At 70.8% G+C, this 228,181-nt stretch carries 214 protein-coding genes and 2 pseudogenes (1 of these 216 running past the window's edge); 129 read left to right on the forward strand and 87 right to left on the reverse strand.

Features of this window, described 5'->3' with window-relative positions; all coding sequences use genetic code 11:
* Positions 1–5 precede the first annotated feature (5 nt).
* The 4 genes from H4F70_RS01630 to H4F70_RS01645 form a co-directional block, all read right to left on the reverse strand.
* A complete protein-coding gene (locus H4F70_RS01630) occupies positions 6–557 on the reverse strand; it encodes a hypothetical protein (protein ID WP_235681278.1) in 552 nt (183 codons plus the stop codon).
* A 67-nt stretch (positions 558–624) separates the two neighbouring features.
* The gene (locus H4F70_RS01635) at positions 625–1,701 is read right to left on the reverse strand and encodes a baeRF2 domain-containing protein (protein WP_182358778.1); all 1,077 of its coding nucleotides are present in this window, start codon (positions 1,699–1,701) and stop codon (positions 625–627) included.
* Positions 1,702–1,818: 117 nt separating this feature from the next.
* Positions 1,819–2,709 (reverse strand): 4-hydroxy-tetrahydrodipicolinate synthase, encoded by an 891-nt coding sequence (dapA, locus tag H4F70_RS01640; protein ID WP_182358779.1) that lies wholly within the window; start codon positions 2,707–2,709, stop codon positions 1,819–1,821.
* Between the two features lie 10 nt (positions 2,710–2,719).
* Positions 2,720–3,586, reverse strand: a complete 867-nt coding sequence (locus H4F70_RS01645; RefSeq protein ID WP_182358780.1) for an alpha/beta fold hydrolase — start codon at positions 3,584–3,586, stop codon at positions 2,720–2,722.
* 114 nt (positions 3,587–3,700) lie between these two features.
* On the opposite strand from H4F70_RS01645, the gene H4F70_RS01650 reads away from it, so the two are divergent.
* The 3 genes from H4F70_RS01650 to H4F70_RS20775 all read left to right on the forward strand — a co-directional run bounded on the left by H4F70_RS01650 (position 3,701) and on the right by H4F70_RS20775 (position 5,091).
* The gene (locus H4F70_RS01650; protein WP_182358781.1) at positions 3,701–4,441 is read left to right on the forward strand and encodes a hypothetical protein; all 741 of its coding nucleotides are present in this window, start codon (positions 3,701–3,703) and stop codon (positions 4,439–4,441) included.
* 250 nt (positions 4,442–4,691) lie between these two features.
* Positions 4,692–4,829, forward strand: a complete 138-nt coding sequence (locus H4F70_RS01655) for a hypothetical protein (protein ID WP_182358782.1) — start codon at positions 4,692–4,694, stop codon at positions 4,827–4,829.
* Positions 4,830–4,968: 139 nt separating this feature from the next.
* Positions 4,969–5,091, forward strand: a complete 123-nt coding sequence (locus H4F70_RS20775; RefSeq protein WP_268968350.1) for a hypothetical protein — start codon at positions 4,969–4,971, stop codon at positions 5,089–5,091.
* A 57-nt stretch (positions 5,092–5,148) separates the two neighbouring features.
* Here the strand turns inward: H4F70_RS20775 and H4F70_RS01660 are convergent, their stop codons facing one another.
* The 7 genes from H4F70_RS01660 to H4F70_RS01690 form a co-directional block, all read right to left on the reverse strand.
* The gene (locus H4F70_RS01660; protein ID WP_182358783.1) at positions 5,149–5,916 is read right to left on the reverse strand and encodes a cyclase family protein; all 768 of its coding nucleotides are present in this window, start codon (positions 5,914–5,916) and stop codon (positions 5,149–5,151) included.
* 59 nt (positions 5,917–5,975) lie between these two features.
* Positions 5,976–7,619: a thiamine pyrophosphate-binding protein gene (locus H4F70_RS01665; protein WP_182358784.1), complete on the reverse strand. Its 1,644-nt coding sequence runs from the start codon at positions 7,617–7,619 to the stop codon at positions 5,976–5,978.
* A gap of 113 nt (positions 7,620–7,732) precedes the next feature.
* Entirely contained in the window at positions 7,733–9,376 is a 1,644-nt protein-coding gene (locus tag H4F70_RS01670; RefSeq protein WP_235681279.1) for a phytoene desaturase family protein, read from the reverse strand.
* The gene (locus H4F70_RS01675; protein ID WP_182358786.1) at positions 9,373–10,857 is read right to left on the reverse strand and encodes a flavin-containing monooxygenase; all 1,485 of its coding nucleotides are present in this window, start codon (positions 10,855–10,857) and stop codon (positions 9,373–9,375) included. The genes H4F70_RS01670 and H4F70_RS01675 overlap by 4 nt, the downstream gene beginning before the upstream one ends.
* 16 nt (positions 10,858–10,873) lie before the next feature.
* Positions 10,874–11,662 (reverse strand): SDR family oxidoreductase, encoded by a 789-nt coding sequence (locus H4F70_RS01680; protein WP_182358787.1) that lies wholly within the window; start codon positions 11,660–11,662, stop codon positions 10,874–10,876.
* A 120-nt stretch (positions 11,663–11,782) separates the two neighbouring features.
* A complete protein-coding gene (locus H4F70_RS01685) occupies positions 11,783–12,745 on the reverse strand; it encodes an AraC family transcriptional regulator (protein ID WP_220471753.1) in 963 nt (320 codons plus the stop codon).
* A 134-nt stretch (positions 12,746–12,879) separates the two neighbouring features.
* Positions 12,880–15,252, reverse strand: coding sequence for a bifunctional salicylyl-CoA 5-hydroxylase/oxidoreductase (locus tag H4F70_RS01690; protein WP_182358788.1), 2,373 nt, complete (start codon positions 15,250–15,252; stop codon positions 12,880–12,882).
* A 232-nt stretch (positions 15,253–15,484) separates the two neighbouring features.
* Here H4F70_RS01690 and H4F70_RS01695 point away from each other — a divergent pair, with 232 nt between their 5' ends.
* The 4 genes from H4F70_RS01695 to H4F70_RS01710 are packed head-to-tail and all read left to right on the forward strand — an operon-like array spanning position 15,485 to position 18,685.
* The gene (locus H4F70_RS01695; protein ID WP_182358789.1) at positions 15,485–16,630 is read left to right on the forward strand and encodes an acyl-CoA dehydrogenase family protein; all 1,146 of its coding nucleotides are present in this window, start codon (positions 15,485–15,487) and stop codon (positions 16,628–16,630) included.
* Between the two features lie 59 nt (positions 16,631–16,689).
* The gene (locus H4F70_RS01700) at positions 16,690–17,526 is read left to right on the forward strand and encodes an enoyl-CoA hydratase family protein (RefSeq protein ID WP_182358790.1); all 837 of its coding nucleotides are present in this window, start codon (positions 16,690–16,692) and stop codon (positions 17,524–17,526) included.
* On the forward strand, positions 17,523–18,293 hold the full coding sequence (locus tag H4F70_RS01705; RefSeq protein WP_182358791.1) for an SDR family NAD(P)-dependent oxidoreductase: 771 nt from the start codon (positions 17,523–17,525) through the stop codon (positions 18,291–18,293). The genes H4F70_RS01700 and H4F70_RS01705 overlap by 4 nt, the downstream gene beginning before the upstream one ends.
* Complete coding sequence (locus H4F70_RS01710; protein WP_182358792.1) at positions 18,290–18,685, forward strand: RidA family protein; 396 nt, start codon at positions 18,290–18,292, stop codon at positions 18,683–18,685. The genes H4F70_RS01705 and H4F70_RS01710 overlap by 4 nt, the downstream gene beginning before the upstream one ends.
* Positions 18,686–18,703: 18 nt before the next feature.
* Here the strand turns inward: H4F70_RS01710 and H4F70_RS01715 are convergent, their stop codons facing one another.
* Positions 18,704–19,579, reverse strand: a complete 876-nt coding sequence (locus H4F70_RS01715) for a PaaX family transcriptional regulator (RefSeq protein WP_235681280.1) — start codon at positions 19,577–19,579, stop codon at positions 18,704–18,706.
* A 147-nt stretch (positions 19,580–19,726) separates the two neighbouring features.
* On the opposite strand from H4F70_RS01715, the gene H4F70_RS01720 reads away from it, so the two are divergent.
* Together H4F70_RS01720 and H4F70_RS01725 are read left to right on the forward strand one after the other, a co-directional pair.
* Entirely contained in the window at positions 19,727–21,361 is a 1,635-nt protein-coding gene (locus tag H4F70_RS01720) for an AMP-binding protein (RefSeq protein WP_182358794.1), read from the forward strand.
* Positions 21,361–21,777: an acyl-CoA thioesterase gene (locus tag H4F70_RS01725; protein ID WP_182358795.1), complete on the forward strand. Its 417-nt coding sequence runs from the start codon at positions 21,361–21,363 to the stop codon at positions 21,775–21,777. Before H4F70_RS01720 ends, H4F70_RS01725 begins: the two co-directional genes overlap by 1 nt.
* 33 nt (positions 21,778–21,810) lie before the next feature.
* On the opposite strand, the gene H4F70_RS01730 is transcribed toward H4F70_RS01725, so the two are convergent.
* The gene (locus H4F70_RS01730; RefSeq protein WP_182358796.1) at positions 21,811–22,926 is read right to left on the reverse strand and encodes a CaiB/BaiF CoA transferase family protein; all 1,116 of its coding nucleotides are present in this window, start codon (positions 22,924–22,926) and stop codon (positions 21,811–21,813) included.
* Complete coding sequence (locus H4F70_RS01735; protein ID WP_182358797.1) at positions 22,923–24,122, reverse strand: acyl-CoA dehydrogenase family protein; 1,200 nt, start codon at positions 24,120–24,122, stop codon at positions 22,923–22,925. Before H4F70_RS01735 ends, H4F70_RS01730 begins: the two co-directional genes overlap by 4 nt.
* Positions 24,123–24,313: 191 nt before the next feature.
* Here H4F70_RS01735 and H4F70_RS01740 point away from each other — a divergent pair, with 191 nt between their 5' ends.
* Positions 24,314–25,405, forward strand: a complete 1,092-nt coding sequence (locus H4F70_RS01740; RefSeq protein ID WP_182358798.1) for a LacI family DNA-binding transcriptional regulator — start codon at positions 24,314–24,316, stop codon at positions 25,403–25,405.
* Positions 25,402–26,544, forward strand: a complete 1,143-nt coding sequence (locus tag H4F70_RS01745) for a YbfB/YjiJ family MFS transporter (protein ID WP_235681281.1) — start codon at positions 25,402–25,404, stop codon at positions 26,542–26,544. The genes H4F70_RS01740 and H4F70_RS01745 overlap by 4 nt, the downstream gene beginning before the upstream one ends.
* Before the next feature lie 51 nt (positions 26,545–26,595).
* Here the strand turns inward: H4F70_RS01745 and H4F70_RS01750 are convergent, their stop codons facing one another.
* On the reverse strand, positions 26,596–26,856 hold the full coding sequence (locus tag H4F70_RS01750; protein WP_182358799.1) for a metal-sensitive transcriptional regulator: 261 nt from the start codon (positions 26,854–26,856) through the stop codon (positions 26,596–26,598).
* A 1-nt stretch (position 26,857) separates the two neighbouring features.
* A complete protein-coding gene (locus H4F70_RS01755) occupies positions 26,858–27,256 on the reverse strand; it encodes a DUF302 domain-containing protein (RefSeq protein ID WP_182358800.1) in 399 nt (132 codons plus the stop codon).
* Between the two features lie 305 nt (positions 27,257–27,561).
* Between H4F70_RS01755 and H4F70_RS01760 the strand changes: the two genes are divergently transcribed.
* On the forward strand, positions 27,562–28,434 hold the full coding sequence (locus H4F70_RS01760) for an endonuclease domain-containing protein (protein ID WP_182358801.1): 873 nt from the start codon (positions 27,562–27,564) through the stop codon (positions 28,432–28,434).
* Between the two features lie 103 nt (positions 28,435–28,537).
* Here H4F70_RS01760 and H4F70_RS01765 read toward each other — a convergent pair whose 3' ends face one another.
* Both H4F70_RS01765 and H4F70_RS01770 read right to left on the reverse strand, forming a co-directional pair.
* Positions 28,538–30,811: a heavy metal translocating P-type ATPase gene (locus H4F70_RS01765; protein WP_182358802.1), complete on the reverse strand. Its 2,274-nt coding sequence runs from the start codon at positions 30,809–30,811 to the stop codon at positions 28,538–28,540.
* A gap of 44 nt (positions 30,812–30,855) precedes the next feature.
* Positions 30,856–31,065: a heavy-metal-associated domain-containing protein gene (locus tag H4F70_RS01770; RefSeq protein WP_182358803.1), complete on the reverse strand. Its 210-nt coding sequence runs from the start codon at positions 31,063–31,065 to the stop codon at positions 30,856–30,858.
* A gap of 241 nt (positions 31,066–31,306) precedes the next feature.
* Between H4F70_RS01770 and H4F70_RS01775 the strand changes: the two genes are divergently transcribed.
* From H4F70_RS01775 to H4F70_RS01785, 3 genes are all read left to right on the forward strand, one after another.
* Positions 31,307–32,107, forward strand: a complete 801-nt coding sequence (locus H4F70_RS01775; RefSeq protein WP_182358804.1) for a polyphosphate polymerase domain-containing protein — start codon at positions 31,307–31,309, stop codon at positions 32,105–32,107.
* Positions 32,108–32,173: 66 nt separating this feature from the next.
* Positions 32,174–32,851, forward strand: coding sequence for a DUF4956 domain-containing protein (locus H4F70_RS01780; RefSeq protein ID WP_182347094.1), 678 nt, complete (start codon positions 32,174–32,176; stop codon positions 32,849–32,851).
* Positions 32,851–33,183, forward strand: a complete 333-nt coding sequence (locus tag H4F70_RS01785; RefSeq protein ID WP_182358805.1) for a hypothetical protein — start codon at positions 32,851–32,853, stop codon at positions 33,181–33,183. Before H4F70_RS01780 ends, H4F70_RS01785 begins: the two co-directional genes overlap by 1 nt.
* Before the next feature lie 60 nt (positions 33,184–33,243).
* Here the strand turns inward: H4F70_RS01785 and H4F70_RS01790 are convergent, their stop codons facing one another.
* Positions 33,244–34,503 carry an integrase catalytic domain-containing protein gene (locus H4F70_RS01790; RefSeq protein ID WP_182360070.1) on the reverse strand — a complete coding sequence of 420 codons (1,260 nt, stop codon included), beginning with the start codon at positions 34,501–34,503 and terminating at the stop codon, positions 33,244–33,246.
* Between the two features lie 139 nt (positions 34,504–34,642).
* Here H4F70_RS01790 and H4F70_RS01795 point away from each other — a divergent pair, with 139 nt between their 5' ends.
* The 7 genes from H4F70_RS01795 to H4F70_RS01825 all read left to right on the forward strand — a co-directional run bounded on the left by H4F70_RS01795 (position 34,643) and on the right by H4F70_RS01825 (position 45,767).
* A complete protein-coding gene (locus H4F70_RS01795) occupies positions 34,643–35,872 on the forward strand; it encodes a CotH kinase family protein (protein WP_308316935.1) in 1,230 nt (409 codons plus the stop codon).
* Between the two features lie 30 nt (positions 35,873–35,902).
* Positions 35,903–36,625, forward strand: coding sequence for a response regulator transcription factor (locus H4F70_RS01800; RefSeq protein WP_182358807.1), 723 nt, complete (start codon positions 35,903–35,905; stop codon positions 36,623–36,625).
* A gap of 40 nt (positions 36,626–36,665) precedes the next feature.
* Positions 36,666–38,075, forward strand: coding sequence for a sensor histidine kinase (locus tag H4F70_RS01805; protein ID WP_235681282.1), 1,410 nt, complete (start codon positions 36,666–36,668; stop codon positions 38,073–38,075).
* A gap of 69 nt (positions 38,076–38,144) precedes the next feature.
* On the forward strand, positions 38,145–38,852 hold the full coding sequence (locus H4F70_RS01810; protein WP_182358809.1) for a PaaI family thioesterase: 708 nt from the start codon (positions 38,145–38,147) through the stop codon (positions 38,850–38,852).
* 58 nt (positions 38,853–38,910) lie between these two features.
* Positions 38,911–40,353: a DHA2 family efflux MFS transporter permease subunit gene (locus H4F70_RS01815; protein WP_220471754.1), complete on the forward strand. Its 1,443-nt coding sequence runs from the start codon at positions 38,911–38,913 to the stop codon at positions 40,351–40,353.
* 646 nt (positions 40,354–40,999) lie between these two features.
* Positions 41,000–44,557, forward strand: a complete 3,558-nt coding sequence (locus tag H4F70_RS01820; protein ID WP_182358810.1) for an indolepyruvate ferredoxin oxidoreductase family protein — start codon at positions 41,000–41,002, stop codon at positions 44,555–44,557.
* A gap of 100 nt (positions 44,558–44,657) precedes the next feature.
* Entirely contained in the window at positions 44,658–45,767 is a 1,110-nt protein-coding gene (locus H4F70_RS01825; protein ID WP_235681283.1) for a Glu/Leu/Phe/Val dehydrogenase dimerization domain-containing protein, read from the forward strand.
* Between the two features lie 20 nt (positions 45,768–45,787).
* Here H4F70_RS01825 and H4F70_RS01830 read toward each other — a convergent pair whose 3' ends face one another.
* A complete protein-coding gene (locus tag H4F70_RS01830) occupies positions 45,788–46,291 on the reverse strand; it encodes an Lrp/AsnC family transcriptional regulator (protein WP_182358811.1) in 504 nt (167 codons plus the stop codon).
* 43 nt (positions 46,292–46,334) lie between these two features.
* On the opposite strand from H4F70_RS01830, the gene H4F70_RS01835 reads away from it, so the two are divergent.
* Together H4F70_RS01835 and H4F70_RS01840 are read left to right on the forward strand one after the other, a co-directional pair.
* A complete protein-coding gene (locus tag H4F70_RS01835; protein ID WP_182358812.1) occupies positions 46,335–47,906 on the forward strand; it encodes an amino acid permease in 1,572 nt (523 codons plus the stop codon).
* Between the two features lie 92 nt (positions 47,907–47,998).
* Entirely contained in the window at positions 47,999–48,676 is a 678-nt protein-coding gene (locus H4F70_RS01840) for a hypothetical protein (protein WP_182358813.1), read from the forward strand.
* On the opposite strand, the gene H4F70_RS01845 is transcribed toward H4F70_RS01840, so the two are convergent.
* The 3 genes from H4F70_RS01845 to H4F70_RS01855 form a co-directional block, all read right to left on the reverse strand.
* Positions 48,639–49,094 (reverse strand): hypothetical protein, encoded by a 456-nt coding sequence (locus tag H4F70_RS01845; RefSeq protein ID WP_182358814.1) that lies wholly within the window; start codon positions 49,092–49,094, stop codon positions 48,639–48,641. The genes H4F70_RS01840 and H4F70_RS01845 overlap by 38 nt on opposite strands.
* Positions 49,095–49,123: 29 nt before the next feature.
* Positions 49,124–50,650, reverse strand: coding sequence for a phytoene desaturase family protein (locus H4F70_RS01850; protein ID WP_182358815.1), 1,527 nt, complete (start codon positions 50,648–50,650; stop codon positions 49,124–49,126).
* Positions 50,651–50,920: 270 nt separating this feature from the next.
* Positions 50,921–51,070 (reverse strand): hypothetical protein, encoded by a 150-nt coding sequence (locus H4F70_RS01855; RefSeq protein WP_182358816.1) that lies wholly within the window; start codon positions 51,068–51,070, stop codon positions 50,921–50,923.
* 719 nt (positions 51,071–51,789) lie between these two features.
* Between H4F70_RS01855 and H4F70_RS01860 the strand changes: the two genes are divergently transcribed.
* The gene (locus H4F70_RS01860) at positions 51,790–54,354 is read left to right on the forward strand and encodes a helix-turn-helix transcriptional regulator (RefSeq protein ID WP_182358817.1); all 2,565 of its coding nucleotides are present in this window, start codon (positions 51,790–51,792) and stop codon (positions 54,352–54,354) included.
* Positions 54,355–54,378: 24 nt separating this feature from the next.
* Here the strand turns inward: H4F70_RS01860 and H4F70_RS01865 are convergent, their stop codons facing one another.
* The 3 genes from H4F70_RS01865 to H4F70_RS01875 all read right to left on the reverse strand — a co-directional run bounded on the left by H4F70_RS01865 (position 54,379) and on the right by H4F70_RS01875 (position 57,528).
* Positions 54,379–55,125, reverse strand: coding sequence for an amino acid ABC transporter ATP-binding protein (locus H4F70_RS01865; RefSeq protein ID WP_182358818.1), 747 nt, complete (start codon positions 55,123–55,125; stop codon positions 54,379–54,381).
* A 1-nt stretch (position 55,126) separates the two neighbouring features.
* On the reverse strand, positions 55,127–56,950 hold the full coding sequence (locus H4F70_RS01870; RefSeq protein WP_182358819.1) for an ABC transporter substrate-binding protein/permease: 1,824 nt from the start codon (positions 56,948–56,950) through the stop codon (positions 55,127–55,129).
* A gap of 98 nt (positions 56,951–57,048) precedes the next feature.
* Complete coding sequence (locus H4F70_RS01875; protein ID WP_182358820.1) at positions 57,049–57,528, reverse strand: limonene-1,2-epoxide hydrolase family protein; 480 nt, start codon at positions 57,526–57,528, stop codon at positions 57,049–57,051.
* 186 nt (positions 57,529–57,714) lie between these two features.
* Between H4F70_RS01875 and H4F70_RS01880 the strand changes: the two genes are divergently transcribed.
* The 3 genes from H4F70_RS01880 to phnE are packed head-to-tail and all read left to right on the forward strand — an operon-like array spanning position 57,715 to position 61,255.
* Positions 57,715–58,647 (forward strand): phosphate/phosphite/phosphonate ABC transporter substrate-binding protein, encoded by a 933-nt coding sequence (locus H4F70_RS01880; RefSeq protein ID WP_182358821.1) that lies wholly within the window; start codon positions 57,715–57,717, stop codon positions 58,645–58,647.
* Entirely contained in the window at positions 58,638–59,501 is an 864-nt protein-coding gene (phnC, locus tag H4F70_RS01885) for a phosphonate ABC transporter ATP-binding protein (RefSeq protein WP_182358822.1), read from the forward strand. The genes H4F70_RS01880 and phnC overlap by 10 nt, the downstream gene beginning before the upstream one ends.
* Before the next feature lie 11 nt (positions 59,502–59,512).
* A complete protein-coding gene (phnE, locus tag H4F70_RS01890; RefSeq protein ID WP_338064883.1) occupies positions 59,513–61,255 on the forward strand; it encodes a phosphonate ABC transporter, permease protein PhnE in 1,743 nt (580 codons plus the stop codon).
* A gap of 74 nt (positions 61,256–61,329) precedes the next feature.
* Here the strand turns inward: phnE and H4F70_RS01895 are convergent, their stop codons facing one another.
* Complete coding sequence (locus tag H4F70_RS01895; RefSeq protein WP_235681284.1) at positions 61,330–62,472, reverse strand: TIGR03364 family FAD-dependent oxidoreductase; 1,143 nt, start codon at positions 62,470–62,472, stop codon at positions 61,330–61,332.
* Positions 62,473–62,634: 162 nt separating this feature from the next.
* Between H4F70_RS01895 and H4F70_RS01900 the strand changes: the two genes are divergently transcribed.
* The 3 genes from H4F70_RS01900 to H4F70_RS01910 are packed head-to-tail and all read left to right on the forward strand — an operon-like array spanning position 62,635 to position 65,221.
* On the forward strand, positions 62,635–63,339 hold the full coding sequence (locus H4F70_RS01900; RefSeq protein WP_182358824.1) for a phosphonatase-like hydrolase: 705 nt from the start codon (positions 62,635–62,637) through the stop codon (positions 63,337–63,339).
* Complete coding sequence (locus H4F70_RS01905; protein ID WP_182358825.1) at positions 63,339–64,466, forward strand: alcohol dehydrogenase catalytic domain-containing protein; 1,128 nt, start codon at positions 63,339–63,341, stop codon at positions 64,464–64,466. Before H4F70_RS01900 ends, H4F70_RS01905 begins: the two co-directional genes overlap by 1 nt.
* A gap of 38 nt (positions 64,467–64,504) precedes the next feature.
* Positions 64,505–65,221 (forward strand): GntR family transcriptional regulator, encoded by a 717-nt coding sequence (locus H4F70_RS01910; RefSeq protein ID WP_182358826.1) that lies wholly within the window; start codon positions 64,505–64,507, stop codon positions 65,219–65,221.
* Between the two features lie 314 nt (positions 65,222–65,535).
* On the opposite strand, the gene H4F70_RS01915 is transcribed toward H4F70_RS01910, so the two are convergent.
* On the reverse strand, positions 65,536–66,198 hold the full coding sequence (locus H4F70_RS01915) for an MSMEG_1061 family FMN-dependent PPOX-type flavoprotein (RefSeq protein ID WP_182358827.1): 663 nt from the start codon (positions 66,196–66,198) through the stop codon (positions 65,536–65,538).
* A gap of 234 nt (positions 66,199–66,432) precedes the next feature.
* Between H4F70_RS01915 and H4F70_RS01920 the strand changes: the two genes are divergently transcribed.
* Together H4F70_RS01920 and bphC are read left to right on the forward strand one after the other, a co-directional pair.
* Complete coding sequence (locus tag H4F70_RS01920; RefSeq protein WP_182358828.1) at positions 66,433–67,617, forward strand: acyl-CoA dehydrogenase family protein; 1,185 nt, start codon at positions 66,433–66,435, stop codon at positions 67,615–67,617.
* A gap of 83 nt (positions 67,618–67,700) precedes the next feature.
* The gene (gene bphC / locus H4F70_RS01925) at positions 67,701–68,624 is read left to right on the forward strand and encodes a biphenyl-2,3-diol 1,2-dioxygenase (RefSeq protein ID WP_182358829.1); all 924 of its coding nucleotides are present in this window, start codon (positions 67,701–67,703) and stop codon (positions 68,622–68,624) included.
* A 75-nt stretch (positions 68,625–68,699) separates the two neighbouring features.
* On the opposite strand, the gene H4F70_RS01930 is transcribed toward bphC, so the two are convergent.
* A complete protein-coding gene (locus H4F70_RS01930) occupies positions 68,700–69,491 on the reverse strand; it encodes an IclR family transcriptional regulator (protein ID WP_182358830.1) in 792 nt (263 codons plus the stop codon).
* A 183-nt stretch (positions 69,492–69,674) separates the two neighbouring features.
* Here H4F70_RS01930 and H4F70_RS01935 point away from each other — a divergent pair, with 183 nt between their 5' ends.
* The 5 genes from H4F70_RS01935 to H4F70_RS01955 all read left to right on the forward strand — a co-directional run bounded on the left by H4F70_RS01935 (position 69,675) and on the right by H4F70_RS01955 (position 74,437).
* On the forward strand, positions 69,675–70,877 hold the full coding sequence (locus tag H4F70_RS01935; protein WP_182358831.1) for a 3-ketosteroid-9-alpha-monooxygenase, oxygenase component: 1,203 nt from the start codon (positions 69,675–69,677) through the stop codon (positions 70,875–70,877).
* A gap of 9 nt (positions 70,878–70,886) precedes the next feature.
* Positions 70,887–71,153 (forward strand): hypothetical protein, encoded by a 267-nt coding sequence (locus H4F70_RS01940; RefSeq protein ID WP_182358832.1) that lies wholly within the window; start codon positions 70,887–70,889, stop codon positions 71,151–71,153.
* Positions 71,150–71,686, forward strand: a complete 537-nt coding sequence (locus tag H4F70_RS01945) for a flavin reductase family protein (RefSeq protein WP_182358833.1) — start codon at positions 71,150–71,152, stop codon at positions 71,684–71,686. Before H4F70_RS01940 ends, H4F70_RS01945 begins: the two co-directional genes overlap by 4 nt.
* Positions 71,683–72,630: an alpha/beta hydrolase gene (locus H4F70_RS01950; RefSeq protein WP_182358834.1), complete on the forward strand. Its 948-nt coding sequence runs from the start codon at positions 71,683–71,685 to the stop codon at positions 72,628–72,630. Before H4F70_RS01945 ends, H4F70_RS01950 begins: the two co-directional genes overlap by 4 nt.
* Before the next feature lie 241 nt (positions 72,631–72,871).
* On the forward strand, positions 72,872–74,437 hold the full coding sequence (locus H4F70_RS01955; protein WP_182358835.1) for an ABC transporter substrate-binding protein: 1,566 nt from the start codon (positions 72,872–72,874) through the stop codon (positions 74,435–74,437).
* A 45-nt stretch (positions 74,438–74,482) separates the two neighbouring features.
* Here the strand turns inward: H4F70_RS01955 and H4F70_RS01960 are convergent, their stop codons facing one another.
* From H4F70_RS01960 to H4F70_RS01975, 4 genes and pseudogenes are all read right to left on the reverse strand, one after another.
* The gene (locus tag H4F70_RS01960) at positions 74,483–75,217 is read right to left on the reverse strand and encodes an HIRAN domain-containing protein (RefSeq protein ID WP_182358836.1); all 735 of its coding nucleotides are present in this window, start codon (positions 75,215–75,217) and stop codon (positions 74,483–74,485) included.
* On the reverse strand, positions 75,207–75,791 hold the full coding sequence (locus H4F70_RS01965; protein WP_182358837.1) for a hypothetical protein: 585 nt from the start codon (positions 75,789–75,791) through the stop codon (positions 75,207–75,209). The genes H4F70_RS01960 and H4F70_RS01965 overlap by 11 nt, the downstream gene beginning before the upstream one ends.
* A 103-nt stretch (positions 75,792–75,894) precedes the next feature.
* Positions 75,895–77,496 carry an AMP-binding protein gene (locus H4F70_RS01970; protein WP_182358838.1) on the reverse strand — a complete coding sequence of 534 codons (1,602 nt, stop codon included), beginning with the start codon at positions 77,494–77,496 and terminating at the stop codon, positions 75,895–75,897.
* Positions 77,497–77,620: 124 nt separating this feature from the next.
* Positions 77,621–77,983, reverse strand: a pseudogene (locus tag H4F70_RS01975) (dioxygenase family protein); the annotation flags it as partial.
* A 7-nt stretch (positions 77,984–77,990) separates the two neighbouring features.
* Between H4F70_RS01975 and H4F70_RS20315 the strand changes: the two are divergent.
* From H4F70_RS20315 to H4F70_RS02075, 20 genes and pseudogenes are all read left to right on the forward strand, one after another.
* Positions 77,991–78,535, forward strand: a pseudogene (locus H4F70_RS20315) (M20/M25/M40 family metallo-hydrolase); the annotation flags it as partial.
* 58 nt (positions 78,536–78,593) lie between these two features.
* Positions 78,594–78,830: a hypothetical protein gene (locus tag H4F70_RS01985; RefSeq protein WP_182360573.1), complete on the forward strand. Its 237-nt coding sequence runs from the start codon at positions 78,594–78,596 to the stop codon at positions 78,828–78,830.
* Positions 78,830–79,144: a ribbon-helix-helix domain-containing protein gene (locus H4F70_RS01990; protein ID WP_182358839.1), complete on the forward strand. Its 315-nt coding sequence runs from the start codon at positions 78,830–78,832 to the stop codon at positions 79,142–79,144. Before H4F70_RS01985 ends, H4F70_RS01990 begins: the two co-directional genes overlap by 1 nt.
* A gap of 811 nt (positions 79,145–79,955) precedes the next feature.
* Complete coding sequence (locus tag H4F70_RS01995) at positions 79,956–80,822, forward strand: CoA transferase subunit A (protein ID WP_182358840.1); 867 nt, start codon at positions 79,956–79,958, stop codon at positions 80,820–80,822.
* A complete protein-coding gene (locus H4F70_RS02000) occupies positions 80,819–81,619 on the forward strand; it encodes a CoA-transferase subunit beta (RefSeq protein WP_182358841.1) in 801 nt (266 codons plus the stop codon). Before H4F70_RS01995 ends, H4F70_RS02000 begins: the two co-directional genes overlap by 4 nt.
* Complete coding sequence (locus tag H4F70_RS02005; protein ID WP_182358842.1) at positions 81,616–82,686, forward strand: NAD(P)H-dependent flavin oxidoreductase; 1,071 nt, start codon at positions 81,616–81,618, stop codon at positions 82,684–82,686. Before H4F70_RS02000 ends, H4F70_RS02005 begins: the two co-directional genes overlap by 4 nt.
* Before the next feature lie 34 nt (positions 82,687–82,720).
* The gene (locus H4F70_RS02010) at positions 82,721–83,632 is read left to right on the forward strand and encodes an SDR family NAD(P)-dependent oxidoreductase (protein ID WP_182358843.1); all 912 of its coding nucleotides are present in this window, start codon (positions 82,721–82,723) and stop codon (positions 83,630–83,632) included.
* Entirely contained in the window at positions 83,625–84,080 is a 456-nt protein-coding gene (locus H4F70_RS02015) for an FAS1-like dehydratase domain-containing protein (protein ID WP_182358844.1), read from the forward strand. Before H4F70_RS02010 ends, H4F70_RS02015 begins: the two co-directional genes overlap by 8 nt.
* Positions 84,077–84,520 carry a MaoC/PaaZ C-terminal domain-containing protein gene (locus H4F70_RS02020; protein ID WP_182358845.1) on the forward strand — a complete coding sequence of 148 codons (444 nt, stop codon included), beginning with the start codon at positions 84,077–84,079 and terminating at the stop codon, positions 84,518–84,520. The genes H4F70_RS02015 and H4F70_RS02020 overlap by 4 nt, the downstream gene beginning before the upstream one ends.
* Complete coding sequence (locus tag H4F70_RS02025; RefSeq protein WP_182358846.1) at positions 84,517–85,488, forward strand: NADPH:quinone oxidoreductase family protein; 972 nt, start codon at positions 84,517–84,519, stop codon at positions 85,486–85,488. Before H4F70_RS02020 ends, H4F70_RS02025 begins: the two co-directional genes overlap by 4 nt.
* Before the next feature lie 44 nt (positions 85,489–85,532).
* On the forward strand, positions 85,533–86,732 hold the full coding sequence (locus H4F70_RS02030; RefSeq protein WP_182358847.1) for an acyl-CoA dehydrogenase family protein: 1,200 nt from the start codon (positions 85,533–85,535) through the stop codon (positions 86,730–86,732).
* 15 nt (positions 86,733–86,747) lie between these two features.
* On the forward strand, positions 86,748–87,965 hold the full coding sequence (locus H4F70_RS02035; protein ID WP_182358848.1) for an NADH:flavin oxidoreductase: 1,218 nt from the start codon (positions 86,748–86,750) through the stop codon (positions 87,963–87,965).
* 110 nt (positions 87,966–88,075) lie between these two features.
* A complete protein-coding gene (locus tag H4F70_RS02040; RefSeq protein WP_220471755.1) occupies positions 88,076–88,975 on the forward strand; it encodes a transketolase in 900 nt (299 codons plus the stop codon).
* Positions 88,972–90,009, forward strand: a complete 1,038-nt coding sequence (locus H4F70_RS02045; RefSeq protein ID WP_182358849.1) for a transketolase family protein — start codon at positions 88,972–88,974, stop codon at positions 90,007–90,009. Before H4F70_RS02040 ends, H4F70_RS02045 begins: the two co-directional genes overlap by 4 nt.
* Positions 90,006–91,679, forward strand: coding sequence for a thiamine pyrophosphate-requiring protein (locus H4F70_RS02050; protein ID WP_182358850.1), 1,674 nt, complete (start codon positions 90,006–90,008; stop codon positions 91,677–91,679). The genes H4F70_RS02045 and H4F70_RS02050 overlap by 4 nt, the downstream gene beginning before the upstream one ends.
* Positions 91,676–93,286 (forward strand): class I adenylate-forming enzyme family protein, encoded by a 1,611-nt coding sequence (locus tag H4F70_RS02055; protein WP_182358851.1) that lies wholly within the window; start codon positions 91,676–91,678, stop codon positions 93,284–93,286. Before H4F70_RS02050 ends, H4F70_RS02055 begins: the two co-directional genes overlap by 4 nt.
* Positions 93,287–93,381: 95 nt before the next feature.
* The gene (locus tag H4F70_RS02060; RefSeq protein ID WP_182358852.1) at positions 93,382–94,428 is read left to right on the forward strand and encodes a phosphotransferase family protein; all 1,047 of its coding nucleotides are present in this window, start codon (positions 93,382–93,384) and stop codon (positions 94,426–94,428) included.
* Positions 94,429–94,470: 42 nt separating this feature from the next.
* Positions 94,471–95,271 (forward strand): SDR family NAD(P)-dependent oxidoreductase, encoded by an 801-nt coding sequence (locus tag H4F70_RS02065; protein WP_182358853.1) that lies wholly within the window; start codon positions 94,471–94,473, stop codon positions 95,269–95,271.
* Positions 95,272–95,314: 43 nt separating this feature from the next.
* Positions 95,315–96,118, forward strand: a complete 804-nt coding sequence (locus tag H4F70_RS02070) for an IclR family transcriptional regulator (RefSeq protein WP_182358854.1) — start codon at positions 95,315–95,317, stop codon at positions 96,116–96,118.
* 71 nt (positions 96,119–96,189) lie between these two features.
* Complete coding sequence (locus tag H4F70_RS02075) at positions 96,190–96,777, forward strand: TetR/AcrR family transcriptional regulator (RefSeq protein ID WP_182358855.1); 588 nt, start codon at positions 96,190–96,192, stop codon at positions 96,775–96,777.
* A 7-nt stretch (positions 96,778–96,784) separates the two neighbouring features.
* Here the strand turns inward: H4F70_RS02075 and H4F70_RS02080 are convergent, their stop codons facing one another.
* The 5 genes from H4F70_RS02080 to H4F70_RS02100 form a co-directional block, all read right to left on the reverse strand.
* A complete protein-coding gene (locus H4F70_RS02080; protein ID WP_235681285.1) occupies positions 96,785–97,990 on the reverse strand; it encodes an alpha-hydroxy acid oxidase in 1,206 nt (401 codons plus the stop codon).
* A gap of 26 nt (positions 97,991–98,016) precedes the next feature.
* Entirely contained in the window at positions 98,017–99,642 is a 1,626-nt protein-coding gene (locus tag H4F70_RS02085) for an ABC transporter substrate-binding protein (RefSeq protein WP_182358856.1), read from the reverse strand.
* Positions 99,643–99,781: 139 nt separating this feature from the next.
* A complete protein-coding gene (locus H4F70_RS02090; RefSeq protein WP_182358857.1) occupies positions 99,782–100,156 on the reverse strand; it encodes a RidA family protein in 375 nt (124 codons plus the stop codon).
* Between the two features lie 62 nt (positions 100,157–100,218).
* Positions 100,219–101,154 (reverse strand): aldo/keto reductase, encoded by a 936-nt coding sequence (locus H4F70_RS02095; RefSeq protein WP_182358858.1) that lies wholly within the window; start codon positions 101,152–101,154, stop codon positions 100,219–100,221.
* Positions 101,155–101,203: 49 nt separating this feature from the next.
* Entirely contained in the window at positions 101,204–102,025 is an 822-nt protein-coding gene (locus H4F70_RS02100; RefSeq protein WP_182358859.1) for an SDR family NAD(P)-dependent oxidoreductase, read from the reverse strand.
* Between the two features lie 206 nt (positions 102,026–102,231).
* On the opposite strand from H4F70_RS02100, the gene H4F70_RS02105 reads away from it, so the two are divergent.
* The 9 genes from H4F70_RS02105 (at position 102,232) to H4F70_RS02145 (ending at position 111,574) form a co-directional block, all read left to right on the forward strand.
* Positions 102,232–103,047 (forward strand): mycofactocin-coupled SDR family oxidoreductase, encoded by an 816-nt coding sequence (locus tag H4F70_RS02105; protein ID WP_182360101.1) that lies wholly within the window; start codon positions 102,232–102,234, stop codon positions 103,045–103,047.
* Positions 103,047–103,892 carry a mycofactocin-coupled SDR family oxidoreductase gene (locus tag H4F70_RS02110; RefSeq protein WP_182358860.1) on the forward strand — a complete coding sequence of 282 codons (846 nt, stop codon included), beginning with the start codon at positions 103,047–103,049 and terminating at the stop codon, positions 103,890–103,892. Before H4F70_RS02105 ends, H4F70_RS02110 begins: the two co-directional genes overlap by 1 nt.
* A gap of 174 nt (positions 103,893–104,066) precedes the next feature.
* Entirely contained in the window at positions 104,067–105,287 is a 1,221-nt protein-coding gene (locus H4F70_RS02115; RefSeq protein ID WP_235681286.1) for an ABC transporter substrate-binding protein, read from the forward strand.
* 60 nt (positions 105,288–105,347) lie between these two features.
* On the forward strand, positions 105,348–106,205 hold the full coding sequence (locus tag H4F70_RS02120; RefSeq protein WP_182358862.1) for a branched-chain amino acid ABC transporter permease: 858 nt from the start codon (positions 105,348–105,350) through the stop codon (positions 106,203–106,205).
* Positions 106,205–108,052, forward strand: a complete 1,848-nt coding sequence (locus H4F70_RS02125) for a branched-chain amino acid ABC transporter ATP-binding protein/permease (protein ID WP_182358863.1) — start codon at positions 106,205–106,207, stop codon at positions 108,050–108,052. Before H4F70_RS02120 ends, H4F70_RS02125 begins: the two co-directional genes overlap by 1 nt.
* Positions 108,049–108,798, forward strand: coding sequence for an ABC transporter ATP-binding protein (locus H4F70_RS02130; RefSeq protein WP_182358864.1), 750 nt, complete (start codon positions 108,049–108,051; stop codon positions 108,796–108,798). The genes H4F70_RS02125 and H4F70_RS02130 overlap by 4 nt, the downstream gene beginning before the upstream one ends.
* Before the next feature lie 53 nt (positions 108,799–108,851).
* Positions 108,852–109,763, forward strand: a complete 912-nt coding sequence (locus H4F70_RS02135) for an NAD-dependent epimerase/dehydratase family protein (RefSeq protein ID WP_182358865.1) — start codon at positions 108,852–108,854, stop codon at positions 109,761–109,763.
* Positions 109,760–110,566 (forward strand): SDR family NAD(P)-dependent oxidoreductase, encoded by an 807-nt coding sequence (locus H4F70_RS02140; RefSeq protein ID WP_182358866.1) that lies wholly within the window; start codon positions 109,760–109,762, stop codon positions 110,564–110,566. The genes H4F70_RS02135 and H4F70_RS02140 overlap by 4 nt, the downstream gene beginning before the upstream one ends.
* A 147-nt stretch (positions 110,567–110,713) precedes the next feature.
* Positions 110,714–111,574: an alpha/beta fold hydrolase gene (locus H4F70_RS02145; RefSeq protein WP_182358867.1), complete on the forward strand. Its 861-nt coding sequence runs from the start codon at positions 110,714–110,716 to the stop codon at positions 111,572–111,574.
* Positions 111,575–111,750: 176 nt separating this feature from the next.
* Here the strand turns inward: H4F70_RS02145 and H4F70_RS02150 are convergent, their stop codons facing one another.
* Positions 111,751–112,248 (reverse strand): nuclear transport factor 2 family protein, encoded by a 498-nt coding sequence (locus tag H4F70_RS02150; protein WP_182358868.1) that lies wholly within the window; start codon positions 112,246–112,248, stop codon positions 111,751–111,753.
* A gap of 106 nt (positions 112,249–112,354) precedes the next feature.
* Here H4F70_RS02150 and H4F70_RS02155 point away from each other — a divergent pair, with 106 nt between their 5' ends.
* From H4F70_RS02155 to H4F70_RS20935, 3 genes are read left to right on the forward strand one after another with little or no spacing between them, the layout of a single operon-like run.
* A complete protein-coding gene (locus H4F70_RS02155) occupies positions 112,355–113,854 on the forward strand; it encodes an FAD-dependent oxidoreductase (RefSeq protein ID WP_182358869.1) in 1,500 nt (499 codons plus the stop codon).
* Positions 113,851–114,279, forward strand: a complete 429-nt coding sequence (locus tag H4F70_RS02160) for a nuclear transport factor 2 family protein (RefSeq protein WP_182358870.1) — start codon at positions 113,851–113,853, stop codon at positions 114,277–114,279. Before H4F70_RS02155 ends, H4F70_RS02160 begins: the two co-directional genes overlap by 4 nt.
* 58 nt (positions 114,280–114,337) lie before the next feature.
* The gene (locus H4F70_RS20935; protein WP_308316920.1) at positions 114,338–115,267 is read left to right on the forward strand and encodes a nuclear transport factor 2 family protein; all 930 of its coding nucleotides are present in this window, start codon (positions 114,338–114,340) and stop codon (positions 115,265–115,267) included.
* On the opposite strand, the gene H4F70_RS02170 is transcribed toward H4F70_RS20935, so the two are convergent.
* A complete protein-coding gene (locus H4F70_RS02170; RefSeq protein ID WP_235681287.1) occupies positions 115,243–115,902 on the reverse strand; it encodes a Dabb family protein in 660 nt (219 codons plus the stop codon). The genes H4F70_RS20935 and H4F70_RS02170 overlap by 25 nt on opposite strands.
* The gene (locus tag H4F70_RS02175; protein WP_182358871.1) at positions 115,899–116,243 is read right to left on the reverse strand and encodes a hypothetical protein; all 345 of its coding nucleotides are present in this window, start codon (positions 116,241–116,243) and stop codon (positions 115,899–115,901) included. The genes H4F70_RS02170 and H4F70_RS02175 overlap by 4 nt, the downstream gene beginning before the upstream one ends.
* Before the next feature lie 140 nt (positions 116,244–116,383).
* Here H4F70_RS02175 and H4F70_RS02180 point away from each other — a divergent pair, with 140 nt between their 5' ends.
* Positions 116,384–117,202 (forward strand): mycofactocin-coupled SDR family oxidoreductase, encoded by an 819-nt coding sequence (locus tag H4F70_RS02180; RefSeq protein ID WP_182358872.1) that lies wholly within the window; start codon positions 116,384–116,386, stop codon positions 117,200–117,202.
* Between the two features lie 58 nt (positions 117,203–117,260).
* Here the strand turns inward: H4F70_RS02180 and H4F70_RS02185 are convergent, their stop codons facing one another.
* Entirely contained in the window at positions 117,261–118,964 is a 1,704-nt protein-coding gene (locus H4F70_RS02185; protein WP_182358873.1) for a 3-ketosteroid-delta-1-dehydrogenase, read from the reverse strand.
* 169 nt (positions 118,965–119,133) lie between these two features.
* Between H4F70_RS02185 and H4F70_RS02190 the strand changes: the two genes are divergently transcribed.
* Complete coding sequence (locus tag H4F70_RS02190; RefSeq protein ID WP_235681288.1) at positions 119,134–119,802, forward strand: PadR family transcriptional regulator; 669 nt, start codon at positions 119,134–119,136, stop codon at positions 119,800–119,802.
* A gap of 137 nt (positions 119,803–119,939) precedes the next feature.
* Positions 119,940–120,737: an IclR family transcriptional regulator gene (locus H4F70_RS02195; protein ID WP_182358874.1), complete on the forward strand. Its 798-nt coding sequence runs from the start codon at positions 119,940–119,942 to the stop codon at positions 120,735–120,737.
* 24 nt (positions 120,738–120,761) lie between these two features.
* On the opposite strand, the gene H4F70_RS02200 is transcribed toward H4F70_RS02195, so the two are convergent.
* Together H4F70_RS02200 and H4F70_RS02205 are read right to left on the reverse strand one after the other, a co-directional pair.
* Positions 120,762–121,538: a histidine phosphatase family protein gene (locus tag H4F70_RS02200; protein WP_182358875.1), complete on the reverse strand. Its 777-nt coding sequence runs from the start codon at positions 121,536–121,538 to the stop codon at positions 120,762–120,764.
* Positions 121,539–121,651: 113 nt separating this feature from the next.
* A complete protein-coding gene (locus H4F70_RS02205) occupies positions 121,652–122,884 on the reverse strand; it encodes a metal-dependent hydrolase family protein (protein WP_276520951.1) in 1,233 nt (410 codons plus the stop codon).
* 350 nt (positions 122,885–123,234) lie between these two features.
* On the opposite strand from H4F70_RS02205, the gene H4F70_RS02210 reads away from it, so the two are divergent.
* The gene (locus tag H4F70_RS02210; protein ID WP_182358876.1) at positions 123,235–124,260 is read left to right on the forward strand and encodes a linear amide C-N hydrolase; all 1,026 of its coding nucleotides are present in this window, start codon (positions 123,235–123,237) and stop codon (positions 124,258–124,260) included.
* Here the strand turns inward: H4F70_RS02210 and H4F70_RS02215 are convergent.
* Complete coding sequence (locus H4F70_RS02215) at positions 124,253–125,899, reverse strand: flavin-containing monooxygenase (protein ID WP_182358877.1); 1,647 nt, start codon at positions 125,897–125,899, stop codon at positions 124,253–124,255. The genes H4F70_RS02210 and H4F70_RS02215 overlap by 8 nt on opposite strands.
* Before the next feature lie 133 nt (positions 125,900–126,032).
* On the opposite strand from H4F70_RS02215, the gene H4F70_RS02220 reads away from it, so the two are divergent.
* A complete protein-coding gene (locus H4F70_RS02220) occupies positions 126,033–126,551 on the forward strand; it encodes an LpqN/LpqT family lipoprotein (RefSeq protein WP_182347197.1) in 519 nt (172 codons plus the stop codon).
* 8 nt (positions 126,552–126,559) lie between these two features.
* On the opposite strand, the gene H4F70_RS02225 is transcribed toward H4F70_RS02220, so the two are convergent.
* On the reverse strand, positions 126,560–127,786 hold the full coding sequence (locus H4F70_RS02225; protein ID WP_182358878.1) for a multidrug effflux MFS transporter: 1,227 nt from the start codon (positions 127,784–127,786) through the stop codon (positions 126,560–126,562).
* A 106-nt stretch (positions 127,787–127,892) separates the two neighbouring features.
* On the opposite strand from H4F70_RS02225, the gene H4F70_RS02230 reads away from it, so the two are divergent.
* From H4F70_RS02230 to H4F70_RS02255, 7 genes are all read left to right on the forward strand, one after another.
* Positions 127,893–130,202, forward strand: coding sequence for a proline dehydrogenase family protein (locus H4F70_RS02230; protein WP_338064885.1), 2,310 nt, complete (start codon positions 127,893–127,895; stop codon positions 130,200–130,202).
* On the forward strand, positions 130,114–131,133 hold the full coding sequence (locus H4F70_RS20940; protein WP_338064886.1) for an aldehyde dehydrogenase family protein: 1,020 nt from the start codon (positions 130,114–130,116) through the stop codon (positions 131,131–131,133). Before H4F70_RS02230 ends, H4F70_RS20940 begins: the two co-directional genes overlap by 89 nt.
* Positions 131,130–131,834 carry a DsbA family oxidoreductase gene (locus H4F70_RS02235; RefSeq protein WP_235681289.1) on the forward strand — a complete coding sequence of 235 codons (705 nt, stop codon included), beginning with the start codon at positions 131,130–131,132 and terminating at the stop codon, positions 131,832–131,834. The genes H4F70_RS20940 and H4F70_RS02235 overlap by 4 nt, the downstream gene beginning before the upstream one ends.
* Positions 131,835–133,037, forward strand: coding sequence for a GNAT family N-acetyltransferase (locus H4F70_RS02240; protein ID WP_182358879.1), 1,203 nt, complete (start codon positions 131,835–131,837; stop codon positions 133,035–133,037).
* 167 nt (positions 133,038–133,204) lie between these two features.
* Positions 133,205–133,747 carry a dihydrofolate reductase family protein gene (locus H4F70_RS02245; protein WP_182358880.1) on the forward strand — a complete coding sequence of 181 codons (543 nt, stop codon included), beginning with the start codon at positions 133,205–133,207 and terminating at the stop codon, positions 133,745–133,747.
* Positions 133,748–133,887: 140 nt separating this feature from the next.
* Complete coding sequence (locus H4F70_RS02250) at positions 133,888–135,174, forward strand: HNH endonuclease signature motif containing protein (RefSeq protein ID WP_182358881.1); 1,287 nt, start codon at positions 133,888–133,890, stop codon at positions 135,172–135,174.
* Positions 135,175–135,183: 9 nt separating this feature from the next.
* A complete protein-coding gene (locus H4F70_RS02255) occupies positions 135,184–135,696 on the forward strand; it encodes a DnaB-like helicase N-terminal domain-containing protein (protein ID WP_182358882.1) in 513 nt (170 codons plus the stop codon).
* A 12-nt stretch (positions 135,697–135,708) separates the two neighbouring features.
* On the opposite strand, the gene H4F70_RS02260 is transcribed toward H4F70_RS02255, so the two are convergent.
* The 6 genes from H4F70_RS02260 to H4F70_RS02285 all read right to left on the reverse strand — a co-directional run bounded on the left by H4F70_RS02260 (position 135,709) and on the right by H4F70_RS02285 (position 141,866).
* Positions 135,709–136,605, reverse strand: coding sequence for an oxidoreductase (locus H4F70_RS02260; protein WP_182358883.1), 897 nt, complete (start codon positions 136,603–136,605; stop codon positions 135,709–135,711).
* A gap of 10 nt (positions 136,606–136,615) precedes the next feature.
* The gene (locus H4F70_RS02265; protein ID WP_182358884.1) at positions 136,616–138,055 is read right to left on the reverse strand and encodes an aldehyde dehydrogenase family protein; all 1,440 of its coding nucleotides are present in this window, start codon (positions 138,053–138,055) and stop codon (positions 136,616–136,618) included.
* Positions 138,056–138,088: 33 nt separating this feature from the next.
* Complete coding sequence (locus H4F70_RS02270; RefSeq protein ID WP_182358885.1) at positions 138,089–138,805, reverse strand: MgtC/SapB family protein; 717 nt, start codon at positions 138,803–138,805, stop codon at positions 138,089–138,091.
* A gap of 41 nt (positions 138,806–138,846) precedes the next feature.
* Positions 138,847–139,341 carry a hemerythrin domain-containing protein gene (locus H4F70_RS02275; protein WP_182358886.1) on the reverse strand — a complete coding sequence of 165 codons (495 nt, stop codon included), beginning with the start codon at positions 139,339–139,341 and terminating at the stop codon, positions 138,847–138,849.
* Between the two features lie 76 nt (positions 139,342–139,417).
* Positions 139,418–139,984, reverse strand: a complete 567-nt coding sequence (locus tag H4F70_RS02280; RefSeq protein WP_182358887.1) for a superoxide dismutase family protein — start codon at positions 139,982–139,984, stop codon at positions 139,418–139,420.
* 49 nt (positions 139,985–140,033) lie between these two features.
* On the reverse strand, positions 140,034–141,866 hold the full coding sequence (locus tag H4F70_RS02285; protein ID WP_182358888.1) for an alpha/beta fold hydrolase: 1,833 nt from the start codon (positions 141,864–141,866) through the stop codon (positions 140,034–140,036).
* A 140-nt stretch (positions 141,867–142,006) separates the two neighbouring features.
* Between H4F70_RS02285 and H4F70_RS02290 the strand changes: the two genes are divergently transcribed.
* Positions 142,007–142,558 carry a superoxide dismutase family protein gene (locus H4F70_RS02290; RefSeq protein WP_235681290.1) on the forward strand — a complete coding sequence of 184 codons (552 nt, stop codon included), beginning with the start codon at positions 142,007–142,009 and terminating at the stop codon, positions 142,556–142,558.
* 351 nt (positions 142,559–142,909) lie between these two features.
* Positions 142,910–143,074, forward strand: coding sequence for a hypothetical protein (locus H4F70_RS02295; protein ID WP_182358889.1), 165 nt, complete (start codon positions 142,910–142,912; stop codon positions 143,072–143,074).
* 25 nt (positions 143,075–143,099) lie between these two features.
* Here H4F70_RS02295 and H4F70_RS02300 read toward each other — a convergent pair whose 3' ends face one another.
* Positions 143,100–144,017: an NADP-dependent oxidoreductase gene (locus H4F70_RS02300; RefSeq protein WP_220471756.1), complete on the reverse strand. Its 918-nt coding sequence runs from the start codon at positions 144,015–144,017 to the stop codon at positions 143,100–143,102.
* A 121-nt stretch (positions 144,018–144,138) separates the two neighbouring features.
* Here H4F70_RS02300 and H4F70_RS02305 point away from each other — a divergent pair, with 121 nt between their 5' ends.
* Positions 144,139–145,212 carry a mechanosensitive ion channel family protein gene (locus H4F70_RS02305; protein WP_182358890.1) on the forward strand — a complete coding sequence of 358 codons (1,074 nt, stop codon included), beginning with the start codon at positions 144,139–144,141 and terminating at the stop codon, positions 145,210–145,212.
* Here H4F70_RS02305 and H4F70_RS02310 read toward each other — a convergent pair.
* Positions 145,181–145,756 (reverse strand): hypothetical protein, encoded by a 576-nt coding sequence (locus H4F70_RS02310; RefSeq protein WP_182358891.1) that lies wholly within the window; start codon positions 145,754–145,756, stop codon positions 145,181–145,183. The genes H4F70_RS02305 and H4F70_RS02310 overlap by 32 nt on opposite strands.
* Positions 145,757–146,021: 265 nt before the next feature.
* Here H4F70_RS02310 and H4F70_RS02315 point away from each other — a divergent pair, with 265 nt between their 5' ends.
* From H4F70_RS02315 to H4F70_RS02385, 15 genes are all read left to right on the forward strand, one after another.
* Positions 146,022–146,669 carry an HdeD family acid-resistance protein gene (locus tag H4F70_RS02315; RefSeq protein WP_235681291.1) on the forward strand — a complete coding sequence of 216 codons (648 nt, stop codon included), beginning with the start codon at positions 146,022–146,024 and terminating at the stop codon, positions 146,667–146,669.
* Between the two features lie 20 nt (positions 146,670–146,689).
* The gene (locus H4F70_RS02320; RefSeq protein ID WP_182358892.1) at positions 146,690–147,355 is read left to right on the forward strand and encodes a hypothetical protein; all 666 of its coding nucleotides are present in this window, start codon (positions 146,690–146,692) and stop codon (positions 147,353–147,355) included.
* Between the two features lie 496 nt (positions 147,356–147,851).
* Positions 147,852–150,425, forward strand: coding sequence for a YhgE/Pip domain-containing protein (locus H4F70_RS02325; protein WP_182358893.1), 2,574 nt, complete (start codon positions 147,852–147,854; stop codon positions 150,423–150,425).
* The gene (locus tag H4F70_RS02330; RefSeq protein WP_182358894.1) at positions 150,425–152,620 is read left to right on the forward strand and encodes a YhgE/Pip domain-containing protein; all 2,196 of its coding nucleotides are present in this window, start codon (positions 150,425–150,427) and stop codon (positions 152,618–152,620) included. Before H4F70_RS02325 ends, H4F70_RS02330 begins: the two co-directional genes overlap by 1 nt.
* Before the next feature lie 241 nt (positions 152,621–152,861).
* Positions 152,862–153,230 (forward strand): hypothetical protein, encoded by a 369-nt coding sequence (locus tag H4F70_RS02335; RefSeq protein WP_182358895.1) that lies wholly within the window; start codon positions 152,862–152,864, stop codon positions 153,228–153,230.
* A 71-nt stretch (positions 153,231–153,301) separates the two neighbouring features.
* Positions 153,302–154,693, forward strand: coding sequence for a glutamate decarboxylase (gad, locus tag H4F70_RS02340; RefSeq protein WP_182358896.1), 1,392 nt, complete (start codon positions 153,302–153,304; stop codon positions 154,691–154,693).
* A 36-nt stretch (positions 154,694–154,729) separates the two neighbouring features.
* Positions 154,730–156,103 (forward strand): threonine/serine exporter family protein, encoded by a 1,374-nt coding sequence (locus H4F70_RS02345; protein WP_182348911.1) that lies wholly within the window; start codon positions 154,730–154,732, stop codon positions 156,101–156,103.
* 39 nt (positions 156,104–156,142) lie between these two features.
* Complete coding sequence (locus H4F70_RS02350) at positions 156,143–156,820, forward strand: DUF6218 family protein (protein WP_182358897.1); 678 nt, start codon at positions 156,143–156,145, stop codon at positions 156,818–156,820.
* 56 nt (positions 156,821–156,876) lie between these two features.
* Positions 156,877–157,812: a cysteine synthase A gene (cysK, locus tag H4F70_RS02355; RefSeq protein WP_182358898.1), complete on the forward strand. Its 936-nt coding sequence runs from the start codon at positions 156,877–156,879 to the stop codon at positions 157,810–157,812.
* 5 nt (positions 157,813–157,817) lie between these two features.
* Positions 157,818–158,420, forward strand: a complete 603-nt coding sequence (gene epsC / locus H4F70_RS02360; RefSeq protein WP_235681292.1) for a serine O-acetyltransferase EpsC — start codon at positions 157,818–157,820, stop codon at positions 158,418–158,420.
* A gap of 38 nt (positions 158,421–158,458) precedes the next feature.
* Entirely contained in the window at positions 158,459–159,589 is a 1,131-nt protein-coding gene (locus H4F70_RS02365; RefSeq protein ID WP_182358899.1) for a flavin-containing monooxygenase, read from the forward strand.
* Positions 159,590–160,069: 480 nt separating this feature from the next.
* Positions 160,070–164,701: a glutamate synthase large subunit gene (gene gltB / locus H4F70_RS02370; RefSeq protein WP_182358900.1), complete on the forward strand. Its 4,632-nt coding sequence runs from the start codon at positions 160,070–160,072 to the stop codon at positions 164,699–164,701.
* The gene (locus tag H4F70_RS02375; RefSeq protein ID WP_182358901.1) at positions 164,694–166,196 is read left to right on the forward strand and encodes a glutamate synthase subunit beta; all 1,503 of its coding nucleotides are present in this window, start codon (positions 164,694–164,696) and stop codon (positions 166,194–166,196) included. Before gltB ends, H4F70_RS02375 begins: the two co-directional genes overlap by 8 nt.
* A gap of 265 nt (positions 166,197–166,461) precedes the next feature.
* Positions 166,462–167,319 carry a cutinase family protein gene (locus H4F70_RS02380; RefSeq protein WP_182358902.1) on the forward strand — a complete coding sequence of 286 codons (858 nt, stop codon included), beginning with the start codon at positions 166,462–166,464 and terminating at the stop codon, positions 167,317–167,319.
* A 27-nt stretch (positions 167,320–167,346) separates the two neighbouring features.
* Positions 167,347–167,592, forward strand: a complete 246-nt coding sequence (locus H4F70_RS02385) for an RNA-binding S4 domain-containing protein (RefSeq protein WP_182348868.1) — start codon at positions 167,347–167,349, stop codon at positions 167,590–167,592.
* Here H4F70_RS02385 and H4F70_RS02390 read toward each other — a convergent pair.
* From H4F70_RS02390 to H4F70_RS02420, 8 genes are all read right to left on the reverse strand, one after another.
* Entirely contained in the window at positions 167,529–168,194 is a 666-nt protein-coding gene (locus tag H4F70_RS02390) for a TetR/AcrR family transcriptional regulator (protein WP_182358903.1), read from the reverse strand. The genes H4F70_RS02385 and H4F70_RS02390 overlap by 64 nt on opposite strands.
* Positions 168,191–169,081, reverse strand: coding sequence for an SDR family oxidoreductase (locus tag H4F70_RS02395; RefSeq protein WP_235681293.1), 891 nt, complete (start codon positions 169,079–169,081; stop codon positions 168,191–168,193). Before H4F70_RS02395 ends, H4F70_RS02390 begins: the two co-directional genes overlap by 4 nt.
* Positions 169,078–170,268: an NADH:flavin oxidoreductase gene (locus H4F70_RS02400; RefSeq protein ID WP_235681294.1), complete on the reverse strand. Its 1,191-nt coding sequence runs from the start codon at positions 170,266–170,268 to the stop codon at positions 169,078–169,080. Before H4F70_RS02400 ends, H4F70_RS02395 begins: the two co-directional genes overlap by 4 nt.
* A gap of 92 nt (positions 170,269–170,360) precedes the next feature.
* Positions 170,361–170,825, reverse strand: a complete 465-nt coding sequence (locus tag H4F70_RS20325; RefSeq protein WP_235681295.1) for a hypothetical protein — start codon at positions 170,823–170,825, stop codon at positions 170,361–170,363.
* An 85-nt stretch (positions 170,826–170,910) separates the two neighbouring features.
* Positions 170,911–171,837 carry a sucrase ferredoxin gene (locus tag H4F70_RS02405; RefSeq protein ID WP_182358905.1) on the reverse strand — a complete coding sequence of 309 codons (927 nt, stop codon included), beginning with the start codon at positions 171,835–171,837 and terminating at the stop codon, positions 170,911–170,913.
* Positions 171,834–173,054 (reverse strand): alanine racemase, encoded by a 1,221-nt coding sequence (locus H4F70_RS02410; protein WP_182358906.1) that lies wholly within the window; start codon positions 173,052–173,054, stop codon positions 171,834–171,836. The genes H4F70_RS02405 and H4F70_RS02410 overlap by 4 nt, the downstream gene beginning before the upstream one ends.
* Positions 173,051–173,542: a ribonuclease E activity regulator RraA gene (gene rraA, locus H4F70_RS02415; protein WP_182348872.1), complete on the reverse strand. Its 492-nt coding sequence runs from the start codon at positions 173,540–173,542 to the stop codon at positions 173,051–173,053. The genes H4F70_RS02410 and rraA overlap by 4 nt, the downstream gene beginning before the upstream one ends.
* 115 nt (positions 173,543–173,657) lie before the next feature.
* On the reverse strand, positions 173,658–173,846 hold the full coding sequence (locus H4F70_RS02420; protein WP_182348873.1) for a hypothetical protein: 189 nt from the start codon (positions 173,844–173,846) through the stop codon (positions 173,658–173,660).
* 136 nt (positions 173,847–173,982) lie between these two features.
* Between H4F70_RS02420 and H4F70_RS02425 the strand changes: the two genes are divergently transcribed.
* Entirely contained in the window at positions 173,983–175,110 is a 1,128-nt protein-coding gene (locus H4F70_RS02425) for a hypothetical protein (RefSeq protein ID WP_220471757.1), read from the forward strand.
* A gap of 73 nt (positions 175,111–175,183) precedes the next feature.
* On the opposite strand, the gene H4F70_RS02430 is transcribed toward H4F70_RS02425, so the two are convergent.
* Positions 175,184–176,047: an alpha/beta fold hydrolase gene (locus H4F70_RS02430; protein ID WP_182358907.1), complete on the reverse strand. Its 864-nt coding sequence runs from the start codon at positions 176,045–176,047 to the stop codon at positions 175,184–175,186.
* Positions 176,048–176,251: 204 nt separating this feature from the next.
* Between H4F70_RS02430 and H4F70_RS02435 the strand changes: the two genes are divergently transcribed.
* On the forward strand, positions 176,252–176,650 hold the full coding sequence (locus H4F70_RS02435; RefSeq protein ID WP_182358908.1) for a DUF1330 domain-containing protein: 399 nt from the start codon (positions 176,252–176,254) through the stop codon (positions 176,648–176,650).
* Positions 176,651–176,702: 52 nt separating this feature from the next.
* Here H4F70_RS02435 and H4F70_RS02440 read toward each other — a convergent pair whose 3' ends face one another.
* Together H4F70_RS02440 and H4F70_RS02445 are read right to left on the reverse strand one after the other, a co-directional pair.
* Positions 176,703–177,095, reverse strand: a complete 393-nt coding sequence (locus tag H4F70_RS02440; protein ID WP_182348889.1) for a DUF5313 family protein — start codon at positions 177,093–177,095, stop codon at positions 176,703–176,705.
* A 177-nt stretch (positions 177,096–177,272) separates the two neighbouring features.
* A complete protein-coding gene (locus H4F70_RS02445; RefSeq protein WP_235681296.1) occupies positions 177,273–178,058 on the reverse strand; it encodes a MerR family transcriptional regulator in 786 nt (261 codons plus the stop codon).
* 177 nt (positions 178,059–178,235) lie between these two features.
* Between H4F70_RS02445 and H4F70_RS02450 the strand changes: the two genes are divergently transcribed.
* The gene (locus H4F70_RS02450) at positions 178,236–179,789 is read left to right on the forward strand and encodes a succinic semialdehyde dehydrogenase (protein ID WP_182358910.1); all 1,554 of its coding nucleotides are present in this window, start codon (positions 178,236–178,238) and stop codon (positions 179,787–179,789) included.
* Positions 179,790–179,853: 64 nt separating this feature from the next.
* On the opposite strand, the gene H4F70_RS02455 is transcribed toward H4F70_RS02450, so the two are convergent.
* Both H4F70_RS02455 and H4F70_RS02460 read right to left on the reverse strand, forming a co-directional pair.
* Positions 179,854–180,381: a hypothetical protein gene (locus tag H4F70_RS02455; protein ID WP_182358911.1), complete on the reverse strand. Its 528-nt coding sequence runs from the start codon at positions 180,379–180,381 to the stop codon at positions 179,854–179,856.
* Positions 180,382–180,409: 28 nt separating this feature from the next.
* Positions 180,410–180,670 carry a hypothetical protein gene (locus H4F70_RS02460; protein WP_182358912.1) on the reverse strand — a complete coding sequence of 87 codons (261 nt, stop codon included), beginning with the start codon at positions 180,668–180,670 and terminating at the stop codon, positions 180,410–180,412.
* Positions 180,671–181,018: 348 nt separating this feature from the next.
* On the opposite strand from H4F70_RS02460, the gene H4F70_RS02465 reads away from it, so the two are divergent.
* Positions 181,019–182,038 carry a beta-ketoacyl-ACP synthase III gene (locus tag H4F70_RS02465; protein ID WP_182358913.1) on the forward strand — a complete coding sequence of 340 codons (1,020 nt, stop codon included), beginning with the start codon at positions 181,019–181,021 and terminating at the stop codon, positions 182,036–182,038.
* A gap of 95 nt (positions 182,039–182,133) precedes the next feature.
* Here H4F70_RS02465 and H4F70_RS02470 read toward each other — a convergent pair whose 3' ends face one another.
* From H4F70_RS02470 to H4F70_RS02485, 4 genes are all read right to left on the reverse strand, one after another.
* The gene (locus tag H4F70_RS02470; RefSeq protein WP_182360112.1) at positions 182,134–182,643 is read right to left on the reverse strand and encodes a copper resistance CopC family protein; all 510 of its coding nucleotides are present in this window, start codon (positions 182,641–182,643) and stop codon (positions 182,134–182,136) included.
* Between the two features lie 56 nt (positions 182,644–182,699).
* On the reverse strand, positions 182,700–183,368 hold the full coding sequence (locus tag H4F70_RS02475) for a YcnI family copper-binding membrane protein (RefSeq protein ID WP_182358914.1): 669 nt from the start codon (positions 183,366–183,368) through the stop codon (positions 182,700–182,702).
* 142 nt (positions 183,369–183,510) lie between these two features.
* Entirely contained in the window at positions 183,511–184,215 is a 705-nt protein-coding gene (locus tag H4F70_RS02480; RefSeq protein ID WP_182358915.1) for a hypothetical protein, read from the reverse strand.
* Between the two features lie 55 nt (positions 184,216–184,270).
* A complete protein-coding gene (locus H4F70_RS02485) occupies positions 184,271–184,951 on the reverse strand; it encodes a DUF6474 family protein (protein WP_182348896.1) in 681 nt (226 codons plus the stop codon).
* 117 nt (positions 184,952–185,068) lie between these two features.
* Between H4F70_RS02485 and H4F70_RS02490 the strand changes: the two genes are divergently transcribed.
* Both H4F70_RS02490 and H4F70_RS02495 read left to right on the forward strand, forming a co-directional pair.
* On the forward strand, positions 185,069–186,760 hold the full coding sequence (locus H4F70_RS02490; protein ID WP_182358916.1) for a TM0106 family RecB-like putative nuclease: 1,692 nt from the start codon (positions 185,069–185,071) through the stop codon (positions 186,758–186,760).
* Positions 186,761–186,925: 165 nt separating this feature from the next.
* The gene (locus tag H4F70_RS02495; protein WP_182358917.1) at positions 186,926–187,393 is read left to right on the forward strand and encodes a hypothetical protein; all 468 of its coding nucleotides are present in this window, start codon (positions 186,926–186,928) and stop codon (positions 187,391–187,393) included.
* Positions 187,394–187,733: 340 nt separating this feature from the next.
* On the opposite strand, the gene H4F70_RS02500 is transcribed toward H4F70_RS02495, so the two are convergent.
* The 8 genes from H4F70_RS02500 to H4F70_RS02535 all read right to left on the reverse strand — a co-directional run bounded on the left by H4F70_RS02500 (position 187,734) and on the right by H4F70_RS02535 (position 194,421).
* Positions 187,734–188,285 carry a mycothiol transferase gene (locus H4F70_RS02500; RefSeq protein WP_182358918.1) on the reverse strand — a complete coding sequence of 184 codons (552 nt, stop codon included), beginning with the start codon at positions 188,283–188,285 and terminating at the stop codon, positions 187,734–187,736.
* Between the two features lie 76 nt (positions 188,286–188,361).
* On the reverse strand, positions 188,362–188,760 hold the full coding sequence (locus H4F70_RS02505) for an aminotransferase-like domain-containing protein (RefSeq protein ID WP_182358919.1): 399 nt from the start codon (positions 188,758–188,760) through the stop codon (positions 188,362–188,364).
* Positions 188,690–190,192 (reverse strand): flavin-containing monooxygenase, encoded by a 1,503-nt coding sequence (locus H4F70_RS02510; protein ID WP_182358920.1) that lies wholly within the window; start codon positions 190,190–190,192, stop codon positions 188,690–188,692. The genes H4F70_RS02505 and H4F70_RS02510 overlap by 71 nt, the downstream gene beginning before the upstream one ends.
* 92 nt (positions 190,193–190,284) lie before the next feature.
* Positions 190,285–191,544, reverse strand: coding sequence for a YncE family protein (locus tag H4F70_RS02515; protein ID WP_235681297.1), 1,260 nt, complete (start codon positions 191,542–191,544; stop codon positions 190,285–190,287).
* Positions 191,545–191,595: 51 nt separating this feature from the next.
* Entirely contained in the window at positions 191,596–192,414 is an 819-nt protein-coding gene (locus H4F70_RS02520; protein WP_220471758.1) for a polysaccharide deacetylase family protein, read from the reverse strand.
* Between the two features lie 143 nt (positions 192,415–192,557).
* Positions 192,558–193,325, reverse strand: a complete 768-nt coding sequence (locus tag H4F70_RS02525) for an SDR family NAD(P)-dependent oxidoreductase (RefSeq protein WP_182358921.1) — start codon at positions 193,323–193,325, stop codon at positions 192,558–192,560.
* Positions 193,326–193,478: 153 nt separating this feature from the next.
* The gene (locus tag H4F70_RS02530) at positions 193,479–193,619 is read right to left on the reverse strand and encodes a hypothetical protein (RefSeq protein ID WP_182348902.1); all 141 of its coding nucleotides are present in this window, start codon (positions 193,617–193,619) and stop codon (positions 193,479–193,481) included.
* 172 nt (positions 193,620–193,791) lie between these two features.
* Positions 193,792–194,421 carry a superoxide dismutase gene (locus H4F70_RS02535; protein WP_182348903.1) on the reverse strand — a complete coding sequence of 210 codons (630 nt, stop codon included), beginning with the start codon at positions 194,419–194,421 and terminating at the stop codon, positions 193,792–193,794.
* 173 nt (positions 194,422–194,594) lie between these two features.
* Here H4F70_RS02535 and msrA point away from each other — a divergent pair, with 173 nt between their 5' ends.
* From msrA to H4F70_RS02550, 3 genes are all read left to right on the forward strand, one after another.
* A complete protein-coding gene (gene msrA / locus H4F70_RS02540) occupies positions 194,595–195,266 on the forward strand; it encodes a peptide-methionine (S)-S-oxide reductase MsrA (protein ID WP_182358922.1) in 672 nt (223 codons plus the stop codon).
* 179 nt (positions 195,267–195,445) lie between these two features.
* Positions 195,446–195,907: an SRPBCC family protein gene (locus tag H4F70_RS02545; protein ID WP_235681298.1), complete on the forward strand. Its 462-nt coding sequence runs from the start codon at positions 195,446–195,448 to the stop codon at positions 195,905–195,907.
* Between the two features lie 45 nt (positions 195,908–195,952).
* Positions 195,953–197,104 (forward strand): glycoside hydrolase family 3 N-terminal domain-containing protein, encoded by a 1,152-nt coding sequence (locus H4F70_RS02550; RefSeq protein WP_182358924.1) that lies wholly within the window; start codon positions 195,953–195,955, stop codon positions 197,102–197,104.
* A 52-nt stretch (positions 197,105–197,156) separates the two neighbouring features.
* Here the strand turns inward: H4F70_RS02550 and H4F70_RS02555 are convergent, their stop codons facing one another.
* Positions 197,157–198,092, reverse strand: coding sequence for an LLM class F420-dependent oxidoreductase (locus tag H4F70_RS02555; protein ID WP_182358925.1), 936 nt, complete (start codon positions 198,090–198,092; stop codon positions 197,157–197,159).
* 494 nt (positions 198,093–198,586) lie between these two features.
* On the opposite strand from H4F70_RS02555, the gene H4F70_RS02560 reads away from it, so the two are divergent.
* The 5 genes from H4F70_RS02560 to H4F70_RS02580 are packed head-to-tail and all read left to right on the forward strand — an operon-like array spanning position 198,587 to position 202,366.
* On the forward strand, positions 198,587–198,916 hold the full coding sequence (locus H4F70_RS02560) for an antibiotic biosynthesis monooxygenase family protein (protein ID WP_182358926.1): 330 nt from the start codon (positions 198,587–198,589) through the stop codon (positions 198,914–198,916).
* Positions 198,917–198,929: 13 nt separating this feature from the next.
* Positions 198,930–199,271, forward strand: coding sequence for a rhodanese-like domain-containing protein (locus tag H4F70_RS02565; protein WP_235681299.1), 342 nt, complete (start codon positions 198,930–198,932; stop codon positions 199,269–199,271).
* Positions 199,272–199,273: 2 nt separating this feature from the next.
* The gene (locus H4F70_RS02570; protein WP_235681463.1) at positions 199,274–200,614 is read left to right on the forward strand and encodes a DUF4328 domain-containing protein; all 1,341 of its coding nucleotides are present in this window, start codon (positions 199,274–199,276) and stop codon (positions 200,612–200,614) included.
* Complete coding sequence (locus H4F70_RS02575; protein WP_182358928.1) at positions 200,611–201,369, forward strand: glycerophosphodiester phosphodiesterase; 759 nt, start codon at positions 200,611–200,613, stop codon at positions 201,367–201,369. The genes H4F70_RS02570 and H4F70_RS02575 overlap by 4 nt, the downstream gene beginning before the upstream one ends.
* Positions 201,370–201,421: 52 nt before the next feature.
* Positions 201,422–202,366, forward strand: coding sequence for a DUF5926 family protein (locus H4F70_RS02580; protein ID WP_182358929.1), 945 nt, complete (start codon positions 201,422–201,424; stop codon positions 202,364–202,366).
* Positions 202,367–202,436: 70 nt separating this feature from the next.
* Here the strand turns inward: H4F70_RS02580 and H4F70_RS02585 are convergent, their stop codons facing one another.
* From H4F70_RS02585 to H4F70_RS02600, 4 genes are all read right to left on the reverse strand, one after another.
* Complete coding sequence (locus H4F70_RS02585; protein ID WP_182358930.1) at positions 202,437–203,792, reverse strand: LCP family protein; 1,356 nt, start codon at positions 203,790–203,792, stop codon at positions 202,437–202,439.
* 164 nt (positions 203,793–203,956) lie between these two features.
* Entirely contained in the window at positions 203,957–204,487 is a 531-nt protein-coding gene (locus tag H4F70_RS02590) for a nitroreductase family protein (RefSeq protein ID WP_182358931.1), read from the reverse strand.
* Between the two features lie 31 nt (positions 204,488–204,518).
* Positions 204,519–205,322, reverse strand: a complete 804-nt coding sequence (locus H4F70_RS02595) for a CPBP family intramembrane glutamic endopeptidase (RefSeq protein ID WP_372497604.1) — start codon at positions 205,320–205,322, stop codon at positions 204,519–204,521.
* Between the two features lie 29 nt (positions 205,323–205,351).
* The gene (locus H4F70_RS02600; protein ID WP_182358932.1) at positions 205,352–206,134 is read right to left on the reverse strand and encodes a DUF2470 domain-containing protein; all 783 of its coding nucleotides are present in this window, start codon (positions 206,132–206,134) and stop codon (positions 205,352–205,354) included.
* A 106-nt stretch (positions 206,135–206,240) separates the two neighbouring features.
* Between H4F70_RS02600 and H4F70_RS02605 the strand changes: the two genes are divergently transcribed.
* A complete protein-coding gene (locus tag H4F70_RS02605) occupies positions 206,241–207,038 on the forward strand; it encodes a hypothetical protein (RefSeq protein WP_182358933.1) in 798 nt (265 codons plus the stop codon).
* Between the two features lie 22 nt (positions 207,039–207,060).
* Here H4F70_RS02605 and H4F70_RS02610 read toward each other — a convergent pair whose 3' ends face one another.
* Together H4F70_RS02610 and H4F70_RS02615 are read right to left on the reverse strand one after the other, a co-directional pair.
* Entirely contained in the window at positions 207,061–207,606 is a 546-nt protein-coding gene (locus H4F70_RS02610; RefSeq protein ID WP_182358934.1) for a nuclear transport factor 2 family protein, read from the reverse strand.
* A 132-nt stretch (positions 207,607–207,738) separates the two neighbouring features.
* The gene (locus tag H4F70_RS02615) at positions 207,739–208,704 is read right to left on the reverse strand and encodes an NADPH:quinone oxidoreductase family protein (RefSeq protein ID WP_182358935.1); all 966 of its coding nucleotides are present in this window, start codon (positions 208,702–208,704) and stop codon (positions 207,739–207,741) included.
* Positions 208,705–208,821: 117 nt separating this feature from the next.
* Here H4F70_RS02615 and pheA point away from each other — a divergent pair, with 117 nt between their 5' ends.
* Complete coding sequence (gene pheA, locus H4F70_RS02620) at positions 208,822–209,799, forward strand: prephenate dehydratase (protein WP_235681300.1); 978 nt, start codon at positions 208,822–208,824, stop codon at positions 209,797–209,799.
* Positions 209,796–210,473 (forward strand): histidine phosphatase family protein, encoded by a 678-nt coding sequence (locus tag H4F70_RS02625; protein WP_182358936.1) that lies wholly within the window; start codon positions 209,796–209,798, stop codon positions 210,471–210,473. The genes pheA and H4F70_RS02625 overlap by 4 nt, the downstream gene beginning before the upstream one ends.
* Positions 210,474–210,508: 35 nt before the next feature.
* Here the strand turns inward: H4F70_RS02625 and H4F70_RS02630 are convergent, their stop codons facing one another.
* Complete coding sequence (locus H4F70_RS02630; RefSeq protein ID WP_182358937.1) at positions 210,509–211,033, reverse strand: hypothetical protein; 525 nt, start codon at positions 211,031–211,033, stop codon at positions 210,509–210,511.
* A 167-nt stretch (positions 211,034–211,200) separates the two neighbouring features.
* On the opposite strand from H4F70_RS02630, the gene H4F70_RS02635 reads away from it, so the two are divergent.
* The 12 genes from H4F70_RS02635 to uidA all read left to right on the forward strand — a co-directional run.
* The gene (locus H4F70_RS02635) at positions 211,201–214,299 is read left to right on the forward strand and encodes a DEAD/DEAH box helicase (RefSeq protein WP_182358938.1); all 3,099 of its coding nucleotides are present in this window, start codon (positions 211,201–211,203) and stop codon (positions 214,297–214,299) included.
* A gap of 73 nt (positions 214,300–214,372) precedes the next feature.
* Positions 214,373–215,191, forward strand: a complete 819-nt coding sequence (locus H4F70_RS02640; RefSeq protein WP_182358939.1) for a DUF6551 family protein — start codon at positions 214,373–214,375, stop codon at positions 215,189–215,191.
* A gap of 187 nt (positions 215,192–215,378) precedes the next feature.
* Positions 215,379–215,726, forward strand: coding sequence for an ATP-binding protein (locus H4F70_RS02645; RefSeq protein WP_182358940.1), 348 nt, complete (start codon positions 215,379–215,381; stop codon positions 215,724–215,726).
* Between the two features lie 1,192 nt (positions 215,727–216,918).
* The gene (locus tag H4F70_RS02650) at positions 216,919–218,238 is read left to right on the forward strand and encodes an ABC transporter substrate-binding protein (RefSeq protein ID WP_182358941.1); all 1,320 of its coding nucleotides are present in this window, start codon (positions 216,919–216,921) and stop codon (positions 218,236–218,238) included.
* Positions 218,239–218,267: 29 nt separating this feature from the next.
* A complete protein-coding gene (locus tag H4F70_RS02655; RefSeq protein WP_182358942.1) occupies positions 218,268–219,209 on the forward strand; it encodes an ABC transporter permease in 942 nt (313 codons plus the stop codon).
* On the forward strand, positions 219,206–221,059 hold the full coding sequence (locus H4F70_RS02660; protein ID WP_220471759.1) for a dipeptide/oligopeptide/nickel ABC transporter permease/ATP-binding protein: 1,854 nt from the start codon (positions 219,206–219,208) through the stop codon (positions 221,057–221,059). The genes H4F70_RS02655 and H4F70_RS02660 overlap by 4 nt, the downstream gene beginning before the upstream one ends.
* Positions 221,053–221,937 (forward strand): ATP-binding cassette domain-containing protein, encoded by an 885-nt coding sequence (locus H4F70_RS02665; RefSeq protein WP_182358943.1) that lies wholly within the window; start codon positions 221,053–221,055, stop codon positions 221,935–221,937. Before H4F70_RS02660 ends, H4F70_RS02665 begins: the two co-directional genes overlap by 7 nt.
* A 107-nt stretch (positions 221,938–222,044) precedes the next feature.
* Entirely contained in the window at positions 222,045–223,571 is a 1,527-nt protein-coding gene (locus tag H4F70_RS02670) for a glycosyl hydrolase family 79 N-terminal domain-containing protein (RefSeq protein ID WP_182358944.1), read from the forward strand.
* Between the two features lie 64 nt (positions 223,572–223,635).
* On the forward strand, positions 223,636–224,709 hold the full coding sequence (locus H4F70_RS02675; protein WP_182358945.1) for a LacI family DNA-binding transcriptional regulator: 1,074 nt from the start codon (positions 223,636–223,638) through the stop codon (positions 224,707–224,709).
* A 70-nt stretch (positions 224,710–224,779) separates the two neighbouring features.
* Positions 224,780–226,213, forward strand: coding sequence for a glucuronate isomerase (gene uxaC, locus H4F70_RS02680; protein ID WP_182358946.1), 1,434 nt, complete (start codon positions 224,780–224,782; stop codon positions 226,211–226,213).
* The gene (locus H4F70_RS02685) at positions 226,210–227,622 is read left to right on the forward strand and encodes a mannitol dehydrogenase family protein (protein WP_235681301.1); all 1,413 of its coding nucleotides are present in this window, start codon (positions 226,210–226,212) and stop codon (positions 227,620–227,622) included. Before uxaC ends, H4F70_RS02685 begins: the two co-directional genes overlap by 4 nt.
* Before the next feature lie 13 nt (positions 227,623–227,635).
* Positions 227,636–228,181, forward strand: the beginning of a protein-coding gene (gene uidA / locus H4F70_RS02690; protein WP_182358947.1) for a beta-glucuronidase. 1,242 nt of this gene lie beyond the right edge of the window; only the first 546 of its 1,788 coding nucleotides appear in the window; it begins with the start codon at positions 227,636–227,638; its stop codon lies off the right edge, out of view.

Here is a 228,181-nt window from a genome sequence, read left to right on the forward strand (position 1 = left end):
TCCGGCTATCCGGTACTTGCGTCGATGGTGCCCTCGAACGGGAACGGCGTTCCCGCCGGTTCGCAGCCGTCGAACGCCCCAGTGGGCATCGGCAGCGAGACCCCGGCCATGTCGCCCTCGCCGTCCGTGCCCTGATGCACCGACACCTGCACGGCCAGTGCGCTGTCCAGCGAGCCCGGCAGCTGCGTGCCCATGATGCCGCTGATCGGGTAGATCAGCGATGCGTCGGCGCCGTCGACGGCGATGCACGTGACGGGGCCGGTCACCGTCAGCGGCGTGGAACTCGATCCCAGTTGGACCGTGGCCGTGTAGGTACCGGTGGTGGTCCCGTCCGTCGATCTCATGCCCTGGGCGTCGATCTTCAGCAGGTTCACGCCGGGCGCCAACTGCAGATTGCCGTCGATACTCAGGTGTGCGGGCGGCGGAGCGTCCGGTGGCGCCGCCGCGGCCGCCGATACGCCGCCCACAGTGAGCCCGGCCGCGAGCAGTCCGGCCGCGCCGCAGCGCAGCACCGTGCGTGCGGGGGCGTGCATCTGCAGCCCGTTGTTCGTCGTCATGAGGTGGGCCTCCTGGTCGGTCGAGCGCGTGGCACGGCCCCGGCGTCCGCTGAGGCCCGTCGCCGCGTCACGCGGTCGGTACCGCGAAACGCAGCACCGCTGCGATACCCCGCCGGCCGTCCGTGTAATCGTCCTCCGGAAGATCCACCAGCGTCACGTCCGCCCCGCACGCGGACGATGCCGCGAGCGCGTCTCCCGTAGGCCGGTCCGCGGCCTCGTGGCCCAGCACCACCGTGCTCACGGCGCCCTGCCGGGCGGCGTCGGCGACCGGCCCCGGCCCGCACACCGTCAAACCCTGGCTCCTGGCCAACTCGAATGCGTCGGTGTCCGCGGCCAGGCGGCGGCTGCGCAGCGTGTCGGCGATCTCGTCGATCTGCTCGGCGAGCGCGGCCTCCGCCGCGTCGTCCTGGACGCCGCCCCTGTCGGCGTCGACGCTGATCCGTGCCAGATGCTCTGGAAGTTCGCCGTGCACGGCGGTGCGTCCCTGCACTGTGCCCGCGAGGATCAACACGTCCGGCCGGAAGCGCTCGGCCGTCCGTACCAGGTGTGCCGCGATGTCCGCCGCGTTCTGATGCACCACCTCGTCGGCCCGACGCTGATTGTGCTTGTGCGACAGGTAGCCCCTGCGGGCCTTGTGCACGCGTGCACCGCCGGACCCCGCCACCGCGCTGTCCGCGGCGGAGAACTGTTGCTCCTCGGCCGGTTCGGATCCGTCGGGCCCCAGCTCGCCGAGCACTTCCTGGCGGATACGGGCGCCCTGCTGGTCGGCGACGGCCACGAGCAGGCGCACCGCGGTGAGCGCCTCGCGCAGGTAGCGGTCCAGTTGCGGGACGTCGGACCAGTACCCGGCGTCGCCGCTGCCGAGGGATGCGTCCCAGTGCTCGTCCAGCAGAACCCCGTCGTCGCATGCGACCAGTACCCGCCCGTCGGCCTGCACCTCGCCGACCGGATCCTGCTGCAACGCCGCGTCCAGTGCAGTGAGCGTCGCCCGGGTCGCCCCGTCGGCCTCGAGGCGTTCACGCACCGACTGCCACCGCAGCCGCGACTGGGTGCCGGCGTCCTCGCCGGGCGGGCGGTTCTCCAGGTACACCGTGGCCATCGGGCCCGGATGCTCGAGTACGGGGCGGAGGCGTGTGAGCTCCACTGGCGATCACCTCTTCCTGCCAGTGCGCCGCCGTCGGGGGCTGGTCCACATCGCCGGCGGCCCGGGTGCATTCCATCCGTATCTACGACCGTACGCGGTCTGTGCGGTGGTGCGGCGCTACAGCAGCCCCGCTGCGGTGAGCCCCGTGCGCAGTGTCTCCACGTCGGCGGCGGGTGCCGAGCGCAGCGGCATGCGCAGCGCGTCCGACTCGATGACGCCGAGCATCTTCATCGCCGCTTTCGCCTGGATGGCGCCCTGCGAGACGTGCATGATCGCGTCCACCGCGGGGATGAGCCGCCGGTGGATCTCCTGCGCACGCGGCAGGTCGCCGCTGTCGACCGCCGCGATCATCTCGGCGTACCGGTCCCCGGCGACGTGCCCGACCACGGAGACGATGCCGGTGGCGCCCTGGGCGAGGTGCGGGAGGTTGACGATGTCGTCGCCCGAGTACCAGAGCAGATCGGTCTCCGCCATCAGCCTGCTGGCCTCGAAGAAGTCGCCCTTCGCATCCTTGACGGCCCGGACGTGCTCGATCTGGGCGGCGCGCCGGACGGTGTCGGTGGTCAGCGCGGTGCCGGTGCGCCCGGGGATGTCGTACAGCATCACCGGCGTGCCGTCGCCGGCCTCGGCGACCAGCCGGAAGTGCTCGAGGATGCAGTCCTGCGGCGGCTTGTTGTAGTAGGGGGTCACCACCAGGAGCGCGTCGGCGCCGCGGGCGACCATCTCCCGTGCCGCGCGGGTGGAGTGCTCGGTGTCGTTGGTGCCGCAGCCGGCCATCACCGTGACCCGGTCGCCCACGGCCTCCACCACGGCCTGCACCGAGTCGTAGTCCTCGTCGTCGGTGGTGGTGGCGGACTCGCCCGTGGTGCCGTTGACCAGCAGGCCGTCGTGGCCGTGGTCCGCCAGGTGCACGGCCAGGCGTTGCAGCCCGTCGTAGTCGATCGAGCCGTCCGAGTGCATGGGGGTCACCATCGCCGTGATGACCCGCCCGAAGGGGGTGTCCACCATGGCCACGAGATTACCCCCGGGCCCGGGCGAGGATCTCCGCCGCCAGCCGCGCCGGCGCCTCCTCCGGAATCCAGTGGCCGATGCCCTCCAGCGGCACGAACAGGTAGTCGGCGGTCACGTGATCCCCGCAGGCCTCGGCGCCCGTCCGCCCCAGCGCCACGTCCTCGGTGCCCCAGACGTAGGTGGTGGGCACGTCGACCGGCGGCAGCTTCGACATCTCCGGGGTCATCGCCCGGTACCAGTTCAGCGCGGCGACGAGGCCCGCGCGCGTGCCGAGGCGGTCCAGGTGCGCGTCGATGAGATCGGCGGGCACCGCGCCGCCGAACATCTCCCGGAAGCGCCGCGCCCCGTCGGCCAGCAGCGCCTCCTCCGCCCGGCCCTCCTCGCGGAACACCTGCATGTACTGCGATTTGCGGCGCTGATCCGGGTCGTTCTTCAGCGCGCTGCGGAACGCCGCGAGGTGCGGAACCGAGACGGCCGTGAGCGTGGCGACCCGCTCGGGGCGCTGCGCGGCGAGGGTCCACGCCACCGAGGCGCCCCAATCGTGCCCGACGATGTGCGCACGGCCGGCCCCGAAGCGGTCGAGGATCCCGAGGACGTCGTCCACCAGGTTGTCGATCAGGTAGTCCTCCACCTCAGGCGGGCGCGCGCCGGGGGAGTACCCGCGCTGGTCCGGAGCGATCACCCGCAACCCCGCGGCGGTGAGAAGAGGCGCTATCGCCCGCCACTCGTCGTACGACTCCGGGAACCCGTGCAGCAGCAGCACCGGCTCGCCATCGTCGGGGCCGGCCACGGCGACGTCGAAGGTGTGCTCGCCGACTGGGATCCGGCGAATGTCGGTGAAGGGTGCGGGGGTGCCGTGGTGTGCGTCGCTCATGCCCGGGATTGTGCCCGCATCACGGCGTGTGCGCCCGGGATCCGGTGCGCTTTGGTAGTTTCCGGGACATCGATGGCGGTGGAGTCAAGTCGTGCGGGAGGACAGGTGCGAGCAATGCCGATTGTGGGCGGCCGCCGGTCACTGCCGGGCCGGGCGGTGGTCGGCTGCGCTTTGTCCGTGCTCCTCGCGGCATGCGGCAGCAGTACCACTGCGGACGGCGGCAGTGGCCCGTCGGCGGCGGCGGCGCCGGACATTTCGCAGAGCGGGCGTATGGACTACGCGTGCGCGCTGGTCCGTGACCTGCCTGCCGACGGAAGCGTCTTCGATCCGGAAGCCGGCAGCGCGGTCGGTGCAGGCTTCGCCGGTGCCGTGCGGCTCTTCGGTGCATTGACGGGATCGCACGTCCCCGGCTATGAATCGCTGTCCGCGCACGCCGTCGACGCGCTTGGCAGCACCACCACGCTCGATATTGACGGTGTCGACGCGAGCATCACCGCGATGGCCGATGACTGCGCTGCGCGGGGACTGCCGGAGGACACGCCGGACGTGTCGCGGAGTGGGCGGGTCGACTACGCGTGCGCCCTGATCGCGGATGCGCGCGCCGGCGACTATCCACTGGGCCGGTCGAACTTCGCCGTCCATGACGAGGCCGACCCGACCCTGACCGCCGTGGCGGCTGCGGCCGGGTTGATCGCAGGGCCCGGCCCCGTCGGCGGTGCAAGTCACCTGGACGGAACCATCGATGAGGGCCTGGACGCGTCCGCCGCCACGATCAACGAGGCCATCCCGGCCCTCGACTTCGAGCGGCTCAACAGCGGCATCGACGCGCTCGCCACCGGGTGCGCCCAGCGCTGAGGCCGCATCGGCGACGATCGTCCTGACGTTCCACTTGCAGTGCTCCGTCCCGTGTCGGGCCTCGGATCTCCTCGCAGGCTTATCGCAAAGTATCCACGATTATCGTGTCAAAGAGGATATTGGTCGATACATGTGGAGATTCGGCGATGGACCTTGATCTCAAGCCATTCAACCTCGGGGCTGGGTCCCAGCCGCTGACGCGCTCGCCGGGGCGATTCGCGCGTACGGCGGGGCGCTCACCGATGATGCCTTGAACATCGTCCTCGCCGCCGCGGACGGCTACCCATACTTGCTGCAGGAATTCGGCAAGGCACTGTGGGCCAACGCTGACCGTGCACCCTTCACCGCCGACGGAAAGCCGATCATCGACCGCGCCAGCGACAGCTGACGCGTATCGCGGACAGGAGATGCCGATGCCCCCCGAACACTGTTCGTCTTCCCCTCGCAGAGCCGAGTCATGGACTCGCACAGTCTGCTCGGCCCTGGTCGTTGTCACCGCCGGGCTGGTTGGCGCGACTGCGTTGAGTGTGGCGCTGTTCCACCGTGACGACCCGGCGTCGGGGACGGTCACGGTGCTCACCGGCTACCCGTTGTGGCTGGTGCTCGTCGCAGGTTGCGCCGGTCACATCATCCATCGGCGACGCCGTTGACCGTCGCACGCAGAGGGCCTCCGGATGCGGCGGCCGGCGTGGGCGCCCACGCCACCCTCACTCCTCGACCAGCGCGAACACCCGGGCCGGGCTGCCGGTGCCGCCGACGATCGGCAGGGGCGCCACCACGAGCACCGCGCCGGTGACGGGCAGCTGCGCGAGGTTCTGCAGCGAGGTGACCCCGTACTTGTCGTGCCCCAACAGGTGGTGGTGGGCGGGGAACGGCGGCTGGAACTCGGCCGCCTTCCCGGCGTCGATGCCCACCGTGTCCACGCCGATGCCGGAGATCGGCCGCTCGGTGGCCAGCCACTCGGCCGCCTCGGCGCTGAGTCCAGGTGTGTGCGAACCGTTCTCGTCGGCATTGAGGAACGCCTCCTGGTCGTCCGAGTACTTCTCCCACCCGGTGCGCAGCAGCAGCCAGCCGTTCTCCGGCAGCCGCCCGTGCTCGGCCTCCCAGGCTTCGATGCGCGGCACGTCGATGAGGAAATCCGGGTCGTCCTCCACCTCCGCGCGCACGTCGAGCACCACCGCCGGGCCGACGAGCCGGGGCAGCCCGATGCCGGCGACGTCCTTGCCCTCACGACCGCTGATCCAGTGCACGGGCGCGTCGATGTGCGTGCCGATGTGCTCGCCGGTGCGGATGTTGTGGTGCTTCCAGAACGGGCCGGGCTCGTTGTAGGCGCTGACCTCCTCGAGGCTGAAGTCGATGAGGTTGGAGAACGGCTCGGGCAGCCGCAGCGTGGGCGTGTCCGAGGAGAGCGTGTTGGTCAGGTCGATCATCCTGATCGCCCCGCGGTCGAGGGCGGAAAGCAGTTCGGTGAGCATGGTCTGTCCCTTCGTTGCGATGATGGTCCGTGCCGTCGGCGCCGCTTCCGGCGAACCCGCTACCCCTCGGCCTTGAACGCGTCGGCGAGCCACCACGACGGCTTCGAATCGGCCGTCTTGATGTCCACCATCAGCGGGGCGTCGCGCGGACCGGCCGCCCAGGCGGCCACGGCGTCCAGGTCGTCCTCCTCGCGCACGGTGACCCCGGTGAACCCGTAGCCGCGACCGACCGCCGCGAAGTCGACATCGGGGAAGGTGACGAAGCCGTCGTCGCCGTCGGAGCGGCCGAAGTGGTGCACCTCCGCGCCGTAGGCGGAGTCGTTGTAGACGAGCACCACCATCGGCAGGCCCAGGCGCACCACGGTCTCGAGCTCGGCGGCGCCCATCAGCAGGCCGCCGTCACCGCACGCGGCCACCGTGAGCCGGTCGGGGCGCGCGACGGCGTGCCCGATCGCGGAGGCCAGGCCCAGTCCGACGCACTGGAACGCCTGGCTGAAGCACAGCGACCGGGCGTCGGTGATGGTGAGGAACATGCTCGGGTAGCCGAGGAAGTTGCCGGAGTCGACGGCGACGTTCTTGTCGGCGCCGAGCATGCGGTCCAGCGCGATCGTGGCGGTGCGCGGGTCGATGCGCCCCGGATCGGCTGCCGGCCGGAACGAGATGTCCGGCCAGCGGGCGCCGCCTGCGATGCGCTTGCGGTTGGTGCCGGTGCGGCGTTTGCCGGAGAGCTCCTCCATCTCCGGGATGTGTGCGGCGATGGCGCGTGCGGTGGCGGCCGCGTCGCCGGCGATCTCCAGGTGCACGGCGCGCTGCAGGCCCAGGCGCGTGGGCGCGTCGTCCACCTGGATCAGCGTGGCCTTCTCCGGCAGCAGGTCGCCGTTGCTGGTGGTCCACCGGCCCAGCCCGCATCCGAAGGCGACGATCACGTCGGAATCGAGCACCAGCTCGGCGGTGAGCGGGGAGGCGAGGTCGCCCATCACGTCCAGGTTGTACGGGTCGCCGTGGAACAGCCCCCGGGCGACGGCGGATGTGGCCGTGAGCCCGCCGGAGAGCCGGGCCAGCTCGCGCAGCTCGTCGCGCGCGTGCCGCGCCCCGCGCCCGCCGATGATCAGCGGCGCCCGCGCGTCCAGCAGCAGCTGTGCGGCGGCCTCGACGTCGGACGGGTCCGGCAGCAGCGCGCGCGGGGGCTGCAGCGGCGGCACCGGGCCATCCTCGGGGGACTCCATCGTCTGCACGTCCACCGGGAAGTTGAGCACCACCGGGGTGCGCTCGGCCAGGGCGGTGCGCACCGCCATCCGGACGTCCGCGGTGGCGGTGTCACGCGCTACGCGCACCGAGGCGGCGCCGACGGCGCGGGCGAGACCGTCCTGGTCCACCCGGAAGTTCGACAGCCGGTCGCCCGTCGGCGCCTCCCCGGCCAGCACGATCATCGGCGAGCCGCTCTTGGCCGCCTCGGTCAGGCCGGTGATCACGTTGGTCAGCCCGCCGCCCTGGTGCACGGACACCACCGGCAGCGCGTCCGCCATGCGCGCGTATGCGTCGGCCATCGACACCGCGCCGCCCTCGTGGCGGGCGCCGATATACGCGGCGCCGCGGTCGATGAGCGCGCGTGTCACGTGGTAGTTGCCGCTGCCGGCGACGCCGAACACCTGTGTGGCCCCGAGCGCGTGGAGCGTCTCGGCGACCCGTTCGTATACCTTCATCACACGTACCCCATCCGCCTATCCCACAGTCTCTTCCTCGTCGATGCGCACACTTCGCGATTTCCGGTGGCGGACACTGGCGCCGCGTACCGGGTCACCCGCGCCGGCGCCTGTCACCCGCGCCGGCGCAGTGCCGCCGCCCTCTCCCGCCACCGTTCCGCCCGCGTGCCGCGCAGCAGGTGCTGCGCCACGATGTGCCCGGACCCGCCGCCGAGGCCTGGGCCGGGGTGGGTGAACGCGCCGATGTGGAACAGGCCGTCGACCCCCGTGCGGTGCCCTGTCCCGGACCCGGGCCGCCACACCAGGTTCTGGTCGAGCTCGACGGCGCCGCCGTACGGATCGCCGTCCACCGCGTTCGGGTTGGCGGCGGTGAGGTCCGGCGGCGAATACACCGCGGCCTTGAGCACCTTCGCGGCGATCCCGGGGGCGTGCTCGTCCAGCCGGCCGAGCACGCGGGCCACGTAGGCGTCGACGACCCGTGGGGTCCACCCGCCGCGCGTGTCGATGCGGCCGGCGGCGTCCCCGCGGGGCCGGAATGGCAACTCCTGCAACTGCAGCCAGAGCGTGGCGTGCCCCTGCGGCGCCCGTGCGGGGTCGAGCACGCACTGCTGGCCGACGACGACGGTCGGCACCGCGGGGAGAAGCCCGGCCTCGGCCTGCGCGCAGGCGATGCCTGTGGAGTCCGCCCCGTTGCCGACGTGCACCAGGGGCACGGCGTCCAGCCGGTGATCCGTCCACGCGGGCGGGGAGTCGAGGGCCACGTGGATCTGCATGGCGGCGCGCCCCGGCCGGGAGCGGGCCAGTGCCGCGGCGCCGGTGTCTCCGACCGCGGACGCGGGCAGCAGCTCCTGGTAGAGCGCGCGGGTCGACGTCGACGCGAGCACCGCCTGGCGGGCGCGGAGGGTGCGGCCGCCGACCACCACGCCGTCGGCACGCCCGCGGGCCACCGTGATCGCCTGCGCCCGCCGCCCCAGGATCAGATCGACGCCGCGTTCGGCCAGCAGCCGCTCGAAGGCCCGAACGAAGTGCGCGGCGCCGCCGGCGACGACGGGCAGCCCGAAGCCGTGCAGCGACGCCGCCATCACCGGCAGCATGATCCCGCCGGAAGCGTGGTCCGGGCCGAGTCCCGCGTGCAGCAGCCACGGCGTCCACAGTTGGTCGACCTCCCCGCCGGCGAAGTGCTCGCGCGTGAACGCCCGGCCGCTCTGCGCCCCGGCGCGCGCCAGCTCGCGCAGCCCGTCGCCGCGCAGCCGCCGCCAGGCCGCGCCCGCGAGGCCGGCGAGCTCCCGCATCCCGAGCTCCGTGCCGAGTGCGCCGAACACCGTCGGGCCCCACGCGTCCATCCGTGCGAGCATGGCCCGGTAGGCGTCGCGGTCCTCCGGCCGTTCGAGCGCGTCGGCGGTGGCGTCGGGGTCGCGCCAGGCGAGGACGGTGCCCCGCTCGGAGACCGCCGCGGTGACGGCGCCGTCGGTGTTGCGGTACTCGAGCCCGTGGCGATGGAGGTCCGCGCCCAGCTCCGCGTAGCCGCCGCCGCCGACGAACAGCGGGTGCCACGACGAGAACGCGTCGTGGGTGTACCCGGGCAGGGTCAGCTCCCCGGAGGCGATGAACCCGCCGATGTCGTCGTGCTCGTCGACCAGGGCGACGCGCCGGCCCGCGCCGGCCAGCTCGGCCGCCGCGACCATGCCGTTGATCCCCGCGCCGATCACCACCGCGTCGTACTCGGCGCGCCGGTCGCCGATCGCCGTGACGGTCACGCCGCCTCCTGGAGCGTCTTCGCGAGTCGGGGCGTGATGTGCCGGTAGTCCTGCGGATTGAACGGCAGCAGCCATTGCTTGATCTTGACGGCGCGGGAGACGTCCAGGCCCACGTCGGAGAGCACCTCGTCGATGTTGTGCACGGAGAACGGGATGAGGTTGGTCCCGTGCGCGTGCTTGCCGCGGGTGCGTTCGCGCATCCAGGCGAGGCGCTCGCGGGTCTCGTCGAGCATCTCCTCGCGCGACGGCGTCCGGTGGTTGCCGCCCAGCAGCGAGCCGATCCAGATCGCCGACACCTCCGCCGACAGGGGCGACAGGAACGACGAGTTGTACCCGGCGAACGAGAGGTCGTCGACGTGGATGGGGTGGATCTGCCGGTACAGCAGGAAGTCGCCGTTGTCGTCGACGAGCCGTTCCATGACCGACGGCGGCAGGAACGGGATCTCCTGGGTCCAGCCGGTGGCCGCGAGCACGAGGTCCGCGCGGAGCACGTCGCCGTTGGCGAGCTCGGCGTGCGGGGCGCCGTCCTTCTCGAGGAACCGGACGATGCGGGTGTCGCGCTGGACGGTGATCCGGCCCTCGGCGACCGCCTCGAAGAACCCTTCGGAGGCCAGGGAGACCGTGGACCGTGCGATGTCGGCGAACGTGCCCGGCGGCAGCAGCCCCAGCGGCTTGAGCCGCAACTGGCCGGTGGTGATCTTCTCCACGCCTCCGAGCATGCCATTGGCCACGGCGGATCCGCGCGCGTGCAGGAAGCGTTCGAAGCCCGTGAGCCGACGGTACGGGAAGAGGCTCTCGCCCAGCCGGGTGAGCAGCAGGTACTTGTAGTTGATGATCCCCTTGACGTGCCGGGGCATCTTCCACAGCAGATGGCGCGCGACGACCGTCGTCGAGCGGGCGACGGCGGCGGTCTCGACGGCGATGTCGCAGGCCGACTTGCCGTAGCCGACGATCACCGCGTGCTTGCCGCGCACCTGGTCGAGACTTTGCAGCTCGTTGGCCGGGATCACCCGGCCGCCGGCCCGCTCGAGGTCGTCGACGCCCTCGTAGTCGGGGATGAACGGCCGCGAGAAGATGCCGCTGGCCACGACGAGGTGGTCGAAATGGGTGGTGTTCTCACCGCCGTCGGCGGCGCGCGCGGTGACGTCCCATCCGCCGCCGACGGTCGGCACCGCGGCGGTGACCTCGGTGGACAGTCGCAGGCACCCGGGCAGGTCGAACTCCGCGGCGTAACCCTCGAGGTACTGCTGAACCTGTGCGCTCGTGGGCCACTGCGGGAAGCTGCGCGGCATGGCCATGTCCGACAGCGAGTAGCTGCCCTTGTTGTTCTGCGTGCGCAGGCCGGGATAGCGCCGGGTGGCGCTCCACACTCCGCCCACGTCGGGCTCCTTCTCGTACACGGTGACCTGGTGCCCCAGCGCACGGAGGACCCGCGCCGAGGCCAGGCCCGCGAAGCCTGCGCCGATGATGCCGATGTTCATGGTCGGTTCCTTCCGGTCATTCGGAAAGCTGCGGAATGGCGGGGACGGCCTGCTCCGGGCCCATCGCCGAGTAGCCGCCGTCGGCCGCCCAGTCGGCGCCGGTGACGACGGAGGCGGCATCGGAGGCGAGGAACGCGACGACGTCGCCGATCTCCCGCCCGTCGCCGACCCGGCCGGTGAGGTGGAACGGTGCGGCCACGCGGTCGGTCTTCGCCCGGTCGCCGCCGGAGAGGTCGGCCATGATCGTCGACCAGGTCCAGCCGGGGCTCACCGAGTTGACGCGGATGCCGTCCGCGGCGAAGTCCATCGCCATCGACCGCGTCAGCTGCACGATCGCGGCCTTGCTCGCCGGGTACAGCCAGCGCCCGGTCTGGGCGGCCTTGCTGGAGATGGACGAGAAGTTGACGACGGCGCCGCGGCCGCCGGCCTTGAGGTGCGGGTACGCGGCGCGGACGAGCTCGACCATGCTCACCACGTTCACATTCAGCGCGGCCAGCCAGTCGGCGCGCCGGCTGTCGAAACCCTCGTCGAGGTAGGTGGCTGCCAGGTTGACGACGATGTCGATGCCGCCGTGCCTGTCGACCGTCGCCGCGACCAGCCGGGCGAGGTCGGCGTCGTCGGTGATGTCGGTGCGCACGAAGTCGACGCGCGCGCCCAGCCGTGCGGCGGCGGCGCGGCCGCCGTCCTCGTCGATGTCGGCGATGACGACGTGCGCGCCGGCCTCCGCCAGCGCCTCCACGACCCCCTGCGCCAGCAGGGTGGCGCCGCCGGAGACGATGGCGGTGCGTCCGGTGAGATCCGGCATGTCCGCGTCCCTTCTCGAAAGGTCGGATGTTGCGTGCATCACAGAAGGTAAGCGCATGTGAGGGATGTCGCTATCCGCTTCACGTGCGGATGATCCGGATTGCGCGGGCGGGTGCCGCCGTCAGCCGGCGAGGGTCTGCGAGGGCAGCTCGCCGTAGGCGTCCCGGTAGTGCTGCGCGAATCGGCCCAGGTGGAACAGGCCCCACCGGGCCGCCGTGTCGGTGACGGACGTGGACGACGGTGTCCCGGCCAGCAGCTCGCGGCGCACGTTGTCCAGGCGGATGCGGCGCAGCTCCTGCATGGGAGGGGCCCCGAGCTCACGCTGGAACGCGTCCTGCAGAGCCCGCGGGGACACGCCCGCCTCGACGGCGAGTTCCTGCAGCCGCCACGGGCGGGCCGCGTCGGCGGTCATGAGCCCGAGGGCGGTGCGCACGGCCTTGCTTCCCGCCATCCGGACGCACGCGTCGGCGTCCTCGGGCGCGCTGCTCGCCTGCGCGTCGAGCAGTCCGGCGATGAGCGCCTGGGCGAAGTGCCCGGCGGTGTGCGGCGAGGCGAGGATGCTGCCGCCGGAATCGGCCTCGTCGACGGCCAGCCGGACCATCCGCAGCCAGGACCGGACCGCGGGCGACTGCAGGTAGAGCATGGGCTGGAACACCGGCTCCGCGCCGTCGGGGCTGAGCGCCGCCACCGCATCTCTGCGCATGTACACCAGCAGCTGCTCGCAGTCGGCGGACCAGACCATGTCCACCGGCTCGCTGGGCGAGCCCACCGACGCGTGGGCGGTGTCCGAGGCGACGACGTGGCCGCCCACCCGCACGCGCGCCCTGCCCGCGAGCGGCACCTGGACGAGGTAGAAGTCGTCGAAGGTGCCGGGGTTGATGCGCACTTCCGCGCCGTAGCGCAGGTAGTTCAGCTTGACGTCGCCGCCGCACTGCACGCTGTTGTAGAGCATGTCGAGCGCCGCGTCGCGCCGGGTGGGGGTGAGGACGTGCGGGCAGAACTCGCCGGCGACGCGTTCACGTGCTTCATCGACGTCCGTCGTCGCCAGGAGCCGGTGCCGATTGAGGATCGCCGATGCCATCATCCCGTGCCGAAGTCCGCCTGCCTGCGTCCTGCATCGCCCTGGACCCGGTCCTGTCGTCGGTCCGGATCAGGGCCGCAGATTGCCTCCGATGCTACCGCGTGCGCCCCCGGCAGCGCGGGCTTCACGCCGCCGGCTCACGGGCGCCACCGGCGGTGGCGGGTGCCGGCCTCGCCGTCGCGGATGAGCTCGAGGCGAGGACGGTCCCGGTCGGCGCGCCCGGCGGGGGGCTTGCGGCTGCCCGCCTTGAACGGATCAACCCACACGGCGCCCGGCCCTGCGTACTCCTGCTCGGCGGCCGCGTGCAGCGTCCAGTGCGGGTCGTACAGGTGGGGGCGGCCGATCGCGACGATGTCCGCGCGGCCGGCGAGCAACACGGAGTTGACGTCGTCCCACGAGCTGATCGCCCCGACGGCGACGATCGTCGTGCCGTGCTTGCGGCCGACGACGTTGCGGATGTGGTCGGCGAACGGGGTCTGGTAGCTGCGCCCGAAGGCGGGCTCCTCGGTGCTGACGACCTGCCCGGTGGAGACGTTGATCATCTCGACGCCGTATTGCGCGAGCGCCTCGGACACGGCCACCGCCTCGTCGACCCCGTTGCCGCCTTCGGCCCAGTCCGTGGCCGAGATGCGGGCGGACAACGGTTTGCCCGCCGGCCAGGCTGCGCGCACCGCGGCGACCACGCGCAGCGGGAAGCGCAGCCGGTTCTCCAGGGAACCGCCGTAGCCGTCGGTGCGCGCATTCGTCAGCGGCGACAGGAACGACGAGAGCAGATAGCCGTGGGCCAGGTGCAGTTCCAGCAGGTCGAACCCGGCGCGATCCGCCGCGCGGGCGGCATCGGCGAACTCGTCGACGATCCGCGCCATGTCGGCCTCGTCCATCTCCCGCGGGGTCTGGTTGACCGCAGAGTACGGCAGCGGCGACGGGGCGATGACCTCCCAGTTGCCCTCGGGCAGCGGCTGATCGATTCCCTCCCACATGAGCTTCGTCGAGCCCTTGCGTCCGGAATGGCCGATCTGCGCGCCGATCTTCGCGGCGGACTGCGCGTGCACCAGATCGACGATCCGTTTCCACTCGCGCTCCTGCTCCGCGGTGTAGAGGCCGGTACAGCCGGGGGTGATGCGCCCCTGCGCGGAGGTGCAGATCATCTCGGTCATCACGAGCCCAGGCCCACCCATGGCCTTGCTGCCCAGGTGGGCCAGGTGGAAGTCGTTGGGCACGCCGTCGTGGGCCTTGTACATGTCCATCGACGACACCGAGACCCGGTTGCACAGCTCCAGCCCGCCCAGCCGGTAGGGCTGGAACATCGGCGGCGCCTGCCGGGGCTCGTCGCAGTGGCCGGCGCCGTGCTGATCGGCGGCGTACCAGGCGTCGAGGTCCTCGACGAACTCGGCGTCGCGCAGGCGCAGGTTGTCGTGGGTGATCCGCCGGCTGCGGGTGAGGATGTTGAAGGCGAACTGCGTCGGCTCCTGCTGGGTGTAGTCGGCGATGTTCTCGAACCACTCCAGGCTGGCCTGCGCGGCGCGCTGCGTGGACTCGACCACGGGGCGGCGCTCCTCCTCGTAGAAGAGCAGGGCGTCGTCGAGGGAGTCGTGCTCGCTCAGGCACGCGGCCAGCGCCAGCGCGTCCTCCATCGCCAGCTTGGTCCCCGAGCCGATGGAGAAGTGCGCCGTGTGCGCGGCGTCGCCGAGCAGGACGATGTTCCGGTGCCGCCAGCGGCTGTTGCGCACGGTGGTGAAGGTGGTCCACCGGGAGTTGTTCGTCAGCACCTTGTGGCCCTCGAGTACGTCGCTGAACAGCTCCGCGACGTACTCGACGGAGGGCATGTCGCTCTCGCCGGGGCGCAGGCCGGTGGCGGCGATGTCCCCGAAGCCGGCGCGCCGCCATACCTCGTCGTGCATCTCGATGATGAAGGTGGAGCCGCCGGTGCCGTACGGGTAGCCGTGGATCTGCATGACGCCGTGCGGGGTCTCGCGGATGTAGAACTTGAACGCCTCGAAGACGCGGTCGGTGCCGAGCCACATGTACTTGCACCGGCGTGCGTCGAGCTCGGTGCCGAACTCGGCGGCGTACCTGCCGCGCACGGCGGAGTTGAGGCCGTCGGAGGCGATGACCAGGTCGTAGTCGGCGCTGAGCGCGTCGACGTCCGGGGCCTCGGTGCGGTAGCGCACGTCCACTCCCAGATCGGCGCAGCGCTGCTGGAGTATCCGGATGAGCTCCTTGCGGCTCATCGCCGCGAAGCCCTGCCCGCCCGAGGTGAAGGTGGTGTCGCGGAAGTGGATGTCGATGTCGTCCCACTGCGCGAACTGCTGCGACATCCGCCGGTAGATCTCCGGGTCCGCGTGCTCGATGCCGCCCAGCGTCTCGTCGCTGAACACCACGCCGAACCCGAAGGTGTCGTCCGGGGCGTTGCGCTCCCAGACGGTGATCTCGTGGTGCGGGTTCAACTGCCTGACCAGCGCTGCGAAGTACAGCCCGCCGGGGCCTCCGCCTGCGATCGCGATCCGCATGGGTGCGCCTCCCTCGTCTCGAATGACCATTATCATATGTCGTCTCTATTACGTACGTCAATGGAACGATGCATACCGATTGCGGGGAGGTGTAGCGGCGCTCCTTCCGGCGTGGGTATGCGTGGAGGCGGTGATATCGTCACGGTTGCCGTCGTAATATCCACGAACGTTGACGAACGACGCAGAAACGATATAGCGTGTGGGTCATCGTCGGCACGGGAAGGACCTCGTCATGAACCAGTTCGCCCTCACCGAGGAGCAGGGCGCCCTCGTCGCCCGCGTGCGGCGCATCGCGGAGGAGGAGCTCGGCGCGCTGTCGGAATCGGGCGCGCCCGGCCGGGTCAACCGCCCGCTCATCAAGGCGCTGGGCACCCGCGGCCTGCTGGAGACCCTGTTCGGCGGCGCGGACGCCGGCCGCAAGGCGGCCGCCATGGACCTGTGCCTGCTGCGCGAGACGCTGGCCGCGGTGAACACGGAGGCGGAGACGGCACTGGCCCTGCAGGGGCTCGGCAGCTACCCGTTCCTCCTGTTCGGCAGCGACGAGGTCGTCGCCCGCTGGCGGCCGCGGGTCGCGTCCGGCGACGCGGTCGCCGCCTTCGCGCTGTCCGAAGCCGGCGCCGGGTCCGACGCGGGCGCTCTGGAGCTGCGCGCCGAGCCGGACGGCGACGGCTGGACCCTGCACGGCGAGAAGTGCTGGATCTCGAACGGGCCGGAGGCGGACGTCTACTCGGTCTTCGCGCGCACCACGGAAGGCGCACGCGCACGGGGCATCACCGCCTTCGTGGTCCCTGGCGACAGCGCGGGGCTCAGCGGCGAGGCGCTCGACATGATCTCACCGCACCCGATCGGCCGCGTCGTCTTCGACGGCGTCCGCGTCGGGCCGGGGGACGTGCTGGGGGAGGTGGACCGCGGGTTCGGCGTCGCGATGCGCACCCTGGACCTGTTCCGCCCCAGCGTCGGCGCGTTCGCCCTCGGCATGGCGCAGGCCGCGCTGGACGAGGCCGTCGCCCACACCACCACCCGCACGGCGTTCGGCGGCGTGCTCGCCGACCAGCAGGCGGTGTCGCACACGCTGGCGGACATGGCGCTGCGACTGGAGGCGAGCCGGCTGCTCGTGTACTCGGCGGCCTCCGCCTACGACGCGGGGGCGGCCCCCGAGGAGATCACGCGGCGTTCGGCGATGGCCAAGCTCGACGCCACCGAGACCGCCCAGTTCGTCGTCGACGCCGCGGTGCAGCTGGTGGGGGCGCGGGCACTGCAGCGCGGGCACATTCTGGAGCACCTCTACCGCGATGTGCGCGCGCCCCGGATCTACGAGGGCGCCTCGGAGGTGCAGCGCACGATCATCGGCCGCTCGCTCACCCGCCCGGCCCGCTGACCGGACCCGCTGAACCACCCGGCGCCGAGCAGGACCCGCCACCACGACAGGAGCCCACCATGACCAGGACCAGCCCGTTCCGCGCCTCGGCGGCGATCACCGACGACTGGCGGCACTTCGACTTCCGGGTGGACGACGGCGTCGGCACCGTCACGTTCACCCGGCCGGAGAAGTACAACCCGCTCACCTTCGACAGCTACGCGGACCTGCGCGACCTGCTGCACGAGCTGCCCTACCGGGACGACGTCCGCGTGCTGGTGATCCGCGGCGAGGGCAAGGCGTTCTGCGCCGGCGGCGACGTCAACGAGATCATCGGCGAGCTGATCGAGATGGACGCCAAGGACCTCATGGCGTTCACCAAGATGACCGGGGACGTCATCCGGGCGATGCGCGAGTGCCCGATCCCCATCATCTCCGGCATCCAGGGGATCGCGGCCGGAGCCGGGTCGGTCATCGCGCTCGCCTCCGACTTCCGCGTGGTCGCGGAGTCCGGCAAGTTCGCGTTCCTGTTCAGCAAGGTGGGGCTGTCCGGCGGCGACATGGGGGCGGCCTACCTGCTGCCGCGGGTCGTCGGGGCGGGGCGCGCGACGGAGCTGCTCATGCTCGGCGACACCATCAACTCGACGACGGCGGACCGCTACGGGCTGGTGAGCAAACTGGTGCCCACCCCGGACCTCGACGCCGAGGTGGCGGCGCTGGCCCGCCGCCTGGCGGACGGCCCGACGCTCGCCTACCAGCAGACCAAGACGCTCATCACCCGCGAGCTGGACATGCCCATCGGCAGCGCCATGGAACTCGACGCCATGACCCAGGCGCTGCTCATGACCACGCACGACCACTCCGAGTTCCACGCGTCCTTCAACGCCAAGCGCCCGCCGCAGTGGACGGGCCGGTGACCGCCCCCCGCGTCTGCGTGGTCACCGGTGCCGGACGCGGAATCGGCAGGGCGACGGCACTGGCGCTACTGGCCGACGGGCATCGCGTGGTGGCCGTCGCACGAGGGGCCGAGTCGCTCGAGTCGCTGGCCGCCGACGCCGGGCCCGACGCCTCCGGAAGGGCCCTGGCGGTCCCGGCGGACGTCACTGTCGCCGACGACGTCGAGCGGATCTTCGCCGCCGCCGAGGAGCGATGGGGGCCGGCGGAGGTGCTCGTCGCGGCCGCCGGCACCGGCAGCGCGGCACGGCTGGACGAGACGTCCGACGCGCTGTGGGACGGCGCCATCGCGCTGAACCTCACCGCGCCGTTCCGGTGCATGCGGCGCGCGCTGCCGGGTATGCGGGCCGCCGGATGGGGCCGGATCGTGGTGGTCGGCTCGGTGGTGTCCAAGCGCGGCGAGCCGCTCGTCGCCGCCTACACCGCCAGCAAGCACGGGGTGCTGGGACTGGTGCGGTCGGCCGCGGCGGAGTTGGCGCGCACCGGGATCACCGTCAACGCGGTGTGCCCGGGTTACGTGGACACCCCCATGACCGCGCAGACGGTCGCCGACATCGGGGTGCGCAGCGGCCGCACTCCGGACGAGGCGCGGGCGGTGCTGGCCGGGCGCCAGCCTATCGGCCGGCTGATCGCCCCGGATGAGGTCGCCGACGCGGTGCGCTTCTGCATCGGCAATGCCGCCATGACCGGCCAGGGACTCAACATCGACGGAGGAGCAGTGCAATCATGACCGGAATCGAGTACGTCAACCCGCCCGAGCTCGGCCGCCCGTCCGGGTTCTCGCACGCGGTGCGCGCCGGCGACACCGTCTATCTGGCGGGGGAGACGGCGCTCGACGCGGAGGGCAGGATCGTCGGCGACACCCTCGTCGAACAGTTCGAGAAGGCACTGGACAACATGCTCACCGCGCTGCGCGCCGCCGGGGGCGGGCCGGAGAAGCTGGTGAGTCTGACGATCTACATCGTCGACCTGCAGGAGTACAAGGCGGCCATGCGGGACATCGGCCGGGTGTGGAAGAAGATGATCGGCGATCACTACCCGGCCACCGCGGGCATCGGCGTGGCGCGGCTGTGGGACATCGAGGCGCGTGTCGAGGTCCACGGGGTCGCCTACCTGGGGTGAGCGGGGACCCCGGGCGCGTCAGGGCGTGATGAGCGCCGTCGCGTGCTCGCGCGCGGGGCCGCTCAGCGTCGCGTTGAGCCCGTCGAACAGCGACGCCGCGGCGATGCCGTTCCAGCCCGGCGGCAGCAGCTCGTGCGGCAGGCCCGGGTCCAGGTACGGCAGCCGCCGCCACTCGGTGAGGGCGGCGACGTAGGCGCGGAATGCGTCCCCGGCGGTGAAGTCGTCGGAATCGGCCGCGCGCAGCACCGGCCGGTACCGGGACAGGAACTGCGCGTACAGCGCGGTGAGCTCGTCGAGGTCCCACCAGGCGCGGACTTTCGAGCGGAGGTCGCCGAACCCCAGGTGCTCGCCCCGGAACATGTCCACGTAATCGCTCAGACCCCGTCGACGGAGCATCTGCTCGGCCTCGCGGGCGATGTTGCCGGGCGCCACCCACACCCCCGCCGCGGCCGTCCCGAAACCGAGCCGGGTCAGCTGCGTGCGCAGCTCGTGGCGCTTGCCGCGCTCGGATTCGGGGATCGAGAACACCACCGTCAGCCAGCCGTCGTCGGGCGTGGCGCGTTTGCGCTCGAAGATGCGCACGTCGCCCTCGGCGAGCATCTCCAGGGTCTGCGGCGCCAGCGAGTATCCGGCGCTGCCGTCGTGCCGCGCGCCGGTGAGCATGCCCCGGCGCTTGAGGCGCGAGATCGACGACCGCACCGCCGGCGACGGCACGCCCAGCTCTTCCATCAGGCGGATCACGGCCGCGACCGCCAGCCAATTGTTCTGCGCCCGCGCGTAGAGCCCGAACAGCGTCACGATCAGGCGCCGCGGGGGGATGTCGGCGGCCAGGTGTGCGCCGCGGACCGCAGCGTCGGAAGTGCCGGGGGTCGAGGTCGGATCAGCCTGCGTCACGGATGAAGCATATCGGACGGGGAAGGGGGTGCGCTGTACCGGAGAATGCACCGATTTTGCTGTGCTAATTGATACCTGTCGGATCATTGACGAGCGTCATCAACGAAGTATAGTGTGACGTGAGCGACAATCTGGAGGCTTCGTACTATGCAAACGACCTCGGAGTCCGCCCGGCATTCGGCGCATGTCGACACGTTCTGCCGTGACAACCTGCCGCCCGCGGACCAGTGGCCCACCTTCGAATTCACCCTTCCGGAGCTGCAGTATCCCGATCGGATCAACTGCGCGACAGCCCTTCTCGACGACCCGATCGCCCTGTACGGCCCCGATCGCCCGTGCCTGTCCGGCGGCGGCGAGCGGTGGACCTACGGCGAGACGCGCGCGCATGCCAACCGGGTGGCGCACGTGCTCACGGAGGAACTGGGCCTCGTGCCGGGCGGGCGGGTGCTGCTGCGCGGCCTCAACAACCCGTGGACGGCGGCGTGCTGGCTGGGCGTGCTCAAGGCCGGCGGCGTCGTCGTCACCACGATGCCCCTGTTGCGCGGCAAGGAGATCCGCGGCCTCCTCGACCTGACGCACGCGGGGATCGCCCTGTGCGACCACCGGCTGGCGGACGAGATGGCGGCAGCCGCGGACGGCGTCACCGTCGCGTATTTCGGCGGCGACGGGCCGGACGACCTTCTCGTCCGCGCGGCCTCGAAGCCCGCGGAGTTCGACGACGTGCCCACCGCCGCCGACGACGTGGCGATGCTGGCACCGACCTCGGGCACCACGGGGATCCCGAAGGCGACCATGCAGTTCCACCGGGACGTCCTCGCGGTGTGCGACACGTTCTCGAAGCGCGTGCTACAGCCGACCGCGGACGACGTGTTCACGGGCACGCCGCCGCTGGGGTTCACCTTCGGGCTCGGCGGCGCGCTGCTGTTCCCGCTGCGCGCCGGGGCGTCGTCGATCCTGCTCGAGCGCCCCGATCACGACGCCATCGCCGACGCGATCGAGCAGGGCGGCGCGACGATCCTGTTCACCGCGCCCACCGCGTACCGGTCGATGCTGCGCTCCGGGCACGAGGACGTGCTGGGCAGACTCCGGCGCGGCGTGTCGGCGGGAGAGGCGCTTCCGGGCGCGGTGTGGCGGGAGGTCCACGACCGGACGGGGCTCGCCCTGATCGACGGGATCGGCGCCACCGAGATGATGCACGTGTTCATCTCCGCGGCCGACGACGACATCCGCCCCGGGTCCACCGGCCGCGTGGTGCCGGGCTACCGCGCGGAGGTGCTCGACGGGGAGGGGCGCCCCGCCCCGGACGGCGAGCCGGGCCGCCTGGCGGTCATCGGCCCCACCGGATGCCGGTACCTTGCGGACCAGCGGCAGGCCCAGTACGTCCAGGACGGGTGGAACATCACCGGCGACACCTACATCCGCGACGCGGACGGCTACTTCTGGTTCCAGGCGCGCAGCGACGACATGATCGTCTCCTCCGGTTACAACATCGCCGGCCCCGCCGTCGAGCAGGCGCTGGGGCAGCACCCGGACGTCGTGGAATGCGCCGTCATCGGCATCCCCGACGAGGCACGCGGCGCCATCGTGCACGCGGCGGTGGTGCTGCGCGACGGGGTCGCCGGCGATGACGCGAAACGCCGTGAACTGCAGAGGTTCGTCAAGGAGACCATCGCCCCGTACAAGTACCCGCGGAGCCTGGAGTTCCGTGACTCGCTGCCCAAGACGCCCACCGGCAAGCTTCAGCGCTACCGGCTGCGCGAGCAGATCGCGGAGGAGCGGTGATGACGGCCTCAGGGGCCGCGCCCGCGGTGACGATCCGCCGGCGCCTCGAGTGGCCGGACACGGATGCGGCCGGCCACCAGCACCACTCCGTGGTGATGCGGTGGGCGGAGGAGGCGGAGGCGGAGCTGCTCGAATCGCTCGGTCACGCGACGCTGTTCGGCCGGATCCCGCGCGTGGCGTTTTACGCGCACTATCTGCAGCGCCTGTGGCTGCGCGACCCCGTCGAGATCCGGCTCGCGATCGGCGCGGTGGGCCGCACGTCGCTGACCTACACGTTCGAGGTGGAGGGCCCGCAGGGCACCGCCGCGACGGGCCGGATGGTCGTCGTGCACACCGACGGCAACGCGGGCGGCGCCGTGCCCTGGCCGGACGCGCTGCGCCCGCTGCTCACCGGGGAGGCCGGGCCGCCGCGGTGAGCAACGGCCCCCGGATAGGGGTCGACCGCCCGCTCACGGCACCGGCTCGCCGAGCTCCGGCGGCGCGCACCGGTACTGCGGCGGGGTGGCGGAGAGCCGGATCGGGTTGGCCACCTGGCGCACCGGGCCGTCGCGGCGCGGGTCGTCCACCTCCACCACCGGAACCAGGCCCAGCCGCTCCGCCAGCGCGAACGCGTCGGCCAGGTCGTTCAGCGGCCCACACGGCACGCCCGCCGCGGTGAGGCGGGTGAACCAGCCGTCGGCGGTGTCAGCGGACAGCAGCCGGGTGAGCGTGTTCGTGAGCTCCTCGCGGTGCGCCACTCTGTCGGTGTTGCGGGCGAACCGCGGGTCGTCTGCCAGGTCCGGCGCACCGAGTTCCTTCGCCAGCACGGAGAACTGCCGGTCGTTGCCGACGGCCAGGACCAGCGCTCGGTCCGCGGTGTCGAACAGTTCGTACGGCGTGATGCTGGGGTGCCGGTTGCCCATCGCCTGCGGCACCACTCCGGCACCGACGTATCCCGACGCCTGGTTCGACAGCGCCGAAAGCAGCGATGACAGCAGGTTCACCTCGACGCGCTGGCCGTCGCCGGTGCGGTCCCGGTGCCGCAGGGCCGCCAGGACGCCCACCGCCGCATGCAGACCCGTGATGACGTCGACCAGAGCGACGCCCACCTTGGTCGGCTGCCCGGGGTCCGGGCCGGTGATGCTCATCAGCCCGCCCACGGCCTGCACCAGCAGGTCGTAGCCCGGCAGGTCGTTGTGCCCGCCGAAGCCGGTGATCGAGCAGTACACCACCGCCGGGTTGGCGGCGGACACAACGTCATAGCCCAGGCCCAGGCGGTCCATCGTGCCGGGAAGGAAGTTCTCGACCACCACGTCGGCGCGCTTGGTCAGGTCGCGCGCCTCGGCGAGGTCGCCGGGATCGCGCAGGTCGAGCGCCCGGGACTCCTTGTTGCGGTTGACAGACTGGAAGTACGTGGCCTGCCCGCCCGCGAACGGCGGCCCCCACGAGCGGGTGTCGTCGCCGCTGCCCGGGCGCTCGATCTTCACCACCTGCGCGCCCAGGTCGGCGAGCAGCATCGTCGCGTACGGCCCGGCGAGCACCCGGCCGAAATCCGCGATGACGAGCCCGTCGAGAGCCCCGCTCATCGGAACGCGGCCTCGCCGGTGAGCGCGCGGCCGATCGTCAGCTGGTGCACCTCGGACGTGCCCTCGTAGGTGAGGACCGATTCGAGGTTGTTGGCGTGCCGGATCACCGGGTACTCCAGCGTGATCCCGTTGGCGGCCAGGATGGTCCGGCACTCGCGCGCCACGGCGATGGCCTCGCGGCAGTTGTTCAACTTGCCCAGGCTCACCTGCGCCGGCTCTACGGTGCCCGCGTCCTTGAGCCGGCCCAGGTGGTAGGCCAGCAGGTGCCCCTTGCCCACCTCGAGGGCGATGTCGGCGATCTTGGCCTGGGTGAGCTGGTAGGCGGCCAGCGGCTTGTCGAACACCATGCGGGTGGAGGCGTAGTCCACCGCCGTCTCCAGGCAGTCGCGCGCGGCACCGATCGCGCCGAAGATGATGCCGAAGCGCGCCTCGTTGAGGCAGCTCAGCGGGCCGCGCAGCCCGCGCGCCTCCGGCAGCATCGCCGACGCGGGCAGGCGCACGTCCTGCAGCACCAGCTCGGAGGTCACCGACGCGCGCAGCGACATCTTGGCCTTGATCTCCGGCGCGGAGAAGCCGGGGGTGTCGGTGGGCACCACGAAGCCGCGGATGCCCTTCGCGCCGTCTTCGAGCTCGGTGTTGGCCCAGACCACGGCCACGTCGGCCACCGAGCCGTTGGTGATCCACATCTTGGCGCCGTTGAGCACCCAGTCCGCGTCGTCCCCCGAGCCGTCGCGCTTGGCATGGGTGCGCATGCCGCCCGGGTCGGAGCCGAAGTCCGGCTCGGTCAGCCCGAAGCAGCCGAGCGCCTCGCCGGCGGCCATCCGCGGCAGCCACTCATTCTTGTGCTCCTCGCTGCCCCAGTGGTGGATGGCGAACATGGCGAGCGAGCCCTGTACGGAGACCAGCGACCGGATGCCGGAGTCGATGGCCTCGAGCTCCAGGCACGCCAGGCCGTAGGACACCGCGCTCATGCCGGCGCAGCCGTAGCCGTCCAGGTGCATGCCCAGAACCCCGACGCCGCCGAGTTCCTTGGCCAGCTCGCGCGCCGGGATGCGCGCGTCCTCGAACCATTCCGCGATGTGCGGCCGGATGCGCTTGTCGCCGAAGGCCCGGACGGTGTCGCGGATCTCGATCTCATCGGCGGACAGCAGCGAATCGAGCGCGAACAGTTCGGTGAGAGTGCGGGTGTCGGCCATGGCGGCCTCCTGTCGGTGTCGCGGGTGACGGTACGACGCCGAGAGCTGCATGCAAACCATTGCGCAATCGATTGCGTCGTGATGGGATGTGACTGTAATCAACCGCCGTGACGGAGTCAACACCCGGCCCGTGCGCGATACTCGGCGCGGCGCACCACCGCGCACGGGCGAGAAGAGGGAAAGGCGAGGCGATGACGGAGGCCGACGGGCGCGCATCCCCGGGCGGCGCGCACGCGCGCGGCGGGCGGCCGCCGACGATGCGCGAGATCGCCGAACGCGCCGGGGTCCACATCTCCACCGTCTCCCGCGTGCTGCGCCAGCGCGAGCCCGTCGACGGCTGGTCGCCGGCCGCGCAGCGTGTGCGCGAGATCGCGGACGAGCTGGGCTACCGCCCCAACCCGTGGGCCGCCAGCCTGCGCACCCGCCGCACCACCACGATCGGCGCCGTCATGCCGAGGCTTACGGACGGCGTCGTCGCCACGATCTACGGCGGCATCGAAGAGGCGGCACGCGCGGCCGGTTACTCCGTGCTGCTGTCCAGCCCGCCGGACGCCACCGCGGACCAGCGCGCCGCGATCGACCTGCTCATCGGAAGGCAGGTCGATGGCCTGCTGTTGAGCAGCCTGCACAGTCCCGCAGCGGATTTCGTGGCGGAGCTCGGCGCGTCGGTGCCGATCGTCGCCGTCAACCGGCATGCCGACGCGGGGCTGCCATCGGTGACCGGCGACGACCGGCACGGCGGCTACCTCGCCGGGCGGCACCTGATCGAGCGCGGGTACCGGCGGCCCGCGGTGATCGGCGGACCCGCACACGCCACGACGGGGCGCGACCGGGTCGACGGCTTCCTCGATGCGGTGGCCGAGGACGAGCTTGTGATCAGCCCGGACCGCATCCTGCACACGGGGTTCGACGTGCAGGGCGGCGTCGCCGCGGCGCACCGGCTGCTGGACGGGGAGGACCGGCCCGACGCGATCTTCGCCGCCAGCGACTCCATCGCGCTCGGCGTGCTCGGCGTCGCCCGCGACCTGGGTCTGCGCATCCCCGACGAGTTGGGCCTGGTCGGTTACAACGACATCCCTGTCGCCGCGCAGCTCCCGGTGCCGTTGACGACGGTCGCCACGCCGGCGCGGCGGATCGGGTCCGCCGCCGTGCGCATGCTGCTGGAGCTCATCGGCGGCGCGCCGTGGCCGGAGTCCGATGATGACGGCGCCGGCGCGCTACGGGAACTGCTGCCCGTCACGCTCGCCGAGCGCGGCACCACCCGTCCGGCGGTGCGCGCGTGAGGGCTGCGCCCGGTCTCGACCGCTCCGCGGTCCCCGCGCTGCAGGCGTGCGCGGGGCTGGCCGCGGCGATGGGGGTCGGCCGCTTCGTCTACACCCCGTTGCTGCCGCTGATGGAGGAGCAGGCGCACGTCTCGGCGTCGGCGACGGCCTTCGTCGCCACCGCCAACTATCTCGGCTACTTCCTCGGCGCAGCCGTGCTCATCGTCCGTCCGGGCTGGTCGCGGTCGCGCACGGCGTTCCGGGGGTCGCTGGCCGTGCTCGTGGCCAGCGAAGCGGTGATGATCGCGGCGGTGAGCGTGCCGTTGTGGTCGGCGGCGCGGCTGGTGGCGGGCATCGCGAGCGCGTTCGTGTTCGTGTACTCGGCGAATGCGCTGGCCTCCCGGCCGTTCCCGGGGCTCGGGTACGCGGGCGTGGGCGTGGGCATCGCCGTGTCCGGGCTGGCGGTGACCCTGCTGCAGAACGTCCTCGGATGGCAGTCGCTGTGGCTGGTGGCCGCGGCGATGGGGTCCGCGTTCGCCGTGGGCGCCTGGGGGCTGGCGCCGGGCGCCCCGCCCGGTTCCGCGGAACGGCCGGGCGACGGCGACGGGCCGGTGCGCATCGAGCGGCCTACGCCGTCGCCGCGCAACACCTGGCTGCTCGCGAGCGGCTACTTCCTCGAAGGACTCGGCTACATCATCCTGGGCACGTTCCTGGTGGCGGCCGTCTCCGCCGACGGCCCGGAGTGGACCGGACCCGCGTCGTGGGTGCTCGTGGGCGCGGCGGCGGCGCCGTCGACGGCGCTGTGGGCGTCGGCGCGTCGGCGCTTCCGCACCGAGACGCTCCTCGCCGCGGCGCTCGCGCTGCAGGTGGCGTCGGCGCTGTTGCCGGCGCTGGTCGGAGGCACCGCGGCGGCGGCTGTCGCGGCGGTGTTGTTCGGCGGCACGTTCATGGGGATCGCCATGCTCGCGATGACGGCGGGGGTGGAGATGGGCGTGCCGCGCGCCGCCGCCGTGCTCACGGCCGGTTACGCGGTGGGGCAGATCCTGGGGCCGCTCGTGGTCACGCCGCTGCTCGCGGGCGGGTACGACGCGGCCTTCGTCACGGCTGCGGGCGTGCTGGCGGTGGCGGCGCTGCTCGTCGCGGGCATCCGTCGACGCTGACCTTCGGGAGCCGGGCACCCGGAGTGGTGCGCAGATGCTCCGGGACCGGGTTCAGGCGAGGGCGAGAAAGAGCTTCTCGAGCTTCTCCTTGCCCTCCGCGGGCGGTACTCCGGTGGCCTGGCAATGTTCCAGGCCCGTCGCCACCAGGGCGTAACCGCCGCGGCTGATGGCCTTGTTGACCGCGGCGAGCTGGGTGAGCACGTCCTCGCAGTCGGCGCCCTGCTCCATCATCGCGATGACCTTGCCCAGGTGCCCCTGCGCCTTCTTGAGGCGTGTGATCACCGGCGTGATCTCGTCGTTGTCGAGCTGCATGTCAGCGCTCGGACACTGCGGTGAGCATGCGCGCGAGGAGTTCGCGGGCCTCGGTGGCGACATCCTTGAGCGCGTCCGTGCCGGTGAACTCGGGCATCACGTCGGGATCCATCGCCTCCACGAGCGTGGTTCCCCCGCCGGCATCGGAGACGACGACGTTGCAGGGCAGCAGCGCCGCCACGCGCGGATCGGCCTCGAGCGCCCGATGGGCCAGCGGCGGACGGCACGCGCCCAGGATGATCTTGGGGGCGATGTCGACGTCGAGCTTGGCCTTGAGCGTGGCGGCGAGGTCGATCTCGGTGAGCACGCCGAACCCGACGTTCGCGAGTTCCTCGCGCACTGCGGCGACGGTCTGCTCGTAGGGCGCGTCGACGGTGGTGGTCAGGGTGAAATCAGACATGGGGCGCTCCTTTCAGCGTGGCTATCCCGTGTAACCCCCCGGGGGGTTAGGGTATTCCCTCTGGCCGGTCTCCGTCTGCCGCTGTCGTCGAGTGGGGCTGTCCGGGGTGCGTATCCGCCGATCAGCACCCCGGACAGCCCCACTCGACGCGGGTGCGGGGGTCGGCCGCCCCAGTTGCATCGAGTCGGGTGCTGACGGGCGAACGTGCACTGGAATGCGTGCTGCTCGACGTGGCTGATGGTTGGTTGTCCACAGGGTGTGGATAGATGTGCCGCGGGCCGACCTTCTTCCGGAAGACTCGGGGCATGGGGGAGATGATTGGGCCGTTCCGGGCCTCGGAAGCGGTGAGCAAGGGGTGGGTCAGCGAGCACTACGTGCGCACGAAATGCATCCGGCTGATGCCCGACGTCCACCTGCCGAAGGGGATGAGGCTCACGCCGCGGCGTAAGGCGATGGCGGTGGCGACCTGGTCACGGAGACGGTTGACGCTGTGCGGGTTCTCTGCCGCGGCGATGTGGGGCACGAAGTGGATCGACGACTCCGAGCAGGCGGAGTGCGTCTCGGCCTGTCAGCTGCGCGCGCCGACGGGCGTCATCATCCGTCGCGACCGGCTCGGGCCAGGCGATGTCTGGCGAGAACGCGGCATACCCGTCACGTCGCCAGTGCGCACGGCGTTCGACCTGGGGCGGAGGTTGCCGATGTCCCGGGCCGTCGCGGTGGTCGACGCGCTGTACCAGACCCGATTGCTGAGCAAGGCCGAGCTCGCGGATTACGCCGATGCGCATCCGAACATGCGTGGGATCCGGCAGCTGCGCACTGTCATCGCGCTTTCGGACGAGGGTGCGCAGTCGCCGCAGGAGACGCGGACGCGGCTCGTGATCCTCGACGCCGGCCTGCCGCGACCGTCGACACAAGTCAGCATCTTCGACGCGGCGAACCGGTTCGTGGCGCAGGTCGACCTGTGCTGGCCGCAGTGGTGGGTGGTGGTCGAGTACGACGGCGACGACCATCTGAACCGCAGGCGCCAGGCCAAGGACATGACGCGAGTGAATGCGCTGGGGGATCTCGGGTGGAGAGTGATCAAGGTGAAGGCCGAGCTGCTGGCGGATCCGCGGAAGCGCGCGATCGTGATCGAGCAGATCCGCGGGGCCCTGCGGCAGGCGGGGGCACCGGTGTGAAATGGGGCCACCGACGCCGAGTGGGGCTGTTCCGGGTGCGAATCCGGTGATCGGCACCCCGGACGGCCCCACTCGGCGAGCTGGAGGGCGGTGAGCGCGCCCGCTACGCCCCGGCGAACCTCCGCAGCCGCAGCGAGTTGCCCACCACGAACACGCTGGAGAACGCCATGGCGGCGCCGGCGATCATCGGGTTGAGCAGCCCCAGCGCGGCCAGCGGGATCGCCGCCGTGTTGTACCCGAACGCCCAGAACAGGTTGCCCTTGATGGTGCTGAGCGTGCGCCGGGAGAGTCGGATGGCGTCGGCGGCGCTGCGCAGGTCGCCGCGCACCAGGGTGATGTCGGCGGCCTCGATGGCCACGTCGGTGCCGGTGCCCATCGCCAGTCCCAGGTCGGCCTGGGCGAGGGCGGCCGCGTCGTTGACCCCGTCGCCCACCATGGCCACGACCTTGCCCTCGGACTGCAGGCGTGCCACCACGTCCACCTTGTCGGCGGGCATGACCTCGGCGAACACCTGCTCGATGCCCACCTCGCGTGCTATCTGCTCGGCCACGGCCCGGTTGTCACCGGTGAGCAGCACGGGGGTGAGGCCCAGGCCGCGGAGCCGTGCGATGGCCTCGGCGCTGGTGGGCTTGACCTTGTCGGCCACGGACACCAGCCCCAGCACCCGCCCGTCGGCGGCGACGGCGACGACGCTGCGCCCCTGGCCTTCGAGCTCCCGCTTGCGGGCGGCGAGATCGTCGGGCAGGTGCTGCGACCAGTCGGCCAGCAGGGTGTCGCGCCCCACCACCACGGCGGATCCGTTGACGACGCCCTGCACGCCCTTGCCCTCGACGTTCGCGAACGACTCGACTCCCGGCAGCGGGCCCGCCTCGGCGGCCGCACCGTCGGCGATCGCCCGGGCGATGGGGTGCCCGGACGCGTTCTCCACGGCCCCGGCCAGGCGTAGCAGTTCGCCCCGGTCGACCCCGTCGGCCGGCACGACGTCGGCCAGGCTCATGGCCCCGGTCGTGACGGTGCCGGTCTTGTCCAGCACGATCGTGTCGACGCCCCGTGCGGATTCGAGGATCTCCGGCCCCTTGATGAGCACGCCCATCTGCGCGCCACGGCCGGTGCCCACCAGCAGTGCCGTGGGGGTCGCAAGGCCCAGCGCGCACGGGCACGCGATGATGAGCACTGCGACGGCGGCCGTGAATGCGGCCGTCGCTCCGCCGCCGGTCGCGAACCATACGATGAGCGTGACGACGGCGATCGCGATGACGATGGGCACGAAGATCGACGCGACTTTGTCGGCCAGGCGCTGCACCTCGGCCTTGCCTGACTGCGCATCTTCGACCAGCGTGGCCATCTGCGCCAGTTGGGTGTCGGAGCCGACGCGCGTGGCACGCACCCGCAGCAGACCGCCGGCGTTGACGGTGGCGCCGGTGACGGCGTCGCCCTCGCTCACTTCGACGGGCACGGACTCGCCGGTGAGCATCGACATGTCCACGGCCGAGCTGCCGGAGACGACGAGCCCGTCGGTGGCGATCTTCTCGCCAGGACGCACCAGGAACTCCTCGCCCACGGCCAGGGTCCCGACGGGGATCCGGGTCTCGACGCCGTCGCGGAGCACGCCGACGTCCTTGGCGCCCATGTCGAGCAGCGCCCGCAGCGCCCCGCCCGCACGGTGCTTGGCGCGCTTCTCGAAGTAGCGCCCGGCCAGCACGAACATCGTCACGCCGGCGGCCACCTCGAGATAGATGTTGCCGGCCCCGTCGCCGGCGCTCGCGGTGAAGGTGAAACCGTGCCGCATGCCGTTCATGCCGGCGGTGCCGAAGAACAGCGCGTACAGCGACCAGACGAATGCGGCGAGCGTGCCCACCGACACCAGCGTGTCCATGGTGGCGGCACCGTGCCGCAGGTTGGTCCACGCCGCCTTGTGGAACGGATACGCCGACCACACGATGACCGGCGCGGCGAGGGTGAGCGACAGCCACTGCCAGTTGTCGAACTGCAGCGGCGGGATCATCGCCAGCGCGATCACCGGCACCGACAGCACGACGGAGCCGATGAGCCGCTGGCGCAGCGTGATCAGTTCCCGGTCTTCGGGCTCCTCGGCCGGCCCATCGGAAGGGGCCTCCCGCTCCGGTTCGGCGGGCTTGGGGAGTTCCGCGGTGTAGCCGGTCTTTTCGACGACGCGGATGAGCTCCTGAGGGTCGAACCCCTCGGGCATGGTGACCTTGGCCTTCTCGGTGGCGTAGTTGACCGAGGCCTCGATGCCGTCGAGCCTGCCCAGCTTCTTTTCGATCCGCATCGCGCACGACGCGCAGGTCATGCCGCCGATGTCGAGGTCGATCCCGACGCGGGGCGCGTCGTCCTGCGTCGTTTCCGGCGCGGTCATGTCGTGCCTTTCGTCGCGGCGCGGCGCGGTGCCGCGCCCGGGGATTACTTGCGGCTGGCCTGGTAGCCGGCCTCGTCGACGGCCGCGATCACCGCGGCGTCGTCCACCGGCTGCTCGGACGAGACGACCAGCGTGCCGTCCTGCGCGCTGACGGCGACGACCTCGACGCCGGGGAGGGCCTCGACCTCTTCGCGTACGGCGCCCTCGCAGTGGCCGCAGGACATTCCGGTCACGGCGTATTCGGTGGTGCTCATTGCGCGTTCCTCTCGTCGTTCGTCGGGCGTTTCCCTGACTCCGTTCTACCCCTAGGGGGTATGTCGACAACATACCTACCGGGGGTATATGGGTCAAGCGTGACCACGCCGGGACGTCGCTCCCAGGGAATTGCCAGCTTCCGTCCAGCCCGGGTGGAGGTTCGTGCACTTCACTGGAGCACTGTCACCGCCCGGCGGGGCACAGCGCCCCGCGACGCGCACCGAACCGACGAGGAGGGTCATGTCCGGGTACCAGAGCCTGCGTGTGTTCAACCGGTACGAGATCAAGTACCTGGTGGACGAGAGCGACGTCCCCCGGCTGCGCGAGGAGCTCGATGTCCGGCTCGACGCGGATCCGTACTCCGGCCGCGGCGGATATCCCGTCGCCTCGCTCTATTACGACACGGCGGACCTGCGCTTCTACTGGGAGAAGATCGAGGGTCTGCGGTTCCGGCGCAAACTCCGGTTACGCCTGTACGGCAATCCCGACGAATGCGACGACGCGACGACGACGCACGTGGAGATCAAGCAGCGGGTCAACCGGGTGACGCAGAAGCGCAGGCTGCCGCTGCCGTACGCGGATGCGCTCGCGTGGTTGGACGGCGGCGTGCGCCCCGGGCACGACCCGGGCGACAGGGCGTTCGTCGACGAGGTGTCCACATTCGTCGGCAACCTCGACCTGCGACCCATCGCCACCACCTCCTACCTGCGCGAGGCCTACCTGGGGCGCGAGGCCGACGCGGGCCTGCGCGTGACCATCGACCACCGGGTGCGGGGGCGTGACCGGGACTTCCGGTTCGGCCCCGGCTACAGCGCGTCCGACGACCGGCGGACTGTCCCGCCGGGTGCCGCGGTGGTGGAGATCAAGGCCAACGAACGTATCCCGTACTGGATGGCGGATCTCTCGGCCCGCCTGGACATGTCGGTGGTCCGGATGTCCAAGTACTGCCGGACCATCGAGGCCTTCGAGCTTGCGCCGCGCTCCCGGATCGGCATGCCGGAGGCCGCGGTCCGCCGCGACACGGCCCCGAGCGCGACCTGATCCTGCGGGCGCCGACGGAACCCGGCGCCGCGCACCGCACACGACAACTACGACGACGGAAGACTTATGAATTTCGACATTCAGGACCTCAGCGGGACCTTCACCGTATGGGACATCGTGATGGCGCTCTCGCTGTCCTTCGTGCTCTCGGCGGTGGTCGCGTGGGTGTACCGCAAGACGCACAAGAACGTCTCCTACAGCCAGTCCTATGTGCAGACGCTGGTGCTGTGCGGCATGGTGATCGCGCTGATCATGCTGGTGGTGGGTTCCAACATCGCGCGGGCCTTCGCCCTGGTGGGCGCGCTGTCTGTGATCCGGTTCCGCAACGCCGTCAAGGAGACCCGCGACGTGGGGTTCATCTTCTTGGTGATGGCGATCGGCATGACCACGGGGACCCGCTTCTACCTCCTGGCGATCGCCGCGACGGCGGCCATCTGCCTGGTGCTGCTGTTGATGCACCGGTTCAGCTGGTTCTCCCTGGACGTGCAGCGCCAGGTGGTGAAGGTGCAGGTGCCGCCGGACGCCGAGTTCACCGCGCGCGTGGAGGACGTGCTGGTGCGCAACTGCTCCGAGTTCGAGCTGGTGTCCACGGAATCCGTGCGCTCGGGGGCGCTCACCGAACTGTATTACACGGCCCGGCTGAAGAAGGGACACGCTCCGGCAGACCTGATCGAGGAGCTGTCCCAGGTGAACACGGGTCAGCGGGTGACGGTTCTGACCGGGTACGACCAGACGGACGTGTGATGGGGCCGGGCGATCCTATGGGCCACGAGGCGGCGCCGCGCCCGTCGCCGGTGCGCCGGCTGATCCGCCGGATCCCGCCGCGGCTGCGCATCAACTGGAAGTTGCCGGCGGCGCTGGCGGGGTTCGTCGTGGTGGCAGCCCTGGTGTTCGGCGGCGTCCGTGTGAGCCCGATGATCACCGGTGACCCGACCGTGATCGCCGCGCAGATCACGCAGAACATCGAGGGCGCCGAGGACCTGTTCGATGATGAACAGGACCACGCCGTGGATGTGCGCATCCCGGACGCGGAGTATGCGCGCATGGTGGACTCGTATGCGAGGTGCCTCACGTAAAAGTGAGCGCGAAGCGGGTGGCCGGTGCCTCACGCAGTGTGAGCGCGTGGGAGGCTTGCGCTACTTCGCCTGGGCCAATCGGTTGATTGACGGTTGTAATGCTTCCAGGTCCATGTGGCGGGCGGCGGCGAGGGCTTCGGTCTTGTCTCGCGCCAGGTCGAGTAGCTGCATCTGGATGGCGTTGATCTGCCGGGTCAAGTCGGCCGGGTTGATCCCGTCGATCCGAGCCGAGACCCGCGAAAGTTGTTGTGCATCAAGGGTTCCCGAGTCTTGCAGGCGCTGCCATGGGGTGGCCGGCTTGTCGTAGATCCGCTTTCTGCGGCCGTCCGCGCCGGCGGTGTAGCCGACGGCTTTTTTCGTGGGGGTGAAGAAGTTCAACCGCAGCGACACCAGCCGCCACAGCCGGTCGAGCAGCTCGAGTTCGTCGGCGGTGTCGTAGCGCCAATAGAAGGCGTGTTTGCGCACGACGTGGTTGTTCTTCGACTCCACGTGCGCCTGGTCGTTCTTCTGGTACGGCCGAGAGCGGGTCTGTGCGATGTCGCGGTCCTGCAGCCACCCGGCGACCTCATGGTTGATGAACTCCGAACCGCAGTCGCTGTCGAAGGTGGTCATGGCGAAGGGAAACCAGCCCTGCAGCTGTTCGATCCCGTGGAGGATCCACTTCGAGGCGTTGTTGCGGATCGAGCAGTTCTCCGTCCACCCGGTCACAATGTCGGTCATCGTCAGCGTGCGGGCGAACTCGCCGATCAGCGTGGGGCCGCAGTGCGCCACGGTGTCGGCCTCGATCACCCCTGGCGTGTCGGGTGCCTCGTCCGTGCAGGTACGGATGGCAATCGAGTTCCGCAGCAGCGGTGACGGCGTCGTCGTCGATATGCCCTTGATCCGCATTCTGTCGCGTGCCGGTTTCAAGTACCGGTCAACGGTCGCGGCGCTCATCGCTTTCAGTTCCGCGGTCGTCTCGTCGGTGGCGAACGGCGTGTCCAGATCACCCGCCTCGGCCAGCAGCGGTAGCCACAGATCGACCATGACGACCAGATACTTGCCGCACGGCATGCCCATCAACGCCCACACATGCTCAAGCAGGGTCCTGGCGTCGTCGCTGAAGCGCCGAGTGCGCAGTGTGCGTCCGTCGACCTGCTCGGCCGGGTCCGGCAGCGCAGGGCCGCGAAGCATCCGCCGTGCGGTCGAGCGGCCCATACCCGTGGTCTCCACCACGCGGTCGAGGATCTTGCCTTTGTCCGCCTTCGACGCCTTGCGGTACTGATTCCGCAGCTTGTTCGTCACCTGCCGTCTCGCGGCCATGTCGATCTTGCCTTCCACATCGGGCAAGCTTTCCTGGCTACGCGCTCAAAGTAGGTGAGGCACCACCCGGCGCCACGCGCTCAAAGTAGGTGAGGCACGCCGGTATGTGGACGACGGCGAGAAGAAGTGGGTCAGCGCCACCGTCACCATTGATGGCGTGACCATCGACGACGTCGGCGTCCGTCTCAAGGGCAACTCGACCTTGAGCGCGTTGCGCGGGGGCAGGGGGTTCCCGGGAGGCGGGGAGATGCCCGGCGACGGGCCGCCGGGAATGCCGGGGCAGGTCGGAGCCCAGGCCCCGGGCCCCGGCGGAGGCCCCGGGGGGATGATGTCGATGATGGCGGGGATGAGCGCCGACGAGCCGCAGACTCTTCCGTTGCTGTTGAGCTTCGACAAGTACGTGGAGGGCCGCGCATACCAGGGCATGACCGAGATCGCGGTGCGCCCGGGCACCCCGGTGGTCAACGAGGCGATGGCGCTGTCGCTGACCGCGGATTCCGGCCAGCCGTCGCAGCGGTTCGCCTACGCGGTCTATTCGGTCAACGGGAGCGCGACCAGCACCCGCTTGCTGCTGGAGGTTCCCGACGGCGTGTACGTGCAGCGGCACACCGGGGACGGCTCGGAACTGGGGACCCGGGGCTATCTCTACAAGGCCGATGCGACTTCGCGGTTCGCCTACGTGGGCGAGGACCAGTCCGACTATTCGGAGCAGTTCACGCAGATCAACTCGGCGGATGCGGGCAACCTGCAGCCGGTGATCGACCTGCTGCGGTGGGTGGACGAGGCGAGCGACGAGGAGTTCGCGGCGCACCTGGCCGACCACGTCGACGTCGAATCGTTCGCGCGCTACATCGCGACGCAGAACCTGCTGGTCAACAGCGACGACATGGCGGGCCCGGGCCAGAACTACTACCTCTGGTACAACCTCGATGACGGCAGGTTCAGCGTGATCTCCTGGGACCTGAACCTGTCGATGACCGGCGTGACCGATGCGGGTCCGGACGATGCGATCACGATGGGCGGTGGGCCGGCCGAAGGGCGCGGCGCACCGCCGCAGGCCGCCGGGAACATGCCCGCGCCGCCGGAGGGCGGTGGCATGCCGGTCCCGCCCGGCGGCGGCGAGGGCGCGCCGGTGATGGGAGGCAACACGCTCAAATCGCGCTTCCTGGAGTCGGATGCGTTCACCGAGCTGTACCACCGGGAGTACTGGGAGCTCTACGACCGGATCTACGGCAACGGGCACGCCCGGGACGTTCTCGACGGTCTGGCGTCGTCGATCCCCATCAGCGATGCGCTGAGCGCGGAGGAGCTGGCCGGAGACATCGACACGATGCGAACCTGGATCGACGGGAGGGCCTCGGCGCTCGAGGACGAAAGGAACACCTGATGCGCCCGCGTACCTGGGAGAATCGCCCCCATGAACGGTGACGGGACGGGAGCGGCGGGCCGCGAGGGGCGGATTCTGGTGGTCGATGACGAGCCGGGGATACGCGACCTGCTGTCCGTCAGCCTCAAGTTCCAGGGATTCGAGGTACAGACCGCGGCGGACGGCGCCGCCGGGCTGGATGCAGCCCGCCGGATGCGGCCGGACGCGATCATCCTGGATGTGATGATGCCCGGGATGGACGGCGTGGGCATGCTGCGCCGCCTGCGCGCGGACGGCATCGGTTCGCCGGTGCTGTTCCTCACCGCCCGGGGCGAGGTGGACGACAAGGTCGCGGCGCTCACTCTCGGCGCCGACGACTACATCACCAAGCCGTTCAGCCTCGAGGAGCTCATCGCCCGGTTACGGGCGGTGCTGCGGCGGGCCGGGCACGGCGACGGCGGCGCGCGCAGCACACGCGTGCGCTTCGCGGACCTGGAACTGGATGACGATTCGTACGAGGTGTTCAAGGCGGGGCAGCCGGTGTCGTTGTCGCCGACCGAGTTCACGCTGCTGCGGTACTTGATGGTCAACGCGGGCACGGTGCTGAGCAAGCCGCGCATCCTGGAGCACGTGTGGAGCTACGACTTCGACGGGCAGGCCACGGTTGTCGAGTCTTACGTCTCCTACCTGCGCCGCAAGGTGGACGCCGGCGGCACGCCGCTGATCCACACCGTCCGTGGCGTGGGCTACGTGATGCGGGAGCCGCGCTCGTGAAGCGGACGCCGCGCGCGACGGGCACGGCCCCGTGAACCGGGTGCGTTCCTGGTTCCGCGCCGTCCCGCTGCGATGGTCGCTGGTCGCGGTGCTCGTGGGGCTGTGCGCGGTGGGGCTGGTGGCCTCGGGGTTCGCGGTGACGACGGCGCTGCGGAACTCGATGACCGCCCGCATCGATGCCGAGTTGGTCGATGCAGCGCACACCTGGGCCCGTCCGCTCGCCGTTCCGCCGTCGACGCCGCCGCCCGGTCCGCCGAGTTCCCATCGCCCGCCGAGCAGGTATTACGTGCAGGTCACGGACTCATCGGGGACGCCGACGATCACCGTCAACGACGCCCGATCGGCTCCGGACCTCGCGTCCGTGCCCGCGGATGGCGAGCCCGTCACCGTCGACTCGGTCGCCGGCGGCCCGCGCTGGCGGGTGGTCAGCACGCCGGCGGCGTCGGGCGGCCGTACGACCGTCGCGCTGAGCATGGCGGACATCGACTCCACCGTCGATCGTCTCGTCGTCCTCGAGCTGGCGGTGGGTGCCGTCGTGCTCGTGCTCCTGGGCGGGGCCGGGTGGCTGGTCGTGCGCCGCAGCCTTCGCCCGCTGCGGCAGATCGAGCGCACCGCGGCGGCCATCGCGGACGGTGAACTGCACGAGCGGGTTCCGGAGATGCACCCGCGCACAGAGGTCGGCAGGCTGGCCTCGGCGCTCAACGGCATGCTGGGCCAGATCCAACGGGCGTTCGCGGACCGGACACGGTCCGAGGAGTCGGCCCGCGCCTCGGAGGCGCGCATGCGACGGTTCGTCGCGGATGCCGGACACGAGCTGCGCACCCCGTTGACCACCATCCGCGGCTTCGCCGAGCTGCATCGCATGGGCGGCCAGGCCGATACCGACACGGTGATGGGGCACATCGAGCAGGAGTCCGCACGGATGGGGGTGCTCGTGGAGGACCTGCTGACGTTGGCGGCGATGGACGCGCAGCGCCCGCTGGAGCGGGTCCGCGTCGACGTGTTCGAGATCGTCGCCGGCGCGGTGATCGCGGCGCGGACGGTCGCGCCGGACCGCAGGATCGTGCTGGAGTTGGACGACGGCGCCGGGCGCCCGGAGACTCTCGGCGACGCGTCGCGCCTGCGGCAGGTGGTCGACAACCTGCTGACCAACGCGCGGGTGCATACACCGCCCGACGCGGCCGTCACGGTGCGGGTCGCAACCGCCGCAGGGGGGGACGAAGTGACCGTGGAAGTCGCCGACTCCGGGCCTGGGCTAGCGGGCGCGGACCACGAGCGGGTGTTCGAACGGTTCTATCGCGCGGACTCGTCGCGGACCCGCGCATCGGGCGGCAGCGGGCTCGGACTGTCCATCGTGGCGTCCTTGGTGGCTGCGCACGGCGGCCGCGTCGAGGTGGACTCGGCACCGGGCGCGGGCGCGCGGTTCCTCGTGCGACTGCCGTCACAGTAGGCCCGGGCACCCCTTCTCAACATCGTTGACGCCGGTATCCTGGCCTGATTCGACGCGTGGAGGACGGCTATGACGAACGCGAAAAGCGAGGGCGGGCATTCCCCGCTCCGCTTCTTCCGGCAGGACGACCGCTCCCAGGAACAGATCGACGCCGAGGCCGCGGTGGTCGGGCCCCTCGCCGACGACCTGCGGGTGCTCAACGAGCTCTCGGTGGTCTCGGAGGTGGACGTCGACGCCGTCGGGCGTGCGCGCGAGCACCTTGAGGCCGCGCGGGCGATCCTCGCGGAGAAGACTCTCGACGGGCCGTACGGCGTGCGGTTCACCACCGACGGCCGCCAGCGCTCGTGGGGCAATGCGGCCGTGGGCCTGCGCAACCCCATCGCGCCGCCGCTGGAGTTCGTCAAGGGCGACGACGGCACCGTGAGCACCGACTTCTTCCTGCGCCGCGGCTACGAGGGGCCGCCCGGGCTCACGCACGGAGGGATCTCCGCGCTGATCCTGGACCAGGTCCTCGGCTACACGGCCACGGTGAACGGTTGCCCGGGGATGACCGGCACGCTGACCCTGCGGTACCGGAACCCGACTCCGCTCGGGGCTCTGCACGCGGAGGCGCGGGTGGACCGCATCGAGGGCATCAAAGCGTTCGTCGTTGGGCATATTTCGGACGGCGAAACCGTTTGCGTGGAGGCGGAGGGCGTTTTCATCCTTCCGCGCTGGGCGCGCGAGCGGATGGCGGCCGAGGCGTCGGCGGTCACCGAGGCGCCGGCGCAGGACTGACCATCGCGGCCGGCGGCACGACCGCCGGAGAAATGACGACGGGGATCGACAAGGGGATATGACGACGAACGATACGGGGACCATGGACACGGAAAGCCGGGCCGAGCAAGGTTCCGTCGGCGCACGCTCGGGGCTCATCATCGGGATGCTGGTGGTGGCCGCGTTCGTGATGATCCTCAACGAGACCATCGTGTCGGTGGCGCTGCCGGATCTGGCGAAGATCCTCGATGTCAGCGCCACCACCGTGCAGTGGCTGGCCAGCGGCTTCCTGCTGACCATGGCCGTGGTGATCCCCACGACGGGGTTCCTGCTGGAGCGGTTCACTCCCCGGGCGATCTTCCTCACGGCGATGAGCCTGTTTTCGGTGGGCACGCTGGTGTGCGCGGCGGCGCCGAACTTCGAGGTGCTGCTGGCGGGGCGCGTCGTGCAGGCGAGCGGCACCGCGGTGATGATCCCGCTGCTCATGACCACCGTGATGCGGCTGGTGCCGGAGGACAAGCGCGGCGCGACGATGGGCACGATGGCGATCGTCATCGGCTTCGCGCCGGCGCTGGGACCCACCGTGGGCGGCGCGATCCTGTCCGGCCTGGGCTGGCGGTGGATGTTCTGGCTGGTGCTCATCCTTGCGGTGGCCATGTTCGCCGTCGGCGTCACGCGCCTGCACGTGCCGGGCGAGACGCGCACGGTGCCGTTGGATGTGGCGTCGGTGATCATGTCCGGGCTGGCGTTCGCCGGGATCGTCTACGGTTTCTCGCTGATCGGGCAGTCGGGTGACACGCTCGTACCCGCGTGGGTGCCCATCATCGCCGGTCTGGTGGTGCTGGGCGGCTTCGTGTGGCGCCAGATGGTGCTGCAGCGCGAGGACCGGCCGCTGCTGAGCCTGCTCCCGCTGGGCTACCGGCAGTTCACGGTCTCCGTCATCGTGGGCGTGCTGGTGTTCATGTCGCTGCTCGGCGCCGGGGCGATCCTGCTGCCGATGTACATGCAGAACGTGCTGGGCGAGAGCACCTTCATCACCGGCCTCGCGCTGCTGCCGGGCGGCCTCGCGCTTGCGGCGCTGTCGCGTCCGGTTGGGCGGCTCTACGACAAGGTGGGCGCCCGGCCGCTGCTCATCCCCGGTGCGGCCGGCATGACGGCGGCGCTGTGGCTGTTCGCGCTGCTGGGCGAGGATTCGTCGGTGTGGGCGGTGATCGGCATCGACATCCTCCTCATGGTGGCCCTGGGCGTCATGATGACCCCGATGATGACCGAGGCGCTGGGCGTGCTGCCGGACTCGCTGTACTCGCACGGCAGCGCCATCCTCACGACGCTGCAGCAGGTGGCGGGCGCGCTGGGCAGCGCGGTGTTCGTCTCCGTGGCCACGCTGGGCAGCAGCGGTCCCATCCTCGACGCCGACGGCATGCGCCTGGCGTTCGCGACGGCCGGGGCCATCGGCATCGTCGCCTTCGTCGCCACGCTGTTCCTCAAGCGCAGCGCTCCGGCCGGCGGGCACGGTCACTGACGGGCACTGCACGGAAGACGGCTGTGGCGCGGTTCCGCGGAACCGCGCCACAGCCGTCTTCAGGTCGTGGTGTGGACTGTCAGCCGCCGATGAGCCCGAAGGCGGCGATCGGCATCGCTCCGGCGATGAGGCACCCCGCACCGCCGACAATGCACGCCGTCAGCTCCCGACGGTCTTGTGTACGCAACATGCGAATCAACTCTCACCCCGCTTTCACGATGCCGGTGCGGGAAACGCACCGGACACGACTGCAATTCCAGGGGCCGCACCGCGTGGCCGCCCGCCCGCGGATCCGCGCATGGCCTACCCGCTCCGCACGCCGGATATCCGGCGTGCGGAGGAGAAGGTGCTCGGATCGAGGAGGGAGCGGGACGGTGTCCGCCGCAGGCCCCGGCACGACCCTAGTGCCGGATGGCGGCAAAGGCCAGGGTGCGTCCGATCACCGTGGGGGCTGGCGCGGCACCTCGGGTGGTCCTGCTCACATTGCGCACCTGTGAAGCTATGACGCCAGTCACACTGCGCAATCCGTATCGTTGTCAACAGATCTGTTGACGAGAAACCGGCATCGACGCGAGTCTTGCTGCACCGAATGATCCGGTGTCCCGCCCACAAGGCGCGGACACCACCGACCGAACGGTGGAGCGTGATGACCGAGACGACGATCCGCGAGCTCCCGGCGGGCCCACAGGCCGCGCCGGAGCAGCCGGCCTACGACCTGGGCGACCGCTACCGCCCCGGCACGGGCCGTGTGCTGCTGACCGGCATCCAGGCGATCGCCCGGCAGATGATCGAACAGCAGGTGCGGGATCTGCGCGCCGGGAGCCGCGTGGGCACCTTCGTCTCCGGCTACCCGGGCAGCCCCCTGGCCGGCGTGGACTCGCTGCTGCACGGCATCCCGCAGGTGCTCGCCGAGCACGACATCGCCTTCGTGCCCGGTATGAACGAGGAGATCGCCGCGACTGCGGTGTGGGGCAGCCAGGCGGAGCTGGGCGCCGGCACGCCGACGCACGACGGCGTCGTCGGCGTCTGGTACGGCAAGGGCCCCGGCCTGGACCGCGCCACCGATGCGCTGCGGCACGCGAACATGTACGGCGTGAGCCCCACGGGCGGTGTGCTGCTCATGGTGGGCGACGACCCGGCGTCGAAGTCCTCCACAGTGCCGGCGGTGAGCGAGCGGTCGCTCGCCGCGCTGGGCATCCCGGTGCTGTTCCCGCGCAATGCGGAGGAGATCGTGACGATGGGCCAGCACGGCGTCGCGCTGTCGCGGGCGTCCGGCTGCATCGTGGCCCTCAAGATCGTCGCTGACGTGGCCGACGGATCCTGGAGCGTCGACGGCGGCGCGCTGTCGCCGCAGATCACCGTGCCGCGGATCGAATGGGACGGAAAGCCGTTCGAGTACGTGCAGCGCCCGCTCGCCGCGCCGGGCGACAGCGTCATCGCAGAGAAGGACCTCTACGGCCCGCGGCGCGCGGTGGTCGAGGCCTACGGCGAGGCGAACGGGCTCGACGTCATCGAGGTCGACCCGGCGGCCGCCCGCCTGGGCATCGCCGCCACCGGCACCGCCTTCGACGCCGTGCGCCAGGGGCTCAAGGACCTGGGCCTGGACGACGGCGCGCTGCACCGGTCCGGCATCCGGCTGCTGCGCATCGGCATGCCCTCCCCGCTGGGGGCGGCGCGGGTACGCGAGTTCGCGGCCGGGCTCGACGAGCTGCTGGTGGTGGAGGACAAGACCGCTTTCGTCGAGACGCAGATCCGCGAGATCCTCTACGGCACCGCGGATGCGCCGCGCATCCTGGGCAAACGCGACCGCGACGGCCGGCCGCTCATGCCCGTGGACGGCGAGCTCAACACCGGGCGGATGCTGGCCCCGCTGCGGCACGTGCTCGAGGACCACGCGACCGGCCTCATCGCGCCGGTGAAGAGACCGCTGCCGCCGGCGCTGAGCATCGAACCGCTCACCGCCCACCGGACCCCGTACTTCTGCAGCGGCTGCCCGCACAATCGCTCCACCGCCCTGCCCGACGGCTCGATCGGCGGCGGCGGCATCGGCTGCCACACGCTGGTGACCGTCTCCGGCCGCGCCGACAGCGCCGTCACCGGCCTGACGCAGATGGGCGGCGAGGGGACGCAGTGGATCGGCCAAGCGCCGTTCACCGACGTGCCCCACACGTTCCAGAACCTCGGCGACGGCACCTACTACCACTCCGGCCAGCTGGCGGTGCAGGCGTGCGTGGCGGCCGGGGTGAACATCACCTACAAGATCCTGCACAACGATGTCGTGGCGATGACCGGGGCGCAGGACGCCGAAGGCGCGCTCACCGTCGCCGACCTCACCCGCAAGCTCGCGCTCGAGGGCGTCGCGCGGATCATCGTGTGCGCCGACGAACCGGAGCGGCACCTGACCCGCGTGCCCGCCCGGTTCCGCAGGGCGGCCGCGCGACTCGGCGCCCGGCGTCCGGCCGGCTTCGCCGACAACGCGGAGCTGTGGCACCGTGACCGGCTCGACGAGGCGCAGCGCGCGCTGCGGGAGGTTCCGGGCGTCACCGTGCTCGTCTACGACCAGCACTGCGCCGCGGACGCCCGCCGGCAGCGCAAGCGCGGCACGCTGCCCACCCGCAACACCCGCGTGGTCATCAACCCGGCGGTGTGCGAGGGGTGCGGCGACTGCGGCGTCAAGAGCAATTGCCTGTCGGTGCAGCCGATGGAGACCGAGTTCGGCACCAGGACCCGCATCGACCAGACCTCCTGCAACACCGACTATTCGTGCCTGGACGGCGATTGCCCGGCGTTCGTCATCGTGGAAGCGCCCGAGGGGCTCACCCCGCAGCGCGACGCGGTGCCCGAGCCGCCCGCAGTGCCGGCGCCGGACGGCCCCTCCGCTGGAGAGGGCACGCACAGCGTGTTCATCGCGGGCATCGGCGGCACCGGCATCGTCACCGTCAACCAGGTGCTGGCCACCGCGGCCATGCGGGCCGGGTTCGACGTGGAGTCGCTCGACCAGATCGGCATGAGCCAGAAGGCCGGGCCGGTGGTGTCGCATTTGCGGTTCGCCCGCGGCGCCCTGGAACCGGCCAACCGGGTGACCCCGGGCAGCGCCACCGGCGTCATCGCCCTGGACCTGCTCACCGCCGCCGAGGAGCACAACCTCGCCTACGGCGACGCCGACCGCACGCTGGTGGCCGCCTCCACGAGCCGCACCCCCACCGGGGATATGGTCTACGACCGCTCCGTGCGCCACCCCGACGAGGCCGACCTGCTCGACCGCGTGGGCGCGGTGGCGCGGCGCCTGGAATCGTTCGACGCGCTCGCCGCGGCCGAGGAGCTCTTCGGCAACACCACCGCCGCCAACTTCCTCGTCGTCGGCGCCGCCCACCAGATGGGGGCCCTGCCGATCCCGGCGGAGGCCATCGAGGAGGCCATCGGCATCAACGGCAAGTCGGTGGACGAGAACGTCGCCGCATTCCGCTGGGGCCGCGCCGCCATCGCCGAGCCCGGGACCTTCTCGGCCGCAGCGGCCCCGGCGCACGCGCAGCGGCGCACCGCGGTGCCCGACCGCCTGCGCGAGGGGCTGTGCCTGGAGGGCGAGACCCGCAGGATCGCGCTGCTCCGCGCCGGGGAGCTCATCGACTTCCAGAACGAGGCTCTCGCCGGGCGCTACCTGCGGCGCGTGCAGCGCGCGTGGGATGCGGAGCGGGCCGCCGGCGGCTCCGGGGAGTTCACCGAGGCCGTGGCGCGCGGGCTCTACAAGCTCACCGCCTACAAGGACGAGTACGAGGTGGCGCGGCTGCTCACCGACCCGGCCTTCGCGGACGCGGTGCAGGGCCAGGTGCCCGGCGGCACGGACCTCACGTTCAAGCTGCACCCGCCGACGCTCAAGGCGCTCGGCCGCACCCGCAAGATCGGCTTCGGCCCCCGCTCGCACGCCCTCCTGCGGGCGCTCGCCCACGGACGCCGGCTGCGCGGCACGCGCCTGGACCCGTTCGGCCGCACCGCGATGCGCCGGTTGGAGCGGGGCCTGCTGGCCCACTACGAGGCCACCGTCGACGGGCTCCTGGGCGAGCTGCACACGGCGGACGGCTACGCCCGCGCGGTGGAGTTCGCCGGGCTGCCGGAGATCATCCGCGGCTATGAGGACGTCAAGCTCGCGAACGTCGCGACCTACCGCGAACGCCTCGCCGCTCTCGGCATCCCCGACGACTTCTGATCCACCCCATAGACCCCCGCACGCCGAGCGATCCTCGCGTCGGGCGACAACCCGGCCCGTACACCGGGCCGGACCGCAACCCCGGAAGGGACACCACCTGATGACCGCCACCCTCACCCGCATGGACGCGCGCACCGCCACCGATCCGGACGTCGACGGCTCCCCGGGGGTGTTCGCCGGATCCCGCCGCCTCACCGACCGCCCGCACGAGCAGGTGGTGCACGTGGCCGACGCGGAGACCGGGCTGCGCGCGATCATCGCCATCCACTCCACCACGCTGGGACCCGCCCTGGGCGGCACCCGCTTCCACCCGTTCGCCACCGAGGCGGCGGCGCTCGACGACGCGCTGCGCCTGTCGCTGGGCATGACCTACAAGTCCGCGGTGGCGGGCGCCGACCTGGGCGGCGGCAAGGCCGTCATCATCGGCGACCCGGCCACGATGAAGACCGAGGCGCTGCTGGGCGCCTACGGGCGGTTCGTCGAGGCGCTCGGCGGGCGCTACATCACCGCCGCCGACGTGGGCACCGACGCGTCCGACCTGGACGTGATCGGCCGGCACACCGACCACGTGGTGGGGCGCACCGCGGGGGCCGGCGGATCGGGCGACAGCTCCTACCTCACCGCGCTGGGGGTGTACGAGTCGATGCGGGCCGGCACCCGGCACGTGTGGGGAGCGGAGACGCCGGCCGGGCTGACCGTGGGCGTCGAGGGCGTCGGCAAGGTGGGCCGCGAGCTGGTGCGCATGCTCGTCGACGCCGGGGCCCGCGTGGTGGTCACCGACGTGAACGCGGCGGCCGTCGCCGGCATGCTCGAGCGTTTCCCCGGCGTACGCGCCGCGGACGGCCTGGGCGGCGAGCGGCTCGACGTCTACGCGCCGTGCGCGCTGGGCGGCACCCTCACCCCGGGTGGGGTCGACGGGCTGGGTGCGCAGCTGGTGTGCGGCTCGGCGAACAACCAACTCTCCGACGCGCACGTCGATACGATGCTTGCGGCGCGCGGGATCACCTGGGTGCCGGACTACCTCGCGAACGCGGGCGGCCTGATCCAGGTGGCCGGGGAGCGTGCGGGCGACGACGGAGCGGTGGTCGAATCGCGCGTGCGGGCCATCGGCGGGCGCGCCGCGGAGATCCTCGACCGGGCCCGGGCGGAGGGCACCACCCCCGGGCACGCCGCCGACCGGGTGGCCGAGGAGCGCATCGACGGGGCGTGACGGCGGTCGGCCGGCGGCACTCACTCCGCCGCCGGCGTCGACCGTCCGTGCCCGGCGCCGCGGGTGATGTGGTCCAGCAGCGGTTGCGTCCGATAGGCCACCGGCGTCGTCAGGGCCAGGGTGGTCGTCGTGTGGGCGACCCCGGGGATCGCGTGCAGACGTTCGAGCTGGTGGAGCATCGCCTCCTGCGACTCGGCCGCCATCCGCACCAGCAGGTCTTCCCGGCCGGTGGTGGAGTGCACCTCGAGCACCTCGGGCATCCGGCCGAGCTCGGCGATCACCTGCGGCAGCCGCGCCTGCTCCAGGCCCACGCCGATGAACGCCTGCAGCGGCAGCCCCAGCGCCGGCAGGTCCAGGACGGGACGGTAGCCGGTCACCGTGCCGGACTCCTCGAGCCGGCGCAGCCGGGACTGCACCGTATTGCGGGTGACGCCCAACTGTGCGGCGAGGCTCACCACCCCGGCGCGCGGGTTCTCCGTGAGCGCGGCGAGCAGCGCGGCGTCCAGACGATCGAGATCCGTCACCCCTCCACTATCCCACCTCTTCCACTTCCACCAGGAGCTTGCCATGCCGGGAACCGGAATCTGGCGCACCAAATCCATCGAGCAATCCATCCAGGACACCGACGAGCCGGGCACGCGGCTCAAACGCCAGCTCACCACGCGTGACCTCATCATCTTCGGGGTGGCGGTGGCCGTGGGCGCGGGGATCTTCACCGTCACGGCGCGCGCGGCCGGCGACCTGGCCGGGCCGTCGGTGGCCATCGCATTCCTCATCGCCGCGGTCTGCTGCAGCCTGGCGGTGATGTGCTACGCCGAGTTCGCGTCCACGGTGCCGGTGGCGGGCAGCTCGTACACGTTCTCCTACGCGACGTTCGGCGAGTTCGTCGCCTGGATCATCGGCTGGGACCTGATACTCGAGTTCGCCCTGGCCTCTGCGGTGATCTCCAAGGGGTGGTCGCTGTACCTGGGCGACCTGCTGGGCATGTCGGGTGCCACGGTGATCGACCTGGGGCCGATCGAATTCGACTGGGGCGCACTGCTCATCGTCGGTGCGGTCACCGGCGTGCTGGCAGTGGGCGCCAAGATGTCGTCGATGGTGTCCACCGTGGTCACCGCGGTCAAGATCACCGTGGTGCTGCTGGTGATCGTCGTCGGCGCCTTCTACATCAACACCTCCAACTACTCGCCGTACCTGCCGGAGGCGCAGGACAAGGCCGGTTCGACCGGCGGCGGGCTCAGCCGCACGTTGTTCTCGGTGCTCACCGGCGCCGACGGCAGCACCTACGGCTGGTACGGGCTGCTTGCGGCGGCGAGCCTGGTGTTCTTCGCGTTCATCGGCTTCGACGTGGTGTCCACGACCGCGGAGGAGACGAAGAACCCGCAGAAGTCCCTGCCCCGCGGCATCCTCGGCTCGCTCGCCATCGTCACGGTGCTGTACGTGCTGGTGACGCTGGTGCTTACCGGCATGGTGCCGTACACCGACCTGCAGACCGGCAGCGCGCTGGCCGGCGACGGCGGCGCCACCCTGGCCACGGCGTTCGAGGCGCACGGCATCACCTGGGCGCAGACGGCGATCAACGTCGGCGCGGTCGCCGGGCTGACGACGGTGGTCATGGTGATGATGATGGGGCAGACGCGCGTGCTGTTCGCGATGTCGCGCGACGGCCTGCTGCCGCGCAGCCTGGCCAAGACCGACCGCAAGGGCGTCCCGGTGCGCATCACGCTGATCGTGGGTCTGCTGGTCGCCGCCATCACCGCGATCTTCCCCATCAGCACCCTCGAAGAGATGGTCAACATCGGCACCCTGTTCGCGTTCGTGCTGGTGTGCGTCGGCGTGATCGTGCTGCGGCGCACCCGGCCCGACCTGAAGCGCGGGTTCCGCGTGCCGCTGGTGCCGTTGGTGCCGATCCTGGCGGTTCTGGCCTGCGGGTGGCTGATGCTCAACCTGGCGGTGGAGACCTGGATCCGATTCGTCGTATGGATGGTGCTGGGCGTGGCCGTGTACTTCGCGTACAGCCGGCGGCATTCGGTGCTGGGGCGGCGGCTGGCCGCCCCGGCGGGAGTAGCCGCCGCTGCACCGTCCTGCGATGCCGAGGCCGAGCCGGAGCGGGAGCTGCAGGGCACATCGCCGGGCTGATCCGCCCGGCGCGACTGGCCGCCCCGGCCGGGCCGCGGGTACCTGTGCGTGTCCCCGCGGCCCGGCCGCCTCCGGCGGTGCATGATCGGTGCGTGAGCGATGACGATGCGAACGCCTCCGGAACAGAGGGTGAGAGCCGGTCGCGCAGCAGCGCGTGGACCGCCGCGCCGCTGGCCGTGTGGGCATTCGCGTTCGTGCTGCTGCGGATCTTCGCGGTGTCGGGGTACGACTGGGCGACAGCGTTCAACGTCTCGACCACGCTGAGCCTCAGCGACGGCGTCGGCCTGCTGTTCGGTTCGCTCATGGGCGGACACATCCTCGTCGAGGCGCTGCTGGTGATCCTGGTGCCGCTGCTCGCCGCCGATCATCTGTGGTCGCCGCGCGGGCACCGGCCGATCGTGGTCCTTCCGCTGATCGTGTGCGCGGTGCTGTTGGTGGCGCTCACGGTGAGTTATGCGTCCTGGTGGCTGCCGATCGCGGTGGGCGGGGTGCTCGGCGCGTTCGCACTGATCCGCATGCTTCCGCGTCGCTTCCCTCTGCGCCGGGTCCTCGGACTGGCGATGGCGCGAGTGGGGCTGGTCGGCGGCGCGGGCGTGCTCATCGCCGCCGCATTCGTGCAGACCCCGTGGGTGCCGCTCGAGCACATCGGCACGACGGACGGCGAGGTGATCGGGTATGTCATGAGCGTGGACCCGGGTTTCGTCAACGTGCTCACCGAGGACCAGGAGTTCGTCATCCTGCCCGTGGACTCGGTGCTCTCCCGCGAGTGACCCCGTCGCCGACAGTGCGCGTCTCCGCCGCAACCTCGATGGCCCGCTCGACCACCGCGGTACGGGTCGCCCCGCGCGCGAGCCGCTCGACCACGTCGGCGACCGCCGGTTCCATGCGTTCCCGCAGTGCATGGGCGAACCCGGCGTAGCGGCCGATCTCCTCCCGGTAGATGTGGGGTGCGGAGGGCGCGGCATCGGCGGCGGCGAAGAAGAAGGCCGCGTCCTCGTCGCGCCCGTGCGCCAGGCACAGTTCGGCGAGGCTGCGCACGGTCTTCCACACCTGCGGCCATGCCCCGCTCCTGCGTTCGTCGGCGTGCACGAGCGGCGCGAGGTTCTGGGTGAGGCGGGGTTCGGCCAGGTGCGCCGCGTGTCGGAGACCCCGATGAACATGGTGCTCGAGGCGAGGCCGTGACAGCACCCGGACACTGAACGCGAGGTACGCCCCGGTTACAGCTCCGCGAGGATCACGTGGGCGGCATTGCGTCCGGGCATCATCGAGACTCCGGGGCCGGGGTGGCTGCCCGCGCCGCAGAGATAGAGCCCGCTCACCGGACCCTTGTACTGGCCGAGCTCCGGTACAGGCCGCAGTGCGCCCTGCTGATACACGGTCATCGCGCCGTGCGTCACTGTCCCGTGCACCGCAGAGGAGACGTCCGCCTCGTAGTCCGGGGGAGTCATCACCGAGACCGCGAGGATCTTGTCTTCCAGATCGGGGATGTACCGCTCGGTGATCGACCGGAGGACGGATCGCGCGTAACCGGCCCCGAGCCGCGGCCAGTCGACGTCGAACGGGACCGTGGTGAGGACCACCTTGAGCGCGGACCGCCCCTCCGGCACGCGACCGGGGTCGATGGCGGCCTCGTTCACCACGAACGCCGAGGGCTCGTCGGGCAGCCGATCGGCGCGGGCCGTGCGGAACGCATCGGCGAGGGAGTCGATGGTCGGCGGCATCAGGTGCACCTGGGTGGCGGAGGAGGCCGTCGCCCCGGCGCTGTAGTGCACGGGTTCGGAGAGAGCGACGTAGATGCCCATCTGCGCTGCGCCGACCTCGTAGTGTTCCGCATCGGTGATCAGCGTCCGTCCGAGGTCTGCGTCCGCGAGCAGTTCGAGTATCAGCCGGCGCGGGTGGACGCTGGAGGCGATGACCCCTGCCGGCAGGAAGGTTCCGTCCGCCAGATCCACGCCCACCGCCTTGCCGTCGCCGACGCGGATCCGCGTGACCATCGCGCCTGTGCGGATCCGGCCGCCGTGCTGGGCAAGACACGCGGCGAGGGACTCCGCAAGTCGTCCCATGCCGCCCTCGACCGCCCGGTTGCCCACGTCCTGGATGACGGCAAGGAACAGGAAGGCGAAGGCGGCTCCGCCGGCGTCGTCGGGCGCGAAGCCTGCGTGACCCGCGAAATCCGCGAGCAGGATGCGCATCGACTCCGACTCGAAATTCTCCTCGGCCCACGTGCGGACGGATTGGAAGCGAAACCGGATGCGCTCGCCTGCGCGGGAGCCGCGGAGGTCCTCTGCGAGCATTTCCGCCCAGGGCCGCGGGGCGGATTCGAGTTCCTGCCGTAGTGCGTCCTTACCGTCGAGGTAGCCCCGGTAGAGGGCCCGCCACGCTTCCGCGTCGCGGACGGACGCGCGTGCGATGTCTGCGCAGGTCCGGTCCACGGAATCGTGGATGCTCACGCAGGTGCCGTCCGGAAACGCTTTGCACAGCGACACCTCCGGACGGATGAGATCGAGGCCGAACCGTCGCAGCTCGAGCTCGTCCGGCGCCGACGACAGATTGGCGAGTTGGTAGCCACTGGCGTGGACGTCGGTGCGGAACCCGGGCAGAACCAGCTCGCGCGTGGTGGTCATGCCGCCGATCGTGGGGCTTGCCTCGACCACGAGCACGCGCAAACCGGCCTTCGCCAAGTAGCACGCGCAGGTGAGGCCGTTGTGTCCTGCGCCCACCACGATCGCGTCATGCTGGGGCATGGTGGCCCTCGGTTTCTCGGCTCGTCAGGATTCTCGACTCTTCGGGCGAGGCGGTGCCGTACCGCCGCCCGGACGAAGAGGGTTCCTACCGATCAATCATCCGCCTGTGGTCCGCCGTCCGTAGTGGTTCGAAGAAATCCCCACCGGAACGCGCCGGTGCGCCGCGTGTCGGAGACCCTGATACACATGGTGCTCGAGGCGGGACTGCAGGCGGAGCGCACGGTGCGGGACACAGCGCCGATCAGGCGTACTGGACCGCGGCCGTGGTCGTCACCAGGTCACCGCGGAGCCGGGCGTGCGGATACAGTCCACCGTTTCGCCGGGGAGCACCCCGCACCCCCAACGCTCGGCGGCGAGGTACGCACCCAGGCGCAGTCCCAGGTAGCTCCCGTAGGTGCCGGGCCAGGTGCTTCCACGCATGACCCAGGGGACTCCGCCCGGCTGGACGTAGCGCCGGCAGCCGTTCGCCCTTCATCAGCAGCGACATCTCCAGCAGCTTCTCCACGATCCATGTGCGCAGGGCCGGAGCGGTGTACGCATCATGAACTCCCGGCGTCAGTCCGGGGCGGACGAGGCGCTTGCCCCCGGGCGACGATCGCGCACACCGTGGTCACGTAGACGAAGCCGACGAACAGCGTGGCGATGAGGGCCGCGATCGTCCCGTGTCGCGGTGGCGGTCGGCGTGGGCGATGATGGCATACGGATGTGACATCGGGACCGGTTGGTTGATGTCGCACTCCCATCCAATCCCATAGGTCACATCCTTTTCCGCCGCCACGCCGATCACATTGAAGCGAAGTTGGAGGTCACAGCGCCCCTACCCGACCTTTCCGGGGCCCCGGCTCCCGGAGTCGGCCGTTGCCTTGATACCCCGGCTCGGAAATCCGAGTGGGATAATGTCGTGGATTCTGCAGTCGTGCACGTGCACGATTGGGGTGCTGTCACAGTGGGCCCTGCGGAGGCAGTCCCTGTCCTGCGCGGCACGGCGTCGGAGTTTCGGTGAGCGCATGCAATTGAGCGCCATTGCGTGAAAAGAATGTGCGATCACTTTCCTTGGGTCGCCGAGTGCCGCACAACGTGTACTGCTCCGCGCTGCGGACAGTTCGTGTACACGAACGTGGTCGAGGAGGGGCGTGCCGATGAGAGGAGAAGTGGCCACAGGGGAGTCGAATCGTCGACGCTGGTTCGGCACGCCGCTCGTCCGGACGAGGCTGCTCGGTGCGTTGGACGATGCCGGACCGGTGGTGGTGCTGGCCGCGCCACGCGGGTTCGGGAAGAGGACGCTCGCGCGGCAGTGGCTGCGCGCGGGCGCCGACGCGGGCGCAGAGGTGCATGAAGCGACTGCGCGCGCCGTGTCCGACTCGGGCCGCTGCCTGGGTATCGTCGAGGAGGTCATCGCAGCCGCAGCCCCGGCGCGGCCGTGCCGGGTGGTCATCGTGCTGGAGGACGGCGCGGACGGCACGGCGGGGGCCCTGGGGCCGGGTGCGCTCGAGGACATCGCTGTTTTCTCTTCCTGCCACCCCGGAATCCGGGTGCTGATCATCGCCCGGACGCGGTCGGCAGCGCTGGCCGCCGCCACAGCCGGCATGGAGGTGGGCCTGCTCGGCGCCGCGGAACTGGCGTTCACCGACGCGGAGTTCGCGGACCTGCTGCGGGTCGCCGGGATCGAGTTTCCCCCGGCGTCGTCGTCGGCCGTCAACGGATTCCTCGGCGGAGTCCCCGCCCTGGCCGATGCGGCGGAGCCGGCGCTGCGACACCTCGCGGCGTCGGGCTGGGCGGACGACGTCGGCTATATCGACCCGTACGACGACGTGTGGGCGCCGCTGCGGGCATCGGTCGCCGGCCGTGTGGAGGATTCCCTGGCCGGGCTGCCGCGGGCCACCCGGAACTCGGACATGTTCACCGCGCTTGCGGTGCTGGGCAGCGCGCCGGTGAGGACGCTCGCCGCTATCGCGTCCGTAGAGGATCCTGCCGCGGTCACGGCGTGGGCGGATACCGTCGGTGTCCAGTGGTCGGACCCGGGCCGGGACGACGAGCGCTGGTCTGTGGCCCCCGTGGCGCGGTGGGCGCTGGTGGAGCGGATCGCGGACGGTGCACCGTCGGCCGGCCCGGAGGTGCTCGACGCGCTGACCGACCGCCTGGCGGCTTCCGGCGACCAGGCGTCGGCGCTGCGCGTGCTCATGGCCGTGGGGGACTGGCCGCGTGCCACGGAGTTCATGCGCCGCGACTTCTCCCACTTGATGCGCCAGGACATCCAGCTGGTGCGCACGTTCCTCGAGGTGCTGCCGCCCGAATGCTCGCGGCACGATCCGATGGTCGAGATGGGGCGGTCCGTCTTCGCGGGGCTCGATGCCGGCACTTTCGGCGTGGTGACGCGGATGTCGCGCAGCGCCGATGGGCTGGGAAACGATGCGCTGGGGGACGATGCGGGCCTGCCGCTGTCCGATGTCGTGTCCGGCGCGACGGCGAGCATCGTGCTGCTGCGTCTCTCCGGCGCGTTCGAGGACGGCGCTGCGCTTGCGACCCGGATCGCGGACCGGGTCGCCGGGGTGCCGTCCGGCGAGCATGAGCTGATCAAGGGGTACCTGCCGCTCTACCGGGGCCAATGGGCGATCGCGCACGAGCTCGCGGGCGATCTGGCCACGGCCGAAGCGCAATTTCGGGAGACCTTCGCGGAGTCCAAGGCGCTGGGCGTCGACTTCATGGTGAAGAACGCCGCCGGAACCCTGGCCATGAACGATGCACTGACCGGAGCGATGGACCGGGCGCGGCGGTGGCTTGCGATCGAGCGGCAGTACCCGGATCCGGGGGGATGGCTGGCCACGCGCGTCCGCATTCCGGGCCGGGTGGCCGACGTATTCCTCGCGCTCGACGCGATCGATGTCGACGCAGCGGAAACAGCCCTCGACGCGCTGGGCACACCCGAGGACACCGAGGAGTTCTGGGCGCCGATGATCCATGCGCACTGCGCCGTGCTCCTGAACCGGGGCAGCCTGCAGGAGGGGCTCGACCTGATCGACAGGGCGCTGCGACAGTACTCGAGGTGGGCGCCACCGCGGTCGTTCGCGGAGCGGACGCTGAGTCTGATGCGCTGTGATCTGCTCACCGCGCTCGGCCGTGGAAACGAGGCACTGCGTGCGGTGGACGGCCCACCGCGATCACCGGGGGCGAGCGTGCGGGCAGCGCGGATACACCTGTTGAACGGTGATCTTGCGGCGGTGCACGAAAAGCTGGGCGATTGCTCCGGCCTGGCGGGCCGCCCGTGCACGTTCATCGATGGCCTCGTCATCTGCGCGGCTGCGCACGCGGCACGCGGCGAGGACGACCGGGCCCGTGCGGCGCTGGGCCGGGCCGCGGCGGCCGCGCAGCACTCGGGCTCCGTTCGCCCGCTGCTGCTCGTGCCGCGCATGCATCGGCAGCGGATGCTGCAGTTGCTGCCGGATGCGGATCCGATCCGTGCGGTGTGGGAGAAACACGACGATGTCGACGTCTTCGCCGGGCGGCTGACGATGGTCACGCTCACGCCACGCGAACTCGCGGTGCTCCGGCTCATAGCAGAAGGCAAGAGCCGCCGGGAGATCGCCGCGACGCTCTTCGTCTCCGAGAACACCGTCAAGACACAGCTGAGCTCCGTCTACCGCAAGCTGACGGTGCACAACCGGGACCAGGCCGTGGAGGCGGCGCGCAGGCTGTCACTCTTCTGATGCGCCCGGGCCCGGCGCCGTCGGCTACAACACCTGCGAGAGGAACTGCTGCAGCCGTGCGGTCTCCGGCGCCTCGAAGATCTTCTCCGGGGCGCCCGTCTCCACCACGGTGCCCTGGTCCATGAACAGCACCGTGTCCGACACCTCGCGGGCATAGCCCATCTCGTGGGTGACCACCACCATGGTCATGCCGCTCGACGACAGGTCCGCCATGAGGGCGAGCACCCCCTTGACCAGTTCGGGGTCGAGGGCGCTGGTGGCCTCGTCGAAGAACATCACCTGCGGACGCATCGCCAGGGCGCGCGCGATGGCCACGCGCTGCTGCTGGCCGCCGGAGAGGGCGCCGGGGCGTGATCCGGCCTTGGCGGCGAGCCCCACCAGTTCGAGCTGCTCGCGGGCCAGGGTGCGCGCCTGTTCCTTGCCCATCTTCTGCAGCTTGCGCGGCGCCAGTGCCACGTTGTCGAGCACCGACTTGTGCGGAAACAGGTTGAAGTGCTGGAACACCATGCCGATCCGTCGGCGCAGCCGGTCCGGGTTGTCGTGCAGCACGGATTCGCCGCCCAGCAGGATGTCGCCGGCGTCGGGCTCGTGCAGGCGGTTGAGCACGCGCAGCAGCGTCGACTTGCCGGATCCCGACGGTCCGATCACCGTCACGGTCTTGCCGGCGTCCACGTGCAGGTCGACGCCGCGCAGCACCGCGTTGCGGCCGAACGCCAAGTGCAGGCCGGTGCCGGTGAGCGACACCGAGCCGGTCTCATCGGTGACCGCCATGTCAGGCCTCCTCCAGGAGCTTCGCGTCCGCCGGGTCGAGGGCGCCGGACGAGTCCGGACGGCCGGTGCGCAGGCGGTGGTCGATGTAGTTGACCAGGTGCGTCAGCGGGATCGTGAGCACCAGGTACAGGATCCCGGCCGCCACCAGCGGGGAGAGGTTGCCGGTCTGCGCGTTGAGGTCGCGGCCCACGGCGAACAGTTCGCGCTGGGTGACGATGAGCCCCAGGAAGTAGATGAGCGACGAGTCCTTGATCAGCGAGATGAACTGGTTCATCAGCGCCGGCAGCACACGGCGCACGCCCTGCGGGACCACCACCAGCCGCATGGCGCCCGAATAGCTGAAGCCGAGGGCGCGCGACGCCTCCATCTGCCCGGACTCGACGCTCTGGATGCCGGAACGGAAGATCTCGCCGATGTAGGCCGACGACATGAGCGCCAGCGCCGCGGCGCCGAGCCAGTACGGATTGTTGCCGGTGATGCCCTGCACGATGGGCCCGACGCCGAGGCCGACGATGAGGATGATCACCACCGCGGGCAGCCCGCGGAACACGTCGGTGTAGATGCGGGAGGGCCAGCGCAACCACCAATGCCGGGAGATGCCGGCGACGGCCAGCAGCATGCCCAGCACGGTGCCCGCGATACCGGCGGTGACGGAGAGGATCAGCGTGTTCGGCAAGCCGGTCTTGATCAGGTCCGGGAACGCCTGTTTGTACAGCGACCAGTCGAAGAAGGTGTCGCCCAGCTGCTGCAACGTCGAGCGCGGCTGCTGCTCGGGCGCCGCGGCGGCCCGGTCGGCGGCCGCGGCCGCGTTGGCCTCGGCGGCGGCCTGGATGTCGGGGAGCACCGGCATCGGCGCGGCCTTGCTGCCCGGCTTCCACCCGTCCGGCAGCGGGCGCGGCACCCAGTCGGTGTAGAGCTCCGCCCAGGTGCCGTCGGCGATCACCGCGTCGAGCCCCGCGTTGAGCGCGTCGATCAGCGGCTGGTTGTTCTTGGCTACCGCCCAGCCGATGTAGTTGTCCAGGCTGAAGGTGTTCTGCACGATGGCCATGCCGTCGCCGGGTTTGATCGCGCCGGTCGCCTGTTGCGAAGGCGCCACCCAGGCGTCGATCTGGCCGGATTTCAGGTTGGCGTAGGCGGTGGCGTAGTCGGGGAACTTCACCGGGTGCAGATGCAGGGTGTTGACCACGTAGTCGTCCTGCACGGTGCCCTGCACTACGCCGATGCGGGTGCCGGGGCCCAGGTCGGAGAACGTCTGCACGGCGCCGCCCGCGGGGGCGACGAGGGAGAAGTAGCCGAAGTCGTACCCGTTGGTGAAGCCGACGGTCTGCCGCCGCTCGGCGGTGGCGGTGATCGACGACGACCCGACGTCGAACCGGCCGGCCGCCACTTGCGCCAGCAGCCCGGCGAAGTCGGTGCCCACGAACTTCACCTGCAGGCCCAGCTTGGCGGCCACTGCGCGCAGCAGTTCGTTGTCGAAGCCGGTGTAGACGTTGTCCGAGTTGACGCAGATGCTCGGCGGCGCGTCGGACAGCGTGCCGACGGTGATCAAGCCCGGCGTGCTCAGGTGCAGCGCGGAGGTGTCGATACGGTCCAGCGGTGTGACGCCGGCCGTGGTGTAGCGGTCCTCGCCGGCCGCGGAGGTGTCGACGTTGGCGGGCGCCGCGGTGGCGCCGGCCAGCCCGCGCGGCGCGCACTGGCCCTGCGGTGCGCCGCCGGACGCCTCGGAGCCGGCACCGGAGCCGCAGGCAGCGATCGCGCTGCCGAGGATCGCGACGAGCACGAGCCCGATCAGTATGCGAATACGGCCCGCCGCGCGTCTGGACATGCGCAGAAGGATAACCGCCGGCACCTGCGCACCGCGGGTCTCGGGGCGCGGGTGTGCGCCGCCGCACGCCGGGGTGCGGGTGTGGCGGAGGCCGGCAGTCAGCCGGGCATGCGCCTGTTGAGCGCCGGCGACGCCAGGCCCGCGAGTGCCCGCAGGAACGCCTTGGTGCAGTCGAGGAAGTCGAAGTAGTCGCGCCACAGCGTGATCCGGCCGTCGTCGACGGCGAACTTGCCGCACACCCAGAACCGCATGCGCAGCGGGCCCACGCGGATCTCGTCGATCCGTTCGGTGAGCACCACGTCGCCGTCGGCGGCCGCGGTGAGGGTGTGGACGCCGAAGCCGACCCCCGGGCGGCCGAGCAGGTCCACCACCGTGCGCATCCTGCGCTCGCCGCGCACGGTGGCCAGCCCCACGTTGGTGTAGACGATGTGCGGGTCGACGAGCTCCATGGCGGTCCGCCCGTCGCGCGCGGCGAGGGCGCCGAGGAAACGCCGGACGACGGCGATCGGGTCGTCGGGTTCCGCCGCGCTACCGGCGGCAACGACTCCGGTTCCGGCCTCGGCCCTGTCCTCGGTCATGCGAATCCCCTCCGTCGGCGGTCGATCCGGGCGTGCGGCACCACGATTCCATACCCCGGGGCGCGTCCGGGGAGGACCGGTCGGAAGTGTCGACGGAACTTCGCCGGGAGTTCATCCCGGCGCAGCATGCGGCTTGCCCGGGCCGGTTTGCATGAGTGTCGACCGGATACCGATGAGGAGTCACCCATGAAGCGCATGTCCCGCCCCGCGCGGCGCCTGACCGCTGCGGCGGTCGCGGTGGTCGCGGGCGGCACGCTCGCCGCGTGCGGCCAGTCCGCGCAGGCCGCCGGCGGCGACGAACTGGTCTTCGCCGCCGTCCCTGCGGAGGCGTCGTCCACGCTGGAGCAGTCGTTCGAGCCGATCGTCGAGCTGCTCTCCCAGGCGACGGGCAAGGACGTCGTCTTCCAGAACGTCACCGATTACGCGTCGGTGATCGAGGGGCAGCGTGCCGGGAAGATCGACATCGCCTCCTACGGCCCGTTCTCGTACGTCATCGCCCGGGAGGCGGGCGTGCCCGTCGACCCGGTGGTCGCGTCCGTCGACGAGGAGGGGGCGACGCCGGCCTACTATTCGGTGGCCTACGCACTCCCGGATTCGGGCATCACCGACCTGGCCGACGCGCGCGGCAAGCGGGTGTGCTTCGTCGACCGCGCCTCCACCTCCGGTTTCCTCGCCCCGCTCGAAGGGCTGGCCGCGGCGGGCGTGACGCAGGGAGACTACAGCGAGGTGCTTGCCGGCAGTCACGATGCGTCGGTGCTGTCGCTGACCAGCGGCCAGTGCGACGTGGCCTTCACCCACAGCGACATGCTGGCCACACTGGAGCGCACCGGGCAGCTCTCCTCCGACGCGGTGACGCAGGTGTGGAGGTCGTCGCCGCTGCCCGAAGACCCGATCGTGGTCAACCGCGAGACACTCGACGACGCGACCCGCGAGGCCGTCGTCACGGCGCTGCGCGAGCAGGCCAACAAGCCGGCGCTCGTCGCCGCCGGGATCTGCGCGTCCGAAGAGGAGTGCACGCTGCCGGAGGAGACCGGGTGGGGGTACACGCCGGTGGACGACGCCGACTACGACGCGGTCCGGCGCATCTGCGACGTCACGAAGGCGGAAGCATGCAGCTGATCGGGACGCATGCCGCCGGCGGGGCCGGTGCGCTCGGCGCGGACGCAGAGGACGGAGACATCGCGGCGTCGCTGCGCGGGGTCACCAAGGACTTCGGCTCCGTGCGCGGGCTCGACGGCGTCGACCTGGACTTCCGCTCCGGCGAGGTGACGGTGCTGCTGGGGCTCTCGGGTTCGGGCAAGTCGACGCTGCTGCGGCATCTCAACGGGCTGCAGTCGCCGACGGCCGGCGAGGTGACGGTACTGGGCACGCGGCTCGACACCGGGGACGGACGCGGCCTGCGCCGGCTGCGCCGCGGCATCGGATTCATCTTCCAGCACTTCCACCTGGTGGAGTCGATGTCGGTGCTGGAGAACGTGTGCACCGGGCGCCTGGGGGCACTGCGCGGCCCGCGGCTGTCGCTGATGATGTACCCGCGGTCGGTGCGTGCCGAGGCCATGGCGCAGTTGGAACGTGTGGGGCTCGCCGACCGGGCCTTCCAGCGGGCCGACACGCTCTCCGGCGGCCAGAAGCAGCGGGTGGCCATCGCACGGGCGCTCATCCAGCGGCCGCGGATCCTGCTCGCCGACGAGCCCGTCGCCTCCCTCGACCCCGTCTCCGCGGGCGAGGTGATCGACCTGCTGCGGGAGATCGGCGACGAGCAGGGGCTCACCGTGATCTGCTCGCTGCACCAAGTGCGCACGGCGCTCGACTTCGCCGACCGCATCGTGGGACTGCAGGGCGGCCGGGTGGTGCTCGACGAGCGGGCCGCCGGCCTGACCACCGACGCCGCGTTCGCCATTTACGACCGTGTGGCACAGCCTGATCCGGCGCGGTCTGATCCGACACAGCGCGTCCCCGCGCTCGCCGGCTGAGCGGGGGACCGGTGCACACACTCGCACGCCCGGCGCCGCAGCCTGCCGGTGAGGCCTCGCGGGCGGGCGTCGTCCGCCCGCGGCGGCTGGAATCGGCGGCCGCGAAGGCGGTCCTGGTCGCGCTCGTGGCGGCGGGGATCTGGTCGACGATGGCACTGCAGATCAATGTCGCCTCCATCGCCGACTCGGCGGGCAACGCCGTCGACTTCGCCGGGCGGATGCTGCCGCTGGACTTCCCGCCGGTCGCGGAGCTCGCGGGGATGATCGGCGAGACGCTCGCGATCGTCCTGCTGGCCACGGTCCTGTCCGTCGTCCTGTCCATACCGGTCGCGGTGGCCGCCGCCGAGAGCACCGGCCGCACCCGCCTGGGCCGGTCCGGGGCGCGCGGGTTCATCGTGCTCATGCGCGCGATCCCCGACCTGATCCTCGCGATCGTGTTCTTCCGGGTCTTCGGGCTGGGCGCGCTGCCCGGCATCCTCGCCATGGGGCTGCACTCGATCGGCATGGTCGGCAAGCTGCTGGCGGACGCCATCGAGGACCTCGATCCCGGCCCGCGCGCCGCGGTGCAGGCGGCCGGCGGCGGCCGGGTGCAGCAGGTGGTGGTGGGGGTGCTGCCGCAGCTGTTGCCGCAGATCATCGCGACGGGCCTGCACCGGTTCGACATCAATCTGCGCACCTCGGTGCTGCTCGGCTATGTGGGCGTGGGCGGGATCGGCCTCGCCATCGCCGAGTCGATGCGCACCCTGGATTACCGGCGCGGCATGGCGCTCGCGCTGACCGTGCTGGTGCTGTGCATCCTCACCGAACTCGTCTCCGGCGCCTTCCGCCGGCGGCTGCTGGGCACGCCCCGCAGCCGTGCGCCGCGCGGCCGCTCCGTCGGTGGAGGCGCCCTCGTCGGCTGGGCCGACCGCGTCAGCGGCGGCTGGGTGACGGGCGGCCGCCGGCAGGACCGTCCCGGCGGCGCCGACGGCCGTCGTCTGAGCCAGCCCTGGGATGCCGACAGGGTGCGCCGGTATCTGTGGGGCGCGGTGGTCGTCGCCCTGGTGTTCTTGGCCTGGCGCGATGCGGGAGTGTCCGTGCCCGGGTTCCTCACCGGTCTGGCGGAACTGCCGTCGACGGCACTGTTGTTCTTCCCGCCGGACCTGTCGGCCGTCGCCTCCACGCTGTGGCCGGAACTGCTCACCACCCTCCAGATCGCGCTCGCCGCCACGTTCCTCGGGGCGGTCCTGGCGGTGCCGATCGGGCTGCTGGCAGCCCGCAACGTGGCCCCGTCGCCCGCGGTGCACGGCACGTTCCGGGTCCTCATCGTGCTGGTGCGCGGCGTCCCCGAGCTGATCCTGGCCATCGTGTTCGTCGTGGTCACGGGGCTCGGGGCGGTCGCGGGCACGCTCGCGCTGGCCATCGGAGCGGTGGGGCTGCTGTCCAAGCTGGTCGCCGACTCGCTCGAGGAGACCGACGTGGCGGTGCAGGAGGCGCTGCGGGCGAACGGGGCGGGGCGTATGCAGGTGTTCGCGGCGGCCACGCTGCGTCAGGCGACGCCCGCGCTCGTGGCGCACGTGCTCTACCTGCTGGACACCAACGTACGCGCGGCGACGCTGCTGGGCGTGGTGGGCGCCGGAGGTATCGGCTACTACCTGCTCAACGCGTCGCGGATCGTCGACTTCGCCACGGTGACGACCATCGTGCTCATGATCCTCGGCGTGGTGCTCGTGATCGAGGGGCTCGCGGTGTGGTTGCGCAGGGCGCTGCGCTGAGACGGGGATGAAAAAGCCGAGACGGGCATGAGACGCCGAGGGGCGGCGGGCCCGGCCCGCCGCCCCTCGGCGTCTCAGAGACCGGCGAGCGTGCGGCGGGCGATGCCGAACGACAGCGTCATGCCGATGCCGGAGGTGACCACCGCGACGGTGGTGGCGTCGTCGATTCGCTCGTGCACCAGGTTGGTGTCCTCGCTCGTGGCGTAGACACCCTGCCACCGTTGGCGGATGTGCAGCGGGGTCGCCGGCCGGATGATGTCGGCGGCCGAGTCGAGCAGCGGCGCGTAGACGTCCTCGTCCAGGAACGGGTCGACGGTGACGGCGCGCACGTGCGAGTCGCCGACGATGAGCCCGCCGTCGGGGCGGCGGCTGAACATCGCGTTGGCGTCGATGTCCAGCAGTTCAGGCTGCTCGGCGGCGATGGCCCTCCGCAGGGCGCCGGCCGCGTCGGTCGCGGACATCGCGCCATAGCGGAGCATCGACGTGCCGGTGAGCACCGGCGAGGGGAACACGTAGCCGTCGACCGGCGCGGCGAGCAGCATCTGCAGCGCGCACCGCCGGACCTTGCGTTGCTGTGCGAGATCCGGGAACAGCCTGTCCAGGTCGTGGCCCACGCACACCACCACGTGGTCGGCGGTGAAGGCGCCGCGCGACGTCTCCACGCGCCCGCCGCCGGCCCCCGTGACGGCGGTACCGGTGAGCAGATCCACCTGGTCGTGCGCGGCCAGCCACCGCGCGAGCGTGGGCGCGGCGGTGCGCGGATCCACGGCGAGGTCGTCAGGCAGCAGCGCACCGCCGGTCGCGGACTCGCCGCCGACGGCGCGGGGGCCGCGGATGCGTTCGCGCACCTGGTCGCCGGTCAGCAGTCGCACGCGGTCGCCGCCGCGTGCGCACCGCAGCTCCTCGAGCACGGCGAACTCTTCGGGCCGGCGCGCCACCACCAGCGTCCCTTCCTGCGCGACGGGGATGCCGGTGGCCGCAGCCATCGCCAGCCACCCCTCGCGTGAGTCGAGGGCCAGCGGATAGTCGGCGTCGGCCTGCGGCGTGGTGCAGACGTGGCCGAAGTTGCGCACCGATGCGCCCACGGGCCGTTCGTCGCGTTCGATCACGCGCACGGACAGCCCGCGGCGCGCGGCCTCGAAGGCATGCGCCAGGCCGACGATTCCGGCTCCGACGACGAGCAGATCGGTGTGAGTCGATGATTCGGCAGAGGTCACCACCCGAGGATCACATCGGGGAGCGCGCGGGGCGACGGTGCGCCGATGAGGGCACCGAGTGTTCACCCGAAGATGGCCGGACGTTGGCCTGGGCGTGGGCCGGCGGTACCGGAGGGGTCCTAGCGTCGGAACCATCGGAAGAGGCGACAGGCGGGAGCGGGCATGGTCGAGCTGGTGGCATTCGACATCGCGGGAACCGTGGTGGACGAAGGCGGAATCGTCTACGAGGTGCTGCGGGAATCGGTGGAACGGGCGGGGGTGACCGTCACCGAGGAGCAGTTCCTGCCGTGGACGGGGATGGAGAAGCGCACGGCGATCGCCCACCTGCTGCGCCTGGGCCGCGCGGTGCCGACCGAGGCGATGGTCGACGACGCCTTCGCGTGGTTCACCCGGGAGCTCGACCGCCGGTACCGGGAGAGCCCGCCGCAACCGTTCCCCGGGGTGGAGGAGCTTTTCACGAACCTGCGTGCCGGCGGGGTGAAGGTGGCGTTGACGACGGGGTTCACCCGCGACGTCACCGACGCGCTGCTGGCGGGCCTGGGGTGGACGGTGGGCGACGGCGATCCCGACGCGACGCTCGATGCGGTGTGCACCGGGGACGAGGTCGCGGCGTCGCGCCCGTACCCCTACATGATCCACACGGTGATGCAGCGCACGGGCACGGAGTCGGTGTCCGGGGTGATCGCGGTGGGGGACACGCGCGCGGACCTGGACGCCGCGCACAACGCGGGGGTGACCGGCGTGGGAGTGACCACCGGCGCCTGCGCCCGCACCGACCTGGCGGCGCGCCCGCACCGCAGCATCCTCGACGCCGCCGTCGAGCTGTGGGCGGATCCCGTCTTCGAGAACTACGCCGACGCGGTCTGATGGGGACGGACCGGCCGGCGGGGCCCGGGCACGCGGTGGCCCAGGTGTGGCACGGCGGCGGGGACTTCCGGCCGACGGCCTTCGCGGTGCCCGATCCCGCCCCGGGGGAGGTCATCGTGCGGGTCCGCGTCTCGACGGTCTGCGGCTCGGACCGGCACACGGTCTCCGGGCGCCGCAGCGGGCCGGCACCGTCGATCCTGGGGCACGAGTCGGTGGGCGAGGTCGCCGCGTTGCACCCGGACGGCGCGGTCGCCGTCAACGGTGCCGAGCTCCGCGTCGGAGACCGCGTCGTGTGGGGCGTGACTGCCGCGTGCGGGCGCTGCGACAGGTGCGCGGCCGGCCGCACGGCGAAGTGCCGCCGCCTGCGTAAGATCGGGCACGAACCGCTCGGCGACCGGCCGCTGTCCGGCGGGTTCTCCACGCACGTCCACCTGCCCTCCGGGGTGCCGATCATGACGGTGCCGGACGCCGTGCCCGACGCCCCGGCGGCCCTGGCCGGATGCGCGGTGGCGACGGCGGTGGCCTGCGTCGACGCGGTGCACAGACGCGTCGCCCGTCCGCGTCGGGCGCTGGTGTGCGGGGCGGGCCTGCTCGGCGTGGCGTCGGTGGCGGCGCTCGCCGCGGCCGGCGTCGAGCACATCGAGGTCCGCGATGTGGACCCGTCGCGGGTGGCATTCGCACGCAGGTTCGGGGCGACCGCCGGGCGGGTGGTGCCGCGGAACACGGCGGACGGCACGGGAGACGACGGCGCGGGATTCGACGCCGCGATCGACATGTCCGGTACGCCGGGCGGGGTGGCGGCGTGCGTGGCGGCGCTGGGCGTCGGCGGGGTGGCGGTGCTGGCCGGCAGCGTGCGCCCGCACGCGCCGGTGCCCCTGGACGCGGAACGCGTAGTGCGCGGCCACGCGTCGATCGTCGGCGTCCACAACTATGAGCCGGCCCATCTGCGCGACGCCGTCCGGCTGCTCGCCGCCACCGCGTCGTCGGCCCCATGGCCGGACGCCGTCGAACCTCCGGTGCCGCTGGGTCTGCTGCCCACGCTGTTCGAGCGCACTCCGGCGCGGCTGCGCGCGGCAGTGGCCCCGTCGATGCCGGAACATGCCGATGCGGGAACAAGTCCAGCCTGAACAAGATCGAGCCTGAACGAGTGGAGGAGAGCCGAGTGATGACCGTTGCCGTCGATGCGACCCGGCGTCGCCGTGACGAGGTGGTCGATGCGCTCGCGGGGCAGGCCGCGGCGCTGCGCGTGGGCACGCGTCTGCCCAGCGAGGCGCAGATCATGCGGCAGTTCGCCGTGTCGCGTTCGGTGGCGCGCGCGGCCATCGAACAGTTGGAGAGCTGCTACCTGGTGCGCCGCGTGCAGGGGATGGGGACCTACGTGCACCGTCGCCTCGACGTGCCGGTGGGCGGGGACGGCCCGCCGTCGTTCCACCGCGTGATCGCTGCGGCGGGCGCACACGCGAGGACGGTGGTGGTGGCGACGCGCGCCGAGCCCGCGCCCGATGCGGCGTCGGCGGCGCTGGGGCGCGGCCTCACCTGCAAGGCCGAGCGCCTCGGGTTCGTCGACGACGAGCCGACGAGCGCCCTCGAGCATTGGCTGTACCCCGGCGCGCTGCCGGAGCCGGCGGTGGCGCTGCGGGCCTACGAGTCGGTGCACGACGGGCTCGACGCCGCCGGTGTGGCCGCGCGGTGCGTGCTGCGCCGGGCCACCACGGACTCGGCGCCCGGGTGGGTGTGCCACCGGCTGGAGCTGCCGGCCCGGTCGGAGACGTGGCTGACGGAGGCGGCGTGCGTCGAAACCGGGACGGGGAGGCCGCTGTACTACGCGCGCGCATGGTCGCGGATGGACCGGGTCCGGCTGGTGCTCGCCACCGGGGAGTAGCGGGGGATGGTGCGGCGGGGGTGCGGCGGTTCCGCGGAACCGCCGCACCCCCGGAACAGCTACGCCGTCGAGCCGGTGCCGCCCAGCGAGTCGAGCTGGTCCTGCACCCATCCGAGGAAGACGTTCAGCGGCGTGAAGGACAGGTCGAAGTCCATGCTCATGGTGCGTGCCTTTCGGTCGGGACTGGTCGGCGGACCTGCGATGGCCTGCGGGGCGCCCGACGTCGCGGCCGGCATGTGCGCCCACCGCAATCTACCGGCGCGCCGGGCGGCGCGCCATGACGAAGAATGTGCCGCGTGCCATGCCTCAGGGGGTCAGTACAGGTGGTCCCGGTAGCCCTCGGCGCGTGCGGGCGGGGCGTCGTCGGGAACCGGGCGATCCAGCTGTTCGTGGATCATCTCGCGCAGTGCGGGCACCTCGCCGTGGGCCACCCAGGTGTCCGGCCGCCACAGCTTGCCGCGCAGCATCGCGCGGGCGCAGTGGGTGAACACCTCCTCGATGTGCACGATCAGCGCAAGCTGCGCGGGACGGCCGCCCAGGGTCATGTCCGCGCACACCTCCGGGTCCGTGGTGAGCGTCGCGGTGCCGTTGACGCGGACCACCTCTTCGAGGCCGGGGACGATGAACAGGATCCCCACGTGCGGGTTGGCCAGGATGTTGCGGTACGAGTCGCCGCGGCGGTTGCCCGGGCGGTCCGGGAGGATCAGCGTGTGCGCGTCGGGCATCCGCACCACGCTGGTGATGTCGCCGCGCGGGGAACTGTCGCAGCGCCCGTCGGCGTCGGCGGTGGCGAGGACGAAGAACCGTGCGTGCCGGATGAACTCGCGCACGAGCGGGGTCGTGTGCGGGGTGCACTTGGCGATGATGTCCGGATGCGGCGGACCGCCGAGCACCTCCTCGAGACGGTCGGGTGTGGCGATCCGATGCGCGTCCGCGCCGCGCGGGGCCGCCGCAGTCGTCCCGGTCGTCGTCTGCATCCGTCCTCCTCCGTGGTGTTGAGGACAGGCTACGCATACCCGCTGGGGTGCGCCGCGGCCGGTTCCGGCCCCCGGGCCCCGACGGTGCACCACCGTCCCCGGCGCCTGCGAACTCGGGTTTTCCCGCGTGCCGGGAAGCGCCGTTCCCGTGGCGGCGGGGCCGCTGTGATCGTGGTCTCAGGCGGCGCCGGGCGTGCGCCCGGCCGACCGGCACGACGGCGACGGGAGTGGAAGATGGGCAACAGGGTGCTCGACGTGATCGAGGCGCACGCGGACGAGCTGTTCGCGCAAGGCGAGGAAGCCGAGAAGATCGGCAAGCTCACCGATCGGACCGTGGAGATCATGAACGAGGCGCAGGCGATGCGCATGTTCCAGCCGGCCGAGTACGGCGGTCTGGAGTACCGGCCGCGGCAGTTCGCGGAGACGGTGATGCGCCTGGCGTCGCTGGATCCGGCGGCGGGCTGGGTGCTGGGCGTGTGCGGGGTGCACCCGTGGCAGTTGGCCTACAACGACAAGCGGGTGCGTGAGGAGGTGTGGGGTGAGGACAGCAGCATCTGGATGGCCTCTCCCTACATGCCCACCGGCATGCTCACCCCGAAAGGGGACGGCACCTACGGGTTCAGCGGCCGCTGGTCGTTCTCGTCGGGCACCGACCACTGCCGCTGGGTGTTCCTCGGCGGAATGCTCACCGAGGCGGACGGGTCGATGCCCGCGGAACCGCAGATGGTGCACGTCATCATCCCCCGCAAGGACTACGAGATCATCGACGGCTCGTGGGACGTGGTGGGCCTGCGCGGCACGGGCAGCAAGGACCTGGTGATCAAGGACGCCGTGGTGCCCGAGTACCGCTTCATGACCTGGGACGATGTGGTCAGCGGCGACGGTCAGGCGCGGTCGGGCCGCACCGAGACGCTCTACAAGCTGCCCTGGTCCGGCATGTTCCCGCTGGGCATCACCGCCGCCACCGTCGGAATCTGCGAGGGGCTGCTGCGGCTGGCCCAGGACTACCAGGCCGACCGCATCAACGCGCAGGGCACGGCCGTCAAGGACGACCCGTACACCATGTACCGCTTCGGCGAGCTGATGGCGGACATCCGGGCGGCGCGCGCGGAGCTGCTGGCCAACGTCGACGACCTCTGGGAAATGACCGAGCGGGGCGAGCAGGCCGATTTCGCGCGGCGCGCCCAGGGGCGCGCCACCCAGGTGCGTGCCGCGTGGCGGGCCGTGGAGGCGGCCAACGAGATCTACGCGCGCTGCGGCGGCACGGCGTTGCGCATGCAGATGCCGATGCAGCGGTTCTGGCGTGACGCGCAGGCCGGGATGCACCATGCGATCCACTCGCCCAACACCGTTTACCACGCGTCCGCCCTCAGCGCGCTCGGCGCCGACCCGCAGGGGCCGCTGCGGATGATGATCTGAGCGGGACTCGGGCCCGCAGCGGACGTTCACGGCGGGATGATCGCGACACGGAACCCCACATCACAGGAAGGACGCGGAGGAGCATGGCAGATCAGCAGGTGGAGCGCGAGATCCGGGCGCTCGGATACGTAGAGGTACAGACGAACGACATGGAGCGGTGGCGGAAGCTGGCGTTCGGGGTGCTGGGTTTCGCGGAGGGGGCGGGGCCCGATGAGAGGGCGCTGTACCTGCGGATGGACGAGCGGGCGGCGCGGATCATCGTCACGCCCGGCGAGACCGATGGCGTGACGGTGGTCGGTTGGGAGGTGCGCGACCAGGAGGCGCTCGACCGGGTGCGCGAGCAGGTCGGCGCCGCGGGCATCGAGGTGCGGGACCTGACGCAGCAGGAGGCGGACGGGCGTCGGGTGGAGGCGGCGATCGCGTTCACCGACCCGGCCGGAACGCAGCTCGAGGTGTTCCACGGGGCGCTGCTCGATCACAGCCCGGTGGTGACGCCGTTCGGGGCGAAGTTCGTCACCGGCGCGCAGGGCCTCGGCCACGCCGTCATCCCCGTTCCCGACCAGGGGGCCGCGTACGACTTCTACGTCAAAACGCTCGGATTCCTGCCGCGCGGCGCCTTCCGCATGCCCGCACCACCCGAGTACGGGCCCATGCGGATCCGGTTCTTCGGGGTCAACCAGCGCCACCACTCGCTGGCGATGATGCCCTCGCCCAAGCAGGGGCCGGGGCTCATCCACATCATGGTCGAGGTGGAGACCCTCGACCAGGTCGGCGAGGCGCAGGATCGCGTGGTCAAGGAGGGCATTTCGCTCTCGTCCACTCTTGGCCGGCACACCAACGACAAGATGGTGTCGTTCTACGTGCGCGCGCCGGGCGGCTGGGACATCGAGTTCGGCTGCGAGGGCATGCTGGTCGACGAGGAGCACTACACGGCCGAGGAGATCACGGCCGACAGCTACTGGGGCCACGACTGGTCCGGCTCCGAACCGCTGGCCGTGCTGCAGTAGGTCACCGCATCGACGCGTGCCGCCGGGGTGGCGACCCCGGCGGCACTGCGGCGTCTGCGGGCCGTGCGCGGTGCGTCAGACGCCCCCGCGGTGCTCCATCATCGGGTTGGGGCTGGCGTGGCGGGTGATCTCCGCGGCGGCGGCGAGCAGCGGCGCCACCAGCCGGTTGTCGATGCGGGCCACCGGCGCGCAGATCGAGATCGCGGCCACCGCAGGGTGTCCGTCGCTGGTGTCGGCCATCCCCGCCAGCACGGGCGTGGCGACGCACCCGACCCCGTTGAACGACTCGGCGCGGTCCACGGCGAAGCGGCGTTCGCGCACCTGCACGATCTCGCCGTGCAGCTGGTCGAGGTCGGTGATCGTGCGTGACGTCGACGGCGCCAGGTGCCGGATCCCCTCGATGAACTCGTCCGTCTCCGCAGCCAGCAGCACCTTGCCCACCGCGGACTGGTGCGCCGGCCGGTGCGTGCCGATCCGCGTGGGCACCGCGGCGCCGAACGCGCCTCCGCCGAGCTTGTCCCAGATCATCGCCTCTGTGCCGTCCAGGTAGGCCAGGTGCACCACGTATCCGGTGCGGGTGTGCAGATCGCGCAGCCGCGGGTAGGCGATCCGATGGAACCAGTGGTTGCGCAGGCCCTCCGTGCCCAGGGAGAACAGCCGCACGCCCAGCTCGTAGTTGGACCCGACGCGCAGCAGCCACCGCATGCGCACCATGCGGGTGAGCAACCGGTGCGCGGACGAGCGGGGGATGCCGGTGTACTCGACGACCTCCGACAGCGTCAGATACCCGTGCTCCTGCACCGCCCCGAAGATGAGATCGACCCGATCGAGCGTGGAATCGCCGGACCTGCCCGTCGTCATCCTCATGCCTCCGATCCGCGTGTTCGTCCCGCCGGCGCTGCGGGCCGTACCCGCCACGCGGGTCCACCTTCCGTTGCAGCGCAGCGAAGTGGACCGGGTGTTCCCTCTGTGCGGGAAACCCCCCTGGCCCAGATCACATTCTGCGCGCACTGTGGGGCAAAGCACTTCACCTATGATCGGAGACTGGGAATGACGGTCATTGACACGCAGGGCCAGAGCAACACGGGCGGCGACGATGAGGTCCGCCTGATCGAGAAGGGGTCCGCGCCCGAGCGGTTCGCCCGCGGCTGGCATTGCCTGGGCCTGGCGGAATGGTTCCGCGACGGCAAGCCGCACTCCGTCGAGGCGTTCGGCGGCAAGCTCGTCGTCTGGCAGGACACCCGGGGTGAGCTCAACGTGCTGGACTCGTACTGCCGGCACATGGGGGGCGACCTGTCGCAGGGCACCGTCAAGGGCGATGAGATCGCCTGCCCGTTCCACGACTGGCGCTGGGGCGGCGACGGCAAGTGCAAGGACATCCCCTACGCCAAGCGCGTGCCCATGCGTGCCCGGACGCAGGGTTGGCTCGCCATGGAACGCAACGGCCTGCTGTTCGTGTGGAACGACCCGGAGGGCGGCACGCCCACCGAGGAGGAGACCATCCCCGAGCTCGAGGGCTGGGCCAGCGACGAGTGGACCGACTGGTCCTGGAACAAGCTGCCGGTGAGCGGCTCGAACTGCCGCGAGATCATCGACAACGTCGTCGACATGGCGCACTTCTATTACGTGCACTTCGCGTTCCCGCAGCACTTCCGCAACGTGTTCGAGGGGCACGTGGCCACCCAGTACATGGACTCGAAGCCGCGCCTGGACGTGCAGTCCGGTACCAACTACGACGATCCGAACAGCACGCTGCGCTCGGAGGCGTCGTACTTCGGCCCGTCGTTCATGGTCGACTGGCTGTGGAACAACGCCAACGGCATGACGATCGAGACCGTGCTGATCAACTGCCACTACCCGGTGTCGCCCACATCGTTCGTGCTGCAGTACGGCGCCATGGTCAAAAAGCCCAAGGGCATGTCCGACGAGGCGGCGCAGGCGATGGCCCAACAGTTCGCCGAGGGCGTCAAGACCGGCTTCGAGCAGGATGTGGAGATCTGGAAGAACAAGTCCCGCATCGACAACCCGCTGCTCAGCGAGGAGGACGGCCCCGTCTACCAGCTGCGCCGCTGGTACGAGCAGTTCTACGTGGACCGCGCGGACGTCACCGAGGACATGACGCGGCGCTTCGAGTTCGAGGTGGACACCACCAAGGCCAACGAATACTGGGAGGCCGAGGTGGCGGACAACCTGGAGCGGATGAAGTCGCAGGGGATCGAGGCGGGCATCCACGCCCCCAAGCTCGACGCGTAGGCGGCTGCGATGCAACGGATCTCATGCAACCAGTGCGGCACCACCGTGCTGGCGGAGAAGTACAGTGCACAGCACACCAGCGTGCAATGGCTCGATGATGCGGCGTCGGCGTGCCCGCGCCTGCAACTGGAGAACGCGTCGGCGCTGGGGGGCGGCAAGCGCGGCACCACCGACCGCGTCTGCCCGGCGCTGCATGCGACGATCGATCAGGCGGTGCGGGACGGGACGCTCACCGTCACGCGTCGCGCGGAACCGGTACCGGGGAGGCTGGCATGAGCACGCTCGACACGGCGGAACCGCCGGTGGCGGCCGTCGACCCGAGGCGCCTGCGCACGGTGCTGGGCAACTTCTGCACCGGGGTCACCGTGATCACGGCGCACGACGGCGACCGGCCGTACGGGTTCGCCTGCCAGTCGGTCACCTCGCTGTCGCTCGACCCGCCGTACATCTCGTTCTGCCCCGCCAAGTCGTCCACCAGCTGGCCGGCGATGCGCGAGGCCGGGCGGGTGTGCGTCAACGTGCTGGCGGGCGACCAGCGTGAGTTGTGCGGCCGGTTCGCGGCCAGCGGCGGCGACAAGTTCTCCGGCGCCGGGTGGTCGCACGGCGGCAACGGCGCGCCGGCGCTGCACGGTGTGCTCGCGCGCATCGAGGCGGAGCTGGCGTTCGAGCACGAAGCGGGTGACCACACCATCGCGGTGTGCCACGTGACGGACCTGATCGCCGAGCGGGATGTGCATCCGCTGCTGTTCTTCCGCGGCGGCTTCGGCAGCTTCGCCTCCGCCGACGAGTCCGCGGCGTTCGGCGCATGACGGCCGCCAGGCGCTCGGACCTGCACCCGGACGTCGAGCAGTTCCTCGCCGTGCTGGACGAGGGTTTCCCGGACGTCACCCAGTACTCGGGCGCGGAACTGCGGGAGGTGATCTCCGGCCGGCGCGGACCGTTGGAACGCATCCCGGACATGCGCACCGCGGAGGACGTGACCATCGACGGCCCGGGCGGCGGCCTGCCGCTGCGGGTGTATGTGCCGCACGGGGAGTCGGCGTCGCCGCGCACGGTGATCGTGTTCGCCCACGGCGGTGGTTTCGTGTTCTGCAACCTCGACACCCACGACGAGTTCTGCCGCTCGATGGCGGCGGCGGTGGACGCCGTCGTCGTTTCGGTCGACTACCGGCTGGCGCCCGAGCACGAAGCACCGGCGGCGCTGGAGGACATGTACACCGCGGTGCAGTGGGCGGTGGAGCATGCCGCCGACTACGGGGGCGATCCCGCGCGGATCGCCGTCGCCGGCGACAGCGCCGGCGGCAACCTCGCGGCCACGGTGGCCCTCGCGGCGCGTGACCGGGGAGGGCCGGCCATCGCGGCGCAGATCCTGCTGTACGCGGTGATCGACGACGACTTCGACACCGAAAGCTACCGGCTCTACGGCGAGGGCTACTACAACACCGCGCGCGCCATGCGCTGGTACTGGGAGCAGTACGCCCCCACCGCCGGTCACCGCGACAGCGCCTACGTGGTGCCCACCCGGGCGGAGAGCCTCGCGGGGCTGCCGCGCGCGCTCGTCGTCACCGCCGAGCTCGACCCGCCGTGCTCGTCTGGGGAGACCTACGCGCAGCGCCTGTCCGACGACGGCGTGGAGGTCGTCGCGCACCGGTTCGACGGGCTGTTCCACGGGTTCCTCACGTTGCCGCAGTTCTCGCTCGCCGCGCCTGCGCGCGAGGAGCTGTGGGCGATGATCCGGACGCTGGTGGGGTAGAAGCACCGGCATCGCGGCTGTGCCCCGCGGTTCCGCGGAACCGCGGGGCACAGCCGTGTCCGCAGGCGGAGAAGAATTCCTCCCTCCGGATGGGAAGCGGCGCTCCGAAGCGCCCCGCTGTGTCGGATGGTCCGGGTGTACGGAATCGGCTGTGCGCTGGCGATTCCACCGAACCCGGAGGTGCATTGTTGTGAGGATCAGAGGTCGAGGGAGACGGAGCGTCGCCGCGGGTGCCGGCTGCGTGGCGCTCCTGCTCGCAGCGTCGGGGTGCGCGAGCACCGACGCGCAGGGCGGGGCCGGCGGCGAGGCGACGGGTCTTGCCGATCTGCGCGACGGCATGGTCAATGCGGTGGACGCCCCGGGCGATCCGCGCGCGGGCGGGGTCGTGAACTTCGGGGCATACTCGGAACCCACGTCCCTGGACCCGGCGAAGACCATCGCGGCGGTGACCACCGGCGGCATCGAGATGGTGAACATCTACGACTCGCTCATGCGGTACGACGCGGAGCAGCAGGCCGACGTGCCGCAGATGGCCGAGTCGCTGACGCCGGACGACACCTTCACCACGTGGACGCTGACCCTGCGTGACGGCGTCACCTTCTCCGACGGCACGCCGGTGGACGCGGCGGCGGTCAAGGCCAGCCAGGAAAGGTTCGGTGCCGCGAACGGGCCCGATGCGGCGGTGTGGAACGCCAACGTCGTCGATATCGCCACCCCCGACGACCAGACCGTGGTGTACACCCTGGACCATCCGTGGCCGCTGTTCTCCAACACCCTCACCACCGGGGCCGGCATGATCGTCGCCCCGGCGGCCGGCCCGCCGGGAGACGGATTCACGCCCATCGGCGCGGGCCCGTTCGAGTTCTCCGCGTGGGCCCAGGGAACGTCGATGGAGCTGACTGCGCGCGAGGACTATTGGGGCGGCGCGCCGCACCTCGACGGACTCAAGACCGTGTATCTGCCCGCGACCGAGGTCGGCCGGCAGACGTTCCTCAACGGCGGACTCGACACGATCCTGCTCCGCGAACCGGTCGACATCACACCGGTGCTGAGTGAGGGCTACCCGGGCTATGTGGCGATGACGGCGATCTCCAACACGGCGATCATCAACGCGGCGCCGGGGGAGGCGGGCGCGGATCCCCGGGTCCGCAAGGCCGTGCAGCTGGCGGTCGACCCGGCCGCCATCGCGCAACGGACCTACGGTGACGACGCGGTGGCGGGCAGTGCACTGTTCGCCGACTACTCCCGCTGGCACACCGACGTGGCCGGCCCCGTCGCCGACCCGGACGCGGCGCGTGCGCTCGTGGCACAGGCGAAGGCGGACGGATTCGACGGGAACCTCGTGCTCGACTCGGGCCCGGGGCAGAGCAAGCAGCGGCAGATGCTGGCCCTGGAGGCGCAGCTCGAGGCGGTCGGATTCGCCGTGGAGGCGCGGCAGCAGCAGACATTCCCCGATCACATCCGCGCCATCGCGCAGGGCGACTACGACTTGGCGGAGTGGGGCATCAACCTGCGCGAGCCCGACCCGTACGTGAAGATGGTGGCGGCGATGCACTCCGGCGGCAAGCAGACCTACGGGATGTACACCAGCGCTCGGATGGACGAACTCATCACCGCATTCCAGACGGCGGACGGCGACGAAGCGAAGCTGGCCGCGATGGCCGGCATCCAACGTCAGGTCAACGAGGATGCGCCCTTCCTCGTCATGGGCTTCTACCCCGAATACGTGGCCATGCAGCGCAATCTGCACGGGGTGGTCGGGAGCTCGGGAACGATGCTGCTGTTCGGCGACGCCTGGAAGGGGTGATCGCGGCGTTCGCCCCGCCCCGCGGGGTATGCGGGGCGGGGCTGGTCAGCGTTCTGCGACCCGCGCCTCGATCCTGCACAGCAAGCGCAGGTGCGGCTGCGCGTCCGGCGTGACCCTCTCTGCAAAGATCTCCAGCGACGACGCGCGGGCCTGCAGGTCTTCGAGGTCGGCCAGCAGCCAGTCGGGCACGTACCCCACGGGCTCGCCGCTGTCGACGCAGATCAGTTGCGCACGCTCGTTCACCTCGTTGGTCGGCTCCGGCCGCAGCCGGAGCATCTGCCCTTCGTGGAGGCAGGACAGCAGCGCGCCGTCGCCGTCGACATGGCGCACGCCGGAGGCCAGGAAGCGGCTTATGATGGTGCCGTCCGGTCCTGGCGCCAGGTCGTCCACCAGGTGGAAGGTGTCGGTGGCGCGCGGGCCGCCGGTGCGGGCGAGCAGCTCCATCGGGGTGTCGGACTCGGCCGAGTCGACGCCGAGGGAGTGCAGGTAGGCGGGGAACGACTCGCGGCGGCGCGACATCAGCCGGTTGACGAAGAAGGCCGGCAGCCCGGTGGACACGTAGGCCCGGTCGAGATCGGGGAACTGGGTGAGCGGGTGGAAGCCCGAGACGTCCGCTGCGCCGGGGACGTACTCGAACGCGTAGCGGCCGTCGACGAGCTCGGACAGGACTCCGACGCGGATGAACTGCCTGGACTCGGGGTTCTGCCAGATGAGGAACAGCCGCCGAGCCACCGGGGTGGGGGACTCCGCGAGCATCCTCGACGCAGCGTCAGTCGCCATGGAGGATCCTTTCCCGGTTGTGGATGAGCAGCTTCACCCTGAAGATACGCCCGGTGGCCAACAGGTATTCGGGGGGAACCTGCCGCATCAGGTAGCCCGCCCACGCGTCGAACGCGGTGCGGATCGGTGCGGGGCACGCTCGCGGCGCCCCGATCCCGGCCAACGCATCATGCACGGCCTCGACCGTGTAGCGGCTGTTGTGGCGGGGGACCTGGGTGTCGTAGTCGGAATCGATGCGGGCGAGCAGCTCGTTTCCGTGGATGAGGCGCTCGCCAGGCGAGAGGATGGAGCGGGAGTGGACGCCGCGGCGGCCGTTGTGCAGCGCGGGGATGGTGGCGGCCGTGGGGATCGACAGCATCGTGGCCAGCCGGTGCACCGCCCACTCGGCCCAGTCCTCGCCCATGGTGCGCCCTTGGCTGACGCGCGCGTACTTGAACAGGAACTCCTGCCCGTCGGCGGCGCGAACCCAGAACTTCTCCTTGGTGCCCAGGGGCTCGTCCGCGATCTGGGGTTCGGAGTGGTCCGGTGCCAGTGGCCATTCGTCGATCGCCTCGACCCGCCATGCGTGCTCCATCGATCACGCCGGATGCTGACAGAAGTCACTCATGACGTGCACAGGGCCTTTCGGTGTGCGCGGGCCCGTGTGTCGGCGACTGTCGGCGGGGCATTCCACACCCTCACACCTGCGCCTTGGCCCACTTGTAGTCGGCCTTGCCGGCGGGCGTCCGGCGGACCTCGTCGACGAAGACGACGGTGCGCGGGATCTTGTAGCCGGCCAGCATGGTGCGGCAGTGCTCCTGGATCTGCTCGACGGTGGGCTCTGCGGAGCCCGGGTAGACGGAGACGACCGCCGCCACGCGCTGCCCCATCCGCTCATCGGGTGCGGGGACCACCAGCGCGTCGGCCACGGCGGGGTGCGCGTGCAGCGCCGCCTCGACCTCCTCGGCGAAGACCTTCTCGCCGCCGGTGTTGATGCACCCCGAGCCGCGGCCGAGGAAGACGATGGTGCCGTCGGCCTCGACACGGCCCATGTCGCCGAGCACCGCCAGGCGCACACCGTCGGCGCGGGTGGGGAAGGTGCGGGCCGTCTTCTCTTCGTCCCCGTAGTAGCCCAGCGGCACGTTGCCCACGCGGGCGATGTAGCCGACCTCATCGGAGCCCGGCGCGATCGCGGCGAGCGCGTCGTCGACCAAGATCATGTTCGGCGACGGCGCCATGCGCAGGTTCCCGTCCCCGTCCACGGTGAACGCACCGTCGTTGCCGGTCTCCGAGGCGCCGAAGTTGTCGCGCAGCAACAGTTCCGGCTTCACTGCGAGCATCCTGTCGCGCACGCCCACCGACCACACGGCGCCGCCCGAGGTGATCGAGTAGAGCGAGCTCAGGTCGACGTCGCCCTTGCGCCGTTCCATCTCGTCCACCAGGGGCAGGCCCATCCCGTCGCCGACGATGAGGATGGTCGTGAGCCGTTCGGTCTCGATGGCGCTGACGATGGTCTTGGGGTCGAAGTCGCGCATGAGCACGACGCGGGCGCCGAGTGTGAAGAAGGTGAACAGCGAATACAGCGCCGCCCCGTGCATCAGCGGCGCTGCGATGAGGAACGCCATCTCCGGGAATTCCTTGGCTGCCGCGGCCACCTCGGCGAGGTCCTTGCGCTTGCCCTCGCCGTAGGGGTTTCCTCCGGAGAGCGGTTTGTGGAAGAAGTCGTCGTGGCGCCACATGACGCCCTTGGGGTACCCGGTGGTGCCGCCGGTGTAGAGGATGTAGCGGTCGTCGCCGCTGCGCTTGGTCGGCCCGAGGTCCGCCGACAGCCCGTGGGCATCGGCGAAGTCGACCAGCCGGACGGACCGGGCCTCGGCCGCGGCACGCAGTGCGGGGTCGGCATCGCCGACGACGATGACCGTGCGGATCAGCGGGCAGGATTCCAGCAGTCCCGCGAGCGTGCGCTGATGCTCCGGCAGCTCCACGATCACCGCCGCCGAGTCGGAGTTGGTGAAGATGTACTCGAGTTCGGCGGGGGTGTACCGGTAGTTGACGTTGATCGGCACCGCCCGGATCTTGATCAGCCCGAGAATGCTTGCGACGTGCTCGACGCTGTTCTTGAGGAACAACGCCACGTGGTCGCCGGCGCCGATGCCCGACTGCGAGAGCAGGTTCGCGGTGCGTCCGGCTTCAGCGTCGAGCTCCGCGTACGTGAGGTGCGTGCCCTCGTAGGTCAGCGCGGTGCGGTCCGGTACGGACGCCGCGACGGCCTCGAAGATGTCGGCGAGGTTGAACTCCATCGGGGCATCCCTTTCGTCGGCGTCGGACTGCCATGTGCATCCAATCACACACGTTCACGCCTACTGTCGTTCTACCGGGGTGGTCCCGCCCAGCGGTGCACGGCGGATCCGCCGGAGCCCCTCCTCACGTCGCCTGGAACGAGCGCCGTGACAGGCCCACGTCGTAGCCGTCCACCTTCGTGTGCACAGGACCGGCCGGGTCGTCGGCCGCGCCGAGCGCCACGAACAGCGGCGTGAAGTGCTCGACGGTGGGGTGCGCGTAGGGCATGCCGGGCGCGGCGGTGCGGTAGCGCGCCAACTCGCCCATATCGCCGCGGGCCAGCGCCTCGGCCGCCCACGCGTCGAAGTCCGACGACCAGCCGGGCACCACGTTGTGCCGGAACATCTCGCGGGTGAGGAACGGCAGCCCGTGCGTCATGTGCCCGGAGCCGATCACCAGCACGCCCTGTTCGCGCAGCGGGCGCAGCCGCTTGCCCAGGTCCAGCAGCGTGTCGGACGTGCGTCCGGTGGAGGAGTCGACGGGCCTCGGCTACGTGAGCACCGCGTGGGCCGTCGGCACCGAAGGCAATGAGGTGCCGGTGATGCACGCGCGCGGGCACGACGTGCACGTCGCAACCCTGCTCGGCGCGGCGGCGCTGCTGGCGAAGGGGTGCGAACACTGGCACGGCACGCTCGTCGCGCTCTTCCGGCCGGCCGAGGAGGCGGCGGACGGAGCGCGGTCGATGGTCGACGACGGCCTCGCGGCGCTGCTGCCGCATATCGACGTCGCGCTCGCACAGCATGTGCTGCCCGCGCCCGCAGGCCTGGTGGGCACGCGCAGCGGCGCCGTACTCTCGGCCGCCGACAGCATTCGCATCACCGAGCACGGCCCCGGTGCGCCGCATCGTGAAGGCGGAGTGCCAGGCGTCCGGTTCGCCGCGCGAGCCCGAGTTCGCGCTGTTCGACGGTCTTCCCGCTCACTGCGAACGACGCCGCCGTCACCGAACGCCTCGCCTCGGCGTTCGCGGAGCATTTCGGCGAGTGGTTCCGGGAGCTGCCGCCTGCGTACCGATCGCGCTACCATCGAATATGTCGTACACATACGATAGAACCGAGGCATGAAGGTACGGATCACGAGCGGCGCCCGCAAGCACGGACTGACCCGCACCCGCATCCTCACGGCACTGGAGAACGCCGAACTCATCGACACCGTCGGTGACAAGCAGGTGTTCCTCGGCACCGATGATCAGGGCGTCGAACTGCACATGATCCTCGTCCCTGATGATCGCGACCTCGACCGGATGTCGTGCATCCACGCAATCCAGTACCACTACCTGATCGGAGGCGACCGGTGATGCCGAGTTTCAAGAAGCTGCACGGGGAGCCCACCCTCGATACCAGCGACGAGCCCGTCGTCTACCACGGCGAGGAATTGACCGACGAGCGCGCCGACGAGATTGCGGCCGCCACGCTGGCAGAGATCCGGAAGCGGAACCTCGTGCCGGGTCGCAAATCGCTCACCGGCGGGACCACGACGTCGCCGCAAGTCGTGGTTCGAGTCCCGGCCGACGTGAAGGTCCGGCTCGATGCGCAGGCGAAGCGGGAGGGCGTGACACTGTCGGCGCTGGCCCGCAAGGCCTTCGAGGAGTATCTCTCCGGTGCGGGGTGAATCTCCGCGGCAGGTGAACCCTGCAGCGCAGTGCCGCCTTTCCGCCGCCTTCGCCCCGGTAGCAGCGTCACCGTCTCGAGTCGCCCGCTGAACGGGTACGGCGGCGCATAGGACTCGTCCACGGGGGTGCCGGTGTCGGCGCCGATATTCATGCCCTCGACGTAGTTCAGGCGCCAGTGGGTGCGCTCCACCCGCCCCAGCCCGATCCCAGCGCCGTCGCAGTCCAACGTGATGGAACCGCCGGCGCCGCGCTTGTCGGAGCCGGCGTCGAACCGGACGGCGACCTCGTGCGTGCCCGCGGGGGAGCGGGGTGTCCTCCGGCGCCACGCCCAAGCGCTACTGCCGGGCTGAAGTCTCCTCGCGCAGCGCGTCCCAGCCGTCGTCGAACCGCCCCGCGAAGCGCTCGCTCGATCCACTGGCGTGGCGCGTGGCAGGCGGCATTGGCGTACTGCACGAACAGCGAGGTGTCCGGGGTGGCGGACTTCCGCGTGCGGATTCACTCGATCGCCTGGTCGGCGAGGTCCTTCTCCGGGTGGTAATCGGGAGCGTCGGCCGGCGCCTCGACCGGTGCGGGCACGCGTCCGGCCAGGGCGCGGTTCGTGGTGCTCAAGGAGGACTCCGATCGGGCGTCGGCGCGCGAAAGCATGTAGCAAATGTTTGATACATGTCGAGCGTAGCGGCATGGCGTTGTAGGCGAGGGGGAATGGGACCGATCGTCGCCGCGCGGCGGCGGCGCTGTTGACGGCGGTCGATGACTGTGATCATATGTATCAAACGTTTGCTACGTAACTGGGATCACAGGAAGGCAGCGATGAGTGACAAGAGGATGACCGCCGACGACGTGGTCGCCCGGCTGCGGTCGGGGATGACGATCGGCATCGGCGGATGGGGATCGCGGCGCAAGCCGATGGCGCTCATCCGGGCGATCCTGCGCTCTGATCTGCGTGACCTGACGATCGTGTCGTACGGCGGCGCGGATGTGGGTTTGCTCTGCGCCGCGGGGAGGGTCAAGAAGGTGGTCTTCGGCTTCGTGTCGCTCGACTCGATCCCGCTCGACCCGCACTTCCGGGCGGCTCGGCAACGTGGCGAGGTCGAGGTGGCCGAGTACGACGAGGGCATGCTCATGTGGGGCCTGTACGCGGCCGGCATCCGGATGCCGTTCCTGCCCACCCGCGCCGGCCTGGGCTCGGACGTGATGACGGTGAACCCCGGGCTGAAGACGGTGGCCGACCCGTACGGGGACGAGGTGTTCGCCGCGATGCCGGCGCTGAAGCTCGACGCCGCGCTGGTGCACATGAACCGTGCCGACATGCACGGCAATTCACAGTTCCTGGGGCCGGATCTGTACTTCGACGACCTGATGTGCATGGCCGCCGAGGACTCCTACGTCTCCTGCGAGCAGATCGTGCCCACGGAGGAGCTCACCGCGGACGCGCACCCGTCCACGCTGCGCATCTCCCGCCTGCTCGTCTCGGGCGTGGTGGAGGCGCCGCGGGGCGCCCACTTCACCTCGTGTGCGCCGGACTACGGGCGCGACGAGGCCTTTCAGCGTGCATACGTGAACGCCGCCAAGGACCCGGCGGCATGGGACGAGTTCAGCACGGTCTACCTGACGGGCACCGAGGACGACTATCAGCGTGCCGTGGCGCGCTTCGACACGCAGGAGGCGATGGCATGAGCGGCGCGGAGACGGGAACGCTGGTGCAGGCGCCCGCGACCCGGGCGGAGGTGTGCGCGGTGGCCGTCGCGGAGTCCTACCGGGGCGACGGCGAACTCATCGCCAGTGCGTTCGGGACGGTCCCCGCGATCGGAGTGCGGCTGGCGCGGGCCACCTTCGAGCCGGACCTGGTGCTCTCCGACGGCGAGGCCTACGGCGTGCGCGGCACGTGGGCCGTCGGCGGGCCGGCCGAGGGGCCGATCGAGTCGTGGATGTCGTTCAATCAGATCTTCAACCTGGTGTGGAACGGCAAGCGGCACATCATGATGATCCCCAGCCAGCTCGACGCCCACGGCAACTCGAACATCTCGGTGATCGGCGAGCACGCCAAACCGAAGGTGCAGCTGCTCGGGGTGCGGGGCGCGCCCGGCAACAGCGTCTACCACCCCACCGGCTACTGGGTTCCCGCGCACTCGACCCGCGTCTTCGTCCCCGCGGTGGACATGGTCTCCGGCGTCGGCCACGACAATGCGGCCAAGGCCGGTCCCGCCGCGTCGCGGTACCACGACCTGCGCGAGGTGGTGACGAACCTCGCCGTGCTCGACTACGCGCCCGACGGCCGCCTGCGGCTCAAGTCGGTGCACCCGGGCGTCACCGTCGACGAGGTGGTCGATGCCACCGGATTCGACCTGGTGATCGACGGCGACGTGCAGGAGACGCGACGGCCCGATGGCGAGGAGCTGCGCCTGATCCGCGAGGTCATCGACCCGCGCGGCCTGCGGAACGCCGAGATGCGGGACGGGGAGGTCGTCGCATGAGCACGGTCGAAGCGCACCCGACGCTGCACACCCGGGTGTGCGAGATGTTCGGGTGCACGTACCCCATCGTGCAGACCGGCATGGGCTACGTCTCCGATTCCGCGCTCACCAAGGCCACCACGGCCGCGGGCGGGCTCGGCATCATCGCCGGCGGCATGTTGAACTACGACGAGCTCAAGGCCGCCATCGAGGATGTGCAGGAGCACACCGACAACCCCTTCGGCGTGAATATGCGCGCCGACCAGCCGGACATCGACAAGCGCGTCGACCTCTGCATCAGTGCGGGGGTCAAGGTGGCGTCGTTCGCGCTGGCGCCCAAGCAGCCGCTGATCGAGAAGCTCAAGAATGCGGGCCTGGCGGTGGTGCCGTCCATCGGCGCGCGCCGGCACGCGGAGAAGGTGGCGGCCTGGGGCGTCGACGCGGTGATCGTGCAGGGCGGCGAGGGCGGCGGCCACACCGGCGCCGTGCCCACGAGCCTGCTGCTGCCGCAGGTGGTGGACGCGGTGGACATCCCCGTCATCGCCGCGGGCGGCTACTTCGACGGGCGCGGGCTCGTCTCCGCCCTGGCCTACGGCGCCGAGGGCATCGCCATGGGCACCCGGTTCCTGCTCACCAGCGACTCGCCTGTCGCCGACGCGGTGAAGCAGGTCTATCTGTCGAAGTCGGTGGCCGACACCGTGGTCACCCTCGAGATCGACGGGGTGCCGCAGCGGGTGCTCAACGCCGGCACGATCGGCGAGCTGGAGAAGACCACCGGACCGCGCCGGGTCGCCCGTGCCGTGCGCAACGCGGTGGCCTTCCGCAAAATATCGGGCACGCCGTGGAGCGCCATGGTCCGCGAGGGCCTGGCCATGAAGAAGAGCGGCGAACTGGACTGGAGCCAGGTGATCATGGCGGCCAACGCGCCCATGCTCTACCGCTCGGCGCTGGTCGACGGAGACCCCGACCTGGGCGTCATGGCCACCGGGCAGGTCGTCGGCCTCATCGACGACATCCCCAGCTGCGCAGAACTCATCGATCGCATCGTCGCCGACGCCACCGCCACGCTGCACCGGCTCGGCGCCTGACATGCCGCACACGGACAACGAGAGGGACACCATCATGAACCATCTGCACGGCAAGGTCGTCGTCGTCACCGGGGCGGGCCGCGGGTTGGGTCGCGAATACGCGAAGCTCGCCGCCGCCGAGGGCGCCCACGTCGTCGTCGACGACACCGGCGCGGCCGCCGACGGCACGGGAGCGGACCCGTCGCTCGCGCAGGCCGTCGCCGACGAGATCACCGCCGCCGGCGGCAGCGCGGTGGCGAGCTCCGCCGACGCCGCCGCGATCGCCGGTGCACAGGAACTGCTGGACCTGGCCCTCGAGCGCTTCGGCCGCGTCGATGGGCTGGTGAACAACGCCGGGATCCTGCGCGACCGCATGTTCGTCAACATGAGCGAGGACGAGTGGGACGACGTGATCCACGGCCAGCTGCGCGCGGCGTTCGCCCCGTGCCGCGTGTTCGGCGCGCACTGGCGTGCACGCTCCAAGTCCGGAGACGAGGTGTCGGCGTCGATCGTCAACGTCGCGTCCACGTCGGGGCTCAACGGTGCCGTGGGCCAGAGCAATTACGGTGCCGCGAAGGCCGGCATCGCCTCGCTGACGATCATCCTGGCGCAGGAGATCGGGCGCTACGGCGTGCGCGTCAACGCGATCACCCCCGTGGCGCGCACCCGGATGACCGAGGACGTGCCCGGCATCAAGGACATGGTGGCGGCACCCGCGGATCCGGCGGCGTTCGACACCTACCACCCCGCCAACGTCGCGCCGATCGTCGCGCACCTGCTCACCGACGCCTGCGATGTCACCGGAAAGGTCTTCTACGCCAAGGGCGGGGAGATCCGGCAGTTCCTGCCCTGGCACTACGGCCAGACCATCGTCAAGGAGGGGCGGTGGACGCTCGACGAGCTCGCCGTCGAGATGAAGCCGCTCGAGCAGGACGCAGCCGACGGATCGGGGGCCACCCATGGCTGACCCCGCCGCCGTGGGCACCGAGGGCGCCCCCTTCCGGCTCGACGTCGAACGCGGCAAGATCCGCGAGTTCGCCCGGGCCACCGGCACCGCCGACCTGACCGGCATCGACGCGCAGGACGCGCCGGTGAGCCAGCCGACGTTCCTCACCACCGCGCTGCACTGGCAGACCGGCGACGCCAACCCGTGGCCCGCCGTCAAGCTAGACCAGCAGCGCGGCCTGCATGCCGAGCAGGAGTTCACGTTCTTCGGCGCGCCGCCGCGTGCGGGCACCAGGCTGGAGGGGCGCGCGCGGATCTCCGACATCTACACGAAGCAGGGCCGCCGCGGCGGCGAGATGACGTTCGCCGTGATGGTCACCGACTATTACGACGAGTCCGGCCGGCTTGTCGCGCAGGCGAAGATGACCGGCGTGGAGACGGCCCGTCCCCCGAAGGAGGACGAAGCATGAGCGCCGCGAGGACTACGAGCACGCCGGCCGCCCTGACCCCGCCCGCGCCGTGGACGGTGGGGCCAGTGACCCGCACCGACTTCGTGCGGTACCAGGGCGCGTCGGGCGACATGAACCCCATCCACCACGACGAGGAGTTCGCCCGCGCGGCGGGGTTCGACGCGCCGTTCGCGGTGGGCATGTACCAGGCCGGGCTGCTCGGCACCTACGCCACCGAGTGGCTGGGCGCGGAGAACGTGCGCTCGTTCCGCATCCGGTTCCTCGAACAGGTGTGGCCGGGCGACACGCTCACGGCCACCGCCGAGGTGGTGCGGGAGTACACGGCCGACGACGGCGCCGCACGCGTCGACATTGAGCTGGTGTGCACGCGGCAGACCGGCGGAGCAGCCGTGAAGGCGTGGGCGACGTTCGTCGTGCCGGACGGCGGGGCCGGCTCATGAAGGCCCAACAGGTGCACGAGCTCGGCGGGCCCGAGGTGCTGCGGCTGACGGAGGTGCCGGACCCCGCGCCCGGACCGGGCCAGGTGGTGATCGACGTGCGCGCGGCGGGCGTCAACTTCCCCGACGGGCTGCTGGCCGCGGGGAAGTATCAGACCAAGCCGGACCTGCCGTTCACTCCCGGTTCCGAGGTGGCCGGCGACGTGACCGCAGTGGGAGAGGGCGTGGCCGGGCTGGAGCCGGGCATGCGTGTCGCCGCGTTCTGCGGCCTCGGCGGCTACGCCGAGCAGGTGGTGGTGGACGCGTGGCGCGTGTTCCCCATCCCGGATGCCATGCCCTACTCCGACGCGGCCGGGTTCTCCGTCAACTACGGCACCTCGTACCACGGCCTCGTCGACAAGGCGGGGCTCGCGGAAGGCGAGCGTCTGCTCGTGCTCGGCGCCGCCGGCGGAGTGGGCCTGACCGCGGTGGAGACAGGGCGCGCGCTGGGCGCCGAGGTGATCGCCGCCGCGTCCACCCCGGAGAAGCTCGCCATCGCCCGCTCGCGGGGCGCATCGGGGCTGATCGACTACGCCGCCGGCGAGCTGCGCGAGGGGCTCACCGAGGCCGGCGGCAAGGTCGACGTGGTCTACGACCCGGTGGGCGGTGACCTCGCCCAGGCGGCCCTCCGCTCCCTGCGTTGGGGCGGGCGCTATCTCACCGTCGGCTACGCCTCCGGCGACATTCCCCGCGCGGGCATGAATCGGCTGCTCATCATCTCCGGCGCACTGCACGGCGTGCTCTGGGGCGAGTGGGCCAAGCGCAACCCGGAGAAGAACGCGGCCAACATGCGGCGCCTGCTCGGCTGGTACGCCGAGGGGCGCCTGGTGCCGCACATCGACAGGATCGTCCCGTTCGTCGACGCGTCCGCCGCGCTCGACGTGGTGATGACGCGCCGGGCCGTCGGCAAGGTCATCCTCACCCGCGACTGAGCGCCCGCCGGCGTCGTCACACACAGCCAGGAAGGACCGTCAGAATGGACCTGTCGCCCAGTCCCGCGGCACGCGAGATCATCGAACGCCTCGAGGTGTTCATGACCGAACACGTGTATCCGGCCGAGGCCGTGTACGCGGCGCAGCGCGAGGAGAACGGCCCGCGCAGCCACGCGCTGCCGGCGGTGGTCGAGGAGCTCAAGGCGGAGGCCCGCCGGCAGGACATGTGGAACCTCTTCCTGCCGGCGCTCTCCGGCCTGACGCACCTGGACTACGCGCACATCGCCGAGATCACCGGCCGTTCGCCCTACATCGCCCCGGAGGCGCTGAACTGTTCGGCGCCGTCCACCGGGAACATGGAGATCCTGCACATGTTCGGCACGGACGAGCAGAAATCGCGGTGGCTCGCACCGCTCATGGCGGGCACCATGCGGTCCGGCTTCTCGATGACCGAGCCGGACGTCGCCTCCTCGGACGCGCGCAACATCGCGACGTCGATCGTCCGCGACGGCGACGAGTACGTGATCAACGGGCGCAAGTGGTGGACGACGGGGGCCGGGGACCCGCGCTGCGGGATCCTCGTGGTGATGGGCAAGACCGACCCGGACGCCGCACCGCACCGGCAGCAGTCGATGATCCTGGTCCCGGTGGACACCCCGGGAGTGGAGATCGTGCGGACGCTGCCGATCTTCGGCTACTACGACCAGCAGGGGCACGCGGAGATCCGCTACGACGATGTGCGCGTGCCGGCCGGAAACCTGCTCGCGGGCGAGGGCGACGGGTTCGCCATCGCGCAGGCGCGGCTGGGTCCCGGGCGCATCCACCACGCCATGCGCTGCATCGGCATGGCCGAGCGGGCGCTGGAGATGATGGTGCGCCGCGCGATGGGGCGCGAGACCTTCGGCACCCGGCTGTCCGACCAGGGCGTGGTGCGCACGTGGATCGCCGAGTCGCGCATGGAGATCGAGCAGGCACGCCTGCTGGTGCTCAAGACGGCGTGGCTGATCGACCAGGTGGGCGCGAAGGGCGCCGCCATCGAAGTGGCCGCGGTGAAGGTGGTGGGGCCGCGCGTCGCACGATCCGTGCTCGACCGCGCCATCCAGGTGCACGGCGGCGGCGGCGTCACCGACGACTTCCCGCTGGCACGCATGTGGGCGACGGGCCGGATCCTCGGCATCGCCGACGGGCCCGACGAGGTCCACATCCGCAGCGTCGCCCGCCACGAGCTGCGCAAGTACCGCTGAACGGAGGAGGATCCCATGGCCGGTCCGCGCACGGCACCGACAGTGTTCACCCCGGCGACGCTGGGCCCGATCACGCTGCGCAACCGCATCATCAAGGCCGCCACCTTCGAGGGGCGCACGCCCGGTGACCTCGTCACCGACGAGCTCATCGCGTTCCACGAGGAGGTGGCGGCCGGAGGGGTGGGCATGACCACCGTCGCGTACTGCGCCGTCGCGCCCGAGGGGCGCACCCAGGGCGGGCAGCTGTGGATGCGGCCCGAGGCGGTGCCGGGGCTGCGCCGGCTCACCGACGCCGTGCACGCGCAGGGCGCGGCGGCGCAGGCACAGATCGGGCACGCCGGCATCGTCGCCGACTCCACCAGCACGGGCCGCCCGGCGCTGGGTCCCGGTCGGCGCTTCAACCCGATGACGTTCCGGTTCACCCAGGCGGCCACCACCGCCGACATCGCGCGCATCGCCGCCGCACACGGTGATGCGGCGGTGATCGCGGAGGAATCGGGCTTCGACGCGGTCGAGGTGCACCTGGGCCACAACTACTTCGCCAGCTCGTTCCTGAGCCCCGCGATCAACAGGCGCACCGACGGTTTCGGAGGCTCGCTGGAGAACCGGGCGCGCGTGGCGCTCGATGCGCTGCGGGCCGTGCGGGAGCGGGTGGGCGATCGCATCGCCGTCACCACCAAGCTCAGCATGGACGACGGCGTGCCGGGCGGCTTCTGGACCGATGAGGCGATGGTGCTGGCCGAGTGGATCGACCGCGAGGGGCTGGTCGACGCCATGGAGCTCACCGTCGGCAGCTCGCCGCTCAACCCCATGTACCTGTTCCGCGGAGACGCGCCGGTGCGCGAGATGGCCGAGCTCATGCCGCCCGTGCGCAAGGCCGGCATCCGCATGTTCGGCAAGTACAAGATCAAGCACTACCCGTACCGGCCGCTGTTCCTGCTCGAGCAGGCCGAACAGATCAAGTCCGTCGTCGAGAACACCAAGCTCACGCTGCTCGGCGGCATCACCGACCTCGACGGGATGACCACCGCGATGGACCGCGGATTCGACTTCGTCGCCATGGCCCGTGCGCTGCTGCGCGAGCCGGACCTGGTCAACCGCATCGCCGCCGATGCTTCGACGCACTCGCTGTGCATCCACTGCAACAGGTGCATGCCGACGAACTTCTTCAACACCCGCTGCGTGCTGCGGCCGGAGACGGTGGGCCTGCTGCCGTTCCCGGCGGACGCGTAAGTGGCACTGACGCAGCCGAATGTCCACCGAACGTCGCACATAGGGCCCCGGCGCAACCAAATGTCCACCGAACGGGGCGCGGGCACGACCACACCGATACGAGGACGGAAATGATGACTCTCACCCCGCAGACCGCGGGCACCGTGCTGGAACGCGGCAGGTGCGCCGACCCGGCGCAGCTGGCGCATCGCGCCGACTGGCTGCGGCTGCGCGTGATCGAGATGATCGACCGCGCCGGGCTGGGCCACTACTCGAGCACGTTCTCGTGTGCGGAAATCCTTGCGGCGCTGTACTATCACGCGCTGCGCCTGGACCCGGCGGACCCGGACTGGCCCGATCGTGACCGGTTCCTGCTGGGCAAGGGGCACGCCGCGGTGGGGCTCTGGCCGATCCTCGCCGACCTCGGCTACCTGCCGACCGAGGCGCTCGACACGTTCGGCTACCTCGGCAGCCGGGTGGGCGACCATCCCGATATGCGCACGGCGCCGGGGGTGGACTTCAGCTCCGGCTCGCTGGGGCACAACCTGTCGGTGGGGCTGGGCATGGCCTACGCGGCCCGGCTGCGCGGCTCCGATCACCGCACGTTCGTGCTCACCGGCGACGGCGAACTGCACGAGGGGCAGGTCTGGGAGGCGGCTGCGGCGGCGTCGCACTACAGGCTGGGCAACCTCGTCGCGATCGTCGACGCCAACGGCTTCATCGGCAGCGGCCCCACCGATGAGCTGCTCGGCATCGAGCCGCTGGCGCAGCGGTTCGCGGCGTTCGGCTGGCGCGTGGTGGAACTGGACGGCAATGACACGGGCGCTCTGATCGAGGCGTTCGACGCGTTGCCCGACCCCGGATCGGAGAGTCCCGTCTGCCTCATCGCGAGGACGGTGAAGGGCAAGGGGGTCCGGTTGATGGAGGAGTCGCCGCGGGCCTGGCACGTCGGATATCTCGACTCCGGGCAACGGGCGGCCGCGGTCGCGGAGATCACGATGCGGATGACGAAAAGGGAGGCCGGGGCATGACGGCGGCGACAGGCTCGACGACGGGTGCGGGCACGGACCGCTCGGCGGCGATGGAGGACGTCTTCTCCGACGAGGGGCAGGCCTCCTCGCTCAACCTGCTGGGCCACGCGATGGCCGAACTCGCCGACAAGCACGACGACGTGGTGGTGCTCAGCGCCGACATGGGCTCGGCGCTCACCGAACTGCGCGAGCGGCATCCCGAGCGCTACATCGAGCTGGGTATCGCCGAGACCAACACCATCTCGGTGGCCGCGGGGATGGCGGCGTCGGGGCTGCGCCCGTACGTGCTCGCGTTCGCCCCGTTCGGGATGATCAAGTGCGCCGAGCAGATCCGCACGGACTTGTCGGCGACGATGATGCCGGTGACGCTGGTGACCAGGCTCTCCGGTCTGGCGATGGGCTACTTCGGCACGAGCCACCACGCGGTCGAGGACCTCGCGATAGCCCGGCCGATCACCAACCTCACGATCATGACCCCCGCGGACAACAACGCCGCGCTGGGTTTGCTCGAGGCGAGCCATGACCTCGCCGGGCCGTCCCTGCTGCGCGTGAGCGAGGGGGCGATGCCGGTGTACGACGCGGTGCCGGAACTACGGCGGGGGCGCTTCGTGCGGGTCCGCGAGGGGGCGGACATCACGATCATCGCGACGGGGGTCGGCGTCGGCTGTGCCGTGGCCGCGGCGGCGGACCTGGCCGGGCGCGGTATCGACGCAGCGGTGCTCGACGCCGCGTACATCAAACCGTTCGACGCGGAGGCCGTGCTCGCCGCGGCACGCGCGACAGGCGCGATCCTCACCGTGGAGGAGCACAACATCGTCGGCGGGCTCGGCTCGGCGGTGGCGGAAGTGCTCGGCCGGCACGCCGGGGAGCTGACGGCTGCGCGCGGCGGCTCGCCGGTGCGCGTGGCCTCGGTGGCCCTGCCGGACGAGGACCTGGAGGTGGGGGTGCCCACCGACCTGCTGGAGCACTACGGAATCACTTCGGCGGGCGTCGCCTCGGCCGCGACAGAGCTGCTCGGGAGGGTGCGATCATGAAGTTCGGTGAGGCGGTGGCGCGGATCCTGCATGCGGAGGGCGTCGAGTCGGTGTGCGGCTACCCGCTCAACTACGTCTTCGAGTACGCGGCGCAGGCGGGTATCCGACCGGTCATCGCACGCGCGGAGCGCACGGCCGGCCATATGGCCGACGCGATCTCGCGGATCAGCAGCGGGCAGACGATCGGGGTGTACGCCACACAGCACGGCCCGGGGATCGAGAACGGCATGGGAGCGGTGGCCCAGGCCTACGCCGAGTCGGTGCCGCTGCTGGTGCTGCCCATGGGCTACCGGCGCGACGAGGCGCACATCGACCCGAACTTCAACTCCACCATCGCGCTGCGGCCGTTCGTCAAGGCGGTGGAACCGGTGAACGACCCGGCGCAGACGGCGGCGGTGTTCCGGCGCGCCTTCAGCCGTCTGCGCAACGGCCGCGGCGGCCCTGTGGCGGTGGAGATCCCACGCGACATGTGGTTCGAGGATGTGCCGGAGCCGTTCGACTACCGGCCGGCGGTGCGCACGCGCAGCGGCCCCGACCCCGCCGACGTGCGCCGGGCGGCGGAGCTGCTGGTCGCGGCGGAACGCCCCGTCATCCACGCCGGTCAGGGGGTGCACTACGCGCAGGCGTGGCCGCAGCTGCGCCGGCTGGCCGAGACGCTGGCGACCCCCGTCTCCACCACGCTCGAGGGCAAGAGCGCGTTCCCTGAAGACCATCCGCTGGCGCTGGGATCGGGCGGACGCGCCGTGCCGCTGCCCGTGCACCGGTTCCTCGAGGAGGCGGACGTGGTCCTCGCTGTCGGCGCCAGCCTCACGCCGTCGGACTTCGCCGTGCACTTCCCGACCGGCAAGCGGCTGATCCACGCCACGCTCGATCCGGCGCATTTCGACACCGCGATCCCTGCGGAGATCGGCCTCGTCGGAGACGCCGCGCTCACCCTCGACGCGCTGCAGTCCGAGGTCGACGCGCTCCTCGGCGGCGAGGGCCGCGACCCCGACCCGGTGGCGGCGGAGATCCGCGCCGTGCACGACGAATGGCACGCGCAATGGGCGCCACTGCTCATGTCGGACGAGACGCCGATCTCGCCGTACCGGGTGGTGCACGAGCTCATGGGCGTGGCGGACGTGGCGAACACGGTGATCACCCACGACTCGGGCTCGCCGCGCGACCAGCTCTCGCCTTTCTGGCGCTCGGTCACGCCGCTGAGCTACCTCGGCTGGGGCAAGTCCACGCAGCTCGGCTACGGGCTGGGGTTGGCGATGGGCGCGAAGCTGGCGCACCCGGAACGGCTGTGCATCAACCTGTGGGGCGACGCGGCGTTCGGGTTCACCGGCCTGGAACTCGAGACGTGCGTGCGCGAGCGCATCCCGGTGCTCTCGATTCTGCTCAACAACGCGCACATGGCCATGGAGGCCAATGCGATGGGCCTGTCGCAGCGCGAGTACGGGACGATGGACATCTCCGGCGACTACACGGCGCTGGCACGTTCGCTGGGGCTCTACGCCGAGCGCATCACCGACCCCGGCGAGATCGCGGGCGCCCTGCGCCGCGGCATCGCGCAGACGGAGGCGGGACGCCCGGTGCTGCTGGAGTTCGTCACCTCCCGCGAGATCCGCATCTCCACCCACGGCGGCGACACCTACCTCTCTCCGGTGCCGGACAACTTCGCATGACCGCGCCCCAGGAAGCCTCCGACGGCGTGGTCGGCGCGCTGGTGCGGCGCCGCTCCGCAGCGGATCCCGGTGCGCCCGCCTATGTGACGCGCTCCAGGACGACCACCTGGGGCGAGTACGACCGGCTGGCGGACACAGTGTGCGCGGCGGTGCGCTCCGCGGGAGGGCCGTCGGGTGAAGGCGCGCCGGTGGCGGTGTTCCTGCCGGACACCGCGGTGTTCCACGCGGCGATCGTGGGGTGCCGCCGGGCGGGTCGGGTGTCCGCGATGATCGGTGCGCGCACCGGAGATCGCGAGGCCGCGCACATCATGTCCACGGCCGGGGCGCGGGTTCTCGTGACCGCACCGACGGTGCGCGGGCGTGCGTGGCGGCGGGTCGTGGAAGGGGTGGCGACGCGTTCGGCGCGGCCGGACGCAGTGATCGTCGTCGACGAGGACGACTGTTCCGCGCAGGTGTACCGGCATCGGCGCGGAGGCTGGGCGCCGGCCGTCGCGCCGGCGGACCCGCAGCCGGCGCGTGGGCTCGGCCCGTCGGGCATCGCGCTGCTCAACTCCACCTCGGGCACCACCGGACTGCCCAAGGTCGTCGCGCATGCGGAACACACGTGGCTCGAGTTCGCCCGGCTGGCCGCGCGCGGCGGGCGGATCACCGAGGACGACGTCGTCTGTTCCGTGGTGCCCGCGCCGTACGGCTTCGGGCTGTGGACGGCGCACTTCCTGCCCGCGCTGCTCGGCGTCCCCACCGTGGTGGTGGAGAAGTTCGACGTGGTGGAGACCGCCGAGCTCATCGAGCGTGAGAGGGTCACGGTGCTGTGCTGCGTGACCACACAGTGCAGGATGCTGCTGCGGTCGGCGGAAGCGCGCGGCCACGACCTGTCCTCGCTACGTGTCCTGTATACGGGAGGTGAGAGCGTGGGCCGCGCTGCCGCGGAGGAGTTCGAGCGTGTGACCGGGGCCCGCGTGCTGCAGTTCTACGGGTCCAACGAGGCCGGCCCGGTGAGCGCCACCACGGTCGACGACGACGCGGACACACGTCTGGGCACGTGCGGGCGGCTGGTCGGGCCCGTGGACGCGCGCGTGCGCGGCGACGACGGCGCAGTGTCGGATCGCGGTCCGTGCCGGGGGCGCCTCGAGGTGCGCAGCCCGATGGCCTCCCGGGGCTACTGGAATGACGAGAACGCCGATCGCGCGCTGTTCACGGAGGACGGGTGGGTACGCCTGGGCGACCTGGTCGAGATTGACGAGGCCGGGCGGCTCACCGTGATCGGCCGCACCGCGCAGATCGTGATCCGCGGGGGACGGAACATCTCGATCGCAGAAGTCGAGGACGTGGTCCGTGGCGATCCGGATGTGCGCGATGCGGTGGCGGTGGCGGTGCCCGACCCGGTCTTCGGCGAGCGGGTGTGCGCCGTCGTCGTCCCTGCGGAGGGGCGCGCGCCGGATACGGCGTCGCTCGGCGCCGGACTGCGCGCGCGGGGCGTCTCGCCGGAGCTCTTCCCCGAGTACGTCGTGTGCGTCGACGAGGTTCCGCAGGGGCCCGGGGGGAAGGCGGATCGCGCGGAACTCGCGCGTGTCGCCGCAGCGTCCGTGGACGCGGTACCGCGCTAGTGGAAGCGCGCGCCGGCGCCGGCGCGGCGAATATCGACGACACGTAGCAAATGTTTGATACATTCACATACGACGGAGACCACGAAGGAGACGCCATGGCTGCGAGCGCAGTGGGCATCGCCCACGGGCCGGTGGCGGACTGGTTCACGGAGCATGTCCGTCCCGTGGAGTCGCCGCTCCGCTTCACGCGGATCGCCGGCGGACGTTCCAACCTCACCTTCGCGGTCGTCGACGACGCGTCGAGGCGATGGGTGCTGCGCCGGCCGCCGCTGGGATGGAAGTCCGGCAACGCGCACGACGTGGTCCGCGAGGCGGACGTGCTGCGGCGCATGTCGGCCGCCGGGATGCCGGTGCCCGCGGTGCTGGGCGTCTGCGAGGATCCGGACGTCAATGGCGCACCGTTCTTCGTGATGGAGCACGTGGACGGCGCGGTGCTCCGGCGGCCGGACGACTTCGGCGCCTTCCCGGACCCGGCACAGCGTGCGCGCATCGGCCACTCGCTCATCGAGGTCCTGACACGACTGCACCGGGCGGACCTCGCCGCGGCCGGGTGGGGAGCGCGCGCCGGGCAACGCGGCTTCATCGAACGCCAGCTGGGGCTGTGGTCGCGCAACTGGGAGTCGGGCAGGATCCGCCTGCTCGGCGACATCGAGCAGACGCGGGACCTGCTCGCGCAGCGCATCCCGCCCCAACGGACGGCGGCCATCGTGCACGGCGACTTCCGCCTGGACAACTGCCTGATCGGCCCCGATTGCGCCGTCACCGGGGTGCTGGACTGGGAACTCACCACCGTCGGCGACCCGCTCGCCGATCTCGGACACTTCCTCGTCTACTGGGCGGAGCCCGGAGATGCGGTGAAGGCCTTGGAGGACCCGCCGACGGCGGTGCCGGACATGCCCACCCGCAGCGAGCTGGCCCGCGCCTACATCGCACAGATGCGCGGCGTGCTCGACGTGTCCGAGCGCGACGTCGATTTCCACGTGGCGTTCAGCTGGTGGAAGACGGCCTGCATCGTGGAGAACGTGTACGCGCGGATGGCGCAGGGTGCGATGGGGGATTCCGACAGGACCCCCGAATCGTTCGGGGCGCAGGCGGAGCGTCTGGCCGCCCGCGCGCACGCCTGCGCGCGGGCACTGCGGTGAACAACGGAATTCCAGGGCGACGACGACCGAGAGGGCGCAACGATGACGGATGACAGCACCGGCGAGCCGGGGGTCGACCTCGAGTACTACGGACCCTGGGCGGTGATCGCCGGCGGCTCCGAGGGGGTGGGGCCCGCCTACGCGCTGCGGCTCGCACGGGCCGGCGTCGGCGTGGTGCTCATCGCCCGCAAACCCGGGCCGCTCGAGGAGGCGGCGGACGCGGTGCGGGCCGCAGGCGGCGAGGTCCGCACGCTTGCGCTGGACCTGCTCGCCCCGGACGCGCTCGAGCGTATCCGCGCGGTGACGGACGACCTGGACATCGGCCTGCTGATCTACAACGCCGGCGCCGGCGCATACGCGTCCGAGTTCGTCGACGCCGACCTGGACCAGGTACGGCGGACGATCGACCTCAACATCGACTGTCAGCTGCAGCTGGTGCACCACTTCGGCGGCCGGCTCAAGCGGCGGGGCGGCGGCGGGATCCTGCTCATGGGGTCGATGAACGGCTACATGGGCGCCGCGCACATCAGCTTCTACGGCGCGGCCAAGGCATTCAGCCGGATCTTCGCGGAGGGGCTCTGGCTCGAACTCGCGCCGCACGGGGTGCACGTGCTGGAACTGGTGCCCGGCGGTATCCGGACTCCCGCGCTGGGGAGGCTCGGTTTCGATCTGGACGATCCGCCGTTCCCCGTGGCCGAACCCGACGACGTCGCCCGCGAAGGGCTCGCGCATCTCGCACACGGGCCGGTGCGGGTGACCGAAGGGAACTTCGAGGCGGCCCGGCGGCAGAGCGGGTTCCCGCGGGCCGCGCTGCTGGCACCCGCATCCTCGCAGGACGGATAGCCGGCACCACTCACAGATCCCCACGGACACCGGAGGTACAGCGATGACCATCGCCATGGATGCGGGCGCGTTCGACACGCGGGTCGAGGATCCGCCCAGCACGCAGCTGGACCGGATCTCGATGATCCTCGCCTCGTTCGACGGGCATGCGCAGCAGTCGCTGTCCGAGGTGACGCGGCGCACCGGGCTGCCGCGGTCGACGGCGCACCGGATGCTCGAACGCCTCGTGCAGATGCAGTGGGTGCGCAAGGACGGTCGCGACTACGAGCTGGGGGCGCGGCTGATCGAGCTGGGATCGCTGGCCGCCACCCAGAGCCGGCTGCACAGCGCGGCCGTCCCCATCATGCGCGAGCTGCACCGGGTCACCGGGCACATGGTGTACCTCGGGGTGCTCGACGGCGACGACGTCCTCTACACCCAACGGGTCGGCGCGCCACGCGGAACCGTGCCGCCCGCACGGGTCGGCGCGCGCCGGCCGGCGACGCGATCGCCCATCGGACGATGCCTGCTCGCCTACTCGGATGCGACGGCGGCGGACGATGCGCTCTCGGCACGGATCCGCCAGGACGGCGTCGCCTACGTGGATTCCGGTGCGACGTGCGGGATCGGCGTGCCGATCGGCGAGGCAGGAGACGCCGTCGCAGGCCTGTCGATATGCGGGCCCACGGCCGAGCTTCGTCTGGACCACCACAATGCGGCACCCGTCCGCATGGCGGCGGGGGCGATCATGCAGGCCCTGCTGCGGCGGGACGCGCACGTCATTCCGGTGCTCACCCGCCGGCATCCGCTGCGGTCGATGCCCACGGCACGACCGGGGCCGCCGCGCCGCATGATGCAGGGAACCTGATCCGGGCGGCGGCACGGCGCTCCGCGTAAGGTCTGCGCGGCACACCTCCTACGAATACGAACGGCAAGCATATGGAATGGTCCGACCGGCACACGCTGATCTTCGAGACGGCAGCGGAACTCTTCGCGGCGAAGGGCATCGCGGGTACGTCGGTGCGCGACATCGCGGACGGTGTGGGCGTGCTCTCCGGCAGCCTCTACCACTACTTCGAGTCCAAGGATGCGATCGCCGACGCGATCATCACGCGGTACCTGGAGGACCTGGAGAAGCGGTACGCCGAGGTGCTGCAGCTGCCGGAACAGGAGCGCCTGCACGCGCTGGTGCATCAGTCGTTGCTCGCCTCGGAGGCCAACCCGCACGCGTCGGAGATCTACCAGAACAATGCGTCGTACATGAAAAACCTGTCCGGCTATCCGATGATCCGCGACGCCGCCAAGGTTAGCCGGCAGGTGTGGATGCAGATCATCGACGAGGGCATCGCGTCGGGCCGGTTCCGGTCCGACCTGCCGTCGGTGACGATCTACGGGCTGTTGCGCGACGCGGTCTGGCTCTCGCAGCGCTGGTTCACCCCCACACCGGACGTGGATCGGAGCGTATTCGCCGACCAGCTCGTGTCCGTGTTCGTCGATGGGATCGGCTCGCCGGTGCACGCGGACTGACCGCCCGTCAGCCTCCGCGGGCATCGGCGATATGCCGTCGGCCGAGGCCGGATGCGGAAGCCACCCCCATCAGGGTGAGCGTCCGGACGATCTCGTCGCGCAGAATCCCCAGCACACGCACCACGCCCTCCTCGCCCTCTGCGGCGAGACCGTAGAGGGCGGGCCTGCCGATGCCGACCGCGGTGGCGCCGAGCGCCAGCGCCTTCACGACGTCTACGCCGCTGCGCACGCCGCCGTCCATCAGTACCGGCACCGTGCCGCCGATCCGGTCGACGACGGCCGGCAGTGCGCGGAGCGCGGCCGGTGCGCCGTCCAGTTGACGGCCGCCGTGGTTCGACACCACGACGCCGTCCGCGCCGCACCGGACAGCGGCCTCCGCGTCCGCCGGATCGAGGATCCCCTTGACGTACAGCGGCCCATGCCACATGTCGCGGATCCGGGCGATGTCGTCCCACGTCACGGTGGCGTCGAGAAGGCTCTGCTGGCGCCGTGCGGAACGCACGCCCGCCCCGACGCCGCGCTCGTCCACCAGCATGCGCGCCGCGACACGCCGGCTCCTGAGCAGGTGGCAGCACCAGCGGGGATGCCGTGCCGCGTCGAGGAGCCCGGCCGGGGTGAACTCCGGCGGTACGCCCATGCCGCTGCGGCGTTCGGCGATCCGATTGCCCGCGACGGGGACGTCGACGGTCACGAAGCGGGCGCCGAAGCCGGCGGCGCGGGCCCGATCGATGAACCGGCGGGCCAGCGGCTCGCCGGTTGTCGCGCTCGTCCACGGGTACAGCTGGAAGAAGTGGTCCCGCTCGGTGGCGGCGGCGATCTCCTCGACGGTGTAGCTCGCCGCGGTCGAGATCACGGCACGTGTGCCGCACCGTTCCGCGGCGCGCGCGAGCGCCGGCTCGCCCGACCGGTGCGTCAGCCCCGTCATCCCGGTGGGGGACACGTACACCGGAAGGCCGGCCGTGGCCGTCCCGAGAGGAGTCGACAGGTCGGGCGCTGCGGCCCCGGTGAGGACGCGGGGCCGCAGGACCCACTCGTCGAATGCGCCGGTATTGGCGCGCAGCGTCTGCTCGCGGTCCGCGCCGCCGTCGATGAACGACCACACCATCCGCGGCACGGAACGCCGCGCGAGGTGTCTGTAATCGTCGATGGTCAGCGGCCGGCGCCGTGCGGAGGGGCGCACGGCGACCGGGCCGACAGGGATCGCTGGAACCACGGTGGATCCTCCGCCGCCGGGCCGGTTCAGGAGATCCAGGCGTCGTTGAACAGCCAGATGTTGGCTGTGGTGCGCTGCAGTCCGTGCACCGTGTCGTTCCAGCCGGTGAAGGCCGCCATCGGTCCCAGGATCATGTAGGGGACGGTCTCGTTGATCCGCTGCTGGATCTTCCCGAGGATCGCGTTCCGGTCGTCGCGGGACGTCGCGGTCTGCAGTTGCGAGAGCAGCGCATCCATCTGCGCATCGGAGTAGCCGCCGGGATTGTTGCCGGAACCCGAGCCCAGGCTGCCCTGCAGCCGGATGTAGGGGGCTTCGTCGAGCATGGCGAAGGACTGCCGGGACAAGTCGAAATCGCGTTCATTGAACACCTGCTGCGCTCCGGCGGCCGGGTCCGGCGCCGCGTCGAGGGAACAGTCGAAGCCGACCGCGTTCAGCGACGCCTGGATCGTCTGCGCCGCGCTCATCGAGAACTGGTCGGAGGACGTCTGCAGGCTGATCTTTCCGCTGTAGCCGTCCGCCTTGGCCTCGGCGAGAAGCTTCTTCGCCTGTTCCGGATCGAAGGTCGTCCCGGGGACGTCGACGTCCCACATGGAGTTCGGCGCCAGCATCTCGCCGGTGTAGTCGCCCAGGCCGTTCTGCACCCGCTGCACGTACTGGTCGCGGTCGATCGCGTGGGAGATGGCCTGCCGCACGCGCATATCCGAGCCGGGACGCGGATCCACCGTGTTGATGACGATGTTCTGGCCGAGGCCCATCTCCGCGAGGTAGCCGGGGTAGCCGCGGTCGATGGCCTGCTGGATGATCTGGCGGTCCTGCAGCATGTAGACCATGTCCACGTCTCCGGCGTTGAGGGCGTCCAGGTTGCCCTTCGCGCCCGACGACGGGACGAAGCGGAGCGTGTCGATATGGGGACGGCCGCCGTAGTACCCGTCCCGGGCATCGAGGACCAGCTCCTCCTGCTGGGCGAAGTGGTCGACGGTGTACGGCCCTGCGCCGATCGGTGTGAACGTGCCGCCGTCGACCGCGCTCGGGGCGACGATGTAGCCGGCGCCGGTGGTCAGGAGCACGGGGAATCGTGTCCACGGACGGTTGAGCTCGAAGACCACCGTCTGCGGATCCGGAGTGGAGATCTGCTTGATGATCGCGCTCATCGTCGGCGCCAGATCGAACTTCGAGTCCAGGTATCGCCGGATGCTCCAGACGACCGCGTCCGCGTCGAGCGGGGTGCCGTCGCTGAACGTCGCCCCGTCGCGCAGGGTGACGGTGTACTGCGAGTAGTCGTCGTTGTGCTCGAGTTTCTCGGCGAGCTGCGGTACGAAGCCGCCGCTGTCGTAGTCAGGGCGCACGAGCACGTCGTAGATCGCGGCCAGCTCCGTGCCGCCCACGGCCCCGGAGGCACGGGTGTGCGTGGGATCGAGGGACCGCGGGAAGTTGAACGTGCCGAACGTCAGCGTCCCCCCGTCCTTCGGGGTGCCAGCGTCCTCTTGATCGCCGACGGGGCCGGGGGCGTGCATCCCGCTGCCGCCGGCGGCGGCACTGGTCCCATCGCCGCCGGACGTGGTGCCACCGGATGCGCATCCGGCCAACACCAGCGTTCCGGCGATGCCCAGGGCCGCAATGGCGCGCCGCATGTGTCGCATCTTCTGGCTCATCACTCGCCTCGCTTGATCAGGTCGCGGGGCGCTTCACTCTGTTTCAGCGTCCCAACTTGCCAGCAACATAGAGTGATGTGCGTCATGTGGAGATGCGGTGTCCACGACGTGGGAAACTTTCTGCGAGGCAGGGGGCCGGTCAGTGTGCCGGAACCCGCGCCGTCGCCTTGACCTCGACGAGGGTCTCGGGCGTGCCGAGCGCCGCGACGCCGATCGCCGTCCACGCCGGCCGGCCGTCGCCCTGGAACTCCGCCTTCGCGGCCATGAACTCGGCCATGTGCTCCGGGTAGTGCGTGTGGAAGCTCGTCAGGTCCACGACGTCCTCCGGCCGGCAGCCTTGCTCCGCCAGCACGCGCCGCAGCGACGCGAATGCCAGGCGGTACTGCTCAGCGGGGTCTGCGGGCGCCGCCCCGTGCTCGTCGAGCCCCGTCTGCCCCGAGCAGAACACGAGATCGCCCGACCGCACCGCGTCGGAATACTTGTAGAGCTCGGTCCAGTCGCCGTGTGCTGCCATCGTCGCTTCCCTCTTCCAGCCGAGACTCTTCCCGCCGGGGCTCTTCCCGCCCCGGAGCACGCTCAGAGTTCCGTGGCCGCCGTTACCGCGTCGACGGCCTCGCCGGTCAGCGTACGTGCGGCCGCGGCAGCACCCTGACGGACCTGCTCGGCGGATGTGGCACCCGAGATCACCGACGGCACACCGTCCTGCGCCAACAGCCAGCCCACCGCGAGTTCCAGCAGCGTGCGGCCGTGTTCGTCCGCGACCGCGCGCAGCCGGTCGACGATCGCGAAGTTCTCCCGCGTCGCCTCTTTGGCGAAGTAGGCGGACCCCGCCAGGCGCGAGCCCGCAGGGAAACTCTCGCCGGCCGAGTATTTTCCGGTGAGCAGGCCGGAGGCGAGGGGGAAGAAGGGGATCATGCCGAGGCCGAAGCGGCGGCACGCCGGCACGATCTCGTCTTCGGCTCCGCGCTTGAGCAGGTTCCACTCGAACTGCGAGGCGATGAACCGGCCCGTCCCGCAGCGTGCCGCCAGGTGGTCGGCGTCGGCGATCTGCCACCCGGCCACGTTGGAGTTCGCGATGTAGCGCACCTTGCCGTCGCGGACGAGCCGGTCCAGGGCGGAGAGTGTCTCTTCGATCGGCGTGTGCTGATCGGGATAGTGCTGGTAGTACAGGTCGATGCGGTCGGTGCCGAGGCGGCGCAGGCTCGCCTCGCACTCACGGATGATGCCGCCGCGCGAGCCGGTGGCCTGGTCGGCGCCCGGTCCGCGGTGCGCGCCGAACTTGGTCGCGATGACGGCCTCATCCCGCCGGGCGCCGAGCGCGCTGCCGAGGTACGCCTCCGACAGGCCGTCGCCGTACATCGCCGCGGTGTCGAAGAAGGTGATCCCCTGGTCCAGCGCCGCGTGCACCACCTTCGCGGTGTCGTCCTCGCTCAGACGTGCACCGAAATTGTTGCAGCCCAGACCCATCGCCGAGACCGTGAGCCCGCTGCGGCCCACCTGCCGGTACTCCATGCTCCGCTTCCTTCCGCCTGCCGTCGATTCCCGCGTCGGTCCGATGGTCTCACTCGAAGTCGGGCGGCAGCGCCTCCGCCAGCAGCCGCGCGCGGCGGCCGGCGATCCGCGCGTACACGTCGGGGTGCGTGCAGATCCAGAAGTCGCCGCGGTCGACCCCGTCGAAGAAGATGCGCGCCGCCTCGTCGGCGGACATGCCCTTCTCGCGCAGCTGGGTCCGCCAATGGTCGACGGACTCGCCGGCGTGCGTGCTGTGCGCGACGTCTTCGAAGATCCGGGTAGTCACATGCGCTGGCACGAAGGCCGATACTCCGACCTGCGGAAACCTCTGAGCGCACTCGAGGTGGAGTGTCTCGGTCATCTGCTGGGCGGCGTGCTTGGACACCCCGTACGCGCCCATGCCCGCCAGGGTGCCGATGCCGCCCACCGACGTCGTCGTGACGACGCGCGACGGCCGTGGATCCGCCCCCATCCGCGGCACGAAGGAGCGGATGCCGTGGAAGGCGCCGTCGATGTTCACCGACATCACCCGGCGCCATTCGTCCACGGGCAGGTCCCACAGTGCGCCCAGCGACTCGACCCCCGCATTGTTGACCAGCAGGGCGACCCGCCCGTGGCGCGCGTAGGCGGCGTCCGCCAGCGCGTCCACCGAGCACGGGTCGGTGACGTCGGTGGGGACTGCGAGCGCGTCGCCTCCCTCGTCGGTGATCGCCCGCGCCACCGCCTCGAGCCGCTCGGCGGACACGTCGGCGAGCACCACCGGCATTCCGCGGGCGGCGGCGCGCCGGGCTATCGCCGCGCCGATCCCGCTGCCGGCGCCCGTGATGACCGCGGCCCCCGCCTCGGAGCCCTGCTGCTGCGCGTCGCCCATGGATTCCCGTCCGTTCGGTGTTGCATGCCGCTGCTCGATCGTGCGTGTCGCATTCCGATCCTGCGTGTCACAGCGGACGATAGGGCGCTCCGCGGTGGGCGCGGCCGGTGTCTCCCAACCCACGGGAGAACCGGGTTCCGCGCGGTGCCCCGATGATTACCGTCGCGATACGACCAGTGCACTTCGATCACCGGATGGGCAGGGACATGAGCCGCGGCACGGACAGAAGGTTGGCAGGCAAGGTCGCGTTGGTGACCGGTGCGGGGGCGGGCATGGGGCGCGCCTTCGCAGAACGGCTCGCTGCGGAGGGTGCGGACATCGTCGCCGTCGACCTCGACGAGGCCGCGCTCGATGCGGCCGTGCGCAGCCTGCACGAACACGGACACGGCGTGCTGGCGGTGCCCGCCGACGTGCGGGACCAGGGTGCGCTCGACGAGGCCGTACGCAGGGGAGTCGAGCAGTTCGGCGGCCTCGACATCGTCGTCGCCAACGCCGGGGTGAGCCGGAATCCGGGGCCCTCGTGGACCATCGACGAAGCCGAATGGGACCTGGCCGTCGGGGTCAACGTGACGGGAACGTGGCACACGGTGAAGGCCGCCGCGCCGGCGCTGACCGAGCGCGGCGGCGGATCGGTGATCCTCATCAGTTCCACGGCCGGCATCAAGTCGGTGCCCGGCGCAGCACAGTACAGCGCCGCCAAGCACGCGGTGATCGGCCTGATGCGCACCCTCGCCAACGAGCTGGGCGGCAAGTCGATCCGCGTGAACGCGGTGCTGCCGGGGGCGGTGAACACGGCGATGACGAACAATCCGGCGACGTTCGCCCGGCTGCGGCCGGACCTGGAGAACCCGGGCGCCGACGACGTGGCCGGCGTGCTGGCCGCCCGGCACCTGCTGCCGATCCCGTGGGCCGAGCCGGAGGACATCGCTCATGCGGTGGCGTTCCTGGCCTCCGACGAATCCCGGTGCATCACCGGTCAGCAGATCGTGGTGGACGCCGGACTGACGCAGAAGGTGGCGTGATGGTGGATAGCGGTACCGGCAGGCTGGTGGGCAAGGTTGCGCTGATCTCCGGGGGCGCACGGGGGATCGGGCGCGCGCAGGCGGTGCGTTTCGCGCAGGAAGGCGCCGATGTGATCGTCATCGACCGCTGCGCCCCCGTCGACCACTCGACGACGCCCGGGGCATCGCCGGAGGACCTTCGCGAGACGGTGCGTCAGGTGGAGGCGCTCGGCCGGCGCATCGTGGCGCGTGAAGCGGACGTGCGCGACCAGGCGGGGCTCGACGCCGCGGTGGCCGAGGGCGTGACGGAACTCGGCGGCCTCGACATCGTGTGCGCCGCCGCCGGGATCAGCTCGGCGGGGCCCGCGGTGGAGCTCGACGAGGACGTCTGGCAGACGATGTTCGACGTCAACCTCACGGGCGTGTGGAAGACGTGCAAGGCCGCGATCCCGCACCTGCTCGACACCGGGCGCGGCGGGGCTATCGTGCTCGTCAGCTCCATCGCCGGCCTGCGCGGCCTCGTGAGCGTCGGTCACTACGCCGCCGCCAAGACGGGTGTCGTGGGCCTGATGCGCTCACTCGCCCAGGAACTGGCCGAACACCGGATCCGCGTCAACACCGTGCATCCGGCGAATACGCGCACGACGATGATCCAGAACGAGGGCACGATGCGCTCGTTCTGCCCGGGCGAGGTGCACCCGACGCAGGAGCAGTTCGAGGCGGGGACGCAATCGATGCATCTGCTTCCGGTGCCGATGCTCGAGCCGGTGGACATCGCCAATGCGAGCCTGTTCCTCGCCTCTGACGAGGCCCGGTACATCACCGGAGCGACCCTTCCCGTGGACGCGGGGCACTGCGTGAAATGAGGGCGTGAGATGACCGCGTGACGTGATTGCCCTACCGGCGCTTTCCCGTTCTGCGGGAGATCCCTTCCGCCGCGACGCAATGCGGACGTTACGTTCGTCACGATAGGCACTGAAATATGCGCCGGGTCACGTCGTGCGCGCATGCGCCGGGACCGGCGAGGAATCGGAGTGGGGATGAAGATCGGCAGTATCACCAAGTCCGTCGTGCTCGTGGGCGCCGCGTCGGTCGTGCTGGCGGGCTGCGCGGGGTCGAACGATGCGGGCGGCGGCGGAGGTGGCGACGACACCTACGACGTCATGGTGACGGCCGGGCTGAGCGCGCAAGGCGTGCTGGCCGCCAATGCGCAGACGTCGGTGCTCGCGGCCAAGGCCGGCGCCAAGGTGATCAATGAGCAGGGCGGTATCGGCGGCAAACAGGTCGAGCTCACCGTCGTCGACGACGGCGGCGATCCGACGACCGCCGTGACCAAGCTGCGGGAGGCCATCAACTCCGGTGACAAGCCCGACCTCTTCCTGGACTCGGGGCCGTCGACCATCGCGATGGCCGTGCTGCCCGTGCTCAAGCAGAACAAGATCCTCTCGTTCAACATCTCGCCCGCCGAGGGGACCGACGACCCGTCGAAGTTCCCGCTCAACTTCGACCTGGCACCCGGCCCGGACGCGAACAACAAGGGCATCGCCCAGTTTGCGAAGCAGCAGGGCTACAACGACATCGGAATCTTGCACTCCAACTCCGGATCGGGCGAGGCGTACGGTACGGCGGCGAAGGAGCAGATCACCGCGGCCGGCATGAACGTCGTCGGGATCGAAACGTTCGACACCGCCTCGCTGGACATGACCCCGCAGCTGCTGTCGCTGAAGAATGCCGGCGCCAAGGTGCTCGTCCTCGACGCGTACGGTGCGCCGCTCGGGCACGTGCTCGACAACATGCAGCGCCTCGGCTGGGACGTGCCGATCATCGGCGAGACGACCGTCTCGGCGACGAACCTCATCGCCAAGACCCCGCCCGACGGGGTGCTGGGCACGCCGAAGGTGGACAACCTGGTCACCCAGGTGTTCCAGAGCACCGTGTACGACCCGGACAACGAGGCCGTCAACGAAATGGTCGAGACGATGGCGGGGCTCGGGGAGATCACGACCACGCTGATCCTCGCGGACAACTACGATCCGTTCTTCCTCGTGGCCGCCGCGGCGGAGAAGACCGGCAACACCGATCCCGAGGATCTCGCGAAGGCGCTGACCACGGACGACGTTCTCGACAGTGCGGAGACGGCCTTCTTGCCCCGCTACAACTTCACCGAGGATTCGCACGCCGCGAACCCGGACGCCGACGCGTTTCAATACGTGGCGCCGACCAAGCTGGTCAACGGGCAGTTCGGCAATCCCGAAGCGTGAACGCGACATCGGTGACGAGGCGGGCGCGTTGAGAGCGCGCCCGCCGGAAGAGGATCGGCAATGACGATCGTGCTGTCCGGGCTCGCGCTCGGCGCCGTGTACGCCCTGGTGGCGATCGGCTACAACATCGTTTTCATCTCCTCGAGCACCTTCAACTTCGCGCAGGCGCAGTTGATGATGGTGGGCACCTTCGTGGCCTACACGGGCCTGGTCACCTGGGATCTGCCGGTGATCGTGGTCGCGCTGCTGGCAGCGGCCGTCGTCGCGGTGATCGCGGGTATCGAGGATCTCACCGCGGTGTGGCCGGTGAAGGACCGGCACACGCAGCTGGTGACAACCCTGGGCGTCGCCACCCTTCTGGGCGGGGCATGCCAGCTGATCTGGGGAAATCAGCCGTTGTCGGTACCGTTCCTGAGCTACAACGACCCGGTCGACTTCCTGGGCGGCCGCACCTATCCCGTGGAGCTGGCGCTTATCGCCGCGGCGGTGCTGCTGGTCGCGGTGCTCACGTGGCTGTCCAAGCGCACCATGCTGGGCCAGGCGCTGATCGGGATTTCGGAGGACACAGAGGCGGCGACGCTGCGTGGGATCAGCGTGCGCAAGCTCGCCCTGGGGGCGTTCGTCTTCTCCGGGGCCCTCGCCGGCGTGCTGGGGTTGCTGGTGGGGCCGAAGACCTTCGCCGTCGCCACCCTGGGCACGGCGCTGGCGATCAAAGGCTTCGTGGCGCTGGCCATCGGCGGATTCGGCTCGCTGCCGGGGTGCCTGATCGGCGGTTTCGTCGTGGGGCTGGCCGAGTCCCTCACCGCGCTGCACTGGGGTGCCCAGTACAGCTCGCTCATGGTTTTCGCGGTGCTGCTGGTGCTCCTGCTGGCGCGCCCCACGGGTCTGTTCGGCCGCACTGCGGAAAGGGTGGTCTGATGACGGGCGGTGCAGCGGAGGGGCTTCGGGCCTCGTGGCGCGGCCTGCGGGCGTTGCCGAGCTGGTCGGTTCCGGCCGTCCTCGCGGTGTTCGCGGTGTTCCTGCCGTACATGGGCCTCGCGTTCTCGTGGAACCGGCAGATCCAATTGGCGCTGATCCTGGCCCTGGTCGTGGGCGGGCTCAACCTGTCGCTCGGTTACGCCGGAGAACTGGCATTGGGGCAGGCGGCGATGTACGCGGCGGGCGCCTACACCGCCGGGCTCCTGTCGGTGCACGGGCACACCGGGTTGATCATGCAGCTCCTGGCCGGCGGCGTGGTGGCGCTGGTCGTCGGCGTCATCACGGGTGTGCCGGGGCTGCGCTTCGGTTCGTGGTCGCTGGCGATGACGTCGTTCTTCCTGGTGCTGCTGATCCCGGACCTGCTCTCGATCTTCAAGGAGCACACGGGAGGCCACAATGGGCTGACGGGGCTGGAATCGCCGACGCTGCTGGGCACGCAGATCGACAGCACCCAGTTCTACGTCGTCATCGTGGTCGTGACCATCGTGTGGTTCGCGGTCCTGCGCAACCTCGTCGTCTCGCGGCACGGCATCGCCTTCCTCACGCTCAAGCAGTCGCCGGTGCTGGCGGCGTCGGTGGGCATATCGGTGTTCCGGATGAAGCTGACCGGCTATGCGCTGGGGGCGATCCCCGCGGGGCTCGCCGGCGTGCTGTTCGCCAACCTGGACCTGTACATCTCGCCCGAGGCGTTCTCGTTCACCTTCGCTACCGCAGTGCTGGCGGCGTCGATCCTGGGCGGGTCGGCGAGCGTGTACGGGGCGCTGATCGGCGCGCTCGTCATGCAGATCGGGCCCAACCAGTCGACGGAGTTCCAGCAGTACGCGCTGGTGTTCTACGGAGTGCTGCTGGTGGCCTGCGGCGTGCTGTTCCGCGGCGGGCTGGCCACTCTCGGTGCGCGGCTGCTCGCGCGCCTCGACAAGGCCGCGGGCGTCGCGCCCGCGCCGCGTGTGTGGCACCCCGACTCGGCCGCGGAGGGGACCGCGCTGGATCCGACGCCGGGCGCGGAGCTCGTCGTCGACGGCGTCTCGAAACGGTTCGGCGGCAATCAGGCTTTGCGCTCGGCCGCGCTGTCTGCGCGCCCCGGACAGGTCACCGCGCTGATCGGCCCCAACGGGTCGGGCAAGACGACCATGCTGAACATGGTGTGCGGCTATTACAAGGCAGATGCGGGGACGATCACCCTGGGCGGCAGGGAGATCACCGGGCTCGCTCCGCACCGGGTCGCCCGCGCAGGGGTGGCGCGCACGTTCCAGACGCCCAACATCCCCGACGGGGTGACGGTGGCGGAGGCGGTCGCGGCCGGCCGGTACACCGCCGCGCGGTCGCCGATGCTCGGTGCGATCCTCCGGTTGCCGGGATTCCGGCGGGTGCGCAAGGAGGACCGTCGAGCCACGGAACGGCTGCTGGATGTTCTGGGACTGGCCGACCAGCGCGATGCGGAGGCGACGTCGCTGCCGCTCGGGAACAGGCGGCTGCTGGAGGTGGCGCGCGCGCTCATCGGGCGTCCGTCGGTGGTCCTGCTCGACGAGGTGGCGTCCGGGCTCGACGAGGACGAGGTGCAGCGGCTCGCCCGGATGATCCGGGCGATCGCGGACGCGGGCGGCACCGTGGTGCTGGTCGAGCACAACTTCCGGCTGGTGCTGTCGCTCGCGGACACGATCGTCGTGCTCGCGCAGGGCGCGGTGCTGGCAGAGGGGACGCCGGAGGAGATCGAGAACGATCCGCGGGTGCTGCGCGAGTACCTGGGCATCCGGGAGGACGACGACGAGGTGGAAGTGCACTCATGACCGAATCGGCTGTCGCGGACGAGCACGTCGCGCCGCTGCTGCAGGTGGACGGCCTGGCCGCCGGCTACGGGGACCTCAAGGTGGTCTGGGACGTGTCGCTGCGCGTGCATCCGGGCAGGGTGACGGCGCTGTTGGGGCGCAACGGGGCCGGCAAGACCACCACGTTGCGGGCGATCTCGGGGCTGAACAAGGTGATGCACGGCTCCGTGCTCCTCGACGGCGAGGAGATCTCCGGGGTCGCCGCCCACAAGCGGGTGCGCAGGGGAGTCGCGTACGTGCAAGAAGGGAAGAGGGTCTTCCACCGGCAGAGCATCGAACAGAACCTCATGCTCGGCGGCTATTCGCGGGGGCTGCGTCGTCAGGCCCTGCGCGCCGAGGCCGAGCGGATCTACGAGCTGTTCCCGGTGCTCGCGGAGAAGCGCAAGGCTTCCGCGGGGTCGATGTCCGGCGGCCAGCAGCAGATGCTCGCCATCGGGCAGGCGCTGATGTCGCGGCCGCGGCTGCTGCTGCTCGACGAGCCCTCCGGCGGCCTGGCGCCCGTGATCGTCAACGAGGTCATGGAGCGCATAGCGGCGCTGACGAAGACCGGACTGGGCGTGCTGCTGGTCGAGCAGGCGGTGGAGGCGGCGATGACGGTCGCCGACCACGTCACGGTTATCGACGTGGGCAAGGTGGTGATGGATCGTCCCGCCTCCCACCTCGCGGATACCGAGGTGGTCAAGGAGGCCTACTTCGGGCGAGTGTGAAACCGGACATCGACGTCGAACATGGCCCGCGCACCGCGCGGTGAGGAGGCATCGTGAAGGTTCTGGTCGTCGGAGGCACCGGCATGATCGGCACGCATTTCGCCACGCACCTGCGGGGGATCGGCGACGAGGTGACGCTGGCCGCGCGCAGCGATCCGGCCGCGGGATCGGTGGCCGCGCAGTTCCCGGTGATCCGCGGCGATTACACGCGGGGCGACTTCGCGGAGGCGGACCTGGAGCCGTTCGAGGGCGTCGTGTTCGCCGCCGGCAACGACCCGCGTCACCTGCCCAAGGGCGCGGATGCGGCGCAGTTCTGGGAGTCCACCCAGGTGGAATCGGTGCCCCGGTTCGCGGCGCTGGCCAAGAAGGCGGGCGTGCGCCGGTTCGTGCAGGTGGGCAGCTACTACCACCAGGTGCTGCCGGAGCTCGTGGAGTCGAACCCGTACGTCCGGGGCCGGGCGTTGGCGGACGAGCGCGCCCGGGAGCTCGCCGACGCGGACTTCTCCGCGTGCACGCTCAACCCGCCGTCGATCCTCGGCGTCATCCCGGGTGCGCCGCTCAAGCGCATCGCACGGTTCGTGCAGTGGGCGGACGGCGCGCTGCCGGATGTGCCGAACTTCGCGCCGGCCGGCGGGACCAACTACATGTCGGTGCGCTCCCTGTCGGAGGCGGCGGGTGGCGCGTTGCACCGAGGCGAGCCGGGGAAGGCGTACCTGATCGGCGACGCGAACTGGAGCTTCCGCGAGTACTTCCAGACGTTCTTCGACGCGGCGGGCTCGGGTGTGCGGCTCGACGAGCGGGATGAGGAGCACCCGATGATGCCGGATCCGTTCATCATCCAGGGGCGCGGCAACACCATCGCCTACCGGACCGATCCGGAGGAGACCGCGCTGCTGGGCTACCGGCAGGGCGACGCGCGGCGGGCGGTGGAAGAGATGGTGGCCAAGGTGCGGGAGTCGGCGTGAGCGTCCTCGGGCCCGGGCGGCTGCTCGAGGGGAAGACCGCGCTGATCACGGGCGCCGCGAAGGGGATCGGTGCCGCTGTGGCCCGCCTTTTCGCCGAGCACGGAGCACACGTCGTCGCCGTGGACATCGACGCGGACGCGCTCGGCGCGCTGGGTGAGGGGGTCCCGTCGGCGGCACTCGTCGAGGCGGACGTGACGGACCCCGCCACCGCCGCACGCTGCGCCGGGTTCGAGGTGGACGTCCTGGTCAACAACGTGGGCGACTTCCTTCGCCCGGCAACGCCGTTCGCCGATGCCGGCCCCGACGAGTGGGCGCGGCTGGGCGCGGTCAACTTCGACCACGCGCTGCACATGACGCACGCGCTGCTGCCGGGGATGGCCGCGCGCGGGCGGGGCGGGTCGATCATCAACATGACGACGGTGGAAGCGCACCGCGGGATCCCCGGACAGACGGTGTACGCGTCGTTCAAGGCGGCCTTGCGCCACTTCACGCGCAGCCTTGCCCTGGAGGTGGGCCGGGACGGCATCCGCGTCAACGCCGTCGCACCCGACTTGATCGAGACGCCGCAGGTCCCCTACGGGCGTCTCGTCGCCGAGGCACACCGGGACCGGTGGCCGCTGTGGGCGCCGTTGGGCGGGCCCGGCAGGCCGGAGGACGTCGCAGGTCCGGCGCTGTTCCTCGCCTCCGACCTCTCGCGGTTCGTCACCGGCACCACGGTGCACGTCGACGGCGGCAGCCACGCGGCGGGCGGCTGGTTCGCCCGCCCGGACGGCACCTGGGTGAATCGGCCGCTCGACCCCTGAACAACCCGGCAGACTTCGGCGCCGCGTGCCGCCCGGCGGGAACGCGCACCGCATCCGGGCAGTTCCGCGGAAGCATGGCGTGCGGCGTGTCCCCCGCGGGGTCCCGGGCGCGGAATCATCAACGACGAGACAGGAAGCGAGGCGGCCATGACGGTGAAGGTCGACCACGACGAATCCATGCGCGAGCTGGCGACGGACGGCGGCGTGCTGCGTTACCACGACATCGGCGACGGCCCGCCGCTGCTGTTGCTGCACGGCTCGGGCCCCGGCGTGTCGGGCTGGCAGAACTACCGCGGTGTGGTCGGCGAGCTGGCCGAGCACTTCCGATGCCTCATCCTGGAGTTCCCGGGGTACGGGATTTCCGACACCGGTGAAGGCCATCCGATGCAGATGGCCGTCGAATCGGTGGGACGCTTCCTCGACGGCATGGGCCTGGGGGCCGTCGACGTGATCGGCAACTCGATGGGCGGGATCGTCGGCGCCACCGTGGCCGTCGACGAGCCGCAGCGGATCCGCAGGCTCGTCACGATCGGCGGCGTGGGCAAGCCGCTCACCAGCCACAGCCCCTCCGAGGGGATCAAGCTGCTCATGCAGTTCACCGCGGACCCCACCCGTGAGCGCCTGATCGCTTGGCTGCACTCGATGGTCTACAACCCGGCCACCGTCACCGAGGCGCTCATCGAGGAGCGATGGAAGCTGGCCGTGGAGCCGGAGACGCTCGAAGCCGCGCGACGGATGTACACGCCGGAGGCGTTCGCGGCGGCGGCCGCGGCGGCGAAGGCGGCGGGGATCGTCCCCCTGTGGGCACGGTTCGGCGACATCCAGGCGCCGACGCTCATCACGTGGGGGCGCGACGACAGGGTGAGCCCCGTCGACATGGCGCTGCTGCCGATGCGCGACATCCCGAACGCCGAGCTGCACGTGCTTCCCAACTGCGGGCACTGGACCATGATCGAGGCGCGCGACGAGTGGCTGTCCGCGGTGCTGGCGTTCCTGACGCGGGAATAGCGGCACCGGCGCGGTGACGCGGCGGGCGGGGCGATGCATCTGCCTGGCGCCGCTCGGTATGAAAATCGGTGCAGATCCGGCGGAATTCACCGAAAACCATACCGAGCGGTGAGGGCGCGAAGTGCACCCGTTCGCCGGCACGGGGTCGTCCGTCGCGGCCCGGCCCTGCCCGTGCGTCAGTGGAAATCGGTGACCACTGCATCGGCCAGTGGGCGGGTCACCGTCCACAGGATCCGCGACCGGCAGGCCGACATCTTCCACTCGCCGTTCTCGACCGCGTACTCGTCGTCGTACTCGATCGCGCTCACCGACTCGGTCCCGGCGCGCCGGTCGACCTGCCGGAAGCGCAGCGTCCACCGGCCCGTGGCGGAGTCCGGACCGGTGAGTCGGATGTCCGGGTGCAGGCCGTGGTGCATGTCCAGCACCACATACGCCTCGTCGACCTTCTCCAGTGCGATGGTGCGGTACACGGCGGCGATCCCGTCGGCGTCCTCGAACCGTCCGAGCGGCCCGTAGTCGATCACCGCGCCCCTCGCGATGAACGACGAGCGGAATCCTTCGGGGTCCTTGGCGTCGCAGGCGCGCAGGTAGCGGTGCTTGAGTGCGACGATCGCGTCGCGAGCCTCGAGTTTCGCGACCCGTTCCTCGAGCGCCCGCAGGCGGTCCTCCGTCATGGTGTGTCCTTTCCGTGGTCTGCGTGGTCTGCGGCGTGGGGTTCTTTCTCCCGTGCTGCGGGACGCCCCTTGGCCGACAGAGTGCCCGAAGTGTGATTCTGTGGCCATGGTGAGTCCCACGTCACAGTTCCCGCATAGTGTCAAACCCGTTCCCGCCGGGGAGATCCGGTCCTACGACTTCGAGACCGACGTGCTCGTCGTCGGCTTCGGCTGCGCGGGTGCCGCCGCGGCGCTGGAGGCATCCGAGGCGGGCGCCGCCGTCACGCTCCTCGAGCGTGCGAGCGGGCCGGGCGGATCCTCGGCTCTCTCCGGCGGGGAGATCTACCTCGGCGGCGGCACCCCGGTGCAGGCGGCGTGCGGGTTCACCGACACGGCGCGGGACATGGCGGAGTACCTCATCGGCGCGCTCGGTCCGGACGCGGACGAGGAGAAGATCCGCCTCTACAGCGACCGCAGCCTGGAGCATTTCGAATGGCTCGTGGCGCAAGGCGTCCCGTTCAGGAACTCCCTGTGGGACAGTCCCACCTGGGTTCCGCCCACCGACGACGGGCTGATGTGGATGGGCGAGGCGGCCTGGCCGTACAACCAGCACGCGACGCCGGCCGCGCGCGGCCACCGTGTGCAGTCGGAAGGGTTCGGCGGCAAGGTGCTCATGGACCGGCTCGTCGAGGCCGTGTCGGCGCGCACCGGCACCGAGGTGCACTCCGATACCCGGGCGCTGCGCCTCATCGTCGACGACACGGGGCGCGTGTGCGGCGTGATCGCCCGCCGTTTCGGCGAGGACTACGCGTACCGCGCCCGGCGCGGCGTGGTGCTCACCACCGGCGGCTTCGTCGACAATGAGGCGATGCTGGCCGAGCATGCGCCCGAACTGGTCGGGAGCGCCAAGGTCTCGGACGGCGGCGACGACGGACTGGGCATCGTCATGGCGCAGGCGGTCGGTGCCGCAGTGCGCAGGATGGCGACCGGACAGGTGGGCATCCAGACCATCCCCGGGTACATGACCCGCGGAATCGTGGTGAACGGGCACGGACAGCGGTTCATCAACGAGGACGTCTATCCGGGGCTCGTCGGCATCGAGGCGCTGTATCGGCAGAACATGGACGTGTGGGTGGTGCTCGACGAGGAGGCCTTCGAGGATGTGCCGGAGGCGGAGCGCTGGGGGCTGCGGCCCACGCACGTCGCGGAGACCGTCGCAGAGCTGGAGAAGGAGATGGGGTTGCCGGAGAACGCCTTGCAGCACACGGTGGCCGAGTACAACAGGCATGCCGAGAATGCCGAGGACCCGTGGTTCCACAAGGCGGCGCGGTGGCTCCGTCCGTTGCGGGCGCCGTTCGCCGCCATCGACGTACGCCTGGGCATGGCGCCCCCGGAGGGCGCCGCCGTCGGCGGCAACGGTGCCGCGGTGTTCACCCTGGGCGGGCTCGCGACCGACACCGAGGGGCGTGTGCGCGACCTCGACGGCGGCCCGGTCGCCGGGCTGTACGCGGCGGGCCGGGCGTCGTCCGGGCTGCACGGCGGTGGCTACATCAGCGGGACCTCGCTGGGACCCGGCACGTTCTTCGGCCGACGCGCCGGGCGCGCCGCGGCGGGGGTGCAGCAGTGACCGGGGCGTGCGACTCGGAACGTATCCGCTCGCTCATCGCCCGCATCGCGCATCTCGCCGACGACGGCACCGTGGAGGAGTACTGCGCCCAGTTCGCGCCCGACGCGGTGTGGGAGATGCCGGAGGATCCGCGGACCGCGATGGCGGCCCGCACCGCGCGAGGGATCGACGACATCGCCCGGGGCGCCCGGGAGCGGCGCGCGGCCGGGACGGTGGGCGCGGGCAGCGGCACGCGGCATGTCGTCGACTGCAGCGACATCGCGGTCGCCGCAGACGGGGAAACGGCGACAGCCGTGTCGCTCTGGCGGTTCTACGCGCACACCGACCAGGCGCCCCGCGTCGTCAACATGGGGCGCTACCTGGACGAGTTCACCAGCATCGACGGGCGATGGGTGCTGGCGCGGCGCGTGATCCGGCTGGGATGATCCCGGCCGGTGGAAGTGCTGCCATGCCGGGGACGGGGACGGATTAGTGTCGGTGACCATGATCACAGCGAGTGCGGATGAGCGCGACATCTACCGCGGCATCGTCGGGTTCGCCCGGGCCATGGATGCGCGGGATTGGGCGGCGATCGAACGGATCGCGGTGCCGAACGCGACCGCGGATCTCGGCACCGGCAGGCTGGAGAGCCGCGCCGAGATGATCGCGCTCATGCGCAGCTTCCTCGACGAGTGCGGGCCCACGCAGCACCTCGTGTCCAACGTGCTCATCGACGTCGATACCGAGGCCGGTGGGGAGACCGCGCACAGCCGGGCCTACGTCTCCGACCTGCACCTGGGCACCGGGTCGCTGACCGGCCTGTCCTTCCAGACGCTCGGTGATTACCACGACGAGTGGGCCAAGGTCGACGGCGAATGGCGGATGACCCACCGGACCAAGTCGATGCGGGGAACGCTCGGCACGCAGGCGGTGCTGGGGGCGGGGCCGGAAGGCTATGAGGTCTCGGGGCCGGCCGCGGGCCGGGGCGCTGCGGCCGGCGGATCCGCCGCCACCGAGATCACCAACCTGCTTTACCGCTACGCGGAGTGCATGGACTCGGGGCGGCTCGACGATGCCTCCGAGCTGTTCCGCCACGCGACGATCCATGCCGGTAAGCGTGAGCTGGACGCTGCGGGGATCCTCGCCGTGTGGCGCGGTACCGTCCGGCTGCACGACGACGGCACGCCGCGGACCAAGCACGTGATCTCCAACCCGATCCTCGAGATCGACGAGCAGGAGGGCCGCGCCCGCGCGCGTTCGTACTACACGGTGCTGCAGGCGACGGCCGGACTTCCGCTGCAGGTGATCGCCGCAGGGCGGTACCACGACGAGTTCGAGCGGTCCGGCGGCACGTGGCGCTTCCGCTCACGCGACTATTCGATGCTGGACCTGACCGGCGACATGCACGATCACCTGCGGTCCGGCGGCTCCTGACCGATCGCGCAGAACGCGTGGCAGATGCGGTCACGGATGATGGACTCGGGGCATTCGGGGTCGAACCACCTGTCGACCACGGCCCAGTGCACGGGGTGGTCCAGGTATTGGCCGGTGACGTCCTCAGGCGAGGCGAATCGCTGCTCCCACACGTGGGTCCACGGGGTGGGCCCGCACGCGGAGTCGACACGGCCGAGGTTCCACGCACGGATCGACGGCATGTGCCGCGGCATCGCGAGCAGATCGTGCTCGAACCGTGCTACCTCGGCGGGCTCCGCGCGCGGGTCGACGCGCAGTAGCAGCGCCCGGTAGCAGGCGGCATCGGCGGCGCCGTTGCGCACTCCGGACGTGCCCGCCCCGAACTCGGCGCCGTGGACGCGGTCGACGCCAGGCCCGGCGAGCGCCGCGTCGACGGCGCCCCGTCCCGCAGCCCAGGACGCGCGGTCGGCATAGCGGAGCCGCACGATCACGTCGCCGGCGGCGATAGAGCCGTCCAAGGGCACGCCGACCACGTGGGCCTCGGCGCCGGAATCGGCTGCGGCTCTGCGAAACTCTTCCACCGCAGTACCGTCTGACCGCGCGCCGGGGCTCAGGTGGACGATGCGGATCACGTCATGCACCGTTGTTCTCGTCATACGTCGCAGAGTCCGTCCACATCCGGCGCGGCGGCGGCCATGGACCGCGTGCGTTCGGCGATCAGCGGGGCGACGCTGTCCCACCAGGCGCGCAGGCCGGGGTCGCCGCGCCCGGCCCGCGTCATGTCCCACCATGCGGGCACGCCGTCGAGCCGCCAGGTGGCCGTGATGGTGTTGCCCGCGTCGTCCCGCCACATCGGCGGACTCACCAGCAGCCGGTCGAGCACCATGCCGCGGGTGCGGGCGCCGGGTGCATACCCGTCCAGGTAGGCGGCGACGAACCGCTCGCCCGCGCCCGGCGCCGTCTCCACCCGGTCGATCACGAAAACTGCAGTCCCCATGCGTGCATCGTGCCGTCGCGGTGCGGCGGCGGGAACGGCCCCGCCCGGGTGGCGGGAGGATGCGGTGTTCTGCACGGCATGGCGTGGAAAAGTGAGGTGGACGACATTTCCGGCGCATTCGACAGGACAGGAGAACGACGATGAACGGTAGCAGGCGGTTCGACGGGCAGGTCGCCTTCATCACGGGGGCCGCGCGCGGCCAGGGCCGGGCCGAGGCGGTCCGGCTCGCGTCCGAGGGCGCGAACATCATCGCGGTGGACGTGTGCGCGGAGTTCGAGACGACGTCCTACCCGGGCGCCACCCGGGCGGACCTCGACGAGACGGTGCGCCTGGTGGAGGAGGCCGGCGGGAAGATCGTCGCCTCCGTCGCCGACACCCGCGACGTCGACGGTCTCGCTGCAGCGCTCAAGGCGGGCACCGATGCATTCGGCCGGCTCGACGCGGTGATCGCCAACGCCGGCATCTGCGTCGGCCGGATGTCCTGGGAGATCACCGCCGCCGAGTGGCAAGAGATGATCGACGTCAACCTCACCGGCACGTTCAATACCGCGAAGGCGGCCATCCCGTACCTGATCGAGCAGGGCGAGGGCGGCGCGATGGTGTTCACCAGCTCCGAATCGGGCCTCAAGGGCACGCCGTTCACCGCGCACTACACCGCGACGAAGTTCGGGATCGTGGGGCTGGCCAAGACGATGGCGAACGAACTGGGCGAGTACAAGATCCGGGTGAACACCGTGCACCCGGCGGGAGTGCGTACGGGCATGGACATGTCCGCCGACATGAACCCGCTGATGGACAAGTACGCGCACACGCTCTCGCCGATCTTCATGAACTCGCTGCCCTACGAGATCCTCGAGGCCGAGGATGTCGCCGGCGTCGTGGCGTGGCTGTGCTGCGACGAGGCCAAGTACATGACCGGCGCGCAGGTGCCGGTGGACTTCGGCAACTCAAACCGCTGACGGCGGCGCGGGGCCGGACGGATCGCCATCCGTCCGGCCCCGCTGCCGACGGTGCGGCCTACTTCCCGGCGGCGTCGCGTGCGGCGATGTAGCCGTAGACGATGCCCTGGCCGATCGTCGCGCCCGCGCCCGGGTACGAGTGGCCGAACGCGTTGGCGGCGGTGTTGCCGATGGCGTAGAGCCCGTCGATGGCGGTGCCGTCCTCGCGCAGCGCCCGGCCTTTGTCGTCGGCGAGCACGCCGCCGCAGGTGCCCAGGTCGCTCAGCGTCATCTTCACGGCGTAGTACGGGCCGTGGTCGAGCGGACGCAGGTTGGGGTTGGGGCTCACCGTGGGGTCGCCGTAGTAGCGGTCGTAGGCGCTGCGGCCGCGGCCGAAGTCCTCGTCGCTGCCGGCGGCGGCCGAGACATTGAAACGCTCGAACGCCTCGGTGAACGCCTCTCGCGGCAGGCCCACCGAATCGGCGAGCGCCCCGGGGCCGTCGGCGCGGTGCGCCGTGCCCGCCTTGTACCAGGACTCGGGGATGGCCATGCGCGGGAAGAGCATTCCGGCGAAGACGTAACTGTTGCGGTACTTCTGGTCGAAGATGATCCACATCGACTCGACGGGGTCGCCCTCGCGTTCGCGCTGCAGCACCGTCTGGCCGAAGGACATGTAGTCCTTGGCCTCGTTGGTGAACCGGCGTCCGGTCTGATCGACGATGAACGAACCCGGGAGGGCGCGCTCGGCGAGCATCACCATGGGCGGGTGGCTGCTGCGGGCCGGCGCCACGGCCGGGAACCACCACGCCTGGTCCATCAGGCCGATCCCGGCGCCCACGTCCTGCGCGGCGCGGATGGCGTCGCCGGTGTTGCCCTCGGCGCCCATCGACTCGTTGTCGTGCAGCCGCTCCGACTGGAACTTGTGGCGCATCGCCATGTCGTGGTCGAACCCGCCGGCGGCGAGCACCACGCCCCGCCGAGTGGTGATCGTGTACTCGGATCCGCCCTGCTCGACGACGGCGCCGGTGACGCGGCCGTCCTCCTCGACCAGCTTCACCAGCGAGGTCTCGGTCCACACGGGGATCCCCGCGCGCAGCACGCCGGCGAACAGTCCGGCGGCCAGCGCCTGGCCGCCCGCCATGTACTCGCGCTTGAGCGCCTTGCCGCCCACACCCTGCGACAGGCGCTGGAAGATGCGCGGGAACGCCTTGCCCGGCTTGCGCACCATGAGGTTCATCCACCGGTAGTCGACGCCGGTGATGGGCATCGGCAGCGCCGCCTCCATCTGGCCGGGGCGCAGGCGCGGACGCTCCTCGCCCAGCACCGAGGCGTCGAACGGCCGGCTCTCGCAGGTGCGGCCGGCGGCGTTTCCGCCGGGCTTCTCGGGGTGGTAGTCCGAGTAGCCCTTGGACCAGAACAGGTTGAGCGGTGTGGTCCGCTGCAGCATCTCGACGGCGGCCGTGCCGTGATCGAGGAACGACTGGCCGCGTTCCGCGGGGGCGGTGCCGTCGACGACGGCGCGCACGTATTCCTCGGCGCGGTCGAGGGAGTCGCCGGCCCCGGCCCTCTTGAGGATCGGGTTGTCCGGCACCCAGAACGCGCCGCCGGACCGCGCCGTGGACCCGCCCACGTACGGGGTCTTCTCCACGACCAGCGTCGACAGGCCCTCCTCGTGCGCCGTCAGCGCGGCGGCCATGCCGGTGCCGGAACCGATCACCAGCAGGTCGACGGTGATGTCCTTCGCGGGGACGGGGGGAAGGGCGGCGCGTGCTGCTGTTGCCATGGAATCCTCTTTCGGCGCCGGCGCGTTTCGGCGGCGCGGTGACAGGGTGCACAGGTATGTGGGCGTCACGGTAGACCTGCGCGCCGCAACCCGACATCCGAGCTCCCATGTGGCGGCACGAGCCCCGCATGACGCCCGGATGCGGTGTAGTGGCTGTTAGCGTTCACCCGTGCCCACCACTGACGATGCTCCCGATCCGTCCGACGAGGACGGCCTGCCGTCGATGCCGGCCACCGCCTGGGCGGTGCTCGGGACTCTGTCCTTCGGCGAGGGTCTGTCCGGCTACGACATCAAGACCTGGGCGGATTGGTCGCTCAACTACTTTTACTGGTCGCCGTCGTTCAGTCAGGTGTATTCCGAGCTCAAGCGTCTCGAGAAGCACGGCTTCGTCGAGTCCGACAACGGCGACGGGGGCGCCCGGAACCGGCGGGTCTACACGATCACCCCGGCGGGGCTCGCAGCGTTGCGCCGCTGGGCCCGGGAGTCCGAGGTGGACAGGCCCGTGCTGAAGCATGCGACGATGCTGCACCTGTGGATGGGGCATCTGAGCGATCCGGTGCGGCTCAAGGAGATGGTGCGCGCGCATATCGAGCAGATGACGGCGCTGCGGGACGGGGCGGCCGAGCGGGCGCAGAACGCGCGCCGCGAGCCGTCGTGGGCGTACACGCAGATCGTCATGGAGTGGTCGCGGCGCCACTACGACAGCGAGATCTTGCTGGCGGAGGAGCTGCTCGAGCAGATCGACGCCGCCGGTGCCCGCTTCGATTCGGCCGCCAAGCAGGAGGGCACCGGCCTGCCGATCCCCGTGGAGCCCGGGCACTGGAAGAGCCGGGCCTGACGGATCGCCGCCACCGCGCATGTGAGGTGGGCTACACATCGGCCGAGTTTTATATTACTGTTAGGCATATACCGATCAGGAATATCGCTCGCGGACGTCGGGGGACAGCGAGCCGCCGTCGAGACTCGGGAGATGCGATGACAGACCTCATGACAGATGTGGCCCTGCAGGATCGTTCGGAGACCGTCCGCGCGGGCGGCGGTGCCCGGCGCGGCGACACCCCCACGGCACTTCTCGAGCGTGTCTCCGTGGTGCTCGATGCGTTCGAGGACGGCGAGGCCGCCTCCGGGCTCACCCTGGCCGATGTCGTGCGCCGCACCGCGCTGCCGCGCTCGTCGGTGCATCGCATGCTGGAGCAGCTGGTGCGCATGCGGTGGATGCACCGCTCGGGCCGCCGCTACCGCCTGGGGTTCCGTCTGCTGGAGCTCGGTGCGCTCGCAGTCAACCAGGACGAGCTGCACGCCGCCGCGCTGCCGGTGATGTACGAGCTGCATGCGGCCACCCGGCTGGTCGTGCACCTGGGGATGATCGAGGGGCCGGGCGGGGTCGACATCCTCTACCTCGACAAGATCGGCGGCCGGCTGGTGCAGGCGGTGCCCACACAGGTCGGCGGGCGTCGGCCGGCCGTCGGCACGGCCCTCGGCGCGGTGCTGCTGGCCGGGCGCGGGGACCCGCGCATGGATCCCGCCGCGGACGCGCGGATCGTGCGGGAAGGCGTCGCGCGCGTCACGTCGTCGGCGCCGCACGGCTACAGCTGTGTGGCGGCACCGATCGGACGCATCGGGGAGGCGACCGCGGCGATCTCGCTGTGCGCCCCCAACCGGCATGTGCGCTTGGACCCGCGGGCGATCTCACCGTTGCGGGTCGCCGCGGGAACGATCTCGCGCGCACTGGGCGGTGTGACCACCCCGGCCCAGGCGCGGCTGACCGCGTAGGAGCGGGCCGGGGCGACCGCGGGGTCATCCGCCGGCCGGGGCGGTGCCGGCCGGCACGCCGTTCCACTCGGCGATGGCCCAGTCGCCGGGAGAGCCGGAGACGCGCACCTCGTCGGTGTTGCCCAGCGGGCGTTCGATCACCATGTCCGGCGCGAAGTTCCCGGTCCCGTTCGCAGCCCAGGCCATGATCATGCCGCCGTGCGCGAAGGCGACGGGCTTCTCGCAACCCGAGTCGTAGATGGCCTGGACGGCGGCGTCGGTCCGGTCCATGAACTCGTGGCCGTTCTCGCCGCCGGGGACGGCCGCATCGAGGTCGCCGTCGATGATCCACGCCATGAGCACGTCGACGTACTTGTTGTCGCGGCCCTGCACGGGCATCGATTCGTAGGCGCCGCCCTCGACCTCCCTGAGTCCCGGGAGGATCCGCACCGGCACGTCCAGCAGCGCGGCTGTGGGTGCGGCGGTCTGCTGGGCGCGCACCAGGTTGGAGGCGAACACGCAGTCGTAGCCCTCCGCCGCGAGTTCCTGGGCTTTGGCCTCCGCCTGCTGCACCCCCGTGTCCGTGAGATAGGGGCCGGGGACGTCGGTGTGGAGATAGCCGGAGACGTTGCCGTAGGACTCGCCATGGCGGACGAAGGTGATGGACTTCTCTCCGCCGGGTTGCTGTGCGATGCTGCCGAATCCGGGCAGGTCGGCGATCGAGCCGAGCGGCCCGGCGGTCGGCGCTGCGCCGGCCGGTGCCACGAGGACGCACGCGGACGCGGCGGCAGCGGCGAGGGCGAGTGGAATGGTTCTGCGCACGGACGGGCCCCTTGCTCGAGGTGGTCTGATTCGCAGCGACCGTATTCCGTGGCTTCTGTGCGGGTCTGCAGCCCCGCCCGCCGGTTGGGAGAAACCGGCGGGCAGGGCTCGTGTCACACTGTGAACCCGCCGCGGTTGCTCTTGGTCTTGCCCTCCTTGAGCACCAGCAGGATGTTCTCGTTGTCGCCGACCAGGTCGGCGTCGATGCTCGGGTCGCCCTTCACCACGACGACGTCGGCGGTCTTGCCGGCCTCGAGGGTGCCGAGCGTGCTGTCGACGCCGCACAGCTCGGCCGACGTGCGGGTGCCGGCGACGATCGCCTGCATCGGCGTCATCCCCCCGTGTTTGACGAGCAGCCCGATCTCCTGCAGGTTGGTGCCGTGGTCCGGCACCAGGCCCGCGTCGGTGCCGACGGCGATCTTGACGCCCGCCTCCACCGAAGCGCGGATCGAGGCCTGCGCGATCTCGTGCCACTTCGTGCTCTTGGCGACGGCCTGCGGTGTGGCGGTGTCCGGGTGAAGGGTCTCCAGCAGCGTCGGCACCAGGTACTGGCCGCGCTCGACCATCTCCTTGCGCAACTCGTCCGTCAGTGCGTAGCCGTGCTCGATACTGCGCACGCCCGCCTTGACTGCGGCGGTGATACCCGCGAGGCCGATCGCGTGCGCGGCCACCGGACGGCCGCCGTAGTTGGCGGCCTCCTCGACCAGCGCGGCGACGAGCTCCTCGCGGGCGCCCAGCCAGTCCGGGTCGTCGCTGGGCGAGCTGACGCCGCCGCTGGAGGCGACCTTGATGACGTCGACGCCCTCGCGCAGCAGCTCGCGCGCCCGCAGGCGCGCCTCGTCGGGGGTGTCGACGAGGCTGCCGCCGATGATCCCGGTGCCGTCGACGCCGGACGGCGCGTGGAAATCCGCGTGTCCGCCTGTCTGGCTGAGCATCCTGTCCGCCACGAGCAGACGCGGGCCCTCGATCAGCCCGTGCGCCACGGCGTCCCGCACGCCGACATCCACGCCCATGAGGTCGCGCACGGTGGTCACGCCCGCCTCCACCGTGGCTTTGAGGCGGTCGATGAGCTGGAAGTAGCGGTACGACGGCGGCACCATCGCCGCCATGATCGGCGATCCCTTGGTGCCCGGCAGCGACATGTGCACGTGGACGTCGAAGAAGCCCGGGCAGACGGTGTTGCCCTGCAGGTCCACCGCCACCGGGGCGTGGTCGTCCTCGACCGCCGGAGCCCCCGACGAGGGGCCCGCATAGGCGATCGTGCCGTCGGCGATCTGCACCGTGGCGTCGGGCACGGGCTCGCCGCCGTTGCCGTCGATGAGGCGAGCGTTGTGCAGAACGATCATCTGGATCCCCTTTTCCCTGTCTGATTGTCGTGTGCGAACGATCCCGGCGGGCCGCGGCCGGGAGAATTCCCGAGAATATGCGGGAGTCTGTCTGTGCAGGTTCTCGCTGCCAGGTGAAAATCCCCTCTTCGGCATGCTGCGCAGCGGTGGATGCGATCCCAGTGACCCGACGTTGAGGCACACGCTAACACCGGCGGCGCAGGTCGTGGCCGTACTCCGGGAATCCGGCGTGATCGGTCGGGCAGACCGCGGAAACCGGGACGCGGTTGCCGAAGGCGGCTTAGGATCCGGGCGGATGGCGACGACGTCGTTGTCGAGGATGTCCATCGACCGGTATTGGTGGGAAGCCTATGTGCACACGTGTGATGTGGTCTGAGGCGAACGGCGCCGTGGTCGTCGGTCGCAATATGGACTTCCATAAGGATTTGATGACGAATCTGTGGAAACTGCCACGCGGAGTGCGCCGCGATGACGGCGTCGAGGGAAACCTGCAGTGGACCGCGAAGTACGGGAGCGTGATCGCGGCCGCATTCGACATGATCTCCGTGGACGGTCTCAACGAGGCGGGTCTTGCGGGACACGTGTTGTGGCTGGCGGAATCCGATTACGGGATGCGGGATGGATCCCGCACGCAATTGTCGCAGGCGATCTGGCTGCAGTATTTCCTCGATAATTTCGCCACCGTCGCCGACGCGGTCGCCTGGGTGGAGGGCAACGACGTCCAAGTGGTGCAGATGCCGGATCCGACGGGCGGTGGGCCTCCTGCGATCCATGTGGCGCTCGACGATGAGACCGGCGATTCCGCGATCATCGAGTACGTGGACGGCCATCCGCGGATCTACCACAGCCCTGAATACCGGGTGATGACCAATTCGCCCACCTACGAGCGTCAGCTGGAACTCGTCCAGCGATTCGCGGGCCTCGGCGGTGACGCGCCGTTGCCGGGGTCGACGGACGCGCAGGACCGCTTCGCGCGGGCCACCTACTACGTGGGGCGCCTCGACCGTCCGAAGGATCAGCTGGAGGCGATCGCCGCGATGTTCAGCGTGATCCGCAATGCCGCGCAGCCGTTCCGCATCCCCGATCCCGGCAAGCCCGATGCGTCGCAGACGATCTGGCAGACCGTGACCGACCTGACGAACCGCCGCTACGTCTACGGATCGACCACCCGGCCGAACATCGTGTGGACCGACCTGGACGAGCTCGACTTCTCCCCGGGGAGCCCGCAGCTCAAACTCGACCTGGTGGGGGAGCCGGCGGTGCAGGGCGGGCTCGCCGGAAACGTCAGCGGGCGTTTCGAGGACAAAGGGCCGATGACGTTCCTGTCCTTCGCGCTGCTGGAGAAGATGGGCGAGTCCGCCGCGCCGCTCACCTGAGCTGGAACCCCTTGTAGCCGGCGTCGGTGATCTCGGCCAGTTCCTCGCGGTACTTGCCGAACCCTGCGCTGTAGAGCATGAACACGCGCGGCTTGCCGGGGATGTTGGCGCCCATGTACCAGGAGTCCGCGCGGGGGAACAGCGTCTGGGCGGCCAGCTGTCCGCACCGCTGCATCCACGCCTGCTCGGCCTCGGGGTCCGGTTCGATCGATTCCAGGCCCTTGCTGCGTAGATGCCCGATGGTGCCGGCGATCCAGTCCACGTGGTCCTCGGAGGTGAGCACCATGTTGGCGAGCACTCCCGGGCTGCCGGGGCCGTTGACGGTGAACAGATTCGGGAATCCTGCCACCTGCAGCCCCAGGTAGCTCTGCACCCCGTCGGCCCACGCGTCGTGGATGGTTAGGCCGCCGCTGCCGCGGATGTCGATGCGGTCCATGGCGCCGGTGACCGCGTCGAATCCGGTGGCGAAGATGAGCACGTCCAGGTCGCGCATTGTGGTGCCGCCGCCGGGGTCCGCGGTGTCGATGCCGGACGGGGTGATGCGCTCGATCGGCGTGCGGCGCAGGTTCACCAGGTCGACGTTGTCACGGTTGTAGGTCTGGAAGTAGCCGGAGTCGGTGACGATGCGCTTGGTGCCGATGGGGTGGTCGGTGGGGATCAGCTCGTCGGCCACCGCCGGGTCGTCGACGACGGCGCGGATCTTGCGCTCGGCGAAGTCGCGGGCCAGCGCGTTGGCGTCCTCGTTGCGCATCTGGTCGGGGAAAGCCTTGGAGAACAGCACGCCCCCGAGCGTCCAGTAGTGCTCGTAGACGCGTTCGCGCTCGGCGTCGTCGACCTCGAGGGTGTTCTTGTCGTGCGGGACGAACGGCGAGCCGCCGCCGCTGAGCCGGGACTTGCGGCGGCGTTCCGCGTACCCGGCCTTCTGTGCACGCCGCTCGTCGTCGTCGGTGGGCCGGTTGGCGGCGGGGATCGAATAGTTGGGCGTGCGCTGGAAGACGGTCACGTGTGCGGCCTCGCGCGCCACCTCGGGGACCAGCTGGATGCCGGACGAGCCGGTGCCGATGACGCCGACGCGCCGGCCGGTGAGGTCGACGCCCTCGTGGGGCCAGGCGGCGGTGTGCAGAACGGTGCCGGCGAAGCTCTCGCGCCCGGGGATGTCCGGGTAGTTGACGGCGGACAGCGAGCCGCTGGCGAACACGCAGAACCGGCAGGTCGTGGTCGTGCCGGCGTCGGTGGTGACCGTCCACAGGTTGGCGTTCTCGTCGTAGTGGGCCGCGGTGACGCGCGTGTGGAATGCGATGCTGCGCCGCAGGTCGAAGCGGTCGGCCACGTGGTGCAGGTAGCGCAGGATCTCCGGCTGCGTGGCGTAGCGCTCGGACCAGTCCCACTCCTGCTGGAGCTCGTCGGAGAAGGAGTAGGAATAGTCGACGCTTTCGACGTCGCAGCGCGCCCCGGGATAGCGGTTGTGGTGCCAGGTGCCGCCCACGTCGGCCCCCGCCTCGAATGCCTGTAAGGTCAGCCCGTCGCCCCGCAGGCGGTGGACCGCGTACATGCCCGCGATGCCGGCGCCGACGATCACGACGTCCACGTCGCTGTCACCGCCCGTGGCGGCGGGGCTGGAAGCTTCCGGTCCGGTCATGATGGTTCCTCGCATTCGAGACGTACGCCACAGTCAATATGCCTAAACGGTATATCAGCGCCGCGCGGCGTGGAACGGTTCCTCCCACCACGCGGCACGCGCGTCGCATGGCGGCGCATGGACAATGGTGGGCATGAGCGACAACGGAACGCCCACGATTCAGCAATTTCTCGAGGAGGCGGGCATCGGGTTCCGTCCCGCCGACGTGTCCCTGCCGGCGGCCGCGGTGCCGGCGCCCGAGGGGTGGACGGTGCTCGGGCCGGAGGTGCTGCCCGGCGCACGCCAGGTGCTTGCAGCGGTGGATCGTTCGCGCGACGGCTGGTCGCCGAACGCGGTGTTGGTCGACAACACGCTGGTCGGGTCCGTGGATGCCGCCGGGTTCATGGAGTGTGCGGTGGGCGACGCGCGCCGGATGCCGGGGTGGAGCGAGGCGATCGCGCGGGTCGAACCGGTGGAGGCGGGCACGCGGGCGGTCATCCGCGGCACGTATGAGGCCGACGGCCGGACGGTGTGCGTCACCACGGTCTACCTGCTCACCGAGCGCGAGGCGGGACAGCATCTGGCGCAGCTCACCGCGACCATCGAGGCGGCCGCCGTCGACATGCTCGACGGGGTGGACGAGATGGTGGCGGGCCTGCGCGTGGAGGACTGACGGCCCGTTCACCGATCTGCTGCGCGAGCGGAACGCGTCGCTGCGGTAACGCCGCGCCGGGCGGGCCCGCCGGCCGTGAGGAACGCCGCCGCCGCGATCACCGCGCAGCCCAGCACCGTCAGTGCCATCGGCATCGGCCCGCCGCCGAGCCCGACGAGCGGCGAGACGACGGCCCCGACGGCGAACTGCAGCGCCCCGAGCACGGCCGACCCGGTCCCCGCGCGGTCGCGCACCCGTTCCAGCGCCAGGGCCGTCGCGTTGCCGAAGACGAACCCGGTCGAGCACGCGAGCAGGAACATGGCGGCCAGTAGCGGCCAGTGGGCGTCGGGACCGGCCGCCGCGATCACCGTCAGGAGCACCGACGCGGTGCACGTCGCCCCGATGCCCGCGGTGAGCAGAGCGCGCGGGTGGAACCGGCCGACCAGGCGCGAGTTCGCCGCGTTGGCCGCCGTCAGCCCCACGGCGTTGCAGGCGAACACCACCGCGTAGACCGTCGACGAATACCCCATGGACTCCTGCACCACGAACGACGACGCCGAGATGTACCCGAACAGCGCCCCGTATGTCATCGCGAACGCCACGGTGTAGCAGACGTAGACCCGCGTGGTGAGCACCGCGACGGCGGACCCGGCGAACGCCCGGAAACGGACGGGATGCCGGCGTTCCGGAGGCAGCGTCTCCGGGAGCACGCGCCACACGATGGCGAGCAGCACCACGGCGAACCCGGTGAGCACCCAGAAGACGCCGCGCCAGCCGAAGGGGCCCGCGACGACGACGCCGATCGGCGGGGCGAGGATCGGGGCGACCCCGACGATCACCGTCAGCAGGCTGTAGGTGCGCGCGGCCTGCCTGCCCTCGGCGAGGTCGGAGACGACGGCGCGGGCGATGACCATCCCGACGCCGCTGGACACGCCCTGCACCAGGCGCGCGGCGATGAGGACCGCGGCCGAGGGGGCGACGGCGCAGGCCACGCCTGCCGCAGCGAGCACGACGAGGCTCACCAGCAGCGGGCGCCGGCGGCCGAGACCGTCCGACAGCGGCCCCACCATCAGCTGCCCGAAAGCCAGCCCCACCATGAACGCGGTGAGGGTGAGCTGGATCGTCGCCGCCGATACGCCGAGCTCGTCCGCCACCTGCGGCAGGGACGGCAGGTACATGTCGGTGGCCAGCGGCCCTACGGCCGACATCGCGCCCAGAGTGAACAGCAGGGGCGTGCGGATTGATCTCGACGGCATGCCTTCGGAGTCTTGCCGTGCGCGCCCGCCGAACCAAGGGGGTGTTCTACGGGGCGGACACTCCGCTGCACGCCCATACTGGGGGTGACGGCTGAGGGAGCGGCGTATGACGCACGCGGACGAGACGATCGGACTGGCCCGGCGCTGGGCGGAGGAGGCCGCGCGCGTCCGCCCGGACCCCGCGGCCGCCCGGCTCGCCGCCATGGTGGCCGATCCCGACGGGCTGCGGTTCGCGGTGCACTTCATCGATGAGGTGATCCGTCCGGAGGACGAGGCCACTGCGGCGCACGCCTTCGCCGCGCTCGCGCGCCGCCCGCCCGCGTTCCTGCCCGGGCGGCTGCGCGCTGCTGCACGGCTCGGCGGCCTCGTCGCGCCGGGGATGCCGCGCCTGGCGGTGCCGCTGGCCCGGCGGGTGCTGCGCGCGATGGTGGCGCATCTCGTCGTCGACGCGACCGACCCGCGGCTGGGTCCGGCGATCGCGCGGATCCGCCGTCGCGGCTTCGACCTGAACCTCAACCTGCTCGGCGAGGAGGTGCTGGGCGCACGCGAGGCGGACCGGAGGCGGGCGGGCATCGCGACGCTGCTCGCCCGGGACGACGTCGACTACGTCTCGGTGAAGGTGTCCGCCGCCGTCGCGCCGCACGCGCCGTGGGCGTTCGACGAGCAGGTCACCGCCGTCGTCGACCGGCTGACGCCGCTGTTCCTGCAGGCGGCGCGGTCGCCGGCACGCAAGTTCATCAACCTCGACATGGAGGAGTACCGCGACCTGGACCTCACCATCGCGGTGTTCACCCGGTTGCTGGACGACCCGCGGCTGTCCGGCCTCGAGGCCGGGATCGCGCTGCAGGCCTACCTCCCGGACTCGCGGGACGCCCTGGCCCGCATGCACGCCTGGGCCGCGCGGCGGCGGTCGGCCGGCGGCGCGCCGGTGAAGGTGCGCCTGGTCAAGGGCGCGAACCTGCCGATGGAGACGGTCGAGGCCGAGCTGCGCGGGTGGCCGCAGGCGCCCTGGGCGACCAAGCTGCAGACCGACGCGCACTACAAGCGGCTGCTCGACGACGCGCTGCGGCCCGAACAGGCGGATGCGGTGCGCGTCGGCGTGGCCGGGCACAACCTGTTCGACGCCGCGCACGCCTGGCTGCTGGCGGGGGAGCGCGGCGTGCGCGGCGCAGTGGACATCGAAATGCTGCTGGGCATGGCACCCGGCCAGGCGGAAGCGGTGCGCCGGGATGTCGGGAGGTTGCTGCTGTACACGCCGGTGGTGCATCCGGACGAGTTCGACGTGGCCATTTCCTACCTGGTGCGCCGGCTGGACGAGGGGGCGAGCCCGGACAACATCATGCCGTCTGTCGGACGCCTGACGGAGGACGCCGTGTTCGCCCGCGAGCGCGACAGGTTCCTCGCCGCTCTGTCCGCGTCGGCCGGCCGCGTGTCCCGCACCCGGCGCACGCAGGACCGCGCGGCGGGCCCCGCGGCGGAGGTGCCGGCCTGGTTCGCCAACACGCCGGACACGGACCCGGCGATCGCAGCCAACCGGCGGTGGATGCGCGGGATCCTCGAACGCGTCCCGACGTCCGACCTCGGGGTGCGCGGCGTCGCCGAGCACACTGTGTCCGACGCGAATGCCCTCGGCGCGCTGCTCGCCGCGGCCGAGGACGCCGGCCGCGCGTGGGGTCGGCGTCCGGCGGCCGCACGCGCCGCGCTGCTCCGCGGAGCAGCCGACGGTCTCGAGGCCGCGCGCGCCCGGCTCATCGAGGTGATGGCGGCGGAGGCGGGAAAGACCCCGGCCGAGGCCGACCCGGAGGTGTCGGAGGCGGTCGACTTCGCGCGCTACTACGCCGACCGCTGCGATGAGCTCGACGCGACGCCGGGGGCACGGTTCCGCCCTGTGCCGTTGACGGTGGTGGCGTCGCCGTGGAACTTCCCCGTCGCGATCCCCGCCGGCGGCGCGCTGGCGGCCCTGGCGGCGGGGTCTGCGGTGATCCTCACGCCGGCCCCGCAGACGCCCCGCTGCGGGGAGGTGGTGGTCGAGTCGCTGTGGAGTGCGGGGATCCCGCGGGATGTGCTCCGGGTGGCGCACGTCGACGAGGACACGCTCGGGCCCCTGCTGGTGGCGGACCCGCGCGTGCGCCGGGTGATCCTCACCGGCGCCTACGAGACGGCGGCGCTGCTGCGGTCGCTGCGCCCGGATCTGCCGCTGCTGGCGGAGACGAGCGGCAAGAACGCCATCGTCGTCACGCCGTCGGCCGACATGGACCTGGCCGTGCGCGACGTCGTCCACTCGGCGTTCTCGCACGCCGGGGCAGAAGTGCTCGGCGGCGTCGATCGTGATCCTGGTCGGCGCGGCGGCGCGGTCGCGACGCTTCCGCGCGCAGCTGGTCGACGCGGTCCGATCACTGCGGGTGGGGCCTCCTGAGGATCCGGAGACGCAGGTGGGGCCGCTGATCGCCCCCGCGGACGGCGCACTGCTGGACGCCCTGACGACGATGGACGCCGGCGAGACGTGGCTGGTGCGTCCCCGCAGGCTCGACGACGCGGGCAGGTTGTGGAGTCCGGGCGTCAAGGAAGGCGTGCGGCCCGGGTCGGCGGCGCACCGCGTCGAGTTCTTCGGCCCGGTGCTCGCGGTGATGACGGCGCCCACGCTGGACGCGGCCCTGCGGATGCAGAACGGTGTCGACTACGGGCTCACGGCCGGCCTGCATTCGCTGGACCGCGGCGAGATCGCACAGTGGCTGGGCGGCGTGCAGGCGGGCAATCTCTACATCAACAAGGGCATCACCGGGGCGATCGTGCGGAGGCAGCCGTTCGGCGGATGGAAGAGCTCGACCGTCGGGCCGGGTTGCAAGACCGGCGGGCCGAACTATCTGCAGGCCCTGGGGGATTGGGAGCGCGCGCCCGGCACCGGCCGCTGGCTGGCGGCCGGCGGCGACGTCTCCCGCCTGGCCTGCGAGCGCAACGTGCTGCGCTATCTGCCCGTGCCGGTGCACGTGCGCCTGGCGGAAGGGGCGCCGGAACGTGATCTGGACCGGGTGCTGGAGGCGGCGCGCCGGGCCGGGGCCGAGGTGACGGTGTCGGCGGGCCGTTTCGAGACCGACGCCGCGTGGCGCGACGCGGTGGCGCGGGACCGCCCGGCGCGCATCCGGCTCATCGGCGGCGATCCGCAGGCGCTGGCGCGGGCCCTCGGCGGCGATCCGGCCGTCGCGGTGCACAGCCGCCCGGTCACCGGGTCGGACCGGCTGGAGATGCTGCCTTTCCTGCGGGAACAGTCGGTGAGCATGACCGCGCACCGCTTCGGCACCCTCGACGGGGGAACACGCGGGCCCGGCCCGCCGTTGCCACTGGTGTGACCTCTGCGCAGACCGAACATACGAGCTCCGGCGACGACGACCGCATCGTCGAACTCGAAGTCTGGACCGACGTGGCCTGCCCGTGGTGCTACATCGGCGCCACCCGGCTGGCCGCGGCTCTCGACGGGTTCGACCGCCGCGACCGGGTACGCGTCACCTGGCGGGCCTACGAGCTGGCGCCCGACGCCGAGGCGGGGGCGGGACGGCGTGAGGTGGACGCGCTCGTCGACTCGAAGGGCATGACCGTCGAGCAGGTGCAGCACATGTTCGGTCAGGTCTCCCAGGTGGCGGCGAGCGACGGGCTGCAGCTGGACTTCGACGCGACCATCGCCGCCAACACTTTCGACGCGCACCGGCTGGTGCACCTGGCCGGGGCCGGCACCGCGCAGGGCGGGCGCGTGTTGCGGGCGTTGTACCGCGCGCATTTCACCGACGGGGTGGCCGTGGACGACGTGGACGCGCTCGTGGCGATCGCGGAGGAGCAGGGGCTCGACGCCGGCGCGGTGCGCGCCGAGCTCGCCGATCGGGATTCCGCAGCCGCCGTGGAGGTCCGGGAGGACGAGCTCCTCGCCGCGCGATTCGGCATCACCGGCGTGCCGTTCTTCATCGCAGACCGTGCGTACGCCGTGTCGGGGGCTCAGCCCGTCGGCGTGCTCACCGAGCTTTTGCGGACGGCGTTCGACGGGCCGGAGGACGACTGAATGCCCGGCGCGACGATCAGAACGCTCACCACCGCAGGGGAGTTGGCGGAATCGGACGCGGTCTTCCACGCCGCCATGGTGGGTCTGCCTGCGCCCGCGGCGGACGAGGACGTCGCGGCGGTGCGCGAGCCGGGCCGCACGTTCGGCGCATACGTCGGGGACGGGATCCTGGTGGGCGCGACGGACTCCACGTCCGGCGCGATGACCGTCCCGGGCGGGGCCCGGGTGGCGCACGCGGCCGTCACCCATGTGGGGGTGCTGCCCACCCACACCCGGCGCGGCGTTCTCACGGCCCTCATGCGCCACCAGTTGAAAGACTGCCGCGGGCGCGGAGAGACCGTGGCGTCGCTGCGCGCCTCGGAGGCGGTGATCTACGGGCGTTACGGGTACGGCATCGCCAGCGTCACGCATGCGGTGTCGCTGGACCTGCGGGACGCCGAACTGCGCGCCACGGCCGGCTCCGGTGCGCCGCCGGTGCGCCTGGCGGACCCGGAGGGCTCCTGGGACCTGTTGCAGCGCATCGTCGACCGTCATCAGTCGGGTCGGGCCGGAACGATCAGCCGCGGCGCGCTGTGGTGGCGGGGACTGCGGGCCCGGACGCGGCCCGCACCCCACTACGTCGCGGTGTGCGGGGAGGACGGCTTCGTCTGCTACCGGCCGCTGGACACCGCGGCGTGGTTCACGAGCCGCGACCGCACCGTCGTCGTCACCGACCTGCACGCCGGCACCCCGGACGCCTACCGTGCGCTGATCGCGTTCCTCCTGCGCCTGGACCTGGTGCACACCGTGCGATTCCCGTGGCTGCCCGCGGACGATCCGCTGCCGTGGATGCTCACCGACCACCGCGCCGCGCGCGTGACGGGGGTGGGGGACGAGACGTGGCTGCGCCTGGTCGACGTCCCCGGCGCGCTCGGTGCCCGCACGTACAACCAGGGCGCGGCGGTGACGGTGCGCGTCGACGACGTCCTGCTGCCGGAGAACTCCGGGAACTACCGGATCGGCCCGGACGGTGCCGACCGGACCGGCGGCGCACCGGACGTGCAGGTGGACGTCGCCGACCTGGGCGCGGCCTATCTGGGCGGCGCCCGGTGGCATCAGCTGCGCGACGCCGGCCGGTTGCAGGAGCTCTCCGAGGGGGCGGTAGACCGGCTCGACGCGCTGTTCAGCACGCCGCGGGCGCCGTTCGCGGGGGTGATGTTCTAGTAGTAGACGACGCTGCCGAGCGCGACGAGCAGCGCCATCAGCCAGTCGGGCAAATCGGGCTTGCGGATCATCGTCCTACTCCTCTGTGCAGCGGTCCATACGTGTGGAGAATGCAGTTGTGGAATCGGCCGCCGCGGCCGCAGCGTGACGGATCGGAGGTCAGGGCAATGAGCCGCACTCGGTACTACACCGCGTCGAGCCTGGACGGGTACATCGCGACCGACGACCATTCGCTGGCGTGGCTGCTCAGCCGGGACATCGAGGACGACGGCCCGATGAACCACGGCGATTTCATGGCGGGCATAGGCGCCGTCGCGATGGGGGCGTCCAGCTTCAACTGGATCCGCGGCCAGCTGGGCCAGGACCAGTGGCCCTATGCGGTGCCGTGCTGGGTCTTCACCCACGGTTCCGCGGAACCGCCCCGGCCCGGTGCGCTGCCCGACGCCGACCTGCGTTTCGTCCAGGGCGACGTGGCCGCGGTGCACTCCGAGATGGTGGCGGCCGCGGGCGGGGGCGACGTGTGGATCGTCGGAGGCGGCGACCTGGCGGGGCAGTTCGCCGATGCCGGGCTCCTCGACGAGGTCAATGTGCAGATCGCGCCGGTGACGCTGGGTTCGGGCGCGCCATTGTTGCCACGCCATCTGGAGTTGCGGCTGGCCGAGGTGGACCGCAACGGCGAGTTCGCGTGCCTGCGGTTCGACGTGGTCTGAGGCGGTTCCGCGGAACCGTGCTGCGGCCGGACGCGTCGAATGTGTCGGTGGCGCGATCTACTGTGGGCACAGTTGTTCGATCCGGGTCGGCGGGTACGGCCGTTGAAGGACACGGGCACCGGGCGAGAGCGGGGGAGACGATGGCGGCGGATCACACGACGCAGGTGGAAGGGGCGCGCGGCATCGTCGATGACGCCTGCGACATCAAGGAGGTCGAGCGCGAGCTGTGCACGCTGGCGGCGCACATCGCCGCCGCCACGGCCCGGTTCCTGATCCTCCTGGCGCAGTTCGACCGCCGCGGCGGGTGGAACGGTATCGGCGTGCTGTCGTGCGCTCACTGGTTGTCCTGGCGCTGCGGCATCAACCTCCGGACGGCGCGCGACCAGGTGCGCGTGGCCCGCCGTCTCGAGGCGCTTCCGCTCACCCGCGCGGCCTGCACGGCCGGTACGCTCTCGTACTCCAAGGTGCGGGCCATCACCCGGGTGGCGACGCCGGAAACCGAGTCGGACCTGGTGGAATCCGCGCGCGGTGCCACCGCTTCCCAGTTGGAGAGGCTGGTCCGCGGGCTGCGGTCGGTGCCCGTACCGGAGCCGGACAAGGACGCACGGCCGCCCGCGGCCCCCGAACACCGGCTGAGCCACCGGTGGGATTCCGAGACCGGTGACCTCGTCGTTTCCGGGCGGCTCAGCGCGGCGGACGGCAAAGTCCTGCTCGCCGCTCTCACCCGCGCGGAGTTCGAGCGCAGGCGCACCGCCGGCGACGAGCCGGATCTCACCGGCCCGCCGCCCGCAGACGCCGCCCCTGCCGCTGTGGCGATGGCGGAGACGATGCTCGCGGTGGCGGACGCGCCCGCCGACGCACCGGCGGCGGAGGTCTCGTTCGTCGTCGACCACACGGGTGCACACGTGGAGGACGGCCCGGCCCTCGGCGACGCCGCGGCGTCGGCCGCGATCTGCTCGGGCAGCGGCCGTCGGATCGACACCGCGGGCGGCCGCGTCCTGCGGTTCGGCAGGCGTCGCCGCCTGCCGTCGTCGGCGCAGCTGCGGGCGCTGCACCTGCGCGACGGCGGCTGCCGGCACCCCGCGTGCGGGTGCACCCGATTCCTCCACGCCCACCACGTGCGCCCGTGGAGCCACGGCGGGACCACCGACCTGGACAATCTGATCCTCCTGTGCGGCACCTGCCACCGCGGCCTGCACGAGGGCGCCTTCGGGATCGACGCGCTCGGCGGGCAACGGTTCGTTTTCCGCGCGGGCGGCGTCGTCGAGGCGGCGCCCGCCATGGCGGGGGACGCCGACGCGATCCGCGAGGGGGACGTGGACGCCAGTGCGCTCACTCCCGATGCGGACGGGAAGCCGTTGGACCTGCACTATGCGGTCTCGGTGCTGGCGGATGCGTGGGAACGCGACCGCCGGCGGGCCGCGTAGGCCGGCGACGTGATCGACGAAGCGCCGGAGTTGGACGCGGAGGCGATGTTCTTGTGTGCGGCGCTGTGGGCGCGGGACGCCGAGCGTGTCGCCGCGGTGGCGGAGCTCGTGCTGCCGGACGACTTCGAACGGCCGTCCCACGCGCTCATCTTCGCGACGTGGCGCGACCAGGCCCGGACCGGCCGTCCCCACGACGCCGCCAGCATCGCGGCCCGCCTCGCCGACGCCGGCGAGGAGTGTGCGCCGCGCACCGTGCATTCCGCGTTGCGCGGCATCACCACGCTCGGGGCGGAGCCCGTGGCGCTGGGCTGGTACGCGATCGACGTCGCCACCGCTGCGTATCGCCGATCGTTCCTGCGCGTGGCGGAGTCCGTGGCGCACGCGGCGGCCGCAGCGCCCACCGACGAGCTCTTCCCGATCCTCGTGCAGCACGGCACCCGGCAGCGGAAGGAATCCCGGCGGCTCGCCGAGCTGCAGCGGCGACTCGGCGCGGACCCGGACGACGGTTCCGCGGAACCGTGAGCGGCTCGCCGCCTAACCGAGCCCGGCGGGGAAGCCCACGCCCGTCAGCTCCTCGGACGCCTCCCACAGCCGGCGGGCCAGGTCCGGGTCGGACGCCTCAGCGCTGCGTCCCGCGAGTGCGGGCCCGCCGCGGGCGCCGAGCATCCTGTCCGGGCCCAGGAAACTGCCGCCGGGAAGATCCTGGCTGGCGGCGTACAGAGTGGGCAGCGCCCCCGCTTCGGCGCTCTGCGCGATGGTCGCATTACCGATGCGGCCCAGCAGGTCTCCGACGGGGTTCGCGGTGCGCGTCTGCAGGTTCGTCGACGCGTAGCCGGGGTGCGCGGACATCGAGCGCACCCGCGATCCGGCCTCGCGCAGGCGGCGCTCCAACTCGAGGGAGAACAGCAGGTTCGCCAGCTTCGACTGGCCGTACGCGCGGACGCGGTCGTAGCGTCGGCGCCGCCAGTTGAGGTCGTCCAGGTCGATCGTGCCCATGCGGTGCGCCAGCGACGCCACCGTCACCACGCGGTCGGTGACGCGCGGCAGCAGCAGATTCGTCAACGCGAAGTGTCCCAGGTGGTTGACGCCGATCTGCGTTTCGAACCCGTCGGCCGTCCGGCCCTCGGGCACGTGCATGATGCCGGCGTTGTTGACGAGCAGGTCGATCGGGCCGTCGCCCCAGTCTTCCGCGAAGCGGCGCACCGAGGCGAGTTCAGCCAGGTCGAGCGCGCGCACGTCGGTCTCGCCGGCGATGCCCGCCGCGGCCTGCCGGCCCCGGTCGGTGTCGCGGACCGCGAGCACGACCGTGGCCCCGGCTGCCGCCAGGTGCCGGGCGGTGATCAGCCCGAGCCCGCTGGTGGCGCCGGTGACGACGGCGGTGCGGCCGGTGAACGACGGGAGGTTCGCTGCGGTCCAGGAGCTGTGCGACATGCCGTCGACGTTACCCGCGGAGCCGCTTGGCGACGGCCTTCCGCTGCTGGTCCGCGTAGCGTGCGATGCCCTTGGCCAGGCGCCGCGAGTGCGGGGTGGCGATGATGGACGCGAGTGAGAGCGGGGTGGGTTGCGCGGCGATCGGGCGGAGGTGCGAGAACGTGTCGAACCCGAACTTGCCGTGGTAGTTGCCCATACCGGACCGCCCCACACCGCCGAACGGCAAGTGGTGCATCGCGTTGACCAGGCCGAAGTCGTTCCGGTTGACGCTGCCGGAACGGGTGCGCGCGAAGAACCGGCGGAAAGCCGCGTCGTCGTCGCCGTACCAGTAGGCGCCCAGGGGGCTGGGGCGCGGCGCCAGATGGTCGATGACCTCGTCCACCGCGCCGTAGGTGTGCACCGCCAGAACGGGACCGAAGATCTCCTCCCGGCTGATCGCCATCGCGTCGGTGACACCGGTGACGACGGTGGGCGGGATCTGCCGGCGCACGGGGTCCGCCGACTCGTCGCCGGCGCTGCGCACCGTCGCACCCTTCGCCCGCGCGTCGTCGAGGAGGCCCATGATGCGCTGGTACGCGTCGTCGTCGATGATCGACACGTACTGCTCGTTGCCGGAGACGACGGGGTAGCGCTTGCACCAGCCCTCGAGGAGGGCCTCGACGAAGACGTCCGCCGCCTCCTCGGGGACGAAGGCGTAGTCGGGGGACAGGCAGGTCTGACCGCTGTTGACCATCCGTGCCGCGCCGATCCTGTCGGCCGCGCGGCGCACGTCGGCGGTGCGGGCGACGACGGCGGGGTTCTTCCCGCCCAGTTCGAGGGTGACCGGCGTGAGGTTGTCGGCGGCGGCGCGCTGGATCTTGCGGCCCGTCTCCGTGGAGCCGGTGAAGAACAGGTGGTCGAACGGCAACGCGGCGAACTCCGAGCCGGAGGCGGTCTCCTTGGTGACCACCACGAGCTCCTCCGGTGCGAAATACTGCGGGGCCAGCTCGGCCAGCACCGCGCACATGCGGGGCAGCGCGGACGACGGGCGCAGCAGGACCCGGTTGCCGGCGGCGAGCGCGGCGGCCGCCGGCTGCACCAGCAGCTGCAGCGGGAAGTTCCACGGTGCGATGACGCCCACCACGCCCAGCGGCACCGCATGCGTCTCCATGGTGACGCCGACCAGGCGGGCCAACGGCTGCGGTCGCTGCGGGCGCATCCACGATGCCAGGTTCTTCTGCAGGTAGGTCATCTCGCCCAGGCCGGAGACGACGTCGGCGATGAGCGACAACGATTCCGGCCGGGTGCCGTAGTCGTCGCGGATGGCGGCGGTGAGCCTGTCGCCGCCGTCGAGGAGCATCGCCTTGAGCCGGTCGATCCGGTCGATGCGGACCTCCGCCGAGGCGGGGCCGTCGGCGAGGAAGGCGGTGCGCTGGTTGTCGAACAGTTCCTGAAGTCGCTCGGTGGTCACCTGTCCAGGCTATGTCAGGCGGGTGCGACCCCGTCAGTCCAGTTCGTCCTCCGATGTCAGCCTCATGCCGGTGACGCCGTCGATGCCGCCGAGCCGTGCGAGCAACTCGTCCGGCGTCCCGCCGCCGCGCAGGCTCAGGGCCACGGACACCTGCCCGTCCTCCTCGTCACGCGGCGAGACCCGGATGACGCGCCACCGCGCGTCGGTGGCCGCCGCGAGCAATTCTCGCAGGGTGCCGCCGCCGGTGCGGTAGTCCACGTCGATGTCGACGAGCGTGTCCGCGCCGGGGAGGCGGCGCGTGATCATCGGGTAGCCGAAGGCGATGACGAAATGCAGCGCCGTCACGACGACGGCGAGCAGCCACAAGCCGGTTCCGGCGGCCATGCCGATGCCGGTGGTCTCCCACACCGCCGCGGCCGTGGTCAGCCCCCGGACGGCCCCGCGCCGGGTGATGATCAGGCCGGCGCCGATGAATCCGACGCCGGAAAGGATCTGCGCGGCCACGCGTGACGGGTCCAGCGACACGCCGTCGCCGAGCACATCGAAGAACCCGTACTTGCTGATCTGCACCATCAGGGCCGCGGCCGTGCCGACGATGGCCTGCGTCTTGAGTCCGGCGCTCTTGCCGCGGAACCTGCGCTCCAGGCCGATCAACGAGGCGAGCACGAACGCCAGGATCAGCTCGCCGATCTGCAGCAGACCCTGGCCCTCAGCATTGCCGAGCCCGGCGGCAACCTCCGATGCGCCCATCGACTCCACGGTAGGCCACCGGCGCCGCCATCCTCAGGGGTTCAGCCCCAGGGGACCGAAGCGGGGGGCCCGGCCGCGGCGCGCTCGCACACCCAGCCGTCGGGACTCTCGCCGCCCTCCAGGAACGCCAGATACTGCTCGGCGGCGGAGTCGGAGAGGACGCCCTGCAGCTCGGGGTAGAGGATCGGCTCCTCCTTGGAATTGTGGGCGTCCAGGCGGGTGAGCAGATCCCGGCACAGTGCCGCAGCCGACGAGGCGGGCACCGGATCGACGGTGAGTGCGGCGTCGACCTGGTCGAGAATCTGCCACATCTCGCCGTGCTCGCGCAGCATGACGAACACGGGGGCCATCATCCCGGCGTCGCGCAACGGCGGGAACAAGTAGACCTCCTCGAGGTAGATGTGCCGCCGCAGCTCGTCGAACACCGCCTCGAGGCGCTCGCGGCCGTCGGCGTCGCCGTTCAGGAACGCGTAGATCCCGTCGTCGATCGCGTGGTGCTCCGCTTCGAGAGCCTCCGCGAGCGTCGTGTCGGTCATGCCGGGCCTCCGTCCGTGCCGATGTCCACCCCCGCATGAATCATAGGACGAAACTGCGGCAAAAGGGGCGCCAGCGTCAGAAATCCACGTCCAGGCAGGCCAGGCGGGCGCCGGCGTCGCCCGCATCATGCGTGCCGGTCGACGTGAGGTGGTCGAGGAACACCAGCGAGCGAGCCTCACCGGGGCGGAACGTCCAGCCCAGCGTGCGGGTGCTGTAGGCGGTTCCTGCGGGGGTGGTGGTGAAGTCCAGCCACAGCTCGTTCGACGTGTTGGCGTACTCGGGATCCGTCGACGGGACTCCTGCGGGGTCCGGGCGGTTCTGATATCGGGCGCCGGCGGACCCGGGCTGCGTGCCGCACGGCTCCGTGGTGGCGTGCACGCCGTATTCCGTGGACGGCTGCAGCCCCGTAACGTTGAGGGTCACCACGGTTTGCGAGCCGTGCACGGATTCGGTGACCGTGGCCGTCGCATTCTGCGGAACCTTCGCGGGGTCGTAGGTGACCGCGTTGGAGGCGATCTCCGGTACGAGGAAGACGCCTGTGGTGATGTGCGATGCGGGCGGGGCGGCGTTGGCGGGCGGGGGTGCGGCGGCATCGGATCCGCAGGCGGCGGTCGCGGCCGCCGCGGCGAGTGCTACGGCCACGGCCGCGTACCTCGTCGGTCCCGCACGACGCGCGTCCATAGGTCCAGACCTACTCCCTGAACACGTTCGGAGCCACCGATGGCACGACGGGCAGCGTGAGCCCCTGGCCCGCGCCGCTCTGCGGAATCGTGATCCTGTGCGCCGTGATGCCGCCGCGGTAGTTGACGTCGCCGCCGGCGACGACCAGGCGGAGCCGGTGGCCCGTGTCGATGCGGTGCACGAGCGCGCGCATGTCCACGGTGACGGGCTGCGAGGGGTCGAGCACCCGCACCGGTGAGACGAGGCCGTCGATGAGCGTGGCGGTGCCGTCGGGGGCCACGTCGTAGAGCTTGGCGAACACCACCGCGGAATCCTCGACACTTCCGTCGAGCGGGCGTGCGGTCGCCACGGTCAGGCGAAGAGTGGGTCCGCCGACGATGTCGACGGGGGCCTGCGCGGGGGCGGTGGTCCACGCGGCGGCGCTGCCGGGGAGCTCCGCCGTCGGCACGTCCATCGCCGGCGCCATCGCGGGCGCGGAGACCTCGGTGGGCAGCCCGCCCGGCAGCGTGTACAGCGACTGCGCGCCGTCCGTCGCCGGCCCTGCCGTCAGCGACCCGTCGCCGGAGAGTGCGAGGGTGCGGGGGACGCCGACATCCACCGTGGGCGATTCGGCGTAGGCGGGGGCGGCGTTGCCGGAGTAGTCGACCCACGGGCGGAAGTACGCGAACTCGGGCCCGGTGGGGGTGGGTGCGTCCTTGAGGTAATGGTCGAGCCAGTCGGTGCGGCGTTGCACCATGTACTGCGACCCCGGGTCCCAGGCCTCGTCGCCGGCCGGGTTCTCGCCGGGGACCGCGCCGCCGCTGGAATGGCCGAACCGCTGCCAGACCAGCTTCACCTCGGTGCCCTGCTCCTGCAGCGCCCGATAGGTGGTGGTGGCCTCGCGCAGGTCGAACAGCGTGTCCTGCTCGCCCTGGAGCAGCAGGGTGGGAACGGTGACGTCGGAGAGGTACGAGGACACGGAGGTGGCGCGGAAGGTGTCGATGACGTGCTGGTCGACGGTACCGGTGGCGACGCCCTCGGCCAGGCCCTGGCACACCTCGGGCATGAAGTTGGGGCAGCCGGCCAGGCGGGACGGATCCTCCCGGTAGCTCTGGTACTGGACCGGGGTGAGGAATCCGGCCGCGGCCAGTGTCGCCGTCCAGGTGAGCTTGCTGACGCCGGGTACCGGGCCGCTCACCCCCGGCCCTTGGTCGAGGGTGTTCGGCACCAGCGAGTACGACAGGTCGTTCCACGTGATCGACGGTGTGATCGTGTCCAGCCGAGGATCCACGGCGGCGACGGCGAATTGGATCTGCCCGCCGTACGATCCGCCGATCATGCCCACGCGCGGATCGTGGTCGCGTGGCGTGCCCTGGTGGTCCACGGCGTCGCGCGCGATGTAGTCCGGCGCTGCGACGGGCCGGGTGTGGGCGGCGTCGGCGAAGGCGATCCCGCCGCGTCCGCCGAGGAATCCGATCAGCTGGGATCCCGCCCGGCCGTCCTGTGCGCGGCTGTCCATGCCGATGCGGCACCCGGAGCCGCCGAAGCCGAGTCCGGAATACGCCAGCACCGCGTACCCGCGGTCGGAGAAGTACTCGGCAGCGGCGGTCAGGTCGTCCTTGGAGCCGCCGAACCCGTTGGTGGCGAGGATCGCGGGCACCGGCGCGTCGGCCGTCGCCCCCGCGGGGCGGTACAGATCGCCGACGATGTCGCAATGCTGCTCGCCCGGTCCCACGGTGACGGCGAAGTGCACAGTGGTGACCTCGGCCGCCTGCGGCGCCGCGACGGCGACGGCGGGCGCCGCGGTGAGCATCGCGGCGAGCGCGGCGGCCACCGGAACCGCTCGTGCGGACAGCCTGCGCATCGATCCCCCTTCTCGGGCGCACGCGGCCCGATCGCGCAGTGATCATACGGCGGTCGTGACTCTGTGCGGCGGAATTCCGCTGAATCGGTCCGCGTGCCCTGTTTCGTTCCGCCGGGCCGCGGGGTAGACAGGGGCTCCTCGTGACCGCCGGTGCCGCGGCCCTCGCCGTGACCGCGGCCGGGTGCGGGGCCGACGACTCCGGCGCCGACGTCACCGGCACGTTCCGTGCCCCCGGATCCGGCGCAGGCCAGACGGCGTTCACCTACGACGAGGCCGCCGTCCCCGCCGGGGCGGCCATCACCGTCGACTCGGAGGACGACGGCGGCGGCACCACAGTGACGATCAACGCCGAGGGGTTGCAGCCGGATCGGGACTTCGGCGCCCACGCACACACGAAGCCTTGTGGGCCGCAGCCGTCGGACTCGGGGCCGCATTATCAGAACGTGCGGGACCCGGAGGCCACCGCCGATGCGCCGTCCACGGACCCCGCCTACGCCAACCCGCAGAACGAGGTGTGGCTCGACTTCAGCACCGACGGCAGCGGTGCCGGCCACGCGTCGACGACGGTCGATTGGGAGTTCCGCGACGGTGGGGCGCAGTCGCTGGTGCTGCACGCGAAGCACACCGCGACCGGGCCCGGCGAGGCCGGATCGGCGGGCGACCGGCTGGCCTGCATCGACGTGGACTTCTAGCCGGGCGGCGACGTCACCAGGAATGACGATCAGGTCACTCGTCCAGTAAAAAGCGTGATCGGGGCGTGTGCAATGCCTATCGTGGTGGCATGTCCGCTCGAGTTCTGACGCTGGCCCTCGCGGCCGGCGGTCTGCTGGCGCTGGCCGGCTGCACCTCCGCCGCCGACGGCGCCGCTCCCGAAGCCCAGGCACCGGCGGTCCCCGCCGCCGAGACCCCGCCGCGCGGGACCGACGACCGCGGCGTCCGCCACGACAGAGTCGCTGCCCGCCGGGGCGCGCTGCGACGTCGGCCGGCCGGGTACCGAGGGCCTGGTCCTGGGCGGCACGGTGGACTGCGACACGGTGAACTCGGTGTGGTCCCGTGCGGTGGCGGACCCGGCGTTCCCCGTGCACGGCAACCGCAACACGATCACCGTCGACGGCTGGACCTGCCGTGCCCACCAGACCCGCCCGGTGCAGACCGGCTACTGCGAGGATCCGTCGACGCAGTCGCGATTCAAGGTGATCCACACCTAGAGGCCCGGAGACCTGGCGGCCGCGGCTACGGCAGTACGACGACCTTCCCGTCGGCGCCCGCCTCCGCGCGGGCGTGCGCGGCGGCGGCCTGGTCGAGCGGGTGCTCGGAGTCGACGATCACCTCGAAGCGGCCGTCCGCCGCCAACCCCGCGGCCAGCTGCAACGCGCTGAACGCGGAGGGGGCGGAGGACACGCGCACACCCTTGTCCGGCGCGTCGAAGTTCGCCAGCGTGACGACGCGGTGGGGGCCGCCGGCGATCGCGATGAGCTCATCCAGCGACCCCTTGCCGGAGGCGTCGAGCACGGCGTCGACGCTGTCCGGCTCCAGGGCCGCCACCCGCTCGTCCAGGCCGGGACCGTGGTCGAGGGGCGCGACGCCCAGGGCGCGCAGACGTTCCTGCTTGGCGGGGGAGGCCGTGCCGAGCACGGCGACGCCGCGGGCCAGTGCCAGTTGCGCCGCGGCGAATCCGACGCTGCCTGCGGCGCCGTCGATCATCAGGGTCGACCCCTCGTCCACGCCCAGCAGCCCCAGCGCGCGCAGGGCGGCCTCCGCCGCGGTGCTCACCGACGCCGCCTGCGCCCAGGTCCAGCCGGCGGGGCGGACGGCCCAATGCTCCAGGACTGCATACTCGGCGAAGGTCGCGGGCCCCAGCCCGAAGACCTCGTCGCCCACGGCGACCCCGGTGGCGTCCGCGCCGACTTCGTCGACCACCCCGGCGGCCTCCACGCCGGGGACCACCGGTAGCGGTGGGGCGGCGGCGCCCCCGGCGAACATCCCCACGCGCTTCTTCAGGTCGAAGGGGTTCACCGACGCGGCCCGCACGCGGATGCGCACCTGCCCGGCGTCGGCGTGCGGCACCGCGATGCGGCCGGGAGCGAGAACCGACGGTCCGCCGTATGCGCTGTAGGAGACCGCGCGCATGGTGTCAGGGGAATCGTCCATCGTCACCTCCGGTCCGCGTATGGCTTTCTGCTGCCACCATCCCACGTAACGCCGTCCCGCGTGGTGCAGGACTCGGCCGCGGTGGTTTCGGCGACCGGTGGTCGATCAGTAGCCTCGTGGCGTGAATCAGCTAGCTTTTCGACTGACGGACACCGGCCAGGAATGGCTGATCGACAAGCCCGTGCACATCGCGATCACCGTGGTGATCGCGTTGATCGTGCGTTACCTGCTGCACCGGGCGATCGATCACGTGACACGACGCCCGGACGGCGAGGGATCGACGTCGCGCAGGGCACGGCGACGGGAGAAGCGCGCCGCCCGGCTCGCCGAAGCCGAACAAGCGGCGGCCGAGGGCGGTGCCGGCACGAACGGCGGCAGGGCCGAGCTGCACGTGGAGGAGGGCGGCGGGATGACCGCCGCGTTCCTCAAGAAGAACTCGCGCAAGCGCACCACGGAGGATCTGCGCGCGGAGCGGCAGCGCGACGAACGCCGTGCGCAGCGGCTCGCGACGATCGGCTCTGTACTCAAGTCGCTGGTGTCGTTCCTGGTACTGCTGTGGGTGATCTTCGACATCCTCCGGATCGTCGGCGTCAACGTGGCGCCGTTCATCGCCTCGGCCGGCATCGTGGGCGTCGCGCTGGGCTTCGGCGCGCAGGCGCTGGTGCGTGACTTCCTGTCGGGTCTGTTCATGCTCTTCGAGGACCAGTACGGCGTGGGCGATTGGGTGGACCTGGGCGAGGCCTCCGGCACCGTCGAGAACGTGGGCCTGCGGGTGACGTCGGTGCGGGACCTGCACGGCACCATCTGGTACTGCCGCAACGGCGAGATCATGCGGGTGGGCAACTACAGCCAGGACTTCGGCGTCGCGTTCCTGGAGTTCCCCGTGTCCTACGGTGCGGACATCGACCTGGCCTGCAAGGTGGCGCTGGAGACCGCCAAGGAGGCGGCGGCCGAAGAACCGATGAAGTCCAACCTGCTCTCCGCCCCGGAGCTGCAGGGCGTCAACGCGCTGGACGCGGATTCGTGGACGCTGCGCATGACTGTGGTGACCCGCGCGAACATGCAGTGGGCGACCGAGCGCGAGCTGCGCCGACGCATCCGCCGGGCGTTCGACACTGCCGGGGTGAGCGCACCGTACCCGGGAGGCCTGCCGGTGACGCCGCTCAAGGAAATGGCTCCGCAGTCTGCGGAGTGACCCACCAGCGGGTCGACCCCCACACGGCGAAGCCGAGTAGCACCAGCCCGGGGAGCACGCCCGCCACGACCGCGGTGACCTCACCGGAGGATTGCAGCGCTGCGAACACCAGCCCGGCGATACCGCACGCGCCGATCACCGCGCCGATCAGGTGGAAGAAGGCGAGCCGGAACAGGCGGGCCATCGGGACGAAGTGCGCGCCGACGACCAGGGACACCCAGGCGACGCCGGCGTGCGGGGCGTCCAGCAGGCCGTTGATGACGGCGAGCCCGCCGAACAACGCCGCTACTTCGCCCGCGACGATCAGCCAGTACCCGCGGGCGAGCCGCGGCGGCGGGGCGTCCGCGTCGCCGGGGCCGTCGGGTGCGCGGACGGCGCCCACCGCGACAGACCCCGCTGTCACGGTGGCGAGGGCGATGGCGGCGATCCGGACGGCCCAGGCGGCGGCGGACGGCAGCGGCCACGAGTTGACCAGCACGTAGATCAGTCCGAATCCGGCGGCGACCAGCGATCCGATGAGCCGGCCGCGGGCGGGCTTCTGCACTGCACTGTCCTTTCTGCAGGCGCGCGGGCTGACCAACCTACGCCATCGGCAGGTAGTCTCCTGTGATGAACGGGGCCGTGCGCCCCGGCGAAAGTGGAGGTGGCAATGTCCTACATCATCTATGCGGCGCTGAAGGCCGGCGGCTTCTCGGAGGCGGACGCGCGTTACTGGGCGACGCTGTTGGCGATCAACCCCCAGTAGTCGACTCGCAGTAGCCGACTCGCAGTACCCCTCGAACCGCCCCGCGGCCGCCGCAGGTGTGCCAATGTGGTCACCGAAGCCACGGCCGTTTCCAGTGCCGTGGCAGTTCCAGGATGAGGGGCGTCGGCGCATGTATGCGATGTACACGGAGGAACGCGGATTCCCGGAGTCCGCGTCAAGGGCGCGCGCGGCGATCCGGGCGGCGCTGATCACGTCGGCGGTCGCCGCGATCGTCCTCGGGGTCATCGCACTGTTCTGGCCGGGCCCCACCCTGCTCGCGATCGCGGTGCTGTTCGGCCTGTGGCTGGTGATCGGCGGCGTCATGCGCGTCGCCACCGCCATCACGTCGCACTTCCTGTCCACCGGTATGCGCTGGTTGCTCGGGGGCCTCGGCGCACTCGTCGTCGCCGCCGGCATCGTGTGCCTGTTCAACCCCGGCAAGGCACTGTGGGTGCTGACGGTGTTCATCGGCATCAGCTGGATCCTCGACGGCGTCATGGCGCTGTTCTCCGGGCGGGACAGGGCCACCGTCGGCCCGCGCTGGCTGTACATCGCGGGCGCGGTGATCTCGGTGATCGCCGGCATCGTCGTGCTGGCGATGCCGGGGGTTGCAGTGGCCACGTTCGCGATGTTCGGCGGGATCCTGCTCATCATCATGGGAATCGTCACGCTGTTCACCCTGCTGCCGTCGGAATCGGTGAACCGCGCGTGAGCGACGGGTATCGTGACCGCATGCTGATCCGGCCCACGCTGCGCCTGCAATCCATTGGTTTCTGCATCGGCTCCACCTTCTTCTTCATCGGTGCGGTGCCGGGGCTCGCCTCCGTGATGGGCGCGTTGACCACCAATATCGTGTTCTTCATCGGGTCATGGTTCTTCACCGGGGCCGCATTCATCCAGCTGTTGCTGGCCGGTCCCCGCTTCGTCGCCTACAAAGGCGGCCGGGCGATCAGCGCGGTATGGCTGGTGGCGTCCTCGCAGTTCGTCGGGACGCTCCTGTTCAATGTCAGCACGGGTGCGGCGATCACCGCGCACAGCACGCACAGCGAACAGGTGAACGTGTGGGTGCCGGACGCGGCAGGCTCGGTCGCCTTCCTGGTGAGCGCGTGCTTCGCGATGCTCGGGCTGATCCGTTCGCACGAGTTGATGAAACTGATCTACCGGGATACGATCAGCGGCTGGTCGAATTGGCTCGGTTGCGTGGCCTTCGGCCTGTCCGCTATCGGCGGATTCGTGTATTCGAACGGCGCCACAGCGGATTCCCATCTGGCGAATCTGGGAACGATGCTCGGTGCCATATGCTTCTTCGTCGCGTCGATCTTCTACGTCGGCCGCGCGGGGGAGGAGCCCGCCGGTGTTCCTGTGCCGGCGGAGGCCGGTGGCCTGGGAATCGGGTGATCATGTCGCTTCCTCGGGGGTCGGCAAGGGCCACGGAAAGGTCGGTTGACTGCCCGTTCGCCGAGCCGGCGCGGTGCGCGTGAACTGCGCAGACCAGGCGCCTGCACCTCCCGGCCTCGCAGTCCGCGTGCACTGGCGTGTAGCCGCGCGTCGGAGTCGTGTCGCGTAGCCGGTCACGCCGGAAGACCGTGTGGTCGTGGCCGATGCGTGCCGCAATCCGCTCCCGATCGCCCATCGTCAACCGCCTCGTTGATACGGCTCCATGACACCGCCGATGGCGCCACGCTACGAGCGAAATCCATCGCGGATGAGAAGAGCCGAATCGGCAGAAGCCGGTGAAGGGAGCAGGTACGCTAAGCGGACGTTCATCCGAATGTGCAAGTCGAACATTCTGATAGGACCGGATTCTGGCTTGTATCGGTCGAAGCGTGGCCTAGCCGTCACCTATCCGTACGAACTGTGAGGTGTTCGCACGGGCAACAGCGAAGGAATGTGCATGCGCAACGCCTTTAGGGTGCTACGACGTGACCTCACGCGCATCGGTAGAGCGCCGAAGTCGTGGGCGATCATCATCGGACTGCTGGTGCTTCCCGCCTTGTACGCTTGGGTGAATATCGTGGCGTTCTGGAATCCTTATGGGAATACAGAGCACATCAATGTCGCCGTCGTCAATCAGGACGAAGGGGCCAGTACCGAGCTCACCGGTGAGGTGAACGTCGGCGAGCAGGTGGTCGACCAACTCAAGACCAACAATCAGCTCGGTTGGAAGTTCATGGATCATGACGATGCGATGGACGCGGTCCGTTCGGGCGCGAGCTACGCCGCCATCGTCATGCCGCCGGATTTCAGCAAAGATCTCCTGACCATCACCACCGGTGACTTCGTGCAGCCGCAGCTCGAGTACTACACCAACGAGAAGGCGAACGCGATCGCCCCCAAGGTCACCGAGGTCGGCGCATCGACGCTGGACACGCAGATCAACTCGAAGTTCGTCTCAACGGTGGCGCAGACGATCGCAACGGAGGCCCGACAGGCGGGTGTCGACACCGGGCAATGGCTGATCGGCTCGCGCAGCAACACATTGACTGCGTTGGACCAGGCTCTCGCCACGGTTCAGGCCGCACGCATGAGCCTGACCGATCTGGCCGGCGCGCTCGGTCCCGGTGCCGCGGCCGTCTCCGATGCCAGGAGCGCCCTCGAGCGGGTGGACTCCGCCATCGGCGATCTGACCGATGCGGTCTCGGATGCACAGGGCCTGGTCAACGAGGTGCAGGGGGATCTGTTCGACTTCTCGGAGACCTTGACGGGGGCCTACGTCTCCGGCGCGTCGAACCTCACAGGCGCTACCACCCGCCTGAAAGAGAGCATCGAGCAGGTCGCCGGAGGTGCCGACGCGGCGCGCTCCACGCTGACCACGGCGCGACGAGATGTGCAGGCAGTGATCGACGCCAACCAGGCGTTGCTGGCCACGATGCGCCCGTTGGCGGCCGCGCTTCCCGATGCGGTACCGATCAAGGCCCAGATTCGGCAAGTGATCGACGAGCTCTCCGCGCAGTCGTCTCGCGACCAGGAGCTCCTGGCCACGCTCGACTCCGCTACGGCCGGAGTGTCGACGGTGTCCGATCAGACTGCCGCGGCCTCAGAAGCGATGGGAGCCGTCGAGCGATCGTCCGCCGCTCTGCACGGCGTACTGGTCGGGACGTTCCCGGGCCTCAACCAGTCCATGTCCTCGTTGTCCGCCAGCGTCGGCGCCTTCTCCTCGGCGCTCGATTCGCAACGTGTGCTCGTGGGCGAGGCCGTGGGAATGCTCTCCGAGCTCGAATCACTGCTCGACGAGACCGGTACGGCCGTGACCTCGCTCGACGGGAATCTGCAGGATGTGCAGTCGGATCTGACCACGTTGCAGACCGACTTGAACGCGATCACCGCTGCGGACATCTGGAACCAGGTGAGCGCGCTGACCTCGCTCGACCCCGAGTCGATCGCGGGGTTCATGGCGGGGCCGGTGCAGATCCATGAGAACGATCTGTTTCCGGTGCCGGCGTACGGATCGGCGATGGCACCGTTGTTCACCAATCTGTCCCTGTGGATCGCAGGGTTCGTGCTGATGGTGCTGTTCAAGCTGGAGGCTGATACCGAGGACGTCGAAGGCCTGACGGTGAGGCAGGCGTACTTCGGCCGTTGGTTGCTGTTCGCGGTGATGAGCGTCATCCAGGGCTTGCTGGTGAGTATCGGAAACGTACTGATCGGGGTGCAGACGGTGAACCCGGTCGTCTACGTGGCGACATGTGTCTTCATCGGGCTCGTCTACATGTCGATCATCTATGCCCTGTCGATCTCGTTCGGCTACATTGGGAAAGGGATCGCAGTGTTGCTGGTGATCATGCAGATCCCCGGCGCCTCGGGCATCTACCCGATAGAGATGATGCCGGACTTCTTCAGGGCGCTTTTCCCCTTCTTCCCCTTCACCTACGGTATCGACGCGATGCGCGAGACCATCGGCGGCTTCTATGGCCTCAACTATCTCCGGTACATGGCCGTTCTGACTCTCTTCGCCGCACTGTCCTTCGTGCTAGGAGTGTTCCTTCGCCAACGACTCGGCAACTTCGCGCGACTGTTCAACAGCAAACTGGCGGACACCAATCTGTTCCTGAGCGAGGACGTGCAGACATTGGGATCGCGACGTCGCCTCACGCAACTCGTGCGCGTACTGACCAATCGCGACAAGTTCCGCGCAGACAACGACAGGCATCGGAGTTGGCTCGACATGAACCACAAGGCCCTGCAGCGTGCCGCGCTGATCATCGGCGGGGTAGGGACCGTGGTGCTGTTCGTGATCGGGACTGCGTTCCCGGACGCCAAGGCCACCGTTCTTGGCCTGTGGGGGCTGCTGTGTCTCCTCGTCATGGCGGCCATCATTCTGGTCGAATACATCAGCCAGAACATCATATACGGCGCGGAGGTAGCCGACCTCCCCGACGAGGAGCTGAAGCGCGAACTGGCGGCCGAAGAGGTCGCGATCCGATCCGACGCGCCGCTTGACCAGCTGGAATTGCGGGGGCAGAACTGATGAACAACATCGTCACTCTGATCCGTCAGGATTTCAGGCAGGCGACACGAAATGTGATTCCGGCGATGGTACTGGTCGGGGTCGTATTGATCCCGTCGTTCTTCGCATGGTTCAACGTGCTCTCGAGCTGGCATCCATTCGACAATGTCAGCAACCTCAAAATTGCTGTGGCCAGCGCCGATGAAGGCTTTGAAAGCAACCTGTTCCCGATGCGGCTCAACGTGGGCGATCAGGTGATATCGCAGCTGCGAGCCAACAGCGACATCGACTGGCAGTTCGTCTCCAAAGACGAGGCCATTGACGGTACAAAATCCGAGGAGTACTACGCAGCGATTGTACTGCCCCCGGATTTCAGTCAGAAGATGCTCACATTTCTTTCGCCCGGCGCTTCGCCGGTGAAGGTCGATCTCTATGTGAATGAGAAGAAGAACGCGCTCTCGTCCCTGATCACCGGGGAGGCCGCGACAGACGTCTCGACGCAGATCAATACGAGTTTCACACAGACTCTTGATGAGGTCGGCTTGGCTCTGGTGTCGTCTCTGGCCACGCATCTTGAGGATTCAGACGCGCAGAAAACCCTGGATAGCCTCGAGTCTGCAGTAGGCAGGATCTCAGTGCAGTTGAAGTCTGCGGCCGGCACCGCAGACATGTTCGCGGGGTTGCTCTCGTCCGCCGATACCCTCCTGTCGAGCACGGGTTCTCTCGCCTCGTCGGCATCGCACGCGGTCCAGGACACCACCGGCGCGATCGGTCAGGGAGCGGAGTCCGTGAGCTCGGCGCGGGGCGTGTTGACGTCGGCCTCGGACATGCTGTCCAGGGTCTTCGCGGAGAATGCCGACAGCTACGACACGCTTCGCGCTGCGATCAACCGGAGTTTCGGTCAGGCGCCTTCCGCGCAACAGGCTGGGGCAAGGCTCGGGCAGGCGTCCGGGATGGTGGCTGAGCAGGTCGCAGGGTATACGCAGCTACGCGACCAGTTGAGAGCCCAGGAATCGACGCCTGGCCTCGACCTCGTGACCAAGAAGGCGGTGGGTCTGCTGGCGGACCGTGTCGATGCCGTCATCGACCGTCAGGAGGCACTCAAGCAGCGGCTCGACGCGGCTGCGTCGCCCGCGTCGCAGGGAAACGTGGACCGTGAGGCGACGCGCAATGCGATACTGCAGGACGTTGATGCTGCGCAGTCCGCGCTCGCCGACGCCCGTGATCAGTACACGAACAGCCTGCAGCCGCAGCTCGCCCGTCTCGCGGCCGACCTGCAAGCGGTGCAGGGCAGTTTCGGCGGTATCGGTCAGGATCTGCGCGCGGCGGAGCAATCGCTGGCCGCCGGCGCGGGCTCGCTTAAAGCGGGTCTGGCGGACGGCGAGACAGCGGCCCGGCTTCTGGCGAGCAACCTCGGCGAGTCCGCTGATACCTTCGCCCAACTTGAAAAGGCCCTCAAGGACGCGTCGAACTCGGGTGATCTGAGCGAAGTGTCCCGGATCATCGGCTCCAATCCGGCGAAGTTGGCCTCGGAGCTCGCCTCACCGGTAAGTCTTGAGACGATCCCGGTGTTCAAGGTCGACAACTTCGGTTCGCAGATGGCGCCGCTGTACTCGGTGTTGGGTCTCTGGGTGGGGGCACTGCTTCTGTCTGTGCTCATCCGCACTGAAGTCTCCCGGGATGCTCTTCCGCCATTGAAGCGTCCACTTCGGCCGTGGCAGGAATATTTCGGCCATTTCGCGATATTCGGCGGCCTCGCATTCCTGCAGAGCACGATTCTCTTCGCCGGTCTCATCGGCTTCGTCGGTGTCCGCCCCGCGCACCCGTTCCTGTTGATTCTTGCAGGCTGGGTCATGTCATTCGTCTTCTCGCTCATCACTTATACGCTCGTGTTGGCGTTCGGAGAGGCGGGCAAGGCGATAGCAGTCCTCTTGCTGGTCGTGCAGATCTCCGCGGGCGGGGGTGCGTACCCGTTGGCCGTGTTGCCGCAGTGGTTCCAGAACATCAGTCCCTTCGTTCCCGTCTCTCACGCGACGAGTGCTGTGCGCGCGGCCATCGCCGGGATCTATGAAGGCGACTACTGGAAAGACCTGGGTTGGCTCCTGCTGTTCATCCTTCCGGTCCTGTTTATCGGTCTGGTGTTGCGCCTGGCGGTGAAGAAGTTCAACGACGACCTGAACTCCTCGCTCGAGGGGACCAAGCTGATGAGTGTGTGATCGCTTCGACGGACAGGAGCTTTGCCGGCTCTACGCACGCTGCATTCCGTAGAGCCGCTTTATCGCCATGCAAATGTGCGGCATCAGGGGCGACGGGTACGTCCTTGCTTGCCGCACATGACCCGTAGATCAGTCGGAAGCGCCAGGCTTGTTCGATTTGCAGCATATGCTGCCCGTCGTACTGCTAGGTTCGCATCATGGCTGAGATCGGCAGCGCGGCAACTGCGGAGCACGCCGCGCGGTGGCTGCGAGGAGGCTCGCGGAGAAAGAGCCGTGGGGGCAATCATTCGATTCCGTCGACCTCGACGTCGCATCGGGCGGGGTGGTGATGGCAGCGTCGGTCGGCTGCGCCCGCTACGCGCTCGTGCTCACGCTGTGCGGTCGGAAGCATTTCCACAGTGACGAGCTGTCGATCCTTAGCTTCGATGATCAGCGCCGCAGTACTTTCGCGCAGTCGATGACCGCCCGGAGGGACGCGGTGGACGAGATCGAACGGCCTGTGCGCGTGCGCGAAATCCTCAAAGAGAAGCGGCGCTGGAACTCGTCACTGTCGGCACGGCGCAATCGCTTGTGCACGATGGAACGCCTCCATCCGCCCACGGAGGTGTGACAGGAAAGGCACACATGCGCACATTGTGAGAACCAGGCATTCATGCTTCAACCACGGAGGGAATACCGACCATGACGCTTCCACGCACCAGCGGGCCCAACCGCACCGGCTCCATCGCGCCCGCGTACACGGGGCGCCTGAGCACCGACCCGATCCCGCGCCTGCGGATGCCGGACGCGGAGATGGAGCCGGCGGCCGCCTACCGGTTCATCCACGACGAGCTCATGCTCGACGGCAGCTCGCGGCTCAACCTGGCGACCTTCGTCAGCACGTGGATGGACCCCGAGGCCGACAAGCTCATGGCCGAGTCCTTCGACAAGAACATGATCGACAAGGACGAGTACCCGTCGACCGCGGCGATCGAGGCGCGGTCCGTGGCCATGGTGGCCGACCTCTTCCACGCGCCCGGACTGTCGGAGACGGATCCGGCGACCGCGACCGGGGTGAGCACCATCGGCTCGTCGGAGGCGGTCATGCTGGCGGGCCTGGCGATGAAGTGGCGCTGGCGACAGCGCCGGGAGGCCGCCGGTCAGGATGCCACCAAGCCCAACCTGGTGCTGGGATCCAACGTGCAGGTGGTGTGGGAGAAGTTCTGCCGGTACTTCGACGTGGAGGCGAAGTACCTCCCGATGGAGCCCGGCCGCTACGTGATCAGCCCGGAGCAGGTGCGGGACGCGGTGGACGAGAACACCATCGGCGTCTGCGCGATCCTCGGCACCACGTACACCGGCGAGTTCGAGCCCATCGGCGCCATCTCCGAGATGCTCGACACGCTGGCGGCGGACGGCGGGCCGGACGTGCCGATCCACGTCGACGGCGCGTCCGGCGGGTTCGTCGCCCCGTTCCTGCATCCCGACCTGGAATGGGATTTCCGCAACCCGCGCGTGGTGTCGATCAACGTGAGCGGCCACAAGTACGGGCTGACCTATCCGGGCATCGGCTTCGTCGTGTGGCGCAGCAGCGAATACCTGCCGGAGGACCTGGTGTTCCGCGTCAACTACCTGGGCGGCGACATGCCCACGTTCACGCTGAACTTCTCGCGCCCCGGCAACCAGGTGGTGGGCCAGTACTACAACTTCATCCGGCTCGGCCGCGAGGGGTACCAGGCGATCATGGAGACGCTGCGGGACACCGCGGTGTGGATCGGCAAGCAGGTCGAGCAGATCGACGGGATGCGCCTCGTCAGCGACGGCACGGCCATCCCGGTGCTCGCATTCGAACGCGACTCGTCCCAGGGCTACACCGTCTTCGACGTCTCGCACGAGCTGCGCGCGATGGGGTGGCAGGTGCCGGCGTACACGATGCCGGAGGGCGCCGAGGACGTCGCCGTGCTGCGCGTGGTGGTCCGCGAAGGCTTCAGCAGGGACCTCGCGGCACGGATGATCGACGACCTGAAGACGGTGTGCAAGCGGCTCGAAGGGGGCGTGGAGATCAAGTCGGCGGCCAGGCACTTCGCCCACTGACGCGCGGCGGTGCCCGAACACACCCCGCCGGGCGGGATGCACTCTCGCGACCACGTCCACAGGGTGCTCGATGCGGCGTTGCGCGTGGGCTCGCTGCTGCTGTCGGGCAATTCGGGCACCGCGGACGTCGCGGCGACGATGTCCGCCATCACCGGGGCCTACGGGCTGCGGCACACGCAGCTCGACGTCACCGCGACGACGATCATCCTGTCGGTGCCGCGCGGAGTGGAGGGGGCGCCCCTGACGGCCATGTGGCACGTCGAGGGGCGTTCCCTCGACTACACCCGGCTGCACGCCGTCCTGGATTTCGCGCAGCAGGTGGCCGACGAGCGGCCGGACCTGGACTGGGTGCACGAACGGATCGACGAGCTGGATTCCGCTCCGCCCCCATACCACTCCTGGGTGTCCACCGTGGCGCTGGGCGTCATGGCGGCGAGCTTCTCGGTGCTGCTCGGCGCCGGCCTCGTCGTGGTCGCGATCGCGGCCGTGACGACGTCGGTGATCGACAGGATCGGCAGGTTCCTGGCCGGCCGCGGCCTGCCGTTGCTTTTCCAGCAGGCGGTGGCCGGGCTCGTCGCGACGGGCGTGACCCTCTCGCTCGACGCCGTCGGCAAGCTCCCCGAGGGCGCCAACCCGTCGCTCGTCGTGGCGGCGAACATCGTGGCGTTGATGTCCGGCATGGCCATCGTGTCGTCCGTGCAGGACTCGATCACCGGCTATTACCTCACGTCCGTCGGCCGGATCATGGAGATCGTCCTGTCGATGGTGGGGATCTTCGTCGGGGTGGGGGCGGCGCTGCGCATCGGCGCCGCGCTCCACATCGACGCGTCGGTGAGCCCCGAGTCCGTGGCGGGCTGGCTGAGCGTGCCGGTGATGGTGGCGGCGGGTGCGGTGGGCGCGGCGGCAGCCGCGGTGTCCAGCTACGCTCCGGCCCGCGCGGCCGGCGCCGCGGGCACCGCCGGGGCGCTCGGCGCGCTCATCTACTTCGGGATGATGCACCTGCACGCCGGCAACGTGGCCAGCTCGTTCGTCGCCGCCACCGCGATCGGCCTGGCGGGCGCGGTGGTCGCGCACCGGTTCTCGGTGCCGCCTCTGGTCATCGTCATGTCGGGGATCGTCCCACTGGTGCCGGGGGTGACCACCTACCGAGGGTTCGTCACACTCGTCGACGGGCACTCGGCGCAGGGCGTCGGCACGCTCGTAGTGGCGGCCGGCACCGCGGTGGCCCTGGCGGCGGGCGTCGTGTTCGGTCCGCTGCTGGCGCCGGTGACGCGTCGCGAGATCCGGCAGATGCGGCGGCTGGGGGCCGAACTGGGGCCGCGCTTCGACAGCCGGTGGTCGCGAGTGCCGACGCTGGCGGGCATCGATCTGCGCCGGCGGCACTTCACGCACCACCATCGGCGGCGGTGACGGCCGATCCGGACGTGTCGGGGCCGATACGATGCGGGCATGACCGCTGAGCGCGCCGCGACCGCACACACCGACCGGGTGGACCCGGACCTCGACCGTGTCGTCCGCGACACGGTCGCCGTCGTCGACGCGCCGGAACCCGACGGCTCGGCGGTGGCGGTCTGGCACATCGACGTGGGCCCGGACATCGGTCTGGCACGTCCGTGCGGCGCGTGGCTGCTGGACGGCGACGAGAACGGGGACCAGGTGCGGGCCCTCGTGCGCGGCCGCAGGATCCTCGCCACCGCGGCGGGCGCGCGCGCCCTGGCGAGCCTGCATCCGGAGTTCGACGGCTGGATCGACGGCGATGCGACGGTGCGGGGCGTGCACGACGAGATCGACGCGTTGCAGCAGGCGTTCGAGCAGCACCTGCGGGAGACCGGCCGCAGTTTCGTCGCGCCGCGGTGGCCGCAGGTGCCCGCGGGGCTCGACTCCGACGCGCCGGCCGGCCCGCAGACGGCGGCGGACACGACGGGGGGCGACGACGGGACCGGGACGGCGCTCGCACTCAGCCGCCGTCTCGCGGACCTGGCCGACACCTGGCAGAAGGTGGAACGGCAACGGCTGGCCAGGCAGTTCCTGCGGCGTCACGGCGGCCCGGCACACCGCGCGCTGCCCGTCGTGCTGCGCCGCGATGGGCGGTCCGCGGGGGAGGATGCGGTCGCCGGGAAGGATTGACGGCGCACGGGGGTTGTCCGAAGGGACGCTGATTTCTCCGCACGAGAGGATTCGACATGGGCAAGATCCACAGCAACGTCACCGAGCTGGTCGGAGGGACGCCGCTGGTGCGGCTCAACCGGCTCACCGAGGGGGCGGGCGCCACCGTCGCCGCCAAGCTCGAATACTTCGGCCCGGCCAACAGCGTCAAGGACCGGATCGGCGTGTCCATCGTCGACGCCGCGGAGAAGGCCGGCGACCTGCGTCCCGGCGGCACGATCGTCGAGGGCACCAGCGGGAACACCGGCATCGCGCTGGCCATGGTGGGCGCGGCCCGCGGCTACAAGGTGGTGCTGACGATGCCGGACACGATGTCCACCGAACGCCGGATGATGCTGCGCGCGTTCGGGGCGGAGATCGTGCTCACCCCCGGTCCCGAGGGCATGAGCGGCGCCCTCGAGAAGGCGGAAGAGATCGTCACCGCCACCGACAACGCCATCCTCGCGCGTCAGTTCGCCAACCCCGCCAACCCGGACATCCACGACACGACCACCGGCGAGGAGGTCTGGGCGGACACCGACGGCGAGATCGACATCTTCGTGGCCGGCATCGGCACCGGCGGCACGCTCACCGGCGTGGGCCGCAACCTCAAGCGCCGCAAGCCGGAGGTGCGCGTGGTGGGGGTGGAGCCGGCCGATTCGGCGATCCTCAACGGCGGTGCCCCCGGCCCGCACAAGATCCAGGGCCTGGGCGCCAACTTCGTGCCCGAGGTGCTCGACCGCGCGGTGTACGACGAGATCATCGACGCCGGATTCGAGGACTCGGTGCGGGTGTCCCGCGAACTCGCCACGCGCGAGGGGATCCTCGGCGGCATCTCCGCGGGGGCGAACGTGTGGGCGGCGTTGGAACTGGCCAAGCGGCCGGAGAACGCCGGCAAACTCATCGTCGTCATCGTCCCCGACTTCGGCGAGCGCTACTTCTCCACGCCGCTGTTCGACCACATCCGGGAGTGACGGCGGTGGGGCGCACCGGACTGCGGGGCCTGACGGCGGCCGTACGCGAGGACCTGGCCGCGGCCCGCGCGCACGACCCGGCCGCGCGCGGCGACCTGGAGAACGCGCTCGTCTACTCGGGCCTGCACGCGATCTGGGCGTACCGCGCCGCGCACGCCATGTGGCGGAGCCCGGGGCTGCGGGCGCCGGCGCGCCTGCTGTCGCAGGCGGTGCGCGGGCTCACCGGCATCGAGATCCATCCGGGCGCGCGGATCGGCCGCCGCTTCTTCATCGACCACGGCATGGGCGTGGTGATCGGCGAGACCGCGGAGATCGGCGACGACGTGATGATCTACCACGGCGTCACCCTGGGCGGCACGTCGCTGGAACGCGCCAAGCGGCACCCCACGCTGGGCGACCGGGTCACCGTCGGCGCGGGCGCGAAGATCCTGGGCCCGGTGACGATCGGGGCGGACAGCGCGGTGGGCGCCAACGCCGTGGTCACCCGCGACGCCCCGGCGGATTCCATCGTCGTCGGCATCCCCGCGCAGTCGCGCCCCCGCAAGCCCGCGCAGCATGCGCCGCTGGTCGACCCCACCAGCTACATCGATCCGGCGATGTACATCTGAGGGTCTTGCACGGCCGGCGGCGCTGTACATTCGGGACCGTGGAGATACACGCCCGGGTGGCCGTCATCGGCGCGGGGCAGGCGGGGCTCTCCGCCGCCCACCATCTGCTCCGGCGCGGCCTGGACCGGGACGGGCTGGTGGTCCTCGACGCGTACCCGGGCCCCGGCGGGGCGTGGCGCCATCGCTGGCCCACCCTGACCCTGAGCACCGTCAACGGGGTGCACGACCTGCCGGGCATGCCGTTCGCCGAGTCGCTCGCCGCCGGGCAGGACCCGTCGTCGGTGCCGGCGGCGGAGGCGGTGCCCCGCTACTACTCCGCGTACGAGCGGCGCGAGGGCATCGCGGTGCGCAGGCCGGTGCGCGTGCACTGCGTCAGCGAAGGCGGGGCGGGCGACACCGCGCCCGGTGCGGCCGGGCGGTTCCGCGTCGAGGCCACCGGCCCGGACGGTCCACTGGTGGTCCGTGCCGACGGTCTGGTCAACGCCACCGGCAGCTGGGAGCGGCCGTTCATTCCGCACTATCCGGGCGCGGAACTGTTCCGCGGGCGGCAGATGCACACCAAGGACTACCGCGGGCCCGACGAGCTCGCGGGGAAGCGGGTCGTCGTCGTGGGCGGCGGCATCTCCGCAGTGGACATCCTCGCCGAGGTGTCGCAGAGGGCCGACACGCTGTGGGTGACCCGCACCCCGCCGCGGTTCTCCGACGAGCCCTTCACCCCCGAGGTCGGCCGGCGCGCCGTCGCCCGCGTGGAGGACAGGGTGCGGCGCGGCCTGCCCCCGGGGTCGGTCGTCTCGGTGACGGGCATCCCGTGGAACCCGCGGTACCGCGACGCGCAGCGGCGGGGAGCGCTGGAACGCCGCCCCATGTTCACCGCGATCACCGAGGACGGGGTGCGGTGGGCGGACCCAGCAGGGGAGGAGCAGGCCGACATCATCGTGTGGGCCACGGGATTCCGGAGCGCGCTCGATCACTTGGCGCCGCTGCGGTTGCGCGGGCCGGGCGGCGGGATCACGATGACCGGCCGGCTCGCGACGCAGGTTGCGGGACGGCCCCGGCTGCACCTGATCGGCTACGGGCCGTCGGCCAGCACCATCGGCGCCAACCGGGCGGGGCGCGCGGTGGCGGCGGAGTTGCTCGACGCGCTGTCGGCCCCGCATTCCGATGAGTAGGACTGCGGCGCGGAGTGGCCGCGGCGCGGGTTAGCTTCCGTCGTAGGAAATCGGGCCGGGGAGGGGCCGGCCGCCGAGGACCGCGCGCACGCTGGCCGTAGCTGAGTATTCGCTACGGCCAGCTGTTTTTCTGGGGGCCGGTCCGGTTCCGGCCCGGCGCGCTGCGGATCACACCCGCGGAATTTGCGTCGCCCGCCGCCGCGGCTGCTAAAATAGCCATGGCCTTCCGTCGGGTGTGCCCATTCGGCACTCCGGGAATCGCCAGCACACTGGTCAACGTCGCCCAGTGAGGTCGGTGGTCGGCGCGCATCTCCTCCGCGCGCGGCCGGACGAGTGTGCCTTTCTTCCTTTCCTCATCGGTCGAGGTCCCCTCGTCCCCGGGTGTTGTGCCCCGGTGACCAGCCCGCCGGATCTGAGAGAACCCGCGCGCCGTCCACCTGACCTGCTGAAACACCAGTACGCAGGGAGAAGGGAACGACGATGGGACAGTCGACGGGAACAACGCGGCCCGGCCGGACGGGGCTGTACGACCCCGCCCACGAGCACGATGCCTGCGGTGTCGCCTTCGTCGTCGACATGCACGGCAGGCGCAGCCGCGGCATCGTGGACAAGGCGCTCACCGCCCTGGCCAACCTGGAGCACCGGGGCGCGGCCGGCGCGGAGGCCACCAGCGGCGACGGCGCCGGCATCCTCATCCAGGTGCCCGACGCGCTGCTGCGCGCGGTGGCCGGTGTCGGGCTGCCCGCGGCGGGCGAATACGCCACGGGCATCGCGTTCCTGCCCGCCGACGCCGCCGAGGCGGACGCCGCCGCCGCGCGCATCGACGCGATCGCGGCCGAGGAGGGCATGGCGGTGCTCGGCTGGCGCGAGGTGCCGGTGGACCCGTCGAGCCTGGGCGCCATGGCGCGCTCGGCGATGCCGTCGTTCCGGCAGGTGTTCCTCAGCGGAAGCCTCGAGGCGCCGTTGGCCGGCATGGACCTCGAGCGGCGCGCCTACGTGGTGCGCAAGCGCGTCGAACGCGACCACCCCGGCGGCGAGGTGTATTTCCCCAGCCTGTCGGCGCGCACCCTGGTCTACAAGGGCATGCTCACCACGCCGCAGCTGCCGGAGTTCTTCACGGACCTGCGCGACCCGCGCATGGAGAGCGCCCTGGGCCTGGTGCACTCGCGCTTTTCCACCAACACCTTCCCGTCCTGGCCGCTGGCGCACCCGTTCCGGACGGTGGCGCACAACGGCGAGATCAACACGGTGATCGGCAACGAGAACTGGATGCGGGCGCGTGAAACCCTCATCGACACGTCGGTGTTCGCGCGGCCGGGGACCGACGAGGCGCCGGACATCTTCCCCACCTGCACGCCCGGCGGCTCGGACACCGCGCGGTTCGACGAGGTGCTCGAGCTGTTGCACCTGGGCGGGCGCAGCCTGCCGCACGCCGTGCTGATGATGATCCCGGAGGCCTGGCAGCATCACGAGACCATGGACTCGGAGCGTAAGGCGTTCTACGAGTACCACTCGGCCCTCATGGAGCCGTGGGACGGCCCGGCGTCCGTCGCCTTCACCGACGGCGCCGTCATCGGCGCGGTGCTCGACCGGAACGGCCTGCGCCCCAGCCGCATCTGGGTCACCGACGATGGTTTGGTGGTCATGGCGTCCGAGGTGGGCGTCCTCGACATCGACCCGGCCCGGGTGGTGCGCAAGATGCGTCTGCAGCCCGGCCGGATGTTCCTGGTGGACACCGGGCGCGGGCGGATCGTCGACGACGACGAGGTCAAGGCCGAACTGGCGGCGGAGCACCCGTACCGCGAGTGGATCGAGGAGAACGTCGCCCACCTGGCCGACCTGCCCGACCACCCCTACAAGTACATGCCCCACGAGCGGGTGGTGCTGCGCCACCAGGTGTTCGGCTACACCGAGGAGGAGGTCTCGCGGCTGATCCGGCCGATGGCGGCCACCGGCGCGGAGGCGCTCGGCTCGATGGGGACGGACACGCCCATCGCCGTGCTCTCGGACCGCCCGCGCATCCTGTTCGACTACTTCGCGCAGATGTTCGCGCAGGTGACCAACCCGCCGCTGGACGCGATCCGCGAGCAGCTGGTGACCAGCCTGGCCTCGGGCATCGGGCCGGAGGGCGACCTGCTGCACGCCGCCCCGGAATCGACCCGGCGCATCGTGCTGTCCACCCCGATCCTCGACAACGACGAGTTCACCAAGCTGGTGCACGTCAACGATCCGGACGGCAGCGGCGAGGGTGGCCGGTTCCCCGACTTCCGCAGCGTCGTCATCTGCGGCCTCTACAAGGTGGCCGACGACGGTGAGGGGCTGCGCCGGGCGCTGGAAGACGTGCGCCGGCAGGTTTCGGAGGCCATCGCCGACGGCATCGGCATCGTGGTGCTCTCCGACCGCGAGTCCGACGAGCACTGGGCGCCGATCCCGTCGCTGCTGCTCACCGCGGCGGTGCACCACCACCTGGTCCGGGAGCGCACCCGTACGCGGGTGGGGCTGGTCATCGAGTCCGGCGACGCGCGCGAGGTCCACCACATGGCGATGCTCGTGGGCTACGGCGCCGCCGCCATCAACCCGTACATGGCGTTCGAGGCGATCGACGAGCTGCACCTGCGCGGCGGCCTGGAGGGGCTCACCCGCGACGAGGCGGTGGCCAACTACGTCACGGCGGCCGGCAAGGGCGTGCTCAAGGTGATGAGCAAGATGGGCATCTCCACCATCGCCTCCTACACCGGCGCGCAGCTCTTCGACGCCGTCGGGCTCTCGCAGGAGCTCGTCGACGAGTACTTCCCGGGCACCAGCTCGCGCATCGGCGGCATCGGCCTGCCGCAGATCGCCGCCGACGTGGCGCGCCGGCATGCGCTGGCCTTCACCGACCGGCCCACCGAGCGGGCGCACCGCGAGCTGGAGGTGGGCGGCGACTACCAGTGGCGTCGCGAGGGCGAGTACCACCTGTTCAACCCGGACACGGTGTTCCTGTTGCAGCACGCCACCCGCACCGGCCAATACCGCGTGTTCAAGGACTACACCAAGAAGGTCGACGACCAGTCGGAGCGACTGGCCACGCTGCGCGGCCTGCTGCGGTTCCGCACGGGCGAGCGGCCCCCGGTACCGCTGGACGAGGTGGAGCCGGTCAGCGCGATCGTGCGGCGGTTCTCCACGGGCGCGATGAGCTACGGCTCCATCTCCGCGGAGGCGCACGAGACGCTCGCGATCGCGATGAACCGGCTCAAGGCCCGTTCCAACTCGGGTGAGGGCGGCGAGGACGCCGCGCGGTTCACCCCCGACGCCGGCGGCGACCTGCGCCGGTCGGCCATCAAGCAGGTGGCGTCGGGCCGGTTCGGCGTGACCTCGCACTACCTGACCAACTGCACCGACATCCAGATCAAGATGGCGCAGGGCGCCAAGCCGGGCGAGGGAGGTCAGCTGCCCGGCGGCAAGGTGTACCCGTGGATCGCGGAGGTGCGCCATTCCACGCCGGGCGTCGGGCTGATCTCGCCGCCGCCGCACCACGACATCTACTCGATCGAGGATCTCGCGCAGCTCATCCACGACCTCAAGAACGCGAACCCGCAGGCGCGCGTGCACGTCAAGCTGGTCTCGCAGCTGGGCGTGGGCACCGTGGCCGCGGGCGTGTCCAAGGCGCACGCCGACGTGGTGCTGATCTCCGGGCACGACGGCGGCACCGGCGCCGCGCCGCTCACCTCGCTCAAGCACGCGGGCGGCCCGTGGGAGCTGGGCCTGGCCGAGACGCAGCAGACGCTGCTGCTCAACGGACTGCGCGACCGCATCTCCGTGCAGTGCGACGGCCAGCTCAAGACGGGGCGCGACGTGATGATCGCGGCCCTGCTGGGGGCCGAGGAGTTCGGCTTCGCCACGGCCCCGCTGGTGGTCTCGGGCTGCGTGATGATGCGCGTGTGCCATCTGGACACCTGCCCGGTGGGCATCGCCACCCAGAACCCCGCGCTGCGGGAGCGGTTCACCGGCAGCCCCGAGTTCGTGGTGAACTTCTTCGAGTACATCGCCGAGGAAGTGCGCGAGCTGTTGGCGCAGCTGGGCTTCCGGACGCTCGACGAGGCGGTGGGCCAAGTGGGGATGCTCGACACGGCCGCCGCGGTGGAGCACTACGGCACCGCCGAGCACTACAAGGCCGGCGCGCTGGACCTGAGCCCCATCCTGGAGCCGGTGCTGGGCAGCTCGCTGTACCCGGACCAGGACCTGCACTGCACCACGACGCAGGATCACGGGCTGGACAAGGCGCTGGACAACACGCTCATCGCCCGGGCGCGTACGGCGATCGACGGCGGCGGACCGGTGCAGATCGCCACGCCGATCACCAACGTCGACCGCACGGTGGGCACCATGCTGGGCCACGAGGTGACGCTGGCGCACGGGGCGCAGGGGCTGCCCGACGGCACCATCGACATCACCTGCACCGGCTCGGCGGGCAACAGTTTCGGCGCCTTCGTCCCGCGGGGCATCACGCTGCGGTTGTCGGGCGACGCCAACGACTATGTGGGCAAGGGGCTCTCCGGCGGGCGCATCGTCGTGCGCCCCCCGGCGGATGCGCCCGCGGCGTTCCGCGCCCAGGACAACGTCATCGCCGGCAACGTGCTCCTCTACGGCGCCACGAGCGGCGAGGCGCTCATCCGGGGCCTGGTGGGCGAGCGGTTCTGCGTGCGCAACTCGGGTGCCACCGCCGTCGTCGAGGGCGTGGGCGACCACGGGTGCGAGTACATGACCGGCGGCAAGGTCGTCGTGCTGGGGCCCACCGGCCGCAACTTCGCGGCGGGCATGTCCGGCGGCGAGGCGTTCGTCTACGACCCGGACGGCGCGCTGCCCGGCAACCTCAACGACGAGATGGTCGGACTCGAGGGCGTCGAGGACGGCACGGTCGACGCGGATTGGCTGCGCGGACTGCTGGTGCGCCACCACGTGGAGACCGGTTCGGAAGTGGCCGAGTACGTGTTGGCCAACTGGCCGGGCGCGCTGGCGCACTTCGTCAAGGTGATGCCCCGCGACTACAAGCGGGTGCTGCAGGCGATGGAGCGCGCGCAGGCCGAGGGAACAGATGTGAACGACGCGATCATGGTGGTGTCCAATGGGTGATATCCGAGGCTTCATGAAGTACGAGCGGTCGGTGCCCGCGCGCCGTCCCGTCCCGCTGCGGCTGATGGACTGGCGCGAGGTCTACGAGCCGTCCGACCCGGACGAGCTCAAGGTCCAGGCGAGCCGGTGCATGGATTGCGGCGTGCCGTTCTGCCACGACGGATGCCCGCTGGGCAACCTCATCCCCGAGTGGAACGAGCTGGTCACCAAGGGCGACTGGCGCGCGGCGAGCGAGCGGCTGCACGCCACCAACAACTTCCCCGATTTCACGGGGCGGCTGTGCCCGGCGCCGTGCGAATCGGCCTGCGTGCTCGGCATCAACCGGGACCCGGTGACGATCAAGCAGGTCGAGCACGACATCGTCGACGTCGCGTTCGACGAGGGCTGGGTCAAGCCGATGCTGCCCGCCAAGGCGACGGGCAAGCGGGTGGCCGTGGTGGGCTCGGGCCCGTCGGGGCTCGCGGCCGCGCAGCAGCTCACCCGTGCCGGCCACGACGTCACTGTGTTCGAGCGGGCCGACCGCATCGGCGGGCTGCTGCGCTACGGCATCCCCGAGTTCAAGATGGAGAAGCACCACATCGACCGCCGGCTGGCGCAGATGGCGGCGGAGGGCACGCGCTTCGAGACCAACGTGAACGTGGGCGGCGGCGAAGACGGCGCGCTGCCGGTGGAGCAGTTGCGGGAGCGCTTCGACGCGGTGGTGCTGGCGGTCGGCTCCACCGTGGGCCGCGACCTGCCCGCGCCGGGCCGCGCGCTCGACGGCATCCACCAGGCGATGGAGTACCTGCCGCACTCCAACCGGGTGCAGGAGGGCGACGTCGCCGTGCCCGCGATCGACGCGCAGGGCAAGAACGTCGTCATCATCGGCGGCGGCGACACGGGTGCCGACTGCCTGGGCACCGCGCTACGCCAGGGCGCGGCCTCGGTGCACCAGTTCGAGATCATGCCGCGGCCCCCGCAGACGCGTGCCGACGCGACGCCGTGGCCCACCTACCCGCTGATGTTCCGGGTGTCCTCGGCGCACGAGGAGGGCGGCGAGAGGGTGTTCTCCGTGAATACCGAGGAGTTCGTCGGCGAGGACGGAAGGCTCACCGGCCTGCGCTACCACGAGGTGGAGTCGGTGGACGGCAGGTTGCAGAAGGTCGAGGGCTCCGACGCGGTGCTCGACTGCGAGCTCGTCCTGCTGGCCATGGGGTTCACCGGGCCCGAGCGCGACGGGCTGCTGGACGGTCTCGGCGTGGAGTACACGGCGCGCGGCACCGTGGCGCGCGGCGCGGATGCGGGCGCGGCGTGGTCCGGCGGCAGCGACTGGGCCACCAGCGCCGACGGGGTGTTCGTGGCCGGCGACGCGGGCCGCGGCCAGTCGCTCATCGTGTGGGCGATCGCCGAGGGGCGCTCGTGCGCGGCGGCCGTCGACGAGTACCTCACCGGTGCCACCGACCTGCCCGCGCCGGTCCGGACCACGGATGTGGCGATGCGCGCGCCCGCCCTGTAGTCCGAACGGCGGAATCGGCGCGTGGAAAACGGGACACCGTCGCAATAGGTCGGGAACGGGATATATCCTGACGATGCTTGGGGCGGGCTGTGACGCGGATCGCATGATCCTGCGCGCGGCCCGCCGGGTTCGGGTGTATGGAGGATTGTCGATGCGTCTACGGCGGGGAGCGGATCGGAGCGCGGCTGCGGCACGGAGGCCGCGGGCGCGCACGTGGGCGAGGCGGGCAACGGCGCTGGGCGCTGCTGCGCTCGGTGCGACCGCGATGGTCGTCGGCACCGGCGGAGTCGCCTCGGCGGCGCCGGCCGGATGCGTCTCGCTCGACGTCATCGCGATTCCCGGCACGTGGGAGACCAGCGACAACGGTGCTCCGGGTGGTTCGCCGGGCATGCTCGGCGCGGTCACCTACAACCTGCCGTCGAACATGCGCGCCGATTACGTCTCCTACGCGGCCACCGCCTTCCCGTGGGAGTCGAAGGTCTACGGAGCCTCCAAGCACGAGGCGATCACCAATGCCGGCAACCTGATCGGCGACATCGCCGCGCGCTGCCCCCACACCCGCTTCGCGCTCATCGGCTACAGCCAGGGCGCGGACGCGGCCGGCGACCTGGCCGCGCAGATCGGCCACGGCAACGGTCCGGTGCCGGCGGGCAAGGTGGCGGCGGTGGGCCTCATCTCCGACCCGCGGCGCTCCGTCTTCGACCACCTCGTCGGCCCGCCCGTCGTGGGCAACGGCTCCGGCGGGGCGCGCATCGGCGGTTTCGGCGCGTTGAGCGACGAGGTGCGGACCTTCTGCTCGCCCGGCGACCTCTACTGCGCGGCGCCGCCCGGCGATTTCATGGCGCGGATGGCCGGTTACCTCGTGCAGCAGTCCGACCCCGGCTCGTCGGAGCCGGACCGGTACAAGCCGGAGGGCGTGGCCCTGTACGACGCGATCATGGAGGCCGGGGGCATCCCGACGCTCGGGCAGCAGATCTCCGAGGTCACCTTGTGGGCGCACATCGACAAGTACAAGGACTTCCTGAACTCGGGCATCCACCAGGACTACACGACGTTCCCGGTGACCGCGGACGGCACGTCGGCCACGCAGTGGCTGCGCAGTTGGCTCATCAGCAAGGCCTGACGGGGGCCGGCGTACGCGGGCGCGCCCATGCGCGATGATGGTGCCGTGAGTGAATCCGACGCACCCGCGGTGCCCATTCGCGACGCCGCCATCCGGCTGGGCCAGTTCCTCAAGCTGGCGAACCTGCTGGACAGCGGGGCCGAAGCCAAGCAGGTGATCGCCGAGGGCGAGGTGACCGTGAACGGCGAGGTGGAGACCCGGCGCGGCCGTCAGCTCCGCGACGGGGACGTGGTCTCCGTGTTCGGCGCGGCGGCGCGCGTGGAGGGGCCCTGACCGGTCCGGCCGACGGCCGCCGTCAGCAGCTCGGTGATGCGCGCGAACAGCTCCGGTGCGTCGTCCTCCACCGCGATGGTGCTCGTGAACAACGCGGCGCCGGCGGCCATCGCGAGCACCGCGCGGGCGTCCAGGTCGGGGTCGGTGCCGCCGATTTCCGCCTGTCCTGACCCCGACTGCCGCTGGGCGTAGAGCTCCGCCGCCGGCCCGCCGAATCCCTGCCAGAGCGCCGCCCGCAGCCGGTCGTTCTCGCGCAGCGCGGTGAGCAGGCCCGGCACCGCGGCCCGCACGTCGGGGCGGTGGAACAGCTCGTGGCTGCCGCGCACCACCCACGCGATCCAACCCGCCAGGTCGGTGCCCTCGAACGGGCCCAGGTCCGGCTCTGCGCCGAGTACCGCGTGCAACACCAGCTCGGCCTTGGTGGACCAGCGCCGGCTGATGCTGGCGCGCCCCACCCCCACGCGGGCCGCGACCGCCCGGATGCTCAGGGCGTCCCAGCCCGAGTCGACCAGGATCTCGCGGGTGGCCTCGAGGACACGCGCGTCGATCGACGTGTCCCGCGGCCGGCCGGCGGGCCGCTCCGGGGCCTCGTCGTCGGTCACCGGGGCCCGCCCCGCAGGAACGTACGCAGGTAGCCGGGCAGGCGCCGCGCGGGAACGGAGCGCGGCCAGTCGTCGGGGCGGACCAGCGCGTCGGTGCCGCCGTCGACGAACACGATGCTTCCGCACTGGAAGTCGGCGGCATCGGTGAGCATGAAGCACGCCCACTGTGCGAGGAGGTCCGGCGCGCCGAAGCCGCCAACGGGGATGGGGAACTTGCGTACCGCCTTGCCCTCGAGCGGGTCGTCGAGCTGCTGCTGCAGGAGCGGGGTGAGCACGGCGCCCGGGGCGAGCGCGTTGAGGCGGATCCCCGCACCCGCCCACTGCGGAAGCACGGCGGTCCGCCGCACCCATCGGCTCAGCGCGATCTTCGAGGCCGCATACACCACCGCCGCGCGCCCGGGCCCCAGCAGGCGGGTGGCGCGCAGGGCCCTGTCGACGTCGCCGGCCAGCAGCGCGCGCACGCGCGGCCCGGGCACCAGCGGTGTCGTCGTCGTGGAGTTGCTGGCGATCACCACGGCTTTGCCGGGGCGGCCGGCCGCCAGCGCGGGCCGCCACCGTTCGAGCAGCTCCACCGCGCCGAGGTAGTTGACCTCGGCGATGAGGCTCGGGTGCCGGCCGCCGCCGACGGGGCCGACGCCGGCGGCGAGGACAGCGCCGGCGAGCTCGCCGCCGGCGACGTCGAGCACCTGCGCCGCTGCGGCCCTCCGGCCTTCCGTGGTGGCGAGGTCCGCGGTCACCTCGGAGTCCAGGCGGCCGGTGGTGTGCAGGTCGACCCCGATGACGGTGTGCCCCTGCGTGCGGAGCAGGTCGGCGGTGGCCCGCCCGATCCCGGAGGCCGCACCGGTGACGACGTAGGTGCCCGGACGCGTGGGCACGGCCGCCGTCACGACACCACCGCCAGCACGCACCGGGTGCGCGAGTAGATGGTGGGCAGGCAGCGGTTGCAGTGGATGCACAGCGACCGCGTGTGATGGTCGGCCTCGACGCGGCGGACCAGGTCCGGCTCACGCAGCAATGCCCGGCCCATGGCGACGAAGTCGAAGCCCTCGGCCATCGCGCGGGTCATGTCCTCGTAGTCTGTGACGCCGCCGAGCAGGATGAGCGGCATGGACAGGGTCGCGCGGAACTGCCGCGCCTGCTCGAGCATGTAGAGCGGCGTGTAGGGGTAGGACTTGAGGAAGAATCGGCCGACGGCGCGCAGCCCGGCGCGCTGCGGCTGCGGCATGGCAGCGGCGAAATCGCGCACCGGCGCGTCGCCGCGGAACAGGTACAGCGGGTTTCTCAGTGAGCTCCCGCAGGTGAGCTCCAGCGCGTCGAGCGTGCCGTCGGCTTCGAGCCACTGGGCCACCTGCAGCGACTCGTCGAGCCAGAAGCCGCCGGGCACGCCGTCGTCCATGTTGAGTTTGGCGGTCACCGCGATCTCGTCGCCTGCCTCGTCGCGGACGGCGCGGGCCACCTCGCGGGCGACGCGGGCCCGGTTCTGCAGCGGCCCGCCGTACTCGTCGGTGCGCTTGTTGAGCGCTGGGCTGAGGAATGCGCTGGTGAAGTAGTTGTGGCCGAAGTGGATCTCCACGGCGTCGAAGCCGGATTCGATCGCGATGCGCGCGGCCCGGGCGTGGTCGGCGGTGATCCGCCGGATGTCGGCCCGGGTGGCGGCGCGGGTGAGGCGGAGGCTGAGCGGGCTGAGCTGATTGCTGGGCGCGAGAGCCGTGGCCCTGTTGGACCGGGCGTTGGCGACGGGCCCGGCGTGCCCGATCTGGGCGGAGGCCTTGGCGCCCTCGGCGTGCACCGCGTCGGTGAGGCGGCGCAGCCCGGGGACGGCCTCGGGGCGCATGAAGATCTGGTGGCGGTCGGTGCGGCCCTCGGGGGAGGCGGCGCAGTAGGCGACGGTGGTCATGGCTGCGCCGCCGGCCGCGACGGCACGGTGGAACGCGATGAGGTCGTCGGTGACCAGGGCGTCCGGGGTCATCCCCTCGAACGTGGCCGCCTTGATGGTGCGGTTTCGCAGGGTCAGCGGCCCCAGGCGTGCCGGGGCGAAGACGTCCACCGGATTCTCGGTGCGCGGTGCTGTCACGGGATCCCCCTCCCACGGCGCGGGCCGCCCCGTGCCGCATTGCGATGCCAGTGGAATCGAAATGTAGCACGGGGCGGGGGAGCGCGCAGGCGCTACGCGGCGGGAGCCCCCGGCACGGTGATCCCGTCGTTCACACCCGGCAGCACCAGGCAGCCCTCGCCCGCGGCGTTGGTGTGCATGCCGAATGCCGCGGCGAGCACGGTGCCCTCGCCCGTGGTGGCGGTGCCCTGCGGCTCGCCGTCGTCGCCCTGCGGGGTCAGCGTGACGGCGCCCGTGCGCCACGAGTCGGTGTTGACCCATGCGACCTGCACGCCCGAGCCCGCGCCGTCGTCGATCTCGAACATCACGTCGCCCGGCGCGATGTCGGTGGAATCGGCGTGCGTCTCCGCCTCGATGCCCGAGCCGCCCAGGCCGGACTGGCACAGCAGGACGGTGGGCGGCGGGTTGTCGAACACGGTGTCCGCGGACGCCGTGGCCTGTGCGCCGACGACCCCTGCGGCGCCGACCGCGAGGGTCGTGATGCCGAGTCGTGCGTACTGCGAGAGGGAAAACGCCATGGCCGGTCTCCTTGGTGGGGTGGGTAGTGATCGGTCGTGCGGTGCACGACACCTTACGGGACCCCGGCGGCGGCGAGGATGCGAGTCAGAGCGGTGCGACCGCCTCGACGCGCACCGCGGCGACGGTCTTGGGTGCCGCCCCGCAGCTGGCCGCGCGCGGCGCGAGCGGTTCGGTGCGCGTGGCGATACGCCACCGGCGTCCGTCCTGGTGGGCGACGATGCGGGCGTCGGGGCCGTCGCTGCGGACCGTGAGCGCGTTCAACGGAATGCGCTCGCCTGCAAGACGTTCCCGCACTGCGAGCTCGGCTGCCTGGCCGGGCTGGTCCCAGCAGCTGCGGCCGCGCAGCCCTGCGGACGGCAGCACGCCGCCGGCGATGCCGCGCACGGCGGCCGCCGCGTCGCCCGCGCTCACGCGCCCGTAGGAGTAGCCGGTGGGCAGCACGATCATCGACGGCGCGAACCGGTGCCCGCCCGTGTGCGAGCACTCCCAGACGTGGTCCGCCGTCGGGTGCGCAGCGCCGGCCAGCGCTGCTGCGATGGGGCGCCCGTCGATGGCGCAGCACACGTCGCGGCGCCCGTGCGTGCACACCAGCGTGATCGGGCCGGTGACGGTGCTCCCGGGCAGCGGAGCGGCGGGATCGGCCGCCCACGCGAAGTCGACGTCGAGCAGATCGCGGGGCGTGTCCACTGTGAGCCGCGCGCACTGCACATGGTCCGGGTGTGAGCGCGCAAGATAGACGGCCCGTCCGGCTCCGGCGTCGTCAGCGGCACGCCCCGGGCGGCGGATGAGCATCAGCCGGATGCCGGCGTCGTCGACACGCGCCTTGAGTAGCGGTGTGAGTTCGGCGCCGAACGCCGTGCCGTCGAAGATGTCGCGCCCCCACGGCGCCGGATGCTCCAGGCACAGCCACGCGCCGACGTGCGTGGCGGTGCCGGGGAGCGGTTCGTCCAGCGCGGAGATCTGCGAGCACCGCGTCGGGGAAGCGTCGTCCGTCGCCCTCGATGCGGTCACAGGAAGCAGTGTCCCTCACCGCGGTAGGTGCGGGTGACCTCGAGTACCTCGCCGTCGCGCACCATGTGGATCTCGTTGAACCGCTCGAGCAGTTCGCCCGACTTGGCGTGCCGCAACCACACGCGGTCGCCGAAGCGCAGTGCGCCCGCGCCGTGCAGCGGTGTCTGCACCTCGCCGGCGCCCTCGTCACCGTCGAACGAGAGTCCCTCCGGAAGCGCGGGCGCGGGCGCGCGGTCCGGTCCCGGCACGCCCGAGGCGATGTAGCCGCCGCCGAGGATCGTCGCCACCGTGGGCAGCGGCTTGCGGACCACCGGCATGGCGTAGGCGACGGCAGGTTCGAGGCGCAGCGAACGGTAGCGGTCGAACAGCATGGGATCGAACAGCCCGGAGCCCGCCGACAGCTCGGTGGCCGCGCCCACGGCCGAGGTGCGCTGCAGGCTGCCGGAGCCGCCGCCGTTGACCAGCTCCAACGGTGCGGCGTCGTGTTCGGCCAGCGTCGACTCGATGGCGGCGAGGACCAGCGGCAGGCGCCGGGCGATCTCGCGCAGCGACGCGGCCTGCATGCCCCGCACCGCCAGCTGGCGCAGCGGGCGGCCGGGCACGATGTCGCCGACGCCGGCGATGTGCCCCTCGTAGGCGAGTACCGAGGTGAGCTCGACACCCTGGGTGCGGCAGGCCAGAGCCGTGAGCTCCGCGGCCTGCTGCGGGGTGCGCACGGGGGAGCGTTTGGGGCCGATCCGGGCGAGCCGGCCGCCCAGGGGCCACCAGCCCAGGTCGATCTCCGCGCACACGGGCACGGTCTGCCCCAGGGAGTGCGCCGCGATGAACCGGAGGTGCTCGGGGGAGTCGACGAGCAGGCGGATGCGGGCGCCGGTGCGCTGTGCGGTCTCCACCACGTGTTCCACGGCGGCGCCGTCGGCGGTGGGGTAGGCGACCAGGATGTCGTCGACCCCCGCCTGCGCCAGGTGGCAGGCCTCGTCAGGCGTGAACGCGAGCACGCCCTGGAATCCGGGGTGTTCGCGCAGCACGTGGGTGATCAGCTCGGTGCAGCGGATGGACTTGCTGGCCAGCCGGATCGGCAGCCCGCCGGCCGCGGCGACGAGGAAGCGCGCGTTGGCGTCGAGCGCATCCATATCGACGGCCGCCAGCGGCGCGGTGACGGTGGCGGTGGCCGCGTCGAGCCGGCGCAGACTCGCCGTTCCCCCGGGAGCGCTCATTCTTCGCGCACCACAATGCCGTCGTCGTCGCTGTAGAGCATCTCACCGGGGACGAACTCGACCCCGCCGATGCGGACGACGACGTCCCGGCGGCCTGCGCCGGTCTTGCCCGACTTGCGGGGGTTGGTGCCCAGCGCCTTGCAGCCGATGTCGAGGGTGCGGATGATGGCCGAATCGCGGATGGCGCCGTTGACGACGAGCCCCGACCACCCGTTGTTCATGCCCAGCCCGGCGATGACGTCGCCGACGAGGGCGGTGTGCACCGAGGCGTCGCCGTCGATCACCAGCACGCCGCCGTCGCCCGGCTCGCCCAGGACCTTCTTGAGCAGGGCGTTGTCCTGGAAGCACGAGACGGTGGTGATGCGTCCGGAGAAGCGCGCGCGGCCACCGTACTGGGTGAACTGGGTGTCGCAGCTGCGCACCTCCGGGCCGATCTCGTCGACCAGGTCGGCGGTGGCGGGCACGTCGGGTAGGGCGGCGTCGGTCATGGAGTACTCCCCGTCTCGCGTCGGTGCGCACCGGACACGCGGGCCCGGGCTCGATGGTGACGCATCAACTCTAAGGCTAGAGACGGTTGGACGGGTGATCAAGAAGGCGGGGCGGTCAGCGCGAGTAGTCGCGGAAGGTCAACGCGGCCCCGATGATGCCGACGACGAACAGGACGACGTATACGGGGACTTGCACGGCCTTGCCCACATCCGCCGTGGCCACCACCGCGCCGACCACCATCACCCCGATCATCATCGCGATCCCGTAGAACGGGGTGCGCTGGGGGTGATCGCCGCGTGCCATGACTCCAGTGTGCGCGGCCTGTGCCGACGGGACCAGGCACGGCGCCGAATGAAGGTCGAACGAAGGGAGCCCCAGGCCGCATGCACGTGGCAGAGGCGACGCTGGGGCGTTCATACAAGACGATAGCATCCCTCGAGTGACTGCTGCTGTGACCGCGACCGCACTTGATGTACTCGTGCCCCTCCTGACGGAGAAGCGTCTCGCCCCGTACGTTCGCGAAAGCGATGGCGACATCGGCAGGGCTCTGGAGCTCTATGAGTGGAGCAGTGCGATTGCAGCAGCGAGTATGGAGGTCGTCTCCTACGTCGAAGTCATGCTGCGCAATGCGGTCGATCGCGAGTTGGCGAGCTACGCCGAAGAAGGCGATCGGCGGATCCCATGGTTCATGATCCCTTCGGTGACCGGCACGTCGCATGACGCGATTTCCAAGGATGTCGAGAAGACGCGTGGGCGGCTTCGCGGGTTGAATGCCCGACGTGACACGCGCGATCAGATCATTGCCGGACTCTCGTTCGGGTTCTGGACGGAGCTCTTCGGTTCGAGGCATGAAGAACTGTGGCGGGCGGCATTGCGCCACGCTCTCCCGGGAACCCCGAACGGGCAGCGAAAGAATGTGACGGCCAAGCTGGAACGGTTGAGGCCGTTCCGTAACCGGCTGGCGCACCACGATTCGCTGCTTGCGCAGGACATCCTCTTTCACCTTGAGGAAATGCTCACGCTTGCAGAGTGGATGAGCCCCGAAGCCCGCAGATGGCTTGAGCGGCGCGAGCGGATCACCGAGCTCTACAAGGAACGTCCGGTATCGCCCAGTGACACGCTTGTGGTGCCGGCGACAGACGCATGGGAGCTGTATGAGGCCAACGCGGTCTACGTGTGCCCTGCAGGGCGGAACTTTCGTCCGACTTCCTATCTGGCCTTTTATGCGGACAAGGAAATCAAGCCTCAGGTTGCCAAGATCCTGTATCACCGTGACAACGTGGAATGGAGTCAGTCTGAATCAGCCCGCCTATCGGCATTGACGGGCGACGCGCATAAGAATGATCGGAAAATCGGTTCCGCCATCGCGGCGAGCAGGTCGCTCGGCTGGACCGAGGGAAGATATCAGATCTTTCTGCTCAGTAGTGTCGGTCACCCGAAGCATATTCAGTTGAAGGGTGCTATTCCGCACTTGCAGAAGGGACGCGGGTCGGCGTTTGTCCAGCGGCATCGTTATGTGTCGCATCACACGTTGCAATCGGCGACGGACACCTCCGACGTCGGATGATTCTGGTTCCAGCGGCCACGGTGTTGAGCCCGGTGGGGGGCGAGGTCACGTGACCCCGCCCGCGCCACCGCGCTCAGTCCTCGCGGGTGAAGTACTCGAGCACGAGCCGGTTGAACGACTCGCGCTGCTCGATCATCGCCCAGTGCCCGCAGTTGCTGAACACGTGCAGTTCGGCGTCGGGCAGGTGCCGGTAGGCGAAGTGCGCCCCCTCGTACGGCAGCATCCTGTCGTCGCGGCCCCAGATGAGCAGGGTCGGCTGGGCGATGCCCTCCGCGCGCGCCCACAGGGGGAGGGTCTTGAACGCCGGGTTGAAGATCGAGCCGAAGATCCCCATCGTCTGCGCGATGACGCCCGGTTCCAGCGCGCGCCGAGTGCGGTCGGCGATGAGCTCGGGGGAGACGACGTCCCGGTTGCCCACCATCGTGTCCACCCAGGCCTCCATGGCCTCCTCGGACGGGTTCTTGAGGAAGTCGAACAGCCGGCGCGAACCCTCGCTGGGGTTGGGTGCGAAGAGGTTCTCGGCCAGCCCGCCCGGGCCCATCAGCGCCATGCGGCGGACCTTGCCCGGGGTGGCGAGGGCGGCCTCGCAGGCGACATTGCCGCCCATCGAGTTGCCGACGATGTCGGCCTTCTCGATGTCCAGCTCGTCGAGCAGTGCGGCGACGGCCTCGGCGGCCACCTGCGGATAGGCGGCGTCCCACTCGAGTGCGGGGCTGCGGCCGAAGCCGGGCATGTCGAGGATGATCGTGCGCCGGTGCTCGGCGAACGCCGCGAAGTTGCCGGAGAAGTTCGACCAGCCGTTGACTCCCGGGCCCGAGCCGTGCAGGAACAGCACCGGCGTCCCCGGCCTGTCCGCGCCGGCCTCGTTGTAGTGCAGCTCGAACCGTCCGGCGGTGATGGTGCGGGACGTGCTGTCGAAGTCGGTCTGCTCGCTCACTGCGGTGCCCTCCCGGTGGATTCCTGCCGATCGGCGGATTGCCGAGTCGGGTCGTGCGTCATTGGAACACGTTCCATTCGGAGCGCGGCAGGGTGGTGCCCCGATCAGTAGGAGGCTGCATTACCTCGCGAGTAATCGACGCTGTGCATGGCCGGCGTGATGATGATTCCGCACAGGTCGAGCACGGAGGAAGGAGACGAAGTCATGGGTGAGGAAACGGGCATCGCCGCGAACACAGGCGCGAGAAGAGGCGCGAACAGCGGATCCAAAGGCTACGCGATGGCGTGGCTGCGCGACGTCCGCGTCGGCGAGGAGATCTACGCCTACCTCGCCCGGATCGAAGCGACGATGGAACCCTACGGCGGCGTGTGGCTGGTGCACGGCAGCACGCCGGTGCCGCTTGAAGGGGACTGCCCCGACAGCGTGGTCATCATCGAGTTCCCCTCGCCGGACGCGGCCCGCCGCTGGTACGAGTCGCCCGGCTATCAGGAGATCCTCGGGCTTCGGACCCGCAACGCCCGGTCGGACACGATGCTGCTCGAAGGCGTCCCCGCCGGTTATCGGGCGCTCGACACCATCGAGAAGCTGCGGGCAGCGGGGTGAGGGCGGGTTTCGAGTGCGCGGAACCCGCGACGCGCCGCCGCCGGCCGGGCCCCTACCGCCCGAACCGGTCCTCGTACTCGCGGCGCAGGGCATAGTCCTTCTCGCGCGCCCACCAGTCGGCCAGGTCCGGGTCCAGGTCGTGCATCTGCAGCCGATGGCGGCGGTAGACGCGGCCCAGGACGAAGGCGAAGTACACGAACGGCAGGAAGATCGGCAGCGTCATCCCCACGTGCACGAACAGGCTGGCGGGGATCAGCCACATCAGGCCCAGGCCCACGAACGCCGGGATGATGAGGCGTATCGCCATCCGGACGTTCGCGCCCGGTCCGCCCAGGTCGCGTATCACCCACTCGCGGTACTGCGACGGCAGGACTTTGCCGTAGGAGTAGGTGATGTACTGCCAGAATCCGGGCCGCTCGCGTGCGGCGCGGGGACCGCCGTTCATGCGCATCGTTCCTGTCGTCGGCGGGCCCGTCAGCGGCGGACCCCCTCGCCGCCATCATAGTCGGACGCCCCGACGCGCCGTCGCGGAGATGCGCACCTGCCGCACCCGCCGCCGCACACGCGGAAAGGCGGTGGACGGCGGGGCGGCGGCGCGGGCCGCCCGCGCCTGAGGGGCGGCTCAGGCGGACGCCGCGGCGTTCGCCACGATGACGTCGCGCAGGTACTGCGCCAGCCCCGGCGCCACGTCGTCGTAATGCGCGCGGAAACGCTCGTCCTCGACGTACATCTCCGCCAGGCAGCACTGCATCTCGTGCGAGCAGTCGTAGAACTGCTCGATGCCCGCCCGGTGCCGCTCGGCCAGCGCGTTCGCCCGCTCCCCGCCGACCGTTGCCCCGTCGGCCATGGCTGCGGCCAGGTCGGCCTCGAGCGCGTCCGTCTCGGCCTTGATGCGCTTCCAGTCGTCCTTGGTGTACCGGGCGGCGCGCTGTTCCGACTGCTTCCACGCGTCGGTGCCGCCCCAGCGCTGCTCCGCCTCGGCCGAGTACTCCTCGCCGAGCCAGTCGTCGCCGAACACCTCGCGCTGCTCCTGCGGGGTGAGTTGAATGCCCATCGTCTTCGCCTCCATCATCGTGTCCACGGCCGTGGCCATCTGCTGCAAACGCGCGATCCGCTCGTCGATCAGCCGGCGCTGCCGCCGCAGGTGCACCATGGCGTCGGCGTCCGGGTCGTCGAGCAGGCTGCGGATCTGCCGGAGCTCGAAGCCCACCTCGCGGTAGGTGAGCACCCGGTGCAGCCGCTCGATGTCCGGCGCCGTGTACACGCGGTACCCGGCGGCCGTGCGAGCGCCGGGCGAGGCCAGGCCCACCTGGTCCCAGTGGTGCAGCGTGCGGACGCTGACCCCGATGAGGCGGGCCGTGGCTCCGACGCTGAGTTCCGCATCCCGGACGGGCGTGTCGTCGTTCACGGATCCCACCTTCCGGCCTCCCGTCGCGTGAGGGTCAAGTGTCTGTGCGAGGACGTCTCCACGGTAGGCCGGACGGGGCGGCGACGGAGGCGCTCGCGCCCCGGCGCTGTCTGTGACCGCGGGTAGTGTGTGACGCACAGAACCGAGACGGTGCACCATGCCGATGGAGGGGAACCCATGCCCGCGCCCACCAAGGAGACGTTCGCGCGTCTCGCCACGCTCGTCGCCATCGACGCAGCAGATCAGCGGCCCACGAGGGACATCACGGAAGTGTTCACGGGCCGCACGCTCGCCACGATCCCCGTCGGCACGGCGGACGACGCCCGCGCCGCGGTGGACCGTGCCCGGGTGGCACAGCGGCTGTGGTCCCGGCGCAGCCCCGCGCAGCGCGCGGAGGTGTTCTTCCGCTACCACGATCTGGTCCTGGCCCACCGCGACGCGCTGATGGACATGGCGCAGGCGGAGACGGGCAAGTCGCGCGCCTCCGCGCTCGAGGAGGTCCTCGACATCGCGATGACCGCCCGCTACTACGCGAGCACGGGACCGAAGACCCTGAAGAGCCGCAGGGTGCCGGGCATGATCCCCGGCGCCACCAAGACGCAGGTGCACTACCAGCCCAAGGGCGTGGTGGGTGTGATCTCGCCGTGGAACTACCCGATGACGCTGGCCGTGTCCGACGCGGTCGCAGCGCTCATGGCCGGCAATGCCGTCGTGCTCAAGCCGGACAGCCAGACGCCCTACTGCGCGCTGGCGTGCGTGGAGCTGCTCTACCGTGCAGGGCTGCCGCGCGACCTGTTCGCGGTGGTCCCCGGGCCGGGGTCCGTGGTGGGCACCGAGCTGGTCGAGACCACCGACTACCTCATGTTCACCGGCTCCACCGCCACCGGCAAGCACCTGGCGGAGCAGGCCGGCCGGCGGCTCATCGGGTATTCGGCGGAGCTGGGCGGCAAGAACCCCATGATCGTCACCGCGGGTGCGGACCTGGGCAAGGTGGCGGACGCGGCCACCCGCGCGTGCTTCTCCAACTCGGGGCAGCTGTGCATCTCAATCGAGCGCATCTACGTGGAGCAGGCAGTGGCCGACGAGTTCACGCGCGTGCTGGGCAAGCGGGTGCAGGCGATGAAGCTGGGCGCCGGGTACGGCTTCGGCGTCGAAATGGGCAGCATGATCTCCAAGAGCCAGCTCGAGACCGTCACCCACCACGTGGAGGACGCCGTGGCCAAGGGCGCCACGGTGGTCGCGGGCGGCACGGCGCGCCCGGACCTGGGCCCGCTGTTCTTCGAGCCCACCCTGCTCACCGGGGTCACCGAGGACATGGAGTGCGCCGCGGGCGAGACCTTCGGGCCGCTCGTGTCGATCTACCCGGTGACCGACGTCGAGGATGCGATCGCGCGGGCCAACGACACCGCCTACGGCCTCAACGCCAGCGTGTGGGCCGGGTCGGAGGCGGAGGGCGAGGCCATCGCCCGGCGCCTGCGCGCCGGCACGGTCAACGTCAACGAGGGCTACGCGCCCGCCTGGGGCAGCACGGCGGCTCCGATGGGCGGCATGGGCGATTCCGGCGTGGGGCGTCGGCACGGGGCTGACGGTCTGCTCAAGTACACCGAGCCGCAGACGGTGGCCACGCAGCGGGTGACGGGCATGGCGGGCCCGGCGTGGATGCCGCCCAAGGCGTGGGCCAAGGCGCTGCCGGTGGCCATCAAGGCGCTGAGCTACGTGCCCGGACGGTAGGCGACTCCAGTCGGCAGGCGGCGCCGGCGTGCCTGCACGCGGCCGTGCAGGCACGCCGCCCTCGTCAGGCCGATACCGTCAGGTGGAACACGAAGGCCAGCAGAAGTGCCGCGAACAGGCCGCACAGCACCGTCGTCCCTCGTGGCGACGTCGAGGCCCTCGCGGACAGGTGGCCGATGGCGGCGAGCAGGCCGGCGGAGAGTAACAGCAGAAACCCGAACGCCACCAGGATCGGAGACGTCGACCAGTTCACGAGGGCGAACACGGTCCACGGGACGAGCCCTACCGCGATTCCCAGCGCGCCGAACAGGAGCGTCTGCGTCAACGCGTGGAATCGCGTCAGCCATCGCGCGGACGATGCCCCAAGGGCGCCGAGGACGATCGGCACGACGAGTGGAAACAGGAGCGCGGCCACCGCATCGGGTCGGCCGACGTCGTTCTCCCCCCATAGCGTGAGCGCGAGCACGCCGGCCATGCCGGCCGTCGAGGACGCGAGCGCGATGCGCCACGCCGCCTCCCACCGGGACATCGAATCCCACCGGGCGCCGCCGACGGCCCATCGCGCTGACGGCAGGCTTCGTTGTGCCGTCATCTCATCGTCTTTGCGGGAGGGAATGGCGTCAGTCCGCGTCAGCGGCATCGTCGCCCGCGCGGCGCCGCGCCCGCATGAGCAGCACGGCCGCCAGCAGGCCGCCCAGGATCGCCGCGAGGATCATCGGCATGAGGTTCGACTCGGGCGCCTCGTAGCTCTCGTATGCGGGGGCCGGGCGGTCGGCCGGCGGCGCGGGCTCGGTCGGGGGAAGGGGTGCCGGTTCCATGTCCTCGGGCAGCGCATGGCGCGGGCCGGACGACTTCCGGGGCGTTCCTTCGCTCTCGGCCATCGGCGTCTCCTGTCTCGTGGCGGGGCTGTCCGGCTGTACCGGCTGTCGTTGCGCGGGGCCGTCGACCACATCCTGTCGACCTCAACATACTGTGCCGTCGGACACAGCCGGAGAGGACGTCGGGCCCAACCTATCGCGCGCCGGGGCGCGGGGCGGCGGTACGGACGCGGCGGGGCCATCCCCGGTGCAGGGGCGACGACGGCGTAATGTGACGGCCAACCTCATCCGCCGATGGCTCCGGCGCCCGGTCCGCCGGGACGGCGCCACCGATTCGCGCGCCGCGGGGCACACGTTGCCGTGCCCGGTCCGGCACGACGAATCCGAGCACGAAAGATCGGAACACACTCGATGACCGTTGACATCACGCCGACCACGGGCAGCCACTCGGCGATTCTGAGCTTGGGCGTCTACCGGCCCGAGCGTGTCGTCACCAACGAGGAGGTCTGCAAGACGATCGACTCGACGGACGAGTGGATCCGCACGCGGTCCGGCATCCGGTCACGCAGGTTCGCGGGGCCCGGTGAAACATCGGTGACGATGGCGACCTCGGCCGGCCGCAAGGCCATCGCGGCGTCGGGGCTCGACGCCGCGCAGATCGACTGCATCATCATGGCCACCTCCTCGCACTACAACCAGACGCCGCAGGCGGCCACGCTGGTGGCGGACGCGTTGGGCCTCGACTCGCCCGGCTCGTTCGACCTCAGCGCCGGGTGCGCGGGGTTCTGTCACGGGCTGGCGGTGGCCGCAGACCTGGTCCGTGCCGGCAGTTCCCGGCACGTGCTGGTGATCGGCGTCGACCACATGAGCGTGGGTCTGGACATGACCGACCGCACCTCGGCGTTCATCTTCGGCGACGGCGCGGGTGCCGTGGTCGTCGGACCGTCGGACACGGCGAAGATCGGGCCGGTGGTGTGGGGCTCGGATGGCGGCCAGGCCAATGCCATCCGCCAGGAGCCGTCGTGGATGGACATCGTCAACAGCGGCGACTACGAGCGCCCGTCGCTGCGCATGGAGGGCCAGTCGGTGTTCCGCTGGGCGGCGTTCACCATCGGCAAGGTGGCCAAGGATGCGCTCGACGCGTCCGGAGTGGGCGTCGAGGACCTCGACGCGTTCGTCCCGCACCAGGCCAACCAGCGCATCAACGAGCTGATCGTGCGCGGCCTCAAGCTTCCGGAGACGGTCCCGGTGGCGGACGACATCATCGAGACGGCCAACACCTCGGCCGCCTCGGTGCCGCTGGCGATGGAGAAGATGCTGCGCGAGGGGCAGGCGCCGGCGGGCGGCCTGGCGCTGCTCGTCGGATTCGGCGCGGGGCTGTCCTACGCGGGCCAGGTGGTGCGGCTTCCCGAGGCGCCGGTCGAATCCTGACCGCGCCCGCCCGAGGTTCCTGAAGGCGCCCACGAGTCCTGAAGACGCCTGTGCGGCGGGTCCGTCCGGACCCGCCGCACAGGCGTCTGTCGAGGTCAGTCGTCGTCGCCGGGATTGCGCAGCGCGAACCACAGCCCGCCGCCGAACAGGACGACCGCCGGGATGACGAACCACCACCACTGCACCCCGCCGCCGGAGTCCGACTCGTCGTCGGTCTCGGAGGCGTCCGCCTTGGGGCCGGGAGTGCCGTCGCCCGGCTGCGTCAGCTCGAAGCTGCGCGTGTAGCCGACGACGTGGCCGTCGGCCGAGGTCACCTTCACCGCCACGGTGTACGTGCCCGCGGGGCCGAGCTCACCGACGGGAACGGAAATGGTGTTGCCGGACACCGTCGGCTCGCCCCGCGACCACAGGTTGCCGTCCGGGCCCACCACGGTGAGGTTGGCGTAATCCGGTGAGATCGCCTCGTTGAAGGTGAGCGTCACCCGGTCCGGCCCGACGTCGACGGCGGAACCGTCGGGCGGGCTCATCTCCACGATCGCCGAGTGTGCGGAGGCCACGCCGGCGCCGAGCATCGCGGCGCCCGCGGCCATGAGGACCGCGAACATCGCGGCCGCTGCAGACCGCAGCACGCCAGGACGCCGAAGTGCTGTCCTGCCCATCGTCATGACCTCCTGCGGATGGTGTTGCCGACGGCGAGCGCCAAGGCCAGAGCGCCGAGCACCAGGCCGGCGCCGCCGAGCCACCGGGCGACGGAATCGTCACCCGCCCCCGGATCGTCCGCCTCCGTATCCGCCGTCGCGGATTGCCCGCCGTGCGCGTGGCCGCCCTCGGCGGACGCGGGTTCGAGGGTGAGGGACGGCGCCGGATGCTCGGGCTCCGTACCGTCGGCCGCGGGCTGCTGGTCCCATTCGACGACGGAGCCGTCGGAGTAGGTCTGCGTGGCGGGGAAGTCCACGGTGGTGGTCTCCGGCAGCGGCCCGGCGGACACGCGGAACTCGCCGAACTGCCCGGGTCCCACCTCCACGCCCGGGTCGGCCGTCCACGTCACGGACGTGGCCAGGGCGGATTCGGGGTCCTTGGTCACCGTCGAGTGCCAGCCGGGCATCGGCTCGGTGCGCGCCGACCGCAGGCCGGGGAGCGTGACGGTGAGGCCGGTGGTGCCCGCGGTGTCGGACTCGGTGGGCACCCGGAACGTGAGCACCTCGTAGCCGCCCTGCGTCGCGCCGGGGGCGGAGACCGAGACGTGCGCCGAGGCCAGGCCGGAGCCGGCCAGCGCGAGCGCGCCGATCATCGAGCCGGCGCACAGTGCGCGTCGTGCGAAAACCTTCATCGTGCGGAATCCTTCTTTCTTCTACGCGCCCGCAGTCTGCCATCGGGCGCGCGCGACGTCGCGCGGCGTGACGTCCGGCGAGGCGCCGGTCACGCCGCGGAATGCGGATGACGGGGGAGGTCCGCGGCGCGGCAGCGGGAAGTCAGGCCGCGGCGAACCGGGGGAGGAGCGGCGGGCCGCGGCGGGTCAGCGGGGTCACCGGCACCACGGCCGCGCAGGCGGCGGGCAGGGCCGTGGGGCGCAGCACGGGGCGCCGCGGCGGGACGACGACCGGCGGGGCGGCGGGGACGAGCCGGCGGAACGCGCGGGCCACCGGCCCGTACAGCGACTCCGCGGCCGTGACGAGGACCGCGCAGACGAGTGTGGCGGCCACGTGCGCGGCGAACATCTCGGGCCCGAGGGCCGTCACCATGTGCGCCACGTGGGCGAGGGGGCCGCCGGGGACGGCGGGGGCCGCGTGCGACATCGCGGCCCCGGCCATCATGTGGTGGGACATCGCCCCGTGCACGGCGGCCGGTCCGTGCGCCGCGCCCTCGGCCAGGCTCAACAGTACGTGCCCGGCACCCTGCCCGGCCATGAGCGCCGCGAACACGGCCGACCGGCGGTAGGGGATCCGGCGGCGGTCCACCGCAGGACCCGCGAGCCACCCGGCCGCGGCGCCGATCAGCAGGATCAGCGCGATGCCCGACGCGGAGGGGACCACGCCGCCGCCCGCACAGTGGGCCGCGAGGGCGAGGGCGGCCGTGAGGACCGCGACCGACAGCCCGCGCAGGCGGGGCACCGTCGCGTCGGCGCCGCAGACGCCGCGCGACGCCGGCCGCGCGTGGCGGAGGTGCAAACGGATCATCGGGGGTCTCGGGGGCTCCCTCTGCGCGTGGCGGGCGCCCCGGTACCGGCGACGGTCACTTGACGCCCAGGCGGGCGAGGATGTCCGCGTCGATGGCGTCGAGCTCGTCGGAGATGGCGCTGTGCGCGGACCGGCGGCGCTCGCCGGGCATCGTCTCCGCCGCGTCCACCGCGGCGCCCAGGTCTGCGAGCCGCGCACGCATCGCCTTGGCGAACTCGGCGGTCTCCGCGTCGCGCGGGTGGCGCTGGACGAGCTGGTCCAGGGTGCGCCCCGCCCCGGTGACGCGGGCGCCGAGCTTGGCGCCGGAGCCGCTGAACTTGCCCAGCTCCTCCACGCTCACGCCGAGCTTGTCGGCGCGGCGCTGGTCGAGGAGCGTGCGCATCGCGGTGGCCCCGCGGTAGGCGAGCGGCACGACGACGGGGGCGAGCACGCGGGCGACACCCAGGTAGCGACCCACGGACTTGGCGTCGAACCGGCCGGCCTCGGCCTTGGCCTTCTCGGCCTCCGCGATCTTGAGCCGGTTCTTCTGCTCGGCGGCGGTGGCCTTGCGGTCCGCCTTGTTCTCCTTGTGCAGGGACTTGGCGCGCTTGCGCTCGAGCTTGAGTGCGGACCTGTCACGCTTGCGGCCGTTCTTCGCGCCCAGCTTGGCCTCAAGACCCGCCTTGTGCTTGAGCGCGGCGGCCTCGGCCTTGCGACGCGACCTGCGCGACGTGCGATTCTTCTTCAACAGTCCCATACGAAGGCCTTCCGTGGTGTCTGCCGGGGTGCGCTGCGACGGCGGCCGGCCGCCGCGATCCCCGCCGCGTGAGGGCATGCCCGTCCCACCCTATGGCAGGGAATAGGGTCGTGGGTTGTGACCTCCCCTGCTGAGCCCGCGAACGGGACCGACGCCCCGGCGCTGCGGGCGTCGGACCTGACCCGGTGCCGGCACCGCATCCACCGTGCCGCCACGCTGCCGCGAGGCGTGGCGTTGCCGGCGGAACCGGCGAGTGTGGCCCAGCGCAAGGACGCCGCCGCCGACCACCGCGAGGACGTCCGTGCACGCCTGGCCGACGACTTCCGGCGCCACCACCCCCGCGGAACCTGGGACGAGGACGTGCACGGGGAGGCGCTCGCCGCCGCGGACCCCGCCGCGCTGCCGGACCGCGTGTGGAACGCGCGGCTCCCCCGCGAACGCGACACCCTGCGGGCGGGCGGCGTCGACCTGCTCCTCCGCGACGATGTCCACGGCGGTTATATCCCGGTGATCGTCGTCAACCACAAGGTGACCGATCCGGGCAGCGGGGCGACGACGTCGCCGCTGGGCGCGTGGGCCCCGCGCGCAGACCCGCACCGCAAGATGCGGGGGCAGACCCGCGACCAGGTGCGCCTGGCGCACGTCACCCGGATGCTCGAGCGGCTGGGGTTGGCCACCCCGGCCCAGGTGGGCGGCGCCATCGGCTACGACGCCGACTGCATCGTCGCCTACGACCTGGGCGGGGACGGCGGCATCCTCGAGCAGTACGACGCGCGGTTCGCCGACCGGCAGGCGGTGGCCCGCGGCCTGGTGGACACCGACCCCGCCCGCATCGGGGAGTGCGCGTCCTGCCCGTTCTGGAACGACCTCACCGGGCCCGACGGCCGGACTGTCGACGGGTGCGGGACGGTGCTGCGCGAGCGCCACGACGTCTCGCTGGTCGCCACCGGCCACCGCGGCACGATGCTGCGGGCCGCGGGCATCGGCACCATCGACCGGCTCGCGGCATGGCACGGGCGGGGGCCCGACGAGTGGCACGGCGGCGGCTTCGACGACACGGTGGTGTCGGCGCGCGCCTGGCTGGTGGACGAACCGCTGGTGCGGCGCGGCCCCCGCGTGACGGTGCCGCGCGCCGACGTCGAGGTGGACGTGGACATGGAGAGCTACCAGGAGCACGGCGCCTACCTGTGGGGCACGCTGGTCACCGACGGCGGCGTGGACCTGGGCTACCGCCCCTTCGTCACGTGGGACCCGGTGCCGACCGACGACGAGGCGCGCTCGTTCGCCGAGTTCTGGACGTGGCTGATGCGGCTGCGGGACGGGGCGCTGGCGGAGGGGCGCACGTTCGCGGCGTACTGCTACTCGCAGAATGCGGAGAACAAGTGGCTCCTCGGCTCCGCCACCCGATTTCAGGGCTATCCGTCGATTCCGCCGGTGGAGGATGTGCGTGCCTTCATCGAGTCCGACCACTGGGTGGACATTTTCGAGTACGTGGGCGAGAACTTCGTGAGCCCGCGCGGCCGGGGGCTGAAGGTGCTGGCGCGGTTCGCCGGGTTCGACTGGCGCGACGACGACGCCGGCGGCGAGGCGTCGATGGCCTGGTACCGCGAGGCGGTGGGCCTCGACGGCGACGCGCCCGCGCACGACCAGCGCACCCGCGTGCTCGAGTACAACGAGGACGACGTGCGCGCCACCAAGGCGCTGCGCGAGTGGATGAGCGACGCCGCCGCCGACGAGGTTCCGGCTGTCGACGATCTGCCGGTGCCGGGCGAGGCCGAGCTGCGGGCCGTGGAAGCTGCGCTGGGCTGAGCGGCGCTGGGGTGAGCGGCGTGTCCGCCGATAGGGGGACACGTGGCCTCCCCCGGTGTTTCGCCTGGTAGCGGGACATACATGGCGTGCGTTTCGCCGGATAGTGGAGTCATCGCCGGAACACACCGGCACTCCGCATCACCGACTCGCACAGGAGACACCGCCATGAGCATCACCACCCGCGCCACTGCCACCGTCCTCGCCTCCACCGTCCTCGCCGGCGGTGCCGCGACCGCGGCGCTGCTGGGCACCGGGGTGGCGCAGGCGATGCCCACCGAGCACGACTCGACCGCCGTCATCACGGTCAACAACAACACCGATGCGACGATGTTCTACGACGGCGGCTTCGCCCGGGACGGGCAGTGGGTGGACGCGCCGCTCACGCAGATCAACCCGCACAGCAGTGAGCGGATCACCGTGGAGGGGGTCGGCGGCGGCAACGGGGTGTCGGCGAACTTGAGCTTCCACCTTGCGGGCACCTCGATGGCGCCGCGCGGCGACGTCACGCTCGTCGCCGACGGTTACGCGACGAACACGGGCACGGCGGGCACCAGCTGGCAGCAGCCGCTGAACGTCACCTCGTTCGTGCAGGCCGGGTATCCGCACTCGAGCTTCGTGTTCACCATCGACTGATCGGGGTACGGGGTCCGGCGGCGGGCCGGGGCGAGCGGCATCGCCCCGGCCCGCTCGCTGTGCGCGGTGCATCGCCGACGGCGGCGTGGACGTGGCGGATCCGAAGCCCACCGCGTGCGAGGCGCTTCGCGAGGCTCGGGATCGCGGAAGAAGGCGTGTCGGGTGTTGCCGGCGTGGTGACGTGCGATGATGACTGTGTGTACGGCCGTGACCTGCTGTCCTGCTGGAAGAGGCGGTGACGCGAACGCTTCCGCAACTCCTAGGCTTCGGCGAGGACTTCCCGCTCGGCGGGGACGGGCGGGAGGACCCGGCCCACCACGGTCTGCGCGGCGCCGGCCGCTCACAGCCTCTGGTGCAGGCCGAGCACGTATTGGGCCTGTCCCAGGTGCGCCGTGCAGTCGCCGATCACGCTCACCAGCCGCACGGCCACGGTCACCGGCGGGTCCCACGCGCGGTCCACGACCCTGTCGAGCTCGTCCGCGGTAAGCGCGTCGAGGTAGCGGAGGGTCGCCTCGTGCACGGCGGCGTGGTACCCGTCGAGCAGATCTCCGTCCACGCGCACTTGGCCCACCTGCTCGGCCGACTGCCCGTAGCCGGTCTCCTCCGGCGGGAACGGCAGGCCGAAACGCTCGGCCCACGAGCCGCCCGCTCCGCCGGGCGCCGTCCACACCTGCGGGGTTCCGGCGGCGTCGGCCACGTGGTCGTCCTGGACGCGGGTGAGGTGCCAGAGCAGCCACGCGATGCTGTTGGCCGCCGGATCGGGACGCCAGGCGGCGGCGTCCGTCGTCAGCCCGTCGCTCAGTGCGACGACCTGCGCGCGGATGCGGCCGAACGAGTCGGCGAGCAGGGCGCGTGCGTGCGAAGCGGAGTCGGTCGAGCCGGGCTCGGACATGCCGTCGGTCCTTCCTCGTGGTGCACGTGCGCGAGTGCGTGCGCGTGCGGGCCCCGCTGCCGACGGTACGCGCGTGCTACGACGCGGCGCACTCGATGAGCCCGGCGAGAGTGCGCAGTCCGCGGTCGGCGTCGTCCGGTGAGGAGTGGCTGAAGTTCAGCCGCATCGTGCCGGCCACCGGGTCTCCCGGGTACAACTCCTCGCCGGGGATGAAGGCGACCTGCGCATCGATCGCATCGGCCAGCAGTCGCCGGGTGTCGAGACGGTCGTGCAGGCGCAGCCAGAAGAACAGTCCGCCCGCCGGCGTCCGCCACTCGGCGAGGCCGCGGAGGTGCCGGTCCAGGGCCTCGGCGAAGCCGTCGCGTCGCGTGCGGTAGAAGCCGGTCAGCGCCGCCAGCCGCGCGTCACTTCCGCGGGGCGTTGCCGGCGACGCCCGGCGCAGCAGTGCTGCGCGGACGCTGCGCCGCGTGCACATGCGGGGCGGGAGTGCGCGGCCGGTCGTCCGATTCGCGCGTGAGCACGCGGCTCTCCTGCTTCTTGCCGCGCGGCAGGTTGTTGGCCAGGAAGTACTCGAGGCTGTCGTCGAGCACGTCCAGCCACGGCTCGTGCAGCGCGGGCGCCAGGGTGCCGGTGAGCGTGGAGCGGTAGCTGCGGTTGCGGTAGCCCATGATGTCGGCCTGCTTGTCGTCGTGCCACTGCTTGAACAGCTGGCCCTGGCGTTCCACGTGGAACTCGGGGTAGTCGGTGAACGACAGCAGGTCGCGGATGTAGGCGGCCTGGAAGTCGATCTCCTGCTCGTGCCCGTCCAGCGCGCACTCGCGCTCGAACCACGCGTCCACGTCCGCGGCCTGGGCCTCGGCGTCGGGCAGGGCGACGGTGCCGGCGATGACCTCCCGGGCGAACCACGCCTGCGCGTCGAACATGTTGAACGTGAAGTACTGGTCCTGCATGCCCAGGAACAGCAGCTTCGGGTTGGCCAGCGAGACCACGCCCTTGTACATCCCCCGCGGGTACAGCCGGTTCTTCGTGCGCAGGGCCAGCTCGTCGGGCAGGAAGTGGAAGTGGTGCTGGTAGCCGGTGCACATGACGACGGCGTCGACGTCCTCGCTGGTGCCGTCGGCGAAGTGGGCCGTCTTGCCGTCGAGGCGCTGCAGCAGCGGCACCTCGTCGAAGCGCTCGGGCCAGTCGTAGCCGGTGGGGGCGCTGCGGTAGCTGATGAGCACGCGGGCGGCACCGTACTTGTAGCACTGGCTGCCGATGTCCTCCGCCGAGTAGCTGCTGCCGATGAGCAGCACCCGCTTGCCCTCGAACTCCACCGCGTCGCGGAAGTCGTGCGCGTGCAGCACGCGGCCGGGGAACGACTCGACGCCGGGGAAGTGCGGCACGTTGGGCGTGGAGAAGTGGCCGGTGGCGGTGACGACGTAGTCGAACTCCTCGGACTCCAGCCGGTGGTCGTCGTGGTTCATCACGGTCACGGTGAACCGGCCGGTGTCCTCCGCGTACTCGACCCAGCGCACGGCATGGTTGAACTTGATGTACTTGCGCGCGTCCGAGCGCTCCAGGCGGCCCATGATGTAGTCGCGCAGCACGGCGCGCGGCGGGTACGAGGGGATGGGGCGGCCGAAGTGCTCCTCGAACGAGTAGTCGGCGAACTCCAGGCACTCCTTGGGCCCGTTGGACCACAGGTAGCGGTACATGCTGCCGTGCACCGGCTCGCCGTGCTCGTCCAGGCCGGTGCGCCAGGTGTAGTTCCACATGCCGCCCAGGTCGGACTGCTTTTCGTAGCACACGATCTCGGGGATGGGACGTCCTGCGCGACGGGCCGATTCGAAGGCCCGGAGCTGTGCGAGGCCGGACGGGCCCGCACCCAGAATCGCGATCCTCGGCGTCGATGTGCTCTGCGTCAAGTGTCTCTCCTCAGTTATCGGCCAACCCGATAACCTTTATCATGATCCTGCGCAAAAGGCTCATCCGGTGAGAACGACCACCGGCGTCCCCGTCAGCGGGTGATGCCGGTGTGCCCCAGGCTGTAGCGGCCCGGTTGCGGCCACACTGCGAGCCCGTGCGGGCCGTCGCCCACGGGGATCTTCGTGATCAGATGCCCGTCGGAGGTGTCGAGCACGTACACCGCGTCGTCGTAGCGCCCGGAGAGCCACAGCTGTGTGCCGTCGGCGTTGAGCCCGCCCATGTCCGGGCTGCCGCCGCCGGGGATGTGCCACGTGGTGATGGGTTCGCCGGTGTAGGCGTCGAGCACGCTCACACTGCCCTCGCCGCGGTTGGTGACGAACATGCGCTGGGCGTCGCGGGTGAGGTAGATGCCGTGCGCGCACTGCCCGGTGGGGATGAACCGCTCGACCTTGGTGGCGGCGCCGTCGATGACCCAGACCCCGTCCGCGTCGCAGTCGGCCACGAAATACTTCGACGCGTCGGGTGCCAGCTTGATGTCCTGCGGGCCCATGTGCGTGTTGCGGGTGGGCATGTCGATGACGCGCTCGAGGCGGTGGCTCTGCACGTCCACCACCGCCACCCGGCCGGCGAATTCGCAGGTGAACAGGGCGGTCTTCCCGTCTGCGGAGAAGTCGGCGTGGTCGATGCCGCTGCACTCCGGCGTGGGGGTGGTGTCCTCGACTTCCCAGGTGTGCGGGTCGTACCAGACGAGTTCCTTGCGGGCCTCCGCCACCGAGATCGCGTACTCGCCGTCCGGCGTGAAGTACATGTTGTACGGGTCGATGACGGGGAACGTCTCGCCCGGCTTGCCGGTGTTCGGGTCGAACGGCGTCGCATGATTGCCGGTGTCGTCGATGGCGTACAGCGTCGTCATGTCGTACGACGGCACCACGTGCTGCAACTCGCCGCTGAGCTGGTACTTCCCGACCACTTCGAAGGTGTTCTGGTCGATCACCCACACGTCGCTGCTGTCGTTGTGCGGCACGTACACCAGCGGCTTCGCCTGCTTCGCGGTGTCGGAGAGCATGCCGGCGCCCGCCTCGGAGTAGATGTTGTGCGGATCGGTCACCGGCGGCATGCCGGGCAGGGCGTCCGGGGTGGCCGGCGGCGCGTCGGAGGTGGTCGGCGCCGGCGCGGCCTGCGTGCTGCTCTCGGCCGCGACCGCGGCGTCCGATGTCGGCGTGCCCGCCTGCGCGGACGGGTCGCCGTCGGAGCAGCCGGCGGCGACGAGGGCGAGGGCCGCGATGGCGATGCCGGCCCGGGCGGCCGCCCCGGGGGCGTGCGTGCCGGTCGGTCGGGTGCCCTGTCCCATCTGCTGTCCCTTCGGTTCCGTGTGGTGTCGTTCGGTCGGGTGCGGCGAGCGTCAGCGCAGCAGCGTGGTGCCGGTGACCCCGGTGAGGCCGCGCCGGGCGAGGTCGTCGAGCACTGCGGGCAGCGCGGCCACGGTGTTGCTCCGCCCCAGGTGCAGGCTGACGACGCTGCCGGCGGTGGCCTGCGCGACGGCGGCGCGGATGGTCCCGGTGGAGGTGCCTTTCCAGTCGGTCGAGTCGACGTCGTAGTTGAGGATGCGCGCGTATCCCGCGCGCCCGGCCTGTACGCACTCCTCGTCGGTGGCGTACTGGCCGTCGGACTGCCGGAAGAACGCGCCGGGGCCGCCGGTGAGCCGGCGGATCTCGTCCCGGCAGCGCACGATCTCCTCGTACATCGCGTCGGGCCCGTAGGTGGACAGGGGCGGGTGGCTCCAGGTGTGATTGCCCAGCTCGTGGCCGCCGTCGAGGATGATCCGGGCGGCCTCGGGCTCCGAGGCGAGCCACTGGCCGATCGCGAAGACCGTCGCGTGCGCGCCGTGGCCGGCGAGGATGTCCACGATGCGGCGGGTGATCGCGATCGGCCCGCTGCCGTGGAAGGTGAGCGCCACCTCGGGCCGGGCGCCCGTACCGCGCACGATGGCCCGCGCAGGCGCGCCGGGGGCCCACGTGGGGGCTGCGGTGGCGGTTGCGGCGGCGGTGGATTCCGCTGCGGTGGATGCGGGGGCGGTGGTCGGGACAGGAGTGGTCGGGGCGGGAGTGGTCGGGGCGGCCGCCGCGCCCCCGTCCGCCGACGCGCACCCGGTGGCCAGTACGGCGGCGGAGCCGAAGCCGATGCCCAGGAGTGACCGCCGTGTCAGGCGGCGCTCCAGCATGTGTGGCCTCCCGGTTGCGGATGCGCGGGCCCCGGCGCTGTGAATCGCAGACGCGGAGCGTCTGCGGGGCGGCGATCGGCCCTCGGTGTGGACCGTGTCACGCTAACAGACCCCGGGGCGGCCGCGGCGCAGTCGGCGTAGCGCTACCGGGGCGCCATGCGCAGCGCGCCGTCGAGCCGGATGGTCTCGCCGTTGAGGTAGTCGTGCTCGACGATCATGCCTGCGAGCTGCGCGTATTCATCGGGCCGGGCGAGGCGTTTGGGAAAGGGGACCCCCTCGGCGAGGCCTGCGCGGAACTCCTCTGCCACCCCGGCGAGCATCGGGGTGTCCACGATGCCGGGCGCGATGGTGTTGACGCGGATGCCCTGCTGGGCCAGGTCGCGCGCGGCGGGGACCGTCATCCCCGCGACCCCGCCCTTGGAAGCCGAGTACGCGATCTGTCCGATCTGCCCCTCGAACGCCGCGACGGAGGCGGTGTTGATGACCACGCCGCGCTGGCCGGACTCGTCCACGGGCTCGGTCCTGGCGATGGCGTCGGCGGCGAGGCGCATGACGTTGAACGTGCCCAGCAGGTTGACGGTGATGACGGTGCGGAACAGCTCGAGGTCATGCGGGCCGTTCTTGGACAGGATGCGCCCGGCCCACCCGACGCCGGCGCAGTTGACGACGATGCGAAGCGGTGCTCCCGAACCGGAGGCCTGCGCCACGGCCGCGGTGACCTGGGCCTCGTCGGTGACGTCGGCGGGGACCAGTGTGACCCCGCCGGGGACGTCGGCCCCGGCGCGGTCGATCGACGCCTGCAGGTCGAGGCCGAAAACGCGGGCACCCTTGTCTGCCAGCAGCTTCGCGGTGGCGGCGCCGAGCCCCGATGCGCCGCCGGTGACGATGGCGGAGGTTCCTGCGATGTCCATGCTGCGCTCCTGTTCGCGCCTTGCGTCCGTGCAGGCGCTGCGTCGGCGAAGTGATGCGGCGGGCCTGGTCCCGTGCACTCCGAACGATAGCCGTTGCGCGCGCATGGCAGGCCGCATCGTGGCGAAGGGTGTCGCGATGCGGCCTGTGGCGGGTCAGAAGGAGTCGGACAGTGTGTCGGCGATGTCCCAGAACGTGTCCGACAGGTCGTGGGATCCCCCGGCCCACAGGAAGTCGGAAAGTACCCAGAACGGCTCTGCCAGGGACGTGTTGACGAGGTCGGCAATGGAACCCATGACATCTCCTCAATGGAATGAATAAGTGATGCAGAGCATAACGCGGAAAGGCCGACTCGTCCATCTGGAGTGCGTGATATAAGACGCCGCCCCGCAGCCGTGCGGCTGCGGGGCGGCGTCGATGTGCGTGGCGCCCGGTCCGTGCGGCCCGGGCCCGTGCGCGCGGCCGGACTCAGGCCGGGACGATCAGGCCCTTGGTCTGGGTGCGGGCGCGGTCGAAGCGGCCGGCGGCGTCGGCCCAGTTGACGACGTTCCACCACGCCTTGACGTAGTCGCCCTTGACGTTCTTGTACTGCAGGTAGAACGCGTGCTCCCACATGTCGAGCATGACGATGGGGATGATGCCGGCGCTGATGTTGTTGTTCTGGTCCTCGAGCTGCTCGAGCACCAGGTTGCCGCCGATCTGGTCGTAGGCCAGCACGGCCCAGCCGGAGCCTTGGATGCTGTTGGCCACGGCGGTGAAGTGCGTCTGGAACTTGTCGAACGACCCGAACTGCTCGTCGATCGCGGCGGCCAGCTCGCCCTCGGGCTTGTCGCCGCCGTCCGGGGACATGTTGTTCCAGAAGATCGAGTGATTGGTGTGGCCGCCGAGGTGGAAGGCCAGGTTGCGCGACAGCAGCGGGGCCTTGGCGCCGATGGTGCCGTCCTCGCGGGCCTCGGCCATCGCCTTCAGCGCACCGTTGGCGCCGGTGACGTAGCCGGCGTGGTGCTTGTCGTGGTGGATCTGCATGATCTCACCGGAGATGTGCGGCTCCAGCGCGCTGTAGTCGTACGGGAGTTCCGGAAGGGTGTACTCAGCCACGATCATCCTTTCTGGGAGCGGGCGGGCCGCGCGGATGCACGCGGTCCGGGCCGGTCCGACCTTGATCTGTCCGTACCCCACCTTTGTGGATGCAAACATTTTCTGCAATAGCGGTGGTCAGCAGGCGGTCCGCGGTCGATGGGGCGCCACGGACGGCGGCGTAGGCTCGGGCCATGGCGATGTTCGATCAGCTCTCACAGATGATGGCGCGCAGGTCGGCGATGGTGGACGAGGCGTCGGCCCTGCCCGGCCGCGACGAGGCGATGCCGGTGCCCGAGCGGCACGCGGTGACGGGGGCGCCGATGCTCCCGCCGTACCCGGAGGGCATGGAGACGGCGGTGTTCGGCCTGGGCTGCTTCTGGGGCGTCGAGCGTGAGTTCTGGCAGACCGAGGGCGTCCACGTGACGGCCTCGGGATACGCGGGCGGCTTCACGCCCAACCCCGCCTACGAGGAGGTGTGTTCGGGCCGCACCGGGCACGCCGAGGTGGTGCAGGTGGTGTTCGACCCGGCCGTCGTCGCTTACCGCGACCTGCTCCGGATGTTCTGGGAGAACCACGATCCCACCCAGGGCATGCGCCAGGGCAACGACGTGGGCACCCAATACCGGTCGATCATCCTCACCGTGGGCGACGCGCAGGCGGCCGCGGCGGCGGAGACGGCCGCCGCGTTCGAGAAGTCGCTCGCCGAGGCCGGCTACGGCGCGGTGACCACCGAGATCGCCCCGCTCGCGACCACCCGCGCCGGGCGCTTCTACTTCGCGGAGCCCGTGCACCAGCAGTACCTGGCGAAGAACCCGAACGGCTACTGCCCCGTCCACGCCACCGGGGTGCGCTGCGGGGCCTGACGACGGGGCGTGTCCGCACGGATGCGCGTGCTCGCAGGGCGTGCTGCCGCCGGATGCCGTACCGTCGCGTCACAAGTACCGGGCTGGCGTACACGGATGGACGCCGCCCGGCGGTGCAGGCCGTGCACGGTCTGCACGGGCCTGTGAATGGACTTGGTGCCGGAGCGCGAGGAGTGACGGTGGGGCAGATCAGTATCAAGGCAGTGGCGGCGGCGCCGTTGGCGGTGGGGTTCGCCTACGTCGACGACCACCGCACAGTTCCCCAATGGATGTTCGGGGTCACCGAGTTCACGCCGCTCGGCGAGCAGGAGCACGGGCTGGGCGCCGAGTATGCGGCGACGATGGTGCTCGGCCCCAAGACGCTGCGCTCCAAGGTGCGGGTGACCGAATGGGAGCAGGACGCGCTCATCACCCTCGAGTCCTATGAGGGCATCCGCAACTCGTCGTCGTGGCGGTTCACCCCGGTCGACGACGGGCACGCCGAGCTGTCCGTGGTGTTCACCTACGACTTCGGCGGCGGGCTGGCGGGCAAGGCGCTCGCCAAGATCGTCGAGCCGTTCGTGCAGGCGGCGGTGGCGCAGACTGAGAAAGACCTGCGCCGCCTCGTCGAACAGCACTATCTTGCATTGCACGAGGGCTGAATCGCGACCGCACGCACGTCGCGCCGCGCCGAGGAGAGGGTGGGTATGCGTCGGGGAACGACGGTACTGGCGGCGGCGGTCGCGCTCGTCGGGGCGCTGCTGACCGGCGGCGCGGCGTCGGCGGCGCCCGCGCCTGCCCTGCCCGACGGATCGGCGGCGTCCGCGGCGGCGATCCCGCCGCAGTTCGCGCGGGTCCTGGCAGGCCAGCACGTGATCTACTCCTACTCGGGCCCCACCCCGCCGCCGGCGCTGTTCGACGCGGTGCGCGCGGGCGAGGCCGCGGGCGTCGTCTTCTTCTCCGACAACATCGTCTCGCTCGACCAGATCCGCGGCGTGGCGCAGGACCTGCAGGACGCGGCGATGATGAGCCCGATCCCGGTGCCGCTGCTCCTGCTCACCGACCAGGAGGGCGGTCAGGTGCGCCGGCTCCGGCTGCCGGGCGCGGACGGCCCGGCGGCCTCCGCGTCGCGGGTGGGAGCGGCGGCCGATCCCGCCGCGGCGGGATCGCGCACCGGCCACGAGGCGGCGTCGGCGCTGCGCACCGCCGGATTGAACGGCAACCTGGCCCCGGTGCTCGGGGTGCACCGGGCCCCGGGTGACTTCCTCGACGCCTACGGCCGCTCCTACAGCTCCGACCCGGCGGTGGTCGCGGCCGCGGCGGGCGCGTTCATCGGCGCACAGCAGGCCGACGGCATCGCCGCCACCGCCAAGCACTTCCCCGGGCTGGGGGCGGCGCCCGCGGGGGCGAACACCGATGAGGAGGCGGTGACGATCCCGCTGGACGCCGGAACGCTGCGCAACGTCGACGAGGCGCCGTACCGGGCCGCGATCGCCGCGGGCGTCGACATGGTCATGCCGTCGTGGGCGGTGTATCCCGCGCTGGATCCGGGCGCGCCGGCCGGGTTGTCGTCGGCGATCCTGCGCGGCGACCTGCGCGGAAACCTCGGATATCAGGGCGTGATCGTCAGCGACGCCATCGAGGCGGGCGCCCTGGCGGCCTTCGGCGACGCCGGCGACCGCAGCGTGGCCGCGCTGGCCGCGGGGCAGGACCTGGCACTGTGCTCGTCGCGCGACGCGGCACAGGGTGCGCAGGCCACCGGGGACCTCGCCGCGGCGATCACCGGTGGGCGGCTGAACCTCGGCGACGTGCTGGCGTCGACGGAGCGAGTGCTGGCGCTGCGCCTGTCGCTGCAGTGAGGCGGATCGGCCCGAATGCCACTGCTGCGGCGTGGCGCCTATCGCAGCGGCATCACCCTTTTCGCAACTGCGGCATCACCTTGTCCGCCACGAGCTCGAGGTGGTCGAGGTCGGTGAGGTCGAGCGTCTGCAGGTACATGCGGCCGGACCCCAGCTCGGCGTAGCGGCCGATCTTCTCGACCAGCTCGTCCGGGGTGCCGGCCAGGCCGTTGGTCCGCAGCTCGTCCACGTCGCGGCCGATGGCGGCGGCGCGTCGGGCGATCTGCGCCTCGTCCCGCCCGCAGCACAGCACCATGGCGTTGGAATAGGTGAGTGCGTCGGGGTCGCGACCGACGGACTCGCACGCCGCGCGCACCCGGTCGAACGCCGCCGCTGACGTCGCCGTGTCGACGAAGGGGATGTTGAACTCGTCGGCGTAGCGGGCGGCGAGTGCCGGCGTGCGCTTCTTGCCCATGCCGCCCATGATGATCGGCGGATGCGGGCGCTGCGCGGGCTTGGGCAGCGCGGGGGAATCGATGACCGGGTAGTGGTGCCCGGGCATGCTGAGCTTCTGGCCCTCGGGGGTGTCCCAGAGCCCGGTGATCACGCCGAGCGACTCCTCGAGCCGGTCGAAGCGCTCGCCCAACGGCGGGAACGGAATGCCGTACGCGGCGTGCTCCTCGGCGTACCAGCCCGCGCCGAGGCCCAGCTCCACGCGCCCGCCGCTCATCGTGTCCACCTGGGCGACGGAGATCGCCAGGGGGCCGGGATACCGGAAGGTGGCCGAGGTGACGAGGGTTCCCAGCCGGATGCGGGAGGTCTCGCGCGCCAGGCCTGCCAGCGTGATCCATGCGTCGGTGGGCCCGGGCCGCCCGTCGACGTTCATCGCCAGGTAATGGTCGGAGCGGAAGAACGCGCCGTAGCCGAAGTCCTCGGCGGCACGGGCGACGGCGAGCAGATCATCGTAGGTGGCGCCCTGCTGGGGCTCGGTGAACACGCGCAGTTCCATGGAGACAACTCTGCCATCCGCGCGGCCCCGGGGTGGCGGAGTGGCAGTGCTGTCGGGGGCGGGAACGGTGCGGCCCGCGAGCGGGTGGGCCCGGTGCGGGTCGGTGTGCAGTCCGCGATCCGATCCCGCGGGCCGGTGTCAATTCCGCGAGTGGGACTGCCTCGTGCGGCTTGTCCCCACGGGGGTTCTCGGGCGACCTGCTCGCGGCGGGCGGACGTGCTCGCAATCGGCGCCGCCGGGCGCCGTCCCCGAACCTGTGGACAACTGTGGACGGCGCAATCCACACCCTGTGGACGCTGGGGTGGAAAACCTGGTCACGCGCGGTCGGGTATCCCCAGACTGGGGATAAGTCTGTGCAAACTGTGGACAACGAGGTGGAAAAAGTGTGCCGCGTCACAGATTTCGCGCCGTTCGATTGTGAATAGTCCACAGTTCGGAACCGCGCGCAGAGCCGGTCGCAGTGCGCACTGCGCGGAGACTGCGACAATGGGGCCGTGATCTACGAGCATGCGATTCTGGACGTCGGGGATACGGGGGCCGGGTTCGAGGCGGCGTTCGCGAAGGCGAAGGTGCTGATCGCGCGGACGGAGGGGTTCCGGCGCATCACGATGTCGCGCTGCCACGAGACCCCCGGCCGCTACCTGATGCTGGTCGAGTGGGACAGCGTGGCCGCGCACCTGGAGAACTTCCGCGGGTCGGCCGACTTCGAGCGGTGGCGCGCGCTGATGAACCCCTTCTACACCGCGCCGCCGACGGTCGAGCATTTCACCCCCTTCGACGGTGCCGACGCGCCTGGACCGGTTGTCGGCGCACCGGACGCGTGACAGGATCGGCGAGGTGACAGACCCTTTCGAAACCATCGCCGCGGCCGAGCTGCCGGACCGGTTCGACGACGCGACCGTGCTGCTGGACGTGCGGGAACAAGACGAGTGGGATCAAGGTCACGCGGTGGGCGCCGTGCACATGCCTCTGGGCGAGGTGTCGGAGCGGCTCGACGAGGTGGACCCGGACGCCGAGGTGTACGTGGTGTGCAGGCAGGGCGGACGGGCCGTGCGCGTGTGCCAGTTCCTGAGCCAGTACGGGCGCGACGTGATCTTCGTGCGTGACGGCATGGTGGGCTGGCAGCAGTCGGGCCGGCCCACCGTGGCTGCGGACGGCAACGAGGGCAGCGTCTATTGAGCATGCCGGTGTTGTGTCAGCAGTGCACGCGGTGCGGGACGTTGTGGCCCGTCGCGGTGGGCGATGCCGGGCCGGTGCCCGCGCGCTGGTGCCCGCACTGCCAGGGCGACCTGTCGCGGCCGTTCACGCCCGCGCCGCAGCAGCCGCACCCGCAGCGGCATGCGCCATCACCGCAGCGGTCGCAGCAACCACGGCAGCAGTCGCCGCAGCCCCGGCCGCGTCCGGTCGTCTCCGGCACCGCCGCGCCGCGCCTGCGGGGCGCGGACGCGCCGTCGCCGGCCGGGCCGCCGCAGCGGCAGGCGCGGGCCGCGCTGCCGCGCGGATACCGCTGGGTGGCGCGGCCGCCGGCAAGGCCCGGGGCCGGGCGGCGTCCGCAGCGGCCGGACGCCGCCCGGCCGGGGCCCACGCCGTTCTACCGTGAAATCCCGCGGTGGGGGCTGCATCCGGCGCCGCCCGCACCGGAACCGGACCCGGACCTGAAGCGGCGCTCGGCCGCCGCGAGCGCCCGGTCGACGCTCACCGTCACCCTGGTGCTGTTCGTGCTGGCAGCGGCGGCGGAGGCGTTCCGCTACGGGCTCATGCTGCGCAACCGCAGCCATCTCGTGCACCAGACGACGGTCGCGATCTCGGATGCGACGGCCCTGGTGCTCGGCTACGCGGCGATGGTGTTCGTCGTCGCATCGGCCGTCACGTGCACCCGGTGGCTGATCCGCGCGCGTGCGCGGACGTTCGAGGCGGCCGGGGAAGCCGAGCCGCGGCGCACCCGGTGGATGGCGGCGGGGATGCTCGTCCCCGTCGTCAACCTGGTGTACCCGGGGGTGTTCCTCACCGAGCTGGCGGCGGCGCGCCGGCGGGCGGGGACTGACGACGACAGTGCCCGGGCGGACCGCGGGCCGGGGCTCGACGCGCTCCGGGGAGGCGGGCCCGCTCCGGTGCGGGCGGTGCGCGGCGCCTGGGCGACGGTGCGCGCGCACTACCGGGGCCTGCGCGACGGGGCGTCGCTGCGGACGCTGGTGCGCTTCTGGTGGGCGCTGTGGGTGCTGTGCAATGTCACGGCGGCCGCCGTGGCCGTGCAGCGGTGGGACCCGTCGGTGCAGGCGCGCGCCGACAACGTGGTCTACACCCTCTACGCCGACCTGCTCGCGATCGCCGCCGTCGTCGTCACTCGGATCGTCCTCGACCGGGTCGAGGGCCGCGAGCGCGCGCGCACGAAGACGCCGGCGCGGTGGGTGATGGACACGGCGGCCTTCCGAGGGGAGCCCGCCGAACAAGCCGAGGCTGCGCCCGCTGAGGCTGTCGACGCTGCGCCCGCCGAACCTGCCGGGGCGGGGGCGCCGCGATGACCGGCGGGTTGCCCCGCATCGTGGCCCACCGCGGCTCGTCGGCGCTGCGGGCCGAGCACACGTTGGCCGCCTACGAGCTGGCGCTGGAGCAGGGCGCGGACGGGCTCGAATGCGACGTGCGCCTGACCGTCGACGGCCACCTGGTGTGCATCCACGACCGCACGGTGGACCGCACCTCGGACGGTACCGGCGTGGTCAGCGAGATGACGATGCGCGAGTTCGACGCGCTGGATTTCGCGCAGGGGATCGGCGACCCGGAACGGGTGCTGGAGCTGTCCACGCTCATCGCGCTGGCGCTGGACCATGAGCGGCCGGTGAAGCTGTTCATCGAGACCAAGCATCCCGTGCGCTTCGGCGGGCTCGTCGAGGAGCGGGTGCTGCAGATGCTGGGCCGCTACGGGCTGGCGTCGCCCCCGTCGGCCACGCACGCGCGCGCCGTGGTCATGTCGTTCTCGCCGGCCGCGGTGTGGCGGGTGCGCCGGGCCGCGCCGCTGCTGCCGACGGTGCTGCTGGGCGACGCTTCCGGTTACCTGGGCGGGTCGGCGTCCACGACGGTGGGCGCGACCGCCGTCGGGCCGTCGATCAAGAGGCTGCGCGCCGACCCCGAGATCGTCGACCGCGCCGCGGCGGCGGGCCGGGCCACCTACTGTTGGACCGTCGACGAGCCCGACGACGTGGCGCTGTGCCGCGAACTGGGCGTCGACTGGATCGCCACCAACACGCCCGGCCGCGCCCGTCGCCTGCTGGAGTCCTGAGCCCGCGCGGCAGTCCCGTCCCGGCATCGCCGGTCGCGTAGTGTCGGGCCCCGTGGGTAAGAAGAGCAAGAGGAACAGCGGTCCGCGGACGGGAAGCCGCCGCGCCGAGCTGATGGAGAAGCGCCGCCTGGAACGCGAGCAGGCGCAGCAGGAGCCGGTGCGCCCGTTCGCCGGGCTGGCCTACGAGTGCGACCTGGTGGCGCTGCGCGAGTTCGTGCCGTCGGCCACCGCGGCGCTGCCCGTGCGCCCCGAGGTGGCGGCCGAGCATCCGATCACCCTCGCCACGGTGGTGCCGGGCGCGGCCGCGGCGGTGGTGCGCGAGGAGGCCGCCGCGTCCGGCGCAGAGGGCGCGGGGACGGCCGTGAACGCCCTCGTCGGCATGCAGGTGCAGTCGTCCTCCTACGACCTGGGCGCCGACCTGGCCGCGGCGGTGCTGTGGGCGGCGGGCGCCGAGGCGGGCGAGACGCTGCAGGTGGCGAACCCGACCGACACCACCCCGCCCGTCACCGAGGTGCTGCAACCCGACGCGCCGCTGGAGATCACGGTGCACAAGGATTTCGAGTGGTGGCTGGCAGGCGGGGCGGAGACCAACGCGCAGGTCAAGGCCGCCGTGGAGCAGGCCAATCAGCTGATGATGCCGAGTGAGCGTATCGACGGCGTCGACGCCGCCTGGTGGGTGGACGCCGGCGAGCGGGCCCACCTGCGCTGGGTGCGCCCCGAAGACGAAGACGCGCTGATGGCCGCGCTGGCCCGGGTGCACGCCGCGGGCGGGCTCACCCTGGGCGAGGGGTCTCGATTTGCGGGGACGTTCCGCGCGCACGGGCTGCTGGTGCCGGTGTTCGACCTGGACCTGGAGAAGCACCCGCTGGAGTGGCGCGACGCCACCCTGGAGCTGGGCGCGCGCCTGGACGAGGCCCTGGCCGACGACGGCCCGCTTTCCAGCGAGCAGCGCCGTTCACGCGACGGGCTGCGCGGCCGTCAGGTGACGATCCGGTAGGAAGCCGACCGGGGGCGGGGCTGCGGGGGAGATGACCCTTGCGGCCCCGCCTTTTCGTCGGCCCGCGCTCCTACCCGAACCCGTTCGCGGTGACGAGGTCGGCGGGCAGCTGCTTGTCCTCGGCGAGCAGCTGGAAGAACCGCTGTGCCCGGTCGCGATCCCAGAACAGCGCGTTGCCGGACGAGGTGTCCTCGAACCCGCCGATGGGCACCGTGGTGGTGACGGGCCCGGATTTGAGCGCCCACGCCAGTCGCGCCAGGTCCCAGATGTGGGTGCCCTCGTCGACGGTGAGCGACGAGACGCCGCGGTCCACCGTGTTCCACAGGCGCACCGGGTTGAGCCACGTCGTCGGCTTGGCCACGGTGGAGGCGAGCGTGTCGACGAACTGGCGCTGGTTGGCCATGCGGTCCAGGTCGGAGCCGGGCAGTGCGTAGCGTTCGCGCACGAAGTCCAGCGCCATGGCCCCGTCGTACTTCTGGCAGCCGGCGGGCAGCGAGATGTTGTGGGCCGGATCCTCCACCGCCTGGTCCAGGCACAGCTTCACCCCGCCGACGGCGTCGACCACCCCGGCGAACCCGCCGAAGCCGATCTCCGCGTAGTGGTCGATGCGCAGCCCCGTGGCGCCCTCCACCGTCTGCACCAGCAGCTGCGGCCCGCCGATCGCGAAGGCGGCGTTGATCTTGTCCCTGCCGTGGCCGGGGATGGGCACGTAGGAGTCGCGGGGGATCGACACCATGGTGGGTTTGCCGGAGTCGGCCACGTGCATGAGCACGATCGTGTCGGTGCGGCCGTCGCCCACGTCGCCGCCGGTGTTGAGGGTGGCCTGCTGGTCCTCGGTGAGCCCGTAGCGGCTGTCGGAGCCGGCGATGAGCCAGTTGGTGCCCGCCGTCTGGGCCACGCGTCCCGGGTAGCCGGGCAGCGCGTCGACGCGGTGCAGCGAGCGGTCCAGGTAGATCACCAGCCCGCCGAACGCCAGGATGAGGAGGAGCAGCGCGATGAGGATGCCGCGACCCCAGCGGAACCGGCGCTTGCGGCGCGGCTTGGGCGGCCGACGGCGCGGGTCAGGCTGCCCGTAGCGGTCGGGGCCGCCGGGCCTGCGCGGGGGAGGACCCTGCGGCGGCGGGCCCTGCTGCCGACTTCCGCGGCGACGGTAGCGGGGATCGTCGTCGACGAAGGGCTCGGGGGTCTGGGTGGGCGCGTACTGGATGCCGTCGTGACGGGCGCCCTGCCGGTTCTGCCGTGGTTGCCGGGGCTGCGGGGGCCGCTGCTGCGGCGCCTGCGGACGCTGCCGAGGATCCTGCGACCACGCCTGCGGGGGGCCGGGCTGCGGGCCGGGCGCCCCGTAATGGCGGGTCCGGTCGGCGTCGCGGCCCTGCGGGGGGCCGGGTCGGCGGCCCCGCGGCGGCGGAGGGGGATCGGCATTCACGACCGTCGACTTTACGCAAAGTTCCGCCGGCGCCGCGGTCGCGGCGGGCGCCCGGGCCCGCTCCCGCCGCCGAGCTGGTGGTTTCCCGGTACTCGGTCGGCGGTGGAGTCACGTCGTTCGGGCAGCGGAGAACCGCCGAGCCGGCGGGAGCGGAGACAGCGTGGCTACGCGCCGTCGTCCTCCCAACCGATGCAGGTGAGGATACGGTCCAGCGGCGTGCGGCCGGTGGGGACGGCGGATCGACCGTGCGGGGCGGCGGCGGGGAACCCCACCGCGAGCGCGTGCACGGCCTGCCACGGCGTCGGGGCTCCGCAGATGCGGGCGGCGCGGACGGTGTTGTCGTCGGGGAAGAACGTGGCCGGGCAGGACCCGATGCCCATCGCGTCCGCCGCCAGCACGACGGATTGGCAGAGGCGGCCCATGTCGAAGTCCGTGTCGCTTCCCGCCTCGGGATCGGAGAGGAGCACGATCACCGCCGGTGCGGTGCCCAGGTGGCCCGCGTATCGGCCGCATCGCGCGAGCCGGCGCTGCACCTCCCCGTCCGCCACTGCGACGAACCGCCAGGGTTGCCTGTTGCGCGCCGACCCGGTCCAGCGGGCGGCGTCGAGGATGCGCACGATCGTCGCCCGCGGCACGGGGGCGTCGCGGAAATGCCGGGTGGCGCGCTGGCCGGAGACGGCGTCGAGGAGGTCCACGGGGCCAGTCTCGCAGGAGGCGTCCGCGCGGTCAGTGCAGCCAGCCCAGGTGCGGGGCCAGCAGCGCGTAGCCGACGAAGGCGACGATGTCGATGAGCGCGTGCGCGATGATGAGCGGCACCAGCCGGCCCGTGCGTTGCCAGTACCGGCCGAAGACGAGCCCCATCGCGACATTGCCCAGCCCGCCGCCGATGCCCTGGTAGAGGTGGTAGCTGCCGCGCAGCAGGGCCGACGCCGCGAGCGCCGCGTTGGGCGACCAGCCCAGGCGCCGCAGCCGGGTGAGCAGGTAGCCCACCACCAGGGTCTCCTCGGCGACGGCGTTGGCCACGGCCCACAGCACGAGCACGGGGATGCGCCACCAGTGGTCGTCCAGGGTGGTGGGGACCACCTCGACATTGAGCCCCAGCGCCCGGGCCGCCAGGTACAGGCCCAGCCCGGGCAGTCCGATCAGCGCGGCCAGCCCGATGCCGTGCGCGCACTCGCGTACCCGCGGGGGCACGAGGCCGGCCAGGCGGGGGCCGACGCCGCTGCGCCACAGCAGGTACATCGCCAGACCGGCGGTGGCGACGAGCCGGGCGATGCCGAGCAGCTGGTAGCCCAGGTCGATGAGCCCGTTCTGCGCCCGCGAGGTGTTGAGCGCCACCGCCTGGCCGCCGATCCCGCCGGGCGACAGCGCGCTCTGCGCCAGCGAGAGGATCGCGGAGATGCCGCTGTAGCCGAAGGTGATGAGCAGCAGGAAGGCGATTTCGAGCCAGATGATGCGGCGGGCGCGCCGGTCGGTCTGCGCGGGCACGTCGACCGCCGGGGCGGAGGGGCGCAGCCAGTCGCGGATCACGCCTGCCACGCTAGCGGCCCGCGGGCGGTTCAGCGCACGGCGGTGATCTCCACCGGGTGCGGACAGCGGGCGAGGGCGCGGACGGCGCGGCCGAGTTCCATCGGGTCGTGCACGGTGCGGTTGAAGGGCATGCGCACGTCGGTGGTGCCGGAGTCGTCGGCCAGCACCTCGGCGACGCGCAGGGTGATGCCGTGGCTGTCGATGGCCAGCGGGCGCACGCGGTTGCCGCGCAGCTCCGGCGGGAGGCGCCGGGCGAGCCCGGCGAGGATGTCGCCGTGCGCGAGCTCCATGTGAGTGAGCCAGGCGTCCTCCATGAGGCAGAACGGGTCGGCGCGCGCGGTGCACAGCTCCACCGGGTCGACCACCTCGATGCCGTGGGTGTCCGCGAGGACGGCGCTCGTGGGCCACAGGACGGACAGGACGGCGCTGTGGCCCAGGTCCAGCAGGCCCTCGTGGGGGCGGGATTCGGCGATCTCCACGGCGAGCCTGCGTTGCGCGGACGGGGAGAGCCGCTCGAGGTAGCCGGCCAGCCAGGTGACCGAGCGGACGGGCCTGTCGGCGCCGAGCACCAGGTGGTCGGTGATCTCGAGGACCCCGGTGGGCATGGAGTCGCCGCCGCTGTGCTCGGCGGCCGTGCCGGGCAGCAGGAGGGCCAGGGCGCCGGTGTCCAGCGGGTGCTGCAGCGTGGGCTGGGTGAGCGACTCGGTGTCGTTGCCGCATTCGCCGCCCTCGCCGTCGAGGGCCAGGGTGGTCAGGCCGGGGCGGACGAGCGCGCTGCAGATGGTCTCGGCCGCCGTGGGTGCTGCCTGCATGAGGTCTCCTTCGCCATCACCAATGAGGATAGGTAACCCTAACCTAAGAGTGCGGCCTGCGTCACCCTTGAATCCCGGATGCGCCGCGCGGGCCTACGGTGGAGCCGTGGAACTCCCGCTCACCCCGTCGGACGGCGCACAGCGCAAACCCAGGATGCCCCCGCCCTTGCGGCCGCCGCGCGAGCACGCCCGCAGGCCGCTGGCCGCCCGGCTCCTCGTCGGGCGCACACCGGGCGGTTCCGCGGAACCGCACGACGGCCGCGATGAGGCAGCCGGCCTTGTCGGTCCGGCGCACGTCCGCGCGTCGGACCTCGAGCGGGTCGTTGCCGGGGAGACGGGCGCCCCGGTGTTCGCGGCACTCGACGTGCCGCCGGAGCGGCTGTCCGCGGAGCCGCCGGTCCCGGTGGTGCGGTACCTGCTGGACGTCTCGGCGGACGAGCTCGATGAGGCGCTGGAGCTCGACGCGCCCGGCCCCGTCGCGATGCGCGTGCGCGGCGGCGGTGGCGACGGGGGGATCACCGTGCGCGAGTGCGCGGAACGGGCGGTGGCGGCGGGCCGGTCGCTGGTGCTGCCCGTGGACGCGGGGGCGGGGGACGTCGCCGACTTCCAGTCGAGCTTCGTGCACTCGGACGCCGGATACCTCGCGGAGGTCGATGACGCGGCGGGCGTGGTGCGGGTGCTCGCGTGCGCGGTGGCCGGGATCAGCGGCGGCGACGTGCGCGCGGCGTTCGATCGGCCCGACGTCGACTACCTGTTGTCGCTGAGCGACATGGCAGCCGACGCCGTGCGTGGGCTGCTGCTGGGCGTGCTGGTGCCCGACCCCCGCACCGTGGCGGAGGAGCTGGCCGCCCTGGGCTTCGGCGCGCAGGGGGCCGCGGAGGAGGTGCCGGACTGGTACTCGTGATCCGCGCGCACGGCAGCGCGCGTCAGCGGTCGTAGAACCCGGGCGAGGCGTCGACGCGCAGCCGGGTGAGCGCGCGGTAGCTGATCAGCCAGCGGCCGCCCACCTTCCGGTACTCCTCGTGGTAGTGGCCGTAGCCGTGCAGCCACTCTTCGGTGTCCTCGTCCGCGGAGCCGGACCCCGGGCGCGTCCACCACAGCCGGTCCTCCATGGCCCACACGCCGCGGGCGGTGGTGTCGGAGGTCAGCTCGATCTCCGGGGTGTGCGCGTGGTGGACGCTGGTGACGGGGCGCTCGCCGTCGAGCGTCGCCCGGATCGCCTCCGTCAACGCCGCCCCGCCGGTGACGGGGGCGGCGCCGTTCCCGTCGGCCGCGGCATCGGAGCCGGACGACGGCTGGGCGGCGCCCTGGCTGCGCCACGAGTCGCTCACCACGTCGTCGGTGTGGAATGAGGCGTAGCCGTCCCAGTTCTTGGTGTCCATGCAGCGCAGGCGTCCGGCGAAGGTGCGCTTGATCTCCTCGACGGCGAGGAGCTGTTCTGCGGGGGAGAGCGTGAGACTGGCTGTGGTCATGCGGCGTCCTTACGAGTCATGCAGTGTCCTTAGAGGTCATACGGGGGCACTGGGCCGTCCATCCTGGTCACCGCCGACGCTCACACCCCGGGCCCGCCGCCACAACGGCCGGTGCCGCCAGCCGGGACGCCGCTACCGCACCGTGAGCACCTGCTTGCCCACCGCCGTCCGGTTCTCCATCGCGGCCAAGGCCTGCCCGGCGTCGTCGAGCGGGTAGGTGGCGCCGATGATGGGGTCCAAGGTGCCGGCCTCCATGAGCGGCAGCAGGTCACGCCACTGCTCCTGCAGGTAGCCGCGGTTGGCCAGCCAGAACTCGCCCCAGCCGACGCCCACCACCGAGGTGTTGTGCAGCAGCAGCCGGTTGACCTTGACGGTGGGGATCTCGCCGCCGGTGAAGCCGATGACCAGCAGCCGGCCCTCGCGGGACAGGCTGCGCAGCGAGTCGGTGAACCGGCTGCCGCCCACCGGGTCCACCACCACATCCACGCCGCGGTGGTCGGTGATCTTGTTGGCGGCCACCAGGAACCCGTCGGCGGGCACGATCTCATCCGCCCCGGCCCGGCGGGCCAGGTCCGCCTTGGCACCGTCGGAGGTGACGCCGATGACCTCCGCGCCCAGCGCCTTGGCCAGCTGGGTGGCCGCGGTGCCGACGCCGCCGCCGGCGCCGTGCACCAGGACGATCTCGCCGGACTGCAGGCGGCCACGCCGGGTGAGGGCGAAGTGCACGGTGAGCAGGTTCATCGGCACCGCCGCGCCCTGCTCGAACGAGTAGTGCTCCGGCAGCGGGAACACCTGCGCGGGGTCCGCCGCCACCGACTCGGCGAACCCTCCGAAGCCGGGAAACGCGGCCACCCTGTCGCCCTCGGCGAAGCCGCTGCCCTCCGGGGCCGAGCGCACCACGCCCGCCACCTCCGCGCCGGGGATGAACGGCGTGGGCATCTTGATCTGGTACTGGCCGCGGGTCTGCAGCACGTCCGGGAACGTCACCCCGGCGGCGTGCACGTCGATGAGCACGTGGGTGCCGGCGGCCGGTTCGGGGACGTCGTGCACCTCGACCGCCGACGGACCGTCGAGCCGGGTGACCTGTACCGCGCGCATTGGCGCTCCTCTCACGAGTGGGGCGTGCAATGGTGCGGATGCACCGGGGGTTCCTCTGCGGCTCAACCCTATGCCCGCGGGCGGCCCGGCGGCGCGGATTTCGTTAGTGTGCTGTACGTGGAGCGCAGTGGACTTGACCCCGGTGGAATCGGCGGATCGCGGCCGGAGCGGGTCGCCTACTTCGGGCCGTCGGGCACGTTCACCGAGGCGGCACTGAGCCGGTTCGAGGACGAGGGCCGGCTGACCGAGCTGGGCGCGCCGGGGCCGGTGGAACGCCTGGCGGCGGACAGCCAGCGCGCGGCGCTGGACATGGTGCGCTCGGGTGCGGCCGACCTGGCGTGCGTGCCCATCGAGAGCTCCATCGACGGACCGGTGCTGCCCACCCTGGACCCGCTCGCCGAGGGCACACGGCTGCAGATCTTCGCGGAGACTGAGCTGGACATCGCCTTCACCATCGTCGCGTCCCCGGGCATGACGGTGGAGGCCGTGCAGACCGTCGGCGCGTATCCGGTGGCGGCGGCGCAGGTGCGGCAGTGGCTGGCGGCACGGATGCCGCACGCGCGCGTCGTCCCCGCGTCCTCCAATGCGGGCGCCGCTGAGGACGTCGCCGCCGGGACGGTGGACGCGGGCGTGTCGACGGCGCTGGCCGGCGCGCGACTGGGGCTACAGACGTTGGCCGACGGCGTCGTGGACGTGGAGGGAGCGCGCACGCGGTTCGTACTGGTGGGCCGGCCGGGGCCGACGCCGCCGCGCACCGGCGCCGACCGGACCGGCGTGTTCCTCTATCTGCCCAACGAGCCGGGGTCGCTGGCGCAGGCGCTCATGCAGTTCTCCATCCGCGGGGTGGACCTCACGCGCATCGCCTCGCGGCCGACGCGCTCGGGGCTGGGCAACTACTACTTCCAGCTGGACTGCACCGGACACATCGACGACACCCCCGTGGCCGAGGTGCTCAAGGCGCTGCACCGCACCACCGCCGAGGTGCGGTATCTGGGATCGTGGCCGGCATCGCACACCGAGGGCACGCCGCCGCCGGCCGATCGTGAGACGGTGGACTGGTTGGAGCGGATGCGGCAGGGACGGGAGGCGACATGAGCGGGCGGCTCATCCTGGTGCGCCACGGGCAGACGGTGGCCAATGTCGCGAAGAAGCTCGACACGCTGCCGCCAGGGGCGCCGCTGACCGCGGCCGGCGAGCAGCAGGCGCTGGCGCTGGCCGAGCGGTTCGGCAGCGGCGGGCGGCCTGCGGTGCTCGTGTCGTCGGTGGCGTTGCGGGCACGGCAGACGGCGACGCCCGTGTCCGAGACCGTCGACCGCGGGCTGGAGGTGGTCGAGGGGCTGCACGAGGTGCAGGCCGGCGACCTCGAGGGCCGCTCCGACGAGGACGCGCACAAGGTGTTCATGGGCGTGTTCCGCAGCTGGTACAAGGGCGACCTGGACGAGCGCATCCCCGGCGGGGAGAGCGGGCACGACGCGCTGGGACGGTACCTGCCGCAGCTGGACGAGCTGCGGGCCGCGCACCTGGGCAGGACGGACGCCGGCGCCTCTGGGGACATCGTGGTGGTGAGCCACGGCGCGATCATCCGCCTGGCCGTGACGGCGATGAGCGACGTGGATCCGGCCTTCGCCGTCACCAACCACCTGGACAACACCGACGCCGTGGTGCTGGCGCCCACGCCCGACGGCGGCTGGCGGCTCGAACAGTGGGGCGACAAGCTGCCGCCGTTCGAAGGGCCGTCGCGGGGCGGGGCCGACGACCCGATGGGGTGAGGGGCGGTCAGGACGGCGTCGACATCGGGCGTCGCTCAGGTGGCGAGGTTGAACAGCGGTATCGCGACCGCTACCGCGATGGGGATGAGCACCGCGTGATTCAGCCACGTATTCAGCAGCACGACGGCGACACATACTTGCGCCTCCGGCGGGAGCCCGGGCAGGTCGGCCGTGAGCGTTGAACGACCGACGCCGGTGACCCGGATCGTGCTCGTGGAGCCGCGCGTCGCAGTGGGATGGCCCACCAGGGTCTGATCGTCGACGCGTGTGTGGCTCTGCTGCCAGAATCCGGTGCGCCGGAAGCGGAAGACCCGCCCATCCGCGCTGGTGACGGTCCAGTTCTTGCGGCCGACGTGCTCCGCCGTGGCCAGTTCGCGATCGCCGTCGAGGAGAGTCTGCCGCGAACCGGTGATAGACGAGCGCAGGTGTAGCTCACGGCCGGCGACCGTCACCGCGCCGGCGTTGCCCCAGGCGCTCGCGCGGTAGTAGGCGGGCCCGGGCGCGCCGTAGTCGATCTCGTGGCGCATGCCCCAGGAATCGGTCTGCGTCGTCACCAGCATGGGGTCACGGTAGCTGGTGACGTGCGAAGTGGCAGGGAGCAGATTGCCTAATGTATTGAGGTACGGCATAAGGCGGCGGTCGAACATCTGTACGTAATGGGATGTGAATGTGGCGCGGAATGCGTCGCGGCAACATTGTTGTCGGCGCCATGTGCTGAGATGTCTCCATGACTGGCGACCTTGACGCTGAACTTGCAGCGGGTGTGTATGAGACGATTCGTACCCGCGGGCTCGATGAGCGCCTGGCTTCCATTCCGCTGCGGGCGGAGTTTCGCGACGTTGGCGCTGCAGAAGTTCCGCATGTGGTGGGGGAGTACATCGGACGTGCCGTCACGCGGGCACTGGCGAATACCAAACCGGCCGACCGGAAGGCCTTCGCCAACCTCGTCGTTTCGACGCTCTCGCTCAGCGAGGGAGCCGAAGCGGAGACTGCTCAAATTAGCGAGCTTGCGCAGCTAGTGTCGCTGGCGCCGCAGGGCATGGACGCTCATCCACATCCGCAGACGCCGCTCTCGGACGTCGCACTGCTGACAAATGCCGAAGGCGAGCCGGCGCTGGCCAACGAGATCTCCAGCGAGCTTGCGAGTGCCGATCGGGTCGACCTGCTTTGCGCATTCGTCCGGTTCACTGGCATCCGCGTGCTCGATCCAGGGCTGCGTGCGCGCCAGGAGCGTGGCGTGCCGCTGCGCGTCATCACCACCACCTACGTCGGTGCCACTGAGCGAAGAGCGCTGGACGTCCTCGTCCGCGAGTATGGAGCGCAGGTAAAAGTCCGGTACGAGGATGCGCGCACCCGGTTGCACGCCAAGGCGTGGCTCTTCCGCCGTGACAGCGGATTCGATACCGGCTACGTGGGCAGCTCCAATCTCTCGCGGTCGGCCATGCTCGACGGGCTGGAGTGGAACGTCCGCATCTCCGGCGTCAGCACACCCAACCTGGTGCGCAAGTTCGAGGCGACATTCGATACCTACTGGAACGACCCTGCCTTCATCACCTACGACCCTGACACCGACGCCGAACGACTCGATGAGGCCCTTGCCCGTGGGCGCGGGGAGAGCGGCGGTCCGCGGTCGGTAGTTCTCTCTGGGCTGGAGCTGCGGCCGCGTCCATTCCAGCTTCGCATTCTCGAGGCGCTGCGCGCCGAGCGAGAGGTGCACGATCGGCATCGCAACCTCATCGTCGCTGCCACCGGCACGGGCAAGACGGTTGTCGCCGCCATCGACTATCGCGACATGTGCGGCGCGCAGGCGAAGCGTCCTTCGCTGCTGTTTGTCGCGCACCGCAAGGAGATCCTCGAGCAAGCGCTCCGGGTGTACCGAGAGGCCCTGAACGACGGGAGCTTCGGGGAGCTACTTGTGGATGGGCTGCAGCCCACTCGGTGGCGGCACGTGTTCGCGAGCATTCAGTCGCTTCGCGCGGTGTTGCCCGGTTGGCCGGTCGAGAAGTTCGACGTCGTGGTGGTAGACGAGTTTCACCATGCCGAGGCAGCGACCTATCGGGCGCTGCTCGATCATCTGCAGCCCGTGGAGCTTCTTGGCCTTACCGCCACGCCCGAGCGAGCCGACGGCGTCAACGTGATGGATCGGTTCGGGGGCAGGGCCGCGTTTGAGCTCCGCTTGTGGGATGCGCTGCGCGAGGGCTTGCTTTGTCCGTTCCACTACTTCGGCGTCGCTGACAACACCGACCTGCGGCACGTGCGGTGGCGTCGCGGTGGGTACGACCTGTCCGAACTCGGCGACCTGTACACGGGTGACGATGCCCGCGTACGTCTGGTCATCGCGGCGTTGCAGAAGCGAGTGACCGATCCTCAGCGCATGAGTGCTCTCGGTTTTTGTGTCTCTGTGGAGCACGCGGAGTTCATGGCCAAGGCCTTTACCTCGCGCGGGATCGCTGCGCAGGCGCTGTCGGGATCGACACCGCGCGCTGCACGCGCGGAGGCGTTGGCCGACCTGCGCGATGGGAGGGTGCAATGCCTGTTCGCGGTGGATCTGTTCAACGAAGGGCTAGACCTTCCCGACGTCGACACGCTGCTCATGCTGCGGCCTACCGAGTCGGCGACGGTGTTCCTTCAGCAGCTCGGCCGCGGTCTGCGGCTGACGCCGCGCAAGCCCGTGCTCACCGTTCTTGACTTCATCGGGCAGCCGCACGACGGCTTCCGGTTCGATGGCAAGTTCCGGGCGCTTACCGGGAGCGGACGCACCGCGCTGGTCAAGCAGGCCGAGGAGGGCTTCCCGTTCCTCCCCAGCGGGTGCAGCATCGTGCTCGACAGAGTCGCGCAGGAAACGGTACTGACGAATCTCAAGCAGTCGCTGCGGCTGACCAGTAAGCAGCTCATCGCGGATGTGCGATCGCACGGCACGGCCCAGCTGGGGGAGTTCCTCGCGGAATCGGGGCATGAGCTTCCCGCGGTGTATCCCAAGTACACGTGGACCGATCTGACGCGCGGCGCGAACCTCAATGAGATTCCGACAGGCCCGGGCGAGAAGGCGCTGCTCGCGCGGATCAAGGCGTTCACGCACGTAGATGATCGCGAGCGCGCCGACGCCTACCGCGCGATCGCATCCGTGTCTGGGCCGCGGTATAACGAGCTCACGCCTCGCGAGCAGGCATACGCGCGGATGCTGATCTTCACGCTGTTCCCACGTCTTGACGGGATCACCACCTACGACGCCGCGGTGAGCAAGCTGCGGGCGTGCCCGGCCGTCTGTGCCGAGATCGACCAGATCATCGCGGTGAGCTTCGATCTAGCCAACCATGTTCCGGAACCGTTGCGGGCGATGGAGCTGCGCAGTGTGCCGCTGTACAGCCACGCGAGCTATCGACGCGAGGAGATCCTTGCCGCGATCGGCTGGGCGTCGCTCGAGCGCAAGGCGTATGGGCACGCCGCCGGGGTGGTCTGGGCGCCCGAGAGTGCGATCGACGCTCTGTTCGTCACCGTCCACAAGGACGAGGGGCGGTTTAGCCCGACGACGATGTACCGGGACTTCCCAATGTCGCGCGAACTGTTCCACTGGGAATCGCAGAACTCGGCGTCACCCACAACGAAGACGGGCCGGCGATACCTAGACCAGCGCGAGACGGGCAGCAATGTCTTGCTCTTTACTCGCGATCACAACAGCGACGAACTGGGGTCAGCTCCCTACATGCTCCTGGGCGACGTCGACTACGTCGACCATCGCGGCGAGCGGCCGATCGCGATCACGTGGAAGCTGCGCCGGCCGATGCCGGAGGCGGTGTACCAGGCGGGGGCTGTGGTGGGGGAGTAGAGAAGTCAGACTCTTCAACATTCAAGAACCGTCGGTCGATCCAGCTGGCGGACGTACAATAAGGAGAGAGAACATGGCGAAGCGGTATGAGTATGTACTTCCAGAGCACAACGTTCATTACGGTGTACGTATCGCCGTCAACGAACTGAAAATTGACCCGGAGGCGCAGCGAACCCTCAATGAGAGGCGCGCGCAGAAGCTGGCGAAGGAGTTCATCCCTGAAGCCGTGGGTACCGTAATCGTCTCTGAGCGCGAGAACGGAGATAAGTACATCGTCGACGGTCAGCACCGGTGGCGTGCAAGCCAGATTCTGGATTGCGAGACAGTGGTATGTGAAGTGCACAAGGGATTATCGCAAACCGAGGAAGCGATCCTCTTTCTTATTAAGAATCGCGAGAGCTCGAAGCCGTCTGCGCTCGACGAGTACCACATCGGTCTCACCGGTGGGATACCTGTTTTTGTCGACACGCAAAAAGCTCTCGATGCACACGATCTGACGATGGGCAACTCGGGTACGAACTCCGTTGGTGCGGTTAACGGTGTTCTCCGGATTACTGAGAAGTACACCGCGAGGGTGCTCGACCGCACGCTATCTGTTGCCGAAGAGGCATGGGGACGCACGCCCGAGACGTGGGACGGCATGCTGCTGGGTGGCATAGGGGAATTTATCGGACGCCACGGAGACCAAGTCACCGATGATTCAGAGCTGGCTAAGAAGATCGGAAAAAAGGGTCCTGCGTGGAAGTGGAAGGGCGAAATTCACGCGTTGAGCACTGCCGGCGGCACGCAGCACTCGGGCACCGGAGGTCGAGTGATGACCTGCTACAGTCAGGTCGTTGTCACTTGGAACAGAGGCCGCCGCGTCGGTAGTGCCACGAGGGTTGGTGGATAGCCGCTTCGAGACGGGCATTCGGTTTCCGCGACGGCGTCGCGTCACGTAGCGGCCACCGTCCCCCGGGGAGAGGACGGTGGCCGCCCGTCTGGTTAGAAACAGTTCGCAAATTCAATGCAGTTTTGACGGCGCCTAATAGTATCGTAAGTTTGTTAGCTACTAGGCAATAAAATAGACGGCATATCCGTTGCAAGACAAAGATGTAGTCGACGTCATCAAACTAAAGCCAGACGCCGGTTTTGTTGAGAGCGTTGGAGTCCACCGCACGCTTAGCTCAGCGCTTGCGGACCTGGTCGACAACGGCAAAGATGCGGGCGCCGACCGTTTGCTGATCCGGTTGCTCACCAAAAATGATCGCCTCGTGACTGTTGAGACTCTAGACAACGGCTGCGGGATGAATGACTCGATGATCGATAGTGCGATGACGCTTGGCTATCGCAGAATATATGCCACGCGGGACCTTGGTCACTTTGGCATTGGCATGAAAGCGGCTCTGCAGGAAGCAGAGTGCCCGGACGGGCGTCTGAGGGCATGAAGTGGGACCAAAACATGTAGGCCGGGCCCTGCGTTGCGAGGATGAGAGTTACGAAGCTTTCACCTACGCCGCAAGACCCACCTTGCGGCATACCTGGACCGTCGCCGACACCATCTGCCGCACCGTCGAGCTCGGCGTGATCATCACGAATGCCGCGATCAGCGTGACGACCACCTATATCGACTGCCGCCCCGTCGCCTGTCTGAACTGTGCAACTCGGGCAAGAGGCCCCGCGAGGTCGTCTTCCTGGGCGCGCTGCCGCGCAACGCCATGGGCAAGGTGCAGAAGAAGCTGCTCTGCAGCTGAGTCCCCGGCCACAGCTTGGCCCCGGCCCCGGCCCGCCGCTATAGCGGCGGGCCGGGGCCGTCTTCGTTGCCGCTCTCGGTGCCGAGGGTGCGCATTCCCGGCCAACTCCGGGGGCACACGGTGCGCCGCGAACGGTTGTGGCAATCGCTCGCCCAACTCAGTGGGACGGTTGCCGACGGTGTCGCGCGGAGACCCCCGAACGCTTACTGGTTTCGACTGGGCCTGTAAAGAGGCAGGTAGACAAGGGTTACTGCGAGTGTGGTGCGGGCTCGAGGCACTGCTGCGTTCCCGTAGGCCTCGCGCCGGCGATAGCAGATGGACTGTGTGGTGCTTGAGAATGCTCTGTTTGGCCACCGGTTGCCAAGTGGTCTGCGCCACAGTTATAGTCAGCTCAGCGCGCTCACGAGTCGTCAGTGCGGGAGGAAGACCATGACACGCTCCACCTCATCGGGTGTCTCGTCCGCCTTGTCGGCGAGGCTGTTTCGCGCCCGGCGCCGTGACGGCGCCTCTGCCCGTCGGTTCTCGGCACACGGGGCTTCGGAGTTCCGCAGACATGCAGCCGGGTCATTCGCAGAAAACCGATTGTCAGCAGCGCGGTCGCAGCTCAGGGGCTGAGCGATGCACGATTCCGCCTCTTTCACGATCAACGAACAATCCTAGGGAGACCGCAATGAGAGAACGCTCATGGCTGGTTGGGCTCGTCGTGTTGCTGGTGGGTCTGCTCACCCTGTCGGCGTGCGCCGGCGGCGGCGGTTCGGCAGGCTCCGGGGGGAACTCGGATAAGCTCACTATTGGCGCGATCGGTAGTAATGCATGGTCGTTCGATCCAGTAGAAAGCAAGATTGGACCGATGCTCCAGTTTGTGCAGCCGGTTTACGATTCGCTCGTGAGGCGGGAACCCGACGGAACCCTTGTGCCCATGCTGGCGACCGATTGGAAGTACAACGCCGACCGGACGAAACTGACGTTGACCATCCGTTCGGGCGTGACCTTCACCGATGGGACCCCGGTGAACGCGGAGGCCGTGAAGGTCAACCTGGACAGGTTCCGCACCGGAAACGGACCCGATGCCAAGAAGTTGAGCCGGGTGGAGAACGTCGAGACCCAGGGTGAATCGACGGTGGTCCTCACCCTCTCGGACCGCGACCCCTCGCTCCTGGAGAACCTCGGCAACTCTGCGGGATTCATCGCCAGCCCCACCGCCATCGAGGCGGGGAACATCGGGACGGATCCGGTGGGCAGCGGCCCGTACACGCTCGACACCGCGAACTCGGTTGACGGTTCGGAGTACACGTACGTCAAGAACCCGGACTACTGGGACGAGTCGCTGCAGAAGTACGACACGATCGTCATCAAGCAGTTCAACGACACCACGTCGATGCTCAACGCGCTGCTCTCCGGCCAGATCGACGCGGGACCGCTCACGCCCAACACGGCGGAGCAGGCCAAGAACGCCGGCATGACCGAGTACCGCTACTCGACCGACTGGCAGGGACTGCTCATCTTCGACAGGGACGGCACTAAGATCCCGGCTTTGAAGGATCCGCGTGTCCGCCAGGCCATCAACTATGCGATCGACAAGAAGGCGCTGCTCGACCAGGTTCTCAACGGTTATGGCACCGTGACCAGCCAGATCCTGCCGCCGTCGGCCGACGGGTTCGCACCCGATCTGGACACGGCCTACCCGTACGACCCGGAGAAGGCCCGCAAGCTGTTGGCCGACGCGGGCTACGCGGACGGTTTCGCCGTGGAGATGCCGACCGTCTCCGGTCTGTTCCCGCAAGCCCTGGTCGCCGGGCTCGGAAAGTACCTTGGTGACGTCGGGATCGACGTGCGGTGGCAGCCCATCCAGGTGGCCGACCTCGTCGCAAGTCTGGCTCAAGGCAAGTACGCAATGAGCTGGTACTCCCTGTTCCAGGGGTCCGCGTGGGTCACAGCAACGCAGGTGATCCTGCCGGACGCTATCTATAACCCGTTCCACTCGAGCACCCCCGAGGTGGCCGCGACTCTGCAGAAGCTGCAGGACGGCGACGACGCCCAGCAGGCCGCGGCGGCGACCGATCTCAACGCCGAGATGACCGAGCAGGCGTGGTTCGCCCCCTTCTACCGCAAGGACGAGGTCTACTTCACCGCCGCCGGCACGACGACGAAGCCGCAGGCGCAACAGGTCGTGCCTTCGATCTACAACTTCGCGCCCGCGCAGTAACAGCACGGTGGCGCACTGATGGAGTTTCGATGATCTCGTTCATTACCCGACGATTGGCCGCCGGCGTCGTCGTCCTGTTCGCCGTGTCGACAGTCACCTTCTTTCTCCTGTACTTCTCGTCGGCCAACGTCGCCAGGGAGATCCTGGGCGACAATGCGACGGCGGAGCAGGTGGAGCTCAAGAAGAAGGCACTGGGCCTCGACCAGCCCCTGATGAGTCGTTACTGGGCCTGGTTGAAGGACGCGCTGCAGGGACAGTTCGGGGCGTCATGGTTCAGCGGCAGGTCGGTGACCGACAGCATCATGAGCAGGCTGCCGGCGACCATGTCGGTGGTGCTCGTGACGATCATCGTGGTCGCGATCGTTTCCGTGCTGATCGGTGTCGCCGCGGCCGTCCGGCGCGGATGGGTGGACCGGGGCCTGCAGGTGGTGTCGATCTCCGGTGCGGCGGTACCGCAGTTCGTCGTCGCCATCGTGATCGTGTCCGTCTTCGCGATCAGGCTCCGTTGGTTCCCTGCGACGGGCTATGAACGCTGGTCGGACGGCCCGGGGCTGTGGGCGGCGTCGATCACGCTGCCGGTGTTGGCGCTGACGGTGAGTGGCGTGGCGTCTACCGCGCAGCAGGTGCGCAGCTCGACGATCAAGGTGCTGGAAATGGATTACATCCGCACGCTCCGCAGCCGCGGGCTGGGATCGTCCGAGGTGCTGTTCCGCCACGCGCTCCGCGGCGCCAGCCCCGCCGGCCTCACCGTGCTGTCGCTGCACTTCATCTCGATCCTTGGCGGCGTGGTCGTGATCGAGCAGATATTCGCTCTGCCCGGCATCGGCTTCCTCGCGCTGGAATCGACAACGCGCGGCGACATGCCGGTCCTCATGGGGGTCGTCGTCTACACGGTCATCCTGGTGGTGGTCATCAACCTGCTCGTGGACCTGGCCGTCGGTTGGCTCAATCCGAAAGCGAGGGTCTCGTGAGCAGTACTGCGGAAGAGGATGTGCAGGCCGCTCGCACCGCGGCGGGCGACGCCCGCGATGCGAGCTTGTGGAAGCGCCTTGTCCGCAACCCGATGGGCGCGATCGCGCTCATGATCCTGGGGATCGTGGTGGTGGCGGCGGTGTTCGGGCAGTGGCTGGCCCCGCTGGATCCCGACCAGGTGGACCTCCAGGATGCTCTGCAGCCGATGAGCGGATCCCACTGGCTCGGCACCGACAGTGCGGGGCGCGACGTGCTCAGCCGCCTCATCGTCGGCAGCAGGACCACCCTGATCGCGGCGGCGCTGGCGACTGTCGTCGCCATCGTCATCGGCGTTCCGTCGGGTCTTGTCGCCGGCTACTTCGGCGGCGCCCTGGACTCCGCGGCCAACTGGATCAACAACGTTCTGCTGTCCCTCCCTGCCATCATCGTCCTCTTGGCGGTGAGCGCCTCACTGGGCAAGAGCGTGTGGGTGTCGATGGCTGCCCTCGGCATCCTGATGTCGCCGGGGATGTTCCGATTGACGTACACCGCGGTGCAGAGCGTCCGCGGCGAGCTCTACGTGGACGCGGCACGGGTGTCCGGACTGAGCGATGTGACGATCGTCAGGCGTCACATACTCGTCGTGGTGCGCGCCCCGCTGGTCATTCAGGCGGCCATCCTCTGCGGCATCGCCATCGGCGTGCAGGCGATCCTGGACTTCCTGGGACTGGGCGACGGACTGTCGGCCACGTGGGGACTGATGCTGAGCGAGGGGTTCACGAACATCTACCGTGACCCGATGCTGGCGGTGTGGCCGGCGGTCGCGATCACGGTCACGGTGGCGGCCTTCGTGCTGCTCGGCAACGCCGTCCGGGATGCGTTGGAGGACAAGCCCCAGGCGCCGTCGACGCGGCGCAAGGGGCACAAGGTTCGGGGCGGCGGCGAGGTGGCCGGCGCCGTTCCCGCGCCGCCGGCCGCCGACCACCTGCTGTCCGTCGCGTCCCTCGGAATCGGGTATCCGCGCCCGGACCGCACGACGAAGCAAGTCGTCCAGGACGTGTCGCTGCACGTGGACCGCGGCGAGGTTCTTGGCCTCGTCGGCGAGTCGGGATCCGGGAAGACTCAGACGGCGTACGCGCTGCTGGGCCTGCTCCCCGACGAGGCGATGATCACCGGAGGGCGGGTCGTCTTCGACGAGCGGACCCTGGTGGCACCCGGCTCGGACCACCGCCGCGGCAAGACCTGGGAGGAAATACGCGGCAAGAGGATTGCGTACATCCCGCAGGAGCCGATGAGCAACCTCGACCCGAACTTCACGATCGGCCACCAGCTGGTGCGGCCGATGGTGAAGGTGCTGAAGGTCTCCCGGCGGGAGGCCAAGGCGAAGGTCCTGGAGCTGTTGACGGAGGTGGGGATCCCGGATCCGGCCAGGACGTTTGCGGCATACCCGCACGAGGTGTCCGGCGGCATGGCGCAGCGCGTCCTGATCGCTGGCGCCGTGAGCTGCAACCCGGACCTGCTCATCGCCGACGAACCGACGACGGCGCTGGACGTGACCGTGCAGGCGGACGTGCTCGATCTCCTCCGGCATCTGCAGCAGCGCAGGAACATGGCCGTCGTACTGGTCACCCACGATTTCGGCGTCGTCGCCGACCTCTGCGACCGGGTCGCGGTCATGCAGAACGGCCGCATCGTCGAAACCGGGACAGTACGCGACGTCCTGCGGTCGCCGTCCGCGGAGTACACGGGGGAGCTGCTCGGGGCGGTGCTGGAAGGAAAGGAGCCGATGACGACGCTGAGCACCACGATTGGTGAAGAACCCGTCGCCCGGCCGACGGCTTCGAGTGTGGCGGAGGCCGACCTGTGCTGACAAACGACAGCGCCGACACGGGCGGACGGCTTCTCGATGTGGACCGGCTCGTCGTCGACTACCCCGGTAAAGGATTCCGGGCCAAGCCGTTCCGGGCGTTGACCGATATCGACGTCGCAATCGACGCGGGTGAGACGCTGGGGCTGGTGGGGGAGTCGGGCTCGGGCAAGACCACCCTGGGGCGGGCGGTCCTGGGACTGACGCCGATCACCGGCGGCGGCATCCGGTTCGACGGTACTGACATCACGCGCGCCGACAGGAGGACTCGGCGCGCGCTGAGCCGTGACCTGCAGGTGGTCTTCCAGGACCCGTACACCTCGCTCAACCCGTCCATGACCATCGGTGACATCCTGTCGGAGCCGCTGACGGTCCAGGGGCAGGAGAAGTCGGCGGCCCGGAACCGTGTGCGCGAGGTGCTCGACCAGGTCAGCCTTCCGCGGGATGCGATCAAGCGCCTGCCGCGGGAGTTCAGCGGCGGGCAGCGGCAGCGCATCGCCATCGCGCGGGCGCTCGCCGTGCGCCCGAAGCTCATCGTGTGCGACGAGCCGGTCAGCGCCCTCGACCTGTCGACGCAGGCGAAGGTGCTGGACCTGCTGTTGGAGATCCGTCGCGAAACCGGCGTGGCCTACCTGCTCATCTCGCATGATCTGGACGTGGTCCGGCACATCAGCCACCGCGTCGCGGTGATGCGCGCGGGCACGATCGTCGAGCAAGGCCGCGCGGAGACGGTCACCGGCAGCCCGAGCCATCCGTACACGCGGCGGCTGTTGCTTGCCTCGCCGGTGGCCGATCCGGACCGGCAGCGTGAGCGGCGGTCGCACCGTCGCCGGCTGATTGACGAACAAGAGATGGATGGAGCTGCCGTACAGGCGCATTGATCGAATGCCAAGGCGATGAACACGCGGCCGGATCGGTGGTCACGGAGCGCTGTGAATCGGTCGTAGTCGAGTTCTACGTCGTCACGTCGTAGGGGAAAGAGGGACAAGTGGATCTGCAGCGTATGGCGCGCATCGGTTCGGTGGACGAGCGCTTCCAGTCGTACAACATCGAGATGGTCGCGGTGACCGGAGGCAATTTCTGGAAGCCTTATGATGCGGTGCGCCCCGCATCGGGCGTGTCCACCGAATCGTCGGACGCGGACGGTCCAGCCGGCCTCGACCCGGGGATGTTCCAGTACCGGCCGCCGCGGGATCTGTCGGAGCCGCGGTTGCGAAAGCTCGCCGCCGCGCTCGGACCGTCCTACGTTCGGGTGAGTGGCACGTGGGCCAACTCCACCTACTTCGCCGACACGGACACCCCGCCAGCGGAGGCACCCGAGGGATTCAGGGGCGTCCTGACCCGCAACCAGTGGCGCGGGGTCGTCGACTTCGCGGACGCTGTGGACGCGAAGATCGTCACGTCGTTCGCCATCAGCGAGGGAACGCGGGACAACTCCGGCAGGTGGACATCCGCGCTGGCGGAGCGATGGCTTGAATTCACTCACTCGGTAGGAGGAATGATCGCTGCCGCGGAGTTCATGAACGAACCCAACACGGGTCCGTCTGGGGGGACGCCAGAGGGTTATAGTGCCGAAGACTATGGGAAAGACTTTGCAAATTTTGCAACATTTTCTGATTGTGTTGCACCTGAAATGATTGTACTTGGGCCGGGCTCGGGTGGAGACCGCCGCGTAACAGAGGGGCGAGGCGAGCGTTCCGATGCTTTCGCTGAGTTCTTTGAATCCGCGGGGATGCTTTACACTTCCGACTTGCTTGCGGCGACGGGTCCGGCTGTCGACGCGTTCTCCTATCACCACTATGGGGCCGTGTCGGAGCGCGGCGCGGTGTTGGGGCTTCCGCAGACCACTCCGGACGACGCGACATCGGACGAATGGCTGGACAGCACCTACGCGAGCTGCAAATTCTACAGCGAAATGCGGGACGAGTACGAACCAGGAAAGCCACTGTGGCTGACTGAGGTCGCGGAAAGCGGATGTGGCGGGAACCACTGGGCGGGGACCTTTCTGGACACGTTCCGCTATGTCGACCAATTGGGTCGGCTGGCGCAGGAGGGTGTGCAGGTGGTCATGCACAACACCCTGGAATCAAGCGACTACGCCTTGCTCGACGAGGACGATTTCACCCCGCGCCCCAACTATTGGGCCGCGGTGCTGTGGCAGCGATTGATGGGGAGGATCGTGCTGGATCCGGGCGACGGCGGCCCCGACGGCCTCCGGGTTTACGCGCACAGCCACCGCGACGCTTCCGGCGGGGTGTCGCTCGTTGTCCTCAACGCTGATCGCGCGCAGTCCCGCACCTTCGCGGTTCCGGCCGATGCCCTGCGGTACACGCTCGATGCGGACCGGCTCGATTCCGGTCGTGTGCGGCTCAACGGGCGGTACCTCGAGCTCGACGCCGACGGCACCGTGCCGGAGCCGGCCGGTGAGCCCATCGGCGCGGGCGATCTGGTGCTAGCCCCCGCCTCGATCACGTTCGTCGCGATTCCCGATGCGGCCCATCCAGCGTGCGCGTGACGGCCCGCGAAGAAGAGGTGGCAATCGGTTGCCATCGGAATTGGGCAGGTTTACAATTTCCGTTATGAGCGAGGACGACAGCACCGCTGCGGCCGCGGGATCACTGTCGGCGCGCCCGGCGGCGACGATATACGACATCGCCGACCTCGCCGGGGTGAACCCGTCCACCGTGTCGCGCGCGCTGACGAAGCCCGGCCGCATCAGCGCACGTACCGAGAAGAAGATCCGCGACGCCGCCGCGCAGCTGAACTACCGGGTCAACCCGATGGCCCGCGCGCTGCCGACGGGGCGCACCCGCACGCTGGGCCTGCTGGTCGCCGACCTCACCAACCCGATGTTCTTCGACGTGATGCGCGGGGCGGAGCAGTCGGCGAGCCGCAGCGGCTACACCCTGGTGCTGGCCGAATCGCAGGAGTCGGGGGAACGCGAGCTGCAGGCGGCGGGCCGGGTGGCGCCGTCCGTCGACGGGCTGGTGCTGGTGACCACGCGCATGACGGACGACGAGATCTGCCGCATCGCCGGGGGAAAACCGCTGGTGGTGGTCAACCGCCGCGTCGAGTCGATCCCGGCGGTGGTGCCCGACTTGCAGTCCGGGGTGGGCGAGGCGCTCGAGCACCTGCACGGCGCGGGGCACCGGTCGGTGGCGTACCTGTCCGGCCCCGCACGGTCGTGGATGAGCCGGGCCCGTTGGGAGCTCATTCTCGACGGGGCGGTCGCGCTGGGCATGAACGTGGTCGAGATCGGGCCGAACGCGCCGACGCTCGACGGGGGACGCGCCGCGCTCACGCGGGTGCGCGCGGCCGGCGTGACGGCGGTGATCGCCTACAACGACCTCGTGGCGATCGGCCTCATGCAGCAGGCGCAGGAGGGCGGGTTGGACGTCCCGGGCGCGATGAGCATCGTCGGGTTCGACGACATCTTCGGCTCCGACTTCACCTCGCCCAAGCTCACGACCATCTCGATCCCGTACGAGCGCATCGGCGAGCTGGCCATCGGCGAGGTGCTCGCGCTCATCGGCGACGCGCCCGGCGTGACGACGGATCCGGGCGCCGCGGAGGGGACGAGCGGGGTGGCCGCGGCGGATCTCGCGACGCGCCTCACGGTGCGGGGCTCGACGGGGCCGGCGCGCGGCACCTGACGGGCCGCCGCGGCGCAGCGGCCGCCCCCCACAACGTTTTGGCAATCGATTGACACAGTAAGGAAGGCCATTGGTCACCGACGCATCGGCACAGGGATGGGAGCTCGATCCCGACAGGCTCTTCCCCGCCGACCCGACCATCCGCGGGATCGCGCGCGAGCTCTACGCCGCGGTGGCCCGCCGGCCGATCCTCTCGCCGCACGGCCACGTGCCGGCCGCGCTGCTGCGCGACAACGTCCCGTTCGCGAACGCCACCGAGCTGTTCCTCCGCCACGACCACTACGTCACCCGTCTGCTGCACGCGGCGGGCTTCACGCTGGAGGAGGTCGGCGTCCCCGCGTTGGACGGCACGCGCCCCGCCGCACCGCCGCGCGAGGCGTGGCGCCGGTTCTGCGCGCACTGGCCGCACTTCGCCGGCACCGCCTCCGCCTACTGGTTGCGGGACGTGTTCGTGACGCAGTTCGGCATCACCGAACAGCCGAGCGCAGAGAACGCTGACGCGCTCTTCGACCGGATCGGCGCGCGCCTGGCCACCGACGCGTTCCTGCCGCGCGCGTTGTTCGACCGGTTCGACATCGCGCTGCTCGCCACCACCGACGACCCGCTCGACGACCTGGCCGCGCACAGCGCACTCGCCGCCGACCCCGGCTTCCGCGGCCGCGTGGTCCCCACCTTCCGGCCCGACGCCTACCTCGACCCGTCGACCCCGGGCTGGCACGAATGCGTCGCGCTGTTGGCGCGGCGGCACGGCACGCCGGAATCCAGCTACGACGGCTACCTCGACGCGCTCCGGGAACGCCGGCGGTACTTCCTCGACCACGGCGCGGTCTCCGCCGACCACGGCGTGCGCGAGCCGCTCACGGTGGAGTTGGACCGCGACGACGCGGCCGCGCTGTTCACCCGGCTGCTGCGCGGCGCCGGCACCGCTGCGGACGCGCGCCTGTTCGCCGGCCACATGCTCTTCGAGATGGCGCGGATGAGCGTCGACGACGGCCTGGTGATGACCGTCCATCCGGGCGTGCACCGCAACCACAGCACCGACACCTTCGAGGTCTACGGGCCGGACACGGGGCATGACATCCCCGTGCGCACCGAGTACGTGCAGTCGATGCAGCCGCTGCTGCGCCGGTTCGGCACCGCCCCCGGCTTCCACCTGGTGCTGTTCACCGTCGACGAGACCGTGTATTCGCGGGAGATCGCGCCGCTGGCCGGCTTCTACCCCAGCGTGTACATCGGCGCCCCCTGGTGGTTCCTCGACGCGCCCGACGCCGTCGGCCGATTCCGCGCCGCCACCACCGAGACCGCCGGCTTCTACCGGAGCTCCGGGTTCATCGACGACACCCGGGCCTTCCTCTCGATCCCCGCGCGGCACGACATGTCGCGGCGGCTCGACGCGGCCTACCTGGCCCGGCTCGTCGCCGAGGGGCGGCTCGACGAGGCTTCCGCCCACCGGATCATCGACGATCTCGTGGATGCCCAGCCGCGGAAGGTGTTCAAGCTGTGACGCCCACCGGATCACCCGCCGTGGCACCGCCGCTCACCCGCGCCGCGGTGGCCGCGCCGGCGCCGCCGGTGCGCATCGTGCACATGGGCCTCGGCGCGTTCCACCGTGCGCATCAGGCTTGGTACACGGCCCGCAGCGCCGACGCGGACGCGTGGGGCATCGCGGCCTTCACCGGCCGGTCGCCGCAGGCCGCCGAGGAACTGTCCGCGCAGGGCGGCCTGTACACCTTGATCGAGCGGGGCGACGACGAGGACCGCGCAGTGATCGTGCCGAGCATCAGCGCCGCCCTCGACGGTGCGGACATGACGGCGTTCCGCGCGCACGTGTCCGCGCCGGCGACCGCGGTCGTGACGCTGACGGTGACCGAGCCCGGGTACCACCTGCGGCCGGACGGCGAGATCGACCTCGACGATCCCGCGGTGGCCGCCGACATCCGCGGGCTGTCCGCAGAGCCCGCGTCGGCCGCGCCGACCACGGCGCCGGGGCGCCTTCTCGCAGGGCTGGAGGCGCGGCGACGGGGCAGGGCCGGGCCCATCGCCGTCGTGCCCTGCGACAACATCCCCGCGAACGGCGCCCTCGTGCACCGCGCGCTGACGCGCCTCGCCGGCGAGGTCGATCCGGGGCTCGCCCGGTGGATCGAGGAGACCGTCGCATTCGTCTCGACCTCCGTCGACCGCATCACCCCGCGCACCACCGACGCCGACCGCGCCGCCACGACGGCGCTCACCGGCTACGCCGACGCCGCCCCCGTGGTGACCGAGCCGTTCACCGACTGGGTCCTCAGCGGCGAGTTCCCCGCCGGCCGCCCGGAGTGGGAGAGCGCCGGGGCGCGGATCGTCGCGGACATCGCGCCGTTCGAGCAGCGCAAACTGCGGCTGCTCAACGGCGCGCACAGCCTGCTCGCGTACCTCGGGATCCTCCGCGGGCACGGCACTGTCGCCGAGGCCATCGCGGATCGCGGCTGCCGGTCCGCCGTCGAGGAGTTCTGGGCCGAGGCGCGCCGCGGGATGCCGCCGGCGCTCGGCGCCGAGGACTACTGCGCCGCCCTGACCGCGCGCTTCGCCAACCCGCGCATCGCCCACCACCTGCGTCAGATCGGCATGGAAGGCGTGAGCAAGCTCGCCGTGCGCGTCACCCCGGTGGCACGACAGGAACGCGCCGCCGGGCGGAGTGCCGCCGGATGCGTTGTGCCCCTGGCCGCCTGGACTGCACTTGCCACGCGCGGCCGGCTGCCGGCCGACGCCCACGCCGACGCCGTCCGGCGGGCCGCCCACGCGGACGACCCCGCCGCCGCCCTGATCGCGCTGCTCGACGCGGAGCTCGCCGCCGACGCGCCCTTCCTCGACCGGATCCGCAGGTGCGCCGCCGAACTGGGCGGGCCGCAGTCCACCGAACGCAACCCCCACTGAAACGAGAGAACCCATGCTGACACCGCAGAACAGTGCCACCCGCGAGCTCGTGAACCTCGACGGACTCTGGGCGTTCGCCGTCGACACCGACCGGGTCGGCTTCGACGAGCAGTGGTGGACGCGGCCGCTGCAGACCACGCTGGAGGCGCCCGTGCCCGCCAGCTACAACGACCTGTTCGTCGACCCGCGCATCCGCGACCACGTGGGCTGGGTGTGGTACCAGCGCACCGTCCGGGTGCCGCGCGGCTGGAACGGGCAGCAGATCATCGTCCGCGTCGACTCGGCCATGCACGAGGGCATCGTCTACGTCGACGGCACACAGGTGGCGCACCACGACACCGGCGGCTACACGCCGTTCGAGGCGGACGTCACCGAGCACGCGACCGCGGGGACCGAGCTCCGGCTGACGATCGCCGTCAACAACGAGCTGTCGAACGTGACGATCCCGCCGGGCGAGGTCACCGTCGACGCCCGGGGCCGCCGCAAGCAGAAGTACTATCACGACTTCTACAACTATGCGGGCCTGGCACGGTCGGTGTGGCTGGCGAGCCGCCCGCAG

Source organism: Tomitella gaofuii (genome assembly GCF_014126825.1).
Classification (GTDB): domain Bacteria; phylum Actinomycetota; class Actinomycetes; order Mycobacteriales; family Mycobacteriaceae; genus Tomitella; species Tomitella gaofuii.

Excerpts from the sequence above, each read along its gene's own strand:
- H4F70_RS01630 (WP_235681278.1), bottom strand. The coding sequence starts at position 557 with ATGACGACGAACAACGGGCTGCAGATGCACGCCCCCGCACGCACGGTG.
- dapA (WP_182358779.1), bottom strand. The coding sequence starts at position 2,709 with ATGGTGGACACCCCCTTCGGGCGGGTCATCACGGCGATGGTGACCCCC.
- H4F70_RS01645 (WP_182358780.1), bottom strand. The coding sequence starts at position 3,586 with ATGAGCGACGCACACCACGGCACCCCCGCACCCTTCACCGACATTCGC.
- H4F70_RS01650 (WP_182358781.1), top strand. The coding sequence starts at position 3,701 with ATGCCGATTGTGGGCGGCCGCCGGTCACTGCCGGGCCGGGCGGTGGTC.
- H4F70_RS01660 (WP_182358783.1), bottom strand. The coding sequence starts at position 5,916 with ATGCTCACCGAACTGCTTTCCGCCCTCGACCGCGGGGCGATCAGGATG.
- H4F70_RS01665 (WP_182358784.1), bottom strand. The coding sequence starts at position 7,619 with ATGAAGGTATACGAACGGGTCGCCGAGACGCTCCACGCGCTCGGGGCC.
- H4F70_RS01675 (WP_182358786.1), bottom strand. The coding sequence starts at position 10,857 with ATGAACATCGGCATCATCGGCGCAGGCTTCGCGGGCCTGGCCTCGGCG.
- H4F70_RS01680 (WP_182358787.1), bottom strand. The coding sequence starts at position 11,662 with ATGCCGGATCTCACCGGACGCACCGCCATCGTCTCCGGCGGCGCCACC.
- H4F70_RS01685 (WP_220471753.1), bottom strand. The coding sequence starts at position 12,745 with ATGATGGCATCGGCGATCCTCAATCGGCACCGGCTCCTGGCGACGACG.
- H4F70_RS01690 (WP_182358788.1), bottom strand. The coding sequence starts at position 15,252 with ATGCGGATCGCGATCGCAGGCGGAGGCCCCGGCGGGCTGTACTTCGCA.
- H4F70_RS01695 (WP_182358789.1), top strand. The coding sequence starts at position 15,485 with ATGAACCAGTTCGCCCTCACCGAGGAGCAGGGCGCCCTCGTCGCCCGC.
- H4F70_RS01700 (WP_182358790.1), top strand. The coding sequence starts at position 16,690 with ATGACCAGGACCAGCCCGTTCCGCGCCTCGGCGGCGATCACCGACGAC.
- H4F70_RS01710 (WP_182358792.1), top strand. The coding sequence starts at position 18,290 with ATGACCGGAATCGAGTACGTCAACCCGCCCGAGCTCGGCCGCCCGTCC.
- H4F70_RS01720 (WP_182358794.1), top strand. The coding sequence starts at position 19,727 with ATGCAAACGACCTCGGAGTCCGCCCGGCATTCGGCGCATGTCGACACG.
- H4F70_RS01725 (WP_182358795.1), top strand. The coding sequence starts at position 21,361 with ATGACGGCCTCAGGGGCCGCGCCCGCGGTGACGATCCGCCGGCGCCTC.
- H4F70_RS01730 (WP_182358796.1), bottom strand. The coding sequence starts at position 22,926 with ATGAGCGGGGCTCTCGACGGGCTCGTCATCGCGGATTTCGGCCGGGTG.
- H4F70_RS01735 (WP_182358797.1), bottom strand. The coding sequence starts at position 24,122 with ATGGCCGACACCCGCACTCTCACCGAACTGTTCGCGCTCGATTCGCTG.
- H4F70_RS01740 (WP_182358798.1), top strand. The coding sequence starts at position 24,314 with ATGACGGAGGCCGACGGGCGCGCATCCCCGGGCGGCGCGCACGCGCGC.
- H4F70_RS01750 (WP_182358799.1), bottom strand. The coding sequence starts at position 26,856 with ATGCAGCTCGACAACGACGAGATCACGCCGGTGATCACACGCCTCAAG.
- H4F70_RS01755 (WP_182358800.1), bottom strand. The coding sequence starts at position 27,256 with ATGTCTGATTTCACCCTGACCACCACCGTCGACGCGCCCTACGAGCAG.
- H4F70_RS01760 (WP_182358801.1), top strand. The coding sequence starts at position 27,562 with ATGGGGGAGATGATTGGGCCGTTCCGGGCCTCGGAAGCGGTGAGCAAG.
- H4F70_RS01765 (WP_182358802.1), bottom strand. The coding sequence starts at position 30,811 with ATGACCGCGCCGGAAACGACGCAGGACGACGCGCCCCGCGTCGGGATC.
- H4F70_RS01770 (WP_182358803.1), bottom strand. The coding sequence starts at position 31,065 with ATGAGCACCACCGAATACGCCGTGACCGGAATGTCCTGCGGCCACTGC.
- H4F70_RS01775 (WP_182358804.1), top strand. The coding sequence starts at position 31,307 with ATGTCCGGGTACCAGAGCCTGCGTGTGTTCAACCGGTACGAGATCAAG.
- H4F70_RS01780 (WP_182347094.1), top strand. The coding sequence starts at position 32,174 with ATGAATTTCGACATTCAGGACCTCAGCGGGACCTTCACCGTATGGGAC.
- H4F70_RS01785 (WP_182358805.1), top strand. The coding sequence starts at position 32,851 with ATGGGGCCGGGCGATCCTATGGGCCACGAGGCGGCGCCGCGCCCGTCG.
- H4F70_RS01800 (WP_182358807.1), top strand. The coding sequence starts at position 35,903 with ATGAACGGTGACGGGACGGGAGCGGCGGGCCGCGAGGGGCGGATTCTG.
- H4F70_RS01810 (WP_182358809.1), top strand. The coding sequence starts at position 38,145 with ATGACGAACGCGAAAAGCGAGGGCGGGCATTCCCCGCTCCGCTTCTTC.
- H4F70_RS01815 (WP_220471754.1), top strand. The coding sequence starts at position 38,911 with ATGACGACGAACGATACGGGGACCATGGACACGGAAAGCCGGGCCGAG.
- H4F70_RS01820 (WP_182358810.1), top strand. The coding sequence starts at position 41,000 with ATGACCGAGACGACGATCCGCGAGCTCCCGGCGGGCCCACAGGCCGCG.
- H4F70_RS01825 (WP_235681283.1), top strand. The coding sequence starts at position 44,658 with ATGACCGCCACCCTCACCCGCATGGACGCGCGCACCGCCACCGATCCG.
- H4F70_RS01835 (WP_182358812.1), top strand. The coding sequence starts at position 46,335 with ATGCCGGGAACCGGAATCTGGCGCACCAAATCCATCGAGCAATCCATC.
- H4F70_RS01850 (WP_182358815.1), bottom strand. The coding sequence starts at position 50,650 with ATGCCCCAGCATGACGCGATCGTGGTGGGCGCAGGACACAACGGCCTC.
- H4F70_RS01855 (WP_182358816.1), bottom strand. The coding sequence starts at position 51,070 with ATGCGTGGAAGCACCTGGCCCGGCACCTACGGGAGCTACCTGGGACTG.
- H4F70_RS01860 (WP_182358817.1), top strand. The coding sequence starts at position 51,790 with ATGAGAGGAGAAGTGGCCACAGGGGAGTCGAATCGTCGACGCTGGTTC.
- H4F70_RS01865 (WP_182358818.1), bottom strand. The coding sequence starts at position 55,125 with ATGGCGGTCACCGATGAGACCGGCTCGGTGTCGCTCACCGGCACCGGC.
- H4F70_RS01870 (WP_182358819.1), bottom strand. The coding sequence starts at position 56,950 with ATGTCCAGACGCGCGGCGGGCCGTATTCGCATACTGATCGGGCTCGTG.
- H4F70_RS01875 (WP_182358820.1), bottom strand. The coding sequence starts at position 57,528 with ATGACCGAGGACAGGGCCGAGGCCGGAACCGGAGTCGTTGCCGCCGGT.
- H4F70_RS01880 (WP_182358821.1), top strand. The coding sequence starts at position 57,715 with ATGAAGCGCATGTCCCGCCCCGCGCGGCGCCTGACCGCTGCGGCGGTC.
- phnC (WP_182358822.1), top strand. The coding sequence starts at position 58,638 with ATGCAGCTGATCGGGACGCATGCCGCCGGCGGGGCCGGTGCGCTCGGC.
- H4F70_RS01900 (WP_182358824.1), top strand. The coding sequence starts at position 62,635 with ATGGTCGAGCTGGTGGCATTCGACATCGCGGGAACCGTGGTGGACGAA.
- H4F70_RS01905 (WP_182358825.1), top strand. The coding sequence starts at position 63,339 with ATGGGGACGGACCGGCCGGCGGGGCCCGGGCACGCGGTGGCCCAGGTG.
- H4F70_RS01910 (WP_182358826.1), top strand. The coding sequence starts at position 64,505 with ATGACCGTTGCCGTCGATGCGACCCGGCGTCGCCGTGACGAGGTGGTC.
- H4F70_RS01915 (WP_182358827.1), bottom strand. The coding sequence starts at position 66,198 with ATGCAGACGACGACCGGGACGACTGCGGCGGCCCCGCGCGGCGCGGAC.
- H4F70_RS01920 (WP_182358828.1), top strand. The coding sequence starts at position 66,433 with ATGGGCAACAGGGTGCTCGACGTGATCGAGGCGCACGCGGACGAGCTG.
- bphC (WP_182358829.1), top strand. The coding sequence starts at position 67,701 with ATGGCAGATCAGCAGGTGGAGCGCGAGATCCGGGCGCTCGGATACGTA.
- H4F70_RS01930 (WP_182358830.1), bottom strand. The coding sequence starts at position 69,491 with ATGAGGATGACGACGGGCAGGTCCGGCGATTCCACGCTCGATCGGGTC.
- H4F70_RS01935 (WP_182358831.1), top strand. The coding sequence starts at position 69,675 with ATGACGGTCATTGACACGCAGGGCCAGAGCAACACGGGCGGCGACGAT.
- H4F70_RS01940 (WP_182358832.1), top strand. The coding sequence starts at position 70,887 with ATGCAACGGATCTCATGCAACCAGTGCGGCACCACCGTGCTGGCGGAG.
- H4F70_RS01945 (WP_182358833.1), top strand. The coding sequence starts at position 71,150 with ATGAGCACGCTCGACACGGCGGAACCGCCGGTGGCGGCCGTCGACCCG.
- H4F70_RS01950 (WP_182358834.1), top strand. The coding sequence starts at position 71,683 with ATGACGGCCGCCAGGCGCTCGGACCTGCACCCGGACGTCGAGCAGTTC.
- H4F70_RS01960 (WP_182358836.1), bottom strand. The coding sequence starts at position 75,217 with ATGGCGACTGACGCTGCGTCGAGGATGCTCGCGGAGTCCCCCACCCCG.
- H4F70_RS01965 (WP_182358837.1), bottom strand. The coding sequence starts at position 75,791 with ATGGAGCACGCATGGCGGGTCGAGGCGATCGACGAATGGCCACTGGCA.
- H4F70_RS01970 (WP_182358838.1), bottom strand. The coding sequence starts at position 77,496 with ATGGAGTTCAACCTCGCCGACATCTTCGAGGCCGTCGCGGCGTCCGTA.
- H4F70_RS01985 (WP_182360573.1), top strand. The coding sequence starts at position 78,594 with ATGAAGGTACGGATCACGAGCGGCGCCCGCAAGCACGGACTGACCCGC.
- H4F70_RS01990 (WP_182358839.1), top strand. The coding sequence starts at position 78,830 with ATGCCGAGTTTCAAGAAGCTGCACGGGGAGCCCACCCTCGATACCAGC.
- H4F70_RS01995 (WP_182358840.1), top strand. The coding sequence starts at position 79,956 with ATGAGTGACAAGAGGATGACCGCCGACGACGTGGTCGCCCGGCTGCGG.
- H4F70_RS02000 (WP_182358841.1), top strand. The coding sequence starts at position 80,819 with ATGAGCGGCGCGGAGACGGGAACGCTGGTGCAGGCGCCCGCGACCCGG.
- H4F70_RS02005 (WP_182358842.1), top strand. The coding sequence starts at position 81,616 with ATGAGCACGGTCGAAGCGCACCCGACGCTGCACACCCGGGTGTGCGAG.
- H4F70_RS02010 (WP_182358843.1), top strand. The coding sequence starts at position 82,721 with ATGAACCATCTGCACGGCAAGGTCGTCGTCGTCACCGGGGCGGGCCGC.
- H4F70_RS02015 (WP_182358844.1), top strand. The coding sequence starts at position 83,625 with ATGGCTGACCCCGCCGCCGTGGGCACCGAGGGCGCCCCCTTCCGGCTC.
- H4F70_RS02020 (WP_182358845.1), top strand. The coding sequence starts at position 84,077 with ATGAGCGCCGCGAGGACTACGAGCACGCCGGCCGCCCTGACCCCGCCC.
- H4F70_RS02025 (WP_182358846.1), top strand. The coding sequence starts at position 84,517 with ATGAAGGCCCAACAGGTGCACGAGCTCGGCGGGCCCGAGGTGCTGCGG.
- H4F70_RS02030 (WP_182358847.1), top strand. The coding sequence starts at position 85,533 with ATGGACCTGTCGCCCAGTCCCGCGGCACGCGAGATCATCGAACGCCTC.
- H4F70_RS02035 (WP_182358848.1), top strand. The coding sequence starts at position 86,748 with ATGGCCGGTCCGCGCACGGCACCGACAGTGTTCACCCCGGCGACGCTG.
- H4F70_RS02040 (WP_220471755.1), top strand. The coding sequence starts at position 88,076 with ATGATGACTCTCACCCCGCAGACCGCGGGCACCGTGCTGGAACGCGGC.
- H4F70_RS02045 (WP_182358849.1), top strand. The coding sequence starts at position 88,972 with ATGACGGCGGCGACAGGCTCGACGACGGGTGCGGGCACGGACCGCTCG.
- H4F70_RS02050 (WP_182358850.1), top strand. The coding sequence starts at position 90,006 with ATGAAGTTCGGTGAGGCGGTGGCGCGGATCCTGCATGCGGAGGGCGTC.
- H4F70_RS02055 (WP_182358851.1), top strand. The coding sequence starts at position 91,676 with ATGACCGCGCCCCAGGAAGCCTCCGACGGCGTGGTCGGCGCGCTGGTG.
- H4F70_RS02060 (WP_182358852.1), top strand. The coding sequence starts at position 93,382 with ATGGCTGCGAGCGCAGTGGGCATCGCCCACGGGCCGGTGGCGGACTGG.
- H4F70_RS02065 (WP_182358853.1), top strand. The coding sequence starts at position 94,471 with ATGACGGATGACAGCACCGGCGAGCCGGGGGTCGACCTCGAGTACTAC.
- H4F70_RS02070 (WP_182358854.1), top strand. The coding sequence starts at position 95,315 with ATGACCATCGCCATGGATGCGGGCGCGTTCGACACGCGGGTCGAGGAT.
- H4F70_RS02075 (WP_182358855.1), top strand. The coding sequence starts at position 96,190 with ATGGAATGGTCCGACCGGCACACGCTGATCTTCGAGACGGCAGCGGAA.
- H4F70_RS02085 (WP_182358856.1), bottom strand. The coding sequence starts at position 99,642 with ATGAGCCAGAAGATGCGACACATGCGGCGCGCCATTGCGGCCCTGGGC.
- H4F70_RS02090 (WP_182358857.1), bottom strand. The coding sequence starts at position 100,156 with ATGGCAGCACACGGCGACTGGACCGAGCTCTACAAGTATTCCGACGCG.
- H4F70_RS02095 (WP_182358858.1), bottom strand. The coding sequence starts at position 101,154 with ATGGAGTACCGGCAGGTGGGCCGCAGCGGGCTCACGGTCTCGGCGATG.
- H4F70_RS02100 (WP_182358859.1), bottom strand. The coding sequence starts at position 102,025 with ATGGGCGACGCGCAGCAGCAGGGCTCCGAGGCGGGGGCCGCGGTCATC.
- H4F70_RS02105 (WP_182360101.1), top strand. The coding sequence starts at position 102,232 with ATGAGCCGCGGCACGGACAGAAGGTTGGCAGGCAAGGTCGCGTTGGTG.
- H4F70_RS02110 (WP_182358860.1), top strand. The coding sequence starts at position 103,047 with ATGGTGGATAGCGGTACCGGCAGGCTGGTGGGCAAGGTTGCGCTGATC.
- H4F70_RS02115 (WP_235681286.1), top strand. The coding sequence starts at position 104,067 with ATGAAGATCGGCAGTATCACCAAGTCCGTCGTGCTCGTGGGCGCCGCG.
- H4F70_RS02120 (WP_182358862.1), top strand. The coding sequence starts at position 105,348 with ATGACGATCGTGCTGTCCGGGCTCGCGCTCGGCGCCGTGTACGCCCTG.
- H4F70_RS02125 (WP_182358863.1), top strand. The coding sequence starts at position 106,205 with ATGACGGGCGGTGCAGCGGAGGGGCTTCGGGCCTCGTGGCGCGGCCTG.
- H4F70_RS02130 (WP_182358864.1), top strand. The coding sequence starts at position 108,049 with ATGACCGAATCGGCTGTCGCGGACGAGCACGTCGCGCCGCTGCTGCAG.
- H4F70_RS02145 (WP_182358867.1), top strand. The coding sequence starts at position 110,714 with ATGACGGTGAAGGTCGACCACGACGAATCCATGCGCGAGCTGGCGACG.
- H4F70_RS02150 (WP_182358868.1), bottom strand. The coding sequence starts at position 112,248 with ATGACGGAGGACCGCCTGCGGGCGCTCGAGGAACGGGTCGCGAAACTC.
- H4F70_RS02155 (WP_182358869.1), top strand. The coding sequence starts at position 112,355 with ATGGTGAGTCCCACGTCACAGTTCCCGCATAGTGTCAAACCCGTTCCC.
- H4F70_RS20935 (WP_308316920.1), top strand. The coding sequence starts at position 114,338 with ATGATCACAGCGAGTGCGGATGAGCGCGACATCTACCGCGGCATCGTC.
- H4F70_RS02170 (WP_235681287.1), bottom strand. The coding sequence starts at position 115,902 with ATGACGAGAACAACGGTGCATGACGTGATCCGCATCGTCCACCTGAGC.
- H4F70_RS02175 (WP_182358871.1), bottom strand. The coding sequence starts at position 116,243 with ATGGGGACTGCAGTTTTCGTGATCGACCGGGTGGAGACGGCGCCGGGC.
- H4F70_RS02180 (WP_182358872.1), top strand. The coding sequence starts at position 116,384 with ATGAACGGTAGCAGGCGGTTCGACGGGCAGGTCGCCTTCATCACGGGG.
- H4F70_RS02185 (WP_182358873.1), bottom strand. The coding sequence starts at position 118,964 with ATGGCAACAGCAGCACGCGCCGCCCTTCCCCCCGTCCCCGCGAAGGAC.
- H4F70_RS02195 (WP_182358874.1), top strand. The coding sequence starts at position 119,940 with ATGACAGACCTCATGACAGATGTGGCCCTGCAGGATCGTTCGGAGACC.
- H4F70_RS02205 (WP_276520951.1), bottom strand. The coding sequence starts at position 122,884 with ATGATCGTTCTGCACAACGCTCGCCTCATCGACGGCAACGGCGGCGAG.
- H4F70_RS02210 (WP_182358876.1), top strand. The coding sequence starts at position 123,235 with ATGTGCACACGTGTGATGTGGTCTGAGGCGAACGGCGCCGTGGTCGTC.
- H4F70_RS02215 (WP_182358877.1), bottom strand. The coding sequence starts at position 125,899 with ATGACCGGACCGGAAGCTTCCAGCCCCGCCGCCACGGGCGGTGACAGC.
- H4F70_RS02220 (WP_182347197.1), top strand. The coding sequence starts at position 126,033 with ATGAGCGACAACGGAACGCCCACGATTCAGCAATTTCTCGAGGAGGCG.
- H4F70_RS02225 (WP_182358878.1), bottom strand. The coding sequence starts at position 127,786 with ATGCCGTCGAGATCAATCCGCACGCCCCTGCTGTTCACTCTGGGCGCG.
- H4F70_RS02230 (WP_338064885.1), top strand. The coding sequence starts at position 127,893 with ATGACGCACGCGGACGAGACGATCGGACTGGCCCGGCGCTGGGCGGAG.
- H4F70_RS02240 (WP_182358879.1), top strand. The coding sequence starts at position 131,835 with ATGCCCGGCGCGACGATCAGAACGCTCACCACCGCAGGGGAGTTGGCG.
- H4F70_RS02245 (WP_182358880.1), top strand. The coding sequence starts at position 133,205 with ATGAGCCGCACTCGGTACTACACCGCGTCGAGCCTGGACGGGTACATC.
- H4F70_RS02250 (WP_182358881.1), top strand. The coding sequence starts at position 133,888 with ATGGCGGCGGATCACACGACGCAGGTGGAAGGGGCGCGCGGCATCGTC.
- H4F70_RS02260 (WP_182358883.1), bottom strand. The coding sequence starts at position 136,605 with ATGTCGCACAGCTCCTGGACCGCAGCGAACCTCCCGTCGTTCACCGGC.
- H4F70_RS02270 (WP_182358885.1), bottom strand. The coding sequence starts at position 138,805 with ATGGGCGCATCGGAGGTTGCCGCCGGGCTCGGCAATGCTGAGGGCCAG.
- H4F70_RS02275 (WP_182358886.1), bottom strand. The coding sequence starts at position 139,341 with ATGACCGACACGACGCTCGCGGAGGCTCTCGAAGCGGAGCACCACGCG.
- H4F70_RS02285 (WP_182358888.1), bottom strand. The coding sequence starts at position 141,866 with ATGCGCAGGCTGTCCGCACGAGCGGTTCCGGTGGCCGCCGCGCTCGCC.
- H4F70_RS02300 (WP_220471756.1), bottom strand. The coding sequence starts at position 144,017 with ATGGACGATTCCCCTGACACCATGCGCGCGGTCTCCTACAGCGCATAC.
- H4F70_RS02315 (WP_235681291.1), top strand. The coding sequence starts at position 146,022 with ATGTGGTCACCGAAGCCACGGCCGTTTCCAGTGCCGTGGCAGTTCCAG.
- H4F70_RS02320 (WP_182358892.1), top strand. The coding sequence starts at position 146,690 with ATGCTGATCCGGCCCACGCTGCGCCTGCAATCCATTGGTTTCTGCATC.
- H4F70_RS02325 (WP_182358893.1), top strand. The coding sequence starts at position 147,852 with ATGCGCAACGCCTTTAGGGTGCTACGACGTGACCTCACGCGCATCGGT.
- H4F70_RS02330 (WP_182358894.1), top strand. The coding sequence starts at position 150,425 with ATGAACAACATCGTCACTCTGATCCGTCAGGATTTCAGGCAGGCGACA.
- gad (WP_182358896.1), top strand. The coding sequence starts at position 153,302 with ATGACGCTTCCACGCACCAGCGGGCCCAACCGCACCGGCTCCATCGCG.
- H4F70_RS02345 (WP_182348911.1), top strand. The coding sequence starts at position 154,730 with ATGCACTCTCGCGACCACGTCCACAGGGTGCTCGATGCGGCGTTGCGC.
- H4F70_RS02350 (WP_182358897.1), top strand. The coding sequence starts at position 156,143 with ATGACCGCTGAGCGCGCCGCGACCGCACACACCGACCGGGTGGACCCG.
- cysK (WP_182358898.1), top strand. The coding sequence starts at position 156,877 with ATGGGCAAGATCCACAGCAACGTCACCGAGCTGGTCGGAGGGACGCCG.
- gltB (WP_182358900.1), top strand. The coding sequence starts at position 160,070 with ATGGGACAGTCGACGGGAACAACGCGGCCCGGCCGGACGGGGCTGTAC.
- H4F70_RS02375 (WP_182358901.1), top strand. The coding sequence starts at position 164,694 with ATGGGTGATATCCGAGGCTTCATGAAGTACGAGCGGTCGGTGCCCGCG.
- H4F70_RS02380 (WP_182358902.1), top strand. The coding sequence starts at position 166,462 with ATGGTCGTCGGCACCGGCGGAGTCGCCTCGGCGGCGCCGGCCGGATGC.
- H4F70_RS02385 (WP_182348868.1), top strand. The coding sequence starts at position 167,347 with ATGCGCGATGATGGTGCCGTGAGTGAATCCGACGCACCCGCGGTGCCC.
- H4F70_RS20325 (WP_235681295.1), bottom strand. The coding sequence starts at position 170,825 with ATGGCGTTTTCCCTCTCGCAGTACGCACGACTCGGCATCACGACCCTC.
- H4F70_RS02410 (WP_182358906.1), bottom strand. The coding sequence starts at position 173,054 with ATGAGCGCTCCCGGGGGAACGGCGAGTCTGCGCCGGCTCGACGCGGCC.
- rraA (WP_182348872.1), bottom strand. The coding sequence starts at position 173,542 with ATGACCGACGCCGCCCTACCCGACGTGCCCGCCACCGCCGACCTGGTC.
- H4F70_RS02420 (WP_182348873.1), bottom strand. The coding sequence starts at position 173,846 with ATGGCACGCGGCGATCACCCCCAGCGCACCCCGTTCTACGGGATCGCG.
- H4F70_RS02435 (WP_182358908.1), top strand. The coding sequence starts at position 176,252 with ATGGGTGAGGAAACGGGCATCGCCGCGAACACAGGCGCGAGAAGAGGC.
- H4F70_RS02440 (WP_182348889.1), bottom strand. The coding sequence starts at position 177,095 with ATGAACGGCGGTCCCCGCGCCGCACGCGAGCGGCCCGGATTCTGGCAG.
- H4F70_RS02450 (WP_182358910.1), top strand. The coding sequence starts at position 178,236 with ATGCCCGCGCCCACCAAGGAGACGTTCGCGCGTCTCGCCACGCTCGTC.
- H4F70_RS02455 (WP_182358911.1), bottom strand. The coding sequence starts at position 180,381 with ATGACGGCACAACGAAGCCTGCCGTCAGCGCGATGGGCCGTCGGCGGC.
- H4F70_RS02460 (WP_182358912.1), bottom strand. The coding sequence starts at position 180,670 with ATGGCCGAGAGCGAAGGAACGCCCCGGAAGTCGTCCGGCCCGCGCCAT.
- H4F70_RS02465 (WP_182358913.1), top strand. The coding sequence starts at position 181,019 with ATGACCGTTGACATCACGCCGACCACGGGCAGCCACTCGGCGATTCTG.
- H4F70_RS02470 (WP_182360112.1), bottom strand. The coding sequence starts at position 182,643 with ATGTTCGCGGTCCTCATGGCCGCGGGCGCCGCGATGCTCGGCGCCGGC.
- H4F70_RS02475 (WP_182358914.1), bottom strand. The coding sequence starts at position 183,368 with ATGAAGGTTTTCGCACGACGCGCACTGTGCGCCGGCTCGATGATCGGC.
- H4F70_RS02480 (WP_182358915.1), bottom strand. The coding sequence starts at position 184,215 with ATGATCCGTTTGCACCTCCGCCACGCGCGGCCGGCGTCGCGCGGCGTC.
- H4F70_RS02485 (WP_182348896.1), bottom strand. The coding sequence starts at position 184,951 with ATGGGACTGTTGAAGAAGAATCGCACGTCGCGCAGGTCGCGTCGCAAG.
- H4F70_RS02495 (WP_182358917.1), top strand. The coding sequence starts at position 186,926 with ATGAGCATCACCACCCGCGCCACTGCCACCGTCCTCGCCTCCACCGTC.
- H4F70_RS02500 (WP_182358918.1), bottom strand. The coding sequence starts at position 188,285 with ATGTCCGAGCCCGGCTCGACCGACTCCGCTTCGCACGCACGCGCCCTG.
- H4F70_RS02505 (WP_182358919.1), bottom strand. The coding sequence starts at position 188,760 with ATGTGCACGCGGCGCAGCGTCCGCGCAGCACTGCTGCGCCGGGCGTCG.
- H4F70_RS02515 (WP_235681297.1), bottom strand. The coding sequence starts at position 191,544 with ATGGGACAGGGCACCCGACCGACCGGCACGCACGCCCCCGGGGCGGCC.
- H4F70_RS02520 (WP_220471758.1), bottom strand. The coding sequence starts at position 192,414 with ATGCTGGAGCGCCGCCTGACACGGCGGTCACTCCTGGGCATCGGCTTC.
- H4F70_RS02525 (WP_182358921.1), bottom strand. The coding sequence starts at position 193,325 with ATGGACATCGCAGGAACCTCCGCCATCGTCACCGGCGGCGCATCGGGG.
- H4F70_RS02530 (WP_182348902.1), bottom strand. The coding sequence starts at position 193,619 with ATGGGTTCCATTGCCGACCTCGTCAACACGTCCCTGGCAGAGCCGTTC.
- msrA (WP_182358922.1), top strand. The coding sequence starts at position 194,595 with ATGGCGATGTTCGATCAGCTCTCACAGATGATGGCGCGCAGGTCGGCG.
- H4F70_RS02550 (WP_182358924.1), top strand. The coding sequence starts at position 195,953 with ATGCGTCGGGGAACGACGGTACTGGCGGCGGCGGTCGCGCTCGTCGGG.
- H4F70_RS02555 (WP_182358925.1), bottom strand. The coding sequence starts at position 198,092 with ATGGAACTGCGCGTGTTCACCGAGCCCCAGCAGGGCGCCACCTACGAT.
- H4F70_RS02570 (WP_235681463.1), top strand. The coding sequence starts at position 199,274 with ATGCCGGTGTTGTGTCAGCAGTGCACGCGGTGCGGGACGTTGTGGCCC.
- H4F70_RS02575 (WP_182358928.1), top strand. The coding sequence starts at position 200,611 with ATGACCGGCGGGTTGCCCCGCATCGTGGCCCACCGCGGCTCGTCGGCG.
- H4F70_RS02600 (WP_182358932.1), bottom strand. The coding sequence starts at position 206,134 with ATGCAGGCAGCACCCACGGCGGCCGAGACCATCTGCAGCGCGCTCGTC.
- H4F70_RS02610 (WP_182358934.1), bottom strand. The coding sequence starts at position 207,606 with ATGACCACAGCCAGTCTCACGCTCTCCCCCGCAGAACAGCTCCTCGCC.
- H4F70_RS02615 (WP_182358935.1), bottom strand. The coding sequence starts at position 208,704 with ATGCGCGCGGTACAGGTCACCCGGCTCGACGGTCCGTCGGCGGTCGAG.
- H4F70_RS02625 (WP_182358936.1), top strand. The coding sequence starts at position 209,796 with ATGAGCGGGCGGCTCATCCTGGTGCGCCACGGGCAGACGGTGGCCAAT.
- H4F70_RS02630 (WP_182358937.1), bottom strand. The coding sequence starts at position 211,033 with ATGCTGGTGACGACGCAGACCGATTCCTGGGGCATGCGCCACGAGATC.
- H4F70_RS02635 (WP_182358938.1), top strand. The coding sequence starts at position 211,201 with ATGACTGGCGACCTTGACGCTGAACTTGCAGCGGGTGTGTATGAGACG.
- H4F70_RS02640 (WP_182358939.1), top strand. The coding sequence starts at position 214,373 with ATGGCGAAGCGGTATGAGTATGTACTTCCAGAGCACAACGTTCATTAC.
- H4F70_RS02655 (WP_182358942.1), top strand. The coding sequence starts at position 218,268 with ATGATCTCGTTCATTACCCGACGATTGGCCGCCGGCGTCGTCGTCCTG.
- H4F70_RS02675 (WP_182358945.1), top strand. The coding sequence starts at position 223,636 with ATGAGCGAGGACGACAGCACCGCTGCGGCCGCGGGATCACTGTCGGCG.